This window comes from Homoserinimonas sp. A520 (genome assembly GCF_054489245.1).
Genome location: NZ_JBTMWX010000003.1, coordinates 280,390 through 483,281 on the forward strand (window position 1 = coordinate 280,390; position 202,892 = coordinate 483,281).

The window sequence follows — 202,892 nt, forward strand, 5'->3', positions numbered from 1 at the left end:
GTTTCGCCGGTCCAGCACGACCTTCTCGAACACGTCCGCCCAAGCGCGGTGCGGTCGCAGTTTTGTGCGATCGGGCTCGTCCGAGGACACCAGCACCCTCTGCAGTTCCGCGGCCAGGGAGGGATCGGCATCCTTCACGGTGTGGTGCAGGGCGGCCACCAGGAGCATCAGCGTCGTGATGCGCTGCTGGCCGTCGATCAGTACCAGTTCCCCGACCCCGTTCTGTGCGTTCGTGCTCTCCGCGCTGGCGCTGGACAGGATCGATCCGATGAAGTGGGTGTACCGGTGCTCGGAGTCGGCGGCGGCGCGGATGTCGGCAAGCAACTGCTCGCATCCGCCGATGTCCCAACGGTACTGGCGCTGGTAGACGGGAACCACGATGGTCGCGTCGGTGGTGGAGAGCCAGCGGATCGTGTTGACTGCCGTCGCATCGATATTCGTGGCTCTGACCATCTGAGTGATTCGCTCCTTAGCGCCGCCGGACTTCCCAGTTTACGGGGATGCCCAATGTTAGGGTGGCCTTACCAGGGCCTGTTAAAACGTGCTGGCCCCTGAACGAAAGGCACCACCGCATTATGGGTTACATCAAGTCTGCCGCCCTTGAAGAGACCGGCTATGTCGTGCTGGACCGCTACAACGAGCCGATCGACCCGAAGGAATGGCTCGACATCGAATATGTGGACTGGAAGTCGTCTGGTGAGACCCGCTTCGCACCGCTCGCCAGCGCCAAGGGTGAGATCGAGGTGAACGGCTTCTGGAACCACAAGCCGCCGCGCACCGACAAGGACGGCGTCTGGATCGACTCGCAGACTGAGAAGGCCCCCACCCTCACCGCCCGGGCGAAAGAGCCAGGCGCGAACGTCGGTCGCTGCCGCACTATCGAGTTGATGCCGAACGACTACGCGGACTGCCTCTACAACCTTCACCAGGACGACAACAACCGCCTCAACCCGGACGGCACCGGCTGGATCGTGCGCGGTTTCTTCAACCTGACCGACGACAAAGACAGCTACTTCGTGCTGCGCGACAACCGCACCGACCCGAGCGTCGAGTACCGCATCGCCCTGCCTGCCGGCGCCCAGCTGATCGTCGACACCCAGCGCCTGTGGCACGCGACCACCCACAACAGTGAGACGCCGCGCTACTGCCTGATCACGTCGTGGGAGTCCGGCCCAGAGCTCGACGCCTACATCGCCAAGTACAACGGCAAGAGCCGGGTGCCGAACGTTGAGGTTCCGCAGGACGTTCTGGATGCCGGCCAGGCCGAGCAGACGCGTCGCCTTGCCGCGCGTGCCGCCTACTACGCGGCCAAGGGCAAGGCGGAGACCACCGCGATGAGCGAAGCCTGATCCTCAGCTAGCTTTCGCAGCGGATGCCCTGGTCCCGCGACCGGGGTATCCGTCGCCTCGTGTAGCAGAATCAGGCTATGCACATCACCTCCACCGATCTCGCCCACCTTCGCCGCTGTGTCGAACTGGCTCGCGAAGCCCTCGAGTCCGACAATGACCCATTCGGGTCGCTTCTTGTCGATGGCGACGGGGTCGTGCGGTTCGAGGACCGCAACCGCACCAGTGGCGGTGACGAGACTCGCCATCCGGAGTTCGAAATCGCACGCTGGGCGGCCGCCAACCTGACTGTGGAGCAGCGCGCGTCAGCGACTGTCTACACCTCCGGTGAGCACTGCCCGATGTGCGCTGCTGCCCACGCCTGGGTGGGGCTCGGACCGATCGTGTACGCAGCCTCGAGTTCCCAATTGACTGAGTGGCGTGCCGAGTGGCAGCTTCCGCCCGGGCCGGTCGCACCGCTAGCGATCAGCGTTGTCGCGCCCGGCATCCCCATCGCCGGACCGGTGCCGGAACTGACTGCGGAGATTCGAGAGCTTCACCGCCGCCGCTCTTTATGACGATGCGCGGTTACGGAGTGGTAACCCTGAGTGCGTCGACGCTCAGCGTGGCCGCGGCGCCGGTGAAGCTGCGGGAAGCGTAATAGAGCAAGCCGGGGGAGCCGGTTCGCTGGAGGGACGCAGTCGAGTCGGTCGCGGTGAGCTGCCAATCGGGCTCGGTGGTTCCGGTTCGCCAGATCTTGGCTCTCAGGGTCGTCGGACTGCTTCCTACCGCCTGCATCGCGATCTCATAGCTGTTCCCCACGCTATGCGTGAAGCTCGCCGGCAGGAAGACGTTGGCGATCACCGTTTCTCCACCGGCCCGCCGCACAAGCTGTAGCTGGATCCTGCCGTTCGTCTCCATGATCGCCTTCGCCCGGTAATCGTTCGAGTTGTCGACCCGCCGACCTTCGAATGAGACGTACAGACTGCCCCCTGTCGCCAGTGAGTCGAAGGAGAATCGCGCCCGCAGTTCGGTACTGCTGGACTGCACCCCTGGGAGGCTCACCTCCGCTGTGGCTCCCGGTGTCGCCCGGACCGCCCCGACCCCGGAACCCACTGAGAAGCGACTGCTCGACGTATGGGTGGTCCAGGCGCCGCCGATGTCGGCGGTACCCCAGCCAGAAGCCACCGTGCGTTCGTAGTCATCCGAAGCTGCGCTGGTAGGAGGTGGCGGCGGGGGCGGAGGTGGAGGCGGTGGTGGCGGTGTTGCCGCCACCGTCACGACCCGGGTGGCAGTTGCCGTGGCAGAGTCATCGTCGGTCACCGTCAGTGTGATCGTGTAGGTGCCATCCGCACCATACAGGTGGTTGGCGGTCGGGCCGGTGACGGCAGGAGTGCCGTCGCCGAAATCCCAGGAGTAGCCGGCGATGGTGCCATCGGAGTCGCTTGACCCGGTGCCGCTCACCTGCAGACTGCGCTCGGTGATCGTTGGTGTGGTGATGACCGCGACCGGTGCGGCATTTTCGGGCGGTGGCGGCGGTGGCGGCGGTGGTGGAGGGGGAGGCTGCACCGCTCCGATCCGGCCGAACGTCAACTCATCGATCGCCGCCGTCACCGGCACCGCGGTGGCGCTTCCGGAAACATAGAGGCTGACGCCCGGCACGCCCGAGCTCTGCAGCACCGGCGCGGAGTCGCTGGCCGTCACCATCCAGGTTGTCGGCTCTGGCTGGCCCGAACGCCACAATCTCGCCCGGAGGCTCGTCGGATTGGTGCCCTCCGCCTCGACGCGGATGCTCAGCGAGTCGCCCGGAACCACGCTCAGACCAGGGATTGTCAGGTTGGCAAGGGAGACATCCGTGCGATTCTGGTAGCGGATGAGACTCAGGTTGACGGCGCCGCCGGGGACGTAGCGGGCCTTCGCCCGGTAGCTGTCCTGGTTCACCTGTTTGGCCAGGAACGACAGGTAGGTACCGGATCCGGTGCCGGCCTTGTCGATGGAGAAGCGGGAGCCCACACTGACATCATCGACGGTCACCGAGGGTAGCGTCATCGTTCGGGTGACTCCTGCTGGAGATGTCAAACGGCCTGCGCCGCTGGACACGGCGTAACCGGTGCCAGCGGACGGTGACCATGCCTGGCCGGAGTCTGCCGTGCCCCAGCCGGATGCGACGGTGCGGGAGAACTCGTCACTGGCATAGCTCGACGGGGGTGCGCTGGTGAATTGCCAGGTCGGCCCCGTTGTCGCATCCGTGCCGTCCCGCACCACCGCGTACCACTCGTACTCGGTGTCGGTTTCCAGGCCGTCGAAGGTTACGGATGCGGTGCCACCGGAGGTGACCGAGTCAGTGCCGAGGAGCGTGAAGGGGGCCGGCTGGGTGGCGCTCATGGTGAACGGCACCGTGAAGGAGGAGTCGGCATCCGTCTCGTATTGGTTGAGGGTAGGCGAGTAGGTAACGGCCTGCACCATGTTCTGGCTCGGCTTGAAGGTGTAGTAGCGCATCCAGCCGTTGCCGCCATTTGCTCGGCTCTGGTAATCGGAAAGCATCTGCGGAACCGGCGTACCGCAGCTGTTCGGATCGAGGCGCCGCCCTTCGCCGGCGTCCCCGTTGTTGAAGTGGCCGTTCAGCACCATGACGATGTTGCAGTTCGGGAAGACCAAATCGGTCCAGAGCTGTTGAGGCGACATTCCCCCGGGGCGCTCGATGGCCGTGGGCCGGTTCGAGTTGTAGTTGATGAACGAGTGCGTCACCAGGATGACCTTGCGATCCGGATGCGCGGCGAGCACCTTTCGCGCCCAATCGACGGTGTAGCTCGGCGTGCCGAACTCGAGGGAGAGTACCAGGTAGTCCGCTCCGCCCGCGGTGAAGAGGGAGAAGCTGTTCATGTTGCCACGGTCGACCGGATCGGTGCCGAACAGGTCTTGTCCGAGGTAGCCGCCGTACTGTGCGGAAGCGGGCGTCCAGTCGGCGTTGGCATAACGACTGGGCGGGAAGTACTGGTGGTAGAGCGGAGACTCGCCCGTGGTGACGTTGAGATCGTGGTTGCCCGGCAGCACGCTGTTGGGCACCCCCGCGTCGTCGAGCACCGCCAGCCGTTCCGACACCCGCTGCCACTGGATCGTGCTCGTGTATTCGCTGACGAGGTCGCCCAGTTGGCTCACGAACTCAATATTGAGTGCACTACGATTCGCGACGATCCAGTCTGCCTGGGCGCGGATCGTCTCCTGGAAGGTCGACCAGGTGTAGTTCTGGGTGTCCGGGATGACGGCGAACGTGAAGTCCGGCTCGTTGGATGGCACGACGACGGTCGCTCCGCGTTCCCTTCCGTAGAAGTCGACGGAGAGCGTTGACGTGTCGGGGTCGCTCGCGACCACGCGGAGTTCTGCTGAATCGCCCGCGACGGTCGAGTTTGTGGCGGGAGCCACCAGGGTGGGAGTGTTCGCGGGGGCCGCATAGGCGGCCGGTGTGCCGACAACAAGTAGTCCGGCGATCAACGCTGTCAGCGCGACCCCGGCACCTACCCGCAAGGGCATGCGGGCGGGTTCATTCGAAAATCGTGGCATGGGGGAGGCCTCGGGTTTCTCCGCGGATCGTCATTGAACCGCGAATAGTGAGCCGAATGCTACACCTCTCGAAGTGAAACGAACAGCCCCAGCTTCGTACCCCCGAACGGGGGTCAAAAGCATTGACATTTTCTCCGAGTGCGCAGAAGGTTGTTGACGTGTAACTCACGCAGCGTTGCCCCTATTAGCGCTGCTGACGTTGAATGATCATTTGCTATGAGGAACGATGCCCTACGTTCTTGGCGTTGATGTCGGCAACAGTTTCACCACTGCGGCCACCGCCCACTTCAACACGGACAATCAGCTGTTCGCCGCGCATCCGGTCCAACTCGGGCTGACGAGTGACCCGGTTCCGTCGGTTGCCTTCGTAACGGACGACGGACTGGTGCTCATCGGCGAGGCGGCAGAGGAAGCCGGTCTCAACCGACCAGAACGCCTGGTTCGCGATTTTCGCCAGCGGGTTGGCGACCCGGTACCCATCGCCGTCGATGAGCTTCGCGTGGTCGCGGAACAGGTATTCGCGCTCGTGGTGGTCTGGGTGGTCGGCCGCACCGAGGAACGCGAAGGTGCGCCGCCGAATGCCATCAGCATCACCCATCCGACGGGCTGGGGTGACTACAGGACCGAGCAAGTGCGCGGCGCGCTTGCCGACGTCGGACTGACGGATGTCAGCCTCGTCAGCGAAGCCGAGGCCGCGGTTCTCAGGCATTCCACTCGTCAGGCGGACGGGCCGGGCGGCGTCGTCGCGGTCTATGACCTGGGCGGGAGCACCTGCGACGTCACCATTCTGGAGGAGGGCGCCTCGGGCAGTTGCCGTGTGCTCGGAGATCCGGGCCATGTCGAACGGCTCGGAGGCACCGATTTCGATGAGCTGGTATTCCGTCGTGTCTCCGAAAGGGCATGCTTCGCGCCCACCGAGATCGACCCCGCAGACGAGGATGCGCTGCAGGCCTTCCGAGACGTTCGCCGGGCGTGCACCCGGGCGAGGGAGACGCTCTCATTCCGGACGGAAGCGACCGTCCCGGTCGCCCTTCCGGGCATTCGGACCGCAGTGCGATTAATGCGCTCGGAGTTCGAGACCATGATCGATGGCGCCGTCCGCGAGAGCATCGACCTGTTCGACCAGGCACTCGAGGCAACCGGGCTTGCAGCCGAAGATATCGGTTCGGTTCTCCTCGTCGGCGGCGCATCCCACACTCCATTCGTCGCCCGACAGCTTTCCGGCCAACTCGACAGGCCGGTCATCACCGACTCCGACCCGGCCGCCGCACTCGCCCTCGGTGCCGCGCAGACAGGTGCAATAAGCATGCTCGCCGCCCGCGCTGCTGAATCAAAGCTCAACCAGCAGCCCCCTGTCCCGGTTGAACATCCGTCACCCAGCAAGAAGGTGCGCCATGGCGTGCGCCGTCAAGTGGCGGCCGCCGTGCCGCACCCATTCCGCCTCGGGCCCAGGGCTGCACGGGCTACCGCGAGAGCGGTTCCGGTCGGAGCAGCGGCGGTTGTCGCGGGTTTGATCCTGACGGTGGTCGCAGCACAGGGTGCCGGGTTCAGCGCGCTGTCCCAGGGGCAGAACGGACGGCCAGACATGGGTGCTGGCGAATGGTTCAAGCCGGAGTCGCTCAGAGCGGACGGAATCCCGGGATTCCCGTTCGGGGTCGGTACCGGCGAGCCCGACGAGAAAACGGATGCCACGCCGTTCCTCACCCCGCCACCTCAAGCCGGCGCCGCCGAGCCTGGCCCCCAGGCGAAGCGCGCGCCGTCCGGGAGCCGACAACAGGCAACCGATGAAGCCACGCGGGCGTCGTTGCCACAACCGACTGTCACGAAGCCCAGAACCCAGCCCCCTCCGACAACAACGGCGGACACCACGCCAGCGCCGCCTCCGGAGCCGGAGCCGGAGCCCGGACCTGTACCAGATCCGGTTCCCGACCCGCCACCGGACCCAGTGCCTGACCCTGATCCGGATCCGGCACCAGAGCCCGAGCCCGTTCCTGAGCCCGTGCCGGAGCCGGTTCCTGACCCGGATCCTGAACCCGTTCCTGAACCCGTTCCTGACCCGGATCCTGAACCGGCCCCTGTCATCGAACCCCCGGCAGACCCGGTGGTGTGAAAACATGGCTGCCGAACCATCACGCGTAAGGTCACTGCGATCGGTGCGCGGAACCGCCGCCAACGCAGGGGCATCCGCGCAAGGCGAGGAGCACGAATCGGCGGCTACCATCGGCCTCCACTCCCGAGTTGAGATCGCCGCCGCCGCCGAGGCCTCGTTGCGCCGACCGGTGCCGCAGGCGTTCATCGACCACGTTGCCGATATGACCGGTGGCGTGCCCTGGCTGGTACAGCTGGTACTCGGTTCGGCAGTGGACGATGGCATCGAAGTCCATTCGAAGCAGGCTGCCTCGCCTGGCCTGATCGGCATGCTCGGCTACGAGCTCGACACAGCATACGGCGAACTCCGGGAACTGCTTCTCGCCCTCGCGGTCGGCTTCGACCTCTCCGGCCGGCTGCCTCCGAATCTCGAGGGCGACGGTGCCAGAGTCGACGACTTGATGACGAGGGCGCGGGCTGCGGGGCTGGTGCTGGCGCACGGACGGCTGGTTCCCCTCGTGCGTCAAGCCCTGCTGGAGACCACCCCGGCCTATCGGGTGCGTTCGCTCCAGCTGGCGTTGGTGGACGCGGTGCTCGCTGAGGGACGCCCCCTGGGGGATGTCGCTGAGGCCCTGGCGCGTGCCGGCCTAAGGGACCCGAGAGTCGCGACCACGCTGGAGCGGGCGGGCGACAGCGCGCTGAGCACCAGGCCCGCGGTCGCGTTCACGCTGTACGACGAGGCCGGGGCGGCCGGCTGCGACGAACTATCCATCGCGGCGCGGCGTGCGCAGGCAGCATCCGCCCTGGGCGACCTGGACCTTGCCGCGCGGATTCTCGACGACCTCCTGACCCGCGAGAATGCGCCAGACCTCATCAGGGCTGTCGATGTCGCGGCTGCCGTATGGGCGCAGCGAGGGATGCTGCAGCGAAGCGCGGAGATATACGGCTGGCTCGGTCCCGACCGGATCGGCTCCTCCGCACCCCTCGCCGCAGTCGCCATGATCGGTGTCGGAGATCCGGAAGGAGCCGACGCGATGCTGGCTGCGGCGCCCACCAGCAGCTCACCCACACTGGTCTCGGTAGCGGTCTCGCTCATGGGGCAGGGGCTGCGCAGTTCGGTGAGCGGTTCGGTCGACGCCGCGCTTCCGGCGCTGATCCGTGCCTCCGACATGATGACGGCTTCTGGGGTGGTGACGCCGGTTCCCGAGCTGCCAGCAGCACTGGCCACGTTGGTCGCCCTGCACAGTGGCGAACTACCAGTCGCCGACTCGATCCTGGAGCGCGCACTCGCCGGGGAGCAGGGGGGGTCTGCCACGCGGCAACGGCTGCAGTTGCTGCGGTCCTGGGTCGCGATGAATGCGGATCGCTCTGAGCTGGCGCGGGCCGGTATCGATCAGGCAATGGCGGATGCCCGGAGACTCACCCCCCGCAACGAGCTGCTCTTCCGGGCGCTGGAGGTGGGGCTGGCGCGACGGGCGGATGATGCGCCTGCGCTGGTGCGCGCATGGCAGCGGGCAAGGGAGAGCCTCCTGCATGTGCCGATCGACCTGTTCAGCCTGATGCCGCTTGGCGAGCTGATGGTGACCGCCACCCGGCTGCGAGACTCCGCCTGGCTTCAGGCGCCGTTGGCGGAGGCGTGGGCTCTCCTCGACCGGCTGGGCAACCCGCCACTGTGGTCGGTTCCGCTGCACTGGTCTGCTGTGCAGTCCGCGATCCTGGCCGACCGGCCTAAGGAACTTGTGCCTCACGCCGCTGCCCTGGTTCGGGCATCCGCCGACAGCCATCTTGCCTCGGTGCTCGCCGCTGCCGGCCGAGCGTGGGTGGCCGTCCGCGCCGGTCAATTCGAGGTCGCAGCTGTGGAAGAAGCGGCCCGGGGTCTGGCATCCGTCGGACTCACCTGGGACGGTTCCAGGCTGGCCGGGCACGCGGCAGCTCGCACGGCGGAACGCAAGGACATGGCACGACTGCTGGCTTGTGCGCGAAGCCTTCGTCCGAGCACCGCGACAATGAGCGCTTCTGCGCAACCGCACCAATCCGTCGGAACAACTGCCGCTGGGGTTGCAGGGTCGCGGGACAAGGCCGGGTTGAGCGCCCGTGAGCGCGAGGTCGCGCGGCTTGTCCTGGAAGGAAACACGTATGAGGAGATCGGCGAAACGATCTTCATTTCACCGCGCACCGTTGAGCACCACGTTGCCCGGATCCGCCGGCAGCTGGGTGTCGCCACTCGGTCGGAAATGCTTGCCGAACTGCGTGTCGTGCTGGGCGAAGACGGGGCCTAACCCCTATCGGGTCCGCCCAATCCCCTAACGCGACGCGGCGCCAGCCCGCAGCAGTGCGTCGGCGGCAGGGGGTCGGTCCCCGATGTCTCCTTTGCTCTGTGGCGAATACCTTCTGGTGCAGAAGCCGGGTAATTCTGCTCGGCACCCGTGAATTTCAAACTGAAGGAAATCCTCATGACCGCCATAACCACCATGTTGCTCGACTTCCTGTTGAGCCTGCTCGGGGATCCCGAAGCAGCGGCCGACTTCCTCGACGATCCCGAAGGAGCCCTCGAAGACGCCGGGCTGGGCGACATTACCGGCGATGACGTCGACGCGGTGATTCCCATCGTGCTCGACTCATCCACCATCAACAGCTCGTTCGACCGCGAATACAACACCGGCGGTGACGGCACCGGCAACACCGGCGGCGCCAGCGGCGGCGGTGGCGGTGCTGGAGTCGGCGCCCTGCAGGACAACGCCAACGCGGTCCAGCAGTTGACCCACATCGTCAACAACTACTCCTACAACGACACCATCACTGACCTGTCGGTCAACCAGAATATTTGGACTGACGGCGACGTGACCCAGATGTTCGACAACGACGCGATGATCGCCTCCGGACACGGAGCGGCCGCTGCCGGTGAAGACGCGATGGTCGACAACTCGACCGACGACTCCACCGACAACTCGACGAACGTCACTGCCGGAGAAGGAGCCAACGTCGCGATCGGGAACACCGACAATTCCGATAGCTCGGACAACTCCGACAACTCTGACAACTCTGACAACTCTGACAATTCCGATAACTCGGACAACTCGGTGGACAACTCGGACAATTCGGACAACTCGGTGCACATGGACATCGACCTGGCGGACTCGCTGAACGACAGTTCGGACAATTCCACCGACAACTCGGACAACTCAGACAATTCAGACAACTCCGACAACAGCGACAACTCCACCAATGTCGCCTTGGCGGATTCGCTGAACGACAATTCGGACAACTCCGATAATTCGACGGATGACGACATCGGCGTCACCCTCAACGATTCGCTCAACGACAACTCGACCGAGACGGAAACCGAGTTCGAGACGGACATCGACGTGGAGTTCGATGAGTCGTTCAACGACGACCACTCGACCGACAATTCGCTTGATGTCGAAGACAACGTGGTGATCGTGCCCGATATGGATCCCATGTCCTAACCTGCGAGAAAAGTAACACCTGGCAATTACCCGACACCCGCCCAGTAGGAGCATTCGCTTCCTACTGGGCGGTTGTGTGTGGTCTGATGGAGGGGTCAGAACCTGAAGGAAGCCTCGTGGTTGAGCTTGTCAAGTTGGTGGACAAAGGCATCGAACTTGTCAGCGCGGGGGAACGACCGGATCTGCGACGGCGCCTGGAGCAGACCAGGCGACGCCTCCTCGACCCGAGCACCCGCGTTGTGGTCGTCGGCGAGTTCAAGCAGGGCAAGAGTTTGTTGATCAACGCCCTGGTGAATGCGCCGGTGTGCCCGGTCGATGACGACATCGCGACATCCGTGCCCACCGTGGTCAGGCACGGCACCGTGCCATCCGCCGCCATCATGTTCGCTAAAGGCGGTGGTTCGCCAGCCGGTGGGGAGCAGTCGCTGGAAAGCGAGGTGATCCCTATCGAGACGGTCGCTGAGCATGTGTCGGAGAAGGGGAACCCCGGAAACCGCGACAACCTGGTGGCCGCCGAGGTCTACCTCCCACGTGAGATCCTCTCGGGCGGGCTCTCGCTCGTTGACACTCCCGGCCTGGGCGGGCTCGACTCCGTGCACTCGCTGACCACCCTCACCACGCTGCCGACAGCGGATGCCATGCTGCTGGTCTCCGACGCGTCGCAGGAATACACCGAACCTGAGATCCAATTCCTGCGCCAGGCGATGCGCATCTCACCGAACGTGGCGTGTGTGCTGTCGAAGATCGATCTCTACCCACGTTGGGAAGAGGTCGCGAAGCTGGACCGCAAGCACCTGGACGACGTGGACCCAGACATCCCGCTGTTCGCGGTCTCCTCAGAGTTGCGGCTGCAGGCCGCCCGGCTCGAGGACGAGGAGCTCAACACCGAGTCGGGGTTCCTTCCCCTGATCAGGTATCTCCGGGCCGGCATCCTCGGCCAGGCGGAGCGGTTGCAGCGCCGGTCGGTCGCGCTCGACCTGCGCTCGATCACCGAGCATCTTCAACTCTCGCTGCAGTCAGAGCTGGCCGCGATCGAACATCCGGAGAGCATGCCGCAGATGATCGCGGAGCTGGAGACCGCCAAGGAACGGGCGGATGAGCTCCGGCGCCGATCATCGCGGTGGCAGACCACGCTCAACGACGGTGTGTCCGACCTGATCTCCGACATGGAATACGACCTCCGCGACCGGATGCGTCGCATCCAGCGGGACGCGGAGCGCGCCATTGACGGAGCCGATCCCGGCCCGATCTGGCAGGAGACCGTCGAATGGCTGGACCAGCGAGTTGCGGCGGCGGTTTCCGACACCTTCGTGTGGACGAACGAGCGGGCACAGTGGCTGTCGGAACAGGTCGCCGATCATTTCAATCGCGACGAAGTGCAGTTGCCCCGGCTGTTGCACATCGACAGCACAGAAGACGTGCTCGACCCGGTGCAGCCGGTCGACACGCTCGACTCGGGGAAGCTCAGCGTGGTGCAGAAGCTTTTCATCGGCATGCGCGGTTCCTACGGCGGCGTGCTGATGTTCGGCCTGCTGACCGGTCTCGCCGGCATGTCACTGATCAACCCGATCTCCATCGGCGCAGGAATCCTGATCGGGGCGAAGGTGTACAAGGACGAGCAGGATGCCAGACTCAAGCGCCGCAGGGTCGAGGCGAAGGCTCTCGTGCGCAGCCACATCGATGACGTCATCTTCCAGGTCGGCAAGCAGCTGAAGGACCGCCTGAGACTCGTACAGCGTGGCACGCGTGACCATTTCAGCGAGATCGCGGAGGAGCACCACCGCTCGCTCGGGGCATCCGTCATCGCCGCGCAGAAGGCGGCCACCACGTTCAACCAGGAGAGCGACCAGCGCGTCAAGGAGATCAAGGCGGAGCTGGCCAGAACAGTCGAGCTGCGCAAGAGCGCGCTCGCGCTGGACCCGAAGCCGGTGAGCGCGGTGCAACCGTGAGCCGGATACTGCGTGAAGCGGTTCCCCGCCTGATTCGGGATGCGATCGAGGTTTACCAGGACGATCCGATCGCCGTGCGCCTGCTCGAGGGACACGCGCGCCGGCTGGAGGAACCGCTGCGCATCGCTGTCGCCGGCATGGTGAAGGCGGGCAAGTCGACGTTGATCAATGCGGTGCTGGGGGAGGAGCTGGCACCGACCGATGCGGGGGAGTGCACCACGACCGTGATGTGGTTTCGCTACGGCGACGGGCCCCGCGCATCCGTTCATCCGATTGTCGGCGAACCGGAGGACTTGCCCATCCAGCAGGTCGACGGGCGGCCGACATTCGACCTCACCGGCATCCGCCCAGCGGACGTGCGCCGAATCGTGGTCGAGTGGCCGGCCGAGAGCCTGCGCAACCTGATTCTCATCGACACTCCCGGGATCGCCTCGTTGTCCGGGGAGATCTCGGAACGCTCGAACCGCTTCTTCATCCCGGAAAACGGGTCGTCGGAGGCTGACGCGATCATCTACGTGCTGCGGCACCTGCATCAGGCCGACCTGACCTTCCTGAAGTCGCTTCGCGAAGCCGCCGGCACCCAATCCGGTGCGGTCAACGCCCTCGCAGTGCTGTCGCGGGCCGACGAGATCGGGGCCGGCCGAATAGACTCCCTTCTCGCCGCCCGCGACATCGTCAAGCGCTACCGGAATGACGAGACCCTGCGCTCCCTGGCGATCGGCGTGCTGCCGGTCGCGGGCAGGCTCGCACAGACGGCGCGAACGTTGCAGCAGCCCGAGGTGGAGGTCTTGGCCGAGCTTGCCGCCCTTGACCGGAAGACACGCGAGCGGATGCTGATCTCGGCCGGCCGGTTCGTGCAGGCACAGGGCGCAGCGGTCGGAACCATGGAGGAAAGACGTGCCCTGCTCGACCGTTTCGGGCTGTTCGGGATCCGGCTGGCCACCGTGCTCATCCACAGCGGCTTCTCCGAGCCCGAATCACTGGCACGCGAATTGGCCCGCCGCAGCGGACTCGATGACCTGGTAAGCCTGATTGCCACCCAATTCCGGGTGCGCGACGACCAGCTGAAGGCCCGGGCGGCCATCGTCGGCGTGGAGAACCTGTTGCACCAGCATCCGCGTCCCGGTACCGATGCCCTCACAACGACCATCGAACGCATCCTGGCGGAGACCCACGAGTTCCGTGAGCTGCGGCTGATGGCCACCGCCCACACCTCCGGCATTGCGCTGCCGCCCGAACTCACTGCCGAGATGCTTCGACTCGCCGGCAGCCAGGGACTCTCCCCGGAGGAGAGGCTGGGACTGGAGCCGGATGCGCCCCAGGCCGAAGTGCACTCCCGTGCACTGTCCGAGGTACACCGTTGGAGGGCCAGATCGGAGAGCCCGCTGACTGACCGAGCCACGGCAGAACTGTGCCGAATAGTGGTGAGAAGTTGCGAGGGCATCCTGGTCCAGCCCGGCGACGGCTCAGGTGTGCCAGCGACGACGTCTCTTCTTCTGGGCGCGGAACCAGGTGCTGGCGCTCGGGAAGAGGCTTAGCACCAGCCCGGCGCCGGCGAGCGCCAGCTCTGCCACCAGGCTGATGCGGAGGTAGAGGCCCTCCTCGCCGGGGGCAATCAGCAGCGCATCGGCGATGAGCAGGACGCCGGCGTTGGCGAACAGGATGAGCATGAGCGCCCACCGCGCCCCACCGTGCCCGCGCATCATCGCCCGCAAGGCAATTGCCTCGATAACGATCACCAGCACGAGCAGGCCCAGCGTTCCCCAGAACACGAGTGATGCGAGCGCGGTGAGCGTTTCGGAGTCCCGCTCCGGGGCAAGGTCGGTGACCAACTCACGCAAGCGCTCCAATTGGTCATCCCGGGAGACAAAGGTGAAGAGGATCACGATGAAACCGGCAGCGAAGCTGACCAGCCACAATGTGCGCGCCGCCTTCACCTGACGGGTCGGAACGATCGGCTGGAGTACCGGCGCCGGCGTGCGGTCCGACATTTCCGGTCTCGGCGGCTTGTCCAATGGCACGCCGGCCCGCGTCGAAGGCACGCCGTCTTCGTTGGGCTCGGTGGCATCCGTTTGTGGAGGCATGCAGGCAATGTACCCCCGACTCGGGTCATGCCGGGCAGCGTGCCGCGAGCGCTACGCTGCGGCGCCGTTGGCGCGGGCACGCGCGACCACCTGCCCGCGGGCGGAGGTCGGGAAGCGCTCGAGCATCGCCCGCACCTCAGGAGCGTCGACATCGGCGCCGAACAATTCGGTGTGCGGCTCCATGCGGATGCCTTCGGCGAGTGGTCCTGCGATCACCGGGTCGAAACCCAGGGCATCGACCAATGCCGCGACGGTCTCCAGCTCGGCCGGGCCATCCCCGGCGATGGCCAGCGCCTTGCGCCCGGGCTCGCCGGCCGTGCGGGCCTCGTCTTCCAGGTCGTGGTACCCCATGTGGTTGAACGCTTTGACGACCCGCGAGTCAGGAAGGAACTCCTGCACGATTTCGCTGGAGGAGGTTCGTGCGTTGGTGAACTCGTCGCGGATACCGTCGACTTCCCACCAGTAGTTCATTGCGTCGATGACCAGTTTTCCGCGCAACAGTTCGGCGGGGACGGTGCGGTACTTGCCGAGGGGGAGCGCGAGGATGACCACGTCGGCGTTGGTGGCGACATCCGCAGCGGTGCTCGCGACGGCCCCTTCGCTGAGAACGTCGACGGTGAGCGCAATCCTCGCCGGGTCACGCGATCCGGCGATCAGCACGTGGTATCCCGCCGCGACGGCGAGACGGGCCAGCACGGTGCCGACCTTGCCGGCGCCGAGGATGCCAATCGTCGTGATCTCAACCATGTCAGCCCAGTTTTTCACATTTGGCTGGAAGCAGGCATCCGTAGCGCTCGTCGGCTGCGTCACTAGACTTCGGACATGGGCAGCTGGAAGCATTCTGAATCGATCATGGTGTCACGCCCGGCGGAGGAGCTTTACGCGCTCGTCTCCGACGTGACACGGATGGGCGAGTGGAGCCCGGTCTGCACCGGGTGCTGGTGGGACGACGACACCCGTGGTGTCGGGGCGTGGTTCACTGGTCGAAACGAAATGCCCGGGAAAACCTGGGAGACACGGTCCCAGGTGGTGGCGGATGAGCCAGGTCGCGAGTTCGCCTTCGTGGTCGGCGGCAATCGCACCCGCTGGGGCTACACCTTTGAGCCGGTGGGTGACGAAACGCGGATGACCGAGTCGTGGGAGATTCTCCCGGCCGGTGAGGAGTACTTCCAGGAACGCTTCGGGGCGGATGCCGAGGCAGAGGTCCAGCAGCGTGCGGACACGGCACGCAGCGGCATCCACGACACTCTCGCCGCCATCAAGAAGGCCGCAGAAGCGCAGTAGTGTTCACAGATTGGTGACGTGATGGACGACAAACCGACGCGTGCAGTTCTCGAGGGGTTCCTGAAAGCGTTCAACGATCACGACCTGGATGCCATCATGGGCTATTTCGCGGACGATTGCGTCTTCTACATGCCGAGGGGTGCGAAGCCTCGCGGTGATCAGTATCGGGGTAAGGCGGAGGTTCGCGCTGGTCTGGCGAAACGGTTCCAGGGCATCCCCGACGTGCACTATGGGAACGACCAGCACTGGTTCTGCGGCGACGGTCTCGGCGTATCCGAGTGGACGCTCACCGGTACCGCAGCCTCGGGCCAGCAGATCGAGGTGCGCGGGGTCGACCTCCTGGAGTTCGACCAACACGGCAAGATCACACGCAAGGACTCGTTCTGGAAGATCCTGGAGTGATTGGGCGGGGGTCGCGCCTCCGGTGAATATGCTGGCAGGCATGGCCCGTTCCCGCTTGGACGCCCGCGCCGAGTTGCTCGCGTTGGCACGGCGCGGGCTCGACTGGGAAGCACCCGAACGCGACCGCAACGCGTTGGGCGGGGCCAGGCGGGCGGCCGTGCTGGTGCTCTTCGGCGTGCTGGATTCGGTGCCTGCGGAGTCGCCTGGGCGGGTGCCCGGTGACCTGGACGTGCTGCTTCAGCGCCGAGCAGCCACCATGGGCCACCACCCCGGGCAGATCGCGTTCCCCGGCGGAGGGGCTGAGCCCTTCGACGCCGATGCAACGGCAACCGCATTGCGCGAAACCGTCGAGGAGACCGGACTCGACCCCACCGGGGTCGAAGTGCTCGGAACCCTCCCTGTGCTCGGGATCCCGGTCAGCAACAACCTGGTCACGCCGGTGCTGGCATGGTGGGAACGTGTTTCGGAGGTCGCGGCGGTAGACCATCGGGAGGCAGTGGAGGTATTCCGGATGCCCGTAGCTGACCTGCTCACACCAGCCAACCGGGTAACGCTGGTGCTGCACCAGGACGGCAAGGTGTTCAACTCGCCGGCCTTCCAGGTCGGAGACATCCTGGTGTGGGGGTTCACGGCGCTGGTGCTGGACCGGATGTTCACGGCGCTGGAGTGGACGGTGCCATGGGACGACCATAGAACGATTGGACTTCAGTAGGCGACGAGCCCTGAACAGAGTCAGTGGGGCACGGCGGGATTCGCGGTGCCCCACTGCTCAGTTAGGCCGCGACTTCCGATCTGGCTGGTTCTGGCGCTGCGACGGCGATAGTTTTGAGGGCTACCGCCACTACTGCGGCTCCGATTAGGGCGATGATGGCTGCGCCGACGAAGGCCGCGGAGTAGCCGTCGGTGAGCGCGGGCGCATCACCGGCTGGGCCGGTGAAGATGGCTGCTACTGCGGTGAGGGCGGCGAGACCAATTGCTGATCCGATCTGGTAGCTGGTGTTCACCAATCCGGCTGCGACGCCGGTTTCCTCCGGTCGTGCGCTGGAGATGGCGGTTCCTAGTGACGGTACGAAGGCCAGGGCCATTCCGAGTGCCGCGAGCAGTGACGCTGGAAGTACGTCGACCGCATAGTTGCCGTCCGGTCGCGCGAATGCCAGCCAGACCAGGCCGGCGCTCAACAGGAGGAGGCCGCTGACGATCATCGGCTTGGCCCCGAATCGGGCTTGGAGCCTGGGGGCCAGGGCGATCATGCCGACCACGATCAGCGCGGTCATCGGCAGCAGGGCGGCTCCGGATGCGAAAGCTCCTGCTCCGAGGACCTGCTGAAGATATAGGTTCAGGAAGAACCACATGGGAATCCATGCTGCACCGAGGAGCAGTTGGGCCAGGTTCGCTGCCCCGAGTTGCGGCGCCTTGAAGATGCCGAGGCGAAGGAGAGGCTGCCGGCTACGCGCCTGGATGGCGAAGAACAGGAGTAGCAGTGCGACGCCCGCGATGAGAGCGGCCAACGTTTCCGTCGCCATCCACCCGACTTCGGGCGCACGAACGACACCGTAGACCAGGGCGGTGAGGCCGGTCGTGCCGGTTACTGCTCCAGCAACGTCGATCGATCCGGTGCGCGCCGCCGGTATGGCCGGCAGGGCGAAGGGGGTCGCAACCATCACCAGCAGGGCGATGGGGATCGTGATGTAGAACACCCACGGCCAGCTGGCGTACTCGGTGAGCACTCCGCCGAGGAAGACGCCCGCGGTTCCACCAATCGGTGCGGCCGCTCCGTAGATGGCGAATGCCTTCGGCAGGTCACGTGTTCCGCCGAAGAGGGTCATCAGCAAGGTCAGTGCGGCCGGGGCGATCATGGCGGCACCCACGCCTTGCACGGCCCGGCCGGCGATCTCCACCGCCACCGTGCTCGCCGCTCCGGCGAGCACGGAACCGACGAGCAAAGCCGCCCAACCGCTGATGAAGATCCTTCGTGCGCCGAAGAGGTCGGATAGCCGGCCTCCGAGTAGTAGCAGTCCCCCGAAGGCCACCACGTAAGCGTTGAACACCCAGGACAGGGACTCGGGGGTGAACCCGAGTTCGCGCTGGATGTCCGGTAGGGCAACGCCGATGATCGACGTGTCCATGATGACCACGAACTGCGCGGCGGCGATGAGGGCCAGGCCCAACCATCGCCGCCCGCTACTGCGGTCTGTTAGCGAACTCATTTCTGCTCCTTGATCAAGACCGGACACCATACCCGGTGGGGGTATCAATATATACCCCTAGGGGGTATCCCCGTCAAGAAGAGATTTGATCCAACCAGTCCGGGTTGTGGACGGGCGGATATCCGCTTGCTGCTTGGCAGTTGGTCAATAGTCGGATGTCGCGGAAAGTCCGCCATCGACAATCAGTTCTTGCCCGGTCATCGACTCGCTCGCATCGGACAGGAGGAACAGGCAGGCACGCGCGACAGCATCCGGCGAGATGAGTTCTCCGAGCGGAGAAGCGTTGCGCCACCGAGTAACGCCGTCCGGCCATGACTCCCCAATTCCGGGGCGGGAGAGCAAGCCAGGGGAAACCATATTGACGCGGATGCGGTGAGGGGCTAACGCGACGGCCGCGCCTCGGCTGAGCGCACCGAGTGCCGCCTTCGAAGCGGCATAGTGGATCTGGTCGCTCGGCGACCGCTGCGCGGCAATTGAGCCGATGGACACGACGCTACCGCCGCCCGAGCGGATCATGGCCGGCGTGATCAGCTGGATGCAGCGCGCCGCCGCGTAAACGTTGATTATCATCACGTCCTCCCAGTCGCTGAGGTCGAGATCCGCGAAGTCGCGCGTCGGGTAGATTCCGGCGTTGTTCACAAGCAGGTTCGCCGTGAATGCCGGCCCGCCCGGTTCGAACATCGCGTCGATCGATGCTTCATCCGCCAAGTCGGCGAACGCCGTGGTGACGGTCGTCCCGAAGGCAGCGTGTAGCGATGTGGCCAGCATCTTCAGCGAAGCGGATTTCTGGCGCCCGTGGAGCACCAGGTCTGCGCCAGCGTCGGCCAGCGCGCGCGCCAGTTGGGCACCGAGCCCGCCCCCGGCACCCGTGATCAGGGCGGTGCGTCCCGCCAGAGGCTTTGCTGTGCTGTCGTCTTCAGAGCTCATAAGGACCAGACTCCGGGTCGCCGGGTGTCCACTCCGCGTGCTGAAACCCTTCGAAAGTCATCCCTTCCAGGAGGCAGACATCGCCCAGCGATCGCTCGTAGAACTTCACGTGCGTGTAGTCGGAGAAGAGCTTGTAGACGGGCATGCAAAACCTGCTCTGGAACTGCTGTCCGGTCAGTGCTTCGCGGTGTTCCTCCACGAATTCAGCGAAACCCGCGCCGACGGTAAAGCCCAGGTGTTCCAGGCCCATTCGGTAGACACGCTGATGGTATGGCGGGATGAGTTCGATGAGGGGGATACTTCGGTCTGCGGTGACGCGGAGGGGGTCTTTCAGCACGATCTTGGAGATGGGCCTCCCATTCCAGACGTTTTCGAGGTTCGCGGTCGCGTAGGTTTCGATTTCCCTTCGCGCTTCAACGTACTCGCGCCACGTTGCCGTCCTCACCGCCAGATGGCTGATCGAGAATGTCGAGGTATCGATCCCGATGTGAGTGCATTTCTCCACTTGTTCATCGAAGAACTCCACCGCTGCGGCTTCCAGTCCGGCTCGATCAAAAGTGAGTGATTGCTGCATGACGGTTGTCTCTTTCCGTTCGTGTGCGTCAGTATCAGGCCTGTGAATCATGCTCACCCTCCGCGGCGGTTACCACTCCGCTTTCGTAGCCGAGGATGACGGCGTGGATCCGATCTCGTAGTCCGAGCTTCAACAGGATGTGTCCGACGTGCGTCTTCACCGTGGACTCGGAGAGGTGGAAACTGCGGGAGATCTCGGTGTTGGTGAGCCCACGCGCGATGGCGGTGAACACCTCCCGCTCCCGTTCGGTCAGTGAGTCGAGCGCCCGACTCTGTGCCGGTCTCCTATCGGTGGCCGACCCGTCGGGAAGCTGATCGCCGAACAGGTCGAGCAGCCGCCGGGTGACTCGCGGTTCGACGACGGCATCGCCACTCGCGACCGTGCGAATCGCGTCGATGAGTTCTGCGGGACGGGCATTCTTCAGCAGAAAGCCGCTGGCACCGGCGCGCAGGCCCGCGAAGGCGTACTCGTCGATGTCGTAGGTGGTCAGGATCAGCACCCGTGTGTCTGGATGCCGCTCGGTGATCAGGGCGGTCGCCTGGATACCGTCGACCCCGGGCATCCGCACGTCCATAACCACCACATCTGGCGCGAGGGCGGCGACTGCGCGCACAGCCGAGGCCCCGTCGTCCGCCTCGCCGACAACGGTGAATCCCGTATCACCCTCGATAACCATGCGAAAACCAAGGCGGATGAGCGGTTGGTCATCGACCAGAAGCACCGTAATGCCCGTCGGGTCGTCAGTCATGTTGCTCTCCTTGTTGAACGTCGTGGTGGGTGCCCGGGTGGGGGAGAGTGGCGAGCACTTCCCATCCACCGAGGGGACGCGCGCCCGTCTCGACGTGGCCGCCGAGCATGACTGCTCGTTCCGTCATGCCGATGATGCCGCGACCTGAGCCGTGCTTCTCTGCGAGCCCGGCATCGCGATGATGGCCGTTGTCTATCACGGACACTGTCGTTGTGTCATCGGAGTGCACGATCGTCACGTCGACACTGGTCGCATTCACCGCGTAGCGCAGCACGTTGGTGAGGGACTCCTGCACGATCCGGTAGGCCGTCAACTCGAGGGCAGGGTCGTCGGGAGCCACGCCGCTGACGGTGAACCTGATCGGGAGATCGGCCGCGCGGAAACGATCGATGAGATCGGGCAGATCGCGACTGCCCGGCGCCGGTCGACGCTGATCATCCGGCGCTGAGGTCTCTGGCAGCACGCTGAGAACGCTCCGCATGTCAGCGAGTGCTGAACGGCCCGTCTCGCTGAGTTGCTGGAGTGCCTGCTTGGTAACCGTCGGGTCCCGGTCGACTGCGGCGATCGCGCCATCGGACAGCGCGACCATAATCGACACGCTGTGCGCGACGATGTCGTGCATCTCGCGGGCAATACGGGAGCGTTCGGCGAGAGTTGCGATCATGGCCTGGCTGTCCCGTTCCCGGACCAACTGCTCGGCGCGCTGCTCGAGGCCGCGCAGCCGGTCCCGTCGGGCGTAAGTGAGAGATCCGAAGAGGATGGCAATGAGGGAGAGCAGCGCGAAGATGAGCAGCAGATTCGAGTAGTCGTATTCGCCACCTGCAGCCTGCAGCGGAAACCAGACGGCCAGGCCGGCAGCAGCGAGGGCCAGCGCGCCGATGCCGCTGAGCCACGCGGTCCGTGGCTTGCGGAACGCCGCAACGGAGTACAGCGCGATCGGCACAGCCAGGATGTCGTTGTTGGCGTCCAGGGACCAGGTGACAACGGTCGTGAGAATCGCGACAGCGACCAGTATCCCGAGTGGCCGATAGCGGCGGAAGAGCAGGGCCGCTCCGGTGAGAACCGCGACGACAATGTGCCAGACGGTCGAGTTCGGGTCGCCCAGCATGAGGCCGTAGACCCGGCTGAGAACGAGCGACACCGTGTAGATCCCGGCGACGGCCCAGTCGACTAGCCAGGGGTGGGATTCGAAGAAGGAACGCCTCGGCTCCCACTCCACACCAGCGGCGACCGCCGCGGGAGATGTGGAACCTTCCCGACGGCGGTCACTGCCTGGCATCCGCACTAGACGTCTCGTCTCTTCCACCGCAGTCCGGCGATCACACTGGTGACCGCGACCCATCCAAGAAGGATCAGCAGACCGCTCACGACCGTGCCCGACCCGACCACGTCGGCGGGCTGGATCATGAGCATAGCGGCAGAACTCGGCAGCATTTGGGAAAGCGGGACACCGATTACCGGGATGAGTCCGATCACGCTGGGAGCGATGAGTACCAGGGAAAGGACTACTCCGGCAGCCGCCGCGGTGTTGGAGAACAGCGACGCCAACGCGGTGGCGACGACAGCAATCAGGGCCAGGGACAGTGCGCCGCCGGCGATGACCTGCAGACCGGCTACCGTCCACAGCGAATCACCCATACCCAGTGCCGCGAGGGCCGGCTGTGCGACCAGGATGGCACCGAGGCCGCTGGCGAGCCCAACGGCGAACCCGACCACGCCGCTGAGCAGGAGCTTGGCGACGAGAACGGGCGTGCGGCTGGGCACAGCCGCCAGCGTGACGTTGATCAGGCCCGATCCGCGCTCGCCGCTGACCAGGAGCACGCCCATCAGGGCGATGAGCGATTGAACCAGGATGAAGACGAACATCAACACCTGGAGGCTGGGCTGCTCGCCAAAGTTTTCGACGATCAGCGCCCGTGGGTCGGCGCCTTCCAGCGGCGAGACCAGGGCGATGAGCGGGACGGTTCCGGCGAACAGGGCGGCGGCGCCGACCGTGGGGATGGCTGTCCAGATCGGGGCGCGTACGGACGTTGCTTTGATCCATTCCGATCGCATCAGGCCGCGAAAGCGCACGCGCTCCGTTGCGGGGTGATCGGTGAGTGTTGCAGTTGACATTCTTGTTTTCCTTTTCGTGAGCTCTAGTGGGATGAAGCGGTTTGGGCGACGGATGCCGCGCGGTACTGCACCGAGGATTCGGTGAGCGAGAGGTACGCCTCTTCCAACGAGGTCGTGTGAGTGGTGAGCTCATAGAGCCGGGCTCCGATCCGGCTGGCGGCGCTGGCGATCTCTGGCGCCTCCAGTCCGACGACTTCGAGGTGATCGGATGCGACGGTCGTCACCGTGACGTCAGGGGCGGCGATCTCGGATGCCAAACGTGTGGCATCCGGGGTGCGCACGGTGACCCTGGCGTCGCTGGTAGCTGCCAGGATCTCGTCCAGCGGCGCATCCGCAATCAACTGGCCCCGGCCGATGATGATCAGGTGGTCGGCGGTGAGCGACATTTCGCTCATCAGATGCGAGGAGAGGAAGACCGTTCGGCCTTCCGCCGCGAGGTGTCGCAGCAGTTTCCGCACCCAGATGACGCCATCCGGGTCGAGCCCGTTGATGGGTTCGTCCAGGATGAGCGTCTTGGGGTCGCCGAGCAGCGCTGCGGCGATGCCCAGGCGCTGTCTCATGCCGAGCGAGAAGGACCCCGCCCGTCGGCGAGCCACCTCGGTGATGCCGGTCAGCTCCATGACCTCCTCGACGCGGGTGCGCGGCAGGTCGTGAGTGGCGGCGATGGCCCGCAAGTGTGCCCGCGCATTCCGGCCCGGCTGCAGGTTGCCTGCGTCGAGCAGCAGCCCCAGTTCGTGCAGCGGGGCAGCGTGCTCGGCAAACGCCTTACCGTTGATTCGGGCGGTGCCGGCGGTTGGTCGGTCGAGGCCCGCGATCGAGCGAAGCGTTGTGGTCTTGCCGGCGCCGTTCGGGCCGAGGAAGCCGGTCACCCGGCCGGGCTGGACCGTGAACGAGATGTCGTCCACGGCGGTGGTGGCCCCGAATTTCTTCGTCAGGGCGGTTACTTCAATCATCTGAGTTCTGCTTTCGTGTCTTTCGGAACCGGTTTCGGAACCGCAGAAACGAATCTAGAAATCATGGAGGTTGAGGGAATCGGAGCCTGGTACCGGCTTTTTCCTGGCCTCGTACCGAGGTACTAGATCGCCGGAAAGACGAAACGCCCGCCTCGAAGGGCGGGCGTCTCGCTACTTCTCGAAGATGATCTCGAGACCGTCGTCGTCATCCCATTGTTCGCCCACTTCCGCGAACTCGAATTGCTCGATCAGCGCCAGCGATGCCGCATTGTCCGGGCTGATCGTGGCTCGGACAACGTTCACTCGTTGGTCGTTCTTCGCCGTCTCGAGGAGGATTTCGAGGGCGGCACGGGCGTAACCGCGGCGGCGGTGGGCTGGGTCGACCTGGTACCCGAGCTCGACCATGCCCCGATCATCCGGTGCGCCATGGAAGCCGGCCGCGCCGACCGCCGTATTCGTCTTCGTGTCGATGACGATTCGGGTGATCCAGTCGGCATCTGCAGGCTTGGCAACAACCTGCTCGCTTCGAATCCGCCAAAGCCAGAGGCAATTGTCACTCAGCAGGTAGGGAGACAACGTGATGCTGGACAGTGCGGGTGCTGTCTGCGGCTCGTCGCCACCGAGCGCACGCAAAACGGCGGCCGGAATTCGCGCGAGCTGGAGTTGCAGGGGGCTGGACGCCGCGGATACCCACGGCTCGGCGGTGACCGTCATGCGTTTATCTTCGCATCCGCGAACGGCTGCGCGTGAGAGTTATTGCCGTTGCCGGGACGCTGGCGCACAGCTCCCCAGACGATCCACCCGGCGACCAGCGCGAGCAGTAGTGCGCCGGCGGACTGCGTTGGCAGGCTGCTGCCCGTCGTGGCCTGCCCCAGGACGACGCCCAGGACGTAGAACGTCACTGTGCCGATCATCCACACCGCACCCGCCGACTTGGCGACCGTTCGCGAGCGCAACATGGCGACACCGAACAGGATGTTCCCCACGAATGCCAGAAGCAGGCCGACCATGAAGGCGACGGTCATGGAATCTGGAAACTGGAGCTGCATGACATCCGTGACCCCATTCAGGTACAGCTGACCGATTGCCGGTGTGACGAAGGTGGAGATCGCGGCCGGGATCAGCAGCAGGGCTTGCCCGGTGACGGTGAGAACCATGGCGCTGAGGGCCAGCCCGCGCGCACGAGTCCTGGAGAGATACGCGCCGAGGGCGAAGAACCCGAGGATGGCGAGGATCGTGCCACCGGTGCTGCCGAGCAGGTGGCTGACCAGGTACGAGTCCGTGCTGACGAACTGGGCCCAGGCTTCAGGATCCCTGGTTTGGTCGGGTTGGGGTTCGAGAGACGACCAGGCGGTCAGTACGCCATAGGCCGGGAGGGCTAACAGGCCGGAAACGACCCAGTTGCTTCTCGTTGGGACATTTGCATCAATCAAGTGACTACTCTTCCTTCGTTGCTTTCGGAACCGGGTGCGGAACCGCAGGTCTGAACCTAGGAAGCTTTGTCATCGCCAGAATCGGAGCGTGGTACCGACTTTGTGACCCGGCTCGTACCCCGGTGCTAGACAGGTTTGATCAGCTCGGGAACAGCAGAGAGGCATACGCTGTTCTCACTAGCGTCGGTGTCACAGAGCATTTGGTACAGAGGAGAAGACGATGGCTGCAACAACCGAAACCGCAATCCTGGCCGGCGGATGCTTCTGGGGCGCTCAGCAACTGCTCCGTGAGCGTCCGGGGGTCATCTCCACCCGCGTCGGATACTCCGGCGGAGACACGCCGAATGCCACGTACCGCAACCACGGCACCCACGCCGAATCGGTTGAGATCGTGTTCGACCCTGCCCAGATCTCGTACCGCGACATCCTCGAGTTCTTCTTCCAGATCCACGACCCGACGACAAAGAACCGTCAGGGCAACGATGTCGGCATGAGTTACCGTTCCGCCATCTTCTACAGCAACGATGAGCAGAAGCGGGTCGCCGAGAACACGATCGCGGATGTCGACGCGTCAGGCTTGTGGCCCGGACCGGTTGTCACCGAAGTAACTGCCGCCGGTCCGTTCTGGGAGGCTGAGGACGAGCACCAGGACTACCTGCAGAAGTACCCCGAGGGCTACAACTGCCACTACGTGCGGCCAGGCTGGAAGCTTCCGCATCGGGAAAGTGAAGCCGCGGCGAGCTGACCCGGTGCGCGGGTTCGCAGTAGATACGCAGCCACGGGCGGCCTGACCCGGTTTACCGTCGAGTATGAGCGATCGCTCGGCGGCGCGGCGCGTCCAGCGCATCTACTTGACCCTTCTGTTGGGCAACACGCTCGCGGCGTCCTTCATCTGGGGTATCAACACTCTTTTTCTGCTCGATGCAGGCTTGTCGAACTTCGAAGCGTTTGCGGCGAACGCCTTCTTCACCGCTGGCATGGTCATCTTCGAGATCCCGACCGGTGTCGTGGCCGACACGGTCGGACGGAAGGCGTCTTACCTGCTGGGGACGATCACGCTGTCGGTCACCACCGCTCTCTACTGGATGCTGTGGGTCTGGCATGCCCCGTTCGTCTGGTGGGCGATCGTGTCCGTGCTGCTCGGTCTCGGCTTCACCTTCTTCTCTGGAGCGGTGGAGGCCTGGCTCGTTGACGCGCTGACGTTTCACGAATACACCGGCAGCCTGGAGACGGTGTTCGGCCGCGGTCTCGTCGTGACCGGCATCGCGATGTTCACCGGATCGGTGCTGGGCGGCGTGATCGCCCAAGCGACCAATCTCGGGGTTCCCTTCCTGGTGCGCGCCGGAGTGCTCGTCTTCATGTTCGTGTTCGCGTTCCTTGCCATGAGGGATCTCGGCTTCACGCCAGACCGCTCGCAGGGGCCGCTCACGGCGACACGGGACGTGCTGAAGCAATCGCTTGAGCACGGGCTCCGGAGGCGCTCGGTGCGTTACGTGATTCTTGCGGCACCCTTCGCCTCCGGGGTCGCCTTTTACGCCTTCTACGCCCTTCAGCCCTACCTGCTGGAGCTGTACGGGGACGAATCGGCATACTCCATTGCCGGCCTGGCCGCGGCGGTGCTGTCCCTGTCGCAGGTGGCCGGCGGAGTGCTGGCGCCCCGGATCCGTGGTCTGTTCGCCAAACGGACGACCACGGTGATCGGTGCGTCCCTCGCCAGCGTCGCAGCGCTCGTGGTCCTCGGCTTGAACGACCTCTTCTGGTTTGGCATCGTTGCGCTGGTGGTCTGGGGGTTCGTGGCCACGGTCGCCGAGCCGGTTCGGGCGGCCTACCTCAACGACATGATCCCGTCCAGGCAGCGTGCGACCGTGCTCTCGTTCGACTCGCTGTTCGGCAGCCTCGGCGGAGTGGGCATCCAACCCGCCCTCGGCCGCGCTGCCGACCTCTGGGGCTACGGGACGTCGCTGGTGATTGGTGGCGCGGTCGAGCTGATCGGGATCCCGCTGTTGTTCGCCAGTCGCCGACAGCACGAACCCGCTGACATGAACAGGGCTGGCACCGATGCCCTCCCGGCCGCGCCTGAGGCGCCGTGACGTGGCGTAGGCCAAGCCTGGAACTCACGGATGCACGTTGGCCTTGGACGGCACCGGTTCGTGTCGCAGGTGGCTGCGGCGGAAGCCGCCGGTGCCGGCGGTCAGGGCGCGAAGCTCAGGCGCATAATGCAGGAGTTCGGCATCCGGAACCTCGGCGCTGATCTCGGTGCGCTCGCCGCCGGTCGAGGACGTTCCGGTCAGGCGGCCGCGACGGGAGGACAGGTCGGTCATGACGGCGCCGACATAGCCGTCCGGCACGCCGATCGTGACCACCGAGACCGGTTCCAGCAACTGGATGCGGGCCTGGGATGCAGCCTCGCGCAGGGCCAGCGCTCCCGCGGCCTGGAACGCGGCGTCCGACGAGTCGACGCTGTGCGCCTTGCCGCCGACGAGCGTCACGCGGATGTCCACCACCGGGAATCCGGCGGACACCCCTCTCTGCATTTGCTCCCGTACGCCCTTCTCGACTGACCCGATGTACTGGCCGGGGACCACCCCGCCGACGACTTTGTCGACGAACTCGAACCCGGCCCCGCGAATGAGCGGTTCGACCTCGATGTCGCAGACGGCAAACTGGCCGTGGCCGCCGGACTGTTTGATGTACCGTCCACGGGCGGATGCCGGCGCGGTGAAAGTCTCCCGTAATGGCGTAATCACCTCCACCGTCTGCACCTTCACCCCCTGGCTGCGCAGTCGGTCCAACACCACTTCGGCGTGGGCTTCACCCATGCACCAGAGGATCAGTTGATGGGTTTCGGGGTTGCGTTCAACCCGCAGTGTCGGGTCGACCGCCGCGATCTTGCCCATGCTCCTGGCCAGGGCGTCTTCATCGCCGTGCGACGCCCCGCGAACCGCCATCGGCATCAGCGGCTCTGGCATGTCCCACGCCTCCACCAGGAGCGGCCGATCCCGGTCCGACACGGTGTCGCCGGTCTCGATGCTGCCCAGCTTGGTGAGGGCGCAGATGTCGCCCGCCACGCAATGCGGCACCGCCCGCAGGCTGGAGCCGAGCGGTGATTGCAGGTGCGTGACCCGTTCGTCGCTGTCGTGGTCCTGATGGCCCCGATCCGCCAGCCCGTGTCCGCCGATGTGCACAGCTGAGTTCTCGCGCAGTGTGCCGGAGAACACCCGCACGATGCAGACCCGGCCCAGGAACGAATCAATGGTGGTGCGCACCACCTCACCGACCAGCGGCCCGGTTGGGTCACAGTTGAGCGGTGGCACCGGCGTGCCACTGAGATCCGTTACCGGCGGAACTGTCCGTTCGACCGGAGACGGGAACGCCCCGGTCATCACCTCCAGCAATTCCGAGACGCCCACACCGGTGTCAGCGGATGTCGCCAGCACCGGGAAGAACGCCCCACCGGCGACCGCGGTCTCCAGGTCACTGATCAGGATTTCTGGACCGATCTCCTCCCCGCCCAGGTAACGGTCCATCAACGTTTCATCCTCGCTCTCGGCGATGATGCCCTCGATGAGCGTGCCCCGTGCCGCCTCGGAATCGGCGAGTTCGGCGGAGCTCGCCGGTCGGGTGGCGGGCCGGCGGCTATCCGCGTAGTCCGACACTGTGCCGGACAGCAGTCCGAGCAATCCGGTGATCGCCCCCGCCGTACGGATGGGAAGGTGGAGAGGGAGCACGGAAGCCCCGAAGGCTTCCTGGCACGCGGCCAGGACCGCCTCGTAGCTGGCTCGCGGGTGATCGGTCCGGCTGATGACGACAGCGCGCGGCATCCCGACACGATCGCATTCGGCCCACAGGGCCGTGGTTGCAGCATCGACGCCGTCGACGGAGGACACGACGAACAGCGCCGCATCCGCTGCACGCAACCCGGCACGCAAGTCGCCGATGAAATCCGCGTAGCCGGGAGTGTCCAGCAGGTTCACCTTGATCTCGTTGACTGCGAACGGCAGAACTGACAGCGCAACGGAGCGCTGCTGGTGCACCTCGGACGGGTCGGAGTCGCTCATCGTGGTGCCGTCCACGATTGACCCCATGCGCGTGATAACGCCCGCGGCGGCGAGCAGCGCTTCGGCGAGCATCGTCTTCCCGGAACCCGAACGCCCAACGAGCGCGATATTGCGGATCTGTTCCGTATGGTTCGCCCAGACCCCCGGCAACGCTTCGACTCGATGAAGCTCCGAACTGTCCCGGCCCGAACCCTTCGTCGTGCCGTTCGCACCTTTCGCCGACATGAGGACTCCCTGCGCCGCCAATCGCTGGATCGTATGAGTAGATTTGACACCCTGGGGCGACCCGGCGGCAAGGGGCACACGGCCCGCCAACCGCGGCCATTGCCGACGCAGAACGAGCAGAAGCGCGTCGCCGAGGACACGATCGCGGATGTCTTTGGACGCTGTCCCTGGAACCGCTACGCGGCGGCGCCGCCATGGTCGGGGCGGGCGCGGGCGACCACCCGTCCGCGAGCCGAGTTGGGGAAGCGCTCGAGCATGGCCCGAACTTCGGCGGCGTCGACATCCGCGCCGAACAGTTCGGTGTGCGGTTCCAGACGGATTCCTTCAGCGAGGGGTCCTGCGATCACGGGGTCGAAGCGGAGTGCATCGACCAGGGCGGCAACCGTTGCCAAGTCGGCCGGGTCATCCCCGGCGATGGCCAGGGCCTTGCGCCCGGGCTCACCGGCCGGACGAGCCTCGTCATCCAGATCGTGGTAACCCATGTGGTTGAACGCCTTCACCACCCGGGAGTCACGAAGGAACGCCTTGTTCTCAACCATGTCGTTCAAGCTTTTCACATTTGTCTGCATACCCGCGTTGGAAGCCGAAACGGAGATCCATCACGTCGTGCTGTGAGTATCCTCCGAAGACCTCCTGGCGCTAGACAATGAGGCTTAATCTGCAGGCGACCGGGCCGTCCGGGTCGGTCATCGACGTCCGATATCGAGGAGTGGTGATCGTGGCGCAACCGCTGGAAACAGGATCGTTTGAGAAACCTGATGATGTACGGGAGGGGGCGAATTGGCGCCTCGAACTAGTCAACCTGGCGGGCGGCGCTCAGGTCGGCAGGCTCACGCTGCAGCCTGGCTGGAGATGGTCAACGGACGTCAAACCGGTGGCCGGGACGGAGATGGAGGCGGGGCCGGGAGATGTCATCTCGCTACCACCGGGGCATGATGCCTGGGGGGTCGGCGACGAAACGGTCGTCGTCGTGGACTGGCAGGGAGCATCCGTTTGGGCGGCGCCTCGCTGAGCCGGTCGGCTGAATTCGCGTCGCCGCCCTACCCGAGAAATCCCTGCATCGCGCAGTCCGGCGATGACCGTCGGCTTGGCATCCGTGCCCCGCTGCCGTGTTAGGCGGCATCGCTACGCGACCGCGAAGGGTCTGCCTGTCGACGGGTGTCATGGGAGGCTCCGCTCAGCCCGGAACCGAGTGGCGCACGCGAATGGGCGGGTGAGGTCGAGCGCCTCATCGATGCCGGTGACCGTGCCGGTGCACTGAAGCTCTACCTGAAGGACATGCCGCCGGAGATCCTGGAGGCCGTGCAGAGTTTCCCTCCCATGATCGAGCAGGCCGGAAGCCTCCGGCCGGACGCGGAATCACTGGCGTGGGCGGAATCGGTTCCCCATGCTGCCAGCTGGAGGCGCACAGCAGGTGCGCAGCACACCTGGCAGCCGGACTCCATGGCCGAGGAGCTGGCAGGTTTCATGCGCACGCTGGGAAGCCCGAAAGCCTCGTGACGGACGTGCTTAGGTCCGAACGGAGTGGAGCCAGGTTCTGAGGAGTGGCAGCACGACATCGCTGTGCATCGCGGTCAGGTGGTCGCGGTCGGGGAACAGTTCCACGCTCCACCCTTCCGCCTCTAGTTGTGCCCGGTGCTCAAGGAGCGGAGCGGCGATGCGGACGGTGACGTCGCCCCAGTTCGCGCCGTAGGCGATCTCGTCATCGGCGCCGGCATAGGCGAGGCGCGGGACGGTCAACCCGCGCGCCGCCTCGTTGTCGTCGAACCCCTGCAACGCCTCGTACAGGGTGACGAACTGGCCGGTTTGCGCGGCATCCGTCTGGATTTGCACGGAGTCCCAGTCGCCCGGCTCGACCGCCACCTGGTCGTTCCCGGGCTGCTTGGGAGCCGTCGATAAGGCGTGGGCGGCCCGCGTGACGGCGAGCATCTCGCGGTACGGCCCGTCAACCGGTGGGTAGCCGCCCATGACGAGGGCCCACAGCCGCTGGGTGCGCAGGGCAAGCTGCAGGCCACACAGCCCGAGCCAGGAGTACCCGGCATAGGCGAACTGACCCGCACCGACGGCGTCGGCGATGGACAGAAGGTCGTTGCTTAGGGCGTCGGGAGTGAGCGTCCTCTCGGCGGGGTGCGCCATCCGATGCGCCTCAAGGTCCGCGGTGATCACCCGGAAACCGGAATCGGCGAGCCCGTCGGCGACCACCTCACCGGCGTCGGGTTCCGCGCCCCACGCCCGCATCTTCTCTGCCGTCTCGGGCTCCACCGGGGTCGTCCGCGTCGGGATCAACACCGCGGGTCCCTCACCGCGCACGACCACGTCGATGAGCGAGCCGTCATGCAGCGTGGCTCTGACTGATGCCATCATCGCCTCCGGCTACTGGTAGAAGCCCTCGCGGAGGTTGATGCCGTGTTCCAGCCAGGCCTTCATGGCGGCGAGCATGCCGGTCCAGCCTTCGCAGTTGCCGAAAGCGGTAGCCGCACCATCGGTGGTCGGCTTCCAGGACGACTCGGTGATTGTCACGAGGGTTCGAGCGCCGTCATCGATGGGTTCGAACTCGAAGGTCGTCGTGGTCTTGCCATCCTCGCTGGTGGTTTCCGTTCCGCGCCACTGGATCACGATCCGCCGGGGCGGGTCCGTTTCGAGGACGGTGACCGGGAATCGTCCGGGGAAGTCGTGGAAGTCCCAACTGACTTCGGTACCGGACTCCAACCGGCCGCGCGCGCCACCGGTGGTGAAGTACTTCGACAGTTGCTCCGGGTCGGCGACAGCCTCGTACACCTCGGCGCAGGGCCGCCCGATGCGGCCGGAGACGTTGAAGCTGAGTTCTTTGAGTGAATGGTCGCTATTCATGTGGTAATTTTACAACATGTTGGATGCGGGAAACAAGGCTTCGGGAGATGACCTGGTTTTCAAGGCTCTCGCCTCGAGCACCCGACGGCGGATGCTCGATGTGCTGAAAGACGCTCCGCGCTCGACGGGTGCACTGTGCGCCCAGCTCCCGGAGCTTGACCGCACGACGGTGTTGCAGCACCTGCGGGTACTGGAGAGGGCCGAGTTGGTGACCGGCCGCAAGGTCGGGCGGGAACGCCAGCTCAGCCTGGCGCCGTTGCCGATCAAGCGGATCCACGACCGCTGGATCGGGGAGTACGCCCATGCCGCGGTCGAGCTGCTGGATCGCCTCGACCGCGGCTGAGGGCAGCGTGCACAATAGTGCTGAGAGAGCGGGGAGCTCACGATGACCCATGAACTCATGTTCGAGGACGACGACCCTGTGCTGGCCCGGGTGCGCAGCATCGCGCTGGCGCTGCCGGAGGCCCAGGAGAAGATTTCGCACGGGCGCCCGGCATTCTTTACCCACAAGGTGTTCGCCTACTACAGCGGATCGCTCAAGGTCGATGGCGAGTGGGTGCAGCATCCACAGTCGCTGGTCGTCCAGGCCGATACCGCAGAGCGCGAGGTCCTGCGCCGGATGCCCGGATCGTATGTGCCGGCCTATCTCGGTGTGGCCGGCTGGACGGGTGTTGACCTGGATGGCGGCAGCGACTGGGACGAGGTGACCGAGTTGATCGAGGAGTCGTATCGGGTGACCGCGCCCGCCAGGCTCGTCGCCCTGCTCGATCTCCCACGAGGCCCATAGGGGTTCGAAGAGCCGGCGTCAGCTCACAGGCTCCGAGCGCGGAGCTTTCCGTAGATTCGCATCAGCTGGGGTACCACCAGGTACACCGCGACCGGCACGATGAGCACCGACAGCACCAGGGCGCGCAGAATCGGATGCCAGTCGCCCGAGAACGGGGCGATCGCGAGCATTCCCAGGGCGACCAGCGGAAAGATGGCGATCCAGGTGATCACCGCCCTGACGTGTACCGAGGGTGGCGCGTTGGTGACGCGTGCGGGCTCTGGTGTGGGAGTGGGGTGAATGGTTTGCATTGACGTTCCGTTCGGTTAATGAAGGTGTTATTCGGGGGAGTGGTCGGTGGATGCGGCGTCCATATCGAGCTGCAGCAGCCATCCGTTGATCGCCATGGCGCTGGAGCTGCCAGCCCCGGCAGCCGTGATGACCTGGGCGTTCGCGTTGACGACGTTGCCAGCCGCCCAGATGCCAGGCACGCTCGTCTGGCCCGCCGCATCGACGGCGATGAACCCGGTGGCCGGGTCGGTCTCGCAGCCGAGCGAGTGCAGGATGCCGTCGGCCGGGTGAGGACGCGGCGCCACGAAAACTGCCTCACAGGCGACGGTCGACCCGTCGGTCAGGGCGACGCCGGCCAGCGAACCGTCCTTCCCGACGAAGCCGGAAGCGGTGCCGTCGATGACGCGAGCGCCGAATGCCTCCAGACGATGGCGGTCCGGCGGCGTCAGCATGATGCCATTGGTGACGAAGGTGACCCGGTCGCTGTAGCGAAGGAGGAGGCCCGCCTGCTTGAGCGAGAGCGCCGGTGCCGGGCCGCCGATGACGACGATCGCCTGGCCGCTCACCTCGAACCCGTGGCAGTACGGGCAGTGGTGCACCTGCGAGCCCCACCGCTCACGGATGCCGGGGAGATCGGGCAACTCGTCTCGCAGGCCGGTCGCCACCAGGAGAGCCCTGGCAACCTCGACTTCGCCGCTGTCGAGGGTCACCTCGAATCGGTCATCCGCCCGGCGCTTGACCGCAGACACGGTGGCGGATGCGATCACGCCGCCGTATCCAGTGACCTCCCTCCGGCCCACGGCCAGAAGCTCTGCGGGCGACATGCCGTCCCGCGACAGGAACCCGTGCATGCGCGATGCCGGCGCGTTGCGCGGCTCCCCGGCATCGATCACGAGCACCTGTGCCTGTGCCCGCGCCAGCACGAGACCGGCACTCAGGCCGGCGGCTCCTGCGCCGATAATGATCACGTCATGGTGCGTTGTGCTTGTCATCGTCACCACCTCCACGAATACGGTGTCACCACCGGCGCCGATTGTGGGAACATTGTTGCCAAAACCGGGATAACTTGATTCGATGGTGCCATGACCGCCACCCCACAGATCGAGAGCGCGCTGAGCCAGATCGCGCCCCGCCTGCGCCGAGCCCGCGAGAAGAAGGACCTCACCCTCGCGGATCTCGCCAAGGCGACCGGCATCTCCACCAGCACGCTGTCCCGGCTGGAGTCCGGGCAACGGAAGCCCAGCCTGGAACTGCTGCTCCCGATAGTGGCCGCGCTCGCGGTTCCGTTGGACGAGATCGTCACTGCGCCCCGGGTCGAAGACCCCCGCGTACCCCAGGCCTCCACCCGCCGGGAGGGGCGCATCCTGACGCCCTTGTCCCGTCATCAAGGCGAACCTCAGGCGTTCAAGGTGACCATTCCGGCGACGGAGCGCGAACCTGAACTGCGCACCCACACCGGGTACGAGTGGTTGTTCGTGCTATCCGGACGGCTTCGGGTGGTCATCGGCGAACACGACATCGTGCTTGCTGCTGGCGAAGCCGCCGAGTTCGATACCCGGAACCCGCATTGGTTCGGCGCTGCCGGCGGGTCTCCGGTCGAGATTCTGAGCATGTTCGGCAAGCAGGGCGAGCGCATCCACCTTCGTGCTCGACCCAAGCCGGGCACCTCATGACAGGGCCCGACTACGATTCCCGTTCGGCTGCGTGAGCTGAATCCAGTCCATCGAGGATGAGCTGGAGCCCGAACTCGAACTCGTTTCCGTAGGCGTACCAGGGCTGGAGCACCAGTGTCATGGCCATCTCGGTCAGATGGGGGAAGTCCTCGGCCATCCGCTGCTGGCCCGCCATGATGTCCTCGGTCGCCGCGCCAATGTCCCCTGCCTCATCGAGCGGAAGCGAAACCTCCTGCATCGCGAACCCGCGCACATAGCTGTCCACGATCGAGAGGGCGTGCCCGACCATCGGCATCGAGTAGCCGGCATTCCGCAGGGTGGCGATCATCGCGTCGTGGTGGCGAAGGGTCGCCTGCGTCGTGCGGGCATCCAGCAGGGCGATGGCCCACGGATGCCTGACCAGCACTTCTCGCGAAGACTCGGCGCGTTCACGGAGCGCTTCGCGCGCGTTCATGCCAGCGGATGGCAAGGCGATCTCGCCGACGACGGCACCGATCATGCCGTCGATCAGGTCGTCCTTGCTGGTGAAGTGGTAGTAGAGCGACATCGCTTCCACGCTGAGGTCGGCTGCGAGCTTGCGCATGCTGAGCGCCGCTATTCCACCGGCATCCGCCATGGCAATGGCGCGTTGCACCGCCCGATCCCGGGTTACCGGCTTCCGCGGTGCCGCGGACTTCGCTTTCGGCGTTTTCGACGGTTCGGCTTGGGACGGTGCGGCTTTCGACGATGACACGGGACTCCTAAACTTCTCTGGTGCTGCCTTACATCGTATGGTACATTGTTCTCGTGACCTTACGTCGTATGGTTACTCTACCTATCGCACTCGCCAGGAAGGGCAATGTCAGTGAATGAAGCATCAGGCTCCACCAGTGTCACCAGCAGGGGGCCGAAGACCGCCACCATGATGGCAGTCGTCCAGCACGCCTACGGTTCGGCCGACGTGCTCGGCTATGAAGAAGTCCCGCAGCCGATAATCGCTGCCGACCAGGTGCTCGTGCAGGTGCGAGCGGCAGCAGTCAACCACGCCGACTGGGTGTACGTGAGCGGCCGCCCGCTCATCGCCCGGCTCGCGTTCGGACTGGGCAAGCCAAAGGATCTGGTGCGAGGCAAGGACGTTGCAGGTGTGGTCGTCGCCGTGGGCCCGGATGTCACCGGTTTCCGTGTCGGCGATGAGGTGTATGCCGAGGTGGTTGCTGGAGCGTTCGCCGAATATGTTGCGATTCCGGAGAAGTTACTTGGCCACAAGCCGAAGAACCTCACCTTCGACCAGGCGGCCACGGTGCCGCTCTCCGCACGAACCGCACTGCAGGCACTTCGTGACGGTGGCAAGGTGAAGGCCGGTGACAAGGTGCTCGTCAACGGAGCATCCGGGGGAGTGGGCAGCTACGCCGTGCAGATCGCGAAGGCCCTGGGCGCCGAGGTGACCGCCGTGTGCAGCACGAGGAACGCCGACCTGGTTCGTTCCCTCGGCGCCGATCATGTCATCGACTACACCGCGGAGGACTTCACGTCGGCTGAGAGGGGCTACGACGTGATCCTCGACCTGATCGGAAACCATTCGCTGAAGCGGTTGCGGAGGTCGCTGTCCCGCAACGGGATTCTCGTGCTCTCGAGCGGAACCGGAAGCGCCGTTTTCGGCCCGATGGGCAGCATCCTGAAGGCCATGGTGGTGTCGCCGTTCGTCAGCCAGACACTCGGCGTCTTCCCGGCCGTCCTCGGCGCGGAAGCCCTCGACCAACTGCGAGACCTGGTCGAATCAGGCAGCGTCACGCCGGCGATCGAACGCAGCTTTCCGTTGAGCGAGGTGCCGGATGCCATTCGTCACCTGGTCGAGAAGCACGCGCGCGGGAAGATCGTCATCACGGTCGGGTGATGGTCCACACGGCGACTGAATACCCCATTTCGGGCAATGTGACCGCAGCGTTCGACGGATGGCATCCGGCATGCTTATGATCTCTGTGACATCGTTGATGCCCTCGCAAAATGCCGTCCAATTGGGGTTCTCCCACGGACCGTCAGAAAGAACAGAACGACCCGTATGGACATCGACGTACTACTCCTGAATGCGCTCGGATTCGCCGCGACCGGATTCTCCATCCTGATGTGGGTTCCGCAGGCCAGGACGACCTGGCAGAACCGGAACGACCCCCTGCGACTCGCTGGAATCTCGGAGGCGACGCAGTGGCTGCTGTTCGCCGGATACCTGTTGTGGGGCGTCTACGGCATCCTGAGCGAATCGTTCTGGGTGGCAGCGCCGAGCGCGGTCAGCATGCCGCTGGCGCTCGCAACGATCATCCTGATCCATCGCGGGAGACGTCTAGCGCCCGCCGTCCGGTCGGTGTCTATCATCTCCATGGATGAGCCGCTCTCGGCGGGTGCGACGATCGAGTCGTCGGTCGTTGAGGTGGCGACCGCTTCCATCCCGATCATCTCCACCGAAGCCTCGGTGGCTGTCGGCGACAAGACGCCGACGAGTTCGACTCCCATCCTCGCGTAGGGCCGCTACCTCCTCCTGCGACCGGGCCCACTCCGTCAACAGGATGAATTCGGGACTCTCCGCGCCGGATGCCCGCGCCACGGGCGGGTCGGCGCGTTGCGCCTGTTGACGGCGCGAGAATCAGTCGCGGTGCGGCTGGCGCGCCGGCCGACCCTCCCGGTCACCACGGCGAGGCGCGGCACGACGGTCGGGCTTGATCTCGATCAGCTTGCCGCTGATGCGGGTGTCCTTGAGCTTCGCCAGCACGTTACCGGGCATATCGGCCGGGAGTTCGACGATGGAGAAGTCGGGGCGAATCTGGATGTGGCCGAAATCGTCCCGGCTCAGGCCGCCCTCGTTGGCGAGTGCACCAACGATCTGGCGCGGCTCCACCCGGTGCCGCTTGCCGACCTCGATGCGGTACGGCGACATGGGCTTGGTCGACCGACCGCGTCGCTCCGCCCGCTCACCGGCAGGCACGCGCGCGCCACGGTCTTCCCGCTCCTGGCGCTGGTATCGGGCATCATCCGCTGAAAGCAGCAACGGTGTCTCGCCCTGCGCGACAACGGCGAGCGCGGCGGCGACATCCTGTTCAGGCACATCGTGGTGCTTGACGTAGTGGCCCACGATGTCGCGGAACGCCGAGATCCGGCTCTCCTGGTTCAGTGCCTCGGTGATGGCGTCATCGAACCGCGCCAGGCGGGTGACGTTGACGTCTTCCACCGACGGCAGCTGCATCTGGGTCAGCGGCTGACGGGTGGCCCGCTCGATCGCGTCGAGCAGGCGACGCTCCCGCGGGGTGACGAAGCTGATCGCAGCCCCGCTACGCCCGGCACGACCGGTGCGACCGATGCGGTGAACGTACGACTCGGTATCGATGGGGATGTCGTAGTTGACCACGTGGCTGATGCGGTCGACGTCGAGACCGCGAGCCGCGACATCCGTTGCCACCAGGATGTCCAGCTTGCCGGACTTCAATTGGTTCACCGTACGCTCACGTTGCACCTGCGCGACGTCGCCGCTGATCGCCGCCGCGGAGTAGCCGCGCGCCCGCAGCTTCTCGGCCAGGGCCTCCGTCTCGTTCTTGGTGCGGACGAACACGATCATGCCCTCGAAGTTCTCCACCTCGAGGATGCGGGTGAGTGCGTCGACCTTCTGCGGGTACGACACCATCAGGTAGCGCTGGGTGGTGTTCGCCGAGGTTGTGGTCTTGTTCTTGACCGTGATTTCTTCGGCATCGTTCAGGTACTTCTTGGAGATGCGGCGGATCTGCGGAGGCATGGTGGCCGAGAACAGGGCGACCTGCTTGTCCTCCGGAGTGTCGGCAAGGATCGTCTCGACGTCCTCGGCGAACCCCATCTTCAGCATCTCGTCAGCCTCATCGAGCACCAGGTACTTCAGTTCGGAGAGGTCGAGCGTTCCCTTGGCCAGGTGGTCCATGATGCGGCCAGGAGTGCCGACCACAACGTGCACGCCGCGCCGCAGCGCAGACAGTTGCACGCCGTACGCCTGGCCGCCGTAGACCGGAAGCACGTGGACACCACGAAGGTGGGCGGCATACTGCTCGAACGCCTCGCACACCTGAAGGGCGAGTTCACGGGTGGGGGAGAGCACCAGCGCCTGTGGTTTCTTCTGGGTCACGTCGAGCCGGGACAGGATCGGCAGCGCGAACGCGGCCGTCTTGCCGGTTCCGGTCTGGGCGAGGCCGACGACGTCGCGGCCGGCAAGGAGCGGTGGGATCGTCGCGGCCTGGATGGCGGATGGGGTCTCGTAGCCGACATCCTTCACCGCTTTCAGCACCGCATCGCTGAGTCCCAGGTCGGAGAAGGTCATGGTCGGTGCGTCGGCAGCGGGTGCCTCGGTGGTGGTGGTCGAATCGTGAGGCGTCATGATCTAAACGGTAGTCGCTCAACCACCGCCCGGAAACGCTAGTCGAAGTCGATCCTCATCACGGCCCGCCTGACGGTCGGCCGGCTGACTTCGCTGTAGCCGGCATCGGCGAAGATGCTGTGGCTGCCGACGTAGAGTTCACCCCAGATGAATTCCTTCCCCGGCTCATTGATCAACGGGTAGCCCTCTACCGCACGGGCGCCGCGTTCGCGTGCAAACTCGACTGTGGCTCGGGCGAGCGCCCGGCTCACCCCTCGCTTGCGCCATCCGGCACGAGTGACAAAGCAGGTCACCGCCCACACGCCGTCGTCCTCCTTGTCCTCGTCTCGTCCCGCCCAGGGCACGCGGGAGCGAAGCAGGCGCAGGTACGCGGTGCGCGGCTCGACCGCGCACCACCCGACCGGTTCCCCCTCGAGGTAGGCGACCAGCCCGCTGGTGGCCCGGGCAACCGGGTCGCCGCAATTGGTCTGCTCCCGCAGACCGGTTCGGAGTTCATCAACCGGAACCGATCGCCAATCCGCGTGGGAAATCTTGAACCACTGGCATTGGCACGTCGACGGGGTTCCCCGCGTGCCGAAAACCGCCTGCAGGTCGTCCCAGGAGGCCTGATTTGCCGGGACGACGGTGATCTCCTGATCAACGACACGTCCTTCAATCGCTGTCACGAGTGAACTCCCATCGCGTGGCGGACTGAGCGGACAATTCGGGTCTATTCTCGTCGCATCCGGTTGGTAAGGCTAACCGAGCTGACCGTCAGAGGGTCGCCAGCAAACACAGGGCGCCGGCGCCGAAAAACACAATCCACGACAAGTGCCGTCCGCGGGTGAAGTAGATCGGGAGCAACCCGCATGCGATCAGCGTCCAGCCGACGGCAGCGAGGATCGCCGACTCGGATGCGTGAAGTGCAATTAGCGCGAGTACCGCAGCAAAGCCGAGCGCGAGAACCGTCGTGATGTGCCAGGCGAAGCGGATGGTTCCGGCCGCGAAGTCGCTGCCGCCGAAAAGCTTCGGGAGGTCGTGCCTCAGCAACCAGGTGATGATGTAGCGCTCACCCAGAATCGAGTGGGCTATTCCCAGAGCGGCCATCAACGACGCAGCGACGAAGAGCATGGGCCGAGCCTACTGGAGCCACCGTGGGCGAGAACGGACACGGAAGGTTCTCTCATAACACGAGATTCTGGACATCACACGGGTGGTCGGATGCGACGGGCGCGGTTACGTTCTGAATAACAGATCCGAAACGCCTAGGCGAGCGATTGCTTGCGGGCGCCGACCTGAACGGAGCAACATCATGGCAACACTCCTATGGATCATCGCGGTAATCCTCGTTATTGCCGGAATTGTGGCACTCTTCCGCCGCCAGATTCTGTGGGGCGTCGTATTGATCATCCTCGGATTGCTCGTCGGACCCGGTGGTGTGAGCCTCTTCACTTGACCTACGCGGCCGTAGTGCCGTGAGCGCGTCACGCGCAACATTCAGCAATGCGCCGCCAGGGCATGCTCCCTGACGGCCCATTGCCGTCTGGTGCCGCCCGCGCGGATCAGAATTGGGTCTTGCGCTCGCTCAACGGCTCTGCGTAACATGCAACCAAATGGTTGTACAAAGTTTGAGTGACGCTGAAGTGGATCGCATCTTCCAGGCCCTGGCGGATGCGACCCGCCGCGACATCGTGTCGCGGGTGATGGCAGGGGAGCAGTCGGTCTCCACGCTCGCGCGTGAGTATGCGATGAGTTTCGCCGCCGTCCAGAAGCATGTGGCGGTGCTCGAGCGCGCACGTCTGATCAGCAAGGTCCGGCGCGGCCGCGAGCAGCTGGTGCATGGTGACCCGGCGACGCTTCAGAGGGCCACGCAGTTGCTCGATGCCTATCAGCAGATTTGGCGCGCGCGGACCGATCGCATGAACCAGATCCTCAATGAAGAGTGAAGGGAACGGAAAGATGCCAGTAGTCAGCGAAGACAAAGACGTGGAAGCCCTGACGATGACGTTCGTGGCGGAGTTCGACGCCTCGGTCGAACGGGTGTGGCAGCTCTGGGAGGACCCCAGGAAGCTGGAGCGTTGGTGGGGCCCGCCGACCTGGCCAGCCACCTTCACCCGTCACGAATTCGAGGTGGGCGGCCGGTCCGACTACTACATGACCGGCCCTGACGGTGAGAAAGCCGGAGGCTGGTGGCAGTTCACCGCGGTCGACTCACCCACGCGTTTGGAGTTCGACGACGGTTTTGCCGACAACGAGGGAATGCCGATGGACGAACTGGGTACCACTCACGCGGTGGTGACGATCGAACCCGCGGGCGGCAAGACGCGCATGACCCTCGTGTCGAACTTCGCGAGCACCGACCAGCTCGAAAAGATGGTCGAAATGGGCATGGAGGAAGGCCTCCGCGAAGCTCTCGGGCAGATCGAGGCGATTCTCACGGAAGTGCCCGCCTGAGCGGTCAGTCCTGACGCAGCACCCACTTCAGCGCCTCGATCATGGCGCCGTAGGCGACGGTGGCGAGTTCATCGGTCATCGCCTCGCCCAGGCTGACCTGCAGCTCGTTGATTTTCATCCGCACCGCGTCATCGTCGGGCGAAGTGGCTAGCACCCACTTCAGGGCGTTCGTTGCACCGGTGTTGCCGAACAGCATCTGCTTGGTGACGGCGTCGCGACGTTCCGCTTTGAGCTCCTTGAGCCACTCGGTGACCTGTTCTGTGGTTTTCATCGAGTCCATTCTCTCGCGCCAGCTAGTCCGCGGCCGCCCAGTCGAGAAGTCGTTCTACCGGCCAGGTCGTGATGATCCGCTCGGCCGGCACGCCATTGGCGACGGCTCTCGCCGCTCCGTACTGCAGGAAGTCGAGCTGACCTGGGGCGTGCGCGTCGCTGTCAATGCTGAACAGGCATCCGGCCTCCAGGGCGAGCTGGATCAACTCGTCCGGCGGGTCCTGGCGTTCCGGGCGCGAGTTGATCTCCACCGCAACGTCGTTCTCGGCGCAGGCGGCGAACACCACGTTGGCGTCGAAGTCGGATGGCGGGCGGGTACCGCGGGAGCCCTGCACCATACGACCGGTGCAGTGGCCGAGCACGTTGGTGCGCGGATTGGTGATCGCTCCGAGCATCCGCCTGGTCATCGTCGCCTCGTCTGCCCGCAGCTTCGAATGGACACTGGCGACCACCACGTCGAGTTGTGCGAGCATCTCTGGTGTCTGGTCGAGTTCGCCGCTTTCGAGGATGTCCACCTCGATGCCCTTCAGCACGCGGATGCCGCCGACGTCGCCCAGCTGGTCGATCACCGCCAACTGCCGGGTGAGCCGTTCCGCCGTCAGGCCGTTCGCGATGGTGAGGTTGGGGGAGTGGTCGGTCACGGCCAGGTACTCCCGGCCCAACAGCCTGGCCGCCTCTACCATGAGCTCGATCGGGGAGCCCCCATCCGACCAGTCGGTGTGGCTGTGCAGGTCTCCGCGAAGCTGGAGGCTCTCGCCGCCGACGGCGAGCGGCGCTGCTCCGGTCTCCCGCAGCCTGGCCAGGTAATCGGGCACCTGCCCGGTCAACGCCTGCTGGATCACCTCGTGGCTGCGGTTGCCGATGCCCTTCATCGACCACAGGCGCCCATCCCGTGCGCGGTCGGCGAGCTCGTCGGGGCCCAACTCGGCGATGGTCACCGCCGCCTTGCGAAACGCCTTCACCTTGAAGGTCGGAGCGAGCTCACGTTCCAGCCAGAAGGCGATCTCGTTCAGGGCATCCGTGGCATCCATGCACCAATGATCCCCTCTGCCACGGCCGGGATGCCACCGCCGGGCGCGAGGCGGATGGCCTGCTGCGTCACGCCCATGGTTAGCATGAAGGCATGGCACTCCTCTATCAGGCCGAACTCAGGCCGACAAAGCTCGAGCTCGTGGGCGGATGGGCGCCGTCCCAGCCGTGGTTCGCCGGTCACGCCAGCGACGGCATGGCCAGCGTGGCCAGCTACCGCTTCGACGACCCGGCAGGGGAGGTCGGCGTCGAGACCCTGCTGGTGAAGGCCGGCGACGGACCGGTCATGCAGCTGCCCCTTACCTACCGCGGGGTGCCGCTGGTCGACGCCGACGAATGGCTGATCGGCACACTCGAGCACTCGGTGCTCGGCACGCGCTGGGTGTACGACGGCGTCGGCGACCCGGTCTACTTCCTTACTGCGGCATCCGTCATCATCACCGGCGGCGGCCAGGCCGAACTGTATGTCGACATCAACGGGCAGCAGATGCACCGCGACCCGACGGCCAAGGTGTCCGGCAGTGGGATGGAAGGCGTGTCGTTGCCCGCCCTTCCGATAGTCGATGAGCTTTCGGTCGGCTCCGATGGCGGAATGAGCGTGGTCGAGTCGGGCGGGCTGACTCTCGCCGTGCGGCGGGTGCTCGACGGCGACTACGAACGCGGCGGCGAATCGCGCGACGCGGCGACCGGCGTCCTCAGCGGGACCTGGACGGATCAGCCGGAACCTCAGGTGCTGGTAGTCGCGTCTGGCCGGCAGACTCCGGCTCAGTAGGCTGTGGGGGTGACTGAGCCCTACTACTTCGCACGCGGTGATCGCCGGTTCGAGTCGACGATTCACGCGCAGGGCGCCTGGAATGCGCACGAACAGCACATGGCCCCGGTCTCCGGAATCCTCGCCCACTGCCTCGAACAGTTCCAGCCCAGGCCCGAGCTTCGGATGGCGCGCATCAGCTACGACATCCTCGGGCTGATCCCGGATGGCGAGTTCGAGGTGCGCACCACCATGCTGCGCCCCGGTCGCACGATCGAGCTGATCCAGGCCGAACTGGTCTCCGCTGGGCGCACCGCGGTGCGGGCGACAGCGTGGAGGCTGCAGCGGTCGGACACCAGATCCGTTGCGGTGATCGAGGACGAGCGGATGCCGGCTCCCGACGAGTCGGTGCCGCCCCTCGACCTCTCGGAGTGGCCCGGTGGGTACATCGTGTCGATCGACGTGCACCCGGCACCGGGCCACGCGGCAGGGCACGGGCGCGCATGGGTGCGAACCAGGCATCCGCTCATCGACGGAGCAGCATTCTCCGATGTCTCCCGCCTGGTCGGTCTCATCGACACCAGCAACGGAATCGCCACCCGAGTGAAGCCGGGGCCAGGCAGCTACTTGTTCCCGAACGTCGACCTTCAGGTGCACCTGTACCGGGAGCCGGCCGGGGAGTGGCTCGGCCTCGCGAACTCGGTCAGCTTCGGCCCGGACGGCATCGGGCTGACCTCCACCGTGCTGCACGACGAGGCCGGGCCGTTCGGTCGCGCGGAGCAGATCCTCACCATCCGGCCGTCCTGACCAAACCCAGGCGGGCGGGCGGGATGTGACACCGCCGCCCGGATCAGCGCTCCGGATGCGCCCAGCGATCGACCAGCTCTTCGTGGGCTTCAAGGAGTTCCTGGGTGCGGCGAGGGTTACGGCTCCCCAGCGCGTCGAGCAGTGCGATCGACAACATCACGGCTGCGGCGTGGGAGTCGAAGACGAGATCGGTGCCGACCGGTGCCACCAGGAGCACATCGACATCAACCGCGAACGGCACCACCGGGGTGTCCACGATGGCGATCGTCGACATGCCCAGCCGACGGGCGTAGGCCAGCGCGTCGACGGTTGCTGCCGGGTACCGAGGCATCGCGAACGCCAGCACCGCGGTCGCGCCATTGCGGTGCAACTGCATGATGGAGTCGTCCATCGACGCGGCATCGGTCAGCACGTGCACGTCCGGCAGCACCCTCCTGGCGAAGTAGCCCAGGTAGTCGGCGAGTGCGGCGGAGGCGCGCAGGCCGATGATCCCCAGCGGCCGGGTGCCGCTCAGCAGTTCGACGGCCTCGGCCATCCGCTCGCTTCCCAGCGTGCGTTCCAGGGCAGAGAGATTCGCATGCTCCGATGCGAGTGCTGTCGCCTGCACGTTGCCGCGCCCCAGCCGGTCTCCGTCGACCGTCGTCGACAGGAGAGCCTCCCTCAGGGCGCTTCGGAACTCGGGGTAGCCGGCGTAGCCGAGAGCGGTGCCCAGCCGGGTGACGGTCGGCTGGCTGACGCCGGCCGCCTCGGCGACTTCGATGGTGGATGCGAACGCGACCTCGGGAAGTGACGTCAGCATGTATTGAACGACGCGGCGCTGTGTCGGCGAGATCCGGTGCTGGTGCACAAGGTCGATCAGCCAGTTCTGCGCCCGGTCCGTCGGCTGCTGTCCGCCAGGCGCCCGGCTCGTGTCCCGGTTGCTCACTATCCCCATACTGAATAGTATGACTCACAGATTTGAAACCTGTATGGTTTGATTCACAATCGCGTTCAACAGGAGGGTTTGTCCCCGTGAGCACCGACCTCAGTGATGCCGAGAGCATCCGCCGCGCCTTCGACCACACCTGGTCTGTCATTGAGCCGCTCGGTCGCGATGCGCGAACCGGCGGCTACAACCGATTCGCCTGGACCGGTGTCGACCTGGGGCTTCGGGAATGGTTCACCGCCGAGAGCGTCAAGCGGGGGCTCACCGTCGAAATCGATCGTAACGGCAACCAATGGGCGTGGTGGGGCGAGCCGCAGGCCGGTTCGGTGGTCACCGGCAGCCACCTCGACAGTGTTCCGGGCGGAGGCACCTTCGACGGGCCGCTCGGCATCGTCAGCGCGTTCCTCGCCGTCGACGCGCTGCAGGCACGCGGGCTCGTGCCGGAACGGTCGCTGGCCATTGTGAACTTCTTCGAAGAGGAGGGGGCCAGATTCGGGCTCGCCTGCCTGGGATCACGGCTCATGACCGGAACGACGGATGCCGACACGGCACGGGCGCTGAAGGACGATACCGGCACCACACTGGCCGAAGCCATGACCGGCGCCGGCCTGGACGCCCGGTTCGTGGGAGCCGACCCGGTCGCCCTGGAGCGCATCGGGGTATTCGTCGAGCTGCACGTCGAACAGGGCAGGCACCTGGTGCTGAGCAACGACGCGGTGGGGATCGCCAGCTCGATCTGGCCGCACGGCCGCTGGCATTTCTGCTTCGCCGGTGAGGGCAACCATGCCGGCACCACCAGGCTGGTGGACCGGCGCGACCCGATGCTGCCGTTCGCCGAGGTGATCGCAGCCGCCCGCCGGATCGCCGAAGACAACGGTGCAGTGGCCACCTTCGGGAGGGTGCGAGTCGACCCGAACGGCACCAACGCCATCCCGGCCCAGGTCGATTCCTGGCTGGATGCCCGTGGTGCCGAAGAAGACACGGTGACCCAGGTCATCCGCGCCCTTGAGGCGGCCGGTGCCGAAGCCGCTGCCCGCCATGGTGTCGAGCTCGCTGTCACCCGGGAATCGTGGACACCGGTCGTCGACTTCGACGCGTCCCTCCGGGATCGCCTGCTGCTGTCGCTTGGCGCGGACGGCACCAGCGTTCCCGTGCTGCCGACCGCCGCCGGGCACGACGCCGGCATCCTGTCGTCAAAGGTTCCCACAGCGATGCTGTTCGTGCGCAACCCCACCGGTGTGAGCCACAGTCCGCACGAGCACGCCGAAGCGAGCGACTGCGTTGAGGGTGTCATCGCCCTCACGGCGGTGCTGCAGGATCTGCTCACCGGCCCGCTGGAGGTGGTCTCCCGATGACACAGTGGTGGGCGCAATACGCCTGGCTGGGGGGAGATCGCGCTGAAGCCGGTGTGCTGCTGGAGACGGACCGAAACCGGATCGTGGGCGTGCAGACCGGCGTTGCCGAGCCTCCCAGCGGGGCAAGCAGGCTGCCTGGGCTGACCCTCCCGGGGTTGGTCAACTCGCACTCGCACGCCTTCCACCGGGCGCTTCGCGGCGCGACTCAGGCGGAATCCGGAAGCTTCTGGACCTGGCGGGAGCGGATGTACGCCGTCGCAGCACGACTGCAACCGGACAGCTACTACCGACTGGCACGCGCCACCTTCACCGAGATGCTGCTGGCAGGCATCACTACCGTCGGGGAGTTCCATTACCTCCACCACGACACCGACGGCGTTCCGTATGAGGAACCGACGGCCATGGCCGAGGCGATCGCGGCGGCGGCAGCGGATGCCGGCATCCGCCTGACCTTCCTCGACACCTGCTATCTGGCCGGTGGCTTTGGATCGGGAGCCGAGCCGCACACTGCACCATCGCCCGCCCAGCAACGATTCAGCGACCAGACGGCCGAACGGTGGGCCGTGCGCGCCACCCGCACCCGGGAGCGCCTGACCGGTGCGACGATCAAGGTCGGTGCAGCCGTGCATTCGGTGCGGGCGGTCCCAGCCGACCAACTGGCCACGGTGGCCGAGTGGGCGCACCGCAACAACGCCCCCATCCACGCCCACGTCTCCGAACAGCCGGCCGAAGTCGACGATTGCCTCCGGGTTTACGGGAAGACACCGACCGAGCACCTGGCAGAATTCGGCGTGCTCGATCACCTGGCCACCGCGGTGCACGCCACCCACCTGACGTCGGGTGACATCGAAGTACTCTCCGGCAGGAAGGCTTTCGCCTGCTTCTGCATGACCACCGAGTCCGACCTGGCGGACGGCATCGGGCCGGCGATTGACCTGGCGGACAAGTCGGTGCGCATCACCGTGGGCACCGACAGCCAGGCAGTCATTGACATTCTCGGCGAAGCGCGCTGGCTGGAGTTGGGCCAGCGCCTGGCGACGGGCCGCCGTGGGCACTTCTCGGCCGCGCAACTGCTGGAAACCGCGACGACGAACGGTGCGGTGTCGCTCGGTTGGGATGATCTGGGAACCCTCTCGGTCGGGTCCCTCGCCGACTTCGTGACCGTGACGCTCGATTCGGTTCGAACGGCAGGGTTCGGTGCGAACAGCGTCCTCGAAACCGCGGTGTTCGCGGCCGCGCCGAGCGACGTCACTCACGTCGTGGTGGATGGCCGGATCGTCGTTGAGGACGGCGTTCACCTTGCCTACCCAGACGCGAACACGGAACTGCGGGAATCGATCAGCGCGGTGACCGCGGACGCACCGTAATGTCCGACACCCCCACCGGTGGACCGCGCGTCACGCTGCTGCCTGCAGCTGATCGCACCGATGAGCCGTGGCGCAACGGCGGCGGGTCAACCCGCCAGATCGCCGCGCTGGACGGCCCGGATGGGTGGTCGTGGCGCCTCAGCATGGCGCGGGTGGAGGCGGATGGCCCGTTCTCGGTGTTTCCCGGCGTCACCCGGACAATCCTGGTCATGGACGGCGACGAAATGGAGTTGAACGTTGCCGGGCGGCAGGTGCGACTCGGCGCCGAACCGTTCACTTTCGACGGCGCGGCCGAAACTCATGGTGCGCTTCTCACATCCGCCGTCACCGACTTCAACGTGATGGTCAGGCGTGGAGAGTACAGCGCCAGCACCGAGCGGATGCCCGCCGGGCAGAGCTCCTTCGCTGTGCCGGGCGACACGACCGGATCGCCGAGCACGGTCATTGTGGTGGCCCCGGCAACGGGCGCGCACTTCGAGGTCGAGCAGCTCGGCCTCGACCTCGCCCTGGCGGGATATGACGCCGTCATCATCGAGGAGGTCACGACGCCGCTGCACGGCATAGTGACCTCCACTGGTTCGGGTGTGAGAGTGGTGCTTACGCCGACCTCCGCGAACGGATGAACCGGCGCGTCGGGCCGGCCAGTTCGAGCGCGATGACGATGAGCGCGATCACGCCGAAGCTGATCGCCTCGGTCTCCTGGATGGTGACCAGCTTGACGAGGGTGAACAATGCCATGAAACCGGCCCAGGCGATGGTGCCGGCCTGACCGATGGCTCTGCCGCGCAACTGGGCGATCACCGACACGATGCCGATGAGCGAGAGATAGCCGTACATCGAGAGGAACGTCGCATCCACTGGACCATAACCGTCGAGTCCGGAGAAATAGATCGCACCGTAGGTGCCGACCGAGGCAAGGAGGATGGTGAGAATGGTGGCGATGATCACCGTCGCCGGTGGGCGCCGCGGGGTCGTCGGTGCGGTGGTGGGCAGGTGGTCTGGTGTGGTGTGGGTTGTCATGGCACAACCGTGCCGCCGGACGAGTCCCGTCAGGCAGGGGAGCTGGGCCTGACTTCGATTGGGACTTCCTGTCCCGTGCCGATGGAGGCGATGGCCGCCATAATGAGCGAATGGGAGCAGTAGGAGGCATCGTCGCCGTCGTCACCGGCATGCTCGGTGCGCTTCTTCACGCCGTCAACGCGGCATCCGACCGCGTGCACACGCCGTCATTCTGGTTCATGGGACTGGCGACAGCGGTCGCCTACGGTGCCGTGTCGGTGATGGTGCGTCGCAGCGACGCGGTGTGGGTTCGCCGCCTGACGGCACTCATTGGGCTGTCCGCCGGTGTTGCGCTCCTGGCCATGGAGTGGGCCTGGCTCGGCGACGTTCCTCTGGCCGGTCTCGGGCTGTGGATCGGGTCCTGGCTGTGGGTGGTCTCCTACGTCGCCATCCTCTCGGTGCTGCCACAGGTGCTGCCTCGCGGCGAGGTTGCATCGTCGCGCTGGAGTGCGGCATTGTGGCTCTCGTTCGGGACGCTGATTCTGGCATCCGCAGTGTGGGCGATCACGCCGTACGACCAGCAGGACTTCCCGCTGCAATTGCGCGACCTGGTCAACCCGATCGGGCATCCGCTCGCGACGCATCCGGCCACCGTCGCTGTCGTCGGGATTCTGCTCGTCGTCTCCACTGCGCTGGCCATCGCGTCACTCGCCGTGCGCTGGCGTCGCTCCACGGGCCTCGCGCGCCAGCAACTCAAATGGATTCTGCTCGGGGTGGCGGCGACGCTGGTGCTCGCGGCACTCGCTCGCGTCTTTCCCGCCGGACCTACCGAGGTAATCGCCGGCGTGGCCATGCTGCCGGTGCCGATCGCCCTGGGGATCGCTGTTCTGCGACACGGATTGTGGGAGATCGATGTCGTCATCTCCCGCTCGATCACCTACGCAGCCCTGTCGGTGGCGGTGATCGGCGTCTACCTGGCCGCCGTATGGCTGTTGGGCAGCATCCTGGGCGATTGGACCGGCGCACCGGTGATTGCGACCGCGCTGGCCGCCCTCGTCGCCCTGCCGTTGCACGCCCGCCTGCAGCGATGGGCGAACCTGCGTGTGCACGGCGATGTCGAGGAGCCGCATGTTGCGCTGGCCCGTCTCGGTGACCGGCTGGCCGCTGCATCCGACCCGGAGGAGTTGTCGACCCGCGTGCTGCCCGCTGTCGTGGAGCAGGTGACGAGGTCGCTGCGCGCATCCGGCGCCGAACTCACCCTGATCGATGGCACCATCGCGGTGTTCGGCAGCCTGATCGAGGCGGATGCCCCGGACAGCGTCACGCGCGTATCGCTCACCTACGGGGGCGTGCACAGCGGGGAACTGGTGGTGCAACGTGCAGGAGGACTGGACGCTGCCGACCGGAGCGTGCTCGCCCGGCTCGCGACCCAGGCGGCGGTGGCGGCGCACACGGTATTGCTGGCGCACCAGGTGCAGCGGGCCCGTGAGGCGGTGGTCGTGGCGCGCGAGGAAGAGCGTCGGAGGCTTCGCCGGGACCTTCACGACGACATCGGGCCGGCGCTCGCTGCGCTTGCACTGCAGGCCGAGGCCGCATTGACGCTGGCTCCGGATGATCCGGGTGCCTCGGCTGCCCTGGTCGCCCGTCTCGTGCCGCGACTGAACGCGACGGTCGACACTGTGCGCGCGCTGGTGCATGAACTGCGCCCGCCGACCCTCGATGAACTCGGGCTCGCAGCATCCGTTCGGGAACTCACCTTCCGCATGACGACCGCGGAGGTCTCGGTTCTGGCGGATGTCAACGACCTCCCCGAGCTGTCAGCCGCCCTCGACGTCGCCGCGTACCGGATCGTCGCTGAAGCGGTGACCAACGCCGTACGCCATGCCGAAGCATCCGTCGTCGCGGTGAGCCTCAAGGTGACTGACGACAGCCTCGTGATCGAGGTCGCGGACGACGGATGCGGGCTGCCCACTGACCCGGTGCAGGGGTTGGGACTCACGTCCATGAGGCTGCGCGCCGAAGAACTCGGCGGAGAGCTGCGTTTCTCGACAACCGGGCGAGGCACCAGCGTCGTGGCGCGCATCCCCGTTGCGGTGCCCGGAACGGCATCCGCGCCCGCGCTGGTAGGCGGTCCGGAGGTGGTCCTGTCGTGACCGTGCGCGTACTGGTCGTCGACGATCATCCGCTCTATCGCGAGGGCCTGGTGGCGGTGATCGGCACCATGGAGGACACCCAGCTGGTGGGCGAAGCGGCCGACGGCGCAGAGGCGGTGCGCCTTGCCGGTGAGCTTCGTCCCGACGTCGTCATCATGGACTTGAACCTGCCGGTTCTGAGCGGGGTGGAGGCGACGAGGCAGATCACCCAGGCGTCGCCGGACGTGGCGGTGCTGGTCCTCACGATGCTCGAGGCGGATGACTCCATCTTCGCCGCCCTGCGAGCCGGGGCCCGTGGCTACCTGCTGAAGGGGGCAGACCGGTCAGAGATCGAGCGCTCGGTGAATGCCGCCGCGCGCGGGGAGGTCGTGTTCTCGTCTGCGATCGCCGAGCGGGTGCTGTCTTTCTTCGCCGGCAGGGGAGGCCGGGACTCCGGGCCGTTCGCGGCACTCACCGCGCGCGAGCATGAGGTGCTCGACCTCGTCGCACGGGGGCTCACCAACGCGGAGGTGGCCCGTCGCCTCTTCGTCAGCGACAAGACCGTGCGCAACCACGTGTCGAACGTCTTCTCCAAGCTTCACGTCACCGGCCGTGCGGAGGCTGTGGCCCGGGCACGCGATGTCGGGATGGGCGCCGGGTAGTTTCGGCTATTGCGCGTTCGCGAATTCGCAACCACACGAGCGGCGCACAATGAGGTGCGTCGGATACGTTTCGAAAACGGCGTCGGTCTCGCCTGAAAGCAGCCTCGATATCGCGGCCTTCGCCATCCGTTCGATCGGCTGCGCGACGGTGGTGAGGGGTGGCCAGACATAGGTCGACTCGGCTGATCCGTCGAACGACACGACTGCAACATCCTCAGGGATGCGCAGGCCGCGTTCCTGCAGTGCGGACACAGCCGCGAACGCAAGTTGGTCGGATGCAACGAAGACTGCGGTCGGCCGTTCGGCCTCGTCTGCGAGCTCGCGGCCCGCGCGATACCCGGATGCCAGGCTGAACCCCACGCGGTAGCGGGGCCCGAGTGGCAGCCCAGCGGCAGTGAGGGCGTCCATCCAACCCCGCTCGCGCTGGTCTATCGCCGGATCGCCGCCAATGAAAGCGATCCGCTGATGCCCGTGCTCGATGAGGTGTTCGACGCCGGCACGGGCGCCCTCGGAATAGTCGACGCCGAAGGCGGCGACGGTGGTGTCGGCGCTGAACTGGTTGACCAGAACAACAGGAACACCAAGAGAGTCGATGACTCGGCGCTCAGCAGGCGAGAGAGTATCGGCGACGACTAAGCCGTCCAATTGGTGCGAGGCGAGCCCTGCAATGTGGTCTGACGTCGTAGACCGCCTGCTGTCGGAATTGATCACCAGCAATGTGCATCCGTGCTGCTGCGCTGCACCGTCGACCGAATGCACCAGTTCGGCGAAGTACGGGTTTCGGCTGTCGGGCACGATCATGCCGATCATGTCCGCGACACCGCGGCTGAGCGCGCGCGCGGCGGCATTCGGGCGGTATCCCAGCACTGTGATGGCGTCGAGAACTCGAAGACGGGTGGCTGCTGCCACCGGCTTAGGCCCGCCATTGAGCACATAGCTCACCACGGCGCTACTGACACCGGCGTACCGGGCAACATCGGTGCGCGTGATGCGTCGTGACTCGTGCGAGCGCGACTGCGGCGGAATTTCCGGGTTGCTCACTTCTATGCCAGCCATCGTTCGTCCGGTGCTCTCGCCTTTGTGCGTCTGAATTGACTCACGCTACCGCACGTTGTGCGGTGACGGAGGGTTGCCCAGGTCGGGGATGGCGAGCCGTTCGCCCCCACGCATGGCAGACTCGTGGGCCACGATGCCGGGCAGGGTGAAACGTGCGGCAACCCAGGCGTTCACAGGTGGAAGCGAATTCGATACGACAGCCGTCACGAAGTCGTCCGCGAGAAAATGATGGCTGCCCTCGTGCCCGTTGGGAAGACTGCGAACGGCAGAGGGAATGCGGGTGGAGTCGTGCACCGGGGCGTATCCCGAAACGAAGCCCTCGCGCAGTGCTGGGTCGACATGGACCAGGGAAGGGTCGTCCAGGGGCAGTGAAGCTGTCGACTCCACCAGCGGGGAGATGTCTTCGACGCCGTCTTTCGTTTGCCAGAAGGTCACGGTAGCCAGTTGTTCGAAGCTTCCCTCGGTGCCGAAAAAGCGGAACCGCGACTCCCTCAGGTGGGACGGATATCCGACCCGGCGAAACTCGTTAATGCGCATCGAGCCGCCAGCGGCAAGTTCGAACAACGCGGTCGCGTTGGAGAAATCGTTTCCGAATTGGCTGATCTCGCGGTCGAAGACTCCATCGCCTCGGCGATCGACCACTCCGACGCAGCTGACAGCCGTCGCATGAGTATCCCAGGCTCCGAGCACGCCGCCGATGGAGTGGGTCGGGTAAAGCATGGGTGGGTAACTTGCGGTCGCGCGCCAGCCGTCGCCCCCGCTATAGCGGTAGGCCTCATAGAATCCGAGGTCCATGTCATGCACGTAGTCACCTTCGGCGTAGAAGAGACGTCCGAAGCCGCCATCGGCGATTCGCTGCCTGGCGTAGACGGTTGCAGGATTGTAGAAACTGGTCTCACCCATCATGTAGACCAGTCCGGTTTCACGCACCGCGGTGATGATGTCGCGGATCTCTGTTTCCGAGATCGCCATCGGGACCGCCGAGTACACGTGCTTTCCCGCACGAAGGGCTTTGACGACGAGGCGCCCGTGAGTCCAGCGCTGGGTGAATATCGCCACGGCATCGATGTCGGGGGAGGCGATCATCTGGTCGAAGCTGTCGAAGGTGCCGGCGAGGCCCAGCTCGGTCACCATGCTGTCTGCGCGCTCAGGCAGCAGGTCGGTTGCGTAGACGTTCGAAATGCCCGGATGATGCTGGAACAATGTCGCGAACTGCCCGGCGAATTGACCGGCGCCCACGAATCCGAGCGAAAACTTCATCGTCGTGCCCTTTCTCGTTCAAGTCGGCGCAGCACGTGAGTGCCAACGCCCATTCTACGCGCGTCAACTCACGGGAACTGATAGTAGTTAACGATTGTTGCATCGAGTAGTCTACGCGGGTAGATTAAGCACGTCCGGACAGCCCTTCCACACCGGAGCACTCTCGACACCAGGAGTACGACATGACAAAGAAGTCCTATGCAAGAGCTGCGGCGCTCGTCGTGGCATCCGCCCTCGCCCTTACCGGGTGTAGCGCAGGTGAAGGTGGTGATGGCGACGTCACTCTCGAGTTCCAGACCGGACTCGGCACCAGCGACCCAATCCTCACCGAGCTGACCACGATCACCGAAGCGTTCCAGGACGCCAACCCCGGTGTCACGATCGATCTGGTTCCGATGACGAACACCTACGAAGCCGACATGACCGTGCGACTGTCGAGCAACGACATTCCCGATATCTGGGCGACCCACGGCTGGTCACTGCTGCGCTACAGCGAATTCCTCGAACCCCTCGACACACAGCCCTGGGCAGAGCACTTCAATGAAGCGCTCGAACCGGCCATGAGCAACGCTGACGGACAGTTCTTCGCGTTTCCCGCGGTGACGGATGTGGCGGGCATCGTCTACAACAAGACGGTGCTGGATGAAGCAGGAATCGATCCTGCCACGCTGACGACGTGGGAGGCCTTCGATGAGGCGGCTGCGACGCTGAAGGCGGCAGGGGTCACACCGATCACTGCCTCCGGAAAGGACAGCTGGTTCGCAGGCAATGTGGCAGACTTCCTCGCCTCGGGTGCCTACACGGAAGATGAGCTGTCGAGCCTCGCCGACGGTGAGTTCCAGGCAGATGGCTACAGCACCTTCCTTGAGAAGGTCAAGAGCTGGTCGGACAGCGGCTACTTCAATGCCGACTACTCCTCAGCGAGCCAGGACGACATCGCACGCTCCCTCGCTGACGGCACCACCGGCTTCGTTTTCGTGCAGAACTACCTCGTCGCAAGTGCCCTCGGGTTCAACCCGGATGAGCAGCTGGGCTACTTCCCCGTTCCGGGATTCGTCACCGAGCCTTACCTCATCGGCGGTGAAGGCCACGCTTACGGTGTGTCGCGCACTTCCGACCACAAGGATGTCGCCCTTGACTACCTGGCATTCCTCGCCGAGCCCGACAACGCATCAACGCTGGCGACCGCAATCGGCGGCATCCCAGGCCTGACCAACGCCACGGCCGACCTCGGGCCGCTCACCGCCAGCTATGAGCAGTTCGTCGAGGGAGGCGACTTCCGCCTCGAACCGTACTTCGACCGTGTCTACCTTCCGGGCGGAATGTGGGACACCATGGTGACGACAACGGATGCGATCATCACCGGGCAGTCGGACGTTCCAACTGCGGTGAAGCAGGTGGAGAACCAGTACGCGACGCTCAGCGCCAAATAGATCGGGATCGGGTGCGGATGGCTAGCAAATCCGCACCCGATCCAGATTGCTGACGCAGCCCCGGGAGAGTGACAACAAGGATGTGACGATGACGAGCACCGCGACCCAGGCGAAGCGCCGGAAGTCCAAGCCCGGCACTCCGCTCGCGTCCCGTCGAATCAACTTCTTCTACCTGCCCGCACTCATCCTCTTCGGCGCATTCACGCTGTATCCGCTCATCAACGGCGTCATCCTTTCGCTCTCCAACTGGAACGGGTACAGCGCGTCGCGCAGTTTCGTCGGAGCGGCGAACTATGAGCGGCTCTTCACCGATGAGGTGTTCCACACCTCCCTGGTGAATACCTTCATCTACGGCTTCGGCAGCACGCTGATTCAGCAGGTGATCGGCCTCGCCCTGGCACTCGCCCTCGACCGTGCCGTGCGTGGGCGAAATCTGGCACGCGCAATCATCTACCTGCCTGTGCTTGTCTCCCCAGTGGTCATGGGAACGATGTACTACCTGTTCTTCTCCTACAACTACGGCGGACTCAACGACCTCGTGATCGCGTTCGGCGGTGAGCGCGTCGCCTGGCTCAGCGACTCCGGGGCGGCCATAGCGATCATCGTATTGGTCAACTCCGCCCAGTTCGTCGGGATCTCCATGGTGATCTACCTGGCGGGTCTGCAATCGATCCCCACCGAATATTTCGAGGCAGCCCGCATCGACGGCGCCAACGCCTGGCAGCAATTCAAGAGCATCACCCTGCCTTTGCTGCAACCGGCATTCGCCACCAGCATCGTTTTGAACCTGATCGGCGGACTGAAGCTGTTCGATGTGATTCAGGTGCTCACCGGCGGTGGTCCCGGGTACTCGACGGAATCCGTCTCGACCCTGATCAGCGCGGTGTACTTCGACAATCAGGCGGCAGGCTATGCCTCTGCCATGGGCATAGTGCTGTTCCTGGTCATCGCGCTATTCACGCTGATCTTCAACTTCCTGTTGAACCGCAAGCGGCTGGAGGCGCAGTGAAGCGTATCCTCATCCGTGCCGGCATCGCGGTCGGTTTGCTGGTCGCGATCACCATCCAGTTGCTGCCGTTTTACATCGCGCTGACGACGGCACTCAAGCCGCGCAGCGACCTCAGTTCGCAATGGTTGCCGCCGGTCGAGGGCATCTTCTGGGAGAACTTCACGGTGGCGATCGAGGATGGCGGCATCCTGCGCGCCATCGGAAACAGCGCGATCATCACTGTGGTCAGCACTGCGCTCATCTGCATTCTCGGTGCTCTCGCCGCATACCCGCTGGCCCGGCGGCCGACCCTCGGCAACAAGATCGTGCTGGGTGGGATTGTCGCGCTCATCATGGTGCCGCCGCTGAGCATTCTGGTTCCGCTGTACACGCTGCTCAACCAGATCGGTGGGACCAACACCTACTGGGGCGCAATCGTCATCATGGTCACCTCCCAGCTGCCGCTCGCGGTGTTCCTTTACACGGCCTTCATGCGCAGCCTTCCGATCTCAATCGAGGAGGCCGCGACCGTTGACGGGGCCAACCTGCTGCAATTGCTCTTCCGGGTGGTCTTCCCGATGCTGAAGCCGGTGACCGCAACCGTGATCATCCTCACCAGCGTGACCGTGTGGAACGAGTATGCGCTGAGCGTCTTCGTGTTGCGCGACCCGGCCGTTCGAACGATCGCACCGACCATCGGCACCTTCTTCGCCAGCCAGGGCAGCAACTTGGGCGCTGCCGCCGCAGCGGCCCTGCTTTCGGTGCTGCCGGTGCTGATCGCCTACCTCGTGTTGCAGCGGTACTTCATCAAGGGCATGGTCGCCGGCTCCGAGAAGTAGGGCAATCGACCGGGGAGAGAAAACACTATGCACGATATGTCGAAACACATCCTGCCGCGCCTCCAGCGGTTCCTGATCGAGCGCCTCGAGCCGGCGCAATACCGCGCAACTGCGCCGGTCGAGGTGCACAGCTGGAAAGCGCCGGATGAGCCGGTGCCGTTCACCGAAGCAGCCAGACAGCAGTTCCGGCAGTTCGCGGTTGGCACGCCGTGGGGTCACGCATGGGGGACCACCTGGTTCCGGGTGAACGGGACGGTGCCCGCCGAGTGGCTGATCGGGGCGGAAGACCGCCTTGAGCTTGTTGTCGACCTCGGTTTCACGCCCGGCATTCCCGGATTCCAGTCCGAGGCTCTGGTCTTCGACCCGGACGGTTCGGTCGTGAGCGCCCTCGAACCGCTCAATCGCTCGGTTGCCGTATCCGTCCAGTCAGGCGAACCGTTCGAGTTCTACCTCGAAGCGGCGAGCAACCCGGACGTGGCACAGGGGTTCACATTTCGTGAGACCGCCAACGGCGACAAGGCCACTGCGCAGCCGGGTCCGCTCTACGTTCTGCGCGACGTGCGAATCGCCGTGCTGGACCTAGCCGTGTGGGAGCTGTTGCAGGACTTTCGCGCGCTGGGCTCGCTGGCGCAGGAACTGCCAGCAGCGTCACCACGCTTGGCCGAGGTGTTGCGGGCCATCGACCAGGCGCTGGACGTTCTCGACCCGGTCGATCTTCACGGAACCGCCGATGCCGGGCGAGACGCACTCTCTACAGTGCTCGCAAGTCCCGCCGTGACCTCCGCCCACCGTGTTCACGCGGTCGGGCACGCCCACATCGACAGCGCCTGGCTGTGGCCGTTACGTGAGACGCGACGCAAGGTTGCCCGCACCTTCAGCAATGTTCTGCGGTTGCAGGAACAGCATCCGGACTTCATCTTCGCTGCCGGCTCCGCCCAGCAGTTCGCGTGGATCAAACAGGACTATCCGGAACTCTTCGCGCGCGTCGTGGCCGCCGTGGCGGGCGGGCGCTTCGTTCCCGTTGGCGGACAGTGGGTGGAGCCCGACTCGAATCTGCCGAGTGGCGAGTCGCTCGCGCGCCAATTCGTCGAGGGCAAGAAGTTCTTTGCCGAGGAGTTCGGGGTCGAGCCGCGCGAGGTGTGGCTGCCCGACTCGTTCGGATACAGCGGCGCCCTCCCGCAGATCGCGATTGCCGGTGGTGCCGACTACTTTCTGACCCAGAAGATCTCCTGGAACGACACCAACGTCTTTCCGCACCACACCTTCCTCTGGGAGGGCATCGACGGCAGCAGAATATTCACGCACTTCCCGCCGGCCGACACTTACAACTCGATGGTGTCGGCCGAGGAGTTGCACCGCGCTGAACGCCAGTTCCGTGACAAGGGCGCCAGCAACGTCTCCCTGCTTCCGTTCGGCTGGGGCGATGGCGGTGGCGGGCCGACCCGCGAGATGCTCGCCTCCGCCAGAAGATTTGCTGATCTGGAGGGGTCGCCTCGAGTCGAACTGTCAACCCCACAGCGGTTCTTCGAGGAGGCCTCTGCCGAGTATGAGAAACCTCCCGTATGGGTGGGGGAGCTCTACCTGGAGTTCCATCGCGGGGTAGCGACGACCCAGATCGAGCTCAAGCGTGGCAACCGGCTGAGCGAGAGCCTGCTGCGTCAGGCCGAGTACTGGTCGACCCACGCTGCGGTGACTGCCGGAATCGACTACCCGACCGCCGAGCTTCAGCGATTGTGGCGCGAGGTGCTGCTGTTGCAGTTCCATGACATCCTTCCCGGTACCTCGATCCGCTGGGTTCATAGGGAAGCGGAGGAGAGTTACCGCAAGGTGCACGCCGAACTTGAGGCGTTGATAGACACGGCCGCCAGGGCTGCGCTAGGGGACGGGGAGTTTGCCGTAGACCTGAACGCCGGCCCGTACCCGGTTGATGCTGTACCAGCATTCGCGGCGGCGGCTGCGGTGGCCCCTGTTGGTCAGGTCACCGTCACGTCTGATGCTGAGGGAACGATCGTTGAGAACGGCCTGTCCCGCGTCCGAATCGACACTGATGGAAACATCGCTTCCTTTGTTGACGATGCGGCTGGTCGGGAACTGGTGCCGCACCGGATGGTCGCCGGCCTTCTCCAGCTTCACCGGGACACTCCAACACAGTGGAACGCCTGGGACCTCGACGAGAGCTACCGACGCAGCGTGGAGGACATCCTTGCGGTGGAATCTATCGTGCTCCTTTCGGATGGCGTGCAGGTGAGCAGGGCTTTCGGCCGGTCCAATATCGCTATCACCTATCGACTGAGGCCGGGCTCACCTACCCTCGACGTCGCAGTGGACCTCGATTGGCACGAGGACGAGAAAATCCTCAAACTCGCGTTTCCGCTCGACCTCCATGCCACACGAGCGGCATCTGAGATTCAGTACGGACACTTGTATCGCGACATTCACACGAATACGTCGTGGGATGCCGCCCGCTTCGAGACGGTAGCCCATCGTTGGCTCCAGCTGGATGAGGGCGGGTATGGAGTCGCGCTGGCGAACGAAGCCACGTACGGCTACGACGTGACGAGGGATGTCGTAGATGGTGTGCCCAACGCGACCGTACGTGTTTCGCTTGCGCGCGCCCCTCGGTATCCTGACCCGGAGTCTGACCGCGGTCGGCATGTGTTCGGATTTTCGTTACGACCGGGATCGGGAATTGCGGATGCCGTCCGCGAGGGCTACCGACTGCATGTTCCGCTCAGGCGGGTGGACAATGTGGCGTCCGATTCTCTGGCGCCACTGTTCAGCGTCGAGGGCGACGGTGCCGTCGTGGAGGCGGTCAAGCTGGCGGAGGACGGCAGCGGGGACGTCATTGTGCGGCTCTATGAAGCGTTCGGGTCGCGCACCCGAGCGACGCTCACTGTGGATTTCGACCATGGTGACGTTACCGAGACGGATCTGCTCGAACGCGGATCGCCACGTCGGGCGGTCGTGGATGCCAACGGCCCGGTGCGACTGGAGTTGCGTCCGTTCCAACTGGTGACATTGCGATTTCGGCGAGGCTGAGTCGTGTCGGTCCCGTGGGACGATTGTGCCCGCTTGTCACTACCGTGTCAGGGCGAACAGGCACAACTGTGACACACGGGAACAATCGCGCGGTCAGGCCCCCTCGGGCGGTTCGAGGAGCAGGCCGACCCGCTCGGCGAGGTAGGCGTCGAAGGGGACCGAGGTCTCGACGGTCGCTGACGGGTTCCAGCGCACCAGTGGCTTGCCGTCCGCGACGAACAACGGGCCAGGGGAATCGCGGAGGGCGTCGACATCGAGGTCGATCACCTCGGCACCGAAGTTCACGGTCTCGCCGGGGGAGAAGGGCCCCTTGAACGCTGCGGCACGATAGCCGCGACGCTCCTCGGCTGAGTTCGACTGGAAGCCCGGATAGCCGGGTGCCACCGCGCGAGTCGTCGATCCGGCTCGGAAGAGTGTCGCCTCGTGGTCTAGCAGGAACACCCCGAGCCGCCAGACCCGGTCGAGCGGTATGAACGACGCCTCCTTCATGAACAGCATCACGCGCCTGCGGGGGACGAGGATCGCGAGGGCCTCATCACGGGCATCCGCAGCCCGCAGTCGCTCTACCGCGGTCGTAATGGTTCGGCGGATGCTGCCGCTGGTCTCTGCATCGTCCACGGTCCTGAGTCTAAGACTGCGTGAAACGGCACAGGCGGATCCAGGCTTTACGCCCGGGGCCTGGCAACCCCGACTTCATAAGCAAGGATCACGGCCTGGATCCGGTCCCGCAGGTTCAGCTTGGTGAGTATTCGTGTGACGTGGGTCTTGACGGTGGTCTCGCCGAGGAAGAGGTCTCGTGCGATTTCCTGGTTGGAGAGGCCCCGGGACAGGAGCGTGAAGATCTGACGCTCCCGAACGGTGAGGCTATCGAGAATCACCGACGTTGGGTGTTCTCCCGGCGACGGCTGGCTGATGAATGCTTCGATCAGTTGGCGCGTGATCGTCGGCGCGAGCAATGCCTCGCCACGCGCCACTGAACGAACCCCAGCGGCAAGGTGCTCCGCTGGAGTGTCTTTGAGCAGGAAGCCGCTCGCACCGAGGCGCAAGGCTTCGTAAACGTACTCGCGGTGATCAAAGGTTGTGAGCATGAGGACGCGAACCGTTTCCTGTTGCGCAACTCCCAGGATCTGCTTGGCCGCCTCAAGACCGTCAAGAACTGGCATCTGGATGTCCAGTAGGGCGACGCGCGGCTTCAATCTGGCGACCAATTCGACGGCCTCGGCGCCGTCTTCCGCTTCACCTACCACCTCGATGTCGGGTTCCGCCTCGAGGATGAGGCGAAGTCCGGTGCGAACCAGCGCCTGATCGTCCGCGATCACCACACGCACGATTCCCTTCGGATCAGGCATCATGCTGGTTGCTCTTGCGCCATCACACTTGTGGGTAGCGTCGCCCGCACGACGAATCCACCGCCGGCCAGTGGATGAGCACTCAATTGTCCGCCGTGAAGGCGTGCGCGTTCCTGCATTCCGGCGATGCCGTTGCCGTTACCATCGGGCCGGTCGGATCGCGGCATTCTGGAACCTGCGTCGCTGACCACCACGACGAGGTGCTCCGCTCGACGCTCGATGAGCACCAGAACGTGGGTCGGGCCGGAGTGCCGGAGGACGTTGGTGAGGGCCTCCTGCACGATTCGGTACACGGTCGACTGCAGGTCGTTGCCAAGCGCGGTTGTGTCGGCACCGATTCGCAGTTCGACTTCGCACCCCGCCGTTCGGATTCGCTCCGCGAGAGACGGCACCTGATCGAGCCCAGGGACGCCCGCAATTCCCGGGGTGCCCGGATCGACCGACATCAGACGGTCCAGTTCGGCGGAGGCCGAGGCGCCTGTGCTCATGACGATGTCGAGAGCTTCCGGCCAACCGGCCCTGCCTGCTTCCAGGGTGCGTCTGGCCGCACCGCACTGCACCACCATGACCATCAGAGTGTGCGCGACGACGTCGTGCAGCTCTCGTGCGATGAGGAGCCGCTCGCTCATAGCGGCCGTGGCCGCTCGCAGATCCCGGAGACGCTTGACCTCTTCTGCTCGATCGACTGCTGCGGCAGTCAGGCGCCCCTGCTTGGCAACCATCTTTCCGGCGAACCAGGCAGCCGCGACCAGGGCGGCCGGAAACGCATAATCGCCCCACTGCTCAATTCCCGACAGAACGTTCACCGCGATGACGCCGCACAGCCCGATCGTCACACCCATCACACTTCGTAGCCCCGCCGAGAACGCACCAACTGAGTACGCCAGCAGGACGGCGATGAGCGAGAGGGAAAAGAAAGGCACAGGGAGGAAAGCTGCGAGTCCGCCGGCGATGACCCAGCAGGCAACCGAGGCTCCGAGTGGGTAGGCCCGCCGCATCAGGAGTGGTGCGGCGATCAACGCACCGGTCAGCGATGCAATAGCCACCGGTTCCGATCGCCCGCCAGCGAGAAACCCTGATTCAGCGGCGGCTATTGCGACGAGGATCATCGCGCCTGCAGTGGAAACCCAGCGCGCGGCCGGAGCGATCCCGTGCCGCTCCGGCCGCGAGGTCGCAGCGGATGTCGGCGTCCGGTCGATCTCTGGAGCCCCCGAGGACCCAGATGAATCAGCAGGAGGAAGTGTGGCACCGTCATCTCCTTCCCGCATGATGCCGACAAGTCGGCGCAAGTCGGTCAACGCTCTGCGGCCGCGATGCTCCACGGCGGCGATCAACTCGGCTGCGCCGATCGGGTCGCTGGAGGCGAGGTGCTTCGCCTCCTCCGCCTGGACAGTCATCAGGAGCACCTCGTGGTTCACCACCATCTGGACCTGGGCCGCAAGCTGTGAGCGTACGGTTGTCGCCTCGGCCGCCGCCACGACCTCGGCCGATGCGGCCAGCAAGGCGGATTGCTCCTCCAGAACAGATGTGATTCTGATCCGAGCCTGAATGGCAGCCCCTAGCAACGCAGGTACGAGCGTGAGGATCAGCGCCAGCATGCCTGATACCAGACTTGCATCGTGCAGGGCGATCGTGACCCCAGTCGTCAGAACGCACAGGCCGATGACGCCGGGCCTGCGGTCGCCCCCGTGGCGGCCCACCGAATACATTGCGATGACGATGCACACGTACCCAGTGAAGGTCTGGTCGAAAACCCGAATGCTCGCGAACGCCAGCTGGGCGACGAGCGCAAGGACCAAAACGCTCGAAACGATATAGGGGTGGGCGCGCCGCCAAATGATTGGAGCGGCCATCGAAAGAGCCACCACGGCGAATTGCGACTGGGAACCACCGAGCACCACGAAGGTCTCGGCGACTCCGACCGCGCCGAGGGCCACACCGAGCACGACATCGGGTCCGGTGGTCTCGAGAGGTGCTCTCCGTGATCGCACGAGTTCACCATATTCGATGGTGGGACAACCGACACCCTGCTCGAGGATGACCCCATTCGTCATCCTTGCGGATGACGTGGGCGTCGTCCTGTCCGTCACCAATTCCGACGACGCGAAGGACGACAGGCAGCGGGACGTGGCGAGATTCTGGAGTCACGTTCAACCATCCACAGGAGGTTCACCATGTCAGGTTCACGATCAGTCACCCGTACCGTCTACACCGCTTCGCTGCTGGCAGCCCCGTTGTTGCTGGCAGCAGCAATGTTGCGTGACATTACCCCGGACGCGGAAGGCACTCAGGAACTGCTTTCGCTCATCTCAGGGCAACCGGACGCGTGGGCGCTCGGACAGACCCTTTTCCTGCTCTCCGCGGTTGCCTGGCTGCCTGCGGGGCTCGCCCTGATGCGCTTGTTCGGTGACCGCACGCTCTTCGGTCGCTGGGCTGGCCTTCTCGTAATGCTCGGTGGGCTGGCCATTCTGCCGATCGATGCTGCGGGCCTCTACCTCGCTCCGCTCGCCGGCAGCAACATCCCGGAGGAGCAGCAGGTAGCGCTCGTCGAGAGCGTCGAAGGCTCGACTACCCTCATAGTCTTCGAGACTGTCCACGTCGTTGCACTGTTCGTGGGACTTCTGGTGGTCGCGGTCGCCATGCTGCGTTCACGCATCGTGCCGATGGTCGCGCCGATCGCCATCATGGTCGCCATTGTCGGGTTGTTGGTCAACCTGCATCCGGTGATGGAATTCGCCTCCACCGTTCTGCTCGTTGTGGGGCTAGGGCTGGCAGCGCTGCGCGTTGCCCGTCTCACGGACGACGAATGGCTGGGCGGCGCCATCCATCGCGGCAGGAAAGGCGCGCTCGAAGCCTCGAAAGCATCCGTCTGATCATCCTCTGGGATGGGGTCCGCCGGTAGCCGGGCCCCAGTCAGCCCATCGGCTCGCAGATGACCACCGGGATGTCCCGGTCGGTCCTGCGCTGGTAGCCCGCGTAGCCGGGATTGACCTTCACGATGGTGGGCCACAGGTCCGCCTTCTCGGCGGCAGTGGCGGTGCGGGCACGCATCCGGAGGGTCTCGTCCCGAATGGTCAGCTCGACCTCGGGATGGGCAACCAGGTTGAGATACCACTGCGGATGCCGGTCGTCGCCTCCCTTGGACGCGACCAGCACGATACGGTCGCGATCACTGATCGGCGCACTCAGCATGGTCGACCGCCGCCGGCCGCTCGTGCGTCCGATGGTGTGCAACTCGACGGCGGTCATCTGCCCGAGCTTCCAGCCGACTCGGCCGCCGCTGAGCTTCAGCACCGCGCGGTGGAGCAGGTTCATCGCCTTCATCAGCGCGTCTGACCGCCGATTGCCTGCGCTCACGGGTGCGGCCAGACGCCAGAGGTGCCGCGACGGTGGCTGGTGAGCAGGTGGGTGTCCACCATGCCGATCGCCTCCATCAGGGCGAACATCGTGGTGGGTCCAACGAATGCGAAGCCCTTCTTGCGGAGCGCTTTGGACAGGGCAATGGATTCCGGTGATGTCGTCGGGACCTCCGCATACGAACGAGGGCGCGGTGTATCGACGGGTTTGAACGACCAGACGAAGTCGGCCAGCCCGCCATCGCTCCGCAGGGCGATCGTCGCCTTCGCGTTGGTGATTGCCGCGGTGATCTTCATCCGGTTGCGCACGATGCCGGTGTCTTCCATCAGGCGTTCGACATCCGCCGCAGTGAACGCGGCGACAGTTTCCGGATGGAAATCATGAAATGCCGCGCGGAAGCCTTCTCGCTTGCGCAGGATGATCGCCCAGGACAGCCCCGCCTGGAAGGCCTCCAGGCTGATGCGCTCATACAGTCCGTGCTCGTCCGTGATCGGCATTCCCCACTCGGTGTCGTAGTAGCGCTGCAACATCGGGTCGGTGGCCGCCCAGGCCGGGCGGGCCAGGCCGTCCTCTCCCACAACCACGTCTGCGCGAATCGGATCGCTCACGCGGCGTGCTCCAGGCTGAGGAGCGCGCTCTTGGCCTCGAGGCCGCCGATGTAGCCGCCGAGCGTTCCGTCAGTACGGAGCACCCGGTGGCAGGGCACCACCACCGGCAGCGGGTTGGTGGCGCAGGCGCTGCCCACCGCCCGCACGGCCTTCGGGTTGCCGACGAATTCGGCGACTTCGCGGTACGACTGGGTGTGCCCGTAGCCGATGTGCGGGAGGTATTGCTGCACCAGTTGGCGGAACCCGCTGGACAGCCGGTAGTCGAGCGCCAGGTCGAAGTCGGTGCGACGCCCGGCAAAATACTCGTCGAGTTGCCGCGCGGCGGCATCCAGCCGGCCGGCGGACTTCAGGATGCGGGGGCTCACCCGACCGGCCAGCGACTCCAGCACGAGGTCGTGGTCTTCGCGCTCGAAGGCCACGCGCACCAGGCCGGCTGGGGTTGCCGCAAGCAGCAGGCTGCCGACAGGGGAGTCGACGGTGGTGTACGCGACATCGAGCAGGTCGCGCTCATTCGCCAGCCCCTCCAGGCGCTGGTGCAGGCCCTCCAGTTCGGCTGCCGTGGGCGTGGCCAGGTCGTAGAGCCGGGTCACAACAGCATCGTCGCGGTCGTCAAGGGTGGTGTTCATCTCAGTGATCCTCTCAATTCCTGGTTCGCATAGGCGGTGCGCAGGGCCTGGATGCCGTCCGATGCTGCCCGGCGCGCGGCATCCGCCGTACCGCCCAGAATTTCCGCAACCTCCGCATAGGGCAGGCCGGTGAGGTGGTGGTAGGCGACGGCTTGTCGCTGTTTGTCCGGGAGCCTGGCGAGGGCCGCCCACAGGTCGTGGTCGGTCGCTTCTGGCACTCCGATGGTCGACACGCGGTCCGGCACCTCGCCGACCGGGATCGCCTGGCGGCTCCTCCGGCGGATGACATCGAGCGCCTTGCGATGCGCGATGGTGACCAGCCAGGCTTCGACGTTGGCGTCATCCGCCAGCTTCGGCCACGCCTCGAGTGCCGCAAGGAAGGTTTCCGACCAGGCGTCGTCGGCGTCGGTGTGCGGCCCGAGAACCGCCCGGCAGACCCGCAGCACGGTTGCCCCGTGCGCGGAAACCGCCTGCTCGAATGGTTGTTTCATCATCATCACCGGGAAGACGCGCCAGCCCCACCGTTTGTGAGGTCGATCCCACAATACGGTCAGTCGACTGCGGGCCGCGCGCCGTCACGAATCCGGATGATCGCCTCACGGCGGTTCGACAGCTGAAGTTTCAGGAGGATGCTGCTCACGTGGTTCCGCACCGTGATGCGCGAAATGAACAGCCGGTCGGCGATCTCCTGATTGCTGAGGCCGTCGCCGACGAGTCTCAGCACCTCCCGCTCCCGATCGGTGAGCTCAGGGAAGGTGTCGGCTGAGTTCGCAGTCCGGGCAGCGAGGTGATCGAGCATCCGGGAGGCCACGCCCGCGCCGAACACCGCATGACCGGCCGCCACGGCCCGCACCACCGCCAGTAATTGCTCCGGCGACGAGCCCTTGACGACGTAACCGCTCGCGCCGGCCTTGAGTGCGGCGAACACGCTTTCATCGTCATCCGACATGGTCAACATGACAATTCGTGACCTCACTCCGTTGGCAGTGAGTGCCTCGGCGGCTGCGACACCATCCAGCACCGGCATGTTGATGTCCATGAGCACAACGTCCGGTGTCAGGGCTGTTGCCAATTCGATAGCGGATGCGCCGTCACCGGCTTCACCCACCACCGTGATGCCACTCTCCTGCGAGAGGGTGAAGCGCAGGCCGTCACGAAAGAGCCGGTGATCGTCTGCGAGCAGTACGGTGAGTTCCCGTTCGGTCATGGGAGCGGCATTCTGGCTGGTGCCTGGTGCAAGGGAAGTGTCGCGGTCACTGTCGTACCGTGTTCGCCGGAAATGGCAACCAGTGTGCCGCCGAGCTCCTCGGCTCGCTCGCCCATTCCGATCATGCCCACTCCCGTTGGGGTTGTGCCGTCCCCGAAGCCGGCGCCCGCGTCCGTCACCTCCAGCACCAGGGAATCCGCCGCTACCGTCGCGGCAACCTGTGCCGATCGGGCGCCGGAATGCCGGGCGACATTGGTGAGCGCCTCGACAGCGATCCGATAGGCGGCCACCTCGACGGCTGCGGACAGCTCCGGCAATTCGGCCACGGTCATCCGTACGTCGAGTCCCAGGCTCTCTGCGGCTCTGCGTACTGCTTCGGCCAGCCCTCGCTCGTCCAACACCGTGGGACGCAGGCCCCTCGCCAGTGACCGCACACTGTTCAACGCTTCCTGCGCTGCCAGTTCGAGTTGTCCCAAGCGTTGTTCGGCCGTCTGCGGGTCGGTGAGAACAATCCGGCGCAGGGTTCCCAATTGCATCGAAATACTGGCCATCGTCGGACCCAGCTCGTCGTGCAGGTCGCGCGACAGGGCACGGCGCTCCTCCTCGCTACCGGCGACAAGACGCTGTCGGCTGGCCGTGACGGCCTCCGCCAGGATCATGGTCTGCACCGCCATGCCGCCGAACTCGCCGAGCACAGCCAGCAGCGCAGAGTCCCGTTGTCCCAGGGCGCGACCGGGACCGGCAGCTGCCGTGATGGTGCCAAGCTGAAGTCCCTGGGATACCAGCGGCGCCTGGGCCACAGTCGCTTCCAGCGGCCGGATGCCGGTGCTCGCCTCGGTCCCATTCACCTCCACCTGCACCCAGGGAACCCTGAGCGAGGCGGCAATCGACGCGGCGAGCTCGTCGAGGAGTTCGCCGAGTGTTACGGCGCCGTGCGTTCTGGCGGCGAGCCGGCGTAGAGCCTCGTACGGTTTTCGACGGTCACCGTAGAGCAGCCGATCCACCAGCAGCTGAAGCCACCCTCGCAGGGGAAGGGCCGCCACCGCGACCAGCGCCGCGATGAACCCCACTCCGAATGGCGGCAGCGTCTGGCTGGACAACGCGGCCACGGCTACCGCGAGAGTGTATGCGCCTGCGATCACGGTGGTGAGCACGGTGAAGAGCACCGCGTGGTGGACAACGACGTCGACACCAGCCAGGCGCCGCCTGAGCACCGCCGTCGTGACCACGGCGGCCAGAAAGACGCCAGCCGCGATGTCGAGAACCTCGGCGGCTCCCGGCCAGAGGCCACGGCCGACGACCAGCATCAGCACGAAAACCGTGGCAGCCAGCAGGATGGTGGCGATGCGGGTGCGTTCGGAGCCCTTGGCCCTCCACAGGCGAACGGCGAAGACGATCGGGGCCAACAGCAACGGCACTTGGAGGACAAAGGGCTCGACCGCGGCGAGTACGTGCTCCACGGGCTCCGGAAGAATACCCACCGGGTTCACGAATTGGCGAGCGGTCGGGGGAAGGTCGGAATCCCGTGCTCCGGCCGGGCCGCTGACCAGCGCCCAGGCGACGACCGTAGCCACCTGCAACGCGCTCACCAGGACAACGACCGGCTTCCAGCGGGCGGATGGCAACCGGCCATCGGGCAGCAGGATGACCGCCAGAAACGTGAGCGGCACGAGCACGGCAGAGAACCGGTCCGCGAACCAGGCTGCCCACGCCACGCCATCGCCCACTCCCGATTCGATGGCGAACGCGACCCAGGCGTTCGAGGCCCCCGCAGCAGCGAAAATCACGGCTGACGCGAGGATGAGCCATCCGACAGCGATCTGGGGCCGACCAGCAGAGATCAGGACGCCAGGAACCGCCCACACGACCCCGATGATCAGCAGCTTCCACGGCACCTCGGCGGTTGCACCAGACGCGAGAACTGCTGTCAGACCCGACACGGTGAGGATGATCGCACCGACGCTCCAGGCCAACAGTGGCCCGGCACTCTGCAGCCTCGCCACAACGCGTCGCATGGTTACAGTATGGCCATCCACCCGCCGGCCGGAAAGGTCGACGGGTGGTGACTGTTGCCTGCGGATGCGCTCACGTCCGGCGTACGGAGGATTCGCCGCGCCACACCGCTCCAGGCATCCTGATGAGGTCGATACCGAGCCAAACCCAGGCGACGACCAGCAGGATGTGTGGCTCCAGCATTCCGGCAGGCGGAAGCAGGAAGTCCCAGATCAGGAACGCGACCATCAGGATGAGCGGGATTCGTGAGAAGGCGCGACTCTTCCAGCAGGCAATGCTGAGCAGGACGAGTCCGAGGAACGATCCGACCAGGTGCGGCAGCAGTGAGATCAGCAGGCCGGGTGCGTCGGCGGCGAGGCCATCGTTCAAGCCCACGGCAGCATCCGTGCCGATCGATCGCGCCGCTGTCGAGACTGTCAGGTACCCGAAGCTCAGGATGTTCTGGAACCCCCACATGCCCCAGACGAAGAGCGGAGCGGCGATTGCCGTGAGTATCGGTGCACGCCAGCGGGTCACCTGGGCGATCGCCAGCAGGCCGATCGGGGCGAACAGCATGCTCACCACGTAGGCGATCTGCTCAATTTGGGCCAGCTCCGGGTTCGCTGCGCCCCACAGGAGATAGTCGCTGTACTCCAGGTCGCCGGCGAAGAGTTGGGACAGGTAAGCCGGCAGGCCGTTGAGCAGTCCGGCCAACGCCAGGCTCACTCCGGCGGTGATTCTCACGAGGCGGGACAACGGGGCTGGCGCTGTGGCCTGGGCGGACGAGTCAGGGGATGCGGTGTCGACGGTGACCATTTCGGAAGGTCCTTTCGAAGGGTTGTTTGTCCTTCGAGGGTGCTTCATGCGCCGGGTGTGACACATGGTGCATCTGACCCATGGTCGACGCGGTTCTCGCCACTGAGATCCGGAACTTGGCGCTTCCACCGCCCTGGCAGCACCAAATTCCGGATCTGAGCCGCTCAGGCGACTGCTTACAGGCTCCGGCCGTCGTTCCAGTGGCGGTCGGAGGTCCCACCCAGCAGGGCTGCCGCCGACACGGCCTGGGCGTCCGTGAACGATGCCACGTAGTCGATGACCGCACGGGCCCTGCCCAGGCGGATGATGTCGGCGTCGCGCCAGTCGACTGCGAGTGGAGTGCCGGATGCCCGCAGTTCGACATACGACTGAGTGGTCGACTCGACGGAGTCGATGAGCCTGCGCGGTGCCCGCAGGGCATCATCCGCATCGTTGAGCCAGTCGTGGAAGCCCTCGACAAGGGATTCGAGTACCCGCGCCTGGCCTCGCTGGTAGATGGTCAGGTCCGGGCGGTCGAGAACGAAGCGGTTGTGCACGAACTTCAGCACGACGACGTCGTGCCAGGCATCCTGGGTCAGGCGCACGTGGCCGCTGCGAACATTCGGCGTCCCGTCCACCGCAATGGAGGCCTTCAGCCGGTCGATCCAGAACCGGGTGAATGCGGCCACCCGGCGCTCGGCCGCGACACCGCCGTCGAAGGGGATGGCGAGCAGCCCCTCGACCAGGCCGTCCTGCACCCGGATGACGGCGTCACGGAACGCATCCTCGTGCGCGATCCAGCGATCCTTCTCGCTGGTGCGGCGCCAGGCCAGTTCGAGCGAGTGCCCCGGCGTGCGCAGCGAAGTCTCCAGCGTCTCCTGATCGAGGCTCGCCAGCGAGTGCTGGTGGGCGAGCCAGTTCTCCAGTTCGGCGGCGACCGTGGTGTGCTGCAGCACCCCGGCACGATAGAAGTCGTCGAGGTCGTGCACCGAATAAGCGATGTCGTCGGCGACATCCATCACCGAGCATTCCACCGTCTGCTGATACCGCTCGACGTTCGGATACCGCGCCTTCACCGCTGCCATTTCGGCGGCGTTCAACAGGTAGCTCGAGTACTTCAGCGCTCCATCGGCGCGATCGACGCCGACCCCGCGCGGGAGCACGGGCGCCGCCGCCTCGACATCGCGCCACTCGTGGCGGGTCCACGGATACTTGAGAACGGCGGCGCGGACCGCAGCGGTCAGGTTCAGTCCCTGATCCGTCGCGTCACCGTTGTCGAGCGTCGTGAGGATGCGGAACGTCTGCGCGTTCCCCTCGAACCCGTCACTCAGTCCCAGCCGGTTGCGGGCGACGCGGTCCAGGACCTGCTCGCCCAGGTGGCCGAACGGCGGGTGCCCCAGGTCGTGTGCGGCCGCCGCGGCCTGCGCAACGATGTGATCGCATCCGCCCAGCTCAGCGATCGTCTTCGCGGTCTGCTCATCGGCACCGTCGCGCAGGCTGACCGCGATGGAACGGGCGACCGCCGTGACCTTCAGGGAGTGCGTGAGCCGGTTGTGGATGACCGTGCCAGAGCCCGCCTGGGGGATGACCTGGGTGACGGCGGACAGCCGCGAGAAGTACGGCGAGAACCGGATCCGCTCCAGGTCGATGCGGAAGTCGTTTTCGACCGTGTCCGAAGTGGTCTCCGGGATCTTCCGGACCTGGGTACCGGGGGCGGCGGTCGTCTGCTCTGAATCGTCCATCACCCCCAGTTCACCACGCTCGCGCCCAATTCGGCAGGAGGCGAGCGTGGTGCCGCGTGGACGTCAGGGCTGGTAGAAGTACGGATCGAGTACCCGCACCTCGGTGATGGCGTTGACCGGAAGCGAGTTCAGCCCGGCCACTTCACGGATCGCTTCCGGGTTGGGCGCGTCGTAGATGCAGAACGTGCTGCCGTTGTCCTTGGCCACATAGGAGTGCACCCAGGTGACGTTCTCGGTGCTGTTGTTCCCGACCACGGATGCGACGACGCCGGCACCGGCGTCATCCATGGGGATGGCCAGGCCGTCGGGGAACGTCCGTTCGATGAGATAGCGGGGCATGATGACCTCCATTCGCGTGCCGGCCGAGATGCCGGCATCCAGCAGTCTGCGACCAGGGCGGCATCGGTCACATGGGTGATGGTTGCCTATCTTGGGCGGTGCCGCCGCCCACGGTGGGAAGCGCCTTCACCGCTTCCCGACGGGAGGTGACGCCGAGTTTGCGCAGGATCGAGGACACATGATGATCGACCGTGCGAGTGGAGATCACCAGCCGGTCCGCGATATCGCTATTGCTCAGCCCGTCAGCCATAAGTCCGACCACTTCCGACTCGCGTGCGGTCAGGCCGGCCGGATGCTCGGCAGTGGCCTTCCGTGCACCCCGCGGGATACTGCTGACGCCGAGCATTCGCAGCCCCTGGCGGAAGCGTGCCGCAACTGCCGTTGCGCCGAAGGTCTCAGCGATCAGCAGGCCTGCCCTCAGTGACGGCTCGGTCGCGTCGTCCCAGTGGACCAGCAGTTCGTCGAATGCGCAGTCGAGCGACTGCCAGCCGGCGATCGTCACCGCAGAATTACCACGGAGCCAGCTCGCATAGGGGCCTGCGGAGTCATCCGCCGCTTCGCTATCGACGTGCTCGCCTGCACGCAGCAGCCACGTGCCGAGTTCGCCGATCGCCCAGCCGTGCCGGTGGGTCCTGGCAAGTCGCATCGCCTCGCCGAGCTCATCCACCCCGCCAACCTCGCCGTGAAGCCACATCCTGGACTCGGCCCGCGCTGCGGCTACCGGCCAGAGCCTCTGCAGGTCGCCGCTCTGTACCGACAGGCGCCAGGCTTCGTCGAGGGCGTTCTCCGCGCCGGGGTCTCCGCGTCGAGAGCGCAGCAGACCGAGCACCGTCAATGCGACAATCCGGGTGATGGGCACCGGCATGCGGGCCATTGATCGCCCGGCCAGCTGGGCGGCCTTCGCCCACTCGCCCTGCTCCAGTGCGGTTCGGGCGCGCCAGGCCGTGGCATAGTCGCCGATCGCGTCGAGATCGCGCGGTTCGCACCACTCGATGACCTCGTCGAGCCAGCGGTTCGCGGTGTCGTAGAGCCGCACTTCGCCAGCGCCCGAACCCAGGTTGGTGAGGGCGCTGGCCACCAGTTCCGGCTCCTGGGCGAGCTCGGCGTGGCGACGGCTGGCCAGGAGGTTCGGCTCCGCCTCCGCCGGACGCAGGAACCAGAGCGAGGAGCCCACCGCGTTGTAAGCACGCGACATGCTCGCATGATCGCCGAACGGTTCAGCGAGGGCGATGGCGCGCTGGCCGGTGCGGACTGCCCCAGTCAGATCGCGTGTGAGCATCTGCAGCCGGGCCTGCTCCGCGAGGGCGTGGGCGAGCGGCTGGCCGCCGACACTTTCCAGACTGGCCACCACCTGGTCTGCCAGCTCCCTGGCTTCCGGTCCGCGACCGGCGGACCAGAGGTGCTCCGCCGCACGCACTCTCGCGTTGCTCGCCTTCAGCGGCAGCTGGGCAGCTTCCCACAACTGCGCGGCCTCGGTGACAGCGACCAGGGCGGCTTCCGGCTCGGCAAGGCTCGACTTCGCCTCGCCCAGGCGCTCCAGCGCTTCGGCCCGCATCGTGGCGGAGGAGTTGCCGACATGCTCGACCACGGCGGCGAAGTGTTCGACCGCTGCACGATTCGCCCCCAACTGGGCTGCGTGCCTTCCGGCCAGCATCCCGTAGCGGATGACCGCTGCTCCGTTTCCGGCGCCCCCTGCGTGCAACGCGAGCTGGGCTGGATCGGCCTCGGGCGCGCCTTCGAGCAATTCCAGCACGCGAGCATGCAGGCGGCGGGCGTGGGCGGGACGGATCGACTGTTCGATCGCGCGGCGTGCCAGCTCGTGCCGGAAGACGACCCGTCGGCTGGTGGCGTGCAGCAGGCCGGCGGCTACGCATTCGTCGATGCCGATCGTCGCCGACTCCGCGTCTACGATGGCCAGCTCGCATCCGCTCGGAAATACGGAGACGAACTCGAGCGCTGCGTGTGCTGCCGGGCCCAATCGGGCAGCGCGGCCGAGGACGCTGTCGACGACTGTCCCCGGGATGTTCTCGAGGCCGGCGGCCAGTGCCTCCGTCACGTAGAACGCGTTGCCGCCGGTCACCCGCAGCAATCGCTCGGCGTCGACTTCGCTTCCGGCTGCCAGCTCGGTCACCGCAGCCAGGGTGAGGGGCGGCACCGGAACCCGGCGTTGCGGCGACCCGGCGAGCCGGCCGAGGGCGCCCTGGAGCGGATGCCCGGCCGTCACCTCATCGGAGCGGAACGTCGCCAGCACGATCAGCGGTGCATCGGCCAGCCTCCTGCCCAGGTAGACGAGCAGGTCGAGGGTCGCGCCGTCCGCCCAGTGCAGGTCTTCCAGGACCAGCACCGTCGGTTGTTCGGAGACCAGCGACGAGAACCTGGTGGCCAGGAGATAGGAATCAGCACCGGTGGACAGCAGTTCCTCGAAGTCGGCGCTCAACTCCGTGGCGATCTCGCGGATGGGAGCCAACGGACTGGGGGCGGCAACCGGGTCGCACTGTCCCCAGAGGAAGCGGATGTCGCCCGAGCGTTCCTGACGGAAGGCCGACACGAGCGCGGTCTTGCCGATACCGGCTTCGCCGGTGACCAGGACGAGTCGGCCGGAGCCGGCGAGGGCCGCGGCCAGCTCCTCGTCGAGGGTGGCGAGGAGGTGTGCGCGCTCGAGCAGTCTCACGGGATGATCGTATGCCTCCGGAACGGCACATCGAGGGGTTGGCATCCGGCCAGATGAGAACTTACTCATCCGCGTCACGCAATCAGCTCATTCCCGGGCGGGAGAGTATTACCAGCGCCCCGAACGGTGCGCTGGAAAGTAGGGTTATAACGTGTTGAAGTCATCCACCAAGCTGATCACCACCGCCGCAGCGAGCATCCTCGGTGTCGCATTGGCCGGGGGAGCGGCCTACGCCGCAACCGGTTCGTTGACGGTGGCGGATGCGCCCGGCCAGGTGTTGAAGGTCAGCGGAGTCGGGCCGGCGTCGGCTCACGCCAGTGAAACCGCCATGGCGAATGCGGACGCCAACGCGAAGGGGCTTTTCGGCAGTGATGTTTCGGCTGATGCTGAGGCGACAGTCGAGGCCGACGCTGACGCGACCGTCGAGCCGACGGTAGCTCCAGTCGAGCCGCGCGTCGCCGCTGAGAACGCTTCGACGGTGAAGGGCAGCGAGACCGGCCAGTCGGTCTCCGCCTGGGCGCACGAGAAGGATGCTGTCGAAGCTGTTGACCCGGCCGCCGCCGTATCTGTGGACGTCTCAGTAGGCGTCGACGCATCCGCCAACGGTCGCGGCTAAGCTCCGGGCCACTCGGTCCCGGACCGCTGGCGCCCCGGCGCCGGCCGACGGCCGGGAATGCGCATTCGGGTTGCGCATTCCCGGCCGTTTTCTGTTCCTCATTTGAGGCGGTAGCCCATGCCGCGTACCGTCTCAATTCGGGCGGCACCGATCTTGCCGCGCAGGTAGCGAACATAGACCTCGACGACGTTCGACCCCGGGTCGAAGTCAAGGCCCCAGACCCGACTGAGCAGCTGTTCGCGACTGAGCACCTGGTCGGGGTGTCGGATGAACTCCTCGGCGAGCGCAAACTCCCGAGCCGAGAGATCGTGGGCCACACCCTCGACGGTGATCCTGCGGGTCTTCAGATCCAGCTCGAGGCTGTGCGCCGCGAGTGTGCCAACCGACTCTGAGCGGGTGTCCTTCAGCCTCAGGCGAACCCGTGCCAACAACTCGTCGAAGCGGAACGGTTTCGACATGTAATCATTGGCTCCACCTTCCAGGCCGCGGACCGTGTCGGTGGCCGAGTCCCTCGCCGTGAGCACGATGACGGCGAGTGGATTCCCTGTGCCGCGCAGGGCCGCCAGGACGCTGAAGCCGTCCAGCGTCGGAAGGCCGACATCGAGGATCATCAGATCGTATTTGCCGGACTGCGCTTCGGCGAGTGCCCTTGCCCCATCGACGGCGACCGCGACAGTGAAACCGGCAGCCTTCAGGCCCTTCTCGATGAAAGCCGAAATCCTGGTTTCGTCCTCTGCGATGAGAATCGTGCTCATTCCGCTGCGCTCACTGCTTCTGGCATCCCTGTCGTTGCGTCGTCCACGGCAGGGTGGGAGACGAATGGGATGCGAATGACAAAGACAGCACCGCCCTCCGCGGAATGGTCGAGCCTCACTGCGCCCCCGTGCGCGTCCGCAATGGCAGACACGATTGTCAGGCCGAGTCCGGCCCCGCCCACGGCACCGTGTGCCTCCAGCCGCTGGAACCGTTCGAAAATGCGCATCCGCTCCGATTCCGGGATACCGGGACCGCTGTCCCGCACCGAGAACTCCAGCCAGGCATCCGTCCTGGCCTGAACAACTTCGCTGGCCAGGGTGATGGGCTGTCCTGGGCTCGAATATTTGACTGCGTTCTCCGCGAGTTGGAGCCACGCCTGGGTCAGGCGTCGGGGATCGAACACGGCCAGACCGTCGGCGGACACCAGATTCCAGGCGCGTTCGGGAGCGAGGACAGACGCCTTCGCTCCGACGCTGGCAGTTAAAGTCGCGAGATCGACCTCCTCCGGCTCGATGAACTGCGGGTTTCCGGTCTCCGCCAGGAGCGCGATATCCGAAACCAAGGTGCTCATCCGGTCGAGCTCGTCAATGGTCAGGAGCCTGGTGGCCTCGACGTCTGCCGCATTCTGCGAATCGAGGAGCTCCAGATGGCCGCGAATGATGGTGATCGGCGTCTTCAGTTCGTGCCTGACGTCATCAAGCAGGCGCCGCTGGCTCTGCGACGAGTCCTGCAGCCGATCGAACATCCCGTTAATCGCCTCAGCCAGTTCGGACACGTCATCGCGCCCTGAACTGGGTACTCGCTCCGTCAGGTCAGCCGCCGTGCTGCTGCCCGCAGCCGCCTCGCGAAGGAGCCTGATCGGTCGGAGCAGTCTGCCGGCTACGATCCAGGCGACCGCGCCCACCAGGATCAGCGCGAGGATCGCCACCACGATGTAGGTGCGAAAGGACAGCGCCACTGCCCCGAGCTCGGCATCCAGGTTGTAGGCGGCGACATACAGCCCGGTGTCAGGATCGCCTGCGACGCGTACCGGCACGATCGCATAGCGAAGCGTTCCCGCATCCGCTTTCGCTGTCCCCATGACGACGTTGCTGGGATGCGCCTCGTCCACGACCCGCTCCACCAGGGCAGCATCGTGCTCGATGCGGAATGACAGGTTGGTCGCCGGAACGAGCGCCGGCGTCCCGTTGATGAAGCCGACGACGCCCTCGTTCGTTGCCGGGACCAACTGCTGGATCGCCAGCTTGAGCAAATCCTCCACCGTGGCCGGAGCAGTCTCGGCGGTCTGCCCCTCGGCAATCGCCTTGAGCTCTGAGACGGAGTGCAACAGACGCTCATCGACGGCCCCGCGCACGCGTTCCCCTTGTACCAGGTAGGAGGCGACGCCGGCGGCCAGCAATCCCAAGGCCGTCGTGGCGAGAATCGACAGCAGGATTCGCGTACGCACCGACAATGAGCGGCGAGGGCGACGCTCAGAATGCTCTCGTCGCTTTCGCACGCGCAAAGAGGCCATCTTCCCAGTATCGCCTGCGGGCCCGGGCCAGGCGAATGCAGGCGATGAGAGAGTTCTCATCCGGTGGTCGAGACCGGAACCTCCTACAGTGGGATGGCATGAAGGCCATTACGATTCCCCGGTTCGGGCCGGCGGAGGTTCTCGAGCTCACGGAGGTCCAGGCGCCAGTGCTGGGGTCCGGCGACATCCGCTTCACCGTTGTGGGTGCCGGCATCAATGGGGCAGACATTGGCCAGCGGGAAGGCAGCTACCCGCCACCGGAGGGTGCGCCGGCCTGGCCGGGCCTGGAGGCATCCGGTGTCGTGACGGAAGTCGGATCAAAGGTGACCGGCATCACCGTCGGCGACGAGGTGTGCGCACTGCTGCTCGGCGGCGGATACGCGGAGGACGTCGTCGTCGACGCTGGGTTGGTGCTCCCCGTGCCGGCTGGCGTGTCTGTGCTCGACGCCGCAGCGCTGCCCGAGGCCGCCGCAACCGTCTGGTCGAACGTCTTCATGATGGGCGCGCTGAAGCCGGGGGAGACCCTGCTCGTGCACGGCGGATCCAGCGGCATCGGCACCATGGCGATCCAGTTGGCCGTCGCGCTCGGCTCCCGGGTGATCGCCACGGCTGGGACAGCAGAGAAGGTCGCATTCGTCGACAATCTGGGGGCCATCGGCGTGAACTACCGGACGCAGGACTTCGTCGACATCGTGATGGAGAGCACGGACGGTCACGGCGCGGATGTCATCCTGGACATGGTCGGCGGCGACTACCTGTCCCGCAACCTGGACTGCCTGGCGGTGAACGGCCGCATCACCTGCATCGCCAATCGCAGCGGTGAGCGGAGCACTTTCTCCGTCGGTGCCCTGATGAGGAAGCGCGGGCATATTTTCGCGGCCACGATCCGCGCCCGCCCCCTCGCTGAGCGGCAGGAGATCGTCGCCGGGGTGCAGGAGCACGTCTGGCCGCTGGTGGAGGCCGGAACGGTGAAGCCGATCATCGACTCCGTGTTCGAACTGGCGGATGCCACGGCAGCGCACCAGCGGATGGAGTCATCCGCTCACATCGGGAAGATCCTGCTGCAGGTCGGCTGACGCGCATCCATGGCTCAGCGCGCCAGGTCAGACCAGAGGACGCCACTGAGGCTGCTCCGCCGGTGAGCATGGCGATGCTCACACTCTCGTCGCTGTCATGCCAATTGTCTTCGATGAGCGTGATCTTGGTGGCACTCCTGCTATCGATAGTATTACTATCAGCAGGTGAAGATCTCCGAACTCTGCGAATCGGCCGGGATAACCCAGTCCACGTTGAAGTACTACGTCAGGGAAGGGCTCGTGCCAGAGGGCCGGCGCACCAGCAGCAACCAGACCGAGTACAAGGACACGCACCTGCAGCGCGCGAAACTGGCCAGGGCGCTCATCGATGTTGGTGCGCTGAGCATCGCCGACGCTCGCCAGGTGCTCGGCGTGCTCGACACGCACCAGGGGTCGCTCGCTCATGTGTTCGATGCAGCCCAGCACGCCATGGGTGCCGGGCGGTCGATAAGCGCGCAGCCGGCATCCGAAGAATCACGACAGTCCGTGACCGACCTGGTTGCCGGTCGTTCGTGGGCGGTGAGCGCACACAACCCAGGGAACGAACTGGTGGCACGGGCGCTCGATGGCCTGGCCACCATAGGCTTTGCGCCCTCCCCGGACTACCTGGAGGCCTATGCGGAGGCGGCGAGCATCATCGCGCGGGCCGACCTTGCGGCACTGGCCGAGCGCAGCAGCCCGGCGTTGGTTGCTGAACTCATGGTCGTCGGCACGGTCATGGGGGACGCCCTGATGGCGGGCCTTCGAAGGCTGGCTCAGGAACACGAGACGGCAGCGATCTTCCCTGCCCCCACGGCCGAGGGAACGACCACGGATGACGAAGGAGAACGCTCATGACCAGGCACGTCATACTCGGCGGCAACGGCGTTGTCGGCGCGGAAACCATCACAGCCCTGCGCGCGCAAGGGGAAGAGGTCGCATCCGTCGGCCGCGCGCCCAATCCGAACAGCGAGGTGACATCGATCCTGGCCGACCTGCGCGACCCGGATGCGACCAGGCGCGCGGTCGAAGGGGCAGAGGTGGCCTATCTCACGGTCGGGTTGCCCTACCGAACCCGAGTCTGGCGCCGGGACTGGCCGACCATCATGCGCAACGCCATCGAGGCTGCCATTCAGCACACGACTCACCTGGTGTACTTCGACAACGTTTACGCCTACGGACGCGTGGACGGCCCGATGACCGAAGAGACCCCGATCAGGCCGAGCAGCGCCAAAGGCCAGCTGCGCGCTGAGCTGCTGCGGATGCTCGATGCAGGCAGGGAGCGCGGACTCGAGTTCACCATCGGTCGTAGTGCCGACTTTTATGGGCCGGGTGCCAGCACCAGTTCGTTCAACACGATGGCGCTCGACCGGGTCGCTGCGGGGCAGGAACCGACCTGGCTCATCGACAGCGATCAACCGCACTCCATGACCTACACGCGTGACATCGGACCGGCACTTGCCAAGCTGGGCACGGATGAGCGGGCCCGCGGCCGGGTGTGGCACCTGCCGACCGCCCCGGCCCGCACCGGAGAGGAGTACCTCGCCATGGCCAGCGGGCGGGCCCTGCGACACCGCGTCATGTCGCTGGCAACGATGCGCTTCGGCGCCCTCTTCGTCCCGATCGCCCGAGAGTCGCTGGAGCTGAGCTACCAGAACTCATCACTGTACGTGTTCGACTCCTCCCGCTATGAGGCGACGTTCGGCGTCTCGCCGACCCCGTACCCGGAAGCGATAACCCAGACGCTGGACTCCATTCGCGGGTAACTTATCGCTATGGCCAGCGCTGCAGAGATGCTCACCGTCGACGGACCGAACGGCACCAGGGAGGTGCGGCTCTCCAGCCCCGACCGGGTGCTGTGGCCAGACCTCGGGATCACCAAGCGCGACCTGGCCAACTACCTGATCGAGGTCGGTGAGCCTTTCGTGGCCGCCAACGGCGACAGGCCACTCTCCCTCCAGCGATTCCCTGAGGGCGTCGACGGTGAACAGTTCTTCTCCAAGAACCCGCCGAAGGGGGCGCCAGACTATGTGCGCTCGGTGATGGTGGTCTACCCCAGCGCGCGGACGCATCCGCAGCTCGTCATCGATGAACCGGCAGCCGCAGTGTGGGCGGTGCAGATGAACACGATCGTGTTCCACCCCTGGCCGTCGCGCGCAGGGAACTCCGACAACCCCGACCAGCTGCGCATCGACCTCGACCCGCAGCCGGGAACCGATTTCGATGACGCCATCCCCGCGGCCATCGAACTGAGGAAGGTCCTTGAGGAGGCCGGCCTGGACGCCTGGGTGAAGACATCCGGCAACCGCGGCCTGCACGTCTTCGCTCCTATCGAGCCGACCCACGAATTCCTCGACGTGCGCCACGCCGTCATTGCCGCCTCGAGGGAGTTGGAGCGACGGATGCCGGAGGCGGTCACCACCAATTGGTGGAAGGAGGAACGCGGGGAGCGGATCTTCGCCGACTTCAACCAGGCCAACCGGGACCGCACCATGGCCGGCGCCTACAGCCCACGGGCGCTGCCGCACGCCCCGGTGTCATGCCCGGTGAACTGGGAAGAACTGGAGAATGCGGACCCGACCGACTACACGATCCTGACCATGCCGGAGCGGCTGAGAACCGTTGGCGACCCGTGGGCGCAGTTGCACGAGAGTCCCGGAAAGATCGACACGCTGCTGGGCTGGTGGGAGCGGGACCTGGCATCCGGCCTCGGAGAACTTCCCTTCCCGCCCGACTATCCGAAGATGCCGGGGGAGCCGCCCCGCGTGCAGCCGAGCCGGGCGAAAAAGGATTGACACCTGCGAACTGAGTGACGCGCCCGGCTGGTTGCGCGGCGATGTCGGACCCTCGATTTACCCTTGTGGCATGGAGATCACGAATTGCCCGGAATGCGCCGCAGAGACCGCGAGCGGCGGGCTTGCACTGTGGGCGGACGCGGACGAGCCGATGATCGTGTTCGAATGCCAGGGCGAGGGTTGCGGCTGGGTTGGTGTCGCCGCCGAGTACTGGGCCGAACTGACGCCGGCAGTGGCCGTCGCGGCCTAGAGCTGAGTTAGACCAGCACTTCGTTCAGGTCGTACGCGACCGGGATCTCGAGTTGCTCGAAGGTGCACGATGTTGGTTCGCGGTCGGGCCGCCAACGGTCGAACTGCACGGTGTGACGGAACCGGGAGCCCTCCATCTGGTCGTAGCGAACCTCCAACACCCTCGACGGCTCGAGCTTCACGAACGACACGTCCTTACCCGACGAGAACCGGCTGCGATCGGTCGCCCCCGTCAACACAGCACCCGACTCGTCGCGCGTCACCAGTGGTTCCAGCTCATCGACCAGCTCCAGGCGCTTCTGATCGCTGAAGGCGGATGCTCCGCCGACGTTCCTGAGAACGCCTTCGCCGTCGTACAGCCCGAGCAGTAGCGATCCGACGCCCTGGCCACTCTTGTGCACCCGGTAGCCGAGAAGAACAACGTCTGCAGTGCGCCGGTGCTTCACCTTCAGCATGACGCGCTTTCCGGGGAAATACGGTGCGGCCAGAGGCTTGGCCACCACCCCGTCGAGCCCAGCGCCCTCGAACTCGACCAGCCAGCGGCGGGCAAGGTCGACATCCGTCGTCGTCTGGGAAAGGTGGATGGGCGCCGGCAGTGCCATCGCGAGCTTTTCGAGTGCCTCACGGCGCTCAGCGAACGGCCGGTCGAGGAGGCTGTCCGCCCCCAACCCGAGCAAGTCGAAGGCGACGAACGCGGCCGGGGTCTCGACAGCCAGCTTGCGGACGCGGCTCTCCGCCGGGTGGATCCGCTGGGAGAGCGCCTCCCAGTCGAGCCTTTCGTTGCCAGGCTCGCCCATGCGCACGATGATCTCGCCATCGAGAACGCAAGGGCCGGGAAGGAGGCGGGCAAAAGCATCCGTCAGTTCCGGAAAATAACGCGTCAGCATCTTGGAACCGCGGCTGCCGATCTCGGTGTTGGTGCCGTCGAAGTAGACGATCGCGCGGAAGCCGTCCCATTTCGGCTCGTAGCTGAGGCCGCCGGTCACGGACTCCGGTTCGGGAACAGCGTCCAGTGCCTTGGCAAGCATGGGAGCGATGGGGTCGGCAGCCGAGAGTTCCATGGGTCGATCATGCCCGTCTGCCGTTGAATTCGCATCGATTGATCGAAGATCACGTTGTTCTGGATGGCTGCCTCCAGGCTCGCCAGACCGAGTCGGACCGTGCTTAGACTGGTGTCAGATCTCAGGAGGAACGATGCTCGTCGCATTCTCAGTAGCCCCCAGCGGAACCGGTCGTACCGACGGTTCAATGCACGACGCGGTGGCCGCCGCGGTCAAGATCGTGCGCGAGTCCGGGCTGCCCAACCAGACCGATTCCATGTTCACCACCATTGAGGGCGAGTGGGACGAGGTGTTTGCCGTCATCAAACAGGCGACGGATGCTGTCGGCGAGTTCGGGTCGCGGGTTTCGCTGGTACTGAAGGCAGACATCCGCCCCGGACACACCGGAGAGCTCACCGGCAAGATGGAGCGGCTTAACGAGGCGCTCGGGGAGTAGCGGCTGCAGCGCCCCTCGCTCAGAGGCCAGTGGCGGTGGGCTCAGTGACGGCCGGAGTTTCGCACCATGGCGATCAACGCGAGCAGGCCGAGCACCAGGCCGACGATGAAGAAGCTGATCAATCCGATCCAGAGGTACAGTTCCATTCCCTCAGTATTCGCCTGATCCGACCGCGCGTCGAGCCCTGACCTCTGGTTTCTAGTGGACCGGGGCTGTGCTCTCCTCCAGCGCATCGGCGGGCTTCCGCACGAAGAACGACACCGCAACCGCCACCAGTGACAGGATCGCGCCGGAGAGGAAGGCGGCCTGAATGCCGCTGGCTGTCGCCGCGACATCCGGAGTCTCACCGGCGCTCAGGGCGACGGATTGTGCGGTCATCACGGTGATGAACAGTGCCGTACCTGCCGCACCGGCCAATTGCTGCACGGTGCCGATGATGGCGCTGCCGTGCGAGTACAGGTGCGGCTGGAGCGACCCGAGGGCGGACGTGAAGACGGGCGTGAACAGCCCGGCAAGACCGACGCTCAACCCGAGGTGGGCGATCAGCACGAAGATGAACGGCGTGCCCTCATCGAGAAGGGTCATTCCCCAGAACACGACGCTGACGATGATCGAGCCCGGGACAACCAGTACGGTGGGGCCGTGCTTGTCGTAGATGCGGCCGACGATCGGGCCGAGAAGCCCCATCAGCAGGCCACCCGGCAGCAGCAGCAGGCCGGTGACCAGCGGCTCGAGACCGAGAACGTTCTGCACGTAGATCGGCAGCACGATGATGGTGCCGAAGAGTGCCAGCATGCTGATCACGAGCATCGACGTCGAAATGGTGAACGTCTTCGACGTGAAGGTGCGCAGGTCGAGCAGGGCGCTGTCGGTGCGCTGCAGCTTGAGCTGTCTGATGGTGAACAGGGCGAGTGACACGCCTCCGATGACGAGTGGAATCCAGACCGGCATCACGACCTCGCCGCGGGCCGCCTCGCCCAGGCTGCTCAGCCCGTAGATCAACCCCCCGAAGGCGAACGCCGACAGCACGACGGAGAGCCTGTCGATCGGGATACGCCGCGGCTCGGTCACGTTCTGGATGCGTGTCGCTCCGAGGATGAGGGCACCAATCGCGATCGGGAGCACCAGCCAGAACATCCAGCGCCAGTCCAGCACGCTGAGGATGAGGCCGGAAATGGTCGGGCCGATCGCCGGGGCGACCGACATGACGATCGAGATGTTCCCCATCGTCTTGCCGCGCGACGCCGGGGGAACCAGCGTCATCACCGTTGTCATCAGCAGCGGCATCATGATGGCGGTACCGGTTGCCTGCACGACGCGCCCGGCGACCAGCACCTCGAAGCCGGGAGCGAGCGCCGAGATGAGCGTTCCCAGGCTGAAGAACGTCATTGCCGCCAGGAAGATGCTGCGGGTGTGGAAACGTTGCAGCAGGAATCCGGTGATGGGGATGACGACCGCCATGGTGAGCATGAACGCCGTGGTCAGCCACTGGGCGGAGCTCGCTGCGATGCCCAGGTCGGCCATGAGCACAGGCACGGCAACACTCATGATGGTCTCGTTGAGGATGACGACGAAGGCGGAGATCAGCAGCAGGCCGATCACCAGCTTGTCCCGTGAGGCGATGCGCGCAGCCTCCGCGGCCCCTATCGAGTCGGTTTCTGGCGAGTCGGCGGCTGGCGAGTCGGCGCCTGTGGAGCCCAGGACCGGAGAGGAGGATGATTCAGGCAAGAGCGGTCCTTGTCGAGAAGAAGGGGTGAATGGGCGCACTGTGGAAACGCCTTCAGTAGTCTGCCTTATTCCACCGACACTGGAACAGCACAAGACAACGCTTACGCTGAGCGCGAAGAGATGCGCGTCTGAACCGTCGCGAGCATCCGCCTCAATGTGAACGTGGTGGTTTCGAGTACGGCGTGTGGAGCAGATGGCGGCAGTTCCCGCCTGTCCACGTTGTCGATGGCCTGCTCGGCTGCCTGCGCGGCCTCTGCTTCCCCGAGGCGCTCGTTCCAGGCTCGCACCAGCTCGGCCATCCCGGCGAGGGCGACGCTCAGTGGTTCCCGCAGTTCCTCGGGAAGCTGGACAGGCACCGGGTCCGCCCAGATTGCGGCCGTCATCGTCTCGCTGAGCTCGCGAGTGTGACGCCCGAGTGTCCCGAGGGCGGCGAGGTCGTCGTAGTCCTCCTGCAGGTCGTATCGATGCCACCAGACCCTCGGATTGATCCGCCGGCTTTCTCGAGCATCCTCAATGACTGGCTCGGCTGCCCGGAGGGAGGACTCCAGCGACTCCACCCCGTCGAGCCAGTCCTGCTGTTCGGGCGGCCACCGCTCCATGAGGGCGCCTGCCATGCTGTCGAGGTTGTCGGCGATGTCCTGTCGCAGCCCGATGATCTCGTTCGCCGACTCCCGCATCCTCAGCGGCGGGACGATGACCAGGTTGACAACGATCCCGATCGCCATCCCGACGCCCATCTGCACCACGTAACCGAGCGAGTAGTCCTCGGCCTGGGCGCCGCCGATGATGAGCACGAAGAGCGCGGCGATCGGCACATAGTCGCGTCCGGCGCCCAGCCCCCGGAGTCCGCCGAGCAGCACACCGAGACCGACGGCCAGTGGCACGCTCGCTGTGCTGGGCAACGGGCTTTGGATCACAGCCCAGGCCAATCCGATGCCGATCGCGAGCCCCAGCACCGTCTGCAGGCTCGCCCGCAGTGACCCCATCAGGGTCGGCATCATGCTGATCAGCGCACCGAGAGGGGCGTAGTAGGAGTACTCGTCGACCGTTCCCGGCAGCAGGTGGGCGATCGGCCAGGCGAGCCCGGCGGCGATCGCCGTCTTCAGTGCGAGCAGCAGCCTTGCCGGGCGGATGCTGGGCGCGAGGGTGCGACGGATGGAACCACGCATCCGCTTCATTGCGACCTCAATCTTCGAGCCGTGATGCGGCCCGTCTGATCATCGGGAGTGGTTACAGGTCGACCGCGCGGTTGTCGCCGACGTCGGGCTGCCCGCCGGTGAGAGCGGCCTTGGCCATCTTGAAGACCGCGACCACGCCGGGCGTGTCTCGTGCCCAGAACTCGGCCGATACCGGACGCACCCGGATCAGGGCGACGGTCGGGTCGTCCTTCCCTTCCGGAAACCAGGCTTCAACGGCCGGTGACCAGTACTCGTCGACCTTCTCCCGGTCGTGCACGATCTCCGCATTACCGGCGATCGACAGGTAGCCCTTTCCCGATTCGAATGCGGCGTTCACCTGGGGGTTCACCAGGATGTCGGTGACCTTCTCGCTCGGGTCCTGGGTGAAGAACCACAGTTCGCCGGAGAACTCGGCCTCCTGGGTGGCCAGCGGCCGGCTGTGCAGGTCGCCGTGCTCTGAGCGTGTGGTCACCAGGGCGATCTTCGACGCCTTGATGAGCTCGGCAATCGTCTTCAGTTCCTCATCGGATGCAAGATGGGTCATCTGGGCCTCCCGTCGGCGCGACTCTCGCGTCGTGGCGCACGATAACCGCGCACACTGAAAACCGGCTCCGAGCTTCAGCCGGAAGCGACCCGTCTCAGCTTCTCCGGATTCCTCACCACGTAGATCTCGGTGACGACCCCGCCGTCGAGCACCAGGGAGATCAATGTGTCCACCCCGGCATCGGTGTAGCCGACGATGGCGGCATGCCCGTTGACTTCGGCCAGTTCGTAGCGGGTCGGGGCATCCGGTTTGGTCATCACTCCGAGCGTGAAACGGAGTACGTGCTCGGGCGTGCGCACCGGTTTCAGGGCTGCCTTGCGCAGGCCGCCGCCATCGTTGTACATCACCACGTCCGGGGCGAGCAGCGAGAGCAGGGACTCCAGCGATCCGCCGACGGCAGCCTTCAGGAAGCGTTCGGTGACCTGCCGATGGGTGGAGTGGTCGACCGGATGCCTCGGCGCCCGAGCCTCCACGTGCTCACGAGCGCGATGCGCGAGTTGGCGAACGGATGCCTGGCTGCGGTCGAGCGCGCTCGCCACCTCCGCAAACGGCAGCCCGAAAACATCGTGCAGCACGAAAGTCGCCCGCTCGGCTGGGGACAGGGTTTCCAGCACCACGAGCATCGCGAGCGAGACGGATTCGGCGACCTCCACCGTGGCATCCGCTGCCGGATCGTGGTGGGAACTGAGCGGCTCAGGCAGCCACGGTCCGATGTACGTCTCGCGCAGGCGCGCGTGATGCCTCAGGTGGTTCAGCGCCTGCCGGGTGGTGGCCTTGAGGAGGTAGGCCCGCGGGTGCTCGATGCTGCCGGTATCCACCTCGGCCCAGCGGAGCCAGGTCTCCTGCACGACGTCTTCGGCATCGGAGATGCTGCCCAGCACCCGGTAGGCGGCCGCCACCAACTCGCGGCGATGCTCGGCGAACAGGGCAGCGTTGCTGGCGATGGCTTTGCCGGTGGCGGCCTTGCTGGTGGTGTCGCTCACGCGCGGCTGGTGTCCAGCTCGCACTGGTCCTTGAAGCCCTGGCTGGTGAGGCCCATGGCGGCGTTGGTGCGGGAACGCTGGTTCTCGAGCGCGATGATGGCGGTGAGTTCCACCAGTTCCGCGTCGCTCAACTGCTCGCGCAGCCCGGCGACCATATCGTCGGTGACGGCGGGCGGAGTCTGGGTCATGGCCACAGCGTATTCGATGACCGCCTTTTCCAGCGGCGAGTAGGCGGGGCTGTCCGCGCCGGAGCTGATCGCTCGCAGCTTGGCTTGGTCGACTCCGTGGTTGTGCGCTTCCCAGAACCCGAAGTCGAGGCACCAACTGCAGCCGATCTCGGCTGCGGATGCCATGGTGGCCAGGGCCTTCAGCGTCGGGTCGAGCGTGTTCCACTTCGCGACGCTCGACTCGTGCCGGATCATCGTGGCGAGCACCTTCGGGTTGTGGAACGCGACCAGCCCAGGCTCCAGCACGTCGCCGTAGTTGCGGCGGCTGTACCACTCCATGACGCGCGTCTTCAGTGTGCGGGGGTGGGTGAGCGGGATGCGGGGCATGGTTGTTCCTTTCGACGAACCCAGCGAAGTGCTGGTCTGCAGTATTGGCTGCTACAAGGGGAGACACCGCTCGCTCGGTTTAAGTGACACGAGTGCCTCTTCCATCCCGCCGCGCGGTGTCTCCAGTGGTTCGCGGGCATGATTTCGGGCGCGCGTCACCGAAAAGGGCGCGCGGCGGCGTTATGCAGGAGTGTCGGCTCAGCGGAAGTCGCGGGAGGTGGTTCTGGCGCCGATGCTGAGGGTTTCGAACCGGTCGGCGATCAGGTTGGTCACCCCGTCGGGGGAGCGCTCCAGGATGCCTCGGATCACCATGGCCGGTGCCTCCCGGGCAACCCGACGGTAGCGGTTCCACACACCGACGCTGGCGATCACGTTCAGGATGCCCGTCTCATCCTCCAGGTTCAGGAAAGTCATCCCGCTCGCCGTCTGCGGGCGCTGCCGGTGGGTGACCACCCCGCCCACCTCGATGCGCCGGCCGGTCTCCGCCGACTCCAGCTGCTCGATGCTGAGGGCACCGCGCCCGGCCAGGGAGGAGCGGACGTGACGGATGGGGTGGTCATCCGTCGAGATACCGGTCGCCCACAGGTCGTAGGCCATCTGCTCGGCCGCCGTGAGGATGGGCAGCAGTGGAGGCTGCACCGTGACCCGGGTGCCCTCGAGGAAGTCCGGCTTCTCCAGCGCGGCGGAGCCTGCCTCCCAGAGCGCCTCCCGCCGGTTCACCCCGAGGGAGTCGAACGCCCCGGCGGATGCCAGTGCCTCCAGCTGGTCGGTGTTGAGCCCGACCCTGCGGGAGAGGTCGGCCAGGTCGCGGAACGGGCCGCACTCGTCCCGTTCGCTGACGATGCGCTCGGCCAGGTCCTTTCCGATGCTGGTTACAGCGGCGAGTCCCAGCCGCACGGCGTAGCCGCCATCGCGGCGGTGGTCGCGGGGATCGCTGGCCTTGCGGTCGAACGGGCCGATGGGGGGTTGCTCGAAGTCGAGGCAGGCGGGGGTGCCGGTTGGGTCGCTGCCTCGGCAAGCTCGACCGGTCTCGACAAGCTCGACCCGCTTTACGGGCTCGAGTTGCGCCTCCGCCGTGGAGTGCTGGATGTCGGGGCGACGCACCTCGACACCGTGCCTGCGAGCATCCGCCACCAGCGTGGCCGGCGAGTAGAACCCCATCGGCTGGGCTCGCAGCAGGGCGGCGAGGAACACCGCAGGGTAGTGCAGCTTGATCCACGAACTGGCGTAGACCAGCACCGCGAAACTCAGCGAGTGGGATTCGGCGAACCCGAAGTTGGCGAATGCCTGGATGCGCGAGTAGATGTTGTCGGCCACCTCGCCGGTGATGCCATTGGACGCCATCCCCTCGTAGAGCTTCGCCCTGAGGGTCTCGATCTTCTCGATGCCGCGCTTGGACCCCATCGCCCGCCGCAGCAGGTCGGCGTCCTCGGGGGTGCAACCACCGACCGCCACCGCCATCTGCATGAGCTGCTCCTGGAACAGCGGAACGCCCAGCGTGCGCTCCAGCACCGGTTCGAGCAGCGGATGCGGATAGCTCACCGCCTCCTCGCCGGTGCGCCGGCGGATGTACGGGTGCACCGCCCCGCCCTGGATCGGGCCGGGGCGGATGAGCGCGATCTCGACCACCAGGTCGTAGTAGCGGCGCGGCTTCAGCCGGGGGAGGGTAGCCATCTGGGCCCGGCTCTCCACCTGGAAGACGCCGATCGCATCCGCCCGGCAGAGCATGTCGTAGACCCCTTGCTCCTCCCGGGGGATGCTGCCGATGGTCCATCGCTCGCCCAGGGACTCGTCGATGAGGTCGAAGGCATATTGCAGGGCGGCGAGCATGCCGAGGCCGAGCAGGTCGAACTTGACCAGGCCCATCCAGGCGCAATCGTCCTTGTCCCACTGCAGCACCGTGCGGTTCTCCATGCGTGCATGCTCGATCGGGCATACTTCGCCGACTGGGCGATCGGTGAGTACCATGCCGCCGGAGTGGATGCCCAGATGCCGCGGAAAACGCAGCACCTGCCTGGCCAGGTCGACCACTGGCTGGGGGATGTCGGTGCCCTCCGCTGACACGTCGGTCCACGAGTCGATCTGCTTCGACCAGGCATCCTGCTGCCCCGGACTGAACCCGAGAGCCTTGGCCATGTCCCGAACGGCATTCTTCGGCCGGTAGCTGATCACGTTCGCCACCTGGGCGGCGTTGCGGCGACCGTACTTCTCGTAGACGTACTGGATGACCTCCTCCCGCCGGTCGGAGTCGAAGTCGACGTCGATATCGGGCTCCTCCTCACGCAGGCTGGACAGGAACCGCTCGAACGGCAGGTCATAGAAGATCGAGTCGACCGCGGTGATGTCCAGCGCGTAGCAGACGGCCGAGTTCGCGGCCGAGCCGCGACCCTGGCAGAGGATGCCGCGGCCACGGGCGAACTGCACGATGTCGTGCACGATCAGGAAGTAGCCGGGGAAGTCCTTCGCCTCGATCACCGCGAGCTCTTTCTCGATGCGCTCGTGCACACTGGGCGCCGCGTTCGGGTAGTGCTTGTCCACCCCCCTCCAGACCAGTTCCCGCAGCCACGACATCGAGGTGTGTCCGGCCGGCACCTCCTGCTTCGGCAGTTTCGGTCGCACCGCGCGCAGCTGGAACGACAGGTCATCGGCTACCTCAACCGTGCGCTCCACGGCTCCCGGGTAGCGGGCGAAGCGGGCGGCCATCTCCGCTCCGCTGCGCAGGTGGGCGCCATCGGATGCCGGCAGCCAGCCGTCCAGTTCGTCCAGGCTCCGGTGCGCGCGAACGGCGGCCAGGGCTGCGGCGAGCGGAGCATCCGCCGGGCTGGCGTAGTGGGCGACATTGGTGGCCAGGTAGGGCAGGCCGGCCCGTGCGGCGATGCCGGCCAGCGCGTCGTTGTGCGTGGTGTCCAGCGGGTTGCCCTGGTCGAACAGCTCGACCACCACGTTGTCCCTGCCGAAGCGATCGACCAGTCGGTCGACCTCCCGTGCCGCAGCATCCGCCCCCTCACTGGCCAGGGCCCTTCGCACCGCACCCTTGCGGCATCCGGTCAGCACCAGCCAGTGACCGGATGCCGCAGTCGCCAGCGCATCCAGGTCATAAACCGGTCGCCCCTTCTCGGCGTCGGCGGCCAACTGCGCGGTGGTGATGGCGCCGGCCAGCCGGTGGTACCCATCCTCGCGGCGGGCCAGCACCACCAGGTGGTGCCCTTGCGGGTCTGGCTCCCCGTTCTGCGGCTTGCTGAGCCCGAGCGACAGCTCCGCTCCGAACACCGTTTTCAGGGTGGATACTTCTGTCGCTTCGGCCATCCGTACGATGCCGTAGAGGCCGTCGTGGTCGGTGAGTCCGATGCCGTGCAGGCCCAGCCTGGTGGCTTCGGCCACCAGTTGCTCCGGCGAGGATGCGCCGTCGAGGAAGCTGTAGTGGGAGTGCACGTGCAGCTCGGCGTAGGGGACCACCGGCCCGGTGGGGCGTTCAGGGAGTGCCGGCGCCTCCCGCTGCTTCCACACCTCGGGCAGGGGAGAACCGGAGAGGGCGCGCTCGAGCTGCGCCCAGCTGACCGGCGGGTTGTTCCAGCCCATCTCAGGTCCCTTTCAGTAGTTGGTTCCGACGGTTAGTCGTACCGGGCTTCCGCCCACCAGCGGTCGTTCTCCCGCAGCACCAGCCAGGCCTCGCCCCGTTCGTCCACCAGCTGGAACCGGGTGGCCCGCCTGCTGCGGGCGGCATCCCACCAGCGCTGCTGCAGCGGCCACGGCCCGGCCCAATGGGTGACGGCCCGCCGGTCCCCGCCGGCCTGGCCCGATACCGACTGGCCCAATACCGACTGGCCCGATACCGACTGGCCCGATACCGACTGGCCCAATATCGACTGGCACAGCCACGCCGGGGGAGCGCTGACCGTTCCCCGCGCATCGACTTCGACCACGGTGCCCGCGGCATCCAGCACCTGAACGGGCTGCAGCTGCTCGAACACGGTGGCCGGGGGTGGGTCGGGCAGGCTGCCCGGCCAGGGACGTGTTGCCGTCGCTACCGCTGAGGCCGGCGGAGCGTCGCCCCAGGGCACCAGCACGCGACGCTCGGCGAGCATCCGCCCGCCCCCGGCCACCGCGGTGAGCACAGCATCATGGCCGAGCATGCTCTGGATGCGCGACAGGCCGTGATGGATGCGTTCGTCCGGAGCGTGCCCCCACAGCCCGGCCTCGTGGTTGCCGATCGCGTCGACTCGTACGGGGGAGACCCGCACCCGGGTCACCGGGGAGGCGAGTTCGCCGCCCGCGCCCTGCAATTGCCAGCGCACCCGGTCGAGGACCTCGGCCGCGGTGAAGTGTCGCGGATGCGCCCACTCCCGCTCCGAGGATGCGCCGGACTCGGTGTCGACCACCACCCGGATGGCCGTGCAGACCAGCTTCGCCGTGGTGATGCCGGCCACGAAAGAGTCGGCTGCCGAGCGGAACGCGAACGCGACCGTCTCGATCCGGTCGAGCGGCGGCTCGAACAGGGCCACCTGGTCGAAGTCCTTCTCCGGGACACGTGCTGTCACCGGACGAGGGTCCCGGCCGGCGGCCTGCGCGTGGGCGCGGGCGCCGCCCTCGCCGAAGCGGGCACGGACATCCGTCTCGTTCAGGGCCGCAAAATCGCCCAGCGTGCCTGCCCCCAGCCGCTTCAGGAGAGGGACCAGCTTCGGCTCACCCCTGGAACTGGTCGACAGGGCGTCGATGGGCAACGGGGCAAGGAACTGCGGTGACGCCCCGGTCGGCACGATCAGGGTGCGCTGGTGCGGCGCGGTGCGGTAGGCGGCCTGCTCGGCGGCGAAGATGCCGTCGGCTATGCCGATTCGGGCGTCGTTGATGGCGGTGAACCGGCCGAGTGCGCCCAGCAGTTCGCTGGCGGCGCGATCCTCCCCGCGGTAGTAGCGGGCGGCGCCCCGAGCACGCACGGTGGCAAGGCCCGAACGCAGCACCTGCACGCCCGGCACGCGCTCCTCGATGACGGCGACGATCGGGTCGAAGGCGCGGGCATCTGCAACCGGGTCGTAGGGGATGGTCGCCAGTTCGGGACAACGGGCCTGCGCCTCACGCAGCCGCAACCCACGCCGAACCCCGTTGCGGCGGGCTTCGATGGAGCAGGCCACCACCTCGCCACGGTCGATCAAGGCAACTGGGGTGCCATCGGGAAGCAAGCCCGCTGTCACCGCCGCCACGATCGGCCAATCGGGACACCACACCACCACCACCCGAAGCGGGTTCATGCTCGACATGGTTATCCTGCGATTCCGGGGTTCGCGACATCCGTGACAGCACTGAGTTCCGTGACAGCACTGAGTTCAGGGAATTCGGATGCCCCACTCTCCTCGAGGGGGAACGTCAACTGCCTGCGCCGAGCCTGGTGCATCCCATTCCGGCCGCTGACCTCCACCTCGAGCCGCCGCGTCGACAGGTAGCCGTGGCCGACACCGAGTCCTCGCCAGGAGTCGCCCACCACGGTCAGGGTGGCATCCGCCCCCGGCCAGTCGCCCAGCACGACGAGGGTCGACCCCCGTTGCCTCAGCCGCGCACCGAGCCGGGAGGTTTCGGCCGGGGCGATACGGGCGGGGGAGCGCGCAACGACCACGCTCAGAACATCCGTCATCGCCGCCGCTACGGTGAGCCACTGGCTGCCCGGGGTGGGCACCAGCACCAGCCGCGCCAGGTCGATGCCGAGCCGGGAGGCGGCCTCGGTGCCGAAGTCGGGCATACCGAGCACTCCGCACCAGGCGCCTTGCGCCGATGGGCCGGCGAGCAGGGCCATGGCCAGCGTGGTCGAGCCGGTCACCGAATATGCGGTCCCTTGGCGCAGGCCACCGGGCAACAGCGCCTGTAACGCCGGCAGCGTCGGTAGCGAGCGTTCATCCAGGCGGGTGGCCTGCATATTCTGGATGCGCGCCTGCAGGTCTTCCCTCAGGGAAGACGGAGCGGTGGAGGCAAGCGCGGGCATCCCTTATTTTCGAACATACGTTCGAGTTAATCAACCCGGTACGGCGTGTCCTGGCGTGCTCATCTGCAGGCCCATCCTCGCGCCAGCCCGGTCTACGCACCCACCGCCGCATTGCTCAACCCGCATTGCTCAACCCGCAGCGAAAAGGCAAAAAGTCACCGAAAACATCCTTCTATGGGTGACTTTTCGCAATCTCGCGGTTAAGAGGCCATCGAGTTGCGATTAGTTGCCCCAGACGGCGCTTTGTGCGGCGACTTCTCTCAACTCGCCGCAAGCAACTCGCCCCAAACAGCTCGGCGCAAGCAATCCGGATCAGGCGGCGTGGGTCGGCACCCGGGAAAGCTGGGCGCGAGACAACTGCGCCAGCGCGGCGTTCATCGTCGCAGCCGTGAAGAACTTCAGCGGATCGCCGAACTCCATCACCTCGAACCGATCATCCACCTTCTCGATGAAGCCGATCAGGGACTTCGCATCGCCCGGGGGAAACCGAGTGTCGACCACGGTCCACTCCCTGCTCGACACTGCAGTCACCTGGAGGCTCTGGGCGGTCACCGGGAGGCTCTGGCCGGTTCGGGGAGTGAGCGTGTGAACGGTCATGCCGTTCCTTTCTAGGATGATGCCGGGTGGCAGAAGGTCGGAACCCCCAGCCGCGATCCACGTTGATCGGGAGATAAGACTAAGCACAGTCGAGCAATGCAACAAACCACTTGACAGCAGGTTACGCAAGGCTGAAAATCCGGTGAATGTCGTGAAGCAGCCTCGCGACTGACATGCTTTAACGGTGATGCCCACTGCGACCGACCCCACCAGCGCCCCGACGCCTCGCGCCGCCCTCAGCTGGAAGCTGCTGCCCGCTGCGCTGCTGTCGGCATCCGCCGTACCCCTGTTCGTCTTCGAGAGCGACCTCGGTTACCCGGTGCTGGCTGCAGCCCTCGTCACGGCGGCGTTCATCGACCGCGAGTTGCTGCGACACCTGGCGCTCATCGCCGCGGGAATGGTCATCATCAGCCTGGTTCCGCTGAATGCCGACCTCAGCATCCAGCACATGGCGCTCATGGGCGGCGCGCTGGCCCTGGCGGTGCTGGTTCCGTGGCTGGTGGGCCGGTTCGTCTACCGCGAGAACATCATCCGCTTCCCGATCGCCACCGGACGCAAGTGGTCGCTGACCGCGAAGCTCTACCTGCTGGGCGTGGTGGTGCTCGGCTACTTCATCCTGCCGGTCTACCTGATCAGCACGGGCGTCTACCAGAACTGGCCGGATGCTTCGGATCCGACCATCTTCTGGCGCCTCTTCCTGGGGGTGAACACGGTTGGCATCTGGGACGAACTGTTCTTCATCTGTACGGCCTTCACCCTGCTGCGCAGGCATTTTCCGGACTGGCAGGCGAACATCCTGCAGGCGGTGATCTTCTGCTCGTTCCTGTGGGAGATCGGTTACGAGGTGTGGGGCCCGCTGCTCACTTTCCCGTTCGCGATGCTGCAGGGCTACACCTTCAAGCTGACCAAGTCGCTCACCTACGTCGTCTCGGTGCACCTGCTGTTCGACCTGGTGCTGTTCCTGGCGCTGGTGCACGCGCACAACCGCGACTTCCTGCCGATCTTCATCTACTAGCGCCGGCTCGAGCTCCCAGCACTGATCCCGAGTCGGGTTATTCTGCGGGTTCGCGCGGAGGGTCACTCGCAGAACGACCCGACTCGCGAGGTGGTCAGGAGCTGACGGGGCTGTCGGCCGCCGGGGCTGCGGCGACGCGGCGAACGGATGCCCGGGGCTCGGTATTCACGGACAGCTGGAAGACGTCGGGCCGGGAGTAGTGGCCGGTCACATCGAGGTCGTACTTGCCGCGCACCTGGTCGGCCAGGTCGATGTCGGCGACCAGCAGCGTGCTCTTCCCGTAGACCGGCCCGGCCAGGACCTCGCCGAGCGGGGAGACGATGACGCTGCCCCCGCGAATCAGCTCGGTCTCCGGGTCGTTCCCCTGCACGGCGTCGTAGTCGTCGGGGCAGTCTGCGCGGGTGAGGTACTGGCAGGCGCTCAGCACGAACATCCGCCCCTCGTAGGCAATGTGGCGCATGCTCGACTGCCAGATTTCACGGTCGTCCACGGTGGGGGCGCACCACAACTGGATGCCCTGCTCGTAGGTGGCCAGCCGCAGCTGCGGCATGTAGTTCTCCCAGCAGATGGTGGCGGCGTACCGGCCGGCGGGCGAGTCGAAAACCTCGAGCGTCGAGCCGTCGCCCTGGCCCCAGATGAGTCGCTCGCTGGCGGTCGGCATGAGCTTGCGGTGCTTTCCCACCAGCGACCCGTCGGCACCGAGGTAGACGGCGGTGCAGTACAGCGTTCCGCCGTCGCGCTCGATGACTCCGACGACGATGGTCATGCCCGCCGCAGCAGCCAGTTCGCCGATCTCCTCGGTCTCCGGGCCGGGCACTGTCACGGCCGAGTCGAAGTAGCGTCGGTAGTCGTCCCGCCCTTCGGGTGTGCGCGAGCCGACGACAGCGCCGAAGTCGAGTCCTTTCGGATAACCGCCGATGAACGCTTCGGGGAAGACCAGGAACTCGACCTGCTGTGCCGTCGCATCCGCCACCAGGTCCCGCAGGCGCTGCATGGTTGCCGGGGTGTCGAATACGCGGGAACCGACCTGGGCTACGGCCACTCTCGTCATAGGGGAGTCCTCTCAGTGCTTATTCGTTAGCGTACTAACTATCCGTGAGGAGCAGGTTCTGCCACAGTTGTCCCGGGCGTCGGCGTGGCACAGGGCTTCATGACCCTGGTTCACCATCGGCGTCGTCTCGGTGCTGCTGTGTGCTCAGTGCTGCTGTGTGCTCGGTGCCGTGTGGAACGACTTGCAGCGTGTTTACGCGGAGCTGGGGATGTAGCTAGCCAGCCAGCAGCGCATCCAGCTTCGCGAACGCGGACTCCCAGTTCGTGCGTGCTTCGGCTCCGGACTCCTTGCTGAACGGGCCCTGCCGCAGCACCACCTGAGTCTGCTCCCCGCCATCCTGGAACTCGACCCGCCACGACAACACGTATTCTTCGCGATCCGGCGTGGCAGCGACCAGCTCTTCGCCGACCAGCAGCTCGTTCGCCACCACCGACGTGTATGTCAGGTTGACTACGGAGGTCGACCCGTCCTCGGCCACCAGCGTAAGTCGCTGGTGTCCTCCGACGCTCGCGTCGACGTCGATACTGTCCGCCTGAACGCGGTAACCGCCGGGAGCGATCCATTCGGCCAGCTGGGCGCGGTCGGTGAAGGCGCGGAATACCCGCTCCGCCGGCGCGTCGAACGCCCGTTCGATGAGCAATTCCATGGTCGATTCGGTCACGTCCCCCGCCTTCCGTTGGTGCTTTGTACGCTACCGTGAACCGTCACAGCCGACCACTGATCATGCCCGGCGACATCGTCCGGGCACGGAGGCACGCATGAACACGCATGACGTCGTCAACCAGCCGCCGCTGCGGGTGGACATCAACGAATTCACCAGCAATGAACCGTTGACGGATGCCGTGCAGCACTACGACGCCGGGTGGGCGGCCCCGGAGCTGGAGCTGGTCGGTGCCCTGGTCGGTTCGGCCGATTTCCAGCATGACGCGGAGCTGGCGAACACGAACCCTCCGGCGCTGAAGGCGTTCGACCGCTACGGCAACCGGGTCGACGAGGTCGAGTACCACCCGTCCTATCACCGCATCATCGCCGCAGCCACCCGGAATGGCGCCCACACGGCAGCCTGGGCCGATCCGCGCCCGGGTGCGAATGTGGCCAGGGCGGCGAGCTTCATGCTCTTCGCGCAGGTCGAGCCCGGGCACGCCTGCCCCATCTCGATGACCCATGCTGCCGTGCCGGCTCTCGCAGGCACACCCGGGCTGCTGGAGCAGTGGCTTCCTCGGCTGTTGAGCCGCGACTACGACGGCACCCTCACCGCCGGCAAGTCGTCGGCGCTGATCGGCATGGCGATGACCGAGAAGCAGGGCGGGTCGGATGTCCGGGCCAACACCACGACGGCCGTCGCCATCGGGAATGGCCGCTATGAGCTGACCGGCCACAAGTGGTTCTGCAGCGCCCCCATGTCCGACGGCTTCCTGGTGCTCGCCCAGGCGCCTGGGGGCCTCAGCTGTTTCCTGGTGCCCAGAGTCCTTGACGACGGCAGCAGGAACGTCTTCCGCCTCCAGCGGCTCAAGGACAAGCTCGGCAATCGTTCCAACGCTTCGGCAGAGGTGGAGTTCGAGCGCACCGTCGGGTTCCTTCTCGGCGAGGAGGGGCGCGGGGTCCGCACGATTATCGACATGGTGGCCCGCACCCGGCTGGACTGCGTTCTGGGCACAGCCGCCGGGATGCGCCAGGGCGTGGCGGAGGCGCTCTGGCACGTTCGCCATCGCCGCGCTTTCGGCAACCTGCTGGTGGACCAGCCCGCGATGACCGCCGTGGTGGCGGACCTCGCGCTCGAGGCTGAGGCGGCGACGGCGACGGCGATGCGCCTGGCGAGGGCGCACGACGATGATGCCGACGACCAGGAGCGGGCGTTTCGCCGGCTGGCGACCGCCGTGTCGAAGTACTACGTGTGCAAGCGCGGTTCGGGGCACGCGGTGGAGGCGCTGGAGTGCCTCGGCGGCAACGGTTACATCGAGACTTTCCCGCTCGCCCGGCGGTACCGGGAGCAACCGGTCATGGCCATCTGGGAGGGCTCAGGCAACGTCATCGCCCTCGACGTGCTCCGAGCCATCACCCGCGAGCCGGAGAGCGTCGACGCTCTCGACGCGGAGGTGTCGCTGACCAGCGGCGCGCACCCGCTGCTCGACCAGCATGTGGCGGCCACTCGCGGCCTGCTCACCTCCTTGCGTGGGGCGGATGCTTCGGACGCCGCTGCGCAGGCACGTCGACTTGTCGAATCGCTCGCCGTTGCCCTCCAGGCTTCCCTCCTGGTTCGAACCGCGCCGCACGCGGTTTCCGACGCCTTCATCGCCGCGCGGCTGGGGGAGAACCGCGGCTCCCTCTACGGCACGATCCCTGCCGGGCTGGACCTGACCGCCATTCTCGCCCGGCACTGACCAGTGCTTCCAGGCCAGCCGGGAAACTGCCCAGAAGGGGAGGCGCCTGGCGCCCGAACTGCATACCGTGAAAGCCATGGATTCCTGGCCCGGCTCTGCCCACCCGCTCGGTGCGACGTACGACGGAAGCGGCACCAACTTCGCCATCTTCAGTGAAGCAGCCGAGCGGGTAGAGCTCTGCCTGTTCGACGGGGCGAGCAAGGAGACCCGTGTCGACATCACCGAGGTCGACGCTTTCACCTGGCACTGCTATCTGCCGCAGGTTCAGCCCGGTCAGCGTTACGGCTACCGGATGCACGGTCCCTGGGATCCCGCGAATGGCCTGCGTTTCAACCCCAACAAGCTGCTACTCGACCCGTATACGAAGGCGACCAGTGGCGACATCCGCTGGGGCCAGCCGCTCTTCTCATACAATTTCGGCGACCCAGACTCCCGCAACGATGAGGATTCCGCGCCGCACACCATGCTCAGCGTTGTCACCAACCCCTATTTCGACTGGGGCGGCGACCGGGCGCCGAAGACGCCGTACAGCGAAACGCTCATCTACGAAGCCCACGTCAAGGGCCTCACCAGGTTGCACCCCGCCATTCCCGAGGAGCAGCGGGGAAGCTATGCCGCGGTCGCCCATCCAGCGGTCATCGACCACCTGCGGAAGCTGGGTGTCACCGCTATCGAGCTAATGCCGGTTCACCAATTCATCAATGATGCGACCCTGCAGGAGAAGGGCCTGAGCAACTATTGGGGTTACAACACCATCGGCTTCTTCGCCCCGCATGCCGCCTATTCCAGGAACGCGGATGCCGGTGGCCAGGTTCCTGAGTTCAAGGCCATGGTGCGCGACCTGCACGCTGCCGGAATCGAGGTGATTCTCGATGTCGTCTACAACCACACCGCGGAGGGAAACAATCTCGGGCCGACGCTGAGCTTCCGCGGCATCGACAACCGCACCTACTACCGGCTGGAGGAGAACCAGCGGCACTACACCGACTACACCGGCACGGGGAACAGCCTCAACGTTCGCCAGCCGCACTCGCTGCAACTGATCATGGATTCCCTCCGCTATTGGGTGACCGAGATGCACGTTGACGGGTTCCGCTTCGACCTTGCTGCGACGCTCGCCCGCGAGTTCTACGACGTCGACCGCCTGTCGTCTTTCTTCGAGCTGGTGCAGCAGGACCCCGTGGTCTCCCAGGTGAAGCTCATCGCCGAGCCCTGGGACATCGGCCCCGGCGGGTATCAGGTCGGCAACTTCCCTCCGCAGTGGACGGAGTGGAACGGGCAGTACCGCGACACCGTGCGCGATTTCTGGCGCGGAGAGCCGGCGACGCTGGGGGAGTTCGCCGCCCGGCTGACCGGGTCGGCCGACCTGTACGAGCATTCCGGCCGACGGCCGGTGGCCTCCATCAACTTCGTCACCGCCCACGATGGGTTCACCCTGGCCGACCTGGTGTCATACAACGAGAAGCACAATGAGGCGAACGGTGAGGGCGGCAGGGACGGCGAGTCGCACAACCGCTCGTGGAACAGCGGGGTGGAGGGGCCGACCGATGACCCGGAGGCGCTTGCGCTGAGGGCACGCCAGCAGCGCAACTTCCTGGCGACACTGCTGCTGTCCCAGGGGGTACCGATGGTTTCTCACGGCGACGAACTGGGCCGCACCCAGCAGGGCAACAACAACGGTTACGCCCAGGACTCCGAACTGACCTGGGTGCACTGGGACGATGCCGACCTGCCGCTGGTGGAGTTCACGGCGGCCGTGTCGCGGCTCCGGCGCGAGCATCCGCTGTTCAGGCGCAGCCGGTTCTTCGACGGGCGCCAGGTCAAGCGCGGTGAGGGCGAACCGCTGCCCGACCTGGTCTGGTTGACGGAGGCGGGCGAGGCGATGCAGCCCGACGACTGGGAGGAGCGCCTGACGCGCACCGTCGGCGTGTTCTTCAACGGTGAGGGCATCAGGGAGCGGGATGCGCGTGGCCAGCGGATCATCGACGTCAACTTCCTGCTCTATTTCAACGCCGATCCGGATGCCATCGACTGCCGCCTGCCGGCCGCCGAGTTCTCGGAGCGCTGGGAGGTGGTGGTCGACACGGCCGGCCCGGACGCCGACCAGGGCCCGCGAAACGCTGACGCGATGATCACCATCGCCGGCCGATCGGTGGTCGTGTTGCGGGCGTTCCAGGCTCAGGCGAATGACGACCATTCGGTGGCGGCCTCGCTCGCGGCACAGTCGGGAGCGCAGTGATGCTGCCCCGTTCCACCTACCGCCTGCAGATTCGCGCATCGTTCGACCTGGACGCCGCGGCTGCCGTGGTCGACTACCTGACGCTCCTGGGCGCCGACTGGCTGTACCTCTCGCCGCTGCTCACCGCCGAGGAGGGCTCGGATCACGGCTACGACGTGGTGGATTCTTCGGCGATCGACCCCGCCAGGGGAGGCCTGGCTGGCCTCGACCGGTTCTCGGCCGCTGCCACGGTGGCCGGGCGGGGCGTGCTGGTCGACGTGGTGCCCAACCACGTGGGCGTGGCGAGCCCGCGTGCGAACGCCTGGTGGTGGGACGTTCTCACCCACGGGCAGGCATCCCGTTACGCCGAGGCGTTCGATGTGGACTGGGAGGCCGGAGCTGGGCGCATCCGATTGCCGGTTCTTGGCGACGACGGCGTCGACGCCCTCCAGGTGGTTGGGGGTGAACTGCGCTACCACGAGCACCGGTTCCCGCTGGCTCCCGGCACCGCCGGAGACGGCCCAGCCCAGGTGCATGCCGCTCAGCACTACGAACTGGTGCATTGGCGCCGCGCGGACTCCGAACTCAACTATCGCCGCTTCTTCGCGGTCAACACGCTGGCCGCGGTTCGCGTCGAAGTTCCCTGGGTGTTCGAGGAGTCGCACCGGGAGATCCTGCGCTGGGTGAAGTCCGGCCAGGTGCACGGCCTCCGCATCGACCACCCGGATGGACTCGCCGACCCCGGCGGGTACCTCAGCACGCTGCACCACGAGACCGCCGGCGCCTACGTGGTGGTCGAGAAGATCCTCGAGGGCCGGGAGCAATTACCGCCGCACTGGCCGGTGGCCGGCACCACCGGGTATGACGCGCTCGCCGACATCGACCGCGTACTGGTGGACCCGGATGGGCAGCGGCCCCTCGACTCCCTGGAGAAGGAACTCCACGGCAGAGTGGCCCCGTGGTCGGAGCTGGTGCACGACGGCAAGCGGGCGATCGCCGACGGCATCCTTCGGTCCGAAGTGCTCCGGGTCGCACGGCTCGTGCCGGGCATCGCTGATGAGCCCGCCGACAGTCTGCACAGAAGGACGGATGCCATCGCCGAGCTGCTCGCCTGCTTCCCGGTGTATCGCAGCTACCTGCCGTTCGGCATCGAACACCTGCATTACGCCCTGCAGCAAGCGGGGCAGTGGCGACCGGAATTGGGCGCTGAGCTGGATTCCGTCGCCGCAGTGCTCGCCGACCCATCGCATCCTGCTGCCGTGCGATTCCAGCAGACCTCCGGAATGGTCATGGCGAAGGGTGTGGAAGACACCGCCTTCTACCGTTTCAGCAGGCTCACCTCCCTGAACGAGGTCGGCGCCGACCCCGGCGAGTTCTCGATCCCGGTCAGCGAGTTCCACGACCGGCAGCAACAGCGGCAGGCGACGCTGCCGGCCTCGATGACCACGCTGTCGACGCACGACACCAAGCGCAGCGAAGATGTGCGCGCCCGACTGAACACACTGTCGGAACTGCCGATGCAGTGGGCGTCAACGCTGTTCGCCCTCCGGCTGCGGTCGTCTCTGGACGACCCGCCGCTGGCGAACCTGCTCTGGCAGGCGGTGATCGGCGCCTGGCCGCTCAGTCGGGAGCGCCTCCACGCCTATGCCGAGAAGGCGGCGCGCGAGGCAGGCAACTCCACGTCCTGGAGCGACCCGGATGCGGGTTTCGAGCGGGCCATGCACGCCATGGTCGACTTGGCGTTCGACGATCCGGAGGTGAACCGGCTGGTCACCGACTTCGTCGACCTCGTCAGGGAGCCGGGCTGGTCCAATTCCCTCTCGGCGAAGCTGCTGCAGCTGACCATGCCTGGCGTTCCGGACGTCTACCAGGGCAGCGAGTTGTGGGACTTCTCCCTGGTCGACCCCGACAATCGCCGGCCGGTGGACTTCGCGCAGCGCAGGCGCCTCCTGGCACAGTTGGACTCCGGATGGCGTCCAGCGGTTGACGACAGTGGCGCGGCCAAACTGCTGGTCACCTCGCGGGCGCTGCGGCTGCGTCGCGACCGGCCGGAATGGTTCTCCCGCTACTTACCCGTTCCGGTCACCGGCGAGGCGGCCGCCCACGTGATCGCGGTGGACCGCGGCGAAGCCATTGTGATCGCGACCCGGCTGCCGGTCGGGCTGGCGGCCGCCGGCGGATGGCGTGACACGGCGCTGACCATTCCGGCACGCCGCTGGGTGGATGAGCTGACGGGAACCGTCGTGGAGGGTCCGCGACTTCCGCTCGAAGAGTTGTTGCATCCGTATCCGGTTGCCTTGTTGCGGGCGGCGGATCGTGCCTGAGCCTGGCACGACGCCCGGACTCTTCGAAGTGTGGGCGCCGAACGCGTCCATGGTCGAGCTGGTGTTCGGAGCAACGAACACGGTTCCCCTGGAGCGAGGCAACGGAGGCTGGTGGTGCACCGAAGTGGGGGAGTCGGTAACGGATTACGGCTTTCGCGTGGACGGTGACGGCCCGTTCCCCGACCCACGGTCGCGGTGGCAGCCGAACGGCGTGCACGAACTGTCCCGGAGATTCGACCGGGCCTCCTACGCGTGGAAGAACCCGCACTGGACCGGCCGCCCGTTGGCGGGTTCGGTGATCTACGAATTGCACATCGGCACCTTCACACCGGAGGGCACCCTCGACGCAGCTGTCGGCAAGCTCGACCACCTCGTCGAGCTGGGTGTCGACTTCGTGGAGCTGCTGCCGGTGAATGCGTTCAGCGGGGTGCGCAACTGGGGCTACGACGGCGTGCTCTGGTATGCGGTGCATGAGGCGTACGGCGGTCCGGCTGCCTACCAGCGCTTCGTGGACGCTTGTCACGGACACGGTCTCGCGGTCATCCAGGATGTCGTCTACAACCACCTCGGGCCGAGCGGCAACTACCTTCCCCGCTTCGGGCCTTACCTGAGCGTCGGCCGGGCGAACACCTGGGGAACCTCGGTCAACTTCGACGGCCCAGGCTCCGATGAGGTTCGGCGCTTCGTGATCGACAACGCGCTGATGTGGCTCCGCGACTACCGGGTCGACGGTCTGAGGCTGGATGCAGTGCACGCCCTCGTCGACAGCCGGGCGACCCACATCCTGGAGGAACTGGCCACCGAGGTCGCGGCGCTCAGCGCATCCGTCGGCCGCCCCCTCAGCCTGATCGCCGAGTCCGACCTGAACGACCCGAAGCTCATTACCCCGCTGCCGGCTGGAGGCTACGGCCTGGACGCCCAGTGGAGCGATGACTTCCACCACGCGGTGCACGTTGCCCTCACCGGTGAGACCGACGGCTATTACGCGGATTTCGCGCCGCTATCCGCGCTGAAGAAGGTTCTGGAGCGCGGATTCTTCCACGACGGGACCTTCTCGAGCTTTCGGGGACGCCATCACGGTCGGCCGATCGACGTCGAGCGGATGCCGGCCTGGCGCCTGGTCGTCGCATCCCAGAACCACGACCAGGTCGGTAACCGGGCTGTGGGCGACCGGCTCTCCGCGACGCTCGACGACGGCCAGTTGGCGATCGCGGCAGCGCTCACCATGCTCGGCCCGTTCACGCCGATGCTCTTCATGGGGGAGGAGTGGGGTGCGACGACGCCGTGGCAGTTCTTCACCTCCCACCCAGAACCTGAGCTCGGTGACGCGACAGCGCAGGGTCGCATCGCCGAGTTCGCCAGGATGGGCTGGGACCCGGCTGTCGTTCCCGACCCGCAGGATCCGGCCACCTTCGAGCGCTCGGTTCTGCGCTGGGAGGAGCTGGCCGAGCCGGCGCACGCATCCCTGCTCGGGTTCTATCGTGGGCTGGCGGACATCCGTCGCGAATATCCCGACGTGACCGACCCGCGCCTCATTAACACGAGCGCGGAAATCGATGAGGAGCAGCGGTGGCTGATCCTCCGCCGCGGAACTCTGAGACTCCTGGTGAACCTGGGGGACTCAGACGTGCGGATGCCTGCACCACCCGGTCAGGTCATCCTCGCCTTCCCGGCAGGATCTGCGACCGCGGAGGACACCCTTGTCCGGCTCTCCGCCCACTCGGTGGCTGTCAGTGAGGCTCCCGGCACGCTCGGCTAAGATGGGACTGGAACCAGCTGCCTCCTGCCGCGGTTTCCGCCACCCAGCCGCTCGGCCTCCGCCGGAACACCATTCCGACGTGCCTGCCGCTGCCTGAATTCACTCTCGAAGGGATGTCGATGGGCCACGAGTCCGACAGCAAGCTGGACCGCTGGATCAACCGTGAGGCTGTGGCCGAGGCGATGATCCCGTTGATCGGTAGCCTCTATCGCGACCACCAGGTGGTGACCTCCATCCATGGGCGGCGCCTCATCAACAAGTCGGCCATCGGCGTGCTCAAGGCCCACCGCCTCAGCAGGCAGGGCGCAGATCACGAGTTGGCTGTCGAAGAGACCCTGCCCGTGCTGCAGGCGCTCTCGACCCTGAACCTTGGGCCCGCCTCGATCGACGTTGCGAGCCTGCTTGAGCTCCACAAGCACAGCGACAAGGACCTCACGGAGTTCCTGCGTGAAGAACTGGCACCGGTCGTCGATGCGAAGAACGGCGGGCCTGCTCGCAGCGTCGACGTCGTCCTCTACGGTTTCGGTCGCATCGGGCGACTGCTCGCGCGCATCCTGATCGCCCACGCAGCAAACGGGGACGGACTCCGTTTGCGCGCCATCGTCGTGCGCAAGGGGTCGGCCAACGACCTGGTCAAGCGTGCGAGCCTGCTGCGGCGGGACTCCGTGCACGGCCCGTTCGAGGGAACGATCTCCGTCGATGAGGAGAACAACACCATCCTCGCCAACGGCACGCTGATCCAGGTCATCTACTCGAACAGTCCGGCCGAGGTCGACTACACCGAGTACGGCATCGACAACGCGATCGTGGTCGACAACACCGGCCGGTGGCGAGACGCCGAAGGGCTTTCGCAGCACCTGGGCAGGCCGGGCGTCTCGCGCGTCCTGCTGACGGCGCCAGGCAAGGGCGACCTCAAGAACATCGTCCACGGCATCAACCACGAGACGATCACGGATGATGACCGCATCCTGTCGGCGGCATCCTGCACCACGAACGCGATCACCCCGGTGTTGAAGGCGATCAATGACGCCTATGGCATCCAGCACGGCCATGTGGAGACGGTTCACTCGTTCACCAACGACCAGAACCTGATCGACAACTTCCACTCCGGCGACCGACGCGGCCGGTCGGCTGCGCTGAACATGGTCATCACCGAAACCGGTGCGGCGAAGGCAGTCGCCAAGGCGCTGCCCGAGCTTGCGGGCAAGCTCACCGGCAACGCCATCCGTGTGCCGACGCCCAACGTGTCGATGGCCATCCTGAACCTGAGCCTCGCCAACGGCACGACGAAGGATGAGGTCAACGCCTACCTGCGCGAACTCTCACTGAACTCGGTGCTCCGGCAGCAGATCGACTATGTCGACTCCGCCGAGATCGTCTCGAGCGACTTCGTCGGAACCTCCCGCGCGGGGATCGTCGACGGGCTGGCGACCATCAGCACGGACAAGAACCTGATCCTCTACGTCTGGTACGACAACGAGTTCGGCTACAGCCGCCAGGTGATTCGCGTTCTGGAGACCATGGCAGGCAACCACCCGCACGTCTTCCCGACGCGTACTCCGGTCACCGCCTGAGGGGGTCGGCCGTCAGGCGGCTGTGCCTCAGACAACTGGGCGTCAGGCGGCTGTGGGTTCGGCTGATCGCGCGGCAACCCGTTGGGTGTGTGCACGCACCAGCGCCTTGAACCGCCTGGTGTCCGGTATCCGGGTCAGGAACGGGCCGGCGATCACGGTCATGAGCACGTATGCGGTGGCGACGGCGGCCAGTTCGGGTTCCACGCCGGCGGCGACGGCCAACCCGGCGATGACGATGGAGAACTCGCCACGCGGGGTGAGGGTGAACCCGGTGCGCCAGCGCCCGGGCACGGCAATCCCGGCCCGCTTCGCGGCCAGATAACCGGTGAGCACCTTCGTGCCCATGGTCACGACCGCCAGGGTGAATGCAGGAAGCAGCACCGGCACCATGTCGCCGGGGTTCGTCGACAGCCCGAAGAACACGAAGAAGACGGCAGCGAAGAGGTCACGCAGCGGCGTGAGGGTACGAGCCGCCACGTGGGCGATCGGGCCGGAGATCGCGATGCCGACCAGGAACGCGCCCACCGCCGTCGACACGTGAACTGTCGCCGCCAGCCCGGCGACGAGCATCGTGAGGCCGAGCACCCCGAGCAGCAATGATTCGGCATGGTCGGCCGAGAAGATCCGGGAGATTTTCGGCCCGTGCTGCAGGGCGAGATACAGGATGACCAGCACGGCTCCCACGGCGACTGCCAGGCTCACGGCGCCCTCCATCAGGGCGGCCCCGATGACGAGGGTCGACAACACCGGCAGGTAGAAGGCCATCGCGAGGTCTTCCAGCACCACGATGGCGAGGATGGTCGGGGTCTCCCGGTTCCCCAGGCGGCCCAGGTCGCGCAACATCTTGGCAATGACGCCGGAGGATGAAACCCAGGTGACTCCGGCCATCGCTACTGCGGCCACTGGACCCCAACCGAGAATGAGCGCGAACAGGGCGCCCGGAAGCGCATTGAGTGCGGCGTCCCAGGCGCCGGCCGTTTTCGACTTCTTGAGGTTGTCGACCAGTTCCTGTGCCGAATACTCGAGCCCAAGCATCGCCAGCAGCAGGATCACGCCGATTTCGGAGCCGATGACGAAGAACTCGTCGCTTGCCCGCAACGGAAAGATGCCACCGGTTCCGAACGCCAGTCCGGCGACCAGGTACAGGGGAATCGGCGAGATGCCGAACCGGGCGGCCAGTCGGCCGAGCAGGCTGAGACCCAGGAGCAGGCCACCCACTTCAATCAGAAGCAGGGTGGTGTCATGCATGGTTTCGCCAGTTTATTGGGTGTCGCTCGCGAGCAACTGCCCCAGTGCGGCCAGGCCCTCGCGGGTTCCGACAGCGACGATGGTGTCGCCCGGGTTGAGCACTTCGGCCGGGGTGGGCGACGGGATGACCTCGGTGCCCCGCACGATGGCCACGATTGACACACCGGTCTTGGTGCGTGTCCTGGTGTCGCCGAGCGGCCGGTTGATGAACGGGGAAGCCGCAGGCAACTGCAATTGCTCCGTATAGACGCCCTCAGTCTCGTCGGTCAATCCAGACAACCGGCTCAGGATGACAGAGCCGCCGAGCAGGTCGGCCAGCGCAGTCGCCTCGTCATCGGTCATCACGATGGAGTCGCGGCAGGAGTCCGGATCTTCGATGTCGTACAGCGCCAGGTTCCGTTCTCCGTCGCGTTGCGACACCACGCTGATGCGCCGCCCGGCGCCGGTCAGGACGTCGTGGCGAACCCCGATTCCGGGCAGTTCGGTCTTCTCTATGCGTACACCCACCCGGTAAAGGTACACGCTTAAGGACGCTTCTTGTTCAGCGGCCCCTCAGCCGTTCCAGGTCCCGTCGCTCCCGTTTGGTGGGCCGTCCGGCTCCGCGATCCCGAACCGGTGCCATGGCAGCCTCGGTGCGTGGCGGCGGTGGGGGTGTGAGGTCCGTGTAGGCGAGTGCAGCATCCGGTGCCCCCACCCGCTTGGTGATGAGCTTCTTGACAACCAGGATGCGATCGAAGCCTCCGCTGCGCACCCTCACCTCATCGCCCACGCGCACCGGTTGCGCGGCTTTCGCGCGCTCACCGTTCACCCGCACATGGCCGGCACGGCACCCCGCGGTCGCCTGGGAGCGCGTCTTGTACAGGCGGACCGCCCAGGTCCAGCTGTCAACGCGAGCACTGCCGGCATCCATGCAATGACTCTAAGCCAGGACTTTCGGCGAGTCCGGTCAGGTGTGAATCGGCGGAGAGTTTCGGCTCGCCCTGTCAATAAGCGCCGGAGTGTTCCTTGAGCACCTTGAGCGTGCGCCACAGGATCATCAGGTCGCCGGTGAGCGACCAATTCTCCACGTAGTAGAGGTCGAGCCGCACGCTCTCATCCCAGTCCAGGTTCGAGCGTCCATTCACCTGCCACATGCCGGTAAGGCCTGGCTTGATGTACAGCCGCCGATTCACGTGGCTCTCGTACTTGGCCACCTCGCGGGCCAGCGGAGGCCGCGGGCCCACCAGGCTCATCTGCCCGATCAATACGTTCCACAATTGGGGCAGTTCATCGAGAGAGTATTTGCGCATCACCCTGCCGAACCGGGTCACTCGCGGGTCGTTCTTCATCTTGAACAACACGCCGGCTCCCTCGTTCTGATCGAGGAGTCCCGCCAATTGGTCTTCTGCGCCGACAACCATTGAGCGGAATTTCAGCATGCCGAACGCCTGGCCGCCGCGGCCCACCCGTTCCTGGCGGAACAGGGTCGGACCTGGACTGTCGATACGGATCAGCACGGCAACGGTGACGAGCAGGGGAAGGAGCAGCACCAGGGCACACGCGGATGCCGTCATGTCGAACATCCGCTTGAGGATGTGTTTGCCGCCCGCGTATTGCGGCAACTCGACGTGCATGAGGGGGAGTCCCTCGACCGGCCGGAAATGGATGCGCGGACCGGCGACGTTGGTCAGGCGGTTGGCGAGCACCAGGTCTGCCGCCGTTCCCTCCAAAGCCCAGCTCAGGTCGCGGATGAACTGCGTGCGCTCCTTGGGTTGACCCGCCACGATCACCGTGTCGACACCGAGCGCGCCGGCTGCCGGGGCAACGTGGTCAATGTCACACACGACGGGAACATCCCGATAGCCGACCTGGATCGGATTGCGGTCGTCCCGCTCCAGCACGGCGCCGACAATCAGGTAGGCCGCACCGGTGTTCTGGTCGATCTGCCCGATGACGTACTCAACGTCCCGGCGGTCGCCGACGACAATGGCGTGCGAAAGGTAGTGGCCGAAGGTGCGCTGCCGGGTAAGCCATTTCCGCCACAGCCAGCGAGACAGCACCAGGCCAATGACTCCGAGCGGCAATGCCACCACGAAGTGCCCGCGCGGGATGCCTGCCCCGAGCACCGCGAATGCGACCGCAAAAAGCCCGAAGACCAGGGTTGTCGCATGCACAACCCCCTTGTACTCGGCAACACCGACCCCGACCACCCTGGGGTCCCTGGTGTGGTAGCCGCCGAGGAGTGCCGCCCAGACGGCGATCATCAGGGCTGCATCCAGCCAGAACATTCCCGACCTCAACGACTGGCTGACGCTCGCATCCGCTCCCAGTTGGGCCGCCGGTGCCGCCAGAACGGCGGCGACGATGATGGCGAGATCTGTGGTGATCAGGTATGAGCGGTAGCGCCTGGCCCAGGACGAGCCGGGGAAGGACTGAACCGGAGGCCGCCTGCGCTCTTGCCCGGTGGTGTCGATCAGCCTCAATTCGGGGCGAGAGGGGCTGGCGTCGTTTCGGACGCCGTCTGCGGCTGGTTCGTGATCGGGGTCGGCCGGCTGGTTGATACTCATGCCGCGCTCACATGGTGGCGGGCGGGCAGGGGGCGGGTCAGTCGGGTCGGGTTCGTCTTCGCTGTCTGGTACATGCTAGGGCCTGAGGTTGTGGGTCTGCAGTACGAGGCGACAGCGGGCGTGCCCGCAACCTCGCGGGGCGACTGCGGCGATCGTCGACGACTAGGGAGTCGGCGATCGCCGCAATCCCGACAACTGAGGATCTGAGGCGGGTAATTCCGTCGGGTTCGGCTGTCGGTTTATCGGGGCGGGTGGTGCTGGTGCGGCGTAACGTTTCCGCCGTGGCGAGAAATATACCCCCGTTTGGGGGATATGGCTATAGCTCAAATTGAAGCGGCGCCGCGGTGTACCGGATGCGCTCCACTGGTGGTTCTCATGGCCCCCGGCTACAGTGACCGAGGGATGAGGATCAAGCGGCGAACATTTCTGATCGGCTCGGTTTCGGGCCTTTCGCTTCTTGCCGTATCGGCGTGCACCCCCGATGCGCCCGAGCCGACGCCCACGGTTCCGAACGTCCCAGCGCTGGTTCCCAGGCCGATCGCAGTGGAACGGACGAACTGGACTGCCGACCCGTTCAGTTACGGTGCCTTCAGCTACGCCGCGGTCGGCTCAGGACCGCAAGACCGCGTCGCGATGCGTCAGCCGGTCGACGGGCGGATCTTCTTTGCCGGCGAGGCGACGTCGGACGCCAACCCCGGCACGGTCTACGGCGCGAGGGTGTCCGGCCTGCGCGCTGCAGTCGAGGTAGGACAGGTGGCGTCACCGGGGGAGAGGGTGACCGTGATCGGGGCCGGCATCGCCGGTGCCACTGCGGCGAGGCGCCTGAAAGACGATGGTTTCGATGTCGTCGTCGTCGAAGGCAAGGAACGCGCGGGAGGGCGCATCCACTCTCTCTCCGGCGATGAGTGGCCGTTCCCCGTCGAATTGGGTGCCGCACTGGTGCAGGGGCCGGGATCCACGATCGAATCCGAGCTGGAGCGACTGGGCATCGACACCGTCGCGGCTCCGGCCGATCCAGAACAACGCACCGCCACCGGTAGCGTTCTCGAACCGGCACCGGTTGGAGAGACCGCCCTGGCCGAGGCCATCGACTGGGCGGCCTCGCAGCCGTCCGACACCTCTTTGGCGGATGCCCTCCGCGAGTCTGGCGCGACCGACCTGGACTCGCAGGGCGGCGAGAGCGGTGTCTCCGAAGCGGAGCGGCTGGAACACTACCTGCAGACGGAGATCGCGATCCGGCGCGCGGCAGACCCCGACGACCTCTCGGCCTGGTTCGCCGAGCCTCCGGTCGAAGACGGCGAGGAAGGAGACGGACTGCTGGTGGTCGGGGGGTTCCAGCGGCTCGTCGTCGACGCTCTCGAAGACCTCGACATCCTGCCGTCCAGCACGGTGGTTGCCGTACAGAACACCGACCGCGGCGTCAGCCTCCGACTGGCTCGCGGAGAGTCGCTGTCGGCTGACCGCGTGATCGTCACCGTTCCGCTGGGGGTGTTGAAGGCCGGAACCATCCAATTCGACCCGCCGTTGCCGTTCTCGCACCGTGGAGCGATCGACTCCCTCGGTATGGGGCGGCAGGACAAGCTGGTGCTCAGGTTCGAGGAGCCGTTCTGGTCGACATCGGCCACCCGGTGGGACATTGTCGGGACCGACACCGACTTCCCGCTCTGGCTGAACCTCGAGCCCCTGACCGGGGAGCCGGTGCTGGTTGCGTTGTTCGGCGGTGAGAGCGCCGACCGACTGTCCGCTGCGACCGATGCGGAGCTGCTGGAGGCCGCCCTGGCCAGCCTTGAGCCGTTCATGGACCCGGAGCTGGTAACGGATGAAGACACCGACAGCTGAGGTCAGCCGAGCCCGAACCTGGACGTCCGTGGCGTGCTGCGGCCCCACCGCTGGCGGAGGTGCTCCAACCGCGGCAATCGGCTGATGGCGACGACTCCTGCGGCCACACCCGTGAAGATGACCACCACGATCAGCAGGTAGAGCACGAACTCGAGCGGAAAGTCGACGAGGAGCGGGTCGAGGAAGAAATACGGATACCAATGCACCTGGGAACCGCGGATCATGGTGAAGATCACCCAGGCCAGCGGGAAGATCAGGATGTACCCGACGGTACGCCACGGCACGTCCCGGCCGGGCGCGATGAGCCAGTCGATGATGGCGTATGCGGGTATCCAGAAATGCAGGAGCTGGCTCGACCATGGAGCCCACACCGGGACCCCTCGTAACGAACCTTCGACCAGGATCACGGCGAAAACGATCCCCGACACGATGATCCACACCGTCGTCAGCATTCGGACCATTTCGAGCCAGAGCGGATCCAGCTGGTTGCGCAGGCCGAAGGCGGCACCGAGCACGAAGACGGTCACCGCGATCAAGGCACTCTGCACCGTGAAGTAGCTGAAGAAGTTGCCGATCGCCAGCGGGTTGGACCCGAGCGAGTAGTTGAAGTCCCCGACCAGCGCCGTGATTCCGGTGACGGCCACCAGGATTCGTGCAACACCGAAGACCCTGCGCACTCAGGACACCGATCGCGTATATCGACCCATCGTCCGAGTGTAGGAACGCAGGGCTGGGAATGCCCTACGCGTCGACCAGTGCGCCCTTCCACCTGACGAGGGCGCGCACTGTCTCGCTTTCGTCGGTGGAGAGTTCCTCCATGACGTCAGCCGGTACGAAGTAGTTGACGGCAACCCAGCCCCTCACCTGCTCGGACTCATCGTGCGCAAGAAAACGGAGGACGTCGCACGGCGTTGCCTCGTTCCGCGCGACACAGCCGCGGACTCCGGCATCCGCATCGCGCGCAAGCGCCTCGAACACGTCGGCGGGCGTGTGATAGCTGCTCGCCGCGCTCTCGCGGATCTTCGGGTTGTTGTCGGCGGCCAGGATGCGCAGCCTTCGCAGCTTGCTTTCCGTGACGGGGGGAGCGGGATGAAGCTTCGCCGCTTCCTCCGCGGTCAGCATGCTGGGAGCGAACTCGCGCATGGCCTGCCGTTGAGCCGGGGTGTTGAAACGTATGCACGACATGCTTCGACCGTACTCCGCCTTCCGGCGACGGTGCAGACCCGGGCGCGTGTCGGCAAGGTTCACGCTGCTTCCTCCGCTGCCGGGGTGCTGGCGGTCAGGGTCATTAGAATGCCAACGTGGACCAGACCCCTCCCGCCGTGGTGAGTTCCCGCATCATCACGATCCCGAACCTGTTGAGCCTGTTCCGGCTCGCCATGGTTCCGGTCTTCCTCATGCTGGTCATTGCCGGCGAAGACGTGTTCGCGCTGGTCGTGCTGGTGATCGCCAGTGCGACCGACTTCCTCGATGGGATGCTCGCGAGGAGGCTTGGCCAGGTCACCAGGCTCGGCCAGCTTCTCGATCCGGCCGCCGATCGGCTGTTCATCTTCGCCACCCTCATCGGCCTCGCGGTCCGGGGGATCGTCCCCTGGTGGCTGGTCGCGGTGATCGTCGGGCGTGACGTGATGCTGGTCGTCCTCGGGATCGTTCTCGCAGGTCACCGGTTCGGACCGATCCCTGTGCACCAGCTCGGCAAGCTGGCGACCGCCGCCCTGTTCTACGCCCTGCCGATCCTGATGGTGGGCGAAGCCTTCCCTGTCGTGGCCTGGGCGACCGATCCGATCGGCTGGGCCTGTGCCCTGTGGGGGGCGTTCCTCTACTGGTGGGCCGGTGGGCGTTACATCGCGCAGGCCGTACGGATGGTCAAAATTCCGCTATCCGCAGTGAGTGACTAATCCGATACGCTGGGACGCTAACAGCAGCTTGGAGGTTCGCGATGGATAGTTCTGGTAATCGGGACAGAACGCCCCCGGACAGTGCTCGCTCGACTGATGCGCGCCTCACCGACACGACCGCACACCACAGCAAGGATTTCGAGCAGCAGCTTGCCGCACTCGATGGCGAGGTCTCTACTGAAGAGCAGGATGCCATCGGCGCGCTGCCGTCCGGTTCCGCGCTTCTGGTGGTCCGTCGCGGTCCGAACACCGGTGCGCGCTTCCTGCTGGACGCCGACGTCACGACTGCCGGACGGCATCCGGATGCCGACATCTTCCTCGATGACGTGACGGTGTCTCGCCGTCACACGGAGTTCCTCCGCCACGGCACCGCCTTCGAGATCAGGGACCTGGGCTCGCTCAACGGAACCTATTACGACGGCGTCCGCATCGAGTCGGCCATGCTGGCCGACGGCGCCGAGGTGCAGGTCGGGAAGTTCCGGCTGACCTTCTACGCGTCACGACTTGACCTGGCCCACCAGGCGAGCGAGTAGTGCCTCGCGCAGCAGCCCAGGAGAGGGGCGCGGCAGGGCCGAACCTGTTGAGCATCGGTCAGGTGCTGGCTCGGCTCACCGCAGAATTCCCTGACCTTACGCCGTCCAAGCTCCGCTTTCTCGAGGAACGCCACCTCATCAGCCCTGCTCGTACTGAATCCGGGTATCGCAAGTTCTCCCCAGCGGACCTGGAGCGCCTGCGGTTCGTCCTGACAATGCAGCGCGATCACTACCTGCCGCTCAAGGTCATCCGGGGGTATCTCGACGACCTCGACGCCGGCCGGCAGCCCGACCTGCCGGGCAGTGGAACGCTGGCGCCGCCGTCGATGTTGTCGAGCGACCGCCGCTATCACCGGGATGAGCTCATCCGAGAAGCCGGAGCGACCCCGCAACTACTGAACGACGCCGTCTCATCGTCGCTGGTGCTCCCGAGCGACGCGTACGGCGAAGACACCCTGCTGGTGCTGCGGGCACTGGTCGAATTGCAGCGCTCGGGAATCGAACCTCGGCACCTCCGCGGTTTCCGGGGTGCTGCTGAGCGGGAACTCGGGCTCATCGAAAGTGCGCTGATTCCTGTTGCACGCAGGAAAGACGCGTCCAGCCGGGCCAAGGCGAGCGAACTTGCGCGCGAGATTGCGGGACAGCTGGAGATCGTGCGGAGCAGCCTGATCCGCTCTGCGCTGTCCCGTCTCGACCCGTAAGCTAGGGGTCACCCCGACGCGGGAAGACGACCTGGCACGACACGCCGACGTCCGACCCGCCAATGCCACCCGAAGCGGCATTCCACTCGTACCTTTGGAACAAGACGAAAGTATCAACCACACATTGAACGTTCAGCTTCGCAAAGCCGTTCGGTGGGAAGGCGTATTGAATGAGTGAACTCATCAGCCGTAACGAGGAATCTCGTTACGACCTCGGGCTTCTGTTCACCGACGGCCTTCCGGACCTCGATGACACTTCCGGCTATCGCGGCGCTGTTGCCGCGCGTGCGGCCGGCATCACTTACCGCCAGCTGGACTACTGGGCTCGCACCGAACTGGTCGAACCGACCGTCCGTGGTGCTGCCGGATCAGGCTCGCAACGTCTCTATGGTTTCCGCGACATCCTCGTGCTCAAGCTGGTCAAGCGCCTGCTCGACACCGGAATCTCCCTGCAGCAGATCCGCACGGCCGTCAACCAATTGCGTGAGGCCGGCGTCAGCGACCTCGCCCAGACCACGCTGATGAGCGACGGAGCCAGCGTCTACCTGTGCACCTCGAACGACGAGGTCATCGACCTGGTGAGCCGGGGGCAGGGCGTGTTCGGTATTGCCGTCGGCAAGGTGCTGCGCGAAGTGGAGAGCAGCCTGGTCGAGCTGGACTCGCAGCAACCGGATGCCATGGACGAGCTCGCCGCACGCCGCGCCTCCCGCGCGTCCTAGGTTCGCCAACCGCCCGCTTTGCGCGGCTGGTTCGCGCACGCATCCGCTCACGCTGGGTGTGCACGATTGTTGTCGAGCGGCACGTTATCTTCGGTGGCGCGCACCGATCGGTGGATCGCCTGCGCTTATGCGCACACGCGACACCGATCGGGCAGCGCGGCCAGTATCAGCCGCACTGACTGGTGCGCGAGCCGCTCAGGCGACGGCGCCTGGCTCCGGGGGAGTGAGCCCTGCGGTGCGCATGATGCGTTCGAGCAACTGGTCGAAGTTGCGCGCCATCTCCTGCGCGCCTTCGCCCGGCCAGATGTGCAGCGGCTTGGCCGCGCCCTGGGCCTGCTGCAATGAGGTGCGTTCTGGCAACTGGGGGTTGAGCACCAGCGGGCCGAACATGTCGCGGAGTTCCTTGATGCGGAACTGGTGCTCGAGCGACTGCACCCTCGCCCGGTTGACGATGATGCCGAGCGGCTGCAATCGGGGGCTCAGCCCGCGGCGGATCTCCTCGATCGCGCGAAGGGCTCGGTCGGCGGCCGCGACCGAGAACAGGCCTGGCTCGGTGATCACGGTGACCCGGTCGCTGGCTGCCCACGCGGTGCGGGTCAGGGCGTTGAGGGATGGCGCACAGTCGATGAGCACCAGGTCGTAATCCTTCTCGACGTTCGCCAGCGCCTCTTCCAGCTTCCAGATGTCGCGGATGCTGGGATGCGGGCCGTCGAAGTTGATCGCCGACGGGCTGCCGATCATGACGTCGATCTTCCCGGGGCGACCCTTGGTCCAGCCGCTGGGCGCGATCGCAGCGCGAACGATCTTCTCCTTGGGGGAGGCGAGCACGTCGGCGACGTTCAGGTGGCCGGCCACGTTGATGTCCATGCCGGTGGAGACATCCGACTGCGGGTCCAGGTCGACGACGAGGGTACGCAGACCCTTCGCGAAGGCGGCGGAAGCGAGTCCGAGCGTGACAGTCGTCTTTCCGACTCCTCCCTTGAGGGAGCTCACGCTGAGAACATGCACAACAAGAAACCATACCTTCACTATTCTGAAAGAACGCAATATTTGCCGCCCGTGCGCGGGTCGGCGATCCGCCAGCTGTAGAAGACTGTTGAAGACTGTCCGCAGCCCGAAAGGACCCTATGTTCTCGAAGATCCTCGTTGCCAACCGTGGTGAGATTGCCATCCGGGCCTTCAGGGCAGCTTTTGAACTCGGAGCCAAGACGGTGGCGGTGTACCCGTACGAGGATCGCAACTCGCTTCACCGGCTGAAGGCGGACGAGTCGTACCTGCTCGGGGAGAAGGGCCACCCGGTCCGCGCCTACCTGAGTGTCCCGGAGATCATCAGGGTCGCCGTCGAGTGCGGCGCCGACGCCATCTACCCGGGCTACGGTTTCCTCTCCGAGAACCCCCACCTGGCCGAAGCGGCTGCCGCAGCGGGCATCACGTTCATCGGCCCTGGCAAGAGCGTGCTCGAGATGGCGGGCAACAAGGTGACGGCCAAGCAGCATGCTGCAGCCGCCGGGGTTCCGGTGCTGGCGTCGACTCCGGCGTCCACTGATGTCGACGAATTGCTGGCGGGTGCTGAGGCGATCGGCTTCCCGTTGTTCGCCAAGGCGGTTGCCGGCGGCGGTGGGCGCGGAATGCGCCGCGTCGACTCGTTGGACGAACTGCACGCTGCACTCGATGAGGCGATGCGGGAGGCCGACAGCGCGTTCGGCGATCCGACGATGTTCCTCGAGCAGGCGGTGCTGCGTCCCCGCCACATCGAGGTGCAGATCCTGGCCGATGCGACGGGGGAGACCGTTCACCTGTTCGAGCGGGACTGCTCGGTGCAGCGCCGCAACCAGAAGGTGATCGAGATCGCCCCGGCGCCAGGACTGGACGAGTCCATCCGGCAGGCCCTGTACCGGGACGCCGTCGCCTTCGCGAAGTCGATCGGCTACGTGAACGCCGGCACCGTCGAGTTCCTGCTCGACACGGTCGGCGAACGGGCCGGCCAGCACGTGTTCATCGAGATGAACCCGCGCATCCAGGTCGAGCACACGGTGACCGAGGAGGTGACGGATGTCGACCTCGTCCAGGCACAGATGAACATTGCTTTCGGGCTCAGCCTCGAGCAACTCGGGCTCCGCCAGGAGAACCTCGCCATGCACGGCTCAGCCCTGCAATGCCGGATCACCACCGAGGACCCCACCCAGAACTTCCGTCCGGACACCGGCAAGATCACCACCTACCGCTCGCCCGGCGGTGGCGGCATCCGGCTCGATGGCGGCACTGTGAGTCCCGGCTCCGAGATCAACCCGCACTTCGACTCGATGCTCGTGAAAATGACCTGCCGCGGCCACGACTTCGCCGCGGCTGTCGGCCGGGCCAGACGCGGACTGGCCGAGTTCCGCATCCGCGGTGTCTCCACAAACATCCCGTTCCTTCAGGCCGTGCTCGAGGACCCGTCGTTCGCCGCCGGCGACCTCAGTACGTCATTCATCGATGAGCGGCCGGGCCTGGTGCACCTGCACCCCTCCAAGGACCGTGGCACCCGCATTCTCAACTGGCTGGCCGATGTCACCGTCAACCAGCCGAACGGACCAGGCGCCGACCTGATCAACCCGGCGGAGAAGCTGCCGGCGATCGACTTGCGGGCGGATGCCCCGGCGGGCTCCCGACAGCGACTCCTGGAACTCGGGCCGGCCGGCTTCGCATCCGCATTGCGTGCACAAACGGCGCTGGCAGTCACCGACACCACGTTCCGTGACGCTCACCAATCGCTGTTGGCCACGCGGGTGCGTACCCGCGACCTGCTCGAGGTCGCACCGTATGTGTCCCGGCTCACGCCCGAACTGCTGTCGGTGGAGGCCTGGGGTGGTGCGACCTACGATGTCGCACTCCGATTCCTCGGTGAAGACCCCTGGGAGAGGCTGGCGACACTGCGGGAAGCCGTGCCGAACATTGCCATCCAGATGCTCCTCCGCGGGCGCAACACCGTCGGCTACACCCCGTACCCCACAGTGGTCACCGACGCGTTCGTGCGCGAGGCTGCGAGCACCGGTGTGGATATCTTCCGGATTTTCGACGCCCTCAACGACGTGTCCCAGATGCGCCCGGCCATTGACTCCGTGCTCGAGACCGGTTCTGCCGTCGCCGAGGTGGCGCTCTGCTACACCGGCGACCTCCTCGACCCGGCCGAGAACCTGTACACGCTCGACTACTACCTGCGCCTGGCGGAACAGATCGTGGATGCCGGCGCGCACGTGCTCGCCGTCAAGGACATGGCTGGGCTCCTGCGGGCCGGCGCTGCCGACCGGCTGGTGCGCGCCCTGCGCGACCGTTTCGACCTGCCCATCCACGTGCACACCCACGACACCGCGGGGGGCCAGCTGGCCACCCTGCTGGCTGCGAGCAATGCCGGTGCGGACGCGGTCGACGTTGCGAGCGCCCCGATGGCCGGAACGACCAGCCAGCCCTCGGCATCCGCCCTGGTCGCCGCCCTGGCCAATACCGAGCGCGACACCGGGCTGTCGCTGAAGGCCGTCAGCGACCTCGAGCCGTACTGGGAGGCCGTCCGCGAGGTCTACCGGCCATTCGAGTCCGGGCTGCCCGGCCCGACCGGGCGCGTGTACGCCCACGAGATCCCGGGGGGCCAGCTCAGCAACCTGCGCCAGCAGGCGATCGCCCTCGGCCTGGGTGACCACTTCGAGAAGATCGAGGACGCCTACGCCGCCGCCAGTCGCATCCTGGGCCGCCCGCCGAAGGTGACGCCGTCGTCGAAGGTGGTCGGTGACCTCGCGCTGGCCCTGGTTGCGGCGGATGCCGACCCGGACGACTTCGAGCAGAACCCCGGAAACTATGACATCCCGGACTCGGTGATCGGTTTCATGGCCGGTGAGTTGGGCGAACTCCCGGGTGGCTGGCCGGAGCCGTTCCGCACCAAGGTGATGGCCGGCCGGACGGTGAAGTCCGGCGTCCAGCAGCCTGAGGCTGACGACCTGGCCGCGTTGGCGGGGTCCTCACCTGAGCGGAGAGGTGCCCTCAACCGCCTGCTGTTCCCGGTACCGACCGCCCAGTTCCTGGAGGTTCGCGAGCACTACGGCGACCTGTCAGTGCTGGACACCAACGACTACCTGTACGGGCTGCGGCAGGGCCACGAGCATGTCGTGCGAGTGGAGACCGGCGTCAACCTGCTGGTCGGGCTCGAGGCGATCGGCGACGTCGACAACAAGGGCATGCGCACCGTGATGGCAACCCTCAACGGCCAATTGCGGCCGGTCTTCGTCCGCGACCGCAGCGTCAAGGTCGACACCAAGGCTGCCGAGAAAGCGGATGCCGGTCAAGCCGGTCACGTGGCCGCCCCGTTCTCCGGGGTGGTCACCCTGCAGGTGGGAGAGGGGGACCAGGTCACGGCCGGGCAAACGGTCGCCACCATCGAGGCGATGAAGATGGAGGCGGCCATCACGGCATCCGTTTCCGGTACCGTGGCCAGGCTCGCCGTACGGGCCACCGAACAGGTGGAGGCGGGGGACCTGCTGCTCGTTGTCGAGCTAAACTAGACCGTTCGGACCAGGGAGAGGTACCCACAGTGGCAACCAGGCAGCAGAAGTCGCACCCGGTCGATGACGAGACGGTCGAGACCGAACGCCAGGCGGCGGAGCTTGCCGACGATCGCGTCGATGAGCCGACCGGCGACGACCGCACTTCCGTCGAGACCTCGGTTGACCAGTTCCTGGGTGACGACACCACTGACGACACCGCTGATGACGACGACGACGAGCCGGAGCGACCCAGGGTCAGCGTCGACCTCCCGGCAACCATCCACATCGCCCCAGAGCACGAGCTTGCCGTGGCGATCGCGGATATTCCGGTGAACCCCGGCCAGATCCGCTCCGACGAATCAGGCACCCTATCGGTCATGGTCGGCGCGCTCGCCCCGGCCGACCCGGGCAGCACCGACGGGGTAGACGACGAACTCGACGGTGCTGCGCTCGCTCGCGCGAACACGGAATCGGTGTACAGCCGTCGGGACAGCCTGAACGGGCAGGTTTCATCGAAGCCGGAAGCTGCGGCCATGCTCACCGCCGACCGCCTGCTCGACACCAAGAGGCGCAAGCGTCCGAAGCCGGAGGGGCGCTGGAACTCCTTCGTCTACGCGATCACCCTCCACCTGGTCAACCTGGGGGACTCACCGGCGGCGCGCGCCCGCAAGGCCGTTGACGCCAGGATCGACAAGCAATTCGAGGGTGGCACCCGCTTCGTGCCGGTGCTCACCCGCAAGGGCGGTGTCGGCAAGACCACCATCACGGCGCTGATCGGGATGGCCCTCGCCGACGTGCGCGAAGATCGAATCGTCGCCATCGATGCCAACCCCGACCGCGGAACGCTCGCCGAACGGGTCAACAAGCAGACCAGGGCGACCGTGCGTGACATCGTCACCCAGGCGGCGTCCATCACCAGCTTCAACGACTTCTCGACCATGGTGTCCCGCGACGAGACACGACTGGACATCCTGGCGTCCGACACCGACCCATTGCTCGCCCAGGCGTTCGATGAGAACGACTACAACGTCGTGGCGGACCTCGCCGCCCGGTTCTACTCGATCTGCCTCACCGACTGTGGCACCGGCATCGTGCACTCCGTGATGCGAGCGACACTCCAGCGGGCTGATTCGGTGGTGATCGTGTCCGGTGGAAGCATCGACGAGGCGCGCCTGGCATCCGAAACCCTTACCTGGCTCGAGTCGAACGGGTACGGCTACCTGGTCAAGAACGCGGTCGTCGCCCTCAACACGGGCACCCAGGGCACCAACCTGGTCAAGCTCGACGAGATCGAAGCCCACTTCACGTCGCGGGTGAGGGAGATCGTTCGGATTCCCTACGACCCTCAGCTGGCCGCCGGCTCCGTCATCAACTACAAGGAGCTCCGCCCGCTGACCAAGGCGGCAGCACGCGAACTTGCCGCACTGGTCGTGGACGGGCTGCCGACCACTCAGGGCCGGTAACCGCACGATGACCGTACGACAGATCCGGATCTTCGGTGACCCGGTACTGAAGACCGTGTCCGATCCGGTGCGCGAAGGGGACGACGTTCGCGGACTGGTCGCCGACCTCGTCGACACCGTGATGCTTCCCGGCCGCGCCGGGGTCGCCGCGCCCCAGATCGGCGTCAACCAGCGAGTCTTCAGCTACAACGTCGACGGCGACATCGGCTATGTGATCAATCCGGTGCTGCTATCAGTTTCGGGGGAGCCGGACCTGGTCGATGAGGGCTGCCTGTCGGTCCCCGGCCTGTACTTCAAGCGCCTGCGCTATCCGGAGGCGGTGGTGACCGGCGTGGACCTGGACGGCAACGAGGTGGAGCTCTCCGGCAGTGGGATCATGGCCCAGGCGCTCCAGCATGAGATAGACCACCTCGAGGGGCACCTGTACATCGACGGGCTCGACAAGGAGACCAAGCGTGAGGCGATGCGCCAGATCCGCGAGTCGGACTGGTTCTAAGTCGTGCGTCGTTGAGCCGGTCGAGCTCGTCGAGACCCCGGCCGGGTCACCCCAGCGGGATCTCGACGAGCTCGATCAGCTGAACACGAGCTCGATCAGCTGAACACGAGCTACCCGACGGTCGAGATACCCTCGGTCGCTGGAGTGTCCGCGTACATGGCCTCGATGTCGGCCGCAAACTCCTTCAGGATCACGTGGCGCTTGACGGACATCTTGGGCGTCAGGTGACCGCTCGCTTCGCTGATGTCTGCAGTGATGATGTGGAACTTGCGGATCGACTCCGCGCGCGACACCTTGGTGTTGGCCGCGTCGATCGCCCGCTGCACCTCGGCGAGCACCTTCGGGTTCTTGGCTGCTTCCGCAACCGACATGGTCGCGTCTTCGCCATTGTTGTTGAGCCACACCGGGAGCATCTCGTCGTCCAGCGTGATGAGGGCCGCAATGTACGGCTTCTGGTCTCCCACCACCAGGACCTGCCCGATGATCGGGTTGGCGCGGATCGGGTCTTCGAGCACGGCGGGCGCAACATTCTTGCCGCCGCCGGTGACGATCATCTCCTTCTTGCGGCCGGTGATCTCCAGGTAACCATCCGCGTCAAACGAGCCGATGTCCCCGGTCTTGAACCAGCCGTCCTCCATCGTCTCGGCGGTTGCCGCATCATTGTGCCAATAGCCCTGGAACACGCTGATGCCCTTGGCCTGGATCTCCCCGTCCTCGGCGATGCGCACCGCGTTGCCGGGGAGGACCGGGCCAACCTTGCCGATCTTGAACTTCGACGGGGTGTTCACCGTGACCGGTGCCGTGGTCTCGGTCAGGCCGTAACCCTCGAGGATGGTCAGCCCGAGGCTGCGGTAGAAGTGCCCCAGGCGCAGGCCGAGGGGAGCGGAACCGGAGACGGCGTACTCGACGCGGCCGCCCATCGCCGCCCGGATCTTCGACAGCACGAGCTTGTCGAGCACGGCGAACTTCAGCTTCAGACCCAGCGGCACATGACCGGCGTCGACCGCCTTCGAATGCGCGATGGCGGCATCCGCTGCCGCACGGAAGATCTTGCCCTTGCCGCCGGCTTCCGCCTTCTGCTCGGAGGAGTTGTAGACCTTCTCGAACACGCGCGGAACGGCCAGCAGGAAGGTCGGCTTGAAGCTGCCCAGTGATGGCAGCAGCTGCTTGGTGTCCGAAACGTGGCCGACCTTGACCCCGCCGTGAATGCTGAGCACCGAGATGAACCTGGCGAACACATGGGCCAGCGTGATGAAGAGCAGCGTGCTCGACTGGTCGTTGACCACCTCGGGAATGGCGAGACGGCAGTTGCGTACCAGCTCAACGAAGTTGCTGTGGTTGAGCACGACGCCCTTGGGCCTTCCGGTGGTACCGGCGGTGTAGATGAGGGTCGCGAGGTCGTCGGCGTTCGCCAGGTTCCGGCGACGCTCGATCTCCTCGTCGGTCACCTCGGCTCCGGCGGCCACCAGCTTGTCGAGGTCGCCCAGGTCGACCTGCCAGACATGGTGGACCTGCGGAAGTTCCGGATGCACCTCGTCGAAGCGGGCGAAGTGATCCGGAGTCTCAGCGATGAACGCGGTCGCGCCGGAGTCGCTGACATTCCACTGGATCTGCGCTGGCGCGGAGGTTTCGTAGATGGGCACCATGACGGCCCCGGCGAACCAGATCGCGAAGTCGACCAGCGTCCACTCGTAGCGCGTCTTGCACATGAAGGCGATCTTGTCGCCGGGCTCGATGCCGGAGGCGACGAGGCCTTTGGCCAGGGCGCGCACCTGGTCGAGGAATTCGGTGGAGGTGACATCACTCCATCCGCCGTCTGCTGTGGGCAGGGAGAAGAGCGCCTTGTTCGGCGTCTCCTTGACCCTCTCCATCAGGATGTCGGTCACGTTGGCGGTCGGGTCAGCCTTGACCAGGGCGGGTACGTCGTACTGTTCCACGGCAACTCCTTTGGTACCGGCGTGATGCTGTGCACCGCGCTATCCATTGTTTTCGGGTGTGGGAGGCCAGATAGCGACGCACCCCCAGGTTGCCTAAACTCTACTAGGTGCCCGGCGGCTTTTCTCGGCTGGGCCCTCCTGCCCGTATGACTCGACCTCAGAGGACGCCCCTGCATGCACGCCATCGGAATCGACATCGGCGGCACCAAGATCGCGGGAGCACTGGTTTCCGAAGACGGCAACATCCTGGCCGAGCTTCGCTCCCCGACACCGGCTGGCGACCCGACAGCGATTGTCGACGCGGTGGCGCGGATGATCGGCGAACTGGCCTCCGGCACCGATGTGCGGGCGGCCGGTGTCGCCGCGGCCGGCTTCATCGACCTGGAGCAGTCGACTGTCTACTATGCACCGAACATCAACTGGCGCAATGAGCCCTTCCGCGCACGGGTGGCTGAGCGGGTCGACCTCGACGTGACGATCGACAATGACGCGAATGCCGCAGGCTGGGCTGAGTTCCGCTTCGGTGCTGGACGCCAGGTGGCCGACATGACCATGCTGACGATCGGCACCGGTGTCGGAGGCGCGATCGTCACCGGCGGCTCGCTGTTCCGGGGTGGCTTCGGTGCGGGCGCTGAACTGGGGCACTTGCGGGTGGTTCCCGGGGGCATTCCGTGCGGATGCGGCGCCAGGGGCTGCATTGAACAGTACGGTTCTGGTCGCGCGCTGCTGAGGATGGCGAACGAGATAGCGGATGCGGGCGGAATCGGGCTGGGCCTCGCCGAGGCGCGCGCGGCATCCGGAACCCTCACCGGCGACGACGTCGCAGCCCTGATCTCCGCAGGCGACGCCGGCGCGCTGCAGGCGCTCAGGGAGTTGGGCGGCTGGCTCGGGCAGGCTTGCGCTTCGCTCAGTGCGGTGCTCGACCCGCAGCTCTTCGTCTTCGGCGGGGGAGTGGCTGTCGCAGGCGACCTCCTGCTCGACCCCATTCGGGAGGCCTACCTGGCCCACCTGCCGGCGCGCGGTTATCACCCGGAGCCCGAGTTCACCATCGCCGAACTGGTCAACAACGCCGGTGTAGTCGGGGCTGCGGACCTCGCCAGGCTGCATCAGCGGGGGCGCTAGAGTTGTTCCACATTCGTAGGGACAGGCGGACATGTTTTATTGGCTGATGAAGAACCTGGTCGTCGGTCCCATCCTGAAGACGGCATTCCGGCCCTGGGTAACAGGCCATGAGAACATCCCGCGCTCCGGTGGGGTCATCCTGGCCAGCAACCACCTGTCGTTCATCGATTCGGTGTTCCTGCCACTCGTCATGGACCGGCGAATCACTTTCCTGGCCAAGAGCGACTACTACACGGCGCGTGGTGCGAAAGGCTGGTTCATCAAGACCTTCCTCAAGGCCGCAGGGATGATTCCCATCGACCGCTCGGGAGGGAAGGCATCCGAGGCGTCCCTGAACACCGGGCTACAGGTGCTGGCCGGGGATGAGATCCTCGGGATCTACCCCGAGGGGACGCGCAGCCCGGACGGCAGGCTCTACCGCGGTCGTACCGGTGTCGCGCGCATGATTCTCGAAGGCAATGTCCCGGTCGTTCCGGTGGCCATGGTGGACACCGAGAAGGTGATGCCGATCGGCCGTGCGCTGCCGAAGGTTCGCCGGCTGGGCGTCGTCATCGGCAAGCCGCTCGACTTCTCCCGTTTCGCCGGACTGGAGGGCGACCGGTTCATCCTGCGGTCGATCACCGACGAGATCATGTACGAACTCAGTCGCCTCAGCGGCCAGGAATACGTCGACATCTATGCCTCTTCGGTTAAGGACAGGGCCGCTTCCGGAAAGGACGCAGCGTCCGCCGTAACCAAAGAAGGTCGGGTAGCTGCGAGCGGCTAGGCTTGTTCCTCGGGGCCGTGCCTGCCCCTTCCCGCCAAGAATTGCATTTGAGGAATACGTCCGTGGCCATCTCGTCCCCAGAACCCGTCGTGCTTGCTGATCCTTCCGTGGTCGCCGGCCTCGACTATTGGCGGACGCTCCCCATCAAGCAGCAGCCGCAATGGGGCGATGCGGATGCTGTTGCCGCGGCCAGTGCAGAGATCGCCAGTCTCCCTCCGCTGGTGTTCGCCGGTGAGGTCGACATCCTCCGCCAGCGGCTTGCGGCTGCCGCAGCCGGTAATGCCTTCCTCCTTCAGGGGGGCGACTGTGCCGAGACGTTCGCCGGGGCGACCGCCGACCAGATCCGCGACCGGGTGAAGACGATCCTGCAGATGGCCGTCGTGCTCACCTACGGTGCGTCGATGCCCATCGTCAAGATGGGTCGGATGGCCGGCCAGTTCGCCAAGCCGCGCTCGAGCGACAACGAGACCCGGGGCGAGGTCACGTTGCCCGCCTACCGCGGTGACATCGTCAACGGCTACGATTTCACGCCGGAGTCTCGCACCGCCGACCCGCGCAGGCTTGTGCAGGGCTACCACATGGCCGCATCCACGCTGAACCTGATCCGTGCGTTCACCCAGGGTGGGTTTGCCGACCTCCGTCAGGTGCACAGCTGGAACCAGGGCTTCGCCCGCAACCCGGCCAATGTGCGGTACGAGCAGATGGCCCGCGACATCGACAAGGCGATCAAGTTCATGGAGGCCGCCGGTGCGGACTTCGAGGAGCTGAAGCGCGTCGAGTTCTACACCAGCCACGAGGGCCTGCTGATGGACTACGAGCGGCCGATGACCCGCATCGACTCCCGCAACGGCACGCCGGTCAACACGTCAGCGCACTTCCTGTGGATCGGCGAGCGCACCCGTGAGCTGGATGGTGCCCACGTCGACTACTTCTCCCGTGTCCGCAACCCGATCGGCGTCAAGCTCGGCCCGACGACGACGCCGGCGGTGATGCGCGAACTGATTGACAAACTCGACCCGCACCGCGAGCCGGGCAGGCTCACTTTCATCACCCGCATGGGCGCGGGAAAGATCCGGGATGCCCTCCCGCCACTTCTCGAGGCGATCAAGGAAATGGATGCCACGCCACTGTGGGTCTCCGACCCGATGCACGGCAACGGCATGACGACCCCGACCGGCTACAAGACGCGCCGCTTCGACGACGTGGTCGACGAGGTCAAGGGGTTCTTCGAAGCGCACCGCGCTGTCGGCACCCATCCGGGCGGCATCCACATCGAGCTGACCGGCGACGACGTCACCGAGTGCCTGGGCGGTTCCGAGATGATCGACGAGGCGACCCTGGCAACCCGCTACGAGTCGCTGTGCGACCCGCGGCTGAACCACATGCAGTCGCTCGAACTGGCATTCCTGGTGGCCGAAGAGCTCAGCGCCCGCTAGTCGCCCAGACCCTTGAAGCTCACCGCTACGGTCGAGCCCTTGTCCGCCAATTCGCCACCCCGCGGGTTGGTTCTCCGAACCTCGACAGCCGCTGGCAGGAGGTCGGCACGTTTGTCATATTCGACCTGGAACCCACTGTCCGTCAGCAGTTTCTTCGCTTCCAGCCAGCTGAGGCCTTCAACCTTCGGCACCTCGACCTTCTCGATACCGTCAGAGATGATCAGGTTCACCGTGTGACCTTCGAGCACCGGTTCGGCTTGGGCCACCGCCCTGATCACCTTGCCGGCCTCGATGGTGTCGTGGAATTCGTGGTCGCCCTCCACCGCGTTCAGCTTGGCCTCCTGCAGGCGCTGCTGCGCTTCTTCAATCGTCAGGTTGGAGACGTCCGGGATCGGGCCGAGCGACACCACCAGGGTCACCGGCTGCTGCTCCCCATAGGTCTGAAGGGTGGGAAGGCTGACCGTCTCCTCGCCCTGCACGCCGAGGGCGTCGATCACGACTCCACTGGCGACCTCCGGGTGGAATTGGTACTGCGACTCCGCCAGGGTGAACCGGGCATCCTTCACCAGGTCCTTCGCCACGTCCTCCGGCTGCCCGACCAACTCGGGAATCTCCAGCGGTTCCGGCCCGTCGGAGATGATGAGTTGCACCATGCCGTCGTGCCCGACGGCGTTTCCTGCCGGCGGGTCAGTGCCCGCGACCAGCCCGGCAGGCACGTCCGTGTCAAATGCGCGCAACGGCGTGTCGGAGACCTGCAGGTCGGCGGCAACGAGCGCGGTCGTCGCCGCTTCCACAGTCTCCCCGGACACCTCGGGAATCGTGACGAGCGATCCAGGCCCTGAGCCGAAGTACCAGCCGGTCCCGGCGGCGAGCCCGGCCAGCAGCAGCACCAGCCCGAGCAGCCAGTATCCCTTCGAGCGACGCCGGTCGCTCTTCTCCTTCAGCGCGGAGGCGTTGTCCTTGACGACGGGGCCGCTTCGCGGCCTCCTGACCGGGGCGATGATCTGGGTGTCATCGTCCGATCCGGCCGGGAGCGCTGTCGCCGGCATGACCATCGTGTTCTGCATCGTGGTGGTGGCGGCATCCGCGTCACCGGCCAGTAGCCGCTGGGTCTCCCGCAGTTGCTCGAGCATCGAACGGGCGTCCCTGGGGCGCTGGTCAGGGTCGCGTGCAGTCGCCCACAGCACCAGTTCGTCGAGTTCTTCCGGTACCCGCGGGTTCTTCGAGCTCGGGGTGGGCACCGTGTCGTTGGCGTGCTGGTGCGCGATCTGGAATGCCTGCTCACCCTTGAACGGCTGCTCGCCGGCGAGCATCTCGTAGAGGATGATGCCGATCGCGTAGATGTCGCTGCGGGTGTCGGCCACGCCGCGGGTCACCAGCTCGGGGGACAGGTAGGCGATGGTCCCGAGCAGGGCGTTCCCGGTCGCCGTGTTGGCGTGCGCAGCGCGGGCGAGCCCGAAATCGCTGATCTTGATGCGGCCGTCATCGGCCAGCAGGATGTTCTCCGGCTTCAGGTCGCGGTGCACGATGCCGTGCTTGTGAGCGGCAGCCAGGCCGGACAGCACGGCTTCCAGGATGTCCATCGCCTGGACCGTGGTGAGCACCTGGTGCTCGGCGAGCAGGTCGCGCAGGGTGATGCCGGGCAGGTACTCCATCACCAGGTAGGCGGTGTCTGCATCCTGCCCCTGGTCGTAGACGTTCACGACGTTCGGATGCGCGAGGCGGGCCGCCGAGCGTGCCTCCTGGATGAAACGGGCCTTGTACTGGCTGTCGTCCGCCAGGTGGCCGTGCATGATCTTGACGGCGACGCGCCGCTCCAGGCGCAGGTCGGTGGCGACGTACACTGTCGCCATGCCGCCGCGGGCGATGCGCGAGCGCACCTGATAACGGCCGTCGAGTAGACGGCCAATCATCGGGTCGGCGCTCTGGGTTGTCACCGCACCAGTCTAAAGTTGACCGCCGTAAGCATCCTGCACACACGCAGGCGTTCCGCCATAACGATTCGGTTCCCTAGCTGAGCTGGTCGAGCCAGACCCACGCGGATGCCTCCCACTTGGCGTAAGCGTCCGGGTAGGCGGAGATCTGCACCGCCTGGGCGGCCTGGGTGACCGTCATCGACTGCCACCCTGGGATGTCGAGCAGCCCGCGGGTGTTGCCCGTGTTGGGGTTGCTCGGGCCGCCGAAGAACAAGCGGCTCGCGTACACCGGGTCGGTGACCTGGGCCGGCGTGCCCCAGCCGGTGCTCGGCCGCTGCTGGAAGAGCCCGAGTGAGTCGCGGTCGCCCCAGTTGAGGTTGCGCAGCGTGGATTCCTGCATGGCGGTTGCCAGCGAGATGACGAGTCCGTAGTCGCTCACTCCGAGTTGCTTGCCAACGCTGACGATGATGGCGGCGTTCGCCCTCATCTCGTCGTTCATCGGAGTGATCGTGGTGCCGACGGATGCCGGGGCGGCTTGCCCGGGAATGGTCAGCGTGCGCCCGGCGTAGATGATGCTCGACCAGCCGAGGCCGTTGGCGTTCAAGAGTGCCTGGATCGTGACACCGTGTTTCGTCGCAATGCTGCTGACGGTGTCGCCCGACTTGATCGTGTATGCGCCGCTCGCCTGCGGAGGCGTGTTCGCCGCGGGCGGGGTGACCGGCGCCGGGGCGGGAACCGCGGCCGGTGCCGACTGTCCGGGGATGGCGAGGGTCTGTCCAGGGTAGATGATCGATTTCCAGCCGAGGCCATTGGCCGACAGCACTGACTGGGTACTCACGTTGAACCGGGCGGCGATCTTCCCGATGGTGTCCCCGGCGACGATGGTGTACCGCGACGATGCGACGGGTGCATTCTGCACGGGTACCACGGGCGCAGCGCCGGCCTTCGACAGGGTCAGCACCTGGCCGGGATGGATGATCGATTTCCAGCCGAGGCCGTTGAGTGCGAGAACGGATGCCGTCGACATTCCGTAGCGACCGGCGATGCCGCTCACCGTGTCCCCGGAACGCACCGTGTAGGTGGTGGGGGCCGCTGCGACGGTCACGTCGCCGTCCGGGGTGACCGCGGCGCTGGTGGTGGTGCCTGCGGCGGCTCTGGCCAATGCCTCGCGAACCGTCTCGCCCAGGTTCGCCTGGGGGCCACCTGCCGGGCTCATCGCCTTGTCTTTTGCCGGACGCTTCGACTCGTGCGTGTCGAGCGGGCCGGTGAGGTTCATCGACACGGCCATGGAGCCGGCCAGCACGATGGGGAGGGTGGCCATCAGGTTCCTGCCCAGACGACTGGGCTCCCTGGGCGCCAGGTGGCGTGGCTTGTGGTCTGCCGTCGTCGTCATGAGTTCCCCGTCACCGCTCTGCTCCCGGCCTGAGAGCTAGTTTTGTCCTCAAATTGGCATAGAAGTAAATGCCTGTCAACCAGTGTGACTGATGTGACTGGAGTAAATCAAGCAGCACCGATCGTGTCGCGCTTGTCGGGACGACGATTTCTGACAGGCTTAAGGCGTGAACCCTGTAGAAACCCAATGGCTGACCATCCCGGAGCTGGTCGACATCCTCGGAATCGGGGTCAGCAAGATCCGCCGGTTGATCGAAGACCGGAGCCTGCTGGCTAGACGGATCGACGGTGTGTGGCGGGTTCCGCAGGACTTCGTCCGTGACGGCGAACCGCTGCCGGAACTGCGTGGCACGCTGATCCTGCTCGCCGATGCCCGCTTCAGCGACGACGAAGCCATGGACTGGCTGCTCGAGCCGGAGGAGAGCCTCGGTACGTCCCCGATCGAGGCGCTGCGCGCCGGTCGCAAGGCGGAAGTGCGGCGGGTCGCACAGGCGCTCGCCTGAGTTCTACCGGGCGCCCGGCCTCTCGGCCGTGATCACGCGGTTCGTCGGCTGACAGTGTCAGCCAGCGTCGACAACTGTCGTTCGGCCTCGGGGCTGATCGGCGCATCCGCCAGGACCGCCCTGGCTTTCTCCACGTTGTGGGTGATGATGCGCTCCACCTGGTCGACCGCTCCGCTCTCCTTGATGGAGGCCTGGAGCACCCGAACCTGGTGATCGCTGAGCTCGGGGTCTCCCAGGAGTTCGTCGAGCAGTCGAGCGGAGTTGCCCGGAAGCCTGGTGCGGGCCAGGGCGACCAATACGGTGCGCTTGCCCTCACGCAGGTCGTCGCCGGATGGCTTCCCGGTGACGTCAGGGTCGCCGAACACGCCGAGCAGGTCGTCGCGCAATTGGTAGGCGACGCCCAGGGGCAGCCCGAAGTCGCGCAGGGCAGAAAGCTGCCCGATGCTCGCTCCACCGATCGCGGCACCGATGGCCAGCGGGGCTTCGACGCTGTACTTCGCTGACTTGTAGACGATCACGCGGTGCGCCCGAGAGAGGAGGTCGGCCTCGGCCCTGGTGTGCCAGGAGCGTTCCTCCAGAACGTCGAGGTACTGGCCGTAGGTGACCTCGGTACGCATCCGGTTGAATTCCCGGCGAGCGGATGCCGCCATCTCCGGGTCGGCCAGCGCACGCAATCCGCGGTCGAGCACTTCGTCACTCCAGCCGAGCAACAGATCGCCCAGCAACAGGGCGCCGGATCGCCCGAACTCGGCCGAGTCGCCGCGCCACCCGTTGTCCACGTGCAACTTCTGGTAGCGGCGGTGCGCGGAAGGCTGTCCGCGCCTGGTGTCGGAGTTGTCGATGACGTCGTCGTGCACGAGCGCTGCAGCATGGAAGATCTCGAGCGCGCTGGCGGCATCCACCACGGAGGACAGCGGACCGCGGCCATGCGTCTCCGCACCGCCCTCGCCTGCAACCGCCTGCCATCCCCAGTAGCAGAAGAGGGCGCGAAAGCGCTTGCCGCCACGGAGCAGGGAACGGGAGAGTTCCAGGTAGGGGAGTAGGTCAGCCGAGATGGCTGTCAGCTGGGGTTCCTGACCCGCCAGGAATTGATCAATGCTCTCCTGAACCAGGTCGACTAACCGTGTACTCTCAGCCACAGTCCTAGCCTAGCCAGCCGGGGGAGCATACAATTGTGGGTAGTCTTTACCGACGCGCACCGAAGGGAGTCCTCATGCCGTTGTCTGAGCACGAGCAACGTCTCCTGGAAGAGATGGAGCGTAGCCTCTATAACAATGATGCCGACTTCGTGGCGACGGTCAGCCCCCGCGGCGGGCGTCCGAATTACCGCCGGATCGCCTTGGGTGCGCTCATCGCCCTGGTGGGCATCATCGCCATCGTCACCGGGATCATGATCAAGCAGCCGCTCGTCGGCATGCTGGGGTTCATCGTCATCCTCGGTGGCGCCCTGCTCGCGTTGTCGCCGCGGTCTCGTGCACCCGAATCCCTCGAGGGGCTCGGTGATTCGCGACCTTCGTCATCAGGCAAGACCCGCGCCGGCGGCGGGTTCATGGATCGGATGAACGAGCGCTGGGACCGCCGTCAGGATGGCCACGACGAATAGCAGGTGAAGTAACAAATCGGGTCGACCGCCAGGTCGGCCCTTTTTTGTTGCCCGATTTTCTCCCGGGTGTGCCCTGCAGCACTCCATTTCCCTCCACTAGTAACTTCCTAGTAAACGCAGGCCTATTCGGCGCGCCGACTCACAAGTAACGACCAATTTCGTTGTTTTGTGGTGGAAAGTGGAGTAAAGTGGAGAACACCTGAACACAGGCCGGTGAGTAAGGGGGTGAGTGCCGATGTTTCTGGGCACCTATGCACCCAAGCTCGACGACAAGGGCCGCGTCATCCTGCCGGCGAAGTTCCGTAGCGAGCTCGAGGGCGGAGTCGTCATCGCCCGCGGTCAGGAGCGGTGCCTCTACGTGTTCAGCACGCGTGAGTTCGAGGAACTGCACGACAAGATCCGCCAGGCACCGGTCACCAGCAAGCAGGCGCGGGACTACCTGCGCCTGTTCCTGTCCGGTGCCAACTCCGAGGTTCCCGACAGCCAGAACCGTGTCACCATCCCCGCCCAGTTGCGCTCGTACGCCGGCCTTGACCGCGAGCTCACCGTCATCGGCGTCGGCAACCGGGCAGAGATCTGGGACACCGAGGCGTGGGAGCAGTACTACGCCGAACAGGAAAGCAACTTCTCCGACACCACGGAGGAGGTGATCCCGGGACTCTTCTAGCACCTTGATCCTGACTCCCAGCCGTTCACACGCCCTGCCGCACTTCCCCGGTGGCAGGTCGGACCGGATGGGGATCAGGGTTCAGGAGCTTTCCCCGGCGAAACCATGAACGACAAGCAAATCCACATTCCGGTCATGCTCGAACGCACGGTCGAGTTGCTCAGCCCGTCCGTGGCACGTCCCGGTGCCGTGCTCGTTGACGCGACTCTCGGCATGGCCGGGCACGCGGCGGCATTCCTCGAGCGTTTCCCTGAACTGACACTGGTCGGTTTCGATCGCGACCAGGATGCATTGGCGATCGCGGGGGAGCGGCTGGCGGTCTTCGGTGAGCGGGTGCACCTCGTGCACACGGTGTACGACGAGTTCGTCCACGCCCTGGCCGAACTCGGAATCACCGAAGTCGCCGGAGTGCTGTTCGATCTCGGCGTCTCATCCCTGCAGCTCGACCGGGTGGAGCGCGGGTTCTCGTACTCGAAGGACGCCCCGCTCGACATGCGGATGGACGCCTCATCGCCGGTGACCGCCGAGCAGGTCATCGCTGAGTACAGCGAAGCCGACCTGCGGCGCATCTTCCGCGATTATGGCGAAGAGCGATTGGCTCCCCGGTACGCCCAGAAGATCGTGGAACGGCGGTCGATGAAGCCGTTCACCAGGTCAGGCGACCTGGTCGACGTGATCTCGGCCGCAACACCGGTTGCCATCCAGCGCAAGGGGCACCCCGCCAAGCGGGTATTCCAGGCTCTCCGGATCGAGGTCAACCAGGAGCTCGCCGCCCTGGAGCGCGCCATCCCGGCAGCCATCGACAGTCTGGCGGTCGGCGGCCGCATCGTCGTACTGGCCTACCAGTCGCTGGAGGACCGCCTGGTCAAGCGCGCATTCGCCTCCGGCTCCTCATCGAGTTCTCCGGCCGGCCTTCCGGTGGAACTTCCGGAGCACGCGCCGGAATTGAAGCTCCTGGTTCGCGGCGCAGAGCTTGCCCCGGCAAACGAGCAAGAGACCAACCCTCGCTCGATCCCGGTGCGGTTGCGTGCCGCTGAGCGCATCAGGAGGGCAGCATGAGCGCATCAGCCGCTGTGCGCTCTTCAGCAGCTGTGCGCTCTTCAGCAGCTATGTCGCTTCCGGAGCGGATGCCATGGCGGGGGCCCGCTGCGGACACGCGGCACATCGAGATCGTCACCACGCGGAGCCAGCGCCGGGCTCGTCCGCGGCTCGCGTTCTCGCTCATCATCATTGCCGGACTGTTCGGCGTTCTCGCCTCCCAGATGCTGCTGAGCATCGCGCTGGCTGACGGCGCGTACCAGATCTCGGACCTGCAGGCTGAGCAGAAGGAACTGTCTCGGGCGCAGCAGTCGGTCACGGAACAGCTGAACGTGCTGGAGTCGCCGCAGAACCTCGCCGCACGCGCCGAATCGCTCGGGCTGGTCAGTAACAACAGTGCGGTGTACCTGGATCTCGCCACCGGAGCCGTGATGGGTTCTCCGACTGCCGCCCAGGCGGGGGCCGGCAGCGTCGTCGGCGGCAACGGCAGCCTGCTCATCCCCAATGCATTGCTGGCCGACGTGCCCGGCACGATGACGCCAGCCGAGACGACGGCCACTGGGGGAGTCGTGGGCGCGCCTACCGGCACGACTCCGGGCGATTCTGTAGCGTCGACAGCCACCGGAATCCCCGGTCCGACCACCAGGTAGGGCCAGGAATGCACCAAGAGCCCGGAATAGAGCACGAGGGGGTGGAGTGAGGAATCCACGTTCGACCAGCCGTCGACTGTCGATTGCGATCCTCCTGATCATCGCCGTCGTCGGCGTTTTCGTCGTGCGCCTGGTCGACTTCCAGGTGGTTCGCGCATCCGAACTCAACGCGGCCTCTCACGACAAGCGTGCTGTCGCAACAAAGACCTACGGCACCCGTGGAACCATCACCGACAAGGACGGTGTCGTCCTGGCGGAGAGCGTCATGCGCTACGACGTCACGGCCGCGCCGAAGGTAGCCGGCGCGTTCGAGCGGAAGGGCGAAGACGGCGCTTACCAGAGCGTCAGCCTGCTCGACGCCGCCGGGGAGCTCGCCGAGATCACCGGGGTGGACGCGACCGAGATCTTCCTCGCACTCACTGAAGATCCGGAGTCCAACTATGCGTTGCTGGCCAGCGGGCTGGACAAGGACCAGTTGGATGCGGTCTGGGCTCTGGGGATTCCCTGGATCCACATGGTTCCGAACCCCGCCCGCACCTATCCCAACGGTGCAGTGGCCGGCAACCTGGTCGGATTCATCGGCACCGACGGACCCCAATACGGTATTGAGATCACCCAGAACGACTGCCTCGGGAGCACCGACGGCGTGTCGACCTACGAGCGCGGTCTCGACGGTGTTCGGCTCCCCGGCAGCACGGTGACCACCAAAGAGGCGAAACCCGGCGGCACCGTCACCTTGACCATCGACAACGACCTGCAGTGGTTCGTGCAACAGCGGGTGGCTGAGCGCGCCATCGAACTGGGCGCGGACTCCGCCTCGGCCGTCGTCGTGAGGGTGAAGGACGGCCACATCATGGCGATGGCCGATTGGCCGGCGGTCGACCCCAACAACCGCAATGCCACGGTCTCCGAGCATCCGAATTCGCTCGGTGCGCTGTCGTTCTCGGGCGCCTACGAACAGGGCTCCACCTTCAAACCCTTCACGGCGGCGATGGTCATCGACCAGGGGGTGGCGGCACCGGACTCGAAGATCACCGTCCCCTCGCTGTGGAAGTCGCCCGACGGTGCAACCGTTCGCGATGCGTTCGGCCACGGTGACGTCAACTGGACCCTCAGCGGAGTCATCCAGCAGTCGTCCAACGTCGGAATCTCGATGTTCGGTTCCCGGCTCGACAATGGAACCCGGTACGCCTACCTCAAGAAGTTCGGGTTCGGGGCGAAGTCCGCCGTCGAGTTCCAGTACGAGACCCCGGGCATCCTGTCCGACAGCTGGAACACCCAGCAGAAGTACGACATCACCTACGGTCAGGGAATCGCCGCCAGCCTCGCCCAGATGGCCGGCGCCTACCAGACGCTCGGCAATGACGGCGTGAGGCTTCCGTTGCGGCTGGTCGAGAAGTGCACGATGCCGGACGGAACGGTGACCACCCCCACCACGGGAGAGCCGGTACGGGTGGTGTCCGAGTCTGCGGCCGACCAGGTCGTCCAGATGATGGAGACCGTGGTGAGCGGCGGCAGCCTCTCCACGGCGCTGTCCATCCCGGGATACCGCGTCGCAGCCAAGACGGGAACCGGTGAGGTGGCCGGGCCGAACGGGTACACCAGCGAGCGCATCGTCTCGCTTGCCGGGCTCGCGCCGGCCGAAAATCCTGAATACGCCGTGATCGTGAGCATCGTCAAGCCCGATATTATGAAGACGTCGACGGCAGCGGCTGCGCCATTCCAGAAGATCATGGCCCAGGTGCTGAAGACGTACCGTGTCGAGCCGTCCACAACGCCGGCTCCCCAATTGCAGACGACCTGGTAACCCGGGTCGTCCCGGTGAAGTCAAAGAAAGTGGGATTCAGTGTCCGATCGGATTCCCCCGGTCCTGCGTCCGGAGCATCCGTTAGCCCGATCCCTTGCCGGCCTGGTCAGTGAGTTCGGTCTGCACAGTATCGGCAGTCTCGACGCCGTAGAGGTCACCGGGGTGACCCTCCGCTCGGGCGAGGTTCAGCCAGGCGACCTGTTCGTGGGGATGCCAGGCGCTGCCAGCCACGGGGCCGGCTTCGCCCAGGCCGCAAAGGAGAGTGGGGCGGTAGCCCTCCTCACCGACCAGGAGGGCGCCGAACTCGCCGCCGCCGCCGGCCTCCCGATCGTCATCGTCGATTCACCTCGTGCGGCGCTCGGCGACATCTCGGCCTGGGTCTACCAGACCAACGAGCATCCGCCGCTGATGCTGGGAATCACCGGGACCAACGGCAAGACATCGACCGCGTACCTGCTCGAAGGCATCCTGAAACAACTCGGCCTGGTGACCGGGCTGAGCACAACGGCCGAGAGGCACATCGGCGACCTGACCGTGGTCAGCCGGCTGACCACGCCGGAAGCCAGCGAAATCCACGCGCTGCTCGCCCGCATGCGTGAGAGCGAAGTCCGGGCAGCCGTGCTCGAAGTGAGTGCACAGGCGCTCAGCCGCAACCGCGTCGACGGTCTCTCCTTCGATGTCGTCTCGTTCACCAACCTCAGCCACGACCACCTCGACGACTACGCGGACATGGACGAGTACTTCGCGTCCAAGGTGCTGTTCTTCGACCCCGAGCGAGCCAGGCGAGGAGTCGTCTGCCTGGACTCGCCGTGGGGTGAGAAAGTGGTGCACGCTTCGCGCATCCCGGTGACGACCGTCGCATCCGTTCCCGGGACCGACGCGGAGTGGCAGGTCGAGATTCTCGACGAGCAGGCCGAGTACACCGCGTTCAGGCTTTCCGGTCCGGAAAGCCGCTCGCTGGAAACCAGGATCCCGATCATCGGGCGGCACATGGCAGCCAACGCCGCGCTGGCGATCGTCATGCTGGTTGAGGCCGGTTTCGAGCTCGAAGCCATCGGTCACGCCATCGGCGACGGAGTGCAGGCGTACCTGCCCGGCCGCACCGAACGCGTCTCAGGTGAGCGGGGTCCAACCGTCTACGTCGATTTCGGGCACAGCCCCGATGCCTTCCTGAACACGCTGGCGGCGGTGCGGCGGGTGACCAGCGGACGCGTGATCATGGTCTTCGGCGCCGACGGCGATCGGGACCCGAGCAAGCGCCACGAGATGGCCAGGGTCGCGTCGGAGGGTTCCGACATCCTGGTCGTCACCGATCATCATCCGCGGTTCGAAGACCCGGCGTCCATCCGGGCAACCCTGGTCGAAGGTGCGGGGCTGGCCGAGCACCAGGCAGAGCTGCACGAGGTCAGCCCGCCGGAGCAGGCGATCCGTGTCGCGGTCTCCCTCGCTGCCGAAGGCGATTCGATCCTCTGGGCAGGGCCCGGACACCAGGACTATCGCGACATCCGCGGTGTCCGCACGCCGTACTCGGCGCGGGCGGAGGCCAGGGAGGCCCTCCGCGAGGCAGGGTGGGCCTAGGTGGCGGCAGTGCGCGTTTACGGCGCGGCAGGCAAGACGACAACGCGGTTGATGGTCGACGCCATCACCGAAACGGCGGGCAGCGAGACCCCAGCGGATGTCGTAGTGCTGTTGTCGAGGGACGAAGCCGGCCGCTCGGCCGTGGCCGGGCTGGGCGCGGGCGGCCATGTCGTTGCCAACGCCGACTCTGTTCCGGCAACCCAGTTGCCGGCATCCGCTGTGACCTTCGGGCTCGGCGGGAATGCCGCGCTGCAGGCGAGCGACCTTGACGCCACCATCGACGGCACCTCGTTCACCCTGGCAGGCGACGGGCGCCGGCATCGGGTGCAGCTGAAGGCGCTGGGCGAGCATCACGTGATGAACGCGCTGGCAGCCCTCGCCGTTGCGGCGGTGCTGGGCATCCCTCTCGAGCGTTCCATCCCGGCGCTCGAAAGGCTCGGCACGCTCGGGAGCGGGCGAATGGAGAAGCTGTCAGCCCCGGACCAGGTGATCGTCATCGACGACTCGGTCAGTTCCAGTCCGCAGTCTGCAGCCGCAGCGCTCAAAGCCCTGGCCCAGGTTTCTGCTGGGGGGCGCTCCATCGCGGTGCTCGGCGAACTCACGCTCGAGGGGGAGGACGCACGAGAGGCACACGACCGGATCGGTCGCCTGATCGTCCGGCTGAACATCAAGAAGCTCATCGTTGTCGGGCAGGGCGCACGCCACATCCACAATGCTGCCGGGCTCGAAGGGTCATGGGACGGAGAGTCGGTGCTCGTGGACACGGCCGGTCAGGCATACGATTTGCTGCGTGATGAGTTGCGCAAGCAGGACGTCGTCCTCGTGAAGGGCGCAGCGCTCGACCGTTTCGCGCAGCGCTTGACTGGGGAGGCCTCGTGATCGTTCTCCTCGCCGCCGGCGGCTTCTCGCTGATCCTCTCCATGGTGCTCACTCCGCTGTTCGCCCGGCTGTTCCGCCGGATGAACCTGGGCCAGTTCTTCCGCGCTGACACCCCGACCACCCACGTGGTCAAGCGCGGTACACCATCGATGGGCGGTGTTGTCTTCATCCTGGCGGCGATCGCCGGTTACTTCCTCGCCAAGCTTCTCGGCCAGGAAGTCCCGACAGCATCCGCCCTCCTGGTCATCCTGATGATGGTCGGCCTCGGAATGGTCGGCTTCGTCGACGACTACATGAAAGTGCACCGGCAGAACAGCCTGGGCCTGCACCCGCTGGGGAAGATCGTCGGCACGGTGATCGTCGGGATCGTCTTCGCGGTGATCGGCATCAACGTGCGCGACATCAACGGCCAGGCGCCGGTGTCGTACGCCGTCTCGCTGGTGCGCGACATCGCCTGGCTGGACTTCCTGGTGATTTTCGGGCCGATTGTCGGGGTGGCAGCCGTCATCGTCTGGATCGTCATTATCACCACCGGCGTTTCCAACGCAGTGAACCTCACCGATGGACTGGACGGCCTGGCTGCCGGAGCATCCATCTTCGCCATCGGCTCCTACGTGATCATCGGGTTCTGGCAGAACGCACAGTCGTGCTTCTCGCTCCGACCGATTCCGATCGATGTCAACAAGTGCTACGAGGTGTCGAGCCCGCTCGAACTGGCCGTCATCGCCAGCGCGATCGTCGGCGCGCTGATCGGTTTCCTGTGGTGGAACACCTCGCCTGCCCAGATCATGATGGGCGACACGGGCGCGTTCGGCCTCGGTGGCGCGCTGGCGGCGCTGGCCATCCTCTCCCGCACCGAGTTGCTCCTCGTCTTCATCGGCGGCCTGTTCGTGATCGTCACCCTGTCGGTCATCCTCCAGCGCACCTACTTCAAGCTCACCAAGGGCAAGCGCATCTGGCGCGCCAGCCCGCTGCACCACCATTTCGAGATGAAGGGGTGGGCCGAGGTCACGATCGTCGTCCGCTTCTGGGTCATCTCCGGCCTGTTCGTCTCAGCTGGGGTTGGGCTCTTCTACCTCGAGTGGATCGCGCGGTGAGAAGTGCGGAACGGCTAGCAGGACTGACCAGCTGGCACGCCGATTGGCGCGGCCTCAAAGTCGCCGTGCTCGGGCTCGGTGTCACCGGCTTTTCCGTCGCAGACACGCTGGTGGAGCTTGGAGCCGAGGTGCTCGTGCTCGCTTCGCAGAGCGACCCGCAGCGGGCGGAGCTGCTCTCGGTGATCGGTGCTCGCCTGGTGACCAGGGACCTGGCATCGGGGGCAACGGATGACATGGCAGCCTTCGGGCCGGACCTCGTCGTGACGTCGCCCGGCTTTCCCCCCGGGCATCCGCTGATCGCCTGGGCGAACCAGAACCAGGTGGCGGTCTGGGGAGACGTCGAGCTGGCCTGGCGACTCCGTGACAAAGTGGCCGAACCGGCGCCCTGGCTCGTGGTGACCGGCACCAACGGCAAGACCACGACGGTGCAGCTGGCGACCGCGATGCTGATCGCCGACGGCACGCGCGCCATTGCCTGCGGCAACGTCGGCGTTCCGGTGCTCGACGCCATCCGCGACCCGGTGGGCTGGGATGTCCTGGTCGTCGAACTGTCCAGCTTCCAGCTGCACTACCTGGACAGCCTCTCCGCGTACTCGAGCGTGTGCCTGAACGTCGCTGCCGACCACCTCGACTGGCATGGTTCTGCCGAGGCTTACGCGCAGGCCAAGGCGAAGGTGTACCAGGCGACCCAGGTCGCCGCGATCTTCAACCGGGCGGATGACGCCACGCTCGCGATGGTGGAGAACGCCGACGTCGTCGAGGGATGCCGCGCGATCGGCTTCGGCCTCGGAATTCCGGGACCGAGCGACTTCGGGGTGGTCGAGGGGATCCTGTGCGACCGTGCATTCCTCGACGATCGCCACAGCACCGCACTGGAGCTGGCCACTGTCCACGAACTCGACAGCGTCGGGCTCAGCACCCCGCACATGGTGGCCAACGTCCTGGCCGCCGCAGCACTCGCCCGCTCCTTCGGAGCATCAGTCGCCGCCATTCGCTCCGCCCTGCTTGACTTCCACCTCGACCACCATCGCACCGAGACGGTTGGTGAGGGCCGCGGCATCCGCTGGGTCAACGACTCCAAGGCCACCAACCCGCACGCAGCGATTGCTGCACTGGCCTCGTTCGAATCGGTGGTGTGGATCGTCGGCGGGCTGCTTAAAGGCGTTTCGGTGGACGACCTGGTATCACGCCAGGCAGCCCGGCTGCGCGCAGTCGTCATTATCGGCGCAGGGCGCCAGGAGCTTCGGGAGGCTTTCGCGCGACACGCGCCCGCGATCCCGGTGTTCGAGGTCGACACACTTGACACTGAAGAGGTGATGCCGTCGGCCGTCCGGCTGTCGGCCGGTGTCGCGATGGCCGGGGACGTCGTATTGCTGGCTCCGGCCGCCGCGTCGATGGACCAATTCCGCGATTACGCGGACCGTGGAACGCGGTTCGCGGTGGCGGTGCAGGAATTCTTGGGAGCTGAGGCAGATGACGACGAGCAGGCCCCGCCGCCTCCCGCCGCACGCCCCTGATCCCGGTCGGCAGCCCGCCGGTGCGGTGGTCGCCGTCAAACGGCTGTTCGCCTCTGAGACCGGAAACTATTTCCTGCTCCTCGGCACCACCCTGTTCCTCGTGGTCTTCGGCCTGGTGATGGTGCTTTCATCATCCGCGGTGACCTCGTACACCGAGTCCGACAACTTCTTCCGCGGATTCGAGCGCCAGGCACTCTTCGCTGCGCTCGGCCTGCCATTGATGCTGCTGGCCTCCAGGATGCCGGCGATCTTCTGGAAGAAGTGGGCGTTGCTGGCCGTAACCGTCGGCATCGGACTCCAATTTCTCACGGTCGCCACGAATCTCGGTTACTCAGTGAACGGCAACCGGAACTGGATCAGACTCGGTGACTTCACCATGCAGCCGTCCGAAGTGGTGAAGCTGGCCCTGGTGATCTGGCTGGGGAGCGTGCTGGCACGCAAGCAGGACAGCCTGCACAACTGGAAGGACCTCGCACTCTCGGTGGGTCCGATCGCCGGCGCTGCGATCGGTTTCGTCCTCCTCGGCCGGGACCTCGGAACGGCGATCATCGTGACGATGATCGTGCTCGGCGCCCTGTTCTTCGCCGGGGTCAGGCTCCGTCACTTGGCGGTCGTGGTCGCGGGAATGGCGCTGGGAGGCGCGATCATGGCGTTCGCGACACTGTCGCGCCAGAACCGCATCCAGGTCTGGCAGGACGGCTGTTCATCGTCTGCCGACCTGCTGACCGATTGCTGGCAGACCATCCACGGGTGGTGGGCGCTGGCATCCGGTGGCGTCTTCGGTGACGGGCTCGGCAACTCGAAGGCGAAGTGGAACTGGCTTCCGGAGGCGGACAACGACTTCATTTTTGCGATCATCGGCGAAGAGCTCGGACTAGTCGGTGCCGCTCTGGTTCTCGTGCTGTTCACGGTCACCGCCATCGCATTCGTGCGGATCATCCGCAGCAACCCCGACCCGTTCGCCAAGATCACGGTCAGTGCCGTGATGGTGTGGATCATCGGCCAGGCCTTCGTCAACATCGCCGTGGTGCTGGGCGTCCTGCCGGTGCTCGGAGTGCCGCTCCCGCTGATCTCGGCCGGCGGCACAGCGCTGATCTCCAGCATGGTGGCCATCGGGGTCGCGCTCTCCTTCGCCAGGCGGTCGCCGAACGAACGATCGGCGGAGCGGGCCGGCCTGGCACCCGGGAGGATGGTTCGATGACCAACTACCTCCTTGCCGGCGGGGGCACCGCCGGCCACGTGAACCCGCTGCTGGCCATCGCCGACCGGCTTCGCCATGCTGAACCGGATGCCACCGTTCTTGCACTGGGAACGGCCGAAGGACTGGAGGCGCGGTTGGTGCCGGCCAGGGGCCACGAGCTGCTCACCGTCGCCCGGTTGCCGTTCCCGCGTCGGCCGAACGGCGCTGCGTTTCGTTTTCCCGGACGGTTCCGTGCTCTCATCGCCGAGATCCAGGGCCTGATCGAAGCGAACCAGATCGACGTGGTGATCGGTTTCGGCGGCTACGTCTCTGCTCCGGCCTACCTGGCGGCCCGCCGCGCGGGTGTGCCCATCGTCATCCACGAGGCGAACGCGAGACCGGGCCTGGCCAACCGTCTCGGCAGCCTGTTCACTCGCCATGTCGGGGTCACCTTCCCGGGAACCCGCCTGCGAGGCGCTCGAGTGGTCGGGATGCCGTTGCGCCGGGAAATCGAGGAGCTGGACCGCCACGTGAGCCGGGCGGAGGCATTCTCGTTCTTCGGGCTCGACCCGTCACGGCTCACCCTGCTGGTGACCGGCGGTTCCCTCGGAGCTGCCAGGGTGAACGAAACCGTCCATGCCGCCGCGGCCAACATCCTGGGCGCGCAGTGGCAGATCCTCCACGTGACCGGGGAGCGCTCCCCATTGCCGCCATCCGAGCTGTCCGGGTACCGCCTGCTGCGCTATTGCGACCGGATGGACCTCGCCCTGGCGGTGGCTGATTTCGGGGTCGCGCGTGCCGGAGCGGCAACCGTCAGTGAGTTGACCGCGCTGGGCATCCCGGCGGCATACGTTCCGCTGGCCATCGGCAACGGAGAACAACGGCTGAACGCGCGCGCGGTAGCCGACGCCGGGGGAGCGATCATCGTCGACAACGCCGCATTCACGCCGGAGTGGGTGTCGCGCACGCTGGTTCCGCTGCTGCAGGACCGCGCAGCGATCGCCGCCATGGCCGCGCGTACAGCAGCGCACGGAGTGCGCGATGGTAGCGATCGCCTGCTCGGCCTGGTGCGGGAAGCCCTCGCATCCAGCGGCACTTCTACCCAGTAAATTAGTGACAATGATCAAGTCGGACTTCTCCCAGCCGGTTCCTGACGAACTCGGCGCCGTGCACTTCGTGGGAATCGGCGGTGCGGGGATGAGCGGCATCGCGCGGCTCTTCGTCGACGCGGGCTTCCGGGTCACCGGGTCCGACATGCGCAGCGGCGGCACTGTCGAGGCGCTGCAGGCGGCCGGCGTCCGGATCTCGGTCGGGCACGATGCAGCGAATGTAGCCGGAGCAGACACTCTCGTGGTGAGCGGGGCCATCGCCGAGGACAACCCGGAATACCTGGCCGCGCGTGCGCAGGGCCTTCCGATCATCCACCGCGCCCAGGCACTGGCCTGGCTTACCAACCAAAGCCGCCTGGTGGCTGTGGCCGGCGCTCACGGCAAGACCACGTCGACCGCCATGATCGTGACCGCACTGCTCGCACTGGATGCTGACCCCAGTTTCGTGAACGGCGGGGTCATCCGCTCATTGGGCGTCAGCGCGGCTCGTGGTTCAGGCGAATTGTTCGTCGTGGAGGCAGACGAGTCCGATGGATCCTTCCTGCTCTACGACACCGCGGTCGCCCTCATCACGAACGTCGACCCGGACCACCTCGACCATTTCGGGTCGGAGGAGGCGTTCGAGGCAGCCTTCGTGACCTTCGCCGAGAAGGCGCGCGAATTGGTGGTCATCTCCAGCGATGACCGTCGTGCCGCCGGGCTGGCCTCCCGCCTGGCGGACCGCAGGGTGTTGACCTTCGGCCAGGCGGATGCGGCGGACATCCGCCTGCACTCGGTGGACGACTCGTCGACGATCTCGTTCTCCCTGCACTACCTCGGTCATGACTACCAGGCGAAGCTCCTCGTGCCGGGGCTTCACAACGCCATCAACGCCGCTGGCGCGTTCGGCGTCCTGGTCGGCCTGGGGTTCGAGCCTCAGCCGGCACTGGATGCCATTGCCACCTTCACCGGGGCAGAGCGCCGGTTCGAGCTTCGCGGCGAGGTCGGGGGAGTGCGTGTCTACGATGACTTCGCCCACCACCCGACCGAGATCAGGGCGGCACTCTCGGGAGCGCGGGCAGCGGCCGGCGGTGGGCGCCTGATTCCCCTTTTCCAGCCGCACCTGTACAGCCGCACCCGGATGATGGCCGACGAGTTCGCTGACACTTTCGAGGAGCTTGCCGACCACACCATCGTGGTTCCGGTCTACGGCGCGCGGCAGGATCCGGAGCCCGGGGTCACCGGCGAGCTCATCACCAGCCGGTTCACCTCGACTGACGTCGGTCGCTACTTCGACGACTGGCAGGAGGCCTCGGACTATGCGGCTTCCATCGCCAGGCCGGGCGACCTGCTGATCCCGATGGGCGGTGGCGACGTGTTCCTGATCGTGCCGCAGCTCCTCGAGAGCCTGAAGGCAGCGGCAGCACGGCGGGGTGCATGAAGCGGCCCGAGGGTTTCGACGCTGCGCCAGAACCGCCGAGGCAGAAGACAGCGGCGGCCCAGAAGCCTTCGCGGCAGAAGCCGTCGCCGGCGAAACAGTCTCGGCAGAAGCCTGACCAGCCGAAACCAGCCCACCCGAAGCCAACTCCGAAGAAACCCGCTCGGCAGAAACCTGCCCAACCGGAGCCGGCCCAGAAGGAACCGGTACGCCGGAAGCCGACCCGCGCCGACGACACCGCACGCCAGGCACGCAGGGCAGCCAGGGAGCGCCGACGATACGAGCGTGACGAGGTCAGGCGCTTCACCAGACGGGCGCGGCATCGCCGGTTCGTCTGGATCACCGCGGCGGCGGTCGTGGTCGCCCTGGTGGGAACGGTCGCCGTTGCGGTGTACTCGCCGCTTCTCGCCCTGACCAGGATCGAGATCACCGGAACCTCGAGCGTCGATCCGGCAGACATCCACGATGCGGTGAAGGGCCAACTCGGCACGCCGCTGGCGCTGGTCGACTCCGATCGGCTCACCAGGGAACTCGGGGAGTTCAGCCTCATCCAGAGTTACGTCACCGAGACGGTGCCACCGCACACCCTCATCATCCATGTCACCGAGCGCGCGCCGATCGGCAGCATTGCGACCGCATCGGGCTTCACGGTGGTCGATCCGGCAGGCGTCACCATAACGAAGGCGGACACCAGGCCGGAGGGAGTCCCGGTGATCGAACTGTCCGGCGCGGACACCGAGTCCGATGTTTTCGACTCCGTGGTCGAGGTGCTGTTCGCGCTCCCCGATTCCGTGGCTATCCGGGTGGATCGCGTCATGGCGGCCACCAAGGATGACGTCACCCTGGTGCTCGACGGCACCGGGCAGCAGGTCGTGTGGGGGAGCGCCGATCAGTCGGACCTCAAGGCGCGAGTGCTGGCAGCACTCATGGCGACGCAGGACCCGAACGCGAGGGTCGCATATGACGTCACTGCACCGCTGAGCGCTGTCATCCGCCCGATCTGACCCTCCCGCGCCCGGATCGAACGAATTCGAGCGCATCGGCGTGCCTCTTGCTGTGAATCGACACCACAGATTCGCAACACGCGGGAGTGCCTGAGGGCAGGTCGCGGGTCGGCAGCTTAGCTTTCAGAGCAGGAAATACATACTGAGCATAACTTTAAGCTTCTAGTAGAGGTTGAAAGTCGGGGGCAGCCCCAAGCATTGGGAACTCATATTTGGCAGCGGAGGCCGGCAATGTCAGCAAACCAGAACTACCTAGCCGTGATAAAGGTCGTCGGCATAGGCGGCGGCGGCGTCAACGCGGTCAACCGCATGATCGAATTGGGCCTTCGAGGCGTTGAATTCATCGCCATCAACACGGATGCGCAGGCACTGTTGATGAGCGACGCCGACGTGAAGCTCGACGTCGGACGCGAACTTACCCGCGGACTCGGTGCCGGGGCAGACCCCGAGGTAGGCCGTCGGGCAGCCGAGGACCACGCCGAGGAGATCGAAGAGGCCCTGGCCGGCGCCGACATGGTGTTCGTGACCGCGGGAGAGGGCGGCGGAACCGGAACCGGTGGCGCCCCGGTGGTCGCGAGGATCGCCAAGTCGATCGGCGCGCTCACCATCGGTGTCGTGACCCGGCCGTTCGGCTTCGAGGGCAAGCGTCGCGCTGCCCAGGCCGAGGTGGGGATCACTGCGCTCAAGAGCGAGGTCGACACCCTCATCGTCGTGCCGAACGACAGGCTGCTGGAGATCAGCGACCGGGGCATCAGCTTCCTCGAGGCCTTCGCCACCGCCGACCAGGTACTGCTCGCCGGCGTGCAGGGCATCACCGACCTGATCACCACTCCGGGCCTCATCAACCTCGACTTCGCTGACGTCAAGTCGGTCATGCAGGGCGCCGGCTCGGCATTGATGGGAATCGGATCCTCCCGCGGGGCCGACAGGGCGATCAAGGCTGCCGAACTGGCGGTGGCATCACCGCTCCTGGAAGCGAGCATCGACGGCGCACACGGCGTGCTGCTCTCCGTGCAGGGCGGATCGAACCTCGGCATCTTCGAGATCAACGACGCTGCCCGGCTGGTTCAGGAAGCCGTGCACCCGGAGGCGAACATCATCTTCGGCGCCGTCATCGACGACACCCTGGGCGACGAGGTCCGGGTCACCGTCATCGCTGCCGGGTTCGACGGCGGCGAGCCGATCGTCAAGAAGCAGGGTCACCGTTCGACGTACGTCGACCCCGACAACGAACTCGTCTCGGTCGCGGCACCGTCGGCTGCAGCTGAAGGAGCCACCCCGGCCTGGAGCGGCGAGCCGGAACTCCCGAAGGCACCAGCGGATCCCGTCTTCGATGAAGACGATGACAACCTCGATATTCCCGACTTCCTGAAGTGACGGGCCTTAAGTGACAGGCGGCCCCCTCGCGGATCGGCTGACGGCGGTGCGGGCTGCCATAGCCGATGCCGCACGCGAGGCCGGGCGAACGGAATCCGAGATCACGACGATCGTGGTGACGAAATTCCATTCTGCGGAACTCGTGCGGGAACTGCATGCACTGGGAGTGCGTGACGTGGGTGAGAACCGCCATCAGGAGGCGTCGGCGAAGGCCGCGTCACTCGGTGACCTCGACCTGGTCTGGCATTTCGTCGGCCAGTTGCAGAGCAAGAAGGCCAGGCAGGTGCGGTCGTACGCCAGCGTCGTCCATTCGCTCGATCGTGAGTCCGTCATCGATGCGCTGGCACTCGCTGATGGCGCGGCCGGCGTGGTCATCGACGGCTTCGTGCAGCTCAACCTCACCGACGACCCGGGCAGGGGCGGCGTTCAGCCCGATGACCTGCTCCGGATCGCAGAGCGCGTGAAGGCCGCCGATGGCCTTCGACTGCGCGGCGTGATGGCCGTTGCGCCGATCGGCGAAGAACCGCGCCGGGCTTTCGAGCGGGTGCGCGCAGCATCCGCTCGGCTGCGAACCCTGGACCCGGAAGCCGGATCCATCTCGACGGGCATGTCCGGCGACTTCCGGGAGGCGATCCTGGAAGGTGCGACACACCTCCGGATTGGTTCCGCAATCACCGGAAACCGCACCACCCCGGGTTAATCTCGAACCAGAAGTTCACCACCAGGAGGCAAAACAAATGGCAAACCCACTACGCAAGACCATGGTCTACCTGGGGCTTGCCGACGAAGAGTTCGACTATCAGGACAACTCTCCGGTGGCTCCCGTTGCCCCCGTTCACCAGGCCCAGTCCCCGCAGCACGTGTCGCAGCAGGGTTCGGCATCCAGGGCTCCGGTGACACCACTCCGCAGGCCGACCACCACACGAAGCGCGGCACCCACTGAAATGAATGAGATCCTCACGGTCCACCCGCGTCAATACAAAGACGCCCAGGTGATCGCCGAAAGCTTCCGCGAAGGCGTCCCGGTGATCATCAACCTGTCCCAGATGAGCGAGCCGGATGCCCGTCGACTGATCGATTTCGCCAGCGGCCTCTCCCAGGGCCTGTACGGCAAGATCGAGAGGGTCACATCGAAGGTCTTCCTGCTGTCGCCGGCACACGTTGCCGTCAGCGGAGACCAGCCTGCGGCAGAGTCCGACGTCGAGGCGTCGTTCTTCACCCAGAACTAGCCGGGTGATCGTTTCGACCGTTGCGGCGGTGCTGTATGCCGCGCTGCTCATCTACCTGCTGGTGATGTGGTTGCGCTTCATCGTCGATATCGTGCAGGTGATCAACCGTCAGTGGCGCCCGAAGGGGTTCGTGCTGGTGATCACCGAGGTCGCTTATGTGCTGACCGATCCGCCCCTGAAGCTCGTTCGCCGGCTGGTTCCGCCCATCCGGGCCGGCGGTATGGCACTCGACTTTGCCTGGAGCATCGTCATGCTAGTGGTGATAGTCCTGATTATTCTGACTGGGAGTATCCGGTAACCGGAATGTACGCTGTAGCCTTGACCTGTGGGCAGGGTGCAATTCCTGAACGCAGTCAACTTTGCTAGCGTTTTCCTAACGTTCCATGATTTATCAGAAAGTTTTTTGAGGTGACGAGAATGGCCCTTACGCCTGAAGACGTAGTCAACAAGCGGTTCCAGCCGACCAAATTTCGCGAGGGCTATGACCAGGACGAGGTCGATGACTTTCTGGACGAGGTCGTTGTCGAGCTGCGACGCCTGAACCAGGAGAACGAAGAGCTGCGCCAGCGCCTCATCGCCAGCGACTCGCGGATTGCCGAACTGCAACGCAGTGGTGGTTCCGCCACCGCGCAGGCCCAGCCGGCTCCGGCCGACACTGTCGCCCAGCCCGTCGCGGCGCAGCCGGCCCAGCCGGAGGCACCGGCTCAGACCGGCTTCGGCGCCACTCCCGGACTCGACGACGCCGGCAGCACCAACAACCTGCTGCAGCTCGCCCGCCGCCTGCACGAAGAGCACGTCCGTGAAGGTATCGAGAAGCGCGACGCACTCATCGCAGAGGGCCACGCGACGGCGGCACGAGTCGTTGGAGAAGCCGAAGCCCAGCAGCGCGAGCAGATCGGTGCGCTCGAGAAGGAGCGCGCCTCCCTCGAGGCTGCGATCGAAGAACTTCGCACCTTCGAGAGCGAGTACCGCCAGAAGCTGAAGAGCTACATCGAAGAGCAGCTGCAGGAGCTGGAGAACGCCGCACCGGTGAACACCGGCAGTACCCCGCATGGTGCCGGTGCGAGCTCAGGTGCCGCGAGTTCGGGTGGTTTCACCGCTCCCGGGACCTCGACGCCTCCGCCAGCCAGCTACCAGGGCTTTGGCGGAAACTGAGCCGGTCGCGCAGTCGGGGAACACCGGGCGTCACCGGATCAACGTTCGGGCGCTAGCCTCACTGGCCGTAGTCGCCGTGCTGGTCCTCGGTGCTGACCAGTTCACCAAGTTCCTCGTCGTCAGCAACCTGAGCGCCGGAGAGCACAACCCGGTCATCGGGGAACTGCTGCAATTCGTGTTCGTCAAGAACTCGGGGGCGGCGTTCTCACTGGCCAGCGGGTCAACCTGGATCTTCTCCATCGCGGCATCCGCCGTCACGGTGTTCATCATCCTGTTCGCCCACCGGATCAAGTCCCTGGCCTGGGCGGTGCTGTTCGGGATGCTGCTGGGCGGTACCCTGGGCAACCTGCTCGATCGGTTGTTCCGGGAGCCGAGCTTCGGCCTGGGGCACGTGGTCGACTTCATCCAGGTGTGGGGATTCCCGGCGATCTTCAACGTCGCCGATATCTTCATCGTGTCGAGCATGGGGCTGTTCATCATCCTCTCGGTCCGCGGTGTTCGCCTCGATGGCACCCGAGAAGCAGCCGGCGACCCTGACGCCGTGCCGGAAGCAAAGTAGCGACTATGGAGACACGCAGCCTCCCGTTGCCCGACGGCCTTGCGGGGGAGCGCACCGACACCGCGTTGGCCAAGCTCATGGGCTTCTCCCGCAGCTTTGCCGCCGAAGTCATCGAGGCTGGCGGCGTCAGCGCTGACGGTGTTCGCCTGGCGAAGTCGGATCGCCTGCGCGCGGGAGCCTGGCTCGAGGTCACCTGGGAACCGAAGCAGGCACCGGTCATCGTGCCGATGAACGTTCCTGAGCTCACGGTGGTGCACGACGACGACGACCTGATCGTGATCGACAAACCGGTCGGCGTTGCCGCCCACCCCTCCGTCGGGTGGACCGGGCCGACGGTGCTCGGCGCCCTGGCCGGTGCCGGCTACCGCATTGCCACCTCCGGTGCGGCGGAGCGCGCAGGAATCGTGCATCGGCTCGACGCGGGCACCAGCGGCCTCATGGTCGTCGCCAAGTCGGAGCATGCATACTCGGAACTCAAGCGGGCCTTCCACGACCGCAAGGTCGACAAGACCTACCACGCCATCGTGCAGGGCCATCCCGATCCGCTGACCGGCACGATCGGCGCCCCGATCGGTCGACACCCCGGGTCGAGCTGGAAGTTCGCCGTCGTGGCGGATGGCAAGCCTTCGGTGACCCACTACGAGACGCTCGAGGCGTTTCCCAGCGCCTCCCTCCTCGAGATCCGCTTGGAAACCGGCCGAACCCATCAGATCCGGGTGCACATGGCTGCGCAGCGCCACCCCTGCGTCGGCGATGCCATGTACGGCGCGGACCCGACGATTTCCGAGCGACTCGGCCTTGGCCGGCAATGGCTGCACGCCGTTCGGTTGGGCTTCGTGCATCCGGGAACCCACCAACCGGTCGAATACCAGACGGAGTATCCAGCCGATCTGCAACATGCATTAGCCATTCTCCGCGCCAGTTAAACGCTTCTCCGCGCGCTCTGAGCGGTCATCGCCCGGCGACGATCTAAGCTGGACTCTCCACCCGGTTCAACCCTCGGCTAGACGGAGAGCAGTGCCTTCCAGCAAAGATTCCTTCGTGCACCTGCACGTGCACAGCGAATACTCGATGCTCGATGGCGCAGCCAGGGTCAAGCCGCTGATTGCGGCTGCCGTCGAGCAGGGAATGCCGGCGGTTGCGGTCACCGACCACGGCAACGTCTTCGGTGCCTACGACTTCTGGAAGACGGCGACCGAGGCCGGCATCAAGCCGATCATCGGCACCGAGGCCTACCTCACTCCCGGCACCCATCGCAGTGACAAGACCAGGGTGCGCTGGGGCAACGGGGGAGGGGACGACGTCTCCGGCTCCGGCGCATACACCCACATGACACTGCTCTCGGAGACCACCCAGGGCATGCACAACCTGTTCCGGCTTTCCTCCAGGGCCTCCATCGAGGGCTACTACTTCAAGCCACGCATGGACCGCGAACTGCTTTCCCAATACGGCGAAGGCCTGATTTCGACTACCGGATGCGCCAGCGGCGAGATCCAGACGCGCATCCGCCTCGGCCAGTACGAGGAGGCGAAGAAGGCGGCAGCGGAATTCCGTGACATCTTCGGCAAGGAGAACTTCTTCTGCGAGATCATGGACCACGGCATCGATGTTGAACGCCGTGCGATGAGCGACCTGCTGAGGCTCGCCAAGGAGCTCGACCTCCCACTGCTGGCCACCAACGACCTGCACTACACGCACGCCCACGACGCGACCAGCCACGCCGCCCTGCTCTGCGTGCAGTCCGGGTCGACCCTGGACGACCCTAACCGGTTCAAGTTCGACGCGGACGAGTTCTACCTCAAGTCGGCCAGCCAGATGCGTGAGCTGTTCCGCGACTACCCGGAGGCCTGCGACAACACGCTGCTGATCGCCGAGCGAAGCGACGTGAAATTCAACGAGAGCGCGAACTACATGCCGCGCTTCCCGGTTCCGGACGGCGAGACCGAGGAGACCTGGTTCATCAAGGAGGTCGACAATGGGCTGCACGTGCGCTACCCGACCGGCATCCCCGCTGACGTGCGCAAGCAGGCAGACTACGAGGTCGGCGTCATCCTGCAGATGGGCTTCCCCGGCTACTTCCTGGTGGTCGCCGACTTCATCAACTGGTCCAAGCGGAACGGCATCCGCGTCGGCCCAGGCCGTGGCTCCGGTGCCGGGTCGATGGCCGCCTACGCGATGGGCATCACCGACCTGGACCCGCTGAAGCACGGCCTGATCTTCGAGCGCTTCCTGAACCCGGACCGCGTCTCCATGCCCGACTTCGACGTCGACTTCGACGACCGGCGCCGTGGCGAAGTCATCAAGTACGTCACCGAGAAGTACGGCGATGAGCGAGTCGCCCAGATCGTCACCTACGGCACCATCAAGGCGAAGCAGGCACTGAAGGACTCGTCCCGCGTGCTCGGCTTCCCGTTCGGTATGGGTGAGAAGCTCACCAAGGCGATGCCGCCACCGATCATGGGCAAGGACATCCCGCTCACCGGCATCTTCGACAAGGACCACCCGCGCTACAAGGAGGCCGGAGACATCCGCTCTGTGGTCGAAACCGACCCGGAGGCGAGGACCGTTTTCGACACCGCCCTCGGGCTGGAGAACCTGAAGCGGCAGTGGGGCGTGCACGCCGCCGGCGTCATCATGTCGTCCGACCCGCTGATCGACATCATCCCGATCATGAAGCGGGAGCAGGACGGCCAGATCGTCACGCAGTTCGATTACCCCGCCTGCGAGGCGCTCGGCCTCATCAAGATGGACTTCCTGGGCCTTCGCAACCTCACGATCATCGATGACGCACTCGACAACATCGAGTCGAACCGTGGCCACCGTCCGGTGCTGGAAGACCTCGAACTGGACGACCAGCCTGCCTACGACCTCCTGGCCAGGGGCGACACCCTCGGCGTGTTCCAGCTGGATGGTGGCCCGATGCGCGGGCTGCTCCGGCTGATGAAGCCCGACAACTTCGAAGACATCTCGGCCGTGCTGGCCCTGTACCGGCCAGGCCCGATGGGAGCGGACTCCCACACCAACTACGCGCTGCGCAAGAACGGTCAGCAGGAGATCGACTACATCCATCCGGAGCTCTCCGAGGCGCTTCACGACGTGCTTGGCACGACCTATGGCTTGATCGTCTACCAAGAGCAGGTCATGTCGATTGCGCAGAAGCTGGCCGGCTTCACGCTCGCCCAGGCGGACCTGCTGCGGCGGGCGATGGGCAAGAAGAAGAAGTCAGAGCTGGACAAGCAGTTCGAGGGCTTCAGCGCCGGCATGCAGGAGCGCGGCTATTCGACGGATGCGGTGAAGACACTGTGGGACATCCTGCTGCCGTTCTCCGACTACGCCTTCAACAAGGCGCACTCCGCCGCCTACGGCGTGGTCTCGTATTGGACCGCCTACCTGAAAGCCCACTATCCGGCCGAGTACATGGCAGCACTGCTGACCAGCGTCGGCGACTCCAAGGACAAGCTCGCGATCTACCTGAGCGAGTGCCGCCGGATGGGCATCAAGGTGCTGGCTCCAGACGTCAACGAGTCGATCGGATTCTTCGCCGCCGTCGGCGAAGACATCCGCTTCGGACTGGGAGCCGTGCGGAACGTCGGCCACAACGTGGTTGAGGCGATCCGCGGGGCCCGCGAGGCGAAGGGGCGGTTCGAGTCATTCCACGACTTCCTGGCGAAGGTCCCGATCCCGGTCGCGAACAAGCGCACCATGGAGTCGCTGATCAAGGCCGGCGCGTTCGACTCGCTCGGGGCGACGCGCCGTGCGCTCATGGAGATCCACGAGGACGCCGTCGAGGCAGCGGTGAGCGTCAAGCGGGCGGAAGCCAACGGGCAGGTCGGTTTCGACTTCGACAGCCTCTGGGACGAACCACAGACCGTACAACAGGTTCCGCCACGACCGGAGTGGGCCAAGCGCGACAAGCTGGCGTTCGAGCGCGAAATGCTCGGGCTCTACGTCTCCGATCATCCGCTCGCCGGCCTGGAACTGCAGCTCGCCAAGCACGCGAGCACCACCATCGCCGACCTTCTCGCGGGTGATGCCGCCCAGGACGGTGAGACGGTCACGGTGGCCGGGCTGATCACCAGCGTGCAGCACCGCACCGCCCGCAACTCCGGCAACCAGTACGGAATGGTCACCGTCGAGGACTTCGGCGGCGAGATCACGGTCATGTTCCTCGGCAAGACGTACCAGGAGTTCTCGCCGGCGCTGACCAACGACTCGATCGTCGTGGTCAGGGGGCGGGTGAGCGCGCGAGACGACGGGATGAATCTGCACGCCGTGAGCATGTTCACGCCGGACACCGGGGCATCGCTGGGTTCCGGGCCGCTCGTGATCTCGCTCCCGGAGTTCCGGGCGACGACGGATGTCGTATCCGCGCTGAGCGATGCCCTCATCCGCCATTCTGGTGACACCGAAGTGAGGCTGAAGCTGATCAAGGGGGAGAGCGCGCGGATGTTCGAGGTGCCGTACCCCGTCTCGGTGAGCGCCGACCTCTACGGCGAGCTGAAGTCGCTGCTCGGCCCCAGCTGCCTGGGTTGATGATCCCGCTAAAGTTGTGGAAGCCATGATCCAGACCATCGACCTCCGAGGCGCCACGCCCAATCGTTCCGAGCTCCTCGCCCTGGTGCCGAGAGCCGTCACCGACGTTTCCGCGGCGACCGCCATCGCTGAGGAGCTCATCGCCGACGTGCGGAACCGCGGCGAGGTTGCGCTCCTCGATCAGGCCGAACGCCTGGACGGGGTGCGACCGAGCCGCACGAGGGTCGCCTCCTCTGAACTCAGCGACGCGCTGGCGGCACTGGACCCGACCGTCCGGCTGGCGATCGAGGAGGCCATCGAGCGCCTCCGTGCCGCATCGCGTGCCCAACTGCCTGCCCCGGTGACGACCCGCCTCGGCGACGGTGCCCACGTCGTCCAGCGCTGGTCCCCGATGGCCAGGGTGGGCCTGTACGTGCCGGGCGGCAAAGCCGTCTACCCGTCGAGCGTCCTGATGAACGTGGTGCCCGCCCAGGTCGCCGGCGTCTCTTCGATCGCGCTGGCCTCGCCTCCCCAGCGGGAGTTCGGGGGCTCGGTTCACCCGACCATCCTGGCCGCCGCCGCGCTGCTCGGTGTCGATGAGGTCTACGCCATGGGCGGTGCCGGCGCTATCGGCGCGTTCGCCTACGGAGTTCCGGATGCCGGACTCGACCCGGTTCAGCTCATCACCGGCCCCGGCAATGTCTTCGTGGCGGCAGCCAAGCGCCTGGTGCGCGGCCAGGCCGGTATCGACGCGGAGGCCGGCCCGACCGAAATCCTGGTCATCGCGGATGCCACGGCCAACGCCCGTTTCGTTGCTGCCGACCTGGTGAGCCAGGCCGAGCATGACGAGCTCGCCTCCGCCGTCCTGGTGACAGATTCCGCGGAGTTGTCAGGCCGGGTGCAGGATGAGCTCCGCACCCTGGTCTCGGAAGCAGCCCATAGCGTCCGGATCACCGAGGCGCTGGGTGGTCGGCAATCGGCGATCGTGCTCGTCGACGACCTGCCTGCGGCCGTTGCGTTCAGCAATGCCTACGGACCGGAGCACCTGGAGCTCCACACCGAGAATCCGGATGCGGTGCTCGAGGGTATTGAGAGCGCCGGTGCCATCTTCGTCGGCGACCACTCACCGGTCAGCCTGGGGGACTACCTGGCCGGATCGAACCATGTGCTGCCGACCGGCGGGCAGGCGAGGTTTTCATCGGGCCTGGGGGCGTACACGTTCCTGAGGCCCCAGCAGGTCATCCGATACGACCGCCGGGGCTTGGGCGAGGTTCGCGACCACATCGTGGCCCTGGCGACGGCGGAGAACCTGCCGGCGCACGCCGCAGCTGTCACCGCCCGATTCGACGGCTGATCGGCTGAGAGGCAGAGAGGTTGAGAGGCCGGGCGGCAGGGCGTCGTCAGGGTTTCGCCGAGGCGGTGGCCTATTGTTGAGTCACCATGTTCTGCCCCTTCTGCCGCCACCCGGACTCCCGGGTCATCGACTCACGGACCAGTGATGATGGGCTGTCGATCCGCCGTCGTCGGCAATGTCCGGAGTGCGGCCGCCGCTTCAGCACCATCGAGACCGCCAGCCTGAGCGTGGTCAAGCGCAACGGGGTGCTCGAGCCGTTCTCGCGCGAGAAGGTCGTTGCCGGTGTGCGGAAGGCCTGCCAGGGCCGGCCGGTGACCGACACCGACCTCGCGGTGCTCGCACAGAAGGTCGAGGAGACCATTCGTGCCACCGGGGCGTCGCAGATCGACGCCAACGACATCGGAGTGGCAATCCTGCCCCCGCTGCGGGAACTCGACGAAGTTGCGTACCTGCGATTCGCCAGCGTGTACCAGGGTTTCGAGTCGCTCGAGGATTTCGAGTCGGCAATCACCCAGCTGCGGGTGGAGCACGACGAGCCGCTCAGCGCCGCCGAATAGGCCAGCGCCACCGATATAGCCAGCGCCACCGAATGGGCCAGTCCGGCAGGAGGATGCCGGTAGCCTGATCAGCGTATGTATCGACTACTCTTCCAGGCCGTGCTCACCAGACTGGATCCCGAACTCGCGCACAACCTCGCGTTCCGGTTCATCCGGACCCTGGCCTGGACCCGGGTCGGCACGCTCATCGCCCGTTTCACCCGGCCGCATCCGTCTCTCGCTGTCGAAACGCTCGGCTTGCGCTTTGCCTCACCGTTCGGGGTGGCTGCCGGTTTCGACAAGGAGGCCAAGGCGATCCAGGGCCTGTGGCAGCTCGGATTCGGCCACGTCGAAGTCGGAACGCTGACGGCCAGGCCGCAACCGGGCAACGACCGCCCACGCATGTTCCGGCTGGTCGCCGACCGTGCCGTCATCAACCGGATGGGATTCAACAACGGCGGGAGCACGGATGCCGTCCCGCGGCTGGAACGTGCCCGCAAGCGCCGCAGCCGTCCGGTCATCGGGGTCAACATCGGCAAGTCGCGTGCGGTCGATGTGGCAGATGCGGCGGCCGATTACCTGCAGAGCACGACGTTGCTGGCGCCGGTGGCCGACTACCTGGTGGTCAACGTGAGCTCACCCAACACGCCGGGGCTGAGGGGCCTGCAGGAGCTGGACAAGCTGGGCCCGTTGCTCGGCGACGTCCGCAACGCCGCAGGCAGGATACCGGTGCTCGTGAAGATCGCGCCCGACCTGACCGACGACGAAGTGCGGCGCATCGCGAAGCTCGTCGTCGAGCTGCCACTGGCCGGGATCATCGCCACCAACACCACGATTTCCCGAGACGGGCTGGCGACCGACCCGACTATTGTGGCGCAGATGGGCGCCGGCGGGCTGTCGGGTGCGCCGCTGGCTGCGCGATCCCTGGAAGTGCTGAAACTCATCCGCAGTATCGTGCCTGCCGAGCTGTGCGTGATCTCGGTCGGGGGAGTGGAGACCGCCCGCGACGTCGCCGAACGGCTCGAGGCGGGTGCGACCCTGGTGCAGGGGTACACCGGCTTCGTCTACCGCGGGCCGCTGTGGGCTGCGCAGGTCAACAAGGGGTTGCGGCGCCTTCGTTCCGGCGGATGACTCCGCTGAGCCGGATCAGGCCGGGTACTGCCCCCGCTTGACCTGCGGCTTGGGCAACCGCATCCGGCGCAATTGCAGGCAGCGCATGGCGGTGTACCAGCGGTAGCCCTTGTGCACGTTCTCCTTGCCGAACTTCGCGGCGAGTCGGCGACCGACCTGGAAACCGGCGAACACGCAGTCCAGCACCGCGAGGATGAAGAAACCCCACAGGCCGAGAATGCTGATGATCTGCACCTCGTAGTTGTCGACCAGGGTGAGGATGATGATGACGAGCATGACCGGGATCATCAGTTCGCCGACACTGAACCGGGCGTCGACGAAGTCGCGGATGAAGCGCTTCTGGGGCCCCTTGTCACGTGCAGGCAGGAACTTCTCCTCGCCATTGGCCATGCCGATGCGGGCACGGTCCCTGGCCTCGTTGTACTTCGCCTTTGCCGCCTTGTTCGCTACCTTGCGGTCGCTGCCGACCAGCGGACGGAGGTTCGCGGCTTCGCGTTCCTTGCGCTTGGGCGTCGGCCTTCCCTTTCCCGCAGCCGCTTCTGTGCGCTGGGCGCTGTCGGTGTTCAGGTCGTAACCGGACTGGTCGGCTGAGCCGCCCGGTACGGGGGAGTTCGGTGCTGGCTTGGCCACAGTAAATCCTTGAGTTCGTTGACTCTTAAGATTACCTGCATGACTACTTCTGAAAGCACGCGTCCGGAATTGCTGGAAAAGCTGAGGGAATCAGTGCAGGCCGGGTTGCCTGCGGCCATCGCCGAACTGTCGCAGCTGGTTCGTATCCCGTCCGTGTCCTGGGCCGCCTTCGATGAGCAGCATGTCATCGACAGTGCCGCGGCGGTCGAGAAGCTGGTTCGCGAACTCGGGGTGTTCGAGCACGTGGAGACCTCGCGGGCGACGATCGGCGACACGGACTCGCTGGGGAAGCCGGCCGTGCTGGCGACCAGGGCCGCTCGGAATGGCAAGCCGACCATCCTGCTCTACGCCCACCATGACGTTCAGCCGCAGGGATCGGACGAGGACTGGGAGTCGCCGCCGTTCGAGCCGACACTGCGCGGTGACCGGCTCTATGGTCGCGGCGCTGCCGATGACAAGGCCGGCGTGATGGCGCACATCGCCGCCGTCCGTGCGCTGGTCGAGACGGCAGGCGACGACTTCGACCTCGGACTCGCCCTGTTCATCGAGGGGGAGGAGGAAGCCGGTTCGCTGTCCTTCAAGAACTTCCTGGTCAAGCACCAGGACCAGCTTCGGTCTGATGTGATCGTGGTGGCCGACTCCGACAACTGGGACGTGGACACCCCGGCGATCACGGTCGCCCTCCGCGGCAACGTGGCGTTCCAGCTCGAGGTTCGCACCCTGGAACACGCCTCGCACTCCGGAATGTTCGGGGGAGCGGCGCCGGATGCCATGCTGGCGGCAGTGAAGCTGCTGGCCACCCTGCACGATGACGATGGTGCCGTCGCCGTCGACGGCCTCACGTCGCAGGACATGCAGACCCCGGAGTTCTCCGAGGAGCAGCTGCGCGAGGATGCCGGCTTCCTGGACGGCGTGATGCCGATCGGCCGGGGCAGCATCCTCGGCCGTTTGTGGGCGCAACCCGCGATCACGGTGACCGGTATCGACGCGCCGAGCGTCGCCAATGCCTCCAACACCCTCCTGCCGATGGTCAGGGTGCGGATCAGCGTGCGGATCGCTCCCGGTCAGACCGCGGCGGATGCCCGGGCGGCGATCGAGAAGCACCTGAAGGAGAACACCCCGTTCGGCGCTCACATCGCGTTCAGCGCCTACGAGATGGGCGACCCGTTCCTGGTCGACACCAGCGGCTGGGCTGTCGCCGAGGCGAAGACCGCGATGACGGATGCCTGGGGCGTTCCGGCTGTCGAGACCGGAATCGGCGGCTCGATCCCGTTCATCGCCGACCTGGTCGACCTCTTCCCCCAGGCGCAGATCCTGGTTACCGGTGTCGAAGACCCGGACACGCGGGCGCACAGCCCGAACGAGTCCCTGCACCTGGGCGTGTTCCACCGGGCGATCCTGGCCGAAGCAGTACTGCTCGCGCGCCTCAACGAACGCGGCTGAGGCCCTGGACTGCACCGTGAAGTTCCCATTCCGGTGGATAGTGCCCCGCGGACTGGCCCTATCCGCCGGAAAGGTCACTATCGCGTGTGCACCACTTTCCCGGCTGCGTTGCTTACACTGGGACCAGGATTCAGAACGATAAGGAGTGGTCATGACCGACACACTGACCGAAACCAAGCCGGCACCGGCACACGGAGTCGCACTGACGGCAGCCGCTGCCGACAAGGTTCGCTCGCTGTATGAGCAGGAAGGCCGGGACGACCTCCGCCTCAGGGTCGCCGTCCAGCCCGGCGGATGCTCCGGCCTGATCTATCAGCTCTATTTCGACGAACGACTGCTCGACGGCGACGTGACCGTTGATTTCGACGGGGTCGAGGTTGTGGTTGACAAGATGAGCGTCCCGTACCTGGATGGCGCGAACATCGACTTCGAGGACACCATCCAGAAGCAGGGCTTCACCATCGACAACCCGAACGCCGGCGGCAGCTGTGCGTGCGGAGACTCCTTCAGCTGAGTCAGAGGACGAAGAAAGGGAAATCGCCAGGCGCGGTTTCCCTTTTTTCTTTTGCCGCAGGTGGCGGTTCCGGTTCGAGTCTGCGCGTCACGAGCGATAGGCTCATTACTGTCAATAGACTGTGATTCGTACAGTTCCATGCCGTTCCGAGAGGTCTCAGGTGCGCTCTAACCGCCGTCTTCGATGGGCTGCCATTCCGATGGCAGCAATGCTGGTCGTTGTCCTCGCCGGATGCACCCAGGCACAGCTGAGGGGATATCTTCCCGGCGAGCCAGGCATCACCAACCACACCGACCGCGTCGCCGGCCTGTGGACAACATCCTGGATCATCCTCCTGCTGGTCGGCCTGCTGACCTGGGGCCTCATCATCTGGGTTGCCGTGGTGTACCGCCGCCGCAAGGGCCAGACCGGTCTCCCGGTGCAGTTGCGCTACAACATGCCGATCGAGATCCTCTACACGGTCATCCCGCTCATCCTGATCGTCGGGTTCTTCGCCTTCACAGCCCGTGACCAGGCGGCGATCGAAGCTCCGACCGAGAACCCCGATGTTCAGGTCGAGGTGTTCGCCAAGCGCTGGGCCTGGGACTTCAACTACCTGAACGAGGGCCCCGGCGGCAATGGCGTCCACTCGATGGGCATCCAGGCGCAGGAGAACGAAGACGACGACAGCATCGACTACGACCAGCTTCCGGTACTGGTACTTCCCGTCAACAAGACGGTTGAGATCGCCCTGGAGAGCCGCGATGTCGTGCACTCTTTCTGGGTTGCCGACTTCCTGTACAAGAAGGACAACATTCCCGGCAAGAGCAACTACATGTACTTCACACCGCAGAAGGAAGGGACGTACGCTGGAAAGTGCGCGGAGCTGTGCGGTGAATACCACTCGCTGATGCTCTTCAACGTCGAGGTGGTGTCTGAAGCGGAGTACGAGGACTACATCCAGAGTCTCGCGGATGCCGGGCAGACCGGAATTCGTGGGGCAGAGTACAACACCAATAGCAACTTGCCCGGCACAGCACCGGTAGACGGAACGGACTGATCGTCACCATGACAACCACAGAAGCACGGCCGGTCGTCGCCGGCACGGGAACCACGCAACACACGGTTTCCCCCAGCGCGAGGCGTAAGGGCAACGTGGTGGTCGAGTGGATCACCACCACCGACCACAAGAAGATCGGGTACATGTACCTGATCTCATCGTTCATCTACTTCTGCCTCGGCGGAGTGATGGCGCTGATCATCCGCGCCCAGCTGTTCGCACCGGGTCTCGAGCTGCTTGAGACCAAGGAGCAGTACAACCAGCTGTTCACCATGCACGGCACCATCATGCTGCTCATGTTCGCGACACCGTTGTTCGCCGGCTTCGCCAATGTGCTGATGCCACTCCAGATCGGCGCACCTGACGTGGCGTTCCCGCGCCTCAACGCCTTCGCCTACTGGCTGTACTCCTTCGGATCGTTGATGGCAGTCGCCGGGTTCCTGACCCCGCAGGGCGCGGCGTCCTTCGGCTGGTTCGCCTACACTCCACTGTCGACAACGACGTTCTCGCCGGGAATCGGCGGCAACCTCTGGGTATTCGGCCTGGCCATCAGTGGGTTCGGAACCATCCTCGGTGCGGTGAACTTCATCACCACCGTCATCACGATGCGCGCACCAGGCATGACCATGTTCCGGATGCCGATCTTCACCTGGAACATCATGGTGACCTCGATCCTCATCCTGATGGCATTCCCGGTGCTCGCCGCCGCGCTGTTCGGCCTCGGCATCGACCGGGTCTGGGGCGGACATATCTACAACGTGGAAGCCGGTGGTGCCGTCCTCTGGCAGCACTTGTTCTGGTTCTTCGGGCATCCGGAGGTCTACATCATCGCGCTGCCGTTCTTCGGCATCGTCTCCGAGGTCTTCCCGGTCTTCAGCCGTAAGCCGATCTTCGGGTACAAGACCCTGATCTACGCCACGGTGTCCATCGCCGCCCTGTCCGTCACGGTGTGGGCCCACCACATGTACGTGACCGGTTCGGTACTGCTGCCGTTCTTCTCGCTGATGACCATGCTGATCGCCGTTCCGACGGGTGTGAAGATCTTCAACTGGATCGGCACGATGTGGCGGGGCTCGGTGACGTTCGAGTCCGCCATGCTGTGGGCGATCGGCTTCCTGGTCACGTTCACCTTCGGTGGCCTGACCGGCGTGATCCTGGCGTCACCGCCGCTGGACTTCCACGTGTCGGACACCTACTTCGTGGTGGCGCACTTCCACTACGTGGTGTTCGGAACAGTCGTGTTCGCCATGTTCAGTGGGTTCTACTTCTGGTGGCCGAAGTGGACCGGCAAGATGCTCAACGAGAAGCTGGGCAAGATCCACTTCTGGCTGCTGTTCATCGGCTTCCACACCACCTTCCTGGTACAGCACTGGTTGGGCGTCGTCGGCTTCCCGCGTCGCTACGCGACCTACCAGCCTGAAGACAACTTCACCTGGATGAACCAGCTGTCGACGGTCGGTGCGATGATCCTCGGTATCTCGATGATCCCGTTCCTCTTCAACGTGTACATCACGGCACGTAACGCTCCGAAGGTGACCGTCAACGACCCGTGGGGTTACGGTCGCTCGCTCGAGTGGGCGACATCCTGCCCACCGCCGCGCCACAACTTCACGTCGATCCCCAGAATCCGCTCGGAGTCCCCGGCGTTCGACCTGAACCACCCGGAGGCCGGAGTCCCGGTCGGAGTCGGTCCGTTCAAAGACGCCCCCGACTCCCCAGTGGCTGACATGGCCGATGGAAAGGTGAAGTAAGCGTGAAAGGCAACGTAATCCTCTTCTGGGCGCTGTGCGCGTTCTTCGTGATCTCCGCGATCATGTACATAATCTGGGGTGCACTCGCGGCGACCACCGGTATTTTCACGGTCGCACCAGGTGAAGATGGTCGCCACGTTGAGCCGGTTGGCGCTCTCGCCCTCGGCTTGTGCGGAGTCATGTTCGCTTTCATCGCGTTCTACATCGGCAAGTCCCACAAGAGTCAGGGCGGGGAACTTCCGGAGGACCGTACCGACGCCAATATCGACGACGGCGACCCGGAGCTCGGGCACTTCAGCCCGTGGAGCTGGTGGCCAATCCTGTTGGCCGGCGCTGCGTCCCTGGCGATCCTGGGCATTGCAATCGGCTACTGGATCACCTTCATCGGTGTAGCGCTGTTGGCGATCACGCTCGTCGGGTGGGTGTATGAGTATTACCGCGGAAACTTCACCCACTGACGTCCGCATCCGGCAGGCGACGCTGGATGATGCTGACGCGGTATTCGCTCTCGTCAACCAGCTCGCCGATCGGTACGACGTCGACCGCGCGGCCTTCGATGACGCGTTCCACCACGCGGTGGAGCAGGCGGAGGACCACCTGCTGCAGGTTGCCGTCGCCGCCGATGGCAGTGTGCTCGGCTACGTCCTGATGACAATCGCGCGGCTGTTGTACACGCGCGACGATATTGCCCAGATCCAGGAGCTCATCGTGGACGAGTCCGCCCGCAACCTGGGCGTCGGCAGCCGCCTGGTGTACGCCATGGAAGACATCTGCCGGGCGCGCAACCTGTCCCAGCTCACGGTTGCAAGCAACCGGGCGCCGGCGTTCTATGACGGGCTCGACTACCGCTCAACCGCCGACTTCCTCAAGAAGAGTTTCGTCTTCGAGGACTGATCTCACGAGCACTGACTCGAGCGAGCACGCCGGCGGCCAGCACGGCCAGCCCTCCCAGAACGCTGGGGAGCGGCAGCGTGAGGGCGAGCACCGCGCAGCCGACCATTCCCAGCACCTGCAGCAGGCGAGGGTAGCGCCGCGCGTCCGCCGGTTGCGTGAATGCCGCCAGGTTGGCGATGAAGTAGTACAGCAGCACGCCGAACGAGGAGAAGCCGATGGCGCCGCGCAGGTCGATTGTGAGCACCAGCACCGTGACGACGATCGCCAGCGCGACCTCGGCCCGATGCGGAACTCGATAACGGGGGTGCACGGCGGCAAGCCACCGCGGCAGGTCTGACTCCCGTGCCATGGCGAGACTGGTGCGGCCGATTCCCGCCATCAACGCCAGGAGCGCACCCAGCGACGCTGCGGCGCCCCCGACCTGCACCACCGGCACCGCCCACGCCCATCCGCTTGCCTGCACGGCAGCCCGCAACGGCTCATCGGTTGCGCTCAGCTCTGCCGGTCCCAGGGCTCCGAGCACGGCAATGGCCACGCCGGCGTAGACCGCCACGGCGGCACCCAGCGCGATCAGGATCGCCCGCGGAATGGTGCGCGCCGGGTCCTTCACCTCCTCGCCCATGGTGGCAATGCGCGCGTAGCCGGCGAACGCGAAGAACAGGAGCCCGGATGCCTGCAGGATGCCGTAACCGGCGGCGATGCCCGGGCCCGGCAACGTCCACTCCAATTGTGGGAGGCCGCTGGCAAGTCCCGCGGCAACCACCACGGCGAGGACAGCCAATACGACGATGACGATCATCAGGGTGACGCGCGCGGTGCGGGTCACCCCGCGATAGTTGACGAACGCCAGCACGACAACGGCAGCCACCGCCACCGGCCGTTCCCAGGCGTCAGGAGCCGCGTAGGCGGCGAATGTCATCGCCATGGCGGCACAGCTCGCCGTCTTGCCGATGACGAAGCTCCAGCCGGCCAGGAAGCCCCACCACGGGCCGAGCCGCTCGCGGCCGTAAACATAGGTGCCGCCCGACTGTGGGTACACCGCCGCAAGCTGGGCAGACGACGTGGCGTTGCAGGTGGCGACGACCGCAGCGATGAGCAGGCTGAGCAGCAGGCCGGTGCCGGCCGACGCGGCCGCCGGACCGAACACGGCGAACACGCCGGCGCCGATCATCGATCCCAACCCGATGATGACGGCGCCGCCGAGACCCAGTTGCCTGGACAGTGATTTCGGGGGAGTGCTCACCGCTGAATCCTATGGCGGTCAGGTTAACGACGAGTAGCGCAGGGGTGCTGCTGGTCCACCAGAAAAGCCCCCGCCGAAGCAGGGGCTTTTCTCGGACACAGCGGGCTAGTGGTGCTCGCTCGACTCGAGTTCCGGTTGCGAAACCGGCGAGATGCGGTCTTCGAAGAACCACCGGGTGAGCCCTGCCCGCATCCGCTGGTTGAGCGTGATCTTGCCTTCACTGTTCGGGCGGATCATCAGCGGACGGTGATCGTCGTAGCTGACCAGGCGCCAGCGGTCGTACGCGTTCAGCGGCTGGTGAACCTCGATGTATTCGCCCCCTGGCAGGCGCACGATGCGACCGGACTCGTACCCGTGGAGGGCGATCTCGCGATCCTTCTTCTGCAGCGCGATGCAGGTGCGCTTGGTCACGATGTAGGCGATGACCGGTCCGGCGAACAGCAGCAGCTGCAGCGCATGCGTCACACCTTCAAGGCTCAACATGAAGTGGGTGGCCATCAGGTCGGAGCTGGCAGCAGCCCACATCACCGCGTAGAACGTGACGCCGGCGGCGCCGACCGCGGTGCGTGTCGGGTTGTTGCGGGGGCGCTCGGCAAGGTGGTGCTCGCGCTTGTCCCCGGTGATCCACGCCTCGAGGAAGGGGTAGATAAGGACCGTGACGATGAACAGGCCCAGCACGACAACCGGCACGAGGATGTTCAGCGACACCGTCCAGCCGCCGAGCACGAACTCCCAGCCCGGCGGGACGAGGCGCAGCGCGCCATCCGCGAAGCCGATGTACCAGTCGGGCTGCGTACCGGCAGACACGGGGGAGGGGTCGTACGGTCCGTACACCCACACCGCGTTGATGGAGAAGAACGAGGCGATCAGAACGATCACGCCGAAGACGATGAAGAAGAACCCACCGGCCTTGGCGGCGAAGATCGGCATGATCGGCACGCCAACGACGTTGTCGTTGGTGCGCCCGGGGCCGGCGAACTGGGTGTGCTTGTTGATCACCATGAGCACCAGGTGAATACCGATGAGGGCGATCACCAGGGCAGGAAGCAGCATGATGTGGAGCACGAACAGGCGGCCGACGATGTCAGTGCCGGGGAACTCTCCGCCGAAGAACAGGTAGGACGTCCAGGTGCCGATGACCGGGATTCCCTTGATGATTCCGTCGATGATGCGGAGGCCGTTGCCCGAGAGCAGGTCGTCCGGCAGGGAGTAGCCGGTGAAGCCTTCTGCCATGGCCAGGATGAACAGCACGAAGCCGATGATCCAGTTGAGCTCGCGCGGCTTGCGGAAGGCACCGGTGAAGAAGATGCGCAGCATGTGCAGCCCGATCGCAGCCACGAACAGCAGTGCGGCCCAGTGGTGGACCTGGCGCATGAGCAGGCCGCCGCGAATGTCGAAGGAGATATCGATGGTCGACGCCATGGCGGCCGACATCTCGATGCCCTTCAACGGGACGTATGAGCCGTCGTAGACGACGTGGCTCATCGACGGGTCGAAGAAGAACGTCAGGAACGTGCCGGAGAGCAGGATGACGACGAAGCTGTACAGCGCGACCTCGCCGAGCATGAACGACCAGTGGTCGGGGAAGACCTTGCGGCCGAGTTCCCGGACGAGGCCGGAGATGCTGGTGCGCTCGTCGATGTAGTTGGCGGCGGCGCCCGTGAAGCGCTGTCCCCGTGTCGGCGCCAGGGCCGTGGTCGTGGGGGCTTCGCCCGTAGTTGTGGTGGTCATGCTGAACGCTCCCAGAAGCTAGGTCCGACGGGCTCATGGAAGTCACTCTGCGCGACGAGGTAGCCTTCTGCGTCAACCTCGATGGGGAGTTGGGGCAGCGGTCGCTTGGCCGGGCCGAAGATGACTTCACAGTGGTTGGTGACGTCGAAGGTCGACTGGTGGCACGGGCACAGCAGGTGATGCGTGTGCTGCTCGTACAGTGCCACCGGGCATCCGACGTGGGTGCAGATCTTGGAGTAGGCGACGATTCCCTGGTAGGACCAGTCTTTTCGGCCCTCTTCCTCGTTGAGGTCGGCCGGGTTCAACCGCATCAACAGCACTGCGGCCTTCGACTTCTCCTCGAGCATGTGCTCTGCCTCGTCGATGCCTTCCGGCATGACGTGGAAGACCGATCCGATCGTGACATCCGACGCCTTGATCGGAGTTCCGGAGGGGTCGCGGATGAGGCGGGTTCCCTTTTCCCACAGTGTTTCCTTGAACAGCTTCACCGGGTCTTCTGCCGGTGCCAGGTCGCGGAACAGGACGATCGCGGGAATCGGGGTCAACGCCAATGCACCGATCAGCGTGTTGCGGATGAGGGAGCGGCGGCCGAAACCGGACTCCTTGTTGCCGAGCCGGAAGACCTCGACCGCTGCGGCGCGGGTCTCTACGGTTCCGCGGGTCGGGTGGCGCGACTCGACGAGTTCCTCACCCTTCATGAGCGTCTTGGCCCAGTACACGGCACCGATACCGAGCGGGAACAGTCCGAGGGTGATACCGATACCCAGGAACATCGTGTTCATGCGAACGGAGTCGGCGTCGCCCGGCACGATCGGGAAGATGATGTAGGCGACGACCGCGAAGATGCTGCCGACGACGGAGAGCAGGAACAGGGTGGACACCCGTCGCGCGGCGGTGCGCTCGGCTGCGGGGTCGAGGTCGGTGACGCGCGGCCGGTGCGGGGGGAAACCGGGGTTCTGGACGGCGTCGGATGTGACGACGGCGGTCCCCGACGACACCTGGCGCGGCTCGCTCTTCTCGACAGCCGAGCCGGCAGCGGCGGCGTCACCGCCGTTGTCGTGCTGTGCCATTGATTTCCCTTCGGTTGGTGCTTGACGTTTCTAGTTCTGCGAATTCTTTGTTCTGCTCTGTCCCGGGCTGGTGGTGTCCGGATGGTGGGGGAGCGAGGCTGCCCCCAGGGTCAACTGGCTCGTGCGGCGATCCACACGGTGAGCGCCACGATGCCGCCCAGGCCGAAGATCCAGATGAACAGGCCTTCGGAAACGGGGCCGATGCTGCCCAGGCCGTACCCGCCAACGGATGGTGTCTCCTCCAGGTACTGGAGGTAGCTGATGATGTCGGCCTTCTCTTCCGGCGTGATGTTCATGTCATTGAACACCGGCATGTTCTGCGGGCCGGTGACCATGGCCTCGTAGATGTGAACCGGCTCAACACCCTGCAGCCCGGGCGCGTACTTGCCCTCGGTCAAGGCACCACCGGCGCCGGCGACGTTGTGGCACATGGCGCAGTTCACGCGGAACAGCACGCCACCGTTGGCGATGTCGTCGCCCACGAGGTCTGCCGCGTCGGGGATCGCCGGTCCAGGGGCCAGGGATGCGACGTACTCGGCAAGGGCAAGGGTCTGCTCTTCGCTGAACTGTGCCGGCTTCTGGGCGCCCTGCGGTCCCTGGAAGGCCAACGGCATCCGACCGGTTCCCACCTGGAAGTGCACGGATGCCGCGCCGACGCCGTAGAGGCTTGGGCCGTCCTTGGTGCCTTCAGCGTTCATGCCGTGACAGGTGGCGCAGTTCGCCGCGAAGAGCGCCTGGCCCTCCTCGACGGTGGCCTGGGTGACGGCGGTGGTCTCGGCGGCCGCGGTGCTGCTGAACATCGCGTACGCGCCACCGGTGGTCATCAGACCGACCAGGATGAGCGCAACGGTCGCCAGTGGATGACGGCGGCCGGCGGGCCTGGCGCCGCGGGCCTGGGGTGTGGAGTTGTTTCCCATGGTGCTTTCCGGTTGTCCCGTTCCTATTTGAGTACGTAGATGACCAGGAATAGCCCGATCCAGACGACGTCGACGAAGTGCCAGTAGTACGAGACGACGATGGCGCTTGTCGCCTCCTTGTGACCGAAGTTCTTGACGCTGTACGCGCGGCCGATGATGAGCAGGAACGCGATCAGCCCGCCCAGGACGTGAAGGCCGTGGAATCCGGTGGTGATGTAGAAGGCGGAACCGTAGGAGTTCGAGCTGAGGCTCACGTGCTCGCTGACCAGCGTCGCGTACTCGAAGACCTGCCCGGTGACGAACATGGCGCCCATGATGAAGGAGAGGAAGAACCACTCGACCATGCCCCACTTGGCAAATTGCAGCAGAGTGCCGGTGCGCCGTGGCTGCAGCCGTTCAGCGGCGAACACCCCGAACTGGGCCGTGACCGAGGACAGCACCAGGATGATGGTGATCGTCAGGGCGAACGGAACGTTGAGGGTCGCGGTCTCCGCTGCCCAGAGTTCCGGCGAGGTGGATCGGAGCGTGAAGTAAATGGCGAAAAGGCCCGCGAAGAACATGACTTCGCTGCCGAGCCACACAATGGTTCCGATGGCCACGACATTGGGCCTGTTTACAACAGGGGCTCCAACTGGCTGAGTTAAAGAGGTGCTGGTCACGGTTTCCATTATGGCCGATATTCTTAGCCGCGTTCGTCATACAGCCGGGTGTGTGCGGGCAAAAAGCTAGGATTTCCTGCATGTATGACGAAACCACTTGGCCCGACGTTCTCAACACGCTGCTCGACGGCGGCGACCTGAGCATCAGCGAGGCCTCATGGGCCATGCGCCAGATCATGGCGGGGGAGGCGACGGATGCCCAATTGGCCGGTTTCCTGGTCGCCCTGAGGGCCAAGGGTGAGACGGTCGATGAGATCGTGGGCTTCCGGGATGCTGTGCTCGAGAACGCGCTGCCGTTGCGTGCGGACTCGATGGCGCTCGACATTGTCGGCACCGGAGGAGACCGCTTCGCCACGGTGAACATCTCCACCATGGCCTCGATCGTCTGCGCTGCGGCCGGCGCCACAGTGATCAAGCATGGGAACCGTGCGGCCAGTTCAGCATCCGGGGCATCCGACGTGCTCTCAGCGCTCGGCATCGACCTTCAGCTGGATCCGGAGAAGGTCGTCCGGGTGCTCGAGCAGACCGGCATCACTTTCGCCTACGCGGCGCTGTTCCATCCCGGTTTCCGGCATGCCGGCCCGATCCGGGCGCAACTCGGTGTGTCCACGGTGTTCAACTTCCTGGGGCCGCTGTGCAATCCGGTGCGTCCGGAGGCATCCGCTGTCGGCGTCGCCAACCTGGAGACGGTGCCGCTGTTCGTCGGCGTTTTTCGGAACAGGGGAGCGACGGCGCTGGTCTTCCGCGGGGACGACGGGCTCGATGAGCTCACGACGACCGGCCACAGCCATATCTGGGAGGTCTCGCGCGGTGATGTGCACGAGCACGACCTCGATCCGCTCGACCTCGGGATACCTCGTGCCAGGATCTCCGACCTGGTCGGCGGGGATGGGGCCCATAACGCCGCCATTGCGAGGGAGACGCTCGGCGGAAAGCTCGGCCCGGTGCGCGACATCGTGTTGCTGAACGCTGCTGCCGGGTTGATCGCGTTCGACCTGGCGAAGGACTCGTCGCAGACCCTGGTGCCGATCGTTGAGCGGTTCAGGCAGAAATTGGTCATTGCCGCGGATGCTGTCGATTCCGGGGCTGCCATCGCGAAGCTCGACCACTGGGTTGCGGCTTCGCAGCAATGAGGTTCACGGCAGGGTGGTACGCATCGTCATCATCCTTATAGTGAGAATTTGTTAGTAACTCTTCTGGCAACTCGCGGATTGCCGCGCTACCATCTCGCACATGACCGGGAACGAGCCGGGAGTGACCGGCGACAATCATGACCGCACCGACGTTGAGAACGACGACACCGACGTGGAGAACGCGGGGGAGACCCAGCGCGGCAGCATGATGGAGGCCGAAGACGCTGCGGCTCAGCAGACTGCTGACGAGCGCGCGCGCAGAGCCGATGCAGGGGACCCGGCGGCGCAGGCCGAGCAGGCCGACCTCGCCAAGCCGGACCGCGTGCGCCAAGCGGCAGAATGGCTGGACGAGAAGCTGATTCCGCGGCTCGGCGGGGCAGAGGTTGGCCCATACGACGACGAGTCGGAGGAGTCGGTCAAAGCACACGACACCTGTCCGCTCTGTGGCCATTCGATGCGGGAGCACCAGTTCGATCGCTCCCATGCGAACGCCGTGCTGATCTGCCCCGCACCACAGATTCCCGAGCGAGAGTCGTTCGAGCCTCTGAACGAAGTCGGCATGATCAAGCGTCGCTCCGACGCCGAGTAGTCGGCGAGCGAGCGGCCACGAAGACTGCAACTGAGGTCCAACGCCCACGAAGCGGGAGGCTGCTGAAGCGCATAATCGAATTGTGTACACTGTACACATCAGCTTCTCGGGAGGGGTCTCATGGCGGTACGCATCGACCTCAACATTTCGCTCGATGGCGTCGTCGCGCCGGCCGACCAGAGTCCGGAGAATCCGATGGGCGCCGACTGGGGGCGCCTGGTGGAGGTGTACATCGGAACCAGGACCCTGCGGGAGCGCGTGTTGCACGAGACGACGGGGGAGGGAACGACCGGCGTCGACGATCGTTACGCCGCGGAATACTTCGACGGGATTGGCGCGGAAATCATGGGCGCCGCGATGTTCGGGCTCCATGCCTTTCCGGACGACCCTGACTGGCGGGGCTGGTGGGGCGAGGAACCGCCGTTTCGCTGTCCCGTCCTCGTGCTGACGCATCGGGAACGGCCGGCCATCGACTTCGCCAATGGCACTCGGTTCGAGTTCCTCACAGCCACGCCCGAGGACGCGCTCGCTCGTGCCCGGGAGCATGCCGCCGGCGGCGACATCCGTGTCGGCGGGGGAGCGAGCGTCGCGCGCGAATACCTGCGGGCAGGGCTCGTCGATCGCCTGCATGTCGCGATCAGCCCGATCGTCCTCGGTCGGGGCGTTCGGCTCTGGGACGACCTGCGAGCGCTCGAGCGCGAGTACGCCGTCACGTCGGAGGTGGCCGACAGCGGCGTCATTCACGTCACGTTCGCGCGTTGAGGCCGGGGAGGGTGGCATATGAGGTTGCACGGCCGGAATCCCGTTACTTGACATAATGTGCATTATCGGCGTCTATGCGCACGAAACCATTGCGCACGAAACCATTCAGCACGAAACCATTCAGCACGCTGTCGGCGGTCCGTGGGATCGTGCAGTGATGACACCGACAGCCCGAGGACAACTGTGAAGAACGACAACGTTTCCTACGTCGCTCTATTGCGCGGCATCAACGTGGGCGGCAAGAACCTGATCGGCATGCCGGAACTCGCTGAGTGTTTCCGCGACGCCGGCTACCGGAACGTTCGCACCTACATCCAGAGCGGCAATGTGCTGTTCACCACAGCTCGCACGCCTGGCCCCGAACCCGAGACCGCAATCGAACGGATGCTGGAAGAGCGTTTCGGGATTCCCCTTACGGTCGTGGTGCGCTCACGCGATGAGCTCGCCGAGACGATCGCCGCGGCACCGGCGGGCCACGGCTCCCCTGACCTGCGCAGCGACGTCTACTTCCTCAAAGCGCCGCTCACCCCTGACGAGGCGCACGCCCAACTGCCGCAACTGCGCGAAGGGGTCGATTCGGTGGCTCTCGGGCCAGGTGCGCTGTACTTCTCGAGGGTGAAAGCGCGGGCGACCGAGACCAACATCAACAGGTTCATGGGCAAGCCGGTCTTTCGTCAGATCACCGTGCGCAACTGGCGCACGACCACCCGTCTCCTGGAGCTGCTCGAGGGCGAGTAGCCCCACAACCTGCCTGGAGCCTTACTCGGGCTGGAAACCGCTCACGTCGCCGACGTAGCGCGTGTTGTTGGCCGGAACCGGCTCGACGGCGGCCGCAGCCACCTCAGCGGCGAACTCGCCGACGTTGTAGAGCCGTCCCGCCGCCTGCTTACGTGAGTCGATCGCTCCCGGGTTCGCCCGCTCGAGCAACGTCGCCGTGATGGTGCCCTCGATCATGTCGCCGGAGACGACGACGAACTCGACGCCCGCCTCCTGAAGCTGAGGAATCATCTCACGAAGGGCGTCCTCCCCTGCACGCTTGCTGAGCGCGACCGCCTGGTACTCCGGCATCGTCTCGGTGGTGCGGATGAAGTGGGCCTGGTGGCTGGTCACGAACACCACGCGAGAACCTGGCCCAAGCAGCGGCAGGGCCGCGGTGAGAACGCCCACCTGCGCGTCGCGGTTCAGCAGCATGGCGTAGTCCTCGGCCATACCCGACTCCATGCCGCCCGAGGCGTTCAACACCAGGACGTCCAGTCCGCCGAACTGTTCCTTCACCGTTTGCATCATCGCGGCGACGGATGCCGGGTCGGTCAGGTCGGCTCCGACCGCGATGGCTGCTCCCCCGGCGGCTTCGATCTTCTCCACCAACTGCAGCGCGCGCTTCTCCTTGTTGCGGTAGTTGATGACCACCGACGCGCCGGCCGCGGCTAGCAGGCCTGCAGTGTCTGCACCGATCCCCCGCGACGATCCGGTGACGAGCGCGCGCTTGCCTGCGAGGGAACCGGGGCTGAGGGGCTGTGACACGTCGAACTCCTAAAGGTGGGGGCAGAGTTCCGAGGATACCAAGCCGCTCCCCTGAACCACTCCCCGTGCCGCTCCCCCGTGCCTCCCGCCCGAATGGTAGTTTCGATCAAGACCGCCACCCGAGGAGCGCACGCATGGATCTGCTTGTCATCGACCTGACGCAGTACCTCTGGATCGTCTGGCTTGTTTTCATCCTCATCGCCGTGATCATCGAGCTCCTCACGCTGGAATTCACCTTCCTGATGATCGCCGTCGGTAGCCTGGGCGGGCTCGGAGCGAACTTGCTGGGGCTGGAATGGTGGATGCAGATCGGCATTGCGGCCGTGCTGTCCGTGCTGCTCATCCTGATCATCCGGCCGTTCATGCTGCGATACCTGCGCAAGGGCGAAGACCCGACCCCCAGCAACATTGACGCGCTGGCAGGCATGACCGCCCGCGTCGTGCTGGCGGTCGGCGAGAACGGCGGACAGGTGAAGCTGGCCAACGGCGAAACCTGGACCGCCCGGCTGTCCGATCTGACCGAGCACAGGCTCGTCGAGATCGATGAACGGGTCATTGTGACCGCGATTGAAGGGTCCACCGCCGTGGTGGTGCCCGCTGAACGAAGTTGAGCAAGACTAGAAACTGAGCACGCCTAGAAACTGAGCAAGGGGAACTGAGCATGATTGACGTATCGGCCAACATCGGCCAGTGGTTCATTGTCGCGTTATTGGTGGTCCTGGGCGTCTTCGTCCTGGTCGTGCTGACCCGCGCCATCCGCATCGTTCCGCAGGCGACAGCCGGCGTGGTCGAGCGTCTCGGGAAGTACCACAAGACCCTGATGCCGGGCCTGAACATCCTGGTGCCGTTCATCGACCGGATGCGACCGCTCATCGACATGCGCGAGCAGGTCGTGTCGTTCCCGCCGCAGCCGGTGATCACCGAGGACAACCTGGTGGTCTCGATCGACACCGTCGTCTACTTCCAGGTGACGGATGCCCGCGCAGCCACCTACGAGATCGCCAACTATCTGGGCGCGGTCGAGCAATTGACCACCACGACCCTTCGTAACGTCGTGGGTGGCCTCAACCTCGAGGAGGCGCTCACCAGCCGCGACAACATCAACGGCCAGTTGCGCATCGTGCTCGATGAGGCGACCGGCAAGTGGGGCATCCGGGTCGGTCGCGTCGAGTTGAAGGCCATCGACCCGCCCCTGTCGATCCAGGACTCGATGGAGAAGCAGATGCGCGCCGAGCGTGACCGTCGCGCCGTCATCCTCACCGCCGAGGGAACCAAGCAGTCCGCGATCCTCGAGGCTGAGGGCTCCAGGCAGGCCGCGATCCTCGAGGCTGAGGGCTACGCCAAGGCCGCGGTGCTGAGGGCGGAGGGTGAGGGTGCCGCCATCACCACCGTGTTCAAGGCGATCCACGACGGCAACCCCGACCCGGCGCTGCTGGCGTACCAGTACCTGCTGACCCTCCCCAAGATCGCGGAAGGCGAGGCCAGCAAGCTCTGGATCATCCCGTCCGAACTCACGGAAGCGGTAAAGGGCATCAGTGCCGGCTTCTTCGGCGGCGGGGCGAATGAGCAGCCACCCACGAAGTAGGCGGGGGGCGGATGGCGACTCGTACTTCTCCCCCGCTTCGCCGCGCGTTCTGGCCCATCGTGGCCTGGCGACCGAAGCGCCGGAGAACACCATGCTCGCCTTCCTCAAGGCGCTGAGCATCGGGGTCGACTACCTCGAGACCGACGTTCACGCCTCCCAGGACGGGGTCGCGGTGATCACTCACGACCCCGACCTGTCGCGGGTGGCCGGCCGTCCGGTGCGTGTCGACCACCTGACGATGGCTGAGTTGCGCAAGGTCAGTCTCGGCGACGGCCAGCACTTTGCGAGTCTCGCGGAGGTTCTGGATGCCTTTCCAGCGGCCAGGTTCAACATCGACATCAAGAGCGACGCCGCGCTCGAGCCGACCGTCGAGGCGGTTCTGGCTGCCGGTGCCGTGAAACGCGTGCTGATTGCTTCGTTCAGCGATCGACGTCGCAAACTGGCCGTCTCCCGTTTGCCCGGAGTGGCGACATCCGCTTCCCGCAGGGCGTCCGCCCAGGCCGTCGCAGCCGCACGCGTCGGGCAGGTTCGGCTGGTCAGGGCGGCGCTGCAGGGCGTGGATGCCGTACAACTGCCTGAGCGGCTCAAGGGGGTGCGGATCATCACTCCGCGACTGGTCACCTCGATGCATGCCGCGGGCGTTGAGGTGCACGCCTGGACCATCAACGATGTCCCCACCATGGAACGCCTGCTCACGATCGGCGTTGACGGGCTGGTCACCGACCGGGCAGACCTGGCGCTGGAAGTCGTGCGTCGGCGTCGCTGAACAGCCTCCCGAGCCTGTGAACCCGCTGTGAAAGGCGGGAAGCGGAAAGGATTCTCCCAGCCGGACGGTTTATAACTGGGACGATCGTCGCGAGCAGCAAGGAGACCGCCATGGCAGACCGCAGTTTGCGCGGAATGAGACTGGGAGCACAGAGCCTCCAGAGTGAAGAAGGCGTTACCTTCTCCCCGCGGAAGAAGAGTACTTACCGGGCAGCGGATGGATCGACCTTCGAGGTCATGTTCTCATCCGAGGCCGAGGTTCCCACCGTGTGGGAGTCGCCCAAGAGCGGGCTTGAGGGCCGGCTGGTTGACGAGGTCGGCGAACTGGTCGAACACGAACTCGTCGAGGGCAAGGTGGCACGTACCCACTGGGACATGCTGCTGGAACGCCGCACCCGCGCCGAACTCGAGGAACTGCTCCAGGAGCGCCTCGACTTCCTGCGTGCCCGTAAGGGGCAGCAGAAGATCGGCGCCTGACCGAAAGCACTCGTGAGAACGAGAAGAACGCCCAGCCTTCGGGTTGGGCGTTCTTCTTGTCTCTGCCCAGCAGGCAGGTACTAGCGGACGAACCCCCAGAGCGTGATCCGCACCAGTGCTTCCGCCACGATCCCGGCGTGCATCTTCGACCGCCCCGCCGTGCGCTCCACGAAAGTGATCGGGTGCTCGGTAACCCGGAATCCTGCCCGCTCCAGTCGCCACGCCAGCTCGACCTGGAAGCAGTAGCCCTGCGACGACACCCGACCGAACTCGACCGCACGCAGGGCATCCGCGCGAAACACGCGGTATCCGGACGTCAGGTCGCGGATGCGGCTGCGCAGCACCATGCGGGCGTACCGGTTGCCGGTGCGCGAGATGGTTCGGCGGAACCACGGCCAATTGAGCACCGCTCCCCCGGTGACCCAGCGGGAGCCGATCACCAGGTCTGCTGACGCCTCGGCTGCCGCCAGCATGTGCGGAAGCTCTGCGGGGTCATGGGAACCGTCAGCGTCGATCTCGACCAGGTAGCGGTAGCCGGCATCCAGCCCCTGCTCGAATCCGGCGATATAGGCGCGGCCGAGCCCTTGCTTGGCCTTCCGGTGGAGCACGGTGACTGCGGGGTCGCCGGCTGCCAGCCGGTCGGCGAGGTCCCCGGTGCCATCCGGTGATGCGTCATCGACGATCAGGATGTCAGCGGCGGGAACCTCCTGGCGCAATCGCCCGATGATGGCCGGCAGGTTCTCCGCCTCGTTGTAGGTCGGAACGATGACCAGCGTGTCAGCCACGTGGCATCCGCTCGGCGCTGCCGCGCTTGCGCGTGAGCAGGATCGCCGCGGTGAGGCCACCGAGGCCGAGGAAGCCGGCCAGCCACTCCACCCAGCGTCCGATGACGGATGCCGGGGTCACCATGTCGCTGAGCGGCACGTCTTCGAGCATGACGCCTGGTGTGTACGTCTCCAGTTCGACGATGGTGCTGCCGTCCGGCCCGATGATCGCACTGGTGCCGACTGTTGAGGTGTTGACGACGCTGCGGCCGTACTCGATGGCGCGCAGGCGGGCGATGGCCAGCTGCTGCACGCTCTCCTGGCTCTGACCGAAGTCGGCGTTGTTGGTCGGGGCGAGGATGACCTCCGCTCCCCCGTCGATCATCTGGTGCAGGAGGGCGTCGTCGACGATGTCGAAGCAGATGGCGAGGCCGGCCAGCAGGCGCTCCTGATCGGTGCTGCCCTGATCGGTGGTGCCCCCGTCCGTCAGCTCGATGTCGAACACGTTCGGCCGCTCGCCGAACGAGTAGTCACGCGGCACCAGGTCGAACAGGCTGGGGGCCAGCGGATACCAGAACTCCCGGTCAGGCAGGTATTCCGCGAAGGGCACCGGGTGGATCTTGTCGTACTGCGCCACCGACCCCTCCCCCGGCTGCCAGAGCAGCAGGCTGTTGAAGACCCGGCCCACCTCGTCGCTGGTGATGGTGCCGACGACAAGAGGCGCATTCAGCTCCTCGGTCACGAAATCGAGCACGCCGGCCGCCTGCGGGTAGTCCAGGGGGTTGAGGTCTGCGGCGTTCTCCGGCCAGACGACCAGGTCGACCTTCTCGTCGAGTACCGGCACCGTGGCCTGCAGGTGGTCGTCCAGGATGTCGCCGCGCTCCCGTTCGGCGAAGAGTCCGGCATCCGAATTCCCCTGGACTGCAGCAACGCGGATGCTGCCGCTCACCGAGGTCGGCCACGCCGGCATCGCGAAGGCGACGGCCACGGCGATCGCCGGGACGAGCATCCGCCGCCAGGTGGTGGATTGCCAAGCCCCGTACCGCCATTCGCGAACGGCCTGGAGGATCATGGCGGCCAGCACCGCAATGACGAAGCTGAGTCCGGATGCGCCCAGCCAGGCGACGAGATCACCCAGCGGGCTCTGCGACTGGGAGAAGGCCAGCCGGCCCCAGGAGAAGCCGCCGTACGGCCAGACGCTGACGATGGCCTCTCGAAGCGTCCATAGACCCGCCAGTGTTACCGGAAGCAGGAGCAGACGGCCAGCAGTGTTGAAGGTGCCACCGCCGGACCAGGCCTGCAGCCCGTGGCGCCAGGCGAGGGCGATCAGCGAAGCACCGATGGCGAAGAAGATCGTCTGGAGACCGGCGAGGGCGAGCCACGGCACGGCGCCCAGGTAGGTGGTGAGCCAGAAGATGTGGATGCCGTAGAAGGCGAACCCGCCGGCCAGGCCGACCAGCATGCTTCCCCCGAAGGTGCGACCGAGGAGGGACCAGAGGATGAGCGCTGTTCCCGGAATCGCCAACGGCCACCACCCGAGAGCGGGGAAGGCGCCGGCCAGGATGGCTCCCCCGGCAGCCGCGGCGATTGTTGCCAGCCACAGGGGTGCCGGGCGGCTCAGGTCGGGTTTCATCGCTATCAGCGTACTTCAGCGAGCACAGTGTTCAGAGGTGCAGCGTTCAGAGGCGCAGTTCAGGGATGCGGCGCTCAGGCGACGCTGGAGTACGCGACGATGCCGCGGCGGATGGCGTCGAGGGCCTGGCGCGCTGTCGAGCCGACCGGCGCATCCGCGACCACCGAAAGCTGGTCGAGCAGGTCGATCGCCTGCTTGGTGACTCTCACGAAGTCCCCCGCTGCCAGCTCTGCTTCCTGCAATACGGCGTCCAGCGACGCACCCTGCGCCCAGCGGTACATCGGCAGCGACAGCCCGGTCGCGACCGGGTTGCTGCCGGGCAGGCGGTGGTCTCGCTCCAGGTCATCGAGCCGGCTCCACAGGTCGGTGGTCGCCTCCAGCGCGGCACGGAACGGTCCGCGCGGCAGGTAGCGGTCCGAGAGTTGCCCCTCATCGCGACGCGGTTCGTAAATGAGGGCGACCGCCATGGCGGCCATCCCGGCGGCATCGAGGTCGTTCCAGGCGCCACGACGCAGGCACTCGGCAACCAGCAGGTCGCGTTCCCCGTAGATGCGCCTCAGGATGCGGCCGTGCGGGCCGACTCCGACCTTCCCGTTCTTGTCACGGTTGAGGTAGTCGAGCTCGAGGAGAACATCCGTCACCCGGTCGAAGACTTTCGCGACCGCACCGGTGCGGGTGCGCACCTGGGCGCTCAGCTCGTCCTTCTGCTTCTTCAGGCGCCCCCAGCGCTCCGCCCACCTGGCGTGGGCTTCCCGATCACTGCAGGCGTGGCACGGATGCTGTTTGAGGCGCTTCCGAAGTCCCGCGAGTTGCCGCTGGCGCCGGTCGCGTTCGGCTCGCGCCTGCAGGTCGTTGCGATTGGTGCTCTTGCGTTCGAGGTCGGTGAGCTCCCGACGGATGCCCCAATACTCGGTGAAGTCGCCCAGGTGGCAGGTCATGGCCTCTTCGTAGCCGCCCATCGACTCCTCGATGCTGCGCACCTTCCTGGCCAGGTCGACGACTGCACGGTCGGCCTGGAACTGGGCGAACGACGACTCCAGGATGTCCCGGGTGCGGTCGCGGCCGAACTGTTCGATCAGGTTGACGGCCATGTTGTAGGTCGGGGTGAAGCTGGAGTTCAGCGGGTAGGTGCGCCGGGAGGCGAGGGAAGCGACCGCCTGCGGGTCCAGGCCGTCCTGCCACTGGATGACCGAGTGGCCCTCGACGTCGATTCCGCGGCGACCGGCCCGTCCGGTGAGTTGGGTGTACTCCCCCGGCGTGATCGGTACCCTGGCCTCACCGTTGAACTTCTCCAGCTTTTCCAGCACGACGGTCCTGGCCGGCATGTTGATGCCCAGCGCGAGGGTCTCGGTGGCGAAGACGGCTTTCACCAGCTTACGCCGGAACAACTCCTCGACCACTTCCTTGAACGCGGGAAGCATTCCGGCGTGATGGGCGGCGACTCCTCGTTCCAGCCCGTCGAGCCACTCCCAATAGCCGAGGACGGCCAGGTCCTGGTCGGGGATGGTGCGGCAGCGTTCCTCCACGTAGGCGCGGATCTCGTCGCGCTCGTGCTGCTCGGTGAGGCGCACCCCCGCGCGCAGCACCTGCAGGACGGCCTGGTCGCATCCGTTACGGCTGAAGATGAAGAAGATGGCCGGCAGCAGGTTCTTCGAACCGAGCAGGGTGACGATCTCAGCGCGGTCGGCCCGCTGGCTGTGGAGCTCTCTCGCGTTGTACCGATTGCGGCCCCCTCGGCCCTGGCCACCGCGGTTGTGCCCGCCAGGGCGGGCCCCGGCACGAGCGCCAGAGGTCAGCCGCATCAACTCGGGGTTCACCCGATTGGCCGAACCGGCCTGGACGCGGCTACCGGAGGCACGCTGTACTGAGCCCGTCGAAGTGTCGAACAGGTCGAGCAGCTTGGAGCGCACCAGCACGTGCTGGTCGAGTGGGACCGGGCGCTCCTCGGAGACGATCACCGTTGTCTCGCCGCGGACCGCCTGCAGCCAGTCTCCGAACTCCTCCGCGTTGGAGACGGTGGCGCTGAGCGAGACCAGGCGCACCGATTGCGGGAGGTGGATGATGACCTCCTCCCAGACGGCCCCGCGGAAGCGGTCGGCCAGGTAGTGCACCTCGTCCATGATGACGAAGGCGAGGTTCTGGAGCAGGTCGGAACCGGCGTAGAGCATGTTGCGCAGCACCTCGGTGGTCATGACGACGATGCGGGCCTGCGAGTTGATATTGGTGTCCCCGGTGAGCAACCCCACTTCGCTGTGCCCGTATTCGGCGGCCAGCTCCTGGTACTTCTGGTTGCTGAGCGCCTTCATCGGGGCGGTGTAGAAGATCTTCGCCTTCGGCCGGCGCATCGTCAGGTACACGGCGAACTCCGCGACCACGGTCTTGCCTGCTCCCGTCGGGGCAGCCACCAGCACGCTGTTGCCCTCCTCCAGCGCGATGCAGGCACTGATCTGGAACGGGTCGAGGTCGAACTTCAGTCCCTCGCGGAAGCCCCGTACTTCGGGTGACTGGGTGCCCTGGCGGGAAGCGGCAAAGCGTTCCGCAGGGCTGCGCGTGTCGTCGTACGCCCTGCCTCGTTGTGGTGAACTCATGCGTTCGCTGTCCCCAACTGGTCTTCGAATGCCGCCTGCCTCTTGGCGGCGATCCGGTCGTGGAGCCACGCTACCCCCGCCGCGAGGAAGTAGAGCAGGACCATCGGGACGGCGAGCAGGAACATCGACATCACGTCGGCGGCTGGGGTGGCGATTGCGCAGAACACGGCGATCAGGAGGACGGCGACGCGCCAGCCCTTGATGATCGCGCCGGCGGAGATCACCCCGAGGAAATTGAGGAGCACCAGGAAGACCGGCATCACGAACGCGATACCGACGGCGAGCACCAGCTTGAGCACGAAGTCGAGGTACACCTTCGCCTCCACGAAGCTGGCGTCCTCCGGCGGAACGAAACCGGCCATCAGGCTGACGATGTTAGGCAGCACGAACCAGCCGGCCGCGCAGCCGGCGAGGAACAGCGGTACTGCAGTGAAGAAGAACCCGAAGGTGTACCGCTTCTCTTTCTTCGTCAAGCCGGGGACCAGGAAGGCGAAGATCTGGTACAGCCAGACCGGGCTGGAGGCGACGATGCCGATGGTCACGGCGACCTGCATCGTGACGTCGAACCCGCCGGTGATGGTGGAGTAGTTGATCGTGGCGTTGCGTGCTTCGGCTATCGCCAGGATGGGAACCCGAAGGGCATCCCAGACGAATTGGGCAACGACGAAACCGCCGACCGACGCGACGAGGATCGAGATGCCGCCGATGAACAATCGCTTGCGAAGCTCGACGAGATGCTCCCCGAGGGACATCCGGGCATCGCCAGAGCCTCGCTTCCTGAGCGTGGCCACGGAACTTACGGCTTGGTCGGCGAATCCGGGCCAGACGGCAGCTCGTCCGAAGGCCGCTGCTCATCCGAAGGCCGCTGCTCATCCGAAGGGGCCGCGGTCTCGTCGGTGGGCTGCTTGATCTCGCTCTTGAAGATCTTCATGGACTGGCCGAGGCTCCGGGCCAGCGCGGGAAGTTTCGGCGCGCCGAACAGCAGCAGGATGATGGCGAGCAGGATGAGCGCGTGCCACCCGGTAAAAGCGTTTCCGAACATCGGGGAACATCCTTCTGAGTCAGACTTGCGGTTCAGGCCATTTTAGCCCTATGGATTGTGCGTAGCCCCATGAACTGGACGTAGCCCGATAGGCCGGGGTCACCGGTAACGGACGGCGCCCGCGGCTGCCCACTCGGCAACGGCGGCACGCGCCTCCTCCGGCGCGACCACCGTCACGACGCCGGGCATCCCGGCGACCAGGCGCTTGAGCCCGTGCAGGTGGGAGACGCGGATGACCGTGCGCACCCGATCATCCGCCACCGTGGTCACCGGGTTGTCGCGGATGTAGTCCTCGAGTATCGGCAGCGCTGAGGCGGAAAGCTCGAGGGTCACCTCCAGGTCGTCCAGCGACACCTCGAACAGGGAATCGGGAAGCGTCACGTCGTGGCTGTGGTGCGTTATCGGTTCGTCAGTGCGGTGGGGGTCGCTGATGCGGTCCAGCCGGAACGTCCTCACGGCCTCGCGCAGGTGGCACCAGCCGCGAACGTACCAATCGGCGTCGAGGGATTCGATCCGCAGCGGGTCGACCCGGCGGCGCTCAGCCTGGCCGCGGTGCCCGCGGTAGCCGAACTCCACCTGGACCCCGGCGGCGACGCATTCCCGGATGACGGCGAGCGTGGCATCCGTCTCCGAATCTTCGACCGCCAACCGGGTGGGGGTGGCGGATGCTCCCCGGGACAGCTTCGCCATCAGGGTGGCGATCGCGTCGCGATCGGTGTTCTCGGGCAGCGCGGAAAGGTACTGCAGGCCGGCGATGAGGGCGGCCGCCTCACGGCCGGAGAACCGCGGGGACTCGTCGATCGCCACCAGGTTGGTCAGCACGATCTGGTCGTTGTCGAGGAAGTCATCCCAGGCGACATCGAACAGGTCGTTGTGCTGGTAGGTGCCGGTGGCGCCGGGGATCCCGGAGACGGCGATGAGGTTGACGGCGTCGCGGATTTCGGCCTCTGAGACTCCGAAATGGGCGGCCACCTCCGGGACGCTGATCCGGTCGTGGTCCATCAGGTACGGCACCAGGGCGAGCAGGAAGGCGAGCTTGTCCGCCGCCTGCTTGGGCGCGGCGGCCTTGCGTTTAGCCACGGTGTTCCCCCTGCCCGACGGATGAGCCGTGCGTCCTTGCCGTGCTCTCGAGCCGTTCCCGCACTGCTTCCCGGAGTTCTGGCGGCTGGGCGACCAGCACTTCCGGTCCGTAGCCGCTCAACTCGTCGGCCAGGATGTTCGCGTCGGCGTAGTGGAGGGTGAGCGTGGAACCATCAGCCACGGTGCCGCGTCTCTTCAGAAGCCGGGTGGCGGCATCCGACCCCGGCACTACCTCGACTGTGGCCGAGCGGGCGTTCCAGACCTCCTCCAGCTCCTGCAGGCCGATCTCGGCCTGGTCCCCCGGCGGCGGGGCGAACGTCTTGCCGGTCAGCGTGACCGGGGAGGTGATGCGACGCAGCAGGAAGGTTCTCGACTCGCCGTTCTGCATCGCATACAGGTGCCACCGGCCTTGGTGCTGGATGAGCGCGTAGGGGTCGACGACGCGGTGGCCCGCGTGCGCTTCGCCCGGTTTCAGGTAGGAGAAGGACACGGTCGCGTTCTTCTCCAGAGCGGCGTTCAGCGGTTCGAACGCCGGCTCACGCACCCGGTTGTGGGCGGCATAGCTGAGAACCGGTTCGTCAGCGGGCAGGCCGAGCGAGCGCAGCTTGAGCAGGGCGCGGCGGGACTCGTCGGAGAGCGACCCCTCACGCCAGACCATTGCCGCCAGGTTCAGCAGTGTCGTCTCCTCGGCGGAGAAGGTGATGTCGGTCGGCAACTCGTAGCTGCCGCGCGGGATGCGGTACCGCAGGTTCTGGTTGTTGCCAGCCTGACCCGGGTCCTCGATGGTCTCCAGTGGAACGCCGAGCTCACGGATGTCGTCTTTGTCACGCTCGAATTGGCGCTCCAGGTTGGCATTGTCGCCTGAGGTGTTGTAACGCTGGCGGTAGCCCTGCACGGTCGACAGGATCTCGTGCTTGGTCAGCCCGGTCTCGGTGGCGAGGAGCGCCAGGACAAGGCTGAACAGGCGTTCCTCCACGGGAACGCGAAGTGCACCACTGATGTCAGTCATGCTGCCGCCTGTCACCGCTTGTCATGTCAAGGTTGGTCGATCTGGCCCAGGATGTCGACCACGAATACCAGGGTGGCACCGGCCGGCACTGAGCCATTGCCGGAATCGCCGTAGCCGAGCTCCGGCGGCACCACCAGGAGTACCTGCGAGCCGACGGTCTGCCCGACGAGTCCGTCGAGGAAGCCCTTCACGACCGAATCCTCGGTCAGCTGGAACACCGCTGGCGAGTTGTCTGCCCAGGTGGAGTCGAAGACCTTGTTGGTGTTCCAGAGCACGCCGGTGTACTGCACGACAGCGTAGGAGCCTGCCTCGATCTCTTCGCCTTCACCGCGGATGAGGGTGGAGACGACGAGGTCTTCCGGCGGTTCGACGGCGGATCCGCCAGACTGCGGGATGGTGATGCCCGGGGCACCGTTCGGCGCGGTGACGACGACCGGGTCGCCGGGATTCGGGGACTGGGGGGCGCCATCCGCCTTCGGCAGGTAGGCGTCGAGCGCGTCAACGACGAAGATGATGCTGTCCTCTGGCTTGACCCCGAGCTGCATAACCGCTGACGCGTTGAATGCCTTCTCGGCGGTTGTGGCGATGACGATGCGGGACCCGACGGTGGCACATTCGAGGGCGTGGCCAACCGCCGGCAGCGTCGACTCGCCGGCCATGGTCATGATGCCCTTGCCATCGAAGGGGGTCGACTGCAGTTCCTGGCCGGTGCTGCCGTAGTAGATGCCCAGCTCTGCTCGCACCGGCTGGCCGATGGTGATGCGTTCGCCGTCGCCCGCGATGACCTGGGTCGCCTCGGTGTTGTAGGTCACGATCGGCGTCGGGAAGTCCACCTTCGGCGCCGAGCCGAACTCTCCGGATACATCGATGATCGACGAAGCGTCACCGGACTCGTACTGTCCGCAGGCGGCGTAGCCGGGGTCACCGGCGCAGGCGGTCAGGGTTGCCACGAGTCCTGCGGTGACGAGCAGCGCGGAAATCTTGCGCACGAATCCTCTTTTCGATCTGCCGGGGTTCTGCGTTGGCCAGGCGTCGGCTTGTCTGGGCAACCCCTGCGATTCTAGTTGGCCGCGGCCGGGTCGTCGTGTTCAGGCGTCTCGCCCGCCGCCACGGCCAGTTCCGCCTGGCCGCTCGCCTGCCGGGCGACCTTGCGGGCGCGCTTGCTGCTCGACTGCCGTTCCCCGAGAGAACCCGGTGTCCACAATTCGACATCCTCGTCGGAGAAGTCGGTCTTCGACGCCCGGCGCTTGAGCGAGGGAAGCACGGTTCCCGGGGCCAGTCGCCTGGCGGTGAGCAGGAACCCGGTGTGGGCGACCATCCGGTGGTCGGGACGAACCGCGAGGCCTTCCACGTGCCATCCGCGCACCATCGTCTCCGAGGAGTCCGGGTCGGTGAACATCCCGGTGTGACGGATGGCTTCGGCCACCCGCGAGAGCTGGGTCACGGTGGCGATGTAGCAGAGCAGCACTCCCCCGGGCTTCAGCACCGATGCGCAGGCGTCCAGGCACTCCCACGGGGCCAGCATGTCGAGGACGATCCGGTCCACGGAGCCTGGCTCGGCGACATCCGGCAACGACTCGACCAGGTCGCCTACCGTCACGCTCCAGTTGGTGGGTTCCGCGCCCAGGAAGCTGATGACATTCCCCTTGGCGACTTGAGCGAATTCGTCGCGGCGCTCGAACGACTTGAGGGTTCCGGTTGGGCCGATGCCCCGCAGCAGCCACAGGCTGAGAGCGCCGGAGCCGACGCCCGCCTCGACGACGGTCGCGCCGGGAAAGATGTCGGCGTGCGCGAGGATCTGGGCGGCATCCTTCGGGTAGATGATCGCTGCGCCACGGGGCATGGACATGACGAAGTCGGTGAGCAGTGGCCGCAGGGCGAGGTACTCGTCGCCGGTGGTGCTGGTGACGACCGAACCATCCGGAAGGTCGACGAGGCTGTCGTGTTCGATCATGCCGCGGTGGGTGTGGAAGGTCTTGCCGGTCTCGAGGGTGACCGTGTTCATCCGCCCCTTCGGGCCGGTGAGCTGCACTTTGTCGCCGAGGCGAAAGGGGCCGCTCTGCCTGCGCTGGGCTGGCTGTTCGGGCTGGGCCATCAGGCGACGTCCTGCCTGGCGGTGGCGAAGTGGTCCCGCAGGTCGGCGACACCGCGGCCCTCCAGGGTGGGCCAGAGCGCGTAGTCGGCGCTCGGCGGCAGGTGGATGTGGGCGGGAACACCGATAGTCACGGCACCGGATGCGACGGCCGAGGCGAGACCGGTGGTCGAGTCTTCGAAGGCGATGCACTGTGACGCGTCGAGGCCGAGCAGCTGGGCACCCCGAACGTACGGTTCGGCATCCGGTTTTCCCTTGGTCACGTCGTCCCCGCCGACGACGGCGGTGAATGCGTCGAACCCCATGGCCGAGACCACCTGCTGCGCCATCCGGTTCAGCGACATGGTGACCAGGGCGCACGGGATGCCGGCCTGGTTCAGTTCCTGCAGGAGTTGGCGCGCACCCGGTCGCCACGGCACCTCGACGCTGACCTGCTCCATCACCTGGTCGGTGAGCCGGGTGACGATCTCGTCTTCGGGGAGGGCGACTCCGTGGTTCTGGAAGATACGGGCAGCCACCCAGAGGTCGGCGCCGACCACCGCCAGGGCGGCCTCCCTGGTCCAGACTCCGTTGAAGGAGGCGACCAGCTCCTCTTCGGCCCGCATCCAGTACGGCTCGGTGTCGACGATGGTGCCGTCCATGTCCCACAGGACACCGGCCAGTAGCGGTTCAGTCACAGGAGACGAGTTTAGCCGGGAGCAGGTTTTATCCTTAACCTGCCTATCCTTGATTGCAGGATAGGCCGGGCAGTCCGTGCGGTCGTGTAATCAGTTCAGAGGTTAAGTGCCAGGTAGCGCAGGAGTTTTCGGGGAACGCCCGCTGATTGTGGCGTTCGAGGGCTGGAACGACGCCGGGGAGGCGGCCACCGGTGCCGTCAGTTCCCTCCGTGAGTTACTCGAGCTCTATCCGATGTTCGAGGTGGACGCCGAAGAGTACTTCGATTTCCAGTTCAACCGCCCGAACCTGGCCTTCGACGAGGGCGGAAGCCGGGTGCTCGCCTGGCCGGGCGTGACCCTGTATGGCCCGACCGGGCCGGCAGAGTTCTACCTGCTGCTGGGTGCTGAACCGTCCCGCAACTGGAAGTCGTTCACGGTGGAGATCCTGGAGGCGATCGAGGACCGCGAGATCACCGGCGTGATCTTCCTGGGTGCGATGCTGGCGGATGTCCCGCACACCCGGCCCATCTCGGTTTCCGTCTCGAGCGAGAACCAGAAGGTTCGGACGGCGCTGGGTGTGGAACGCAGCACCTATGAGGGGCCGGTCGGCATCCTCTCCGTGCTGTCGATGGCGTGTGAGACGTCCGGGATCCCGACGGCGTCGATCTGGGCATCCGTGCCCCACTATGTGCACAGTGTTCCGTCGCCCAAGGCGACGTTGGCGCTGGTCGAGAAGCTGGAAACCGTGATCGGGGTCGACATTCCGCGCGGCGACCTGGCGGTGGAGGCGGCCGCCTGGGAGACCGGAATCGACGCGCTCGCCGGGGAGGACGACGACATGGCGGCCTACATTGCCGGGCTGGAGCAGGCCCGGGACACGGTGGACTCCCCCGAGGCCAGTGGTGATGCGATCGCGGAGGAGTTCGAGAAGTACCTCCGCAAGCGTGGAGACAACGGCAAGGGCGACCCCCGCGGCAAGCAGTAACGGGGCGAACGTGCCCTCGCCGAGCCCGTCGACCGGCGCTCACCCGTCAGTTGCGGACGCACCCGTACACGCGCCCGAGCCGGGCGAGTCCGTACCTGACGGGTGTACTAGAGCCGAACCCCGAGCAGCGCGTTGACGGCATCCGCCATCACTGCCGCTGCGGGCCGCCCGGACGCGACCCAGCCGTCGACCACGTCAAGTGCTGCTGGTGTGTTGAGGTCGTTCGCCAGCACGGCACGGAGTTCGTCGAGGTGCGCTTGCGCCTGGTCGTTCTCCCCTGGCGCGGCGGCCCACGCCCGCCACGCACCCAGTCGCTCCGTCGCGGACTGGAGGTCGGCATCCGTCCACTCCCAGTCGCTGCGGTAGTGGTGGGCGAGGAGCGCCAGCCGGATGGCGCGGGGGTCGACGCCGGCTGCGGTGAGCTCGGACACGAAGACGAGGTTTCCGAGCGACTTGCTCATCTTCTCGCCCTGGTAGGCGACCATTCCGGTGTGCGAGTAGACCTTGGCCAGCGGTTCGCCGGTGAGGGCTGTCGCGTGGGCGGCGCTGAATTCGTGGTGCGGGAAGACGAGGTCTGAGCCGCCGCCGTTCACGGTCACGGATGTCGCGTGGTGGTTGAGGGCGATGACGGTGCACTCGATGTGCCAGCCGGGGCGCCCTTCGCCGAGGACGGATGCCCAGGACGGCTCGCCGTCGCGCCTGGACCGCCAGAGCAGCGGGTCGAGCGGGTTGCGCTTGCCTTCGCGCCCGGGGTCTCCACCACGCTCGGCGGACAGGGCGAGCATGGTTTCGCTGTCGAGGTTGCTTTCGAGTCCCAGCTGCCAGGTGGTGTTGCGTGCCGCAGCATCCGTGTCGAAGTAGAGGTCGGGTTCGGCGTTGTCGCTGGGGACCGGGTAGGCGTAACCGCGCTCGAGGAGGGTGTGGACGGCATCCGCTACTTCGTCGATGACTTCGGTGACGCCGACGTAGTGGTGCGGCGGGATGATCGACAGGGCGGTCATGTCGCTGCGGAAGAGTTCGATCTGGGACTCGGCGAGTTCCTGCCAGTCGATGCCGCGTTCTTTCGCGCGCTCCAGGAGCGGGTCGTCGATGTCGGTGACGTTCTGCACGTAGCGCACGTCGCAACCGCGGTCGAGCCACAGCCGAACGAGGGTGTCGTAGGCGAGGTAGGTGTTGGCGTGACCGATGTGGGTGGCGTCGTAGGGGGTGATCCCGCAGACGTAGAGGGAGGCCTCGCCGGTGCCCCCGGCGTCCTTGAGTTCGCCGGTCGACGTGTCGTGTAGTCGGGGAACAGGGGACGTTCCGGGTAGGGACGGGACGGCGGGATGGCTCCAGGACTTCACCTTTTGAGCTTATGCGCGTTGACAATGTCCACATCACCGACGGAAGGCCGTCATCACGGACCGACACCTCGCCTCCGTCGACAGGCAGCGTGCGACTTCCGGCGTCAACGCTGCACTACGACAGGCTCACTCGGTCAGTGTCGTGCGAGGTGGTTTGTATCTGGTGCGGGATTTGCTGGCGGGTCGCCAGGGCGCGTCCCATTGAATCCAGGGTGGTGCCTTGATTTCTGGCACCCCTTTTCGCATCCGCACCTGCCAGCCGGAGCTTTCGATGCTGCGATGGTGGTACCAGCAGAGCAGCACGCCGTTGTCGGTGTGAGTTGGGCCACCGTCGGCGTCTGCGATGACGTGGTGGATTTCGGTCCAGTCGGGTGGGATGTTGCAGCCCGGGATGATGCATCCGCCGTCACGGAGCGTGATCGCCTTGCGCTGCGCTGGTGTGAAGCAACGCTGTGGCGAGCCCAGCTCGATGATGCGGCCGTCGGAGTCGAAGCGAATGTTCTGGGTTCCGCCGGTGCAGATGAACTGCTTGACGGCGTCGAAGGAGATCGGGTCGTCGACCCCGTCGATCCACCCGACGCCGCGGCCGCGGGACAGGTCGTCTGAGGTGACGCTCACCAGAACCGTAGGGGCTGCTCCCCCGATGCTCGGTGTCTCGCCGCTGCGTGCAACCGCATCGATCATGCTGGCGAAGACGTCGTGACGCTTCTGCACGTCCGTTCGCGGATCGCGACCGCCTTCCGCCTCGGCAGCTTCGGCCGCTTCCCGGTCTTCATCGCTCAGGAAGGTGCCGGTTGTCTTTGGCGACAGGTACGAGTCCATCACCCGATTCAGCTTGCCCGCGATCTCGGGCAGTAGAGCGTACGTTCCGATCACCAGCCCGCCTCTCGTGACCCCGCGGCTGAACGATCGCTCTGCCATGGCTCGCTCTTCGGTCGGTCGCACGCCGTCCGGGTCAAGGAACGCGCGCCATTGGGTCGCCTGCACGGTGATCTCGTCGGCGGTGGCCGGTACCGTGCTCTCAGGGCTGGTTCCCATAGCCGATGCGACCAGTTCGAACTCGGCGACAGCGAGGTCATCAATGGCAATGTGGTCAAGGCTCGGAGCGAGGCCGTTGACTATCGCGCGGGCTGTGTCGGCGCCGATGTCTCCGTTGTTGAGCGCCTCGGAGACCCGCGGGAATCGGGCCGGGAACTCAACGCCGGCCAGCGACCGCTGCGGTCGGGTCTCCGCGCCCAGCTTGAGGAGGCGGGAAACAGTTGCTCCCGAGGTGCGGGTCACTCGCTGGATTAGTTCGACAGCGGTACGGCAACCTTTCTTTGCGGCCAGGGAGGCGGAACCGAGTTCCCGCCGCGACCGCTCCCCCACTTCCGCCGCCCATTCGACCCGGCGCGCGTCGATCTGGCGGCCCAGCTGTTCGAGGGAGGCGCCGTGTTGGAGCAGCGCATCGTCCGACAGGCCGACCACTTCGCCTGTCGGCAGCACCTCTGCGACGGCGCGCGACAGTTCCGATGCGGAGGCCGAGGCATCCGCTGTATCGAAAGTGAAGACGATTCTGGACATGCATTAATTATCGCAGAGTCGTAACTATATGCGAAGAGTTCTCGCGAATCTGTGGAGAAGTATTTGAAGGCCGCCTGTGGAGGAGTAGTTCGTGCTCGCACCCTTCGGCAAGCTCAGGGGGTCTCGATGAACTCGACCCGCGACCCGCGACCCGCGACAGCCGCTACAGCGGCGCCAGCACCCCGGTCGACAGCAGCAGGATGAGCGCCCCGCCCAATACCAGGCGGTAGATGACGAACGGTAGGAACGACTTCTTCGAGATGTAGCTCATCAGCCAGGCGATGACGGCGAGCCCGACTCCGAACGCGACCACGGTCGCAACCGCTGTCTCGAGGTAGCCGTAGTGCCCGGGCGGTTCGCCGAAACTGTGCACCAGTTCGTACAGCCCGCTGCCGAACACCGCGGGGATGGCCAGCAGGAAGGCGAACCGTGCCGCAGCCGGCCGCGAGTACCCGAGGGCCAGCCCTGCAGTGGTCGTCGCCCCGGATCGCGAGACACCGGGAATGAGCGCCAGCATCTGGGCGATCCCGATGAGGATGCCGTGGCGGTACGACATGTCGTCGATCTCCCGCGTGCGCTTGCCCGCCCAGTCCGCGAGGCCCAGGATCAGCCCGAAGACGATGAGTACGATCGCGACCAGCCAGAGCGAGCGGAAGACGGAGCGGATGTACTCCTGCGCGAAGTATCCGAGCAGCACGATGGGGATGGTGCCGATAATGATCAGCCACCCGAGCCGGACATCCGGATCATTCTTCTCGATGACCGCACGGGCTGCCTTGCTGCTCCGCCTGGTGGCAGCGGTAGCGCCTTCGAGCACTTCGGCCGAGCTGGGGCTGACTGGCTCCGCGAGCATCCGCTGTGATCCGAAGTGGCGGAACCATTTGCCGATGATCCGCGTGATGTCGCCCCAGAAGTACATGATCACTGCAGTCTCGGTGCCTAGCTGGGTGATGGCGGTGAAGGTGGCACCGGGGTCGGTGGCGCTGGGGAGGAATTCGCCGGCGATCCGCAGGTGGGCGCTGGATGAGATGGGGAGGAACTCGGTGAGCCCCTGGATCAGCCCGAGGATGATCGCTTCGATGAATTCCACGGATGCTCCAGGGGATCTAGTAGTCGAGCAGCAGGTCGGTCAGAACCTGCCTGCCAAAGACTAATGCGTCGAGTGGTACCCGCTCGTCAACGCCGTGGAACATGCCGGGAAAGTCGAGTTCGGCAGGAAGCCTCAGTGGCGCGAATCCGTAGCCCTTGATGCCCAGCGTGCTGAGCGCCTTGTTGTCGGTGCCGCCGGAGAGCAGGTAGGGCAGCACCGGGGCGCCAGGGTCGTGGCGGTTCAGCGTGGTCTTGATCGCGTCGACCAGGGGGCCGTCGAATGCCGTCTCCATACCGATGTCGCGGTGCATGGTGACGATCTCGATGTCGGGGCCCACGAGGTCCGCAATCTCGGCGAGCACCTCATCCTCTTCGCCGGGGAAGGCGCGCACGTCGATGAGCGCTTCGGCCGTGTCGGGGATGACATTGTGCTTGTAGCCGGCTTGTAGCAGCGTCGGGTTGGTGGTGGTGCGCAGCGACCCCTGGATGAAGCCGGATGCCGTGCCGGTCGCGATCGCAAGCTCATCCGGCCCGACCTTCTGCGGGTCCTCACCGAGGATCCTGGCGATCTCCGACATGAGAAGCGTCGTGGTTTCGGTGAGGCGGATGGGCCACTGGCGGCGCCCCACCTTGGCGACGGCCTCGGCGAGCTTCGTGATGGCGTTGTCGTGGATGATGCGGGAGCCGTGCGCTGCCGTGCCACGGGCGATCAGCTTGATCCAGATGAGGGCTTTCTCGCCGGTCTGCAGCAGGTAGGCGCGCTGGCCGCCGAGGGTGATCGAGTAGCCGCCGACCTCGCTGATGGCTTCGGTGGCGCCGGCGAAGAGTTCCGGATGTTCGCGCACCAGGTACCCGGAACCGAGCACTCCCCCGGCTTCCTCGTCGGCGAAGAAGGCGACGACCAGGTCGCGAGCTGGCTGGCGGCCTGAGCCCAGGATGTCTCCCAGGGCGGTGAGGATCATGGCATCCATGTTCTTCATGTCGACGGCGCCGCGGCCCCACAGCATGCCGTCCTTGACCACGCCGGCGAACGGGTCGACGCTCCAGTTGTCGGCAACGGCGGGAACCACGTCGAGATGGCCGTGAACGACGAGCGCGCCCCGCTCTGTGGGTTGAGTAGCGCCCGACGAAGCTGTGGGTCGAGTAGCGCGCGACGAAGGAGCACGCGTATCGAGACCAGGCCGCGTATCGAAACCGCTGTTCCGCCCCTCAACCCGCGCCACAACGCTCACGCGCCCGGGCTCAGACTCGAACATCCGCGCATCCAGCCCCATCGCGGTGAGCCGGGCTGCCACATACTCGGCGGCTTCGGTCTCACCGTTCGACTTACCTTCGCCATAGTTAGAGGTGTCAATGCGGATGAGGTCCCGCGCGATGATCGCGGTCTCGTCGAGTTCGGGTTCGGTGCTCGTCAGGGGCGGCGGCAGGTCCATCCCTCCACGGTATCGGCAAACGCGCCGGAGGCTCGCGCGTACCGGCCGGAGGCGGTTATCGGGCACGGCCAATCGTGCTAATCTCGTACCTCGGTAGTTCAGTGATGGACGACCGACTGCGCGCGGATGGCGGAAATGGCAGACGCGCTAGCTTGAGGTGCTAGTGCCCGTATAGGGCGTGGGGGTTCAAGTCCCCCTTCGCGCACGCACGCAGAGTGCTTCGGAGAATTCTGAAGAACTCTTCGGACAATTGGGCCGGCAGCCAGATTTATCTGGTTGCCGGCCTTTTTTGCACCCTTAGTCAAGGGCCGGAGCATCGAATTGGCCGCCGGACTGTCCTTCGGGCTGATCCGGGTGGCGTCGGTTAACGAAAGAAGGCGCGTCCGAGCGATTTCGGACGCGCCAATATTCCCGGGCTTCCGGGGGATGCTGTTGTGGTGTTGCGGTGCTTCGGGTGCGTTAGCAGCGGGTGGGCGGCTCGACATCGTCGGCGCGCGGTTCTGGTTCCCAGAAAATCGTGGGAACCCCAGAGTTCTTGGCGTTCACCGAACGTAGGGCAAGGTGCTCCTTCAGGAAGGTGAGCAGCTTGCGCAGGTTCTCGCAGACGGGCGATGCTGGCGATGACGTAGGTGAAGGTGTTGCCGCGGACGTGGCGCCGGTCGGCATTCTGAAGGTCATCGAACTGCGCACGCTTGTACCTCGATCTCCGGGTGCACGCTCCGCCTTCGCGAAGTGCGTCGGCGTCGGAGCCCACCGATGGTGCTCACAGTAGGCTCTGCGTCATGGACCCCAACACGTTCGGCTCCGAAGCCTCTGTTCCACGGCGCAGCAGGTTGCTCATCGGCATGTCCCTGGTCATTGCTGCGCTCGTAACTGTCGCAAGTGTGCTCGGGTTGATCGCTTCTTGGCCGTACCAGGAAGAAACCGAGAATTGGGTTCTGCAGGCGCGAGGGCAAGACATTGGCAACCTCCTAGCGGTCGTCATTCTTGTCGCAAGCGCGATCCGGATGCGTGCCGGCTCGTTTGGGGCAGCACAGTGGTGGATGGGCACCCTGCTCTACCTCCTGTACGCCTATATCGTCTACGCCTTCGCCGTGCACTTCGGCCGCCTGTTCCTCGTCTATGTCGCGATCTTGGGGCTCGTCTTCTTCACCCTGGTAATTGCGCTATCGACCAGAGAGCGGGCACCCGCCTACCCGAGTCGCCCGGCCCGGCTGCTCGCAGCATGGGTGCTTATCGCAACAGGTGCACTTTTCGCCCTGTTGTGGCTGAGCGAGCTAGTTCCAGCCACCGTGACCGGGCAGGTGCCGCCGAGCATTGCAGCAGCTGGGCTGATAGTGAGCCCCATCCACGCCATTGACCTCTCGGTAGTCCTGCCAGGCATGATCATCATCGGTGTGCTCAGTCTTAGGGGGAACAAGACAGGGCTGATGTTGACCGTACCGGCACTGATTTTTTCCGTGTTGATGGGATCTAGCATCATTGCCGCGATGCTGCTGATCGTCGCGACCGGGGAGACCAACGGATTGCTCCCGATCGTGATGGTCACCGTTGTCGTGGTGGCCAGCCTGGCAGCCGCAATCACGTATGCACGCAGAACGCACGATGCTCAACCCGCAGTCGTGGAAGCCGGGCACCGAGGCAATTAGCGAGGGCAGTTCACTCTACGGCGATCACCGTTCCGGATATCGATCAGCTCACGAGCCGAGGCTAAGGGCGGCGATTACCTCATCCGCCCACGCGCGTGCCCGTTCAAGCTCCCCATCGAGAAGCGGACCTTCGTAGCCATGGACGCGGAAAGTCTCCTGCTTGACCGACGTGTCGAAACCCAACGAACGTAGCTCGTGCTTTGCCGCTTTGGCGGCGGAGCCAGGCATGCGCGGCTTGTCCACGCGAGTATCAAACGCGACAGCAGGGGTTGCAATACTAGGCCGGTCGAGTTGGTTGAGCCATTCCCGGATGCCTCTAGCCGGCTCGTGCGGGGCCGAATGGGACTTGACGGCTTCCGCCCGCGTCGTAGCCCGCGTCATGGAGAAAGCGTGTGTAGGACTACCGACCACGACGAGGCCGTAGCCGTCGACGCTGATCGGCGCGGCATCCGAGTCCACGACATCGACCTCGCCAACCCCGGCAAGATTGTCGGCGACTACGCGCGCGACCTTCTCAGTGTTGCCCCACAGTGACTCGCAGACGACCAGTGCGCGCATCTTTGCTCCCTCTGTGCGTGACCTGCAAGTACGGGTCACGCACAGACTATGCCCGGGCGGCATTACCAAACCGAGTCACCTCGAAGCGCGGCATCCGGCACCATCGCGGCGATCTGCCGACGAACAATAGGTCACCGTCGTGCAAGCGCGCTATCACTACTGATGAGCCTGCGGGTGTGATGCGTCGATTCTGAACGCGCGGAGCCAGAGAATGCGGGCTAGGGCGGGGCGTGCAAACTCTGCCTCGACGAGACGGTGATATGGTGACTGACCCACTCGTCAAGGGAGTCAGCCGATGCTTCGCAGCGACGCCAAACAGAATCGCAGGTTGTTGCTGGATGCCGCATGCGTCCTCATCGCGCAGGTCGGAACCGATGAGACCAGCGCGCGCGACATCGCCGATCGCGCGGGCGTGAGCTCGGCGACGCTCTATCGTCACTTCCCGAGCAAGCAGGCGCTCGTCGACGGCATCTCCGTGGATCGCTGGGAGCGTATGAGCGAGTGGGCGCGAGGTTCGCGCACTTCTCGCCCGGCGGTCTTCGACATCGCCCTCGTGCTTGACCGATTTTCGCGACTCGTCAGCGACGACGCGCAGTTCATCCAGGCTGCCGGGCTGAAGGTAGGCACGACCCCCACGGCGATCGCGCCGGTGCGCGAGGTCTTCGACGCGCGCTTCGACGAACTCTGGAACGCCGCTCGGGCGTCGGGGTCCGTGCGCCGATGGGCCGACCCCCGGGACGCGGTCGAGCTCGTCGGCTCCATCCGCAACAAAGAGCGTCGCACGCCCATGCTGGCCACGATCGTCGGAGGCTTCGTGGCGCCGCAGGTCGACATCGAGCGACTGCTGCGCACCGTGCATCACCTGCACTGATTCGGCTATCTGCGACAGATCCGGGGTAGTTCTCTCACTTTCCGCGCACGGATCGCCCCGCGCTCTCAAGATGATGATGTGTCGAACAATGGTGCTCATCCGCTGGATTCAGGAATTCGCCGCCTGGCAGAACAGCTGCGCGACGGCAGCCTCAGCTCGCGCGACCTGACTGCGCTCGCCTTTGACAGGATCGACGCGCGAAACGGCGGAGAGCCCGACTTCGACGGAGCCCCGGACGCTGTCAACGCTTGGGTGCGTCTCGACCGCGACGCCGCGATGGCTGCCGCGGATGCCGCGGATCGGCGCATCGCGCAGGGTGACCCCTCCCTGTTGGCGGGCATCCCCGTCGGACTCAAGGATCTGTTCGCCGTCGCAGGCAAGCCGCTCACCGCTTCGAGCCGCCTCCGCGCGACGGAGACGGCGGGCGAGGACAGCGCCACGTGGGCGGCCCTCTCCGACGCCGGTGCCGTCTACGTGGGGCACACTCACACGCACGAGTTCGCCGCCGGCGGCACCACCGACCAGGTCGGCAACCCGTGGAACCTCGCTCACAGCCCCGGGGGATCCAGTGGAGGCTCCGCCGCCGCCGTCGCCGCCGGCATGGTGCCCTTGACACTCGGCACCGACACGGCGGGGTCCCTCCGCATCCCGGCGGCACTCGTCGGCGTCTCCTCCTTCAAGGCGACCTTCGGTCGTGTGCCCACCGACGGCGTGATCCCGCTGTCCACGACGCTCGATCACGCCGGCCCGATCGCCCGCACGATCGACGACTGCGCCGTCGCGCTCGAGGTCCTCAGCGCCGCGCCGCGCTCCCGCGACCCGTTCGGTGTCGGTGCGCGTCCCGGCATCGTGGCACCGCGGGCGGCGGACCTGCGCGGAATCCGGGTGGCCGTGACAAACCGGCCCGACCTAGTCGACGTCGAACCGGATGTCCGGGACGGTCTGGAGCGGGCGGTCGCGGCTCTGTGGGAGCTGGGCGCGACCGTCGTCACCGTCCCAGCGCCGGCGGACCTGTCCAAAGCCGACTACGACACGATCTTCCTCGCCGAGGCGCGCACCTATCACGCGCAGTACGCGAACCGCGCGAGCGAGTACCGGCCGAGCGTGCGCGAGTTTCTCGCCCACGACCTGGCGCCCATGACCGTCGACGTCTACCTCGCCGCCCAGCAGCGCCGTGCAGGCGTCACCGCCGCGTGGCAGCGCTGGTTCGCCGAGAACGACATTGCCGTCCTCATCGAACCAACCGCGGCATCGACCGCGCCCCTGCGCGGACACGGGTACGACGCGGGTCGCCCGATGGGCGGTACCGATCCGCTCACCGCCTTCACCGCGACCTGGAACGTCACCGGCTTCCCCGTCGCCGCGCTCCCCGCAGGAATCGGCAGCCGCACCGGTCTGCCGGTGGGCGTGTCGGTCATCGGGCCGGGCGAAGCCGACGCCGAGACCCTCGCCATCGCCCTCGCCCTGCAGGAGCGCCTTCCCATCCCCGCCCTCGCGTGGTGAGCTGATGGAGCCCTTCGTCCTCTTCGCGCTGTCGGTGTTCACCGCCTTCGGTTTCTACGCCCTGCTCGCGTGGGGCCTCGGGCTGATCTTCGGTCAGCTCAACGTGGTGAACGTCGCCCACGGCGACATGGCCATGGTCGGCGCCTACCTCATGGTCGTGCTGACTCCGGTGGCCTTCCCGCTGCGGCTGCTTCTCGCCTTCATCGGGGGTCTCGTCCTGGGCACGCTCATCGAGCGAGGACTGCTCAGCCGCCTGTACCAGCACGGCATGCTCGCCACCCTCCTGGCGATGTGGGGCTCCGGCATCGTCCTGCGCCAGACCGCTGAGGCGATCTTCGGACCTACACCGGCGTCCGTCCCCGCGCCCATCACCGGCACCGTGGAGGTCCTCGGGGTCGACTACCCGATCTTCCGCCTGGTCAGCGCGGCCATCTCGCTCTTCATCGTCGCCGGCCTCGTGCTCGTGATGTACCGGACGAGCCTCGGACTGCGGCTGCGCGCATCGATCGACAATCGTGCGATGGCCGCCGGGTTCGGCATCCCGACCGGCGTCATGGTCACGGGCACCTTCGCCGTCGGCACCGCGCTGGCGGTGCTCGCCGGCGCCCTGCAGAGCCCCATGCTCGGCATCACCCCGCAAGTCGGTGTGTCGCTGCTGGCGCCCACGTTCTTCGCCGTGCTGCTCGGGCGTCCCGGCAGCATTGGTGGGCCGATCTTCGGCGCCTTCGTCGTCGCCGTGCTGGACATCGGACTGCGCACGGTGCTTCCCGAGACCGTCGCCGGCGTCGTCTTCTTCATCGTTCTCATCGTCTTGATCGCCCTACAGCCGCAAGGCCCCAACTGGAGGTTCACACTATGGAAAACGCTTCAACGGCGCGTCGCCTGACCGGGCGCCGCGCAACCGCCGGAATCGCGGCGCTGGCCGCCGTCACGCTTGCTCTCACCGCGTGCGGCGGGGGTTCCTTCGGCACCGACGACGGCAATGACGGTGCGGAGGACCGCGCCTTCCGCCTCGGCCTCGTCGCCCCCACAACTGGTGTCGCCTCGCTCGAGGGCAACTCACTCGTCATGGGCGCCAAGCTCGCCGTCGAGGCCGTGAACGCCGATGGCGGCGTGCTCGGACACCCGATCGAGCTCGTCGTCGTAGACGACAAGTCGGACGCCGCGACCTCGACGCAGGTGACACAGCAGCTCATCCGCCAGAACGACGTGGACTACGTGCTGGGGACGATCGCCGGTGACACCTCCGTCGCTGCGGGATCGGTCGCGGCCGAGGCGGATGTGCCGTTCTCGACCGTCGTCAACGGCACGGTCGAATTCTGCAGCCCTCACTTCTGGCCGTTCGGCGCAAGCGAGCGCATGATGGTCGAAGACCTGATTCCGCACATGATCGAGCAGTACGGTCCGCGCGTCGGACTGGTCGGGAACGACTACATTTTCCCGCACACGTACCACGCGGTGGCGAGCGAGTTCATCGCCGAGAATGGCGGCGAGGTCGTCGCGGAGGAGTACAGCCCGCTGGGAACGGCCGACTGGCAGCCGGTGATCGGCAAGCTCGTGAACGCCGACCCCGACTGGATCCTGACGGCCGTCGTCGGCGGCGACGCCGTATCGTTCATGAGCCAGGCCGATCAGTTCGGCCTGCTCACCGACCGCGGTGTCACCGGCACCACGTCGCAGCAGGAGTTCTACGGTGCTCTCGGCCCGATCCTGGAGGGACGGACGACGGCGCTGCAGTACTCCGACCAGACGCCGGGCGCCGACAACGAGGCGTTCGTCGCGGCCTACCGTGAGGAGCACGGCGACAACGGCTCGATCTCTGCGATCGCCGCGACCGCGTACGAAGCCGTGCGCTTCATCGCCGCGGCCGTCAACGCGGCCGGCGGCTACGACGCCGACGCGATCAGCGAGCAGATGTCGACCATCCGTCTGGACGGGCTCTTGGGCGACCTGGGCTTCCGTGAGGACAACCACTACGTCAACAGCGACATGGTTCTCGTGCGGATCGACGAGGGCGGCGTCTACTCGACCGTCGAGGTGCTTGACCCGATCGACGACACGACGGCGCGCACCTGCTCGTGATGCACTCCGTCGAACCGCGCCTGCGGCTGCGGCGAGCCCTCGGGTTCGCCGCAGCCGTGGGAC

At 65.9% G+C, this 202,892-nt stretch carries 193 protein-coding genes and 1 tRNA gene (1 of these 194 running past the window's edge); 104 read left to right on the top strand and 90 right to left on the bottom strand.

Features of this window, described 5'->3' with window-relative positions:
- Nucleotides 1–453, bottom strand: the 5' portion of a protein-coding gene (locus tag ACX3PH_RS10045; protein WP_459092010.1) for a DUF262 domain-containing protein. The gene continues 1,569 nt to the left of window position 1, outside the view; 453 of the gene's 2,022 nt are visible here — the first part of the coding sequence; the start codon lies at nucleotides 451–453; its stop codon lies beyond the left edge, outside the window.
- Between the two features lie 122 nt (nucleotides 454–575).
- Here ACX3PH_RS10045 and ACX3PH_RS10050 point away from each other — a divergent pair, with 122 nt between their 5' ends.
- Together ACX3PH_RS10050 and ACX3PH_RS10055 are read left to right on the top strand one after the other, a co-directional pair.
- Nucleotides 576–1,349, top strand: coding sequence for a hypothetical protein (locus ACX3PH_RS10050; protein WP_459092012.1), 774 nt, complete (start codon nucleotides 576–578; stop codon nucleotides 1,347–1,349).
- 77 nt (nucleotides 1,350–1,426) lie between these two features.
- The gene (locus ACX3PH_RS10055) at nucleotides 1,427–1,903 is read left to right on the top strand and encodes a nucleoside deaminase (protein WP_459092014.1); all 477 of its coding nucleotides are present in this window, start codon (nucleotides 1,427–1,429) and stop codon (nucleotides 1,901–1,903) included.
- Nucleotides 1,904–1,913: 10 nt separating this feature from the next.
- Here ACX3PH_RS10055 and ACX3PH_RS10060 read toward each other — a convergent pair whose 3' ends face one another.
- Nucleotides 1,914–4,856: a PKD domain-containing protein gene (locus ACX3PH_RS10060; protein WP_459092016.1), complete on the bottom strand. Its 2,943-nt coding sequence runs from the start codon at nucleotides 4,854–4,856 to the stop codon at nucleotides 1,914–1,916.
- A 256-nt stretch (nucleotides 4,857–5,112) separates the two neighbouring features.
- Between ACX3PH_RS10060 and ACX3PH_RS10065 the strand changes: the two genes are divergently transcribed.
- From ACX3PH_RS10065 to ACX3PH_RS10085, 5 genes are all read left to right on the top strand, one after another.
- Entirely contained in the window at nucleotides 5,113–6,996 is a 1,884-nt protein-coding gene (locus ACX3PH_RS10065; protein ID WP_459092018.1) for an Hsp70 family protein, read from the top strand.
- Nucleotides 6,997–7,039: 43 nt separating this feature from the next.
- Nucleotides 7,040–9,253, top strand: a complete 2,214-nt coding sequence (locus ACX3PH_RS10070) for a LuxR C-terminal-related transcriptional regulator (RefSeq protein WP_459092020.1) — start codon at nucleotides 7,040–7,042, stop codon at nucleotides 9,251–9,253.
- A 174-nt stretch (nucleotides 9,254–9,427) separates the two neighbouring features.
- Nucleotides 9,428–10,441 (top strand): IniB N-terminal domain-containing protein, encoded by a 1,014-nt coding sequence (locus ACX3PH_RS10075; protein WP_459092022.1) that lies wholly within the window; start codon nucleotides 9,428–9,430, stop codon nucleotides 10,439–10,441.
- An 86-nt stretch (nucleotides 10,442–10,527) separates the two neighbouring features.
- A complete protein-coding gene (locus ACX3PH_RS10080; protein ID WP_459092023.1) occupies nucleotides 10,528–12,390 on the top strand; it encodes a dynamin family protein in 1,863 nt (620 codons plus the stop codon).
- Nucleotides 12,387–13,928, top strand: coding sequence for a dynamin family protein (locus ACX3PH_RS10085; protein ID WP_459092025.1), 1,542 nt, complete (start codon nucleotides 12,387–12,389; stop codon nucleotides 13,926–13,928). The genes ACX3PH_RS10080 and ACX3PH_RS10085 overlap by 4 nt, the downstream gene beginning before the upstream one ends.
- On the opposite strand, the gene ACX3PH_RS10090 is transcribed toward ACX3PH_RS10085, so the two are convergent.
- Complete coding sequence (locus tag ACX3PH_RS10090; protein WP_459092027.1) at nucleotides 13,857–14,474, bottom strand: hypothetical protein; 618 nt, start codon at nucleotides 14,472–14,474, stop codon at nucleotides 13,857–13,859. The genes ACX3PH_RS10085 and ACX3PH_RS10090 overlap by 72 nt on opposite strands.
- Before the next feature lie 51 nt (nucleotides 14,475–14,525).
- The gene (locus tag ACX3PH_RS10095) at nucleotides 14,526–15,221 is read right to left on the bottom strand and encodes an NADPH-dependent F420 reductase (protein WP_459092029.1); all 696 of its coding nucleotides are present in this window, start codon (nucleotides 15,219–15,221) and stop codon (nucleotides 14,526–14,528) included.
- A 75-nt stretch (nucleotides 15,222–15,296) separates the two neighbouring features.
- Between ACX3PH_RS10095 and ACX3PH_RS10100 the strand changes: the two genes are divergently transcribed.
- From ACX3PH_RS10100 to ACX3PH_RS10110, 3 genes are read left to right on the top strand one after another with little or no spacing between them, the layout of a single operon-like run.
- Nucleotides 15,297–15,758 (top strand): SRPBCC family protein, encoded by a 462-nt coding sequence (locus tag ACX3PH_RS10100; RefSeq protein ID WP_459092031.1) that lies wholly within the window; start codon nucleotides 15,297–15,299, stop codon nucleotides 15,756–15,758.
- Between the two features lie 21 nt (nucleotides 15,759–15,779).
- Nucleotides 15,780–16,160 carry a nuclear transport factor 2 family protein gene (locus ACX3PH_RS10105; RefSeq protein ID WP_459092406.1) on the top strand — a complete coding sequence of 127 codons (381 nt, stop codon included), beginning with the start codon at nucleotides 15,780–15,782 and terminating at the stop codon, nucleotides 16,158–16,160.
- 40 nt (nucleotides 16,161–16,200) lie between these two features.
- Nucleotides 16,201–16,872: an NUDIX hydrolase gene (locus ACX3PH_RS10110; protein WP_459092033.1), complete on the top strand. Its 672-nt coding sequence runs from the start codon at nucleotides 16,201–16,203 to the stop codon at nucleotides 16,870–16,872.
- 61 nt (nucleotides 16,873–16,933) lie between these two features.
- Here the strand turns inward: ACX3PH_RS10110 and ACX3PH_RS10115 are convergent, their stop codons facing one another.
- From ACX3PH_RS10115 to ACX3PH_RS10155, 9 genes are all read right to left on the bottom strand, one after another.
- Nucleotides 16,934–18,367, bottom strand: a complete 1,434-nt coding sequence (locus ACX3PH_RS10115; RefSeq protein ID WP_459092035.1) for an MFS transporter — start codon at nucleotides 18,365–18,367, stop codon at nucleotides 16,934–16,936.
- A gap of 144 nt (nucleotides 18,368–18,511) precedes the next feature.
- Nucleotides 18,512–19,294 carry an SDR family NAD(P)-dependent oxidoreductase gene (locus ACX3PH_RS10120; protein ID WP_459092038.1) on the bottom strand — a complete coding sequence of 261 codons (783 nt, stop codon included), beginning with the start codon at nucleotides 19,292–19,294 and terminating at the stop codon, nucleotides 18,512–18,514.
- Nucleotides 19,284–19,919, bottom strand: a complete 636-nt coding sequence (locus ACX3PH_RS10125) for a VOC family protein (protein WP_459092040.1) — start codon at nucleotides 19,917–19,919, stop codon at nucleotides 19,284–19,286. The genes ACX3PH_RS10120 and ACX3PH_RS10125 overlap by 11 nt, the downstream gene beginning before the upstream one ends.
- The gene (locus ACX3PH_RS10130; RefSeq protein ID WP_459092042.1) at nucleotides 19,903–20,616 is read right to left on the bottom strand and encodes a response regulator; all 714 of its coding nucleotides are present in this window, start codon (nucleotides 20,614–20,616) and stop codon (nucleotides 19,903–19,905) included. The genes ACX3PH_RS10125 and ACX3PH_RS10130 overlap by 17 nt, the downstream gene beginning before the upstream one ends.
- Nucleotides 20,609–21,895, bottom strand: coding sequence for a sensor histidine kinase (locus ACX3PH_RS10135; protein ID WP_459092044.1), 1,287 nt, complete (start codon nucleotides 21,893–21,895; stop codon nucleotides 20,609–20,611). The genes ACX3PH_RS10130 and ACX3PH_RS10135 overlap by 8 nt, the downstream gene beginning before the upstream one ends.
- Nucleotides 21,896–21,900: 5 nt before the next feature.
- Nucleotides 21,901–22,731, bottom strand: coding sequence for a hypothetical protein (locus ACX3PH_RS10140; protein ID WP_459092046.1), 831 nt, complete (start codon nucleotides 22,729–22,731; stop codon nucleotides 21,901–21,903).
- Between the two features lie 23 nt (nucleotides 22,732–22,754).
- A complete protein-coding gene (locus ACX3PH_RS10145; RefSeq protein WP_459092048.1) occupies nucleotides 22,755–23,684 on the bottom strand; it encodes an ABC transporter ATP-binding protein in 930 nt (309 codons plus the stop codon).
- Between the two features lie 171 nt (nucleotides 23,685–23,855).
- Nucleotides 23,856–24,398, bottom strand: coding sequence for a GNAT family N-acetyltransferase (locus ACX3PH_RS10150; protein ID WP_459092050.1), 543 nt, complete (start codon nucleotides 24,396–24,398; stop codon nucleotides 23,856–23,858).
- Nucleotides 24,395–25,117, bottom strand: coding sequence for a hypothetical protein (locus ACX3PH_RS10155; protein WP_459092052.1), 723 nt, complete (start codon nucleotides 25,115–25,117; stop codon nucleotides 24,395–24,397). The genes ACX3PH_RS10150 and ACX3PH_RS10155 overlap by 4 nt, the downstream gene beginning before the upstream one ends.
- A gap of 220 nt (nucleotides 25,118–25,337) precedes the next feature.
- Between ACX3PH_RS10155 and msrA the strand changes: the two genes are divergently transcribed.
- Nucleotides 25,338–25,862, top strand: a complete 525-nt coding sequence (gene msrA / locus ACX3PH_RS10160) for a peptide-methionine (S)-S-oxide reductase MsrA (protein ID WP_459092054.1) — start codon at nucleotides 25,338–25,340, stop codon at nucleotides 25,860–25,862.
- A gap of 64 nt (nucleotides 25,863–25,926) precedes the next feature.
- On the top strand, nucleotides 25,927–27,207 hold the full coding sequence (locus ACX3PH_RS10165) for an MFS transporter (RefSeq protein WP_459092056.1): 1,281 nt from the start codon (nucleotides 25,927–25,929) through the stop codon (nucleotides 27,205–27,207).
- Between the two features lie 24 nt (nucleotides 27,208–27,231).
- Here the strand turns inward: ACX3PH_RS10165 and ACX3PH_RS10170 are convergent, their stop codons facing one another.
- Both ACX3PH_RS10170 and ACX3PH_RS10175 read right to left on the bottom strand, forming a co-directional pair.
- Nucleotides 27,232–29,400 carry an elongation factor G-like protein EF-G2 gene (locus ACX3PH_RS10170; RefSeq protein ID WP_459092058.1) on the bottom strand — a complete coding sequence of 723 codons (2,169 nt, stop codon included), beginning with the start codon at nucleotides 29,398–29,400 and terminating at the stop codon, nucleotides 27,232–27,234.
- 176 nt (nucleotides 29,401–29,576) lie between these two features.
- A complete protein-coding gene (locus tag ACX3PH_RS10175; RefSeq protein ID WP_459092060.1) occupies nucleotides 29,577–29,939 on the bottom strand; it encodes an NAD(P)-binding domain-containing protein in 363 nt (120 codons plus the stop codon).
- A gap of 107 nt (nucleotides 29,940–30,046) precedes the next feature.
- Between ACX3PH_RS10175 and ACX3PH_RS10180 the strand changes: the two genes are divergently transcribed.
- Both ACX3PH_RS10180 and ACX3PH_RS10185 read left to right on the top strand, forming a co-directional pair.
- The gene (locus tag ACX3PH_RS10180) at nucleotides 30,047–30,412 is read left to right on the top strand and encodes a cupin domain-containing protein (protein ID WP_459092062.1); all 366 of its coding nucleotides are present in this window, start codon (nucleotides 30,047–30,049) and stop codon (nucleotides 30,410–30,412) included.
- 146 nt (nucleotides 30,413–30,558) lie between these two features.
- Nucleotides 30,559–30,900 (top strand): hypothetical protein, encoded by a 342-nt coding sequence (locus tag ACX3PH_RS10185; protein WP_459092064.1) that lies wholly within the window; start codon nucleotides 30,559–30,561, stop codon nucleotides 30,898–30,900.
- Nucleotides 30,901–30,909: 9 nt separating this feature from the next.
- Here the strand turns inward: ACX3PH_RS10185 and ACX3PH_RS10190 are convergent, their stop codons facing one another.
- Together ACX3PH_RS10190 and ACX3PH_RS10195 are read right to left on the bottom strand one after the other, a co-directional pair.
- Nucleotides 30,910–31,761 carry an alpha/beta fold hydrolase gene (locus tag ACX3PH_RS10190; protein WP_459092066.1) on the bottom strand — a complete coding sequence of 284 codons (852 nt, stop codon included), beginning with the start codon at nucleotides 31,759–31,761 and terminating at the stop codon, nucleotides 30,910–30,912.
- Nucleotides 31,762–31,773: 12 nt separating this feature from the next.
- The gene (locus tag ACX3PH_RS10195; RefSeq protein ID WP_459092068.1) at nucleotides 31,774–32,250 is read right to left on the bottom strand and encodes an SRPBCC domain-containing protein; all 477 of its coding nucleotides are present in this window, start codon (nucleotides 32,248–32,250) and stop codon (nucleotides 31,774–31,776) included.
- A gap of 16 nt (nucleotides 32,251–32,266) precedes the next feature.
- On the opposite strand from ACX3PH_RS10195, the gene ACX3PH_RS10200 reads away from it, so the two are divergent.
- Both ACX3PH_RS10200 and ACX3PH_RS10205 read left to right on the top strand, forming a co-directional pair.
- Nucleotides 32,267–32,593, top strand: a complete 327-nt coding sequence (locus ACX3PH_RS10200) for an ArsR/SmtB family transcription factor (protein WP_459092070.1) — start codon at nucleotides 32,267–32,269, stop codon at nucleotides 32,591–32,593.
- 42 nt (nucleotides 32,594–32,635) lie between these two features.
- Nucleotides 32,636–33,037 (top strand): MmcQ/YjbR family DNA-binding protein, encoded by a 402-nt coding sequence (locus ACX3PH_RS10205; RefSeq protein ID WP_459092072.1) that lies wholly within the window; start codon nucleotides 32,636–32,638, stop codon nucleotides 33,035–33,037.
- Between the two features lie 23 nt (nucleotides 33,038–33,060).
- Here ACX3PH_RS10205 and ACX3PH_RS10210 read toward each other — a convergent pair whose 3' ends face one another.
- Nucleotides 33,061–33,327: a hypothetical protein gene (locus tag ACX3PH_RS10210; protein ID WP_459092074.1), complete on the bottom strand. Its 267-nt coding sequence runs from the start codon at nucleotides 33,325–33,327 to the stop codon at nucleotides 33,061–33,063.
- Between the two features lie 27 nt (nucleotides 33,328–33,354).
- A complete protein-coding gene (locus tag ACX3PH_RS10215; protein ID WP_459092076.1) occupies nucleotides 33,355–34,299 on the bottom strand; it encodes an NAD(P)/FAD-dependent oxidoreductase in 945 nt (314 codons plus the stop codon).
- Nucleotides 34,300–34,389: 90 nt separating this feature from the next.
- On the opposite strand from ACX3PH_RS10215, the gene ACX3PH_RS10220 reads away from it, so the two are divergent.
- Nucleotides 34,390–34,980: a helix-turn-helix domain-containing protein gene (locus ACX3PH_RS10220; RefSeq protein ID WP_459092078.1), complete on the top strand. Its 591-nt coding sequence runs from the start codon at nucleotides 34,390–34,392 to the stop codon at nucleotides 34,978–34,980.
- 10 nt (nucleotides 34,981–34,990) lie between these two features.
- Here the strand turns inward: ACX3PH_RS10220 and ACX3PH_RS10225 are convergent, their stop codons facing one another.
- Complete coding sequence (locus ACX3PH_RS10225; protein WP_459092080.1) at nucleotides 34,991–35,713, bottom strand: TetR/AcrR family transcriptional regulator; 723 nt, start codon at nucleotides 35,711–35,713, stop codon at nucleotides 34,991–34,993.
- A 105-nt stretch (nucleotides 35,714–35,818) separates the two neighbouring features.
- Between ACX3PH_RS10225 and ACX3PH_RS10230 the strand changes: the two genes are divergently transcribed.
- Together ACX3PH_RS10230 and ACX3PH_RS10235 are read left to right on the top strand one after the other, a co-directional pair.
- Nucleotides 35,819–36,853, top strand: a complete 1,035-nt coding sequence (locus ACX3PH_RS10230) for an NAD(P)-dependent alcohol dehydrogenase (RefSeq protein ID WP_459092082.1) — start codon at nucleotides 35,819–35,821, stop codon at nucleotides 36,851–36,853.
- A 165-nt stretch (nucleotides 36,854–37,018) separates the two neighbouring features.
- Nucleotides 37,019–37,477 (top strand): hypothetical protein, encoded by a 459-nt coding sequence (locus ACX3PH_RS10235; protein ID WP_459092084.1) that lies wholly within the window; start codon nucleotides 37,019–37,021, stop codon nucleotides 37,475–37,477.
- 120 nt (nucleotides 37,478–37,597) lie between these two features.
- Here the strand turns inward: ACX3PH_RS10235 and ACX3PH_RS10240 are convergent, their stop codons facing one another.
- The 3 genes from ACX3PH_RS10240 to ACX3PH_RS10250 all read right to left on the bottom strand — a co-directional run bounded on the left by ACX3PH_RS10240 (nucleotide 37,598) and on the right by ACX3PH_RS10250 (nucleotide 40,456).
- Nucleotides 37,598–39,346: a DEAD/DEAH box helicase gene (locus tag ACX3PH_RS10240; protein WP_459092086.1), complete on the bottom strand. Its 1,749-nt coding sequence runs from the start codon at nucleotides 39,344–39,346 to the stop codon at nucleotides 37,598–37,600.
- Between the two features lie 38 nt (nucleotides 39,347–39,384).
- Nucleotides 39,385–40,011, bottom strand: coding sequence for a GNAT family N-acetyltransferase (locus ACX3PH_RS10245; protein ID WP_459092088.1), 627 nt, complete (start codon nucleotides 40,009–40,011; stop codon nucleotides 39,385–39,387).
- 88 nt (nucleotides 40,012–40,099) lie between these two features.
- On the bottom strand, nucleotides 40,100–40,456 hold the full coding sequence (locus tag ACX3PH_RS10250; RefSeq protein WP_459092090.1) for a hypothetical protein: 357 nt from the start codon (nucleotides 40,454–40,456) through the stop codon (nucleotides 40,100–40,102).
- 181 nt (nucleotides 40,457–40,637) lie between these two features.
- Here ACX3PH_RS10250 and ACX3PH_RS10255 point away from each other — a divergent pair, with 181 nt between their 5' ends.
- From ACX3PH_RS10255 to ACX3PH_RS10265, 3 genes are all read left to right on the top strand, one after another.
- Entirely contained in the window at nucleotides 40,638–40,781 is a 144-nt protein-coding gene (locus tag ACX3PH_RS10255) for a GPGG-motif small membrane protein (RefSeq protein ID WP_459092092.1), read from the top strand.
- Nucleotides 40,782–40,938: 157 nt separating this feature from the next.
- On the top strand, nucleotides 40,939–41,271 hold the full coding sequence (locus ACX3PH_RS10260) for an ArsR/SmtB family transcription factor (RefSeq protein ID WP_459092094.1): 333 nt from the start codon (nucleotides 40,939–40,941) through the stop codon (nucleotides 41,269–41,271).
- A gap of 13 nt (nucleotides 41,272–41,284) precedes the next feature.
- Nucleotides 41,285–41,779 carry an SRPBCC family protein gene (locus ACX3PH_RS10265; RefSeq protein ID WP_459092096.1) on the top strand — a complete coding sequence of 165 codons (495 nt, stop codon included), beginning with the start codon at nucleotides 41,285–41,287 and terminating at the stop codon, nucleotides 41,777–41,779.
- Nucleotides 41,780–41,783: 4 nt separating this feature from the next.
- Here ACX3PH_RS10265 and ACX3PH_RS10270 read toward each other — a convergent pair whose 3' ends face one another.
- Together ACX3PH_RS10270 and ACX3PH_RS10275 are read right to left on the bottom strand one after the other, a co-directional pair.
- Entirely contained in the window at nucleotides 41,784–42,050 is a 267-nt protein-coding gene (locus ACX3PH_RS10270) for a hypothetical protein (RefSeq protein ID WP_459092098.1), read from the bottom strand.
- Nucleotides 42,051–42,072: 22 nt separating this feature from the next.
- Nucleotides 42,073–43,080, bottom strand: a complete 1,008-nt coding sequence (locus tag ACX3PH_RS10275; RefSeq protein WP_459092100.1) for a PHP domain-containing protein — start codon at nucleotides 43,078–43,080, stop codon at nucleotides 42,073–42,075.
- A gap of 92 nt (nucleotides 43,081–43,172) precedes the next feature.
- On the opposite strand from ACX3PH_RS10275, the gene ACX3PH_RS10280 reads away from it, so the two are divergent.
- Nucleotides 43,173–43,850, top strand: coding sequence for a CG0192-related protein (locus tag ACX3PH_RS10280; RefSeq protein ID WP_459092102.1), 678 nt, complete (start codon nucleotides 43,173–43,175; stop codon nucleotides 43,848–43,850).
- Between the two features lie 9 nt (nucleotides 43,851–43,859).
- Nucleotides 43,860–44,636 (top strand): thioesterase family protein, encoded by a 777-nt coding sequence (locus ACX3PH_RS10285; RefSeq protein WP_459092104.1) that lies wholly within the window; start codon nucleotides 43,860–43,862, stop codon nucleotides 44,634–44,636.
- Between the two features lie 43 nt (nucleotides 44,637–44,679).
- On the opposite strand, the gene ACX3PH_RS10290 is transcribed toward ACX3PH_RS10285, so the two are convergent.
- On the bottom strand, nucleotides 44,680–45,561 hold the full coding sequence (locus ACX3PH_RS10290; RefSeq protein WP_459092107.1) for a MurR/RpiR family transcriptional regulator: 882 nt from the start codon (nucleotides 45,559–45,561) through the stop codon (nucleotides 44,680–44,682).
- Nucleotides 45,562–45,647: 86 nt separating this feature from the next.
- On the opposite strand from ACX3PH_RS10290, the gene ACX3PH_RS10295 reads away from it, so the two are divergent.
- Genes ACX3PH_RS10295 through ACX3PH_RS10305 form a run of 3 tightly spaced genes read left to right on the top strand, consistent with a single transcriptional unit; the run spans nucleotide 45,648 to nucleotide 48,906 of the window.
- Nucleotides 45,648–46,916 carry an allantoate amidohydrolase gene (locus ACX3PH_RS10295; RefSeq protein ID WP_459092109.1) on the top strand — a complete coding sequence of 423 codons (1,269 nt, stop codon included), beginning with the start codon at nucleotides 45,648–45,650 and terminating at the stop codon, nucleotides 46,914–46,916.
- A complete protein-coding gene (locus ACX3PH_RS10300; protein WP_459092111.1) occupies nucleotides 46,913–48,283 on the top strand; it encodes a formimidoylglutamate deiminase in 1,371 nt (456 codons plus the stop codon). Before ACX3PH_RS10295 ends, ACX3PH_RS10300 begins: the two co-directional genes overlap by 4 nt.
- Nucleotides 48,283–48,906: a HutD/Ves family protein gene (locus ACX3PH_RS10305; RefSeq protein ID WP_459092113.1), complete on the top strand. Its 624-nt coding sequence runs from the start codon at nucleotides 48,283–48,285 to the stop codon at nucleotides 48,904–48,906. Before ACX3PH_RS10300 ends, ACX3PH_RS10305 begins: the two co-directional genes overlap by 1 nt.
- Here ACX3PH_RS10305 and ACX3PH_RS10310 read toward each other — a convergent pair.
- Nucleotides 48,881–49,303 carry a hypothetical protein gene (locus ACX3PH_RS10310; RefSeq protein ID WP_459092115.1) on the bottom strand — a complete coding sequence of 141 codons (423 nt, stop codon included), beginning with the start codon at nucleotides 49,301–49,303 and terminating at the stop codon, nucleotides 48,881–48,883. The genes ACX3PH_RS10305 and ACX3PH_RS10310 overlap by 26 nt on opposite strands.
- Before the next feature lie 110 nt (nucleotides 49,304–49,413).
- Between ACX3PH_RS10310 and ACX3PH_RS10315 the strand changes: the two genes are divergently transcribed.
- Both ACX3PH_RS10315 and ACX3PH_RS10320 read left to right on the top strand, forming a co-directional pair.
- Nucleotides 49,414–51,435, top strand: a complete 2,022-nt coding sequence (locus ACX3PH_RS10315) for a sensor histidine kinase (protein ID WP_459092117.1) — start codon at nucleotides 49,414–49,416, stop codon at nucleotides 51,433–51,435.
- The gene (locus tag ACX3PH_RS10320; protein WP_459092119.1) at nucleotides 51,432–52,076 is read left to right on the top strand and encodes a response regulator; all 645 of its coding nucleotides are present in this window, start codon (nucleotides 51,432–51,434) and stop codon (nucleotides 52,074–52,076) included. Before ACX3PH_RS10315 ends, ACX3PH_RS10320 begins: the two co-directional genes overlap by 4 nt.
- A gap of 6 nt (nucleotides 52,077–52,082) precedes the next feature.
- On the opposite strand, the gene ACX3PH_RS10325 is transcribed toward ACX3PH_RS10320, so the two are convergent.
- Nucleotides 52,083–53,117, bottom strand: a complete 1,035-nt coding sequence (locus ACX3PH_RS10325; RefSeq protein ID WP_459092121.1) for a LacI family DNA-binding transcriptional regulator — start codon at nucleotides 53,115–53,117, stop codon at nucleotides 52,083–52,085.
- 60 nt (nucleotides 53,118–53,177) lie between these two features.
- Nucleotides 53,178–54,392, bottom strand: a complete 1,215-nt coding sequence (locus tag ACX3PH_RS10330) for a Gfo/Idh/MocA family protein (protein ID WP_459092123.1) — start codon at nucleotides 54,390–54,392, stop codon at nucleotides 53,178–53,180.
- A 182-nt stretch (nucleotides 54,393–54,574) separates the two neighbouring features.
- On the opposite strand from ACX3PH_RS10330, the gene ACX3PH_RS10335 reads away from it, so the two are divergent.
- The 4 genes from ACX3PH_RS10335 (at nucleotide 54,575) to ACX3PH_RS10350 (ending at nucleotide 60,691) form a co-directional block, all read left to right on the top strand.
- Complete coding sequence (locus tag ACX3PH_RS10335) at nucleotides 54,575–55,825, top strand: ABC transporter substrate-binding protein (protein ID WP_459092125.1); 1,251 nt, start codon at nucleotides 54,575–54,577, stop codon at nucleotides 55,823–55,825.
- A gap of 88 nt (nucleotides 55,826–55,913) precedes the next feature.
- The gene (locus ACX3PH_RS10340; protein WP_459092127.1) at nucleotides 55,914–56,834 is read left to right on the top strand and encodes a carbohydrate ABC transporter permease; all 921 of its coding nucleotides are present in this window, start codon (nucleotides 55,914–55,916) and stop codon (nucleotides 56,832–56,834) included.
- Nucleotides 56,831–57,652 (top strand): carbohydrate ABC transporter permease, encoded by an 822-nt coding sequence (locus ACX3PH_RS10345; RefSeq protein ID WP_459092129.1) that lies wholly within the window; start codon nucleotides 56,831–56,833, stop codon nucleotides 57,650–57,652. The genes ACX3PH_RS10340 and ACX3PH_RS10345 overlap by 4 nt, the downstream gene beginning before the upstream one ends.
- A 36-nt stretch (nucleotides 57,653–57,688) precedes the next feature.
- The gene (locus ACX3PH_RS10350; protein WP_459092131.1) at nucleotides 57,689–60,691 is read left to right on the top strand and encodes an alpha-mannosidase; all 3,003 of its coding nucleotides are present in this window, start codon (nucleotides 57,689–57,691) and stop codon (nucleotides 60,689–60,691) included.
- Nucleotides 60,692–60,784: 93 nt separating this feature from the next.
- Here the strand turns inward: ACX3PH_RS10350 and ACX3PH_RS10355 are convergent, their stop codons facing one another.
- Genes ACX3PH_RS10355 through ACX3PH_RS10365 form a run of 3 tightly spaced genes read right to left on the bottom strand, consistent with a single transcriptional unit; the run spans nucleotide 60,785 to nucleotide 64,031 of the window.
- Nucleotides 60,785–61,309, bottom strand: a complete 525-nt coding sequence (locus ACX3PH_RS10355) for a hypothetical protein (RefSeq protein WP_459092133.1) — start codon at nucleotides 61,307–61,309, stop codon at nucleotides 60,785–60,787.
- Nucleotides 61,310–61,356: 47 nt separating this feature from the next.
- Nucleotides 61,357–62,040, bottom strand: coding sequence for a response regulator (locus tag ACX3PH_RS10360; protein WP_459092135.1), 684 nt, complete (start codon nucleotides 62,038–62,040; stop codon nucleotides 61,357–61,359).
- Nucleotides 62,040–64,031: a sensor histidine kinase gene (locus ACX3PH_RS10365; RefSeq protein WP_459092137.1), complete on the bottom strand. Its 1,992-nt coding sequence runs from the start codon at nucleotides 64,029–64,031 to the stop codon at nucleotides 62,040–62,042. The genes ACX3PH_RS10360 and ACX3PH_RS10365 overlap by 1 nt, the downstream gene beginning before the upstream one ends.
- Nucleotides 64,032–64,214: 183 nt before the next feature.
- On the opposite strand from ACX3PH_RS10365, the gene ACX3PH_RS10370 reads away from it, so the two are divergent.
- Nucleotides 64,215–64,913, top strand: a complete 699-nt coding sequence (locus ACX3PH_RS10370; protein WP_459092139.1) for a hypothetical protein — start codon at nucleotides 64,215–64,217, stop codon at nucleotides 64,911–64,913.
- Nucleotides 64,914–64,953: 40 nt separating this feature from the next.
- Here the strand turns inward: ACX3PH_RS10370 and ACX3PH_RS10375 are convergent, their stop codons facing one another.
- From ACX3PH_RS10375 to ACX3PH_RS10420, 10 genes are all read right to left on the bottom strand, one after another.
- The gene (locus ACX3PH_RS10375; RefSeq protein WP_459092141.1) at nucleotides 64,954–65,364 is read right to left on the bottom strand and encodes a nitroreductase/quinone reductase family protein; all 411 of its coding nucleotides are present in this window, start codon (nucleotides 65,362–65,364) and stop codon (nucleotides 64,954–64,956) included.
- Between the two features lie 29 nt (nucleotides 65,365–65,393).
- Nucleotides 65,394–66,005 carry a DNA-3-methyladenine glycosylase I gene (locus tag ACX3PH_RS10380; RefSeq protein WP_459092143.1) on the bottom strand — a complete coding sequence of 204 codons (612 nt, stop codon included), beginning with the start codon at nucleotides 66,003–66,005 and terminating at the stop codon, nucleotides 65,394–65,396.
- Nucleotides 66,002–66,631 (bottom strand): methylated-DNA--[protein]-cysteine S-methyltransferase, encoded by a 630-nt coding sequence (locus ACX3PH_RS10385; protein ID WP_459092145.1) that lies wholly within the window; start codon nucleotides 66,629–66,631, stop codon nucleotides 66,002–66,004. The genes ACX3PH_RS10380 and ACX3PH_RS10385 overlap by 4 nt, the downstream gene beginning before the upstream one ends.
- Nucleotides 66,628–67,122, bottom strand: a complete 495-nt coding sequence (locus ACX3PH_RS10390; protein ID WP_459092147.1) for an RNA polymerase sigma factor — start codon at nucleotides 67,120–67,122, stop codon at nucleotides 66,628–66,630. The genes ACX3PH_RS10385 and ACX3PH_RS10390 overlap by 4 nt, the downstream gene beginning before the upstream one ends.
- A gap of 59 nt (nucleotides 67,123–67,181) precedes the next feature.
- A complete protein-coding gene (locus ACX3PH_RS10395) occupies nucleotides 67,182–67,838 on the bottom strand; it encodes a response regulator (RefSeq protein WP_459092149.1) in 657 nt (218 codons plus the stop codon).
- Nucleotides 67,835–69,853, bottom strand: coding sequence for a sensor histidine kinase (locus tag ACX3PH_RS10400; protein ID WP_459092151.1), 2,019 nt, complete (start codon nucleotides 69,851–69,853; stop codon nucleotides 67,835–67,837). Before ACX3PH_RS10400 ends, ACX3PH_RS10395 begins: the two co-directional genes overlap by 4 nt.
- 70 nt (nucleotides 69,854–69,923) lie before the next feature.
- Nucleotides 69,924–70,646 carry a hypothetical protein gene (locus ACX3PH_RS10405; protein ID WP_459092153.1) on the bottom strand — a complete coding sequence of 241 codons (723 nt, stop codon included), beginning with the start codon at nucleotides 70,644–70,646 and terminating at the stop codon, nucleotides 69,924–69,926.
- A 176-nt stretch (nucleotides 70,647–70,822) separates the two neighbouring features.
- Nucleotides 70,823–72,367, bottom strand: a complete 1,545-nt coding sequence (locus ACX3PH_RS10410; protein WP_459092155.1) for a deoxyguanosinetriphosphate triphosphohydrolase family protein — start codon at nucleotides 72,365–72,367, stop codon at nucleotides 70,823–70,825.
- Nucleotides 72,368–72,430: 63 nt separating this feature from the next.
- The gene (locus ACX3PH_RS10415; RefSeq protein WP_459092157.1) at nucleotides 72,431–72,706 is read right to left on the bottom strand and encodes a DUF4242 domain-containing protein; all 276 of its coding nucleotides are present in this window, start codon (nucleotides 72,704–72,706) and stop codon (nucleotides 72,431–72,433) included.
- A 67-nt stretch (nucleotides 72,707–72,773) separates the two neighbouring features.
- A complete protein-coding gene (locus ACX3PH_RS10420) occupies nucleotides 72,774–75,377 on the bottom strand; it encodes an ATP-binding protein (RefSeq protein WP_459092159.1) in 2,604 nt (867 codons plus the stop codon).
- Between the two features lie 151 nt (nucleotides 75,378–75,528).
- Here ACX3PH_RS10420 and ACX3PH_RS10425 point away from each other — a divergent pair, with 151 nt between their 5' ends.
- The gene (locus tag ACX3PH_RS10425) at nucleotides 75,529–75,993 is read left to right on the top strand and encodes a hypothetical protein (RefSeq protein ID WP_459092161.1); all 465 of its coding nucleotides are present in this window, start codon (nucleotides 75,529–75,531) and stop codon (nucleotides 75,991–75,993) included.
- A gap of 98 nt (nucleotides 75,994–76,091) precedes the next feature.
- On the opposite strand, the gene ACX3PH_RS10430 is transcribed toward ACX3PH_RS10425, so the two are convergent.
- Nucleotides 76,092–76,748 carry a response regulator transcription factor gene (locus tag ACX3PH_RS10430; protein ID WP_459092163.1) on the bottom strand — a complete coding sequence of 219 codons (657 nt, stop codon included), beginning with the start codon at nucleotides 76,746–76,748 and terminating at the stop codon, nucleotides 76,092–76,094.
- Entirely contained in the window at nucleotides 76,745–78,196 is a 1,452-nt protein-coding gene (locus ACX3PH_RS10435) for a sensor histidine kinase (protein WP_459092165.1), read from the bottom strand. Before ACX3PH_RS10435 ends, ACX3PH_RS10430 begins: the two co-directional genes overlap by 4 nt.
- Nucleotides 78,197–78,360: 164 nt before the next feature.
- Between ACX3PH_RS10435 and ACX3PH_RS10440 the strand changes: the two genes are divergently transcribed.
- The 5 genes from ACX3PH_RS10440 (at nucleotide 78,361) to ACX3PH_RS10460 (ending at nucleotide 82,362) form a co-directional block, all read left to right on the top strand.
- Nucleotides 78,361–79,338, top strand: a complete 978-nt coding sequence (locus tag ACX3PH_RS10440; protein WP_459092167.1) for an NAD(P)H-quinone oxidoreductase — start codon at nucleotides 78,361–78,363, stop codon at nucleotides 79,336–79,338.
- 165 nt (nucleotides 79,339–79,503) lie between these two features.
- Nucleotides 79,504–80,175: a MerR family transcriptional regulator gene (locus ACX3PH_RS10445; protein WP_459092169.1), complete on the top strand. Its 672-nt coding sequence runs from the start codon at nucleotides 79,504–79,506 to the stop codon at nucleotides 80,173–80,175.
- A complete protein-coding gene (locus ACX3PH_RS10450; RefSeq protein ID WP_459092171.1) occupies nucleotides 80,172–81,083 on the top strand; it encodes an NAD-dependent epimerase/dehydratase family protein in 912 nt (303 codons plus the stop codon). The genes ACX3PH_RS10445 and ACX3PH_RS10450 overlap by 4 nt, the downstream gene beginning before the upstream one ends.
- A gap of 9 nt (nucleotides 81,084–81,092) precedes the next feature.
- The gene (gene ligD / locus ACX3PH_RS10455) at nucleotides 81,093–82,112 is read left to right on the top strand and encodes a non-homologous end-joining DNA ligase (RefSeq protein ID WP_459092173.1); all 1,020 of its coding nucleotides are present in this window, start codon (nucleotides 81,093–81,095) and stop codon (nucleotides 82,110–82,112) included.
- A gap of 70 nt (nucleotides 82,113–82,182) precedes the next feature.
- Entirely contained in the window at nucleotides 82,183–82,362 is a 180-nt protein-coding gene (locus ACX3PH_RS10460; protein ID WP_459092175.1) for a hypothetical protein, read from the top strand.
- A 7-nt stretch (nucleotides 82,363–82,369) separates the two neighbouring features.
- Here ACX3PH_RS10460 and ACX3PH_RS10465 read toward each other — a convergent pair whose 3' ends face one another.
- The gene (locus tag ACX3PH_RS10465; RefSeq protein WP_459092177.1) at nucleotides 82,370–83,422 is read right to left on the bottom strand and encodes an ATP-dependent DNA ligase; all 1,053 of its coding nucleotides are present in this window, start codon (nucleotides 83,420–83,422) and stop codon (nucleotides 82,370–82,372) included.
- Nucleotides 83,423–83,555: 133 nt separating this feature from the next.
- Here ACX3PH_RS10465 and ACX3PH_RS10470 point away from each other — a divergent pair, with 133 nt between their 5' ends.
- Nucleotides 83,556–83,858, top strand: a complete 303-nt coding sequence (locus ACX3PH_RS10470) for a thiamine-binding protein (protein ID WP_459092179.1) — start codon at nucleotides 83,556–83,558, stop codon at nucleotides 83,856–83,858.
- 198 nt (nucleotides 83,859–84,056) lie between these two features.
- Here ACX3PH_RS10470 and ACX3PH_RS10475 read toward each other — a convergent pair whose 3' ends face one another.
- The 9 genes from ACX3PH_RS10475 to ACX3PH_RS10515 all read right to left on the bottom strand — a co-directional run bounded on the left by ACX3PH_RS10475 (nucleotide 84,057) and on the right by ACX3PH_RS10515 (nucleotide 95,413).
- The gene (locus ACX3PH_RS10475) at nucleotides 84,057–85,586 is read right to left on the bottom strand and encodes an MDR family MFS transporter (protein WP_459092181.1); all 1,530 of its coding nucleotides are present in this window, start codon (nucleotides 85,584–85,586) and stop codon (nucleotides 84,057–84,059) included.
- A 101-nt stretch (nucleotides 85,587–85,687) separates the two neighbouring features.
- On the bottom strand, nucleotides 85,688–86,764 hold the full coding sequence (locus ACX3PH_RS10480; RefSeq protein ID WP_459092183.1) for an FUSC family protein: 1,077 nt from the start codon (nucleotides 86,762–86,764) through the stop codon (nucleotides 85,688–85,690).
- A 52-nt stretch (nucleotides 86,765–86,816) separates the two neighbouring features.
- On the bottom strand, nucleotides 86,817–87,308 hold the full coding sequence (locus ACX3PH_RS10485) for a pyridoxamine 5'-phosphate oxidase family protein (protein WP_459092185.1): 492 nt from the start codon (nucleotides 87,306–87,308) through the stop codon (nucleotides 86,817–86,819).
- A gap of 74 nt (nucleotides 87,309–87,382) precedes the next feature.
- Nucleotides 87,383–88,291: an RNA polymerase sigma factor SigJ gene (gene sigJ, locus ACX3PH_RS10490; protein WP_459092187.1), complete on the bottom strand. Its 909-nt coding sequence runs from the start codon at nucleotides 88,289–88,291 to the stop codon at nucleotides 87,383–87,385.
- Nucleotides 88,288–88,845 (bottom strand): carboxymuconolactone decarboxylase family protein, encoded by a 558-nt coding sequence (locus ACX3PH_RS10495; RefSeq protein WP_459092189.1) that lies wholly within the window; start codon nucleotides 88,843–88,845, stop codon nucleotides 88,288–88,290. The genes sigJ and ACX3PH_RS10495 overlap by 4 nt, the downstream gene beginning before the upstream one ends.
- A 198-nt stretch (nucleotides 88,846–89,043) precedes the next feature.
- Complete coding sequence (locus ACX3PH_RS10500; protein WP_459092191.1) at nucleotides 89,044–92,424, bottom strand: error-prone DNA polymerase; 3,381 nt, start codon at nucleotides 92,422–92,424, stop codon at nucleotides 89,044–89,046.
- 32 nt (nucleotides 92,425–92,456) lie between these two features.
- The gene (locus ACX3PH_RS10505; RefSeq protein WP_459092193.1) at nucleotides 92,457–94,100 is read right to left on the bottom strand and encodes a DNA polymerase Y family protein; all 1,644 of its coding nucleotides are present in this window, start codon (nucleotides 94,098–94,100) and stop codon (nucleotides 92,457–92,459) included.
- Between the two features lie 2 nt (nucleotides 94,101–94,102).
- Nucleotides 94,103–94,816: a hypothetical protein gene (locus ACX3PH_RS10510; RefSeq protein ID WP_459092195.1), complete on the bottom strand. Its 714-nt coding sequence runs from the start codon at nucleotides 94,814–94,816 to the stop codon at nucleotides 94,103–94,105.
- 312 nt (nucleotides 94,817–95,128) lie between these two features.
- The gene (locus ACX3PH_RS10515; RefSeq protein ID WP_459092197.1) at nucleotides 95,129–95,413 is read right to left on the bottom strand and encodes a hypothetical protein; all 285 of its coding nucleotides are present in this window, start codon (nucleotides 95,411–95,413) and stop codon (nucleotides 95,129–95,131) included.
- 187 nt (nucleotides 95,414–95,600) lie between these two features.
- Here ACX3PH_RS10515 and ACX3PH_RS10520 point away from each other — a divergent pair, with 187 nt between their 5' ends.
- Nucleotides 95,601–96,428 carry a CPBP family intramembrane glutamic endopeptidase gene (locus tag ACX3PH_RS10520; RefSeq protein ID WP_459092408.1) on the top strand — a complete coding sequence of 276 codons (828 nt, stop codon included), beginning with the start codon at nucleotides 95,601–95,603 and terminating at the stop codon, nucleotides 96,426–96,428.
- 94 nt (nucleotides 96,429–96,522) lie between these two features.
- On the opposite strand, the gene ACX3PH_RS10525 is transcribed toward ACX3PH_RS10520, so the two are convergent.
- Nucleotides 96,523–97,479 (bottom strand): carbon-nitrogen hydrolase family protein, encoded by a 957-nt coding sequence (locus ACX3PH_RS10525; RefSeq protein WP_459092199.1) that lies wholly within the window; start codon nucleotides 97,477–97,479, stop codon nucleotides 96,523–96,525.
- A gap of 214 nt (nucleotides 97,480–97,693) precedes the next feature.
- Entirely contained in the window at nucleotides 97,694–98,140 is a 447-nt protein-coding gene (locus tag ACX3PH_RS10530; protein WP_459092201.1) for an SRPBCC family protein, read from the bottom strand.
- 97 nt (nucleotides 98,141–98,237) lie between these two features.
- Between ACX3PH_RS10530 and ACX3PH_RS10535 the strand changes: the two genes are divergently transcribed.
- The 5 genes from ACX3PH_RS10535 (at nucleotide 98,238) to ACX3PH_RS10555 (ending at nucleotide 107,735) form a co-directional block, all read left to right on the top strand.
- Complete coding sequence (locus ACX3PH_RS10535; RefSeq protein ID WP_459092203.1) at nucleotides 98,238–99,860, top strand: acyl-CoA dehydrogenase family protein; 1,623 nt, start codon at nucleotides 98,238–98,240, stop codon at nucleotides 99,858–99,860.
- 76 nt (nucleotides 99,861–99,936) lie between these two features.
- Nucleotides 99,937–102,099, top strand: a complete 2,163-nt coding sequence (gene glgX / locus ACX3PH_RS10540; RefSeq protein WP_459092205.1) for a glycogen debranching protein GlgX — start codon at nucleotides 99,937–99,939, stop codon at nucleotides 102,097–102,099.
- Complete coding sequence (gene treY, locus ACX3PH_RS10545; protein WP_459092207.1) at nucleotides 102,096–104,402, top strand: malto-oligosyltrehalose synthase; 2,307 nt, start codon at nucleotides 102,096–102,098, stop codon at nucleotides 104,400–104,402. Before glgX ends, treY begins: the two co-directional genes overlap by 4 nt.
- A 49-nt stretch (nucleotides 104,403–104,451) precedes the next feature.
- Entirely contained in the window at nucleotides 104,452–106,161 is a 1,710-nt protein-coding gene (gene treZ, locus ACX3PH_RS10550) for a malto-oligosyltrehalose trehalohydrolase (RefSeq protein ID WP_459092410.1), read from the top strand.
- A 119-nt stretch (nucleotides 106,162–106,280) separates the two neighbouring features.
- Nucleotides 106,281–107,735 carry a glyceraldehyde-3-phosphate dehydrogenase gene (locus ACX3PH_RS10555; protein WP_459092209.1) on the top strand — a complete coding sequence of 485 codons (1,455 nt, stop codon included), beginning with the start codon at nucleotides 106,281–106,283 and terminating at the stop codon, nucleotides 107,733–107,735.
- A 42-nt stretch (nucleotides 107,736–107,777) separates the two neighbouring features.
- Here ACX3PH_RS10555 and ACX3PH_RS10560 read toward each other — a convergent pair whose 3' ends face one another.
- From ACX3PH_RS10560 to ACX3PH_RS10575, 4 genes are all read right to left on the bottom strand, one after another.
- Complete coding sequence (locus ACX3PH_RS10560; RefSeq protein ID WP_459092211.1) at nucleotides 107,778–108,983, bottom strand: cation:proton antiporter; 1,206 nt, start codon at nucleotides 108,981–108,983, stop codon at nucleotides 107,778–107,780.
- A gap of 12 nt (nucleotides 108,984–108,995) precedes the next feature.
- Nucleotides 108,996–109,490 carry a cation:proton antiporter regulatory subunit gene (locus ACX3PH_RS10565; RefSeq protein WP_459092213.1) on the bottom strand — a complete coding sequence of 165 codons (495 nt, stop codon included), beginning with the start codon at nucleotides 109,488–109,490 and terminating at the stop codon, nucleotides 108,996–108,998.
- 34 nt (nucleotides 109,491–109,524) lie between these two features.
- Complete coding sequence (locus ACX3PH_RS10570; RefSeq protein WP_459092215.1) at nucleotides 109,525–109,893, bottom strand: RNA-binding S4 domain-containing protein; 369 nt, start codon at nucleotides 109,891–109,893, stop codon at nucleotides 109,525–109,527.
- Between the two features lie 73 nt (nucleotides 109,894–109,966).
- On the bottom strand, nucleotides 109,967–111,529 hold the full coding sequence (locus tag ACX3PH_RS10575; protein WP_459092217.1) for a sugar transferase: 1,563 nt from the start codon (nucleotides 111,527–111,529) through the stop codon (nucleotides 109,967–109,969).
- A gap of 402 nt (nucleotides 111,530–111,931) precedes the next feature.
- Here ACX3PH_RS10575 and ACX3PH_RS10580 point away from each other — a divergent pair, with 402 nt between their 5' ends.
- Nucleotides 111,932–113,368 carry a flavin monoamine oxidase family protein gene (locus ACX3PH_RS10580; RefSeq protein ID WP_459092219.1) on the top strand — a complete coding sequence of 479 codons (1,437 nt, stop codon included), beginning with the start codon at nucleotides 111,932–111,934 and terminating at the stop codon, nucleotides 113,366–113,368.
- Between the two features lie 2 nt (nucleotides 113,369–113,370).
- On the opposite strand, the gene ACX3PH_RS10585 is transcribed toward ACX3PH_RS10580, so the two are convergent.
- Both ACX3PH_RS10585 and ACX3PH_RS10590 read right to left on the bottom strand, forming a co-directional pair.
- Nucleotides 113,371–114,045: a Pr6Pr family membrane protein gene (locus tag ACX3PH_RS10585; protein ID WP_459092221.1), complete on the bottom strand. Its 675-nt coding sequence runs from the start codon at nucleotides 114,043–114,045 to the stop codon at nucleotides 113,371–113,373.
- A 64-nt stretch (nucleotides 114,046–114,109) separates the two neighbouring features.
- Nucleotides 114,110–114,553, bottom strand: a complete 444-nt coding sequence (locus ACX3PH_RS10590; protein WP_459092223.1) for a hypothetical protein — start codon at nucleotides 114,551–114,553, stop codon at nucleotides 114,110–114,112.
- Nucleotides 114,554–114,669: 116 nt separating this feature from the next.
- On the opposite strand from ACX3PH_RS10590, the gene ACX3PH_RS10595 reads away from it, so the two are divergent.
- The 4 genes from ACX3PH_RS10595 to ACX3PH_RS10610 all read left to right on the top strand — a co-directional run bounded on the left by ACX3PH_RS10595 (nucleotide 114,670) and on the right by ACX3PH_RS10610 (nucleotide 117,219).
- Nucleotides 114,670–115,266: a CDP-alcohol phosphatidyltransferase family protein gene (locus tag ACX3PH_RS10595; protein ID WP_459092225.1), complete on the top strand. Its 597-nt coding sequence runs from the start codon at nucleotides 114,670–114,672 to the stop codon at nucleotides 115,264–115,266.
- Between the two features lie 41 nt (nucleotides 115,267–115,307).
- On the top strand, nucleotides 115,308–115,799 hold the full coding sequence (locus ACX3PH_RS10600; RefSeq protein ID WP_459092227.1) for an FHA domain-containing protein: 492 nt from the start codon (nucleotides 115,308–115,310) through the stop codon (nucleotides 115,797–115,799).
- Nucleotides 115,799–116,500: a transcriptional regulator FtsR gene (gene ftsR / locus ACX3PH_RS10605; RefSeq protein WP_459092229.1), complete on the top strand. Its 702-nt coding sequence runs from the start codon at nucleotides 115,799–115,801 to the stop codon at nucleotides 116,498–116,500. Before ACX3PH_RS10600 ends, ftsR begins: the two co-directional genes overlap by 1 nt.
- A 170-nt stretch (nucleotides 116,501–116,670) precedes the next feature.
- Complete coding sequence (locus tag ACX3PH_RS10610) at nucleotides 116,671–117,219, top strand: MerR family transcriptional regulator (RefSeq protein WP_459092231.1); 549 nt, start codon at nucleotides 116,671–116,673, stop codon at nucleotides 117,217–117,219.
- 195 nt (nucleotides 117,220–117,414) lie between these two features.
- Here the strand turns inward: ACX3PH_RS10610 and ACX3PH_RS10615 are convergent, their stop codons facing one another.
- Nucleotides 117,415–118,227: a ParA family protein gene (locus ACX3PH_RS10615; protein WP_459092233.1), complete on the bottom strand. Its 813-nt coding sequence runs from the start codon at nucleotides 118,225–118,227 to the stop codon at nucleotides 117,415–117,417.
- 119 nt (nucleotides 118,228–118,346) lie between these two features.
- Between ACX3PH_RS10615 and ACX3PH_RS10620 the strand changes: the two genes are divergently transcribed.
- The 3 genes from ACX3PH_RS10620 to def are packed head-to-tail and all read left to right on the top strand — an operon-like array spanning nucleotide 118,347 to nucleotide 123,692.
- The gene (locus tag ACX3PH_RS10620; protein WP_459092235.1) at nucleotides 118,347–121,751 is read left to right on the top strand and encodes a pyruvate carboxylase; all 3,405 of its coding nucleotides are present in this window, start codon (nucleotides 118,347–118,349) and stop codon (nucleotides 121,749–121,751) included.
- A gap of 29 nt (nucleotides 121,752–121,780) precedes the next feature.
- Nucleotides 121,781–123,196 carry a MinD/ParA family ATP-binding protein gene (locus tag ACX3PH_RS10625; protein ID WP_459092237.1) on the top strand — a complete coding sequence of 472 codons (1,416 nt, stop codon included), beginning with the start codon at nucleotides 121,781–121,783 and terminating at the stop codon, nucleotides 123,194–123,196.
- A gap of 7 nt (nucleotides 123,197–123,203) precedes the next feature.
- Nucleotides 123,204–123,692, top strand: a complete 489-nt coding sequence (gene def, locus ACX3PH_RS10630; protein WP_459092239.1) for a peptide deformylase — start codon at nucleotides 123,204–123,206, stop codon at nucleotides 123,690–123,692.
- A gap of 110 nt (nucleotides 123,693–123,802) precedes the next feature.
- Here the strand turns inward: def and ACX3PH_RS10635 are convergent, their stop codons facing one another.
- Nucleotides 123,803–125,629, bottom strand: a complete 1,827-nt coding sequence (locus tag ACX3PH_RS10635; protein WP_459092241.1) for an AMP-dependent synthetase/ligase — start codon at nucleotides 125,627–125,629, stop codon at nucleotides 123,803–123,805.
- Between the two features lie 174 nt (nucleotides 125,630–125,803).
- Between ACX3PH_RS10635 and ACX3PH_RS10640 the strand changes: the two genes are divergently transcribed.
- The 3 genes from ACX3PH_RS10640 (at nucleotide 125,804) to ACX3PH_RS10650 (ending at nucleotide 128,953) form a co-directional block, all read left to right on the top strand.
- A complete protein-coding gene (locus tag ACX3PH_RS10640) occupies nucleotides 125,804–126,751 on the top strand; it encodes an ROK family glucokinase (protein ID WP_459092243.1) in 948 nt (315 codons plus the stop codon).
- A gap of 31 nt (nucleotides 126,752–126,782) precedes the next feature.
- On the top strand, nucleotides 126,783–127,517 hold the full coding sequence (locus ACX3PH_RS10645; protein WP_459092245.1) for a lysophospholipid acyltransferase family protein: 735 nt from the start codon (nucleotides 126,783–126,785) through the stop codon (nucleotides 127,515–127,517).
- Nucleotides 127,518–127,624: 107 nt separating this feature from the next.
- Entirely contained in the window at nucleotides 127,625–128,953 is a 1,329-nt protein-coding gene (locus tag ACX3PH_RS10650; protein WP_459092412.1) for a class II 3-deoxy-7-phosphoheptulonate synthase, read from the top strand.
- Here ACX3PH_RS10650 and pknB read toward each other — a convergent pair.
- Both pknB and ACX3PH_RS10660 read right to left on the bottom strand, forming a co-directional pair.
- Entirely contained in the window at nucleotides 128,950–130,890 is a 1,941-nt protein-coding gene (gene pknB / locus ACX3PH_RS10655) for a Stk1 family PASTA domain-containing Ser/Thr kinase (RefSeq protein WP_459092247.1), read from the bottom strand. The two genes, ACX3PH_RS10650 and pknB, sit on opposite strands and share 4 nt — an antisense overlap.
- 73 nt (nucleotides 130,891–130,963) lie before the next feature.
- On the bottom strand, nucleotides 130,964–132,262 hold the full coding sequence (locus ACX3PH_RS10660) for a LysM peptidoglycan-binding domain-containing protein (protein ID WP_459092249.1): 1,299 nt from the start codon (nucleotides 132,260–132,262) through the stop codon (nucleotides 130,964–130,966).
- A gap of 166 nt (nucleotides 132,263–132,428) precedes the next feature.
- On the opposite strand from ACX3PH_RS10660, the gene ACX3PH_RS10665 reads away from it, so the two are divergent.
- Entirely contained in the window at nucleotides 132,429–132,764 is a 336-nt protein-coding gene (locus ACX3PH_RS10665) for an Rv2175c family DNA-binding protein (RefSeq protein ID WP_459092251.1), read from the top strand.
- 32 nt (nucleotides 132,765–132,796) lie between these two features.
- Here the strand turns inward: ACX3PH_RS10665 and ACX3PH_RS10670 are convergent, their stop codons facing one another.
- The gene (locus ACX3PH_RS10670; RefSeq protein ID WP_459092253.1) at nucleotides 132,797–133,903 is read right to left on the bottom strand and encodes a polyprenyl synthetase family protein; all 1,107 of its coding nucleotides are present in this window, start codon (nucleotides 133,901–133,903) and stop codon (nucleotides 132,797–132,799) included.
- A gap of 74 nt (nucleotides 133,904–133,977) precedes the next feature.
- Here ACX3PH_RS10670 and ACX3PH_RS10675 point away from each other — a divergent pair, with 74 nt between their 5' ends.
- The 24 genes from ACX3PH_RS10675 (at nucleotide 133,978) to ACX3PH_RS10790 (ending at nucleotide 160,163) form a co-directional block, all read left to right on the top strand.
- A complete protein-coding gene (locus ACX3PH_RS10675; protein ID WP_459092255.1) occupies nucleotides 133,978–134,367 on the top strand; it encodes a DUF3040 domain-containing protein in 390 nt (129 codons plus the stop codon).
- A gap of 235 nt (nucleotides 134,368–134,602) precedes the next feature.
- Complete coding sequence (gene mraZ / locus ACX3PH_RS10680) at nucleotides 134,603–135,034, top strand: division/cell wall cluster transcriptional repressor MraZ (protein WP_459092414.1); 432 nt, start codon at nucleotides 134,603–134,605, stop codon at nucleotides 135,032–135,034.
- 105 nt (nucleotides 135,035–135,139) lie between these two features.
- Complete coding sequence (rsmH, locus tag ACX3PH_RS10685) at nucleotides 135,140–136,093, top strand: 16S rRNA (cytosine(1402)-N(4))-methyltransferase RsmH (protein WP_459092257.1); 954 nt, start codon at nucleotides 135,140–135,142, stop codon at nucleotides 136,091–136,093.
- Nucleotides 136,090–136,722, top strand: coding sequence for a hypothetical protein (locus ACX3PH_RS10690; RefSeq protein ID WP_459092259.1), 633 nt, complete (start codon nucleotides 136,090–136,092; stop codon nucleotides 136,720–136,722). The genes rsmH and ACX3PH_RS10690 overlap by 4 nt, the downstream gene beginning before the upstream one ends.
- A 46-nt stretch (nucleotides 136,723–136,768) precedes the next feature.
- Nucleotides 136,769–138,529: a peptidoglycan D,D-transpeptidase FtsI family protein gene (locus ACX3PH_RS10695; RefSeq protein ID WP_459092261.1), complete on the top strand. Its 1,761-nt coding sequence runs from the start codon at nucleotides 136,769–136,771 to the stop codon at nucleotides 138,527–138,529.
- 39 nt (nucleotides 138,530–138,568) lie between these two features.
- Nucleotides 138,569–140,107 (top strand): Mur ligase family protein, encoded by a 1,539-nt coding sequence (locus ACX3PH_RS10700; protein WP_459092263.1) that lies wholly within the window; start codon nucleotides 138,569–138,571, stop codon nucleotides 140,105–140,107.
- A 9-nt stretch (nucleotides 140,108–140,116) separates the two neighbouring features.
- Nucleotides 140,117–140,986, top strand: a complete 870-nt coding sequence (locus ACX3PH_RS10705; protein ID WP_459092265.1) for a glutamate ligase domain-containing protein — start codon at nucleotides 140,117–140,119, stop codon at nucleotides 140,984–140,986.
- Nucleotides 140,983–142,083 carry a phospho-N-acetylmuramoyl-pentapeptide-transferase gene (gene mraY, locus ACX3PH_RS10710; RefSeq protein WP_459092267.1) on the top strand — a complete coding sequence of 367 codons (1,101 nt, stop codon included), beginning with the start codon at nucleotides 140,983–140,985 and terminating at the stop codon, nucleotides 142,081–142,083. The genes ACX3PH_RS10705 and mraY overlap by 4 nt, the downstream gene beginning before the upstream one ends.
- Nucleotides 142,080–143,600 carry a UDP-N-acetylmuramoyl-L-alanine--D-glutamate ligase gene (gene murD, locus ACX3PH_RS10715; protein WP_459092269.1) on the top strand — a complete coding sequence of 507 codons (1,521 nt, stop codon included), beginning with the start codon at nucleotides 142,080–142,082 and terminating at the stop codon, nucleotides 143,598–143,600. The genes mraY and murD overlap by 4 nt, the downstream gene beginning before the upstream one ends.
- On the top strand, nucleotides 143,557–144,801 hold the full coding sequence (gene ftsW, locus ACX3PH_RS10720) for a putative lipid II flippase FtsW (RefSeq protein WP_459092271.1): 1,245 nt from the start codon (nucleotides 143,557–143,559) through the stop codon (nucleotides 144,799–144,801). Before murD ends, ftsW begins: the two co-directional genes overlap by 44 nt.
- Nucleotides 144,798–145,889, top strand: coding sequence for a UDP-N-acetylglucosamine--N-acetylmuramyl-(pentapeptide) pyrophosphoryl-undecaprenol N-acetylglucosamine transferase (locus ACX3PH_RS10725; protein ID WP_459092273.1), 1,092 nt, complete (start codon nucleotides 144,798–144,800; stop codon nucleotides 145,887–145,889). The genes ftsW and ACX3PH_RS10725 overlap by 4 nt, the downstream gene beginning before the upstream one ends.
- 10 nt (nucleotides 145,890–145,899) lie before the next feature.
- Nucleotides 145,900–147,309 (top strand): UDP-N-acetylmuramate--L-alanine ligase, encoded by a 1,410-nt coding sequence (murC, locus tag ACX3PH_RS10730; RefSeq protein WP_459092275.1) that lies wholly within the window; start codon nucleotides 145,900–145,902, stop codon nucleotides 147,307–147,309.
- Nucleotides 147,306–148,310, top strand: coding sequence for an FtsQ-type POTRA domain-containing protein (locus tag ACX3PH_RS10735; RefSeq protein ID WP_459092277.1), 1,005 nt, complete (start codon nucleotides 147,306–147,308; stop codon nucleotides 148,308–148,310). The genes murC and ACX3PH_RS10735 overlap by 4 nt, the downstream gene beginning before the upstream one ends.
- Nucleotides 148,311–148,541: 231 nt before the next feature.
- On the top strand, nucleotides 148,542–149,687 hold the full coding sequence (ftsZ, locus tag ACX3PH_RS10740) for a cell division protein FtsZ (RefSeq protein ID WP_459092279.1): 1,146 nt from the start codon (nucleotides 148,542–148,544) through the stop codon (nucleotides 149,685–149,687).
- A 10-nt stretch (nucleotides 149,688–149,697) separates the two neighbouring features.
- Nucleotides 149,698–150,387, top strand: a complete 690-nt coding sequence (locus tag ACX3PH_RS10745) for a YggS family pyridoxal phosphate-dependent enzyme (RefSeq protein ID WP_459092281.1) — start codon at nucleotides 149,698–149,700, stop codon at nucleotides 150,385–150,387.
- A gap of 37 nt (nucleotides 150,388–150,424) precedes the next feature.
- A complete protein-coding gene (locus ACX3PH_RS10750) occupies nucleotides 150,425–150,916 on the top strand; it encodes a cell division protein SepF (protein ID WP_459092283.1) in 492 nt (163 codons plus the stop codon).
- 4 nt (nucleotides 150,917–150,920) lie between these two features.
- The gene (locus ACX3PH_RS10755; RefSeq protein ID WP_459092285.1) at nucleotides 150,921–151,214 is read left to right on the top strand and encodes a YggT family protein; all 294 of its coding nucleotides are present in this window, start codon (nucleotides 150,921–150,923) and stop codon (nucleotides 151,212–151,214) included.
- Nucleotides 151,215–151,333: 119 nt separating this feature from the next.
- Nucleotides 151,334–152,071 carry a DivIVA domain-containing protein gene (locus ACX3PH_RS10760; RefSeq protein WP_459092287.1) on the top strand — a complete coding sequence of 246 codons (738 nt, stop codon included), beginning with the start codon at nucleotides 151,334–151,336 and terminating at the stop codon, nucleotides 152,069–152,071.
- Nucleotides 152,058–152,630, top strand: a complete 573-nt coding sequence (lspA, locus tag ACX3PH_RS10765) for a signal peptidase II (protein ID WP_459092289.1) — start codon at nucleotides 152,058–152,060, stop codon at nucleotides 152,628–152,630. Before ACX3PH_RS10760 ends, lspA begins: the two co-directional genes overlap by 14 nt.
- 5 nt (nucleotides 152,631–152,635) lie before the next feature.
- On the top strand, nucleotides 152,636–153,556 hold the full coding sequence (locus tag ACX3PH_RS10770; protein WP_459092291.1) for an RluA family pseudouridine synthase: 921 nt from the start codon (nucleotides 152,636–152,638) through the stop codon (nucleotides 153,554–153,556).
- A gap of 145 nt (nucleotides 153,557–153,701) precedes the next feature.
- Complete coding sequence (gene dnaE / locus ACX3PH_RS10775) at nucleotides 153,702–157,163, top strand: DNA polymerase III subunit alpha (RefSeq protein WP_459092416.1); 3,462 nt, start codon at nucleotides 153,702–153,704, stop codon at nucleotides 157,161–157,163.
- A 25-nt stretch (nucleotides 157,164–157,188) separates the two neighbouring features.
- Complete coding sequence (hisD, locus tag ACX3PH_RS10780; protein WP_459092293.1) at nucleotides 157,189–158,496, top strand: histidinol dehydrogenase; 1,308 nt, start codon at nucleotides 157,189–157,191, stop codon at nucleotides 158,494–158,496.
- 86 nt (nucleotides 158,497–158,582) lie between these two features.
- Nucleotides 158,583–159,053, top strand: a complete 471-nt coding sequence (gene nrdR / locus ACX3PH_RS10785; RefSeq protein ID WP_459092295.1) for a transcriptional regulator NrdR — start codon at nucleotides 158,583–158,585, stop codon at nucleotides 159,051–159,053.
- Nucleotides 159,054–159,128: 75 nt separating this feature from the next.
- Complete coding sequence (locus tag ACX3PH_RS10790; protein WP_459092297.1) at nucleotides 159,129–160,163, top strand: quinone-dependent dihydroorotate dehydrogenase; 1,035 nt, start codon at nucleotides 159,129–159,131, stop codon at nucleotides 160,161–160,163.
- A 15-nt stretch (nucleotides 160,164–160,178) separates the two neighbouring features.
- On the opposite strand, the gene ACX3PH_RS10795 is transcribed toward ACX3PH_RS10790, so the two are convergent.
- The gene (locus tag ACX3PH_RS10795; RefSeq protein ID WP_459092299.1) at nucleotides 160,179–160,793 is read right to left on the bottom strand and encodes a DUF3043 domain-containing protein; all 615 of its coding nucleotides are present in this window, start codon (nucleotides 160,791–160,793) and stop codon (nucleotides 160,179–160,181) included.
- A 39-nt stretch (nucleotides 160,794–160,832) separates the two neighbouring features.
- Between ACX3PH_RS10795 and ACX3PH_RS10800 the strand changes: the two genes are divergently transcribed.
- The 6 genes from ACX3PH_RS10800 to ACX3PH_RS10825 all read left to right on the top strand — a co-directional run bounded on the left by ACX3PH_RS10800 (nucleotide 160,833) and on the right by ACX3PH_RS10825 (nucleotide 166,434).
- Entirely contained in the window at nucleotides 160,833–162,236 is a 1,404-nt protein-coding gene (locus tag ACX3PH_RS10800) for a M20/M25/M40 family metallo-hydrolase (protein ID WP_459092301.1), read from the top strand.
- A 151-nt stretch (nucleotides 162,237–162,387) separates the two neighbouring features.
- Nucleotides 162,388–162,750 (top strand): iron-sulfur cluster insertion protein ErpA, encoded by a 363-nt coding sequence (gene erpA / locus ACX3PH_RS10805; RefSeq protein WP_459092303.1) that lies wholly within the window; start codon nucleotides 162,388–162,390, stop codon nucleotides 162,748–162,750.
- Between the two features lie 160 nt (nucleotides 162,751–162,910).
- Nucleotides 162,911–163,789, top strand: a complete 879-nt coding sequence (gene ctaC / locus ACX3PH_RS10810) for an aa3-type cytochrome oxidase subunit II (protein ID WP_459092305.1) — start codon at nucleotides 162,911–162,913, stop codon at nucleotides 163,787–163,789.
- An 8-nt stretch (nucleotides 163,790–163,797) separates the two neighbouring features.
- The gene (ctaD, locus tag ACX3PH_RS10815; RefSeq protein ID WP_459092307.1) at nucleotides 163,798–165,540 is read left to right on the top strand and encodes an aa3-type cytochrome oxidase subunit I; all 1,743 of its coding nucleotides are present in this window, start codon (nucleotides 163,798–163,800) and stop codon (nucleotides 165,538–165,540) included.
- A 2-nt stretch (nucleotides 165,541–165,542) separates the two neighbouring features.
- Nucleotides 165,543–165,998, top strand: coding sequence for a cytochrome c oxidase subunit 4 (locus tag ACX3PH_RS10820; protein ID WP_459092309.1), 456 nt, complete (start codon nucleotides 165,543–165,545; stop codon nucleotides 165,996–165,998).
- The gene (locus ACX3PH_RS10825; RefSeq protein WP_459092311.1) at nucleotides 165,967–166,434 is read left to right on the top strand and encodes a GNAT family N-acetyltransferase; all 468 of its coding nucleotides are present in this window, start codon (nucleotides 165,967–165,969) and stop codon (nucleotides 166,432–166,434) included. The genes ACX3PH_RS10820 and ACX3PH_RS10825 overlap by 32 nt, the downstream gene beginning before the upstream one ends.
- Here the strand turns inward: ACX3PH_RS10825 and ACX3PH_RS10830 are convergent.
- The 5 genes from ACX3PH_RS10830 to ctaE all read right to left on the bottom strand — a co-directional run bounded on the left by ACX3PH_RS10830 (nucleotide 166,406) and on the right by ctaE (nucleotide 172,063).
- On the bottom strand, nucleotides 166,406–167,677 hold the full coding sequence (locus tag ACX3PH_RS10830) for an APC family permease (RefSeq protein ID WP_459092313.1): 1,272 nt from the start codon (nucleotides 167,675–167,677) through the stop codon (nucleotides 166,406–166,408). The two genes, ACX3PH_RS10825 and ACX3PH_RS10830, sit on opposite strands and share 29 nt — an antisense overlap.
- 105 nt (nucleotides 167,678–167,782) lie before the next feature.
- Nucleotides 167,783–169,408 carry a cytochrome bc1 complex cytochrome b subunit gene (gene qcrB, locus ACX3PH_RS10835; protein WP_459092315.1) on the bottom strand — a complete coding sequence of 542 codons (1,626 nt, stop codon included), beginning with the start codon at nucleotides 169,406–169,408 and terminating at the stop codon, nucleotides 167,783–167,785.
- Nucleotides 169,405–170,478: a cytochrome bc1 complex Rieske iron-sulfur subunit gene (qcrA, locus tag ACX3PH_RS10840; RefSeq protein ID WP_459092317.1), complete on the bottom strand. Its 1,074-nt coding sequence runs from the start codon at nucleotides 170,476–170,478 to the stop codon at nucleotides 169,405–169,407. The genes qcrB and qcrA overlap by 4 nt, the downstream gene beginning before the upstream one ends.
- Nucleotides 170,479–170,588: 110 nt before the next feature.
- Nucleotides 170,589–171,395 (bottom strand): cytochrome bc1 complex diheme cytochrome c subunit, encoded by an 807-nt coding sequence (qcrC, locus tag ACX3PH_RS10845; protein WP_459092319.1) that lies wholly within the window; start codon nucleotides 171,393–171,395, stop codon nucleotides 170,589–170,591.
- Between the two features lie 23 nt (nucleotides 171,396–171,418).
- Nucleotides 171,419–172,063 (bottom strand): aa3-type cytochrome oxidase subunit III, encoded by a 645-nt coding sequence (ctaE, locus tag ACX3PH_RS10850; protein WP_459092321.1) that lies wholly within the window; start codon nucleotides 172,061–172,063, stop codon nucleotides 171,419–171,421.
- 71 nt (nucleotides 172,064–172,134) lie between these two features.
- Here ctaE and trpD point away from each other — a divergent pair, with 71 nt between their 5' ends.
- From trpD to ACX3PH_RS10870, 4 genes are all read left to right on the top strand, one after another.
- The gene (gene trpD, locus ACX3PH_RS10855) at nucleotides 172,135–173,187 is read left to right on the top strand and encodes an anthranilate phosphoribosyltransferase (RefSeq protein WP_459092323.1); all 1,053 of its coding nucleotides are present in this window, start codon (nucleotides 172,135–172,137) and stop codon (nucleotides 173,185–173,187) included.
- A gap of 100 nt (nucleotides 173,188–173,287) precedes the next feature.
- Nucleotides 173,288–173,776 (top strand): hypothetical protein, encoded by a 489-nt coding sequence (locus ACX3PH_RS10860; protein WP_459092325.1) that lies wholly within the window; start codon nucleotides 173,288–173,290, stop codon nucleotides 173,774–173,776.
- Nucleotides 173,777–173,896: 120 nt separating this feature from the next.
- Nucleotides 173,897–174,538 (top strand): dihydrofolate reductase family protein, encoded by a 642-nt coding sequence (locus ACX3PH_RS10865; protein ID WP_459092327.1) that lies wholly within the window; start codon nucleotides 173,897–173,899, stop codon nucleotides 174,536–174,538.
- A gap of 183 nt (nucleotides 174,539–174,721) precedes the next feature.
- Nucleotides 174,722–175,276: a DUF1697 domain-containing protein gene (locus ACX3PH_RS10870; RefSeq protein ID WP_459092329.1), complete on the top strand. Its 555-nt coding sequence runs from the start codon at nucleotides 174,722–174,724 to the stop codon at nucleotides 175,274–175,276.
- A gap of 21 nt (nucleotides 175,277–175,297) precedes the next feature.
- Here ACX3PH_RS10870 and ACX3PH_RS10875 read toward each other — a convergent pair whose 3' ends face one another.
- A complete protein-coding gene (locus ACX3PH_RS10875; protein WP_459092331.1) occupies nucleotides 175,298–176,062 on the bottom strand; it encodes an SDR family oxidoreductase in 765 nt (254 codons plus the stop codon).
- Nucleotides 176,063–176,196: 134 nt separating this feature from the next.
- Here ACX3PH_RS10875 and ACX3PH_RS10880 point away from each other — a divergent pair, with 134 nt between their 5' ends.
- From ACX3PH_RS10880 to ACX3PH_RS10895, 4 genes are all read left to right on the top strand, one after another.
- A complete protein-coding gene (locus ACX3PH_RS10880) occupies nucleotides 176,197–176,673 on the top strand; it encodes an NfeD family protein (protein ID WP_459092333.1) in 477 nt (158 codons plus the stop codon).
- 50 nt (nucleotides 176,674–176,723) lie between these two features.
- Nucleotides 176,724–177,647 carry an SPFH domain-containing protein gene (locus ACX3PH_RS10885; RefSeq protein ID WP_459092335.1) on the top strand — a complete coding sequence of 308 codons (924 nt, stop codon included), beginning with the start codon at nucleotides 176,724–176,726 and terminating at the stop codon, nucleotides 177,645–177,647.
- Nucleotides 177,625–178,413 (top strand): glycerophosphodiester phosphodiesterase family protein, encoded by a 789-nt coding sequence (locus ACX3PH_RS10890; RefSeq protein ID WP_459092337.1) that lies wholly within the window; start codon nucleotides 177,625–177,627, stop codon nucleotides 178,411–178,413. Before ACX3PH_RS10885 ends, ACX3PH_RS10890 begins: the two co-directional genes overlap by 23 nt.
- A gap of 110 nt (nucleotides 178,414–178,523) precedes the next feature.
- Entirely contained in the window at nucleotides 178,524–178,889 is a 366-nt protein-coding gene (locus ACX3PH_RS10895; RefSeq protein WP_459092339.1) for an RNA polymerase-binding protein RbpA, read from the top strand.
- Between the two features lie 80 nt (nucleotides 178,890–178,969).
- Here the strand turns inward: ACX3PH_RS10895 and ACX3PH_RS10900 are convergent, their stop codons facing one another.
- The 10 genes from ACX3PH_RS10900 to ACX3PH_RS10945 form a co-directional block, all read right to left on the bottom strand.
- Nucleotides 178,970–179,674, bottom strand: coding sequence for a polyprenol monophosphomannose synthase (locus tag ACX3PH_RS10900; protein WP_459092341.1), 705 nt, complete (start codon nucleotides 179,672–179,674; stop codon nucleotides 178,970–178,972).
- Entirely contained in the window at nucleotides 179,667–181,286 is a 1,620-nt protein-coding gene (gene lnt / locus ACX3PH_RS10905; protein WP_459092343.1) for an apolipoprotein N-acyltransferase, read from the bottom strand. Before lnt ends, ACX3PH_RS10900 begins: the two co-directional genes overlap by 8 nt.
- A gap of 74 nt (nucleotides 181,287–181,360) precedes the next feature.
- Nucleotides 181,361–183,874, bottom strand: coding sequence for a DEAD/DEAH box helicase (locus ACX3PH_RS10910; RefSeq protein ID WP_459092346.1), 2,514 nt, complete (start codon nucleotides 183,872–183,874; stop codon nucleotides 181,361–181,363).
- Nucleotides 183,871–184,626 (bottom strand): twin-arginine translocase subunit TatC, encoded by a 756-nt coding sequence (tatC, locus tag ACX3PH_RS10915; RefSeq protein WP_459092418.1) that lies wholly within the window; start codon nucleotides 184,624–184,626, stop codon nucleotides 183,871–183,873. The genes ACX3PH_RS10910 and tatC overlap by 4 nt, the downstream gene beginning before the upstream one ends.
- 44 nt (nucleotides 184,627–184,670) lie before the next feature.
- Complete coding sequence (gene tatA / locus ACX3PH_RS10920; protein ID WP_459092348.1) at nucleotides 184,671–184,916, bottom strand: twin-arginine translocase TatA/TatE family subunit; 246 nt, start codon at nucleotides 184,914–184,916, stop codon at nucleotides 184,671–184,673.
- A 99-nt stretch (nucleotides 184,917–185,015) separates the two neighbouring features.
- Nucleotides 185,016–185,996 carry a helix-turn-helix transcriptional regulator gene (locus ACX3PH_RS10925; protein WP_459092350.1) on the bottom strand — a complete coding sequence of 327 codons (981 nt, stop codon included), beginning with the start codon at nucleotides 185,994–185,996 and terminating at the stop codon, nucleotides 185,016–185,018.
- A complete protein-coding gene (locus ACX3PH_RS10930; RefSeq protein ID WP_459092352.1) occupies nucleotides 185,989–187,005 on the bottom strand; it encodes a helix-turn-helix transcriptional regulator in 1,017 nt (338 codons plus the stop codon). The genes ACX3PH_RS10925 and ACX3PH_RS10930 overlap by 8 nt, the downstream gene beginning before the upstream one ends.
- 26 nt (nucleotides 187,006–187,031) lie before the next feature.
- Nucleotides 187,032–187,994, bottom strand: coding sequence for an FKBP-type peptidyl-prolyl cis-trans isomerase (locus tag ACX3PH_RS10935; protein ID WP_459092354.1), 963 nt, complete (start codon nucleotides 187,992–187,994; stop codon nucleotides 187,032–187,034).
- 71 nt (nucleotides 187,995–188,065) lie between these two features.
- On the bottom strand, nucleotides 188,066–189,100 hold the full coding sequence (locus ACX3PH_RS10940; protein WP_459092356.1) for a tRNA (adenine-N1)-methyltransferase: 1,035 nt from the start codon (nucleotides 189,098–189,100) through the stop codon (nucleotides 188,066–188,068).
- Nucleotides 189,100–189,774, bottom strand: coding sequence for an HAD family hydrolase (locus ACX3PH_RS10945; protein WP_459092358.1), 675 nt, complete (start codon nucleotides 189,772–189,774; stop codon nucleotides 189,100–189,102). Before ACX3PH_RS10945 ends, ACX3PH_RS10940 begins: the two co-directional genes overlap by 1 nt.
- Before the next feature lie 106 nt (nucleotides 189,775–189,880).
- Here ACX3PH_RS10945 and ACX3PH_RS10950 point away from each other — a divergent pair, with 106 nt between their 5' ends.
- Entirely contained in the window at nucleotides 189,881–190,738 is an 858-nt protein-coding gene (locus tag ACX3PH_RS10950) for a proteasome assembly chaperone family protein (protein ID WP_459092360.1), read from the top strand.
- 107 nt (nucleotides 190,739–190,845) lie between these two features.
- Here ACX3PH_RS10950 and mshC read toward each other — a convergent pair whose 3' ends face one another.
- The 4 genes from mshC to ACX3PH_RS10970 form a co-directional block, all read right to left on the bottom strand.
- Nucleotides 190,846–192,081, bottom strand: a complete 1,236-nt coding sequence (mshC, locus tag ACX3PH_RS10955; protein WP_459092362.1) for a cysteine--1-D-myo-inosityl 2-amino-2-deoxy-alpha-D-glucopyranoside ligase — start codon at nucleotides 192,079–192,081, stop codon at nucleotides 190,846–190,848.
- Between the two features lie 126 nt (nucleotides 192,082–192,207).
- Nucleotides 192,208–193,644 carry an HNH endonuclease signature motif containing protein gene (locus ACX3PH_RS10960; RefSeq protein ID WP_459092364.1) on the bottom strand — a complete coding sequence of 479 codons (1,437 nt, stop codon included), beginning with the start codon at nucleotides 193,642–193,644 and terminating at the stop codon, nucleotides 192,208–192,210.
- Between the two features lie 163 nt (nucleotides 193,645–193,807).
- Nucleotides 193,808–194,734, bottom strand: a complete 927-nt coding sequence (locus ACX3PH_RS10965; RefSeq protein WP_459092366.1) for an undecaprenyl-diphosphate phosphatase — start codon at nucleotides 194,732–194,734, stop codon at nucleotides 193,808–193,810.
- A 16-nt stretch (nucleotides 194,735–194,750) separates the two neighbouring features.
- Entirely contained in the window at nucleotides 194,751–196,166 is a 1,416-nt protein-coding gene (locus ACX3PH_RS10970) for a M20/M25/M40 family metallo-hydrolase (protein ID WP_459092368.1), read from the bottom strand.
- A gap of 120 nt (nucleotides 196,167–196,286) precedes the next feature.
- On the opposite strand from ACX3PH_RS10970, the gene ACX3PH_RS10975 reads away from it, so the two are divergent.
- A tRNA-Leu gene (locus ACX3PH_RS10975) sits at nucleotides 196,287–196,371 on the top strand.
- A gap of 254 nt (nucleotides 196,372–196,625) precedes the next feature.
- Here ACX3PH_RS10975 and ACX3PH_RS10980 read toward each other — a convergent pair.
- Entirely contained in the window at nucleotides 196,626–196,844 is a 219-nt protein-coding gene (locus ACX3PH_RS10980) for a hypothetical protein (protein WP_459092370.1), read from the bottom strand.
- Nucleotides 196,845–196,948: 104 nt separating this feature from the next.
- Here ACX3PH_RS10980 and ACX3PH_RS10985 point away from each other — a divergent pair, with 104 nt between their 5' ends.
- Nucleotides 196,949–197,815 carry a hypothetical protein gene (locus ACX3PH_RS10985; protein WP_459092372.1) on the top strand — a complete coding sequence of 289 codons (867 nt, stop codon included), beginning with the start codon at nucleotides 196,949–196,951 and terminating at the stop codon, nucleotides 197,813–197,815.
- A 48-nt stretch (nucleotides 197,816–197,863) separates the two neighbouring features.
- Here the strand turns inward: ACX3PH_RS10985 and ACX3PH_RS10990 are convergent, their stop codons facing one another.
- Entirely contained in the window at nucleotides 197,864–198,373 is a 510-nt protein-coding gene (locus tag ACX3PH_RS10990) for a flavodoxin family protein (RefSeq protein WP_459092374.1), read from the bottom strand.
- Between the two features lie 295 nt (nucleotides 198,374–198,668).
- On the opposite strand from ACX3PH_RS10990, the gene ACX3PH_RS10995 reads away from it, so the two are divergent.
- The 4 genes from ACX3PH_RS10995 to ACX3PH_RS11010 all read left to right on the top strand — a co-directional run bounded on the left by ACX3PH_RS10995 (nucleotide 198,669) and on the right by ACX3PH_RS11010 (nucleotide 202,829).
- Complete coding sequence (locus ACX3PH_RS10995) at nucleotides 198,669–199,244, top strand: TetR/AcrR family transcriptional regulator (protein WP_459092376.1); 576 nt, start codon at nucleotides 198,669–198,671, stop codon at nucleotides 199,242–199,244.
- Nucleotides 199,245–199,322: 78 nt separating this feature from the next.
- Nucleotides 199,323–200,747 (top strand): amidase, encoded by a 1,425-nt coding sequence (locus ACX3PH_RS11000; RefSeq protein WP_459092378.1) that lies wholly within the window; start codon nucleotides 199,323–199,325, stop codon nucleotides 200,745–200,747.
- Nucleotides 200,748–200,751: 4 nt separating this feature from the next.
- Nucleotides 200,752–201,633: a branched-chain amino acid ABC transporter permease gene (locus tag ACX3PH_RS11005; protein ID WP_459092380.1), complete on the top strand. Its 882-nt coding sequence runs from the start codon at nucleotides 200,752–200,754 to the stop codon at nucleotides 201,631–201,633.
- Nucleotides 201,603–202,829: a substrate-binding protein gene (locus tag ACX3PH_RS11010; protein ID WP_459092382.1), complete on the top strand. Its 1,227-nt coding sequence runs from the start codon at nucleotides 201,603–201,605 to the stop codon at nucleotides 202,827–202,829. The genes ACX3PH_RS11005 and ACX3PH_RS11010 overlap by 31 nt, the downstream gene beginning before the upstream one ends.
- The last annotated feature ends 63 nt before the right edge of the window (nucleotides 202,830–202,892 follow it).

Bases quoted from the DNA above. Each gene is read 5' to 3' on its own strand.
- ACX3PH_RS10050 (WP_459092012.1), top strand. From the start codon at position 576: ATGGGTTACATCAAGTCTGCCGCCCTTGAAGAGACCGGCTATGTCGTG.
- ACX3PH_RS10055 (WP_459092014.1), top strand. From the start codon at position 1,427: ATGCACATCACCTCCACCGATCTCGCCCACCTTCGCCGCTGTGTCGAA.
- ACX3PH_RS10060 (WP_459092016.1), bottom strand. From the start codon at position 4,856: ATGCCCTTGCGGGTAGGTGCCGGGGTCGCGCTGACAGCGTTGATCGCC.
- ACX3PH_RS10065 (WP_459092018.1), top strand. From the start codon at position 5,113: ATGCCCTACGTTCTTGGCGTTGATGTCGGCAACAGTTTCACCACTGCG.
- ACX3PH_RS10075 (WP_459092022.1), top strand. From the start codon at position 9,428: ATGACCGCCATAACCACCATGTTGCTCGACTTCCTGTTGAGCCTGCTC.
- ACX3PH_RS10080 (WP_459092023.1), top strand. From the start codon at position 10,528: ATGGAGGGGTCAGAACCTGAAGGAAGCCTCGTGGTTGAGCTTGTCAAG.
- ACX3PH_RS10090 (WP_459092027.1), bottom strand. From the start codon at position 14,474: ATGCCTCCACAAACGGATGCCACCGAGCCCAACGAAGACGGCGTGCCT.
- ACX3PH_RS10095 (WP_459092029.1), bottom strand. From the start codon at position 15,221: ATGGTTGAGATCACGACGATTGGCATCCTCGGCGCCGGCAAGGTCGGC.
- ACX3PH_RS10100 (WP_459092031.1), top strand. From the start codon at position 15,297: ATGGGCAGCTGGAAGCATTCTGAATCGATCATGGTGTCACGCCCGGCG.
- ACX3PH_RS10105 (WP_459092406.1), top strand. From the start codon at position 15,780: ATGGACGACAAACCGACGCGTGCAGTTCTCGAGGGGTTCCTGAAAGCG.
- ACX3PH_RS10110 (WP_459092033.1), top strand. From the start codon at position 16,201: ATGGCCCGTTCCCGCTTGGACGCCCGCGCCGAGTTGCTCGCGTTGGCA.
- ACX3PH_RS10115 (WP_459092035.1), bottom strand. From the start codon at position 18,367: ATGAGTTCGCTAACAGACCGCAGTAGCGGGCGGCGATGGTTGGGCCTG.
- ACX3PH_RS10120 (WP_459092038.1), bottom strand. From the start codon at position 19,294: ATGAGCTCTGAAGACGACAGCACAGCAAAGCCTCTGGCGGGACGCACC.
- ACX3PH_RS10125 (WP_459092040.1), bottom strand. From the start codon at position 19,919: ATGATTCACAGGCCTGATACTGACGCACACGAACGGAAAGAGACAACC.
- ACX3PH_RS10130 (WP_459092042.1), bottom strand. From the start codon at position 20,616: ATGACTGACGACCCGACGGGCATTACGGTGCTTCTGGTCGATGACCAA.
- ACX3PH_RS10135 (WP_459092044.1), bottom strand. From the start codon at position 21,895: ATGCCAGGCAGTGACCGCCGTCGGGAAGGTTCCACATCTCCCGCGGCG.
- ACX3PH_RS10140 (WP_459092046.1), bottom strand. From the start codon at position 22,731: ATGTCAACTGCAACACTCACCGATCACCCCGCAACGGAGCGCGTGCGC.
- ACX3PH_RS10145 (WP_459092048.1), bottom strand. From the start codon at position 23,684: ATGATTGAAGTAACCGCCCTGACGAAGAAATTCGGGGCCACCACCGCC.
- ACX3PH_RS10150 (WP_459092050.1), bottom strand. From the start codon at position 24,398: ATGACGGTCACCGCCGAGCCGTGGGTATCCGCGGCGTCCAGCCCCCTG.
- msrA (WP_459092054.1), top strand. From the start codon at position 25,338: ATGGCTGCAACAACCGAAACCGCAATCCTGGCCGGCGGATGCTTCTGG.
- ACX3PH_RS10165 (WP_459092056.1), top strand. From the start codon at position 25,927: ATGAGCGATCGCTCGGCGGCGCGGCGCGTCCAGCGCATCTACTTGACC.
- ACX3PH_RS10170 (WP_459092058.1), bottom strand. From the start codon at position 29,400: ATGTCGGCGAAAGGTGCGAACGGCACGACGAAGGGTTCGGGCCGGGAC.
- ACX3PH_RS10175 (WP_459092060.1), bottom strand. From the start codon at position 29,939: ATGGTTGAGAACAAGGCGTTCCTTCGTGACTCCCGGGTGGTGAAGGCG.
- ACX3PH_RS10180 (WP_459092062.1), top strand. From the start codon at position 30,047: ATGAGGCTTAATCTGCAGGCGACCGGGCCGTCCGGGTCGGTCATCGAC.
- ACX3PH_RS10190 (WP_459092066.1), bottom strand. From the start codon at position 31,761: ATGGCATCAGTCAGAGCCACGCTGCATGACGGCTCGCTCATCGACGTG.
- ACX3PH_RS10195 (WP_459092068.1), bottom strand. From the start codon at position 32,250: ATGAATAGCGACCATTCACTCAAAGAACTCAGCTTCAACGTCTCCGGC.
- ACX3PH_RS10200 (WP_459092070.1), top strand. From the start codon at position 32,267: ATGTTGGATGCGGGAAACAAGGCTTCGGGAGATGACCTGGTTTTCAAG.
- ACX3PH_RS10205 (WP_459092072.1), top strand. From the start codon at position 32,636: ATGACCCATGAACTCATGTTCGAGGACGACGACCCTGTGCTGGCCCGG.
- ACX3PH_RS10210 (WP_459092074.1), bottom strand. From the start codon at position 33,327: ATGCAAACCATTCACCCCACTCCCACACCAGAGCCCGCACGCGTCACC.
- ACX3PH_RS10215 (WP_459092076.1), bottom strand. From the start codon at position 34,299: ATGACAAGCACAACGCACCATGACGTGATCATTATCGGCGCAGGAGCC.
- ACX3PH_RS10220 (WP_459092078.1), top strand. From the start codon at position 34,390: ATGACCGCCACCCCACAGATCGAGAGCGCGCTGAGCCAGATCGCGCCC.
- ACX3PH_RS10230 (WP_459092082.1), top strand. From the start codon at position 35,819: ATGTCAGTGAATGAAGCATCAGGCTCCACCAGTGTCACCAGCAGGGGG.
- ACX3PH_RS10235 (WP_459092084.1), top strand. From the start codon at position 37,019: ATGGACATCGACGTACTACTCCTGAATGCGCTCGGATTCGCCGCGACC.
- ACX3PH_RS10240 (WP_459092086.1), bottom strand. From the start codon at position 39,346: ATGACGCCTCACGATTCGACCACCACCACCGAGGCACCCGCTGCCGAC.
- ACX3PH_RS10250 (WP_459092090.1), bottom strand. From the start codon at position 40,456: ATGCTCTTCGTCGCTGCGTCGTTGATGGCCGCTCTGGGAATAGCCCAC.
- ACX3PH_RS10255 (WP_459092092.1), top strand. From the start codon at position 40,638: ATGGCAACACTCCTATGGATCATCGCGGTAATCCTCGTTATTGCCGGA.
- ACX3PH_RS10260 (WP_459092094.1), top strand. From the start codon at position 40,939: ATGGTTGTACAAAGTTTGAGTGACGCTGAAGTGGATCGCATCTTCCAG.
- ACX3PH_RS10265 (WP_459092096.1), top strand. From the start codon at position 41,285: ATGCCAGTAGTCAGCGAAGACAAAGACGTGGAAGCCCTGACGATGACG.
- ACX3PH_RS10270 (WP_459092098.1), bottom strand. From the start codon at position 42,050: ATGAAAACCACAGAACAGGTCACCGAGTGGCTCAAGGAGCTCAAAGCG.
- ACX3PH_RS10275 (WP_459092100.1), bottom strand. From the start codon at position 43,080: ATGGATGCCACGGATGCCCTGAACGAGATCGCCTTCTGGCTGGAACGT.
- ACX3PH_RS10280 (WP_459092102.1), top strand. From the start codon at position 43,173: ATGGCACTCCTCTATCAGGCCGAACTCAGGCCGACAAAGCTCGAGCTC.
- ACX3PH_RS10300 (WP_459092111.1), top strand. From the start codon at position 46,913: ATGACACAGTGGTGGGCGCAATACGCCTGGCTGGGGGGAGATCGCGCT.
- ACX3PH_RS10305 (WP_459092113.1), top strand. From the start codon at position 48,283: ATGTCCGACACCCCCACCGGTGGACCGCGCGTCACGCTGCTGCCTGCA.
- ACX3PH_RS10310 (WP_459092115.1), bottom strand. From the start codon at position 49,303: ATGACAACCCACACCACACCAGACCACCTGCCCACCACCGCACCGACG.
- ACX3PH_RS10315 (WP_459092117.1), top strand. From the start codon at position 49,414: ATGGGAGCAGTAGGAGGCATCGTCGCCGTCGTCACCGGCATGCTCGGT.
- ACX3PH_RS10330 (WP_459092123.1), bottom strand. From the start codon at position 54,392: ATGAAGTTTTCGCTCGGATTCGTGGGCGCCGGTCAATTCGCCGGGCAG.
- ACX3PH_RS10335 (WP_459092125.1), top strand. From the start codon at position 54,575: ATGACAAAGAAGTCCTATGCAAGAGCTGCGGCGCTCGTCGTGGCATCC.
- ACX3PH_RS10340 (WP_459092127.1), top strand. From the start codon at position 55,914: ATGACGAGCACCGCGACCCAGGCGAAGCGCCGGAAGTCCAAGCCCGGC.
- ACX3PH_RS10350 (WP_459092131.1), top strand. From the start codon at position 57,689: ATGTCGAAACACATCCTGCCGCGCCTCCAGCGGTTCCTGATCGAGCGC.
- ACX3PH_RS10360 (WP_459092135.1), bottom strand. From the start codon at position 62,040: ATGCCTGATCCGAAGGGAATCGTGCGTGTGGTGATCGCGGACGATCAG.
- ACX3PH_RS10370 (WP_459092139.1), top strand. From the start codon at position 64,215: ATGTCAGGTTCACGATCAGTCACCCGTACCGTCTACACCGCTTCGCTG.
- ACX3PH_RS10375 (WP_459092141.1), bottom strand. From the start codon at position 65,364: ATGAAGGCGATGAACCTGCTCCACCGCGCGGTGCTGAAGCTCAGCGGC.
- ACX3PH_RS10385 (WP_459092145.1), bottom strand. From the start codon at position 66,631: ATGAACACCACCCTTGACGACCGCGACGATGCTGTTGTGACCCGGCTC.
- ACX3PH_RS10390 (WP_459092147.1), bottom strand. From the start codon at position 67,122: ATGAAACAACCATTCGAGCAGGCGGTTTCCGCGCACGGGGCAACCGTG.
- ACX3PH_RS10395 (WP_459092149.1), bottom strand. From the start codon at position 67,838: ATGACCGAACGGGAACTCACCGTACTGCTCGCAGACGATCACCGGCTC.
- ACX3PH_RS10400 (WP_459092151.1), bottom strand. From the start codon at position 69,853: ATGCGACGCGTTGTGGCGAGGCTGCAGAGTGCCGGGCCACTGTTGGCC.
- ACX3PH_RS10405 (WP_459092153.1), bottom strand. From the start codon at position 70,646: ATGGTCACCGTCGACACCGCATCCCCTGACTCGTCCGCCCAGGCCACA.
- ACX3PH_RS10410 (WP_459092155.1), bottom strand. From the start codon at position 72,367: ATGGACGATTCAGAGCAGACGACCGCCGCCCCCGGTACCCAGGTCCGG.
- ACX3PH_RS10415 (WP_459092157.1), bottom strand. From the start codon at position 72,706: ATGCCCCGCTATCTCATCGAACGGACGTTCCCCGACGGCCTGGCCATC.
- ACX3PH_RS10430 (WP_459092163.1), bottom strand. From the start codon at position 76,748: ATGAGCACGATTCTCATCGCAGAGGACGAAACCAGGATTTCGGCTTTC.
- ACX3PH_RS10440 (WP_459092167.1), top strand. From the start codon at position 78,361: ATGAAGGCCATTACGATTCCCCGGTTCGGGCCGGCGGAGGTTCTCGAG.
- ACX3PH_RS10450 (WP_459092171.1), top strand. From the start codon at position 80,172: ATGACCAGGCACGTCATACTCGGCGGCAACGGCGTTGTCGGCGCGGAA.
- ligD (WP_459092173.1), top strand. From the start codon at position 81,093: ATGGCCAGCGCTGCAGAGATGCTCACCGTCGACGGACCGAACGGCACC.
- ACX3PH_RS10460 (WP_459092175.1), top strand. From the start codon at position 82,183: ATGGAGATCACGAATTGCCCGGAATGCGCCGCAGAGACCGCGAGCGGC.
- ACX3PH_RS10465 (WP_459092177.1), bottom strand. From the start codon at position 83,422: ATGGAACTCTCGGCTGCCGACCCCATCGCTCCCATGCTTGCCAAGGCA.
- ACX3PH_RS10470 (WP_459092179.1), top strand. From the start codon at position 83,556: ATGCTCGTCGCATTCTCAGTAGCCCCCAGCGGAACCGGTCGTACCGAC.
- ACX3PH_RS10480 (WP_459092183.1), bottom strand. From the start codon at position 86,764: ATGAAGCGGATGCGTGGTTCCATCCGTCGCACCCTCGCGCCCAGCATC.
- ACX3PH_RS10485 (WP_459092185.1), bottom strand. From the start codon at position 87,308: ATGACCCATCTTGCATCCGATGAGGAACTGAAGACGATTGCCGAGCTC.
- ACX3PH_RS10495 (WP_459092189.1), bottom strand. From the start codon at position 88,845: ATGCCCCGCATCCCGCTCACCCACCCCCGCACACTGAAGACGCGCGTC.
- ACX3PH_RS10500 (WP_459092191.1), bottom strand. From the start codon at position 92,424: ATGGGCTGGAACAACCCGCCGGTCAGCTGGGCGCAGCTCGAGCGCGCC.
- ACX3PH_RS10505 (WP_459092193.1), bottom strand. From the start codon at position 94,100: ATGTCGAGCATGAACCCGCTTCGGGTGGTGGTGGTGTGGTGTCCCGAT.
- ACX3PH_RS10510 (WP_459092195.1), bottom strand. From the start codon at position 94,816: ATGCCCGCGCTTGCCTCCACCGCTCCGTCTTCCCTGAGGGAAGACCTG.
- ACX3PH_RS10515 (WP_459092197.1), bottom strand. From the start codon at position 95,413: ATGACCGTTCACACGCTCACTCCCCGAACCGGCCAGAGCCTCCCGGTG.
- ACX3PH_RS10520 (WP_459092408.1), top strand. From the start codon at position 95,601: ATGCCCACTGCGACCGACCCCACCAGCGCCCCGACGCCTCGCGCCGCC.
- ACX3PH_RS10525 (WP_459092199.1), bottom strand. From the start codon at position 97,479: ATGACGAGAGTGGCCGTAGCCCAGGTCGGTTCCCGCGTATTCGACACC.
- ACX3PH_RS10535 (WP_459092203.1), top strand. From the start codon at position 98,238: ATGAACACGCATGACGTCGTCAACCAGCCGCCGCTGCGGGTGGACATC.
- glgX (WP_459092205.1), top strand. From the start codon at position 99,937: ATGGATTCCTGGCCCGGCTCTGCCCACCCGCTCGGTGCGACGTACGAC.
- treZ (WP_459092410.1), top strand. From the start codon at position 104,452: ATGGTCGAGCTGGTGTTCGGAGCAACGAACACGGTTCCCCTGGAGCGA.
- ACX3PH_RS10555 (WP_459092209.1), top strand. From the start codon at position 106,281: ATGGGCCACGAGTCCGACAGCAAGCTGGACCGCTGGATCAACCGTGAG.
- ACX3PH_RS10560 (WP_459092211.1), bottom strand. From the start codon at position 108,983: ATGCATGACACCACCCTGCTTCTGATTGAAGTGGGTGGCCTGCTCCTG.
- ACX3PH_RS10570 (WP_459092215.1), bottom strand. From the start codon at position 109,893: ATGGATGCCGGCAGTGCTCGCGTTGACAGCTGGACCTGGGCGGTCCGC.
- ACX3PH_RS10575 (WP_459092217.1), bottom strand. From the start codon at position 111,529: ATGAGTATCAACCAGCCGGCCGACCCCGATCACGAACCAGCCGCAGAC.
- ACX3PH_RS10580 (WP_459092219.1), top strand. From the start codon at position 111,932: ATGAGGATCAAGCGGCGAACATTTCTGATCGGCTCGGTTTCGGGCCTT.
- ACX3PH_RS10590 (WP_459092223.1), bottom strand. From the start codon at position 114,553: ATGTCGTGCATACGTTTCAACACCCCGGCTCAACGGCAGGCCATGCGC.
- ACX3PH_RS10600 (WP_459092227.1), top strand. From the start codon at position 115,308: ATGGATAGTTCTGGTAATCGGGACAGAACGCCCCCGGACAGTGCTCGC.
- ACX3PH_RS10610 (WP_459092231.1), top strand. From the start codon at position 116,671: ATGAGTGAACTCATCAGCCGTAACGAGGAATCTCGTTACGACCTCGGG.
- ACX3PH_RS10620 (WP_459092235.1), top strand. From the start codon at position 118,347: ATGTTCTCGAAGATCCTCGTTGCCAACCGTGGTGAGATTGCCATCCGG.
- def (WP_459092239.1), top strand. From the start codon at position 123,204: ATGACCGTACGACAGATCCGGATCTTCGGTGACCCGGTACTGAAGACC.
- ACX3PH_RS10640 (WP_459092243.1), top strand. From the start codon at position 125,804: ATGCACGCCATCGGAATCGACATCGGCGGCACCAAGATCGCGGGAGCA.
- ACX3PH_RS10645 (WP_459092245.1), top strand. From the start codon at position 126,783: ATGTTTTATTGGCTGATGAAGAACCTGGTCGTCGGTCCCATCCTGAAG.
- ACX3PH_RS10660 (WP_459092249.1), bottom strand. From the start codon at position 132,262: ATGACGACGACGGCAGACCACAAGCCACGCCACCTGGCGCCCAGGGAG.
- ACX3PH_RS10675 (WP_459092255.1), top strand. From the start codon at position 133,978: ATGCCGTTGTCTGAGCACGAGCAACGTCTCCTGGAAGAGATGGAGCGT.
- mraZ (WP_459092414.1), top strand. From the start codon at position 134,603: ATGTTTCTGGGCACCTATGCACCCAAGCTCGACGACAAGGGCCGCGTC.
- rsmH (WP_459092257.1), top strand. From the start codon at position 135,140: ATGAACGACAAGCAAATCCACATTCCGGTCATGCTCGAACGCACGGTC.
- ACX3PH_RS10690 (WP_459092259.1), top strand. From the start codon at position 136,090: ATGAGCGCATCAGCCGCTGTGCGCTCTTCAGCAGCTGTGCGCTCTTCA.
- ftsW (WP_459092271.1), top strand. From the start codon at position 143,557: ATGACGACGAGCAGGCCCCGCCGCCTCCCGCCGCACGCCCCTGATCCC.
- ACX3PH_RS10725 (WP_459092273.1), top strand. From the start codon at position 144,798: ATGACCAACTACCTCCTTGCCGGCGGGGGCACCGCCGGCCACGTGAAC.
- murC (WP_459092275.1), top strand. From the start codon at position 145,900: ATGATCAAGTCGGACTTCTCCCAGCCGGTTCCTGACGAACTCGGCGCC.
- ACX3PH_RS10735 (WP_459092277.1), top strand. From the start codon at position 147,306: ATGAAGCGGCCCGAGGGTTTCGACGCTGCGCCAGAACCGCCGAGGCAG.
- ftsZ (WP_459092279.1), top strand. From the start codon at position 148,542: ATGTCAGCAAACCAGAACTACCTAGCCGTGATAAAGGTCGTCGGCATA.
- ACX3PH_RS10750 (WP_459092283.1), top strand. From the start codon at position 150,425: ATGGCAAACCCACTACGCAAGACCATGGTCTACCTGGGGCTTGCCGAC.
- ACX3PH_RS10760 (WP_459092287.1), top strand. From the start codon at position 151,334: ATGGCCCTTACGCCTGAAGACGTAGTCAACAAGCGGTTCCAGCCGACC.
- ACX3PH_RS10770 (WP_459092291.1), top strand. From the start codon at position 152,636: ATGGAGACACGCAGCCTCCCGTTGCCCGACGGCCTTGCGGGGGAGCGC.
- dnaE (WP_459092416.1), top strand. From the start codon at position 153,702: ATGCTCGATGGCGCAGCCAGGGTCAAGCCGCTGATTGCGGCTGCCGTC.
- hisD (WP_459092293.1), top strand. From the start codon at position 157,189: ATGATCCAGACCATCGACCTCCGAGGCGCCACGCCCAATCGTTCCGAG.
- nrdR (WP_459092295.1), top strand. From the start codon at position 158,583: ATGTTCTGCCCCTTCTGCCGCCACCCGGACTCCCGGGTCATCGACTCA.
- ACX3PH_RS10790 (WP_459092297.1), top strand. From the start codon at position 159,129: ATGTATCGACTACTCTTCCAGGCCGTGCTCACCAGACTGGATCCCGAA.
- ACX3PH_RS10800 (WP_459092301.1), top strand. From the start codon at position 160,833: ATGACTACTTCTGAAAGCACGCGTCCGGAATTGCTGGAAAAGCTGAGG.
- erpA (WP_459092303.1), top strand. From the start codon at position 162,388: ATGACCGACACACTGACCGAAACCAAGCCGGCACCGGCACACGGAGTC.
- ctaD (WP_459092307.1), top strand. From the start codon at position 163,798: ATGACAACCACAGAAGCACGGCCGGTCGTCGCCGGCACGGGAACCACG.
- ACX3PH_RS10825 (WP_459092311.1), top strand. From the start codon at position 165,967: ATGAGTATTACCGCGGAAACTTCACCCACTGACGTCCGCATCCGGCAG.
- qcrB (WP_459092315.1), bottom strand. From the start codon at position 169,408: ATGACCACCACAACTACGGGCGAAGCCCCCACGACCACGGCCCTGGCG.
- qcrA (WP_459092317.1), bottom strand. From the start codon at position 170,478: ATGGCACAGCACGACAACGGCGGTGACGCCGCCGCTGCCGGCTCGGCT.
- qcrC (WP_459092319.1), bottom strand. From the start codon at position 171,395: ATGGGAAACAACTCCACACCCCAGGCCCGCGGCGCCAGGCCCGCCGGC.
- ctaE (WP_459092321.1), bottom strand. From the start codon at position 172,063: ATGGAAACCGTGACCAGCACCTCTTTAACTCAGCCAGTTGGAGCCCCT.
- trpD (WP_459092323.1), top strand. From the start codon at position 172,135: ATGTATGACGAAACCACTTGGCCCGACGTTCTCAACACGCTGCTCGAC.
- ACX3PH_RS10860 (WP_459092325.1), top strand. From the start codon at position 173,288: ATGACCGGGAACGAGCCGGGAGTGACCGGCGACAATCATGACCGCACC.
- ACX3PH_RS10865 (WP_459092327.1), top strand. From the start codon at position 173,897: ATGGCGGTACGCATCGACCTCAACATTTCGCTCGATGGCGTCGTCGCG.
- ACX3PH_RS10880 (WP_459092333.1), top strand. From the start codon at position 176,197: ATGGATCTGCTTGTCATCGACCTGACGCAGTACCTCTGGATCGTCTGG.
- ACX3PH_RS10885 (WP_459092335.1), top strand. From the start codon at position 176,724: ATGATTGACGTATCGGCCAACATCGGCCAGTGGTTCATTGTCGCGTTA.
- ACX3PH_RS10890 (WP_459092337.1), top strand. From the start codon at position 177,625: ATGAGCAGCCACCCACGAAGTAGGCGGGGGGCGGATGGCGACTCGTAC.
- ACX3PH_RS10895 (WP_459092339.1), top strand. From the start codon at position 178,524: ATGGCAGACCGCAGTTTGCGCGGAATGAGACTGGGAGCACAGAGCCTC.
- lnt (WP_459092343.1), bottom strand. From the start codon at position 181,286: ATGAAACCCGACCTGAGCCGCCCGGCACCCCTGTGGCTGGCAACAATC.
- ACX3PH_RS10910 (WP_459092346.1), bottom strand. From the start codon at position 183,874: ATGAGTTCACCACAACGAGGCAGGGCGTACGACGACACGCGCAGCCCT.
- tatC (WP_459092418.1), bottom strand. From the start codon at position 184,626: ATGTCCCTCGGGGAGCATCTCGTCGAGCTTCGCAAGCGATTGTTCATC.
- tatA (WP_459092348.1), bottom strand. From the start codon at position 184,916: ATGTTCGGAAACGCTTTTACCGGGTGGCACGCGCTCATCCTGCTCGCC.
- ACX3PH_RS10930 (WP_459092352.1), bottom strand. From the start codon at position 187,005: ATGACTGACATCAGTGGTGCACTTCGCGTTCCCGTGGAGGAACGCCTG.
- ACX3PH_RS10940 (WP_459092356.1), bottom strand. From the start codon at position 189,100: ATGGCCCAGCCCGAACAGCCAGCCCAGCGCAGGCAGAGCGGCCCCTTT.
- ACX3PH_RS10960 (WP_459092364.1), bottom strand. From the start codon at position 193,644: ATGTCCAGAATCGTCTTCACTTTCGATACAGCGGATGCCTCGGCCTCC.
- ACX3PH_RS10970 (WP_459092368.1), bottom strand. From the start codon at position 196,166: ATGGACCTGCCGCCGCCCCTGACGAGCACCGAACCCGAACTCGACGAG.
- ACX3PH_RS10980 (WP_459092370.1), bottom strand. From the start codon at position 196,844: ATGACCTTCAGAATGCCGACCGGCGCCACGTCCGCGGCAACACCTTCA.
- ACX3PH_RS10985 (WP_459092372.1), top strand. From the start codon at position 196,949: ATGGACCCCAACACGTTCGGCTCCGAAGCCTCTGTTCCACGGCGCAGC.
- ACX3PH_RS10990 (WP_459092374.1), bottom strand. From the start codon at position 198,373: ATGCGCGCACTGGTCGTCTGCGAGTCACTGTGGGGCAACACTGAGAAG.
- ACX3PH_RS10995 (WP_459092376.1), top strand. From the start codon at position 198,669: ATGCTTCGCAGCGACGCCAAACAGAATCGCAGGTTGTTGCTGGATGCC.
- ACX3PH_RS11005 (WP_459092380.1), top strand. From the start codon at position 200,752: ATGGAGCCCTTCGTCCTCTTCGCGCTGTCGGTGTTCACCGCCTTCGGT.
- ACX3PH_RS11010 (WP_459092382.1), top strand. From the start codon at position 201,603: ATGGAAAACGCTTCAACGGCGCGTCGCCTGACCGGGCGCCGCGCAACC.